Origin of the sequence: Vibrio marinisediminis, assembly GCF_014050145.1 — a bacterium.
Taxonomy (GTDB): Bacteria; Pseudomonadota; Gammaproteobacteria; order Enterobacterales; family Vibrionaceae; genus Vibrio; species Vibrio marinisediminis.
Map to the genome: position 1 here is coordinate 1 of NZ_JACFYF010000007.1, position 226,442 is coordinate 226,442.

The 226,442-nt window shown below is 43.4% G+C and carries 181 protein-coding genes; 101 read left to right on the plus strand and 80 right to left on the minus strand.

What is annotated here, in order from left to right; translation table 11 throughout:
* Positions 1–799: 799 nt before the first annotated feature.
* The 3 genes from H2O73_RS12180 to H2O73_RS12195 all read left to right on the plus strand — a co-directional run bounded on the left by H2O73_RS12180 (position 800) and on the right by H2O73_RS12195 (position 2,913).
* Positions 800–1,111: a hypothetical protein gene (locus tag H2O73_RS12180; protein WP_182109131.1), complete on the plus strand. Its 312-nt coding sequence runs from the start codon at positions 800–802 to the stop codon at positions 1,109–1,111.
* 417 nt (positions 1,112–1,528) lie between these two features.
* On the plus strand, positions 1,529–1,897 hold the full coding sequence (locus tag H2O73_RS12190) for a hypothetical protein (protein ID WP_182109132.1): 369 nt from the start codon (positions 1,529–1,531) through the stop codon (positions 1,895–1,897).
* A 335-nt stretch (positions 1,898–2,232) separates the two neighbouring features.
* The gene (locus H2O73_RS12195) at positions 2,233–2,913 is read left to right on the plus strand and encodes a DUF8692 domain-containing protein (protein WP_182109133.1); all 681 of its coding nucleotides are present in this window, start codon (positions 2,233–2,235) and stop codon (positions 2,911–2,913) included.
* A gap of 25 nt (positions 2,914–2,938) precedes the next feature.
* On the opposite strand, the gene H2O73_RS12200 is transcribed toward H2O73_RS12195, so the two are convergent.
* From H2O73_RS12200 to H2O73_RS12210, 3 genes are all read right to left on the minus strand, one after another.
* A complete protein-coding gene (locus H2O73_RS12200) occupies positions 2,939–4,480 on the minus strand; it encodes a DHA2 family efflux MFS transporter permease subunit (protein ID WP_182109134.1) in 1,542 nt (513 codons plus the stop codon).
* 4 nt (positions 4,481–4,484) lie between these two features.
* Positions 4,485–5,519, minus strand: coding sequence for an HlyD family secretion protein (locus H2O73_RS12205; RefSeq protein ID WP_182109135.1), 1,035 nt, complete (start codon positions 5,517–5,519; stop codon positions 4,485–4,487).
* 301 nt (positions 5,520–5,820) lie between these two features.
* Entirely contained in the window at positions 5,821–6,714 is an 894-nt protein-coding gene (locus H2O73_RS12210; protein ID WP_182109136.1) for a DMT family transporter, read from the minus strand.
* A 590-nt stretch (positions 6,715–7,304) separates the two neighbouring features.
* Here H2O73_RS12210 and cspE point away from each other — a divergent pair.
* Positions 7,305–7,517 (plus strand): transcription antiterminator/RNA stability regulator CspE, encoded by a 213-nt coding sequence (gene cspE, locus H2O73_RS12215; protein ID WP_182109137.1) that lies wholly within the window; start codon positions 7,305–7,307, stop codon positions 7,515–7,517.
* 160 nt (positions 7,518–7,677) lie between these two features.
* On the opposite strand, the gene H2O73_RS12220 is transcribed toward cspE, so the two are convergent.
* Entirely contained in the window at positions 7,678–8,568 is an 891-nt protein-coding gene (locus H2O73_RS12220; protein ID WP_182109138.1) for a DMT family transporter, read from the minus strand.
* A 118-nt stretch (positions 8,569–8,686) separates the two neighbouring features.
* Between H2O73_RS12220 and H2O73_RS12225 the strand changes: the two genes are divergently transcribed.
* On the plus strand, positions 8,687–9,169 hold the full coding sequence (locus H2O73_RS12225; RefSeq protein WP_182109139.1) for a MarR family winged helix-turn-helix transcriptional regulator: 483 nt from the start codon (positions 8,687–8,689) through the stop codon (positions 9,167–9,169).
* 242 nt (positions 9,170–9,411) lie between these two features.
* Entirely contained in the window at positions 9,412–10,068 is a 657-nt protein-coding gene (locus tag H2O73_RS12230; protein WP_182109140.1) for a response regulator transcription factor, read from the plus strand.
* Between the two features lie 77 nt (positions 10,069–10,145).
* On the opposite strand, the gene H2O73_RS12235 is transcribed toward H2O73_RS12230, so the two are convergent.
* The 13 genes from H2O73_RS12235 to pedF all read right to left on the minus strand — a co-directional run bounded on the left by H2O73_RS12235 (position 10,146) and on the right by pedF (position 26,706).
* Positions 10,146–12,710 carry a hybrid sensor histidine kinase/response regulator gene (locus tag H2O73_RS12235; RefSeq protein ID WP_182109141.1) on the minus strand — a complete coding sequence of 855 codons (2,565 nt, stop codon included), beginning with the start codon at positions 12,708–12,710 and terminating at the stop codon, positions 10,146–10,148.
* Positions 12,703–13,851 (minus strand): nitric oxide-sensing protein NosP, encoded by a 1,149-nt coding sequence (gene nosP, locus H2O73_RS12240; protein ID WP_182109142.1) that lies wholly within the window; start codon positions 13,849–13,851, stop codon positions 12,703–12,705. Before nosP ends, H2O73_RS12235 begins: the two co-directional genes overlap by 8 nt.
* Before the next feature lie 21 nt (positions 13,852–13,872).
* On the minus strand, positions 13,873–15,975 hold the full coding sequence (locus tag H2O73_RS12245) for an insulinase family protein (protein WP_182109143.1): 2,103 nt from the start codon (positions 15,973–15,975) through the stop codon (positions 13,873–13,875).
* Entirely contained in the window at positions 15,972–17,087 is a 1,116-nt protein-coding gene (gene pqqE, locus H2O73_RS12250) for a pyrroloquinoline quinone biosynthesis protein PqqE (protein ID WP_182109144.1), read from the minus strand. The genes H2O73_RS12245 and pqqE overlap by 4 nt, the downstream gene beginning before the upstream one ends.
* Complete coding sequence (gene pqqD, locus H2O73_RS12255; protein WP_182109145.1) at positions 17,080–17,352, minus strand: pyrroloquinoline quinone biosynthesis peptide chaperone PqqD; 273 nt, start codon at positions 17,350–17,352, stop codon at positions 17,080–17,082. The genes pqqE and pqqD overlap by 8 nt, the downstream gene beginning before the upstream one ends.
* On the minus strand, positions 17,352–18,101 hold the full coding sequence (gene pqqC / locus H2O73_RS12260; protein ID WP_182109146.1) for a pyrroloquinoline-quinone synthase PqqC: 750 nt from the start codon (positions 18,099–18,101) through the stop codon (positions 17,352–17,354). Before pqqC ends, pqqD begins: the two co-directional genes overlap by 1 nt.
* A gap of 9 nt (positions 18,102–18,110) precedes the next feature.
* Complete coding sequence (gene pqqB / locus H2O73_RS12265) at positions 18,111–19,028, minus strand: pyrroloquinoline quinone biosynthesis protein PqqB (RefSeq protein WP_182109147.1); 918 nt, start codon at positions 19,026–19,028, stop codon at positions 18,111–18,113.
* 116 nt (positions 19,029–19,144) lie between these two features.
* Entirely contained in the window at positions 19,145–19,216 is a 72-nt protein-coding gene (pqqA, locus tag H2O73_RS22215; protein ID WP_123782182.1) for a pyrroloquinoline quinone precursor peptide PqqA, read from the minus strand.
* Positions 19,217–19,379: 163 nt separating this feature from the next.
* Entirely contained in the window at positions 19,380–21,563 is a 2,184-nt protein-coding gene (locus H2O73_RS12275) for a 4Fe-4S binding protein (protein ID WP_182109148.1), read from the minus strand.
* A 51-nt stretch (positions 21,564–21,614) separates the two neighbouring features.
* A complete protein-coding gene (gene exaC, locus H2O73_RS12280) occupies positions 21,615–23,135 on the minus strand; it encodes an acetaldehyde dehydrogenase ExaC (protein WP_182109149.1) in 1,521 nt (506 codons plus the stop codon).
* Positions 23,136–23,405: 270 nt separating this feature from the next.
* Entirely contained in the window at positions 23,406–25,172 is a 1,767-nt protein-coding gene (locus tag H2O73_RS12285; protein WP_182109150.1) for a PQQ-dependent methanol/ethanol family dehydrogenase, read from the minus strand.
* A gap of 225 nt (positions 25,173–25,397) precedes the next feature.
* A complete protein-coding gene (locus tag H2O73_RS12290) occupies positions 25,398–26,276 on the minus strand; it encodes a substrate-binding periplasmic protein (protein WP_182109151.1) in 879 nt (292 codons plus the stop codon).
* A complete protein-coding gene (gene pedF, locus H2O73_RS12295; RefSeq protein WP_182109152.1) occupies positions 26,263–26,706 on the minus strand; it encodes a cytochrome c-550 PedF in 444 nt (147 codons plus the stop codon). The genes H2O73_RS12290 and pedF overlap by 14 nt, the downstream gene beginning before the upstream one ends.
* Before the next feature lie 287 nt (positions 26,707–26,993).
* On the opposite strand from pedF, the gene H2O73_RS12300 reads away from it, so the two are divergent.
* From H2O73_RS12300 to H2O73_RS12325, 6 genes are all read left to right on the plus strand, one after another.
* Complete coding sequence (locus H2O73_RS12300) at positions 26,994–28,199, plus strand: ABC transporter substrate-binding protein (protein ID WP_182109153.1); 1,206 nt, start codon at positions 26,994–26,996, stop codon at positions 28,197–28,199.
* A complete protein-coding gene (locus H2O73_RS12305; RefSeq protein WP_182109154.1) occupies positions 28,196–29,179 on the plus strand; it encodes a PQQ-dependent catabolism-associated beta-propeller protein in 984 nt (327 codons plus the stop codon). Before H2O73_RS12300 ends, H2O73_RS12305 begins: the two co-directional genes overlap by 4 nt.
* Positions 29,176–29,904, plus strand: coding sequence for an ABC transporter ATP-binding protein (locus H2O73_RS12310; RefSeq protein WP_182109155.1), 729 nt, complete (start codon positions 29,176–29,178; stop codon positions 29,902–29,904). The genes H2O73_RS12305 and H2O73_RS12310 overlap by 4 nt, the downstream gene beginning before the upstream one ends.
* Positions 29,901–30,695, plus strand: a complete 795-nt coding sequence (locus tag H2O73_RS12315; protein ID WP_182109156.1) for an ABC transporter permease — start codon at positions 29,901–29,903, stop codon at positions 30,693–30,695. The genes H2O73_RS12310 and H2O73_RS12315 overlap by 4 nt, the downstream gene beginning before the upstream one ends.
* Position 30,696: 1 nt before the next feature.
* A complete protein-coding gene (pip, locus tag H2O73_RS12320) occupies positions 30,697–31,668 on the plus strand; it encodes a prolyl aminopeptidase (RefSeq protein ID WP_246335916.1) in 972 nt (323 codons plus the stop codon).
* Between the two features lie 189 nt (positions 31,669–31,857).
* Entirely contained in the window at positions 31,858–32,259 is a 402-nt protein-coding gene (locus H2O73_RS12325; protein WP_182109157.1) for an NUDIX hydrolase, read from the plus strand.
* A 124-nt stretch (positions 32,260–32,383) separates the two neighbouring features.
* Here the strand turns inward: H2O73_RS12325 and H2O73_RS12330 are convergent, their stop codons facing one another.
* From H2O73_RS12330 to H2O73_RS12370, 9 genes are all read right to left on the minus strand, one after another.
* Positions 32,384–33,697 (minus strand): serine hydrolase domain-containing protein, encoded by a 1,314-nt coding sequence (locus tag H2O73_RS12330; protein WP_182109158.1) that lies wholly within the window; start codon positions 33,695–33,697, stop codon positions 32,384–32,386.
* Positions 33,698–34,040: 343 nt separating this feature from the next.
* A complete protein-coding gene (locus tag H2O73_RS12335) occupies positions 34,041–34,373 on the minus strand; it encodes a PBPRA1643 family SWIM/SEC-C metal-binding motif protein (protein WP_182109159.1) in 333 nt (110 codons plus the stop codon).
* Positions 34,374–34,542: 169 nt separating this feature from the next.
* The gene (locus H2O73_RS12340; protein WP_182109160.1) at positions 34,543–35,268 is read right to left on the minus strand and encodes a glutamine amidotransferase-related protein; all 726 of its coding nucleotides are present in this window, start codon (positions 35,266–35,268) and stop codon (positions 34,543–34,545) included.
* A gap of 11 nt (positions 35,269–35,279) precedes the next feature.
* Positions 35,280–36,446, minus strand: coding sequence for an iron-containing alcohol dehydrogenase (locus H2O73_RS12345; RefSeq protein ID WP_182109161.1), 1,167 nt, complete (start codon positions 36,444–36,446; stop codon positions 35,280–35,282).
* On the minus strand, positions 36,447–37,853 hold the full coding sequence (locus H2O73_RS12350; protein WP_182109162.1) for an aldehyde dehydrogenase family protein: 1,407 nt from the start codon (positions 37,851–37,853) through the stop codon (positions 36,447–36,449).
* Positions 37,854–37,884: 31 nt separating this feature from the next.
* Positions 37,885–39,252, minus strand: coding sequence for a glutamine synthetase family protein (locus tag H2O73_RS12355; protein ID WP_182109163.1), 1,368 nt, complete (start codon positions 39,250–39,252; stop codon positions 37,885–37,887).
* A 48-nt stretch (positions 39,253–39,300) separates the two neighbouring features.
* A complete protein-coding gene (gene dctP / locus H2O73_RS12360; RefSeq protein ID WP_182109164.1) occupies positions 39,301–40,353 on the minus strand; it encodes a TRAP transporter substrate-binding protein DctP in 1,053 nt (350 codons plus the stop codon).
* 65 nt (positions 40,354–40,418) lie between these two features.
* On the minus strand, positions 40,419–41,738 hold the full coding sequence (locus H2O73_RS12365; protein ID WP_182109165.1) for a TRAP transporter large permease: 1,320 nt from the start codon (positions 41,736–41,738) through the stop codon (positions 40,419–40,421).
* On the minus strand, positions 41,735–42,277 hold the full coding sequence (locus tag H2O73_RS12370; protein ID WP_182109166.1) for a TRAP transporter small permease subunit: 543 nt from the start codon (positions 42,275–42,277) through the stop codon (positions 41,735–41,737). Before H2O73_RS12370 ends, H2O73_RS12365 begins: the two co-directional genes overlap by 4 nt.
* A gap of 284 nt (positions 42,278–42,561) precedes the next feature.
* On the opposite strand from H2O73_RS12370, the gene H2O73_RS12375 reads away from it, so the two are divergent.
* A complete protein-coding gene (locus H2O73_RS12375) occupies positions 42,562–43,419 on the plus strand; it encodes a MurR/RpiR family transcriptional regulator (RefSeq protein WP_220457579.1) in 858 nt (285 codons plus the stop codon).
* Here H2O73_RS12375 and H2O73_RS12380 read toward each other — a convergent pair.
* From H2O73_RS12380 to H2O73_RS12390, 3 genes are all read right to left on the minus strand, one after another.
* Complete coding sequence (locus H2O73_RS12380) at positions 43,416–45,407, minus strand: acetoacetate--CoA ligase (protein ID WP_182109167.1); 1,992 nt, start codon at positions 45,405–45,407, stop codon at positions 43,416–43,418. The two genes, H2O73_RS12375 and H2O73_RS12380, sit on opposite strands and share 4 nt — an antisense overlap.
* A 95-nt stretch (positions 45,408–45,502) precedes the next feature.
* Complete coding sequence (locus tag H2O73_RS12385; RefSeq protein WP_182109168.1) at positions 45,503–46,429, minus strand: electron transfer flavoprotein subunit alpha/FixB family protein; 927 nt, start codon at positions 46,427–46,429, stop codon at positions 45,503–45,505.
* The gene (locus H2O73_RS12390; protein WP_182109169.1) at positions 46,426–47,178 is read right to left on the minus strand and encodes an electron transfer flavoprotein subunit beta/FixA family protein; all 753 of its coding nucleotides are present in this window, start codon (positions 47,176–47,178) and stop codon (positions 46,426–46,428) included. Before H2O73_RS12390 ends, H2O73_RS12385 begins: the two co-directional genes overlap by 4 nt.
* A 137-nt stretch (positions 47,179–47,315) precedes the next feature.
* Here H2O73_RS12390 and H2O73_RS12395 point away from each other — a divergent pair, with 137 nt between their 5' ends.
* The 9 genes from H2O73_RS12395 to H2O73_RS12435 all read left to right on the plus strand — a co-directional run bounded on the left by H2O73_RS12395 (position 47,316) and on the right by H2O73_RS12435 (position 58,095).
* Positions 47,316–48,953, plus strand: coding sequence for an electron transfer flavoprotein-ubiquinone oxidoreductase (locus H2O73_RS12395; protein ID WP_182109170.1), 1,638 nt, complete (start codon positions 47,316–47,318; stop codon positions 48,951–48,953).
* Between the two features lie 252 nt (positions 48,954–49,205).
* Positions 49,206–50,006 carry an ABC transporter ATP-binding protein gene (locus H2O73_RS12400; protein WP_182109171.1) on the plus strand — a complete coding sequence of 267 codons (801 nt, stop codon included), beginning with the start codon at positions 49,206–49,208 and terminating at the stop codon, positions 50,004–50,006.
* Positions 50,006–51,964, plus strand: coding sequence for a long-chain fatty acid--CoA ligase (locus H2O73_RS12405; RefSeq protein WP_182109172.1), 1,959 nt, complete (start codon positions 50,006–50,008; stop codon positions 51,962–51,964). The genes H2O73_RS12400 and H2O73_RS12405 overlap by 1 nt, the downstream gene beginning before the upstream one ends.
* The gene (locus tag H2O73_RS12410; protein WP_182109173.1) at positions 51,964–52,857 is read left to right on the plus strand and encodes a branched-chain amino acid ABC transporter permease; all 894 of its coding nucleotides are present in this window, start codon (positions 51,964–51,966) and stop codon (positions 52,855–52,857) included. The genes H2O73_RS12405 and H2O73_RS12410 overlap by 1 nt, the downstream gene beginning before the upstream one ends.
* 11 nt (positions 52,858–52,868) lie before the next feature.
* Entirely contained in the window at positions 52,869–53,936 is a 1,068-nt protein-coding gene (locus tag H2O73_RS12415; RefSeq protein ID WP_182109174.1) for a branched-chain amino acid ABC transporter permease, read from the plus strand.
* Between the two features lie 64 nt (positions 53,937–54,000).
* Entirely contained in the window at positions 54,001–55,257 is a 1,257-nt protein-coding gene (locus tag H2O73_RS12420) for an ABC transporter substrate-binding protein (protein ID WP_182109175.1), read from the plus strand.
* A 68-nt stretch (positions 55,258–55,325) separates the two neighbouring features.
* Positions 55,326–56,147: an ABC transporter ATP-binding protein gene (locus H2O73_RS12425; protein WP_182109176.1), complete on the plus strand. Its 822-nt coding sequence runs from the start codon at positions 55,326–55,328 to the stop codon at positions 56,145–56,147.
* 9 nt (positions 56,148–56,156) lie between these two features.
* On the plus strand, positions 56,157–57,368 hold the full coding sequence (locus H2O73_RS12430) for a phenylacetate--CoA ligase family protein (protein ID WP_182109177.1): 1,212 nt from the start codon (positions 56,157–56,159) through the stop codon (positions 57,366–57,368).
* A gap of 109 nt (positions 57,369–57,477) precedes the next feature.
* Positions 57,478–58,095 (plus strand): methyltransferase domain-containing protein, encoded by a 618-nt coding sequence (locus tag H2O73_RS12435; protein WP_182109178.1) that lies wholly within the window; start codon positions 57,478–57,480, stop codon positions 58,093–58,095.
* A 185-nt stretch (positions 58,096–58,280) separates the two neighbouring features.
* Here H2O73_RS12435 and H2O73_RS12440 read toward each other — a convergent pair whose 3' ends face one another.
* The 6 genes from H2O73_RS12440 to H2O73_RS12465 all read right to left on the minus strand — a co-directional run bounded on the left by H2O73_RS12440 (position 58,281) and on the right by H2O73_RS12465 (position 65,600).
* Positions 58,281–59,183: a hydroxymethylglutaryl-CoA lyase gene (locus tag H2O73_RS12440; RefSeq protein WP_182109179.1), complete on the minus strand. Its 903-nt coding sequence runs from the start codon at positions 59,181–59,183 to the stop codon at positions 58,281–58,283.
* Positions 59,170–61,233: an acetyl-CoA carboxylase biotin carboxylase subunit gene (locus H2O73_RS12445; RefSeq protein WP_182109180.1), complete on the minus strand. Its 2,064-nt coding sequence runs from the start codon at positions 61,231–61,233 to the stop codon at positions 59,170–59,172. Before H2O73_RS12445 ends, H2O73_RS12440 begins: the two co-directional genes overlap by 14 nt.
* Positions 61,226–62,008: an enoyl-CoA hydratase-related protein gene (locus H2O73_RS12450; RefSeq protein WP_182109181.1), complete on the minus strand. Its 783-nt coding sequence runs from the start codon at positions 62,006–62,008 to the stop codon at positions 61,226–61,228. Before H2O73_RS12450 ends, H2O73_RS12445 begins: the two co-directional genes overlap by 8 nt.
* Before the next feature lie 160 nt (positions 62,009–62,168).
* Positions 62,169–63,776 (minus strand): carboxyl transferase domain-containing protein, encoded by a 1,608-nt coding sequence (locus H2O73_RS12455; protein WP_182109182.1) that lies wholly within the window; start codon positions 63,774–63,776, stop codon positions 62,169–62,171.
* Between the two features lie 222 nt (positions 63,777–63,998).
* Complete coding sequence (locus H2O73_RS12460) at positions 63,999–65,168, minus strand: isovaleryl-CoA dehydrogenase (protein WP_182109183.1); 1,170 nt, start codon at positions 65,166–65,168, stop codon at positions 63,999–64,001.
* Between the two features lie 45 nt (positions 65,169–65,213).
* Positions 65,214–65,600 carry a MerR family transcriptional regulator gene (locus tag H2O73_RS12465; RefSeq protein ID WP_182109184.1) on the minus strand — a complete coding sequence of 129 codons (387 nt, stop codon included), beginning with the start codon at positions 65,598–65,600 and terminating at the stop codon, positions 65,214–65,216.
* 210 nt (positions 65,601–65,810) lie between these two features.
* On the opposite strand from H2O73_RS12465, the gene H2O73_RS12470 reads away from it, so the two are divergent.
* The 7 genes from H2O73_RS12470 (at position 65,811) to H2O73_RS12500 (ending at position 73,545) form a co-directional block, all read left to right on the plus strand.
* Positions 65,811–66,989, plus strand: a complete 1,179-nt coding sequence (locus tag H2O73_RS12470; RefSeq protein WP_182109185.1) for a thiolase family protein — start codon at positions 65,811–65,813, stop codon at positions 66,987–66,989.
* 96 nt (positions 66,990–67,085) lie between these two features.
* On the plus strand, positions 67,086–68,576 hold the full coding sequence (locus tag H2O73_RS12475; protein WP_182109186.1) for a CoA-acylating methylmalonate-semialdehyde dehydrogenase: 1,491 nt from the start codon (positions 67,086–67,088) through the stop codon (positions 68,574–68,576).
* Between the two features lie 115 nt (positions 68,577–68,691).
* Positions 68,692–69,846 (plus strand): acyl-CoA dehydrogenase family protein, encoded by a 1,155-nt coding sequence (locus H2O73_RS12480; protein WP_182109187.1) that lies wholly within the window; start codon positions 68,692–68,694, stop codon positions 69,844–69,846.
* A 103-nt stretch (positions 69,847–69,949) separates the two neighbouring features.
* Positions 69,950–70,726 carry an enoyl-CoA hydratase gene (locus H2O73_RS12485; protein WP_182109188.1) on the plus strand — a complete coding sequence of 259 codons (777 nt, stop codon included), beginning with the start codon at positions 69,950–69,952 and terminating at the stop codon, positions 70,724–70,726.
* A 10-nt stretch (positions 70,727–70,736) separates the two neighbouring features.
* Complete coding sequence (locus H2O73_RS12490; RefSeq protein WP_182109189.1) at positions 70,737–71,867, plus strand: enoyl-CoA hydratase/isomerase family protein; 1,131 nt, start codon at positions 70,737–70,739, stop codon at positions 71,865–71,867.
* A gap of 13 nt (positions 71,868–71,880) precedes the next feature.
* Positions 71,881–72,771 (plus strand): 3-hydroxyisobutyrate dehydrogenase, encoded by an 891-nt coding sequence (gene mmsB, locus H2O73_RS12495; protein ID WP_182109190.1) that lies wholly within the window; start codon positions 71,881–71,883, stop codon positions 72,769–72,771.
* Between the two features lie 15 nt (positions 72,772–72,786).
* The gene (locus H2O73_RS12500) at positions 72,787–73,545 is read left to right on the plus strand and encodes an SDR family oxidoreductase (RefSeq protein WP_182109191.1); all 759 of its coding nucleotides are present in this window, start codon (positions 72,787–72,789) and stop codon (positions 73,543–73,545) included.
* A gap of 90 nt (positions 73,546–73,635) precedes the next feature.
* Here H2O73_RS12500 and H2O73_RS12505 read toward each other — a convergent pair whose 3' ends face one another.
* Together H2O73_RS12505 and H2O73_RS12510 are read right to left on the minus strand one after the other, a co-directional pair.
* Positions 73,636–74,898: a hydroxymethylglutaryl-CoA reductase gene (locus tag H2O73_RS12505; RefSeq protein WP_182109192.1), complete on the minus strand. Its 1,263-nt coding sequence runs from the start codon at positions 74,896–74,898 to the stop codon at positions 73,636–73,638.
* 468 nt (positions 74,899–75,366) lie between these two features.
* On the minus strand, positions 75,367–75,963 hold the full coding sequence (locus tag H2O73_RS12510) for an OsmC family protein (RefSeq protein WP_182109193.1): 597 nt from the start codon (positions 75,961–75,963) through the stop codon (positions 75,367–75,369).
* A gap of 138 nt (positions 75,964–76,101) precedes the next feature.
* Here H2O73_RS12510 and H2O73_RS12515 point away from each other — a divergent pair, with 138 nt between their 5' ends.
* From H2O73_RS12515 to H2O73_RS12525, 3 genes are all read left to right on the plus strand, one after another.
* Complete coding sequence (locus H2O73_RS12515) at positions 76,102–76,578, plus strand: Lrp/AsnC family transcriptional regulator (protein ID WP_182109194.1); 477 nt, start codon at positions 76,102–76,104, stop codon at positions 76,576–76,578.
* 199 nt (positions 76,579–76,777) lie between these two features.
* Complete coding sequence (gene ggt, locus H2O73_RS12520; RefSeq protein WP_182109195.1) at positions 76,778–78,520, plus strand: gamma-glutamyltransferase; 1,743 nt, start codon at positions 76,778–76,780, stop codon at positions 78,518–78,520.
* 149 nt (positions 78,521–78,669) lie between these two features.
* The gene (locus H2O73_RS12525; RefSeq protein WP_182109196.1) at positions 78,670–79,428 is read left to right on the plus strand and encodes a RecX family transcriptional regulator; all 759 of its coding nucleotides are present in this window, start codon (positions 78,670–78,672) and stop codon (positions 79,426–79,428) included.
* Between the two features lie 120 nt (positions 79,429–79,548).
* Here H2O73_RS12525 and H2O73_RS12530 read toward each other — a convergent pair whose 3' ends face one another.
* From H2O73_RS12530 to H2O73_RS12550, 5 genes are all read right to left on the minus strand, one after another.
* Positions 79,549–80,466, minus strand: coding sequence for a helix-turn-helix domain-containing protein (locus H2O73_RS12530; RefSeq protein ID WP_182109197.1), 918 nt, complete (start codon positions 80,464–80,466; stop codon positions 79,549–79,551).
* 63 nt (positions 80,467–80,529) lie between these two features.
* Complete coding sequence (locus H2O73_RS12535; protein WP_182109198.1) at positions 80,530–83,601, minus strand: efflux RND transporter permease subunit; 3,072 nt, start codon at positions 83,599–83,601, stop codon at positions 80,530–80,532.
* Entirely contained in the window at positions 83,598–84,707 is a 1,110-nt protein-coding gene (locus tag H2O73_RS12540) for an efflux RND transporter periplasmic adaptor subunit (RefSeq protein WP_182109199.1), read from the minus strand. Before H2O73_RS12540 ends, H2O73_RS12535 begins: the two co-directional genes overlap by 4 nt.
* 4 nt (positions 84,708–84,711) lie before the next feature.
* Positions 84,712–85,560: an ABC transporter six-transmembrane domain-containing protein gene (locus H2O73_RS12545; protein WP_182109200.1), complete on the minus strand. Its 849-nt coding sequence runs from the start codon at positions 85,558–85,560 to the stop codon at positions 84,712–84,714.
* A gap of 176 nt (positions 85,561–85,736) precedes the next feature.
* Positions 85,737–86,624, minus strand: a complete 888-nt coding sequence (locus tag H2O73_RS12550; protein WP_182109201.1) for a LysR family transcriptional regulator — start codon at positions 86,622–86,624, stop codon at positions 85,737–85,739.
* A 145-nt stretch (positions 86,625–86,769) separates the two neighbouring features.
* Between H2O73_RS12550 and H2O73_RS12555 the strand changes: the two genes are divergently transcribed.
* Entirely contained in the window at positions 86,770–88,026 is a 1,257-nt protein-coding gene (locus H2O73_RS12555) for an adenylosuccinate synthetase (RefSeq protein WP_182109202.1), read from the plus strand.
* Between the two features lie 67 nt (positions 88,027–88,093).
* On the opposite strand, the gene H2O73_RS12560 is transcribed toward H2O73_RS12555, so the two are convergent.
* Entirely contained in the window at positions 88,094–89,479 is a 1,386-nt protein-coding gene (locus H2O73_RS12560; RefSeq protein WP_182109203.1) for a tryptophanase, read from the minus strand.
* Positions 89,480–89,815: 336 nt separating this feature from the next.
* Here H2O73_RS12560 and hflX point away from each other — a divergent pair, with 336 nt between their 5' ends.
* The 3 genes from hflX (at position 89,816) to H2O73_RS12575 (ending at position 92,468) form a co-directional block, all read left to right on the plus strand.
* Positions 89,816–91,153, plus strand: coding sequence for a GTPase HflX (hflX, locus tag H2O73_RS12565; RefSeq protein WP_182109204.1), 1,338 nt, complete (start codon positions 89,816–89,818; stop codon positions 91,151–91,153).
* Between the two features lie 256 nt (positions 91,154–91,409).
* On the plus strand, positions 91,410–91,916 hold the full coding sequence (locus H2O73_RS12570; protein ID WP_182109205.1) for a DUF3087 domain-containing protein: 507 nt from the start codon (positions 91,410–91,412) through the stop codon (positions 91,914–91,916).
* A gap of 144 nt (positions 91,917–92,060) precedes the next feature.
* Positions 92,061–92,468 (plus strand): hypothetical protein, encoded by a 408-nt coding sequence (locus tag H2O73_RS12575; RefSeq protein WP_182109206.1) that lies wholly within the window; start codon positions 92,061–92,063, stop codon positions 92,466–92,468.
* Positions 92,469–92,612: 144 nt separating this feature from the next.
* Here the strand turns inward: H2O73_RS12575 and H2O73_RS12580 are convergent, their stop codons facing one another.
* Positions 92,613–94,187 carry a methyl-accepting chemotaxis protein gene (locus tag H2O73_RS12580; protein ID WP_182109207.1) on the minus strand — a complete coding sequence of 525 codons (1,575 nt, stop codon included), beginning with the start codon at positions 94,185–94,187 and terminating at the stop codon, positions 92,613–92,615.
* A gap of 779 nt (positions 94,188–94,966) precedes the next feature.
* On the opposite strand from H2O73_RS12580, the gene H2O73_RS12585 reads away from it, so the two are divergent.
* Both H2O73_RS12585 and H2O73_RS12590 read left to right on the plus strand, forming a co-directional pair.
* A complete protein-coding gene (locus H2O73_RS12585; RefSeq protein WP_182109208.1) occupies positions 94,967–97,279 on the plus strand; it encodes an AAA family ATPase in 2,313 nt (770 codons plus the stop codon).
* Positions 97,266–99,392, plus strand: coding sequence for a UvrD-helicase domain-containing protein (locus tag H2O73_RS12590; protein WP_182109209.1), 2,127 nt, complete (start codon positions 97,266–97,268; stop codon positions 99,390–99,392). Before H2O73_RS12585 ends, H2O73_RS12590 begins: the two co-directional genes overlap by 14 nt.
* Positions 99,393–99,831: 439 nt before the next feature.
* On the opposite strand, the gene H2O73_RS12595 is transcribed toward H2O73_RS12590, so the two are convergent.
* On the minus strand, positions 99,832–100,704 hold the full coding sequence (locus H2O73_RS12595; RefSeq protein ID WP_182109210.1) for a dimethylarginine dimethylaminohydrolase family protein: 873 nt from the start codon (positions 100,702–100,704) through the stop codon (positions 99,832–99,834).
* Positions 100,705–100,924: 220 nt separating this feature from the next.
* Here H2O73_RS12595 and H2O73_RS12600 point away from each other — a divergent pair, with 220 nt between their 5' ends.
* The 4 genes from H2O73_RS12600 to H2O73_RS12615 all read left to right on the plus strand — a co-directional run bounded on the left by H2O73_RS12600 (position 100,925) and on the right by H2O73_RS12615 (position 104,062).
* A complete protein-coding gene (locus H2O73_RS12600) occupies positions 100,925–101,698 on the plus strand; it encodes a transporter substrate-binding domain-containing protein (RefSeq protein ID WP_182109211.1) in 774 nt (257 codons plus the stop codon).
* A 116-nt stretch (positions 101,699–101,814) separates the two neighbouring features.
* Positions 101,815–102,540, plus strand: coding sequence for an ABC transporter permease (locus tag H2O73_RS12605; RefSeq protein WP_182109212.1), 726 nt, complete (start codon positions 101,815–101,817; stop codon positions 102,538–102,540).
* The gene (locus H2O73_RS12610) at positions 102,533–103,303 is read left to right on the plus strand and encodes an ABC transporter permease (protein ID WP_182109213.1); all 771 of its coding nucleotides are present in this window, start codon (positions 102,533–102,535) and stop codon (positions 103,301–103,303) included. The genes H2O73_RS12605 and H2O73_RS12610 overlap by 8 nt, the downstream gene beginning before the upstream one ends.
* Positions 103,304–103,417: 114 nt before the next feature.
* The gene (locus H2O73_RS12615; RefSeq protein ID WP_182109214.1) at positions 103,418–104,062 is read left to right on the plus strand and encodes a TetR/AcrR family transcriptional regulator; all 645 of its coding nucleotides are present in this window, start codon (positions 103,418–103,420) and stop codon (positions 104,060–104,062) included.
* A 203-nt stretch (positions 104,063–104,265) separates the two neighbouring features.
* On the opposite strand, the gene gatZ is transcribed toward H2O73_RS12615, so the two are convergent.
* The 6 genes from gatZ to H2O73_RS12645 form a co-directional block, all read right to left on the minus strand.
* The gene (gene gatZ, locus H2O73_RS12620; protein WP_182109215.1) at positions 104,266–105,525 is read right to left on the minus strand and encodes a tagatose-bisphosphate aldolase subunit GatZ; all 1,260 of its coding nucleotides are present in this window, start codon (positions 105,523–105,525) and stop codon (positions 104,266–104,268) included.
* Positions 105,526–105,590: 65 nt separating this feature from the next.
* On the minus strand, positions 105,591–106,520 hold the full coding sequence (locus tag H2O73_RS12625) for a sugar kinase (RefSeq protein ID WP_246335917.1): 930 nt from the start codon (positions 106,518–106,520) through the stop codon (positions 105,591–105,593).
* A complete protein-coding gene (locus tag H2O73_RS12630) occupies positions 106,517–107,518 on the minus strand; it encodes an ABC transporter permease (RefSeq protein WP_220457580.1) in 1,002 nt (333 codons plus the stop codon). Before H2O73_RS12630 ends, H2O73_RS12625 begins: the two co-directional genes overlap by 4 nt.
* Positions 107,508–109,013 (minus strand): sugar ABC transporter ATP-binding protein, encoded by a 1,506-nt coding sequence (locus H2O73_RS12635; protein ID WP_182109217.1) that lies wholly within the window; start codon positions 109,011–109,013, stop codon positions 107,508–107,510. Before H2O73_RS12635 ends, H2O73_RS12630 begins: the two co-directional genes overlap by 11 nt.
* A 56-nt stretch (positions 109,014–109,069) precedes the next feature.
* The gene (locus H2O73_RS12640; protein ID WP_182109218.1) at positions 109,070–109,942 is read right to left on the minus strand and encodes a substrate-binding domain-containing protein; all 873 of its coding nucleotides are present in this window, start codon (positions 109,940–109,942) and stop codon (positions 109,070–109,072) included.
* 352 nt (positions 109,943–110,294) lie between these two features.
* Entirely contained in the window at positions 110,295–111,062 is a 768-nt protein-coding gene (locus H2O73_RS12645) for a DeoR/GlpR family DNA-binding transcription regulator (RefSeq protein ID WP_220457581.1), read from the minus strand.
* A 241-nt stretch (positions 111,063–111,303) separates the two neighbouring features.
* On the opposite strand from H2O73_RS12645, the gene H2O73_RS12650 reads away from it, so the two are divergent.
* Genes H2O73_RS12650 through gatY form a run of 4 tightly spaced genes read left to right on the plus strand, consistent with a single transcriptional unit; the run spans position 111,304 to position 114,989 of the window.
* Entirely contained in the window at positions 111,304–112,224 is a 921-nt protein-coding gene (locus H2O73_RS12650; RefSeq protein WP_182109219.1) for a 1-phosphofructokinase family hexose kinase, read from the plus strand.
* 10 nt (positions 112,225–112,234) lie between these two features.
* On the plus strand, positions 112,235–113,629 hold the full coding sequence (locus H2O73_RS12655) for a PTS fructose transporter subunit IIC (RefSeq protein WP_182109220.1): 1,395 nt from the start codon (positions 112,235–112,237) through the stop codon (positions 113,627–113,629).
* Between the two features lie 19 nt (positions 113,630–113,648).
* Entirely contained in the window at positions 113,649–114,113 is a 465-nt protein-coding gene (locus H2O73_RS12660; protein ID WP_182109221.1) for a fructose PTS transporter subunit IIA, read from the plus strand.
* Positions 114,114–114,131: 18 nt separating this feature from the next.
* Positions 114,132–114,989: a tagatose-bisphosphate aldolase subunit GatY gene (gene gatY / locus H2O73_RS12665; RefSeq protein WP_182109222.1), complete on the plus strand. Its 858-nt coding sequence runs from the start codon at positions 114,132–114,134 to the stop codon at positions 114,987–114,989.
* Positions 114,990–115,080: 91 nt separating this feature from the next.
* Here gatY and H2O73_RS12670 read toward each other — a convergent pair whose 3' ends face one another.
* Positions 115,081–115,566 carry a VOC family protein gene (locus tag H2O73_RS12670; protein WP_182109223.1) on the minus strand — a complete coding sequence of 162 codons (486 nt, stop codon included), beginning with the start codon at positions 115,564–115,566 and terminating at the stop codon, positions 115,081–115,083.
* A 407-nt stretch (positions 115,567–115,973) separates the two neighbouring features.
* Between H2O73_RS12670 and H2O73_RS12675 the strand changes: the two genes are divergently transcribed.
* The 3 genes from H2O73_RS12675 (at position 115,974) to H2O73_RS12685 (ending at position 116,965) form a co-directional block, all read left to right on the plus strand.
* Positions 115,974–116,141 (plus strand): hypothetical protein, encoded by a 168-nt coding sequence (locus H2O73_RS12675; RefSeq protein WP_182109224.1) that lies wholly within the window; start codon positions 115,974–115,976, stop codon positions 116,139–116,141.
* Between the two features lie 190 nt (positions 116,142–116,331).
* On the plus strand, positions 116,332–116,493 hold the full coding sequence (locus H2O73_RS12680) for a hypothetical protein (RefSeq protein WP_182109225.1): 162 nt from the start codon (positions 116,332–116,334) through the stop codon (positions 116,491–116,493).
* Positions 116,494–116,614: 121 nt separating this feature from the next.
* The gene (locus H2O73_RS12685) at positions 116,615–116,965 is read left to right on the plus strand and encodes a hypothetical protein (RefSeq protein ID WP_182109226.1); all 351 of its coding nucleotides are present in this window, start codon (positions 116,615–116,617) and stop codon (positions 116,963–116,965) included.
* A 292-nt stretch (positions 116,966–117,257) separates the two neighbouring features.
* Here the strand turns inward: H2O73_RS12685 and H2O73_RS12690 are convergent, their stop codons facing one another.
* Positions 117,258–118,151: a LysR family transcriptional regulator gene (locus tag H2O73_RS12690; RefSeq protein ID WP_182109227.1), complete on the minus strand. Its 894-nt coding sequence runs from the start codon at positions 118,149–118,151 to the stop codon at positions 117,258–117,260.
* 155 nt (positions 118,152–118,306) lie between these two features.
* Here H2O73_RS12690 and H2O73_RS12695 point away from each other — a divergent pair, with 155 nt between their 5' ends.
* The 7 genes from H2O73_RS12695 to H2O73_RS12725 all read left to right on the plus strand — a co-directional run bounded on the left by H2O73_RS12695 (position 118,307) and on the right by H2O73_RS12725 (position 126,033).
* Positions 118,307–118,705, plus strand: coding sequence for a RidA family protein (locus H2O73_RS12695; protein WP_182109228.1), 399 nt, complete (start codon positions 118,307–118,309; stop codon positions 118,703–118,705).
* 102 nt (positions 118,706–118,807) lie between these two features.
* Positions 118,808–120,295, plus strand: coding sequence for an aldehyde dehydrogenase family protein (locus H2O73_RS12700; protein WP_182109229.1), 1,488 nt, complete (start codon positions 118,808–118,810; stop codon positions 120,293–120,295).
* A gap of 77 nt (positions 120,296–120,372) precedes the next feature.
* Entirely contained in the window at positions 120,373–121,362 is a 990-nt protein-coding gene (locus tag H2O73_RS12705) for a membrane dipeptidase (RefSeq protein WP_182109230.1), read from the plus strand.
* A 115-nt stretch (positions 121,363–121,477) separates the two neighbouring features.
* Complete coding sequence (locus H2O73_RS12710; protein WP_182109231.1) at positions 121,478–123,082, plus strand: BCCT family transporter; 1,605 nt, start codon at positions 121,478–121,480, stop codon at positions 123,080–123,082.
* Between the two features lie 108 nt (positions 123,083–123,190).
* The gene (locus tag H2O73_RS12715; RefSeq protein WP_182109232.1) at positions 123,191–124,918 is read left to right on the plus strand and encodes a hypothetical protein; all 1,728 of its coding nucleotides are present in this window, start codon (positions 123,191–123,193) and stop codon (positions 124,916–124,918) included.
* Entirely contained in the window at positions 124,915–125,646 is a 732-nt protein-coding gene (locus H2O73_RS12720) for a DUF3726 domain-containing protein (RefSeq protein WP_182109233.1), read from the plus strand. Before H2O73_RS12715 ends, H2O73_RS12720 begins: the two co-directional genes overlap by 4 nt.
* Before the next feature lie 156 nt (positions 125,647–125,802).
* Positions 125,803–126,033 carry a hypothetical protein gene (locus tag H2O73_RS12725; RefSeq protein WP_182109234.1) on the plus strand — a complete coding sequence of 77 codons (231 nt, stop codon included), beginning with the start codon at positions 125,803–125,805 and terminating at the stop codon, positions 126,031–126,033.
* Between the two features lie 109 nt (positions 126,034–126,142).
* Here the strand turns inward: H2O73_RS12725 and brnQ are convergent, their stop codons facing one another.
* Positions 126,143–127,462, minus strand: a complete 1,320-nt coding sequence (gene brnQ, locus H2O73_RS12730) for a branched-chain amino acid transport system II carrier protein (RefSeq protein ID WP_182109235.1) — start codon at positions 127,460–127,462, stop codon at positions 126,143–126,145.
* Positions 127,463–127,950: 488 nt separating this feature from the next.
* Here brnQ and H2O73_RS12735 point away from each other — a divergent pair, with 488 nt between their 5' ends.
* Positions 127,951–128,202 (plus strand): DUF2999 family protein, encoded by a 252-nt coding sequence (locus H2O73_RS12735; protein WP_182109236.1) that lies wholly within the window; start codon positions 127,951–127,953, stop codon positions 128,200–128,202.
* A gap of 72 nt (positions 128,203–128,274) precedes the next feature.
* Here the strand turns inward: H2O73_RS12735 and H2O73_RS12740 are convergent, their stop codons facing one another.
* Entirely contained in the window at positions 128,275–130,782 is a 2,508-nt protein-coding gene (locus H2O73_RS12740; protein WP_182109237.1) for a sensor domain-containing phosphodiesterase, read from the minus strand.
* A 511-nt stretch (positions 130,783–131,293) separates the two neighbouring features.
* Between H2O73_RS12740 and H2O73_RS12745 the strand changes: the two genes are divergently transcribed.
* The 5 genes from H2O73_RS12745 to H2O73_RS12765 all read left to right on the plus strand — a co-directional run bounded on the left by H2O73_RS12745 (position 131,294) and on the right by H2O73_RS12765 (position 137,497).
* Complete coding sequence (locus H2O73_RS12745; protein ID WP_182109238.1) at positions 131,294–134,398, plus strand: DUF748 domain-containing protein; 3,105 nt, start codon at positions 131,294–131,296, stop codon at positions 134,396–134,398.
* A gap of 323 nt (positions 134,399–134,721) precedes the next feature.
* On the plus strand, positions 134,722–135,357 hold the full coding sequence (locus tag H2O73_RS12750) for a CatB-related O-acetyltransferase (protein WP_182109239.1): 636 nt from the start codon (positions 134,722–134,724) through the stop codon (positions 135,355–135,357).
* A 102-nt stretch (positions 135,358–135,459) separates the two neighbouring features.
* On the plus strand, positions 135,460–136,305 hold the full coding sequence (locus H2O73_RS12755; protein WP_182109240.1) for an MBL fold metallo-hydrolase: 846 nt from the start codon (positions 135,460–135,462) through the stop codon (positions 136,303–136,305).
* Positions 136,306–136,368: 63 nt separating this feature from the next.
* Entirely contained in the window at positions 136,369–136,656 is a 288-nt protein-coding gene (locus H2O73_RS12760) for a carboxymuconolactone decarboxylase family protein (protein ID WP_182109241.1), read from the plus strand.
* A 151-nt stretch (positions 136,657–136,807) separates the two neighbouring features.
* Positions 136,808–137,497 (plus strand): pseudouridine synthase, encoded by a 690-nt coding sequence (locus tag H2O73_RS12765; protein WP_182109242.1) that lies wholly within the window; start codon positions 136,808–136,810, stop codon positions 137,495–137,497.
* Between the two features lie 90 nt (positions 137,498–137,587).
* Here H2O73_RS12765 and fdhF read toward each other — a convergent pair whose 3' ends face one another.
* The 3 genes from fdhF to yddG all read right to left on the minus strand — a co-directional run bounded on the left by fdhF (position 137,588) and on the right by yddG (position 148,647).
* On the minus strand, positions 137,588–141,823 hold the full coding sequence (gene fdhF / locus H2O73_RS12770) for a formate dehydrogenase subunit alpha (RefSeq protein ID WP_182109243.1): 4,236 nt from the start codon (positions 141,821–141,823) through the stop codon (positions 137,588–137,590).
* A gap of 586 nt (positions 141,824–142,409) precedes the next feature.
* Complete coding sequence (locus H2O73_RS12775; protein WP_182109244.1) at positions 142,410–147,446, minus strand: diguanylate cyclase; 5,037 nt, start codon at positions 147,444–147,446, stop codon at positions 142,410–142,412.
* Between the two features lie 268 nt (positions 147,447–147,714).
* On the minus strand, positions 147,715–148,647 hold the full coding sequence (gene yddG / locus H2O73_RS12780; protein WP_182109245.1) for an aromatic amino acid DMT transporter YddG: 933 nt from the start codon (positions 148,645–148,647) through the stop codon (positions 147,715–147,717).
* A gap of 544 nt (positions 148,648–149,191) precedes the next feature.
* Between yddG and betI the strand changes: the two genes are divergently transcribed.
* The 8 genes from betI (at position 149,192) to H2O73_RS12820 (ending at position 165,223) form a co-directional block, all read left to right on the plus strand.
* The gene (gene betI, locus H2O73_RS12785; RefSeq protein ID WP_182109246.1) at positions 149,192–149,806 is read left to right on the plus strand and encodes a transcriptional regulator BetI; all 615 of its coding nucleotides are present in this window, start codon (positions 149,192–149,194) and stop codon (positions 149,804–149,806) included.
* Positions 149,807–149,822: 16 nt separating this feature from the next.
* A complete protein-coding gene (betB, locus tag H2O73_RS12790; protein ID WP_182109247.1) occupies positions 149,823–151,283 on the plus strand; it encodes a betaine-aldehyde dehydrogenase in 1,461 nt (486 codons plus the stop codon).
* Between the two features lie 21 nt (positions 151,284–151,304).
* Positions 151,305–153,005 (plus strand): choline dehydrogenase, encoded by a 1,701-nt coding sequence (gene betA, locus H2O73_RS12795; RefSeq protein WP_182109248.1) that lies wholly within the window; start codon positions 151,305–151,307, stop codon positions 153,003–153,005.
* Positions 153,006–153,040: 35 nt separating this feature from the next.
* Positions 153,041–153,979, plus strand: coding sequence for a choline ABC transporter substrate-binding protein (locus H2O73_RS12800; protein ID WP_182109249.1), 939 nt, complete (start codon positions 153,041–153,043; stop codon positions 153,977–153,979).
* Between the two features lie 50 nt (positions 153,980–154,029).
* Positions 154,030–154,872 (plus strand): choline ABC transporter permease subunit, encoded by an 843-nt coding sequence (gene choW, locus H2O73_RS12805; protein WP_182109250.1) that lies wholly within the window; start codon positions 154,030–154,032, stop codon positions 154,870–154,872.
* A gap of 1 nt (position 154,873) precedes the next feature.
* The gene (gene choV, locus H2O73_RS12810) at positions 154,874–156,058 is read left to right on the plus strand and encodes a choline ABC transporter ATP-binding protein (protein WP_182109251.1); all 1,185 of its coding nucleotides are present in this window, start codon (positions 154,874–154,876) and stop codon (positions 156,056–156,058) included.
* A gap of 308 nt (positions 156,059–156,366) precedes the next feature.
* Positions 156,367–161,181 (plus strand): tandem-95 repeat protein, encoded by a 4,815-nt coding sequence (locus H2O73_RS12815; protein WP_182109252.1) that lies wholly within the window; start codon positions 156,367–156,369, stop codon positions 161,179–161,181.
* Between the two features lie 295 nt (positions 161,182–161,476).
* Positions 161,477–165,223 carry a cadherin-like domain-containing protein gene (locus H2O73_RS12820; protein ID WP_182109253.1) on the plus strand — a complete coding sequence of 1,249 codons (3,747 nt, stop codon included), beginning with the start codon at positions 161,477–161,479 and terminating at the stop codon, positions 165,221–165,223.
* Between the two features lie 92 nt (positions 165,224–165,315).
* Here H2O73_RS12820 and H2O73_RS12825 read toward each other — a convergent pair whose 3' ends face one another.
* The gene (locus tag H2O73_RS12825) at positions 165,316–167,079 is read right to left on the minus strand and encodes a methyl-accepting chemotaxis protein (protein ID WP_182109254.1); all 1,764 of its coding nucleotides are present in this window, start codon (positions 167,077–167,079) and stop codon (positions 165,316–165,318) included.
* Positions 167,080–167,215: 136 nt separating this feature from the next.
* Between H2O73_RS12825 and H2O73_RS12830 the strand changes: the two genes are divergently transcribed.
* Entirely contained in the window at positions 167,216–167,824 is a 609-nt protein-coding gene (locus tag H2O73_RS12830; RefSeq protein ID WP_182109255.1) for a beta-phosphoglucomutase family hydrolase, read from the plus strand.
* A 22-nt stretch (positions 167,825–167,846) separates the two neighbouring features.
* On the opposite strand, the gene H2O73_RS12835 is transcribed toward H2O73_RS12830, so the two are convergent.
* Positions 167,847–169,151: an inosine/guanosine kinase gene (locus tag H2O73_RS12835; protein ID WP_182109256.1), complete on the minus strand. Its 1,305-nt coding sequence runs from the start codon at positions 169,149–169,151 to the stop codon at positions 167,847–167,849.
* A gap of 564 nt (positions 169,152–169,715) precedes the next feature.
* Between H2O73_RS12835 and H2O73_RS12840 the strand changes: the two genes are divergently transcribed.
* Complete coding sequence (locus H2O73_RS12840; RefSeq protein ID WP_182109257.1) at positions 169,716–171,341, plus strand: methyl-accepting chemotaxis protein; 1,626 nt, start codon at positions 169,716–169,718, stop codon at positions 171,339–171,341.
* A gap of 74 nt (positions 171,342–171,415) precedes the next feature.
* On the opposite strand, the gene H2O73_RS12845 is transcribed toward H2O73_RS12840, so the two are convergent.
* Positions 171,416–171,883, minus strand: a complete 468-nt coding sequence (locus H2O73_RS12845) for a CreA family protein (RefSeq protein ID WP_182109258.1) — start codon at positions 171,881–171,883, stop codon at positions 171,416–171,418.
* Between the two features lie 337 nt (positions 171,884–172,220).
* Here H2O73_RS12845 and H2O73_RS12850 point away from each other — a divergent pair, with 337 nt between their 5' ends.
* From H2O73_RS12850 to H2O73_RS12860, 3 genes are all read left to right on the plus strand, one after another.
* A complete protein-coding gene (locus H2O73_RS12850) occupies positions 172,221–172,739 on the plus strand; it encodes a flavodoxin (protein ID WP_182109259.1) in 519 nt (172 codons plus the stop codon).
* Between the two features lie 72 nt (positions 172,740–172,811).
* Positions 172,812–174,557, plus strand: a complete 1,746-nt coding sequence (locus tag H2O73_RS12855) for an HD domain-containing phosphohydrolase (RefSeq protein WP_368737163.1) — start codon at positions 172,812–172,814, stop codon at positions 174,555–174,557.
* A gap of 152 nt (positions 174,558–174,709) precedes the next feature.
* Entirely contained in the window at positions 174,710–175,351 is a 642-nt protein-coding gene (locus H2O73_RS12860) for an HAD-IA family hydrolase (protein WP_182109260.1), read from the plus strand.
* 23 nt (positions 175,352–175,374) lie between these two features.
* Here H2O73_RS12860 and H2O73_RS12865 read toward each other — a convergent pair whose 3' ends face one another.
* On the minus strand, positions 175,375–175,584 hold the full coding sequence (locus tag H2O73_RS12865; RefSeq protein ID WP_220457582.1) for a hypothetical protein: 210 nt from the start codon (positions 175,582–175,584) through the stop codon (positions 175,375–175,377).
* A 309-nt stretch (positions 175,585–175,893) separates the two neighbouring features.
* On the opposite strand from H2O73_RS12865, the gene cutA reads away from it, so the two are divergent.
* Positions 175,894–176,214 (plus strand): divalent-cation tolerance protein CutA, encoded by a 321-nt coding sequence (gene cutA, locus H2O73_RS12870; RefSeq protein ID WP_182109261.1) that lies wholly within the window; start codon positions 175,894–175,896, stop codon positions 176,212–176,214.
* Here the strand turns inward: cutA and H2O73_RS12875 are convergent.
* A complete protein-coding gene (locus H2O73_RS12875; protein WP_182109262.1) occupies positions 176,178–176,795 on the minus strand; it encodes a DUF2238 domain-containing protein in 618 nt (205 codons plus the stop codon). The genes cutA and H2O73_RS12875 overlap by 37 nt on opposite strands.
* 254 nt (positions 176,796–177,049) lie before the next feature.
* Between H2O73_RS12875 and H2O73_RS12880 the strand changes: the two genes are divergently transcribed.
* Complete coding sequence (locus tag H2O73_RS12880) at positions 177,050–177,670, plus strand: DNA-J related domain-containing protein (protein WP_182109263.1); 621 nt, start codon at positions 177,050–177,052, stop codon at positions 177,668–177,670.
* 55 nt (positions 177,671–177,725) lie between these two features.
* Here H2O73_RS12880 and H2O73_RS12885 read toward each other — a convergent pair whose 3' ends face one another.
* From H2O73_RS12885 to H2O73_RS12900, 4 genes are all read right to left on the minus strand, one after another.
* Positions 177,726–179,381 carry an ABC-ATPase domain-containing protein gene (locus tag H2O73_RS12885; RefSeq protein ID WP_182109264.1) on the minus strand — a complete coding sequence of 552 codons (1,656 nt, stop codon included), beginning with the start codon at positions 179,379–179,381 and terminating at the stop codon, positions 177,726–177,728.
* 72 nt (positions 179,382–179,453) lie between these two features.
* Positions 179,454–181,367, minus strand: a complete 1,914-nt coding sequence (locus tag H2O73_RS12890; protein ID WP_182109265.1) for a sensor domain-containing phosphodiesterase — start codon at positions 181,365–181,367, stop codon at positions 179,454–179,456.
* Between the two features lie 204 nt (positions 181,368–181,571).
* Complete coding sequence (fabV, locus tag H2O73_RS12895; RefSeq protein WP_182109266.1) at positions 181,572–182,771, minus strand: enoyl-ACP reductase FabV; 1,200 nt, start codon at positions 182,769–182,771, stop codon at positions 181,572–181,574.
* 74 nt (positions 182,772–182,845) lie between these two features.
* Complete coding sequence (locus tag H2O73_RS12900; protein WP_182109267.1) at positions 182,846–183,448, minus strand: GDSL-type esterase/lipase family protein; 603 nt, start codon at positions 183,446–183,448, stop codon at positions 182,846–182,848.
* On the opposite strand from H2O73_RS12900, the gene H2O73_RS12905 reads away from it, so the two are divergent.
* The 3 genes from H2O73_RS12905 (at position 183,447) to H2O73_RS12915 (ending at position 188,283) form a co-directional block, all read left to right on the plus strand.
* Positions 183,447–184,121, plus strand: a complete 675-nt coding sequence (locus H2O73_RS12905; RefSeq protein ID WP_182109268.1) for an ABC transporter ATP-binding protein — start codon at positions 183,447–183,449, stop codon at positions 184,119–184,121. The genes H2O73_RS12900 and H2O73_RS12905 overlap by 2 nt on opposite strands.
* Positions 184,121–186,559: an ABC transporter permease gene (locus tag H2O73_RS12910; protein WP_182109269.1), complete on the plus strand. Its 2,439-nt coding sequence runs from the start codon at positions 184,121–184,123 to the stop codon at positions 186,557–186,559. Before H2O73_RS12905 ends, H2O73_RS12910 begins: the two co-directional genes overlap by 1 nt.
* 287 nt (positions 186,560–186,846) lie before the next feature.
* Complete coding sequence (locus tag H2O73_RS12915; RefSeq protein ID WP_182109270.1) at positions 186,847–188,283, plus strand: FAD-dependent oxidoreductase; 1,437 nt, start codon at positions 186,847–186,849, stop codon at positions 188,281–188,283.
* 130 nt (positions 188,284–188,413) lie between these two features.
* Here H2O73_RS12915 and H2O73_RS12920 read toward each other — a convergent pair whose 3' ends face one another.
* Genes H2O73_RS12920 through H2O73_RS12930 form a run of 3 tightly spaced genes read right to left on the minus strand, consistent with a single transcriptional unit; the run spans position 188,414 to position 190,798 of the window.
* Positions 188,414–189,349, minus strand: coding sequence for a 5-oxoprolinase subunit C family protein (locus tag H2O73_RS12920; RefSeq protein WP_182109271.1), 936 nt, complete (start codon positions 189,347–189,349; stop codon positions 188,414–188,416).
* Positions 189,346–190,056, minus strand: a complete 711-nt coding sequence (locus tag H2O73_RS12925; protein WP_182109272.1) for a 5-oxoprolinase subunit B family protein — start codon at positions 190,054–190,056, stop codon at positions 189,346–189,348. Before H2O73_RS12925 ends, H2O73_RS12920 begins: the two co-directional genes overlap by 4 nt.
* A gap of 7 nt (positions 190,057–190,063) precedes the next feature.
* A complete protein-coding gene (locus H2O73_RS12930; RefSeq protein ID WP_182109273.1) occupies positions 190,064–190,798 on the minus strand; it encodes a 5-oxoprolinase subunit PxpA in 735 nt (244 codons plus the stop codon).
* Between the two features lie 335 nt (positions 190,799–191,133).
* On the opposite strand from H2O73_RS12930, the gene H2O73_RS12935 reads away from it, so the two are divergent.
* Complete coding sequence (locus H2O73_RS12935) at positions 191,134–193,053, plus strand: diguanylate cyclase domain-containing protein (RefSeq protein ID WP_182109274.1); 1,920 nt, start codon at positions 191,134–191,136, stop codon at positions 193,051–193,053.
* Between the two features lie 55 nt (positions 193,054–193,108).
* Here the strand turns inward: H2O73_RS12935 and dcuC are convergent, their stop codons facing one another.
* The 3 genes from dcuC to H2O73_RS12950 form a co-directional block, all read right to left on the minus strand.
* A complete protein-coding gene (gene dcuC, locus H2O73_RS12940; protein ID WP_182109275.1) occupies positions 193,109–194,476 on the minus strand; it encodes an anaerobic C4-dicarboxylate transporter DcuC in 1,368 nt (455 codons plus the stop codon).
* 181 nt (positions 194,477–194,657) lie between these two features.
* Complete coding sequence (locus tag H2O73_RS12945; RefSeq protein WP_182109276.1) at positions 194,658–195,473, minus strand: EAL domain-containing protein; 816 nt, start codon at positions 195,471–195,473, stop codon at positions 194,658–194,660.
* 242 nt (positions 195,474–195,715) lie between these two features.
* Positions 195,716–196,351, minus strand: coding sequence for a hypothetical protein (locus H2O73_RS12950; RefSeq protein WP_182109277.1), 636 nt, complete (start codon positions 196,349–196,351; stop codon positions 195,716–195,718).
* Between the two features lie 257 nt (positions 196,352–196,608).
* On the opposite strand from H2O73_RS12950, the gene H2O73_RS12955 reads away from it, so the two are divergent.
* Complete coding sequence (locus tag H2O73_RS12955; protein WP_182109278.1) at positions 196,609–197,148, plus strand: cytochrome b; 540 nt, start codon at positions 196,609–196,611, stop codon at positions 197,146–197,148.
* Positions 197,145–197,714, plus strand: coding sequence for a YceI family protein (locus H2O73_RS12960; RefSeq protein WP_182109279.1), 570 nt, complete (start codon positions 197,145–197,147; stop codon positions 197,712–197,714). Before H2O73_RS12955 ends, H2O73_RS12960 begins: the two co-directional genes overlap by 4 nt.
* Positions 197,715–197,782: 68 nt before the next feature.
* Here the strand turns inward: H2O73_RS12960 and focA are convergent, their stop codons facing one another.
* Entirely contained in the window at positions 197,783–199,228 is a 1,446-nt protein-coding gene (gene focA / locus H2O73_RS12965; RefSeq protein ID WP_182109280.1) for a formate transporter FocA, read from the minus strand.
* A gap of 230 nt (positions 199,229–199,458) precedes the next feature.
* Between focA and H2O73_RS12970 the strand changes: the two genes are divergently transcribed.
* Both H2O73_RS12970 and H2O73_RS12975 read left to right on the plus strand, forming a co-directional pair.
* The gene (locus H2O73_RS12970) at positions 199,459–200,361 is read left to right on the plus strand and encodes a LysR substrate-binding domain-containing protein (protein WP_182109281.1); all 903 of its coding nucleotides are present in this window, start codon (positions 199,459–199,461) and stop codon (positions 200,359–200,361) included.
* Positions 200,362–200,565: 204 nt separating this feature from the next.
* Positions 200,566–201,039 (plus strand): DUF1097 domain-containing protein, encoded by a 474-nt coding sequence (locus H2O73_RS12975; RefSeq protein WP_182109282.1) that lies wholly within the window; start codon positions 200,566–200,568, stop codon positions 201,037–201,039.
* A 34-nt stretch (positions 201,040–201,073) separates the two neighbouring features.
* On the opposite strand, the gene H2O73_RS12980 is transcribed toward H2O73_RS12975, so the two are convergent.
* Positions 201,074–202,705 (minus strand): ATP-dependent endonuclease, encoded by a 1,632-nt coding sequence (locus tag H2O73_RS12980; protein ID WP_182109283.1) that lies wholly within the window; start codon positions 202,703–202,705, stop codon positions 201,074–201,076.
* 165 nt (positions 202,706–202,870) lie between these two features.
* Here H2O73_RS12980 and H2O73_RS12985 point away from each other — a divergent pair, with 165 nt between their 5' ends.
* Positions 202,871–204,604 (plus strand): bifunctional metallophosphatase/5'-nucleotidase, encoded by a 1,734-nt coding sequence (locus tag H2O73_RS12985; RefSeq protein WP_182109284.1) that lies wholly within the window; start codon positions 202,871–202,873, stop codon positions 204,602–204,604.
* Between the two features lie 254 nt (positions 204,605–204,858).
* On the opposite strand, the gene H2O73_RS12990 is transcribed toward H2O73_RS12985, so the two are convergent.
* Positions 204,859–205,830, minus strand: coding sequence for a helix-turn-helix domain-containing protein (locus tag H2O73_RS12990; protein ID WP_182109285.1), 972 nt, complete (start codon positions 205,828–205,830; stop codon positions 204,859–204,861).
* A 116-nt stretch (positions 205,831–205,946) separates the two neighbouring features.
* Between H2O73_RS12990 and H2O73_RS12995 the strand changes: the two genes are divergently transcribed.
* The 4 genes from H2O73_RS12995 to H2O73_RS13010 all read left to right on the plus strand — a co-directional run bounded on the left by H2O73_RS12995 (position 205,947) and on the right by H2O73_RS13010 (position 211,543).
* Positions 205,947–207,956 (plus strand): TonB-dependent siderophore receptor, encoded by a 2,010-nt coding sequence (locus tag H2O73_RS12995; RefSeq protein ID WP_182109286.1) that lies wholly within the window; start codon positions 205,947–205,949, stop codon positions 207,954–207,956.
* 396 nt (positions 207,957–208,352) lie between these two features.
* Positions 208,353–209,300 (plus strand): TerC/Alx family metal homeostasis membrane protein, encoded by a 948-nt coding sequence (locus tag H2O73_RS13000; RefSeq protein WP_182109287.1) that lies wholly within the window; start codon positions 208,353–208,355, stop codon positions 209,298–209,300.
* A gap of 296 nt (positions 209,301–209,596) precedes the next feature.
* Positions 209,597–209,788 carry a hypothetical protein gene (locus H2O73_RS13005; RefSeq protein ID WP_182109288.1) on the plus strand — a complete coding sequence of 64 codons (192 nt, stop codon included), beginning with the start codon at positions 209,597–209,599 and terminating at the stop codon, positions 209,786–209,788.
* A 201-nt stretch (positions 209,789–209,989) separates the two neighbouring features.
* Positions 209,990–211,543 (plus strand): methyl-accepting chemotaxis protein, encoded by a 1,554-nt coding sequence (locus tag H2O73_RS13010; protein ID WP_182109289.1) that lies wholly within the window; start codon positions 209,990–209,992, stop codon positions 211,541–211,543.
* 73 nt (positions 211,544–211,616) lie between these two features.
* Here the strand turns inward: H2O73_RS13010 and H2O73_RS13015 are convergent, their stop codons facing one another.
* The gene (locus H2O73_RS13015) at positions 211,617–212,174 is read right to left on the minus strand and encodes a PhnA domain-containing protein (protein ID WP_182109290.1); all 558 of its coding nucleotides are present in this window, start codon (positions 212,172–212,174) and stop codon (positions 211,617–211,619) included.
* Between the two features lie 264 nt (positions 212,175–212,438).
* Here H2O73_RS13015 and H2O73_RS13020 point away from each other — a divergent pair, with 264 nt between their 5' ends.
* Complete coding sequence (locus tag H2O73_RS13020) at positions 212,439–213,521, plus strand: site-2 protease family protein (protein ID WP_182109291.1); 1,083 nt, start codon at positions 212,439–212,441, stop codon at positions 213,519–213,521.
* A 78-nt stretch (positions 213,522–213,599) separates the two neighbouring features.
* Here the strand turns inward: H2O73_RS13020 and H2O73_RS13025 are convergent, their stop codons facing one another.
* Positions 213,600–214,385 carry a M48 family metallopeptidase gene (locus tag H2O73_RS13025; RefSeq protein WP_182109292.1) on the minus strand — a complete coding sequence of 262 codons (786 nt, stop codon included), beginning with the start codon at positions 214,383–214,385 and terminating at the stop codon, positions 213,600–213,602.
* Positions 214,386–214,468: 83 nt separating this feature from the next.
* Here H2O73_RS13025 and H2O73_RS13030 point away from each other — a divergent pair, with 83 nt between their 5' ends.
* The 5 genes from H2O73_RS13030 (at position 214,469) to H2O73_RS13050 (ending at position 218,528) form a co-directional block, all read left to right on the plus strand.
* Complete coding sequence (locus H2O73_RS13030) at positions 214,469–214,930, plus strand: hotdog fold thioesterase (RefSeq protein WP_182109293.1); 462 nt, start codon at positions 214,469–214,471, stop codon at positions 214,928–214,930.
* Positions 214,930–215,163 carry a DUF3389 domain-containing protein gene (locus H2O73_RS13035; protein WP_182109294.1) on the plus strand — a complete coding sequence of 78 codons (234 nt, stop codon included), beginning with the start codon at positions 214,930–214,932 and terminating at the stop codon, positions 215,161–215,163. The genes H2O73_RS13030 and H2O73_RS13035 overlap by 1 nt, the downstream gene beginning before the upstream one ends.
* Positions 215,164–215,229: 66 nt before the next feature.
* On the plus strand, positions 215,230–216,927 hold the full coding sequence (locus H2O73_RS13040; protein ID WP_182109295.1) for an SgrR family transcriptional regulator: 1,698 nt from the start codon (positions 215,230–215,232) through the stop codon (positions 216,925–216,927).
* Between the two features lies 1 nt (position 216,928).
* A complete protein-coding gene (locus H2O73_RS13045; RefSeq protein ID WP_182109296.1) occupies positions 216,929–217,180 on the plus strand; it encodes a hypothetical protein in 252 nt (83 codons plus the stop codon).
* A 460-nt stretch (positions 217,181–217,640) separates the two neighbouring features.
* Positions 217,641–218,528 (plus strand): LysR family transcriptional regulator, encoded by an 888-nt coding sequence (locus H2O73_RS13050; RefSeq protein WP_182109297.1) that lies wholly within the window; start codon positions 217,641–217,643, stop codon positions 218,526–218,528.
* 5 nt (positions 218,529–218,533) lie between these two features.
* On the opposite strand, the gene H2O73_RS13055 is transcribed toward H2O73_RS13050, so the two are convergent.
* Positions 218,534–221,218, minus strand: a complete 2,685-nt coding sequence (locus H2O73_RS13055) for a bifunctional acetate--CoA ligase family protein/GNAT family N-acetyltransferase (RefSeq protein ID WP_182109298.1) — start codon at positions 221,216–221,218, stop codon at positions 218,534–218,536.
* 215 nt (positions 221,219–221,433) lie between these two features.
* Between H2O73_RS13055 and H2O73_RS13060 the strand changes: the two genes are divergently transcribed.
* Positions 221,434–221,961, plus strand: a complete 528-nt coding sequence (locus H2O73_RS13060) for an SPOR domain-containing protein (RefSeq protein WP_182109299.1) — start codon at positions 221,434–221,436, stop codon at positions 221,959–221,961.
* Between the two features lie 151 nt (positions 221,962–222,112).
* Positions 222,113–223,105 (plus strand): D-alanine--D-alanine ligase, encoded by a 993-nt coding sequence (locus H2O73_RS13065; RefSeq protein WP_182109300.1) that lies wholly within the window; start codon positions 222,113–222,115, stop codon positions 223,103–223,105.
* On the opposite strand, the gene H2O73_RS13070 is transcribed toward H2O73_RS13065, so the two are convergent.
* A complete protein-coding gene (locus H2O73_RS13070) occupies positions 223,102–224,058 on the minus strand; it encodes a tyrosine-type recombinase/integrase (RefSeq protein WP_182109301.1) in 957 nt (318 codons plus the stop codon). The genes H2O73_RS13065 and H2O73_RS13070 overlap by 4 nt on opposite strands.
* 99 nt (positions 224,059–224,157) lie before the next feature.
* Between H2O73_RS13070 and H2O73_RS13075 the strand changes: the two genes are divergently transcribed.
* The 3 genes from H2O73_RS13075 (at position 224,158) to H2O73_RS13085 (ending at position 226,196) form a co-directional block, all read left to right on the plus strand.
* Positions 224,158–224,532: a DUF3319 domain-containing protein gene (locus H2O73_RS13075; protein WP_182109302.1), complete on the plus strand. Its 375-nt coding sequence runs from the start codon at positions 224,158–224,160 to the stop codon at positions 224,530–224,532.
* A gap of 2 nt (positions 224,533–224,534) precedes the next feature.
* A complete protein-coding gene (yciH, locus tag H2O73_RS13080) occupies positions 224,535–224,846 on the plus strand; it encodes a stress response translation initiation inhibitor YciH (protein ID WP_182109303.1) in 312 nt (103 codons plus the stop codon).
* 168 nt (positions 224,847–225,014) lie between these two features.
* Positions 225,015–226,196: an iron-containing alcohol dehydrogenase gene (locus H2O73_RS13085; RefSeq protein WP_182109304.1), complete on the plus strand. Its 1,182-nt coding sequence runs from the start codon at positions 225,015–225,017 to the stop codon at positions 226,194–226,196.
* Positions 226,197–226,442: the final 246 nt, after the last annotated feature.

Sequence of the window (226,442 nt, forward strand, 5' to 3'; positions counted from 1 at the left end):
AACTTTAGTTGCAGCTAAAGTCTGGGTCTCACCTTACCCTGATTCGTGAGTTATTATCCATACAAGGCGTTTAAGGCAGATTCCCAACGCATGGCATTTTTACTATGCGTTGGTTTTAGTGTTTAAGGTGGTATGCGGCGGCTTAGGTATTGCGTTGCTCACCCCTTAACAGGGCGTTAGCCAACCGTTGCAGTATCCATCAAAAGTTGCTTTTTATACGAGTATGTATGCAAAAAGCATGATTTTTTTTGAAGTAAGTATAAAGCTCCTAGCATTGCCCTACACTTTTCTGATTATGGTGATTTTTAAAAGGAAAGGTCAATGCAAAGCATAAATATCAATTTAATTTTGACAGCTATCATTCCGCTACTCAGTTTTTCATCGACAGTTGAATCCAAAGGTTGTGAGTATGATACTCAATGTAAAGGAGAACGGATTTGTAAGCAGTCAAAATGTGTAGCACCTACAATGCCAAATTTTGAAGATACAGAGGTTACACCGATACCCGACAAGAAATCTCTACCTCGGTTTTGTTGTACAAATGTAGGTAAACTTGGTCCGTACCCTAATCCAGGCTATATAGAAGAAGGTAATTCATGCTATGGAACAACTCCAAATGGCTACGTTGTATATGGTTTAGCATGCTACTAATAGTCGGCTTACAAAGCGTTTAAGACGGATTCCCAACGCTTTGCGTTTTCGGCTTACTTCAGGTTAAGTGTTTATGTCACAATGGTTTAGGTAGGGTGGTTGGCGTTGCTCACCACTTAATGCGGCGTTAGTAGTAAACGAGGTAAAAATGAAGTATCGAGTAATTGAGTTAACGGCAGGTAACATCCGAAACGACCATTTGTATCTCACGAAAGCGATGGATTTGTTTCCTGCTGATGCGATTGGTGGCAGCAACATCGAAAGTGAAGCACCCCAAAAGTTAGAAATCCACTGTGGAATCGAGCAGCCAGTGTTGACTGATATCGCTGGTGACAAGAAAATTTTCCGAAAACGTTCTTGGGTCAAAGAGTTCTTCACTTCACATCAATTAGACGCGGGGAGTGAAATTGTTATAGAACATACGGGCGGCAATAGGTATCACATCTATCCGAGGCGCTGAAAAATACTACTAACAAACTCTTCAAGACGGATTCGCAACGCGTGGCATTTTTACTATGCGTTGCTCTTCGTGTTTAAGGTGGTATGCGGCAGCTTCGGTATTGCGTTGCTCACACCTTAACAGGGCGTTATGCAACAGACTACCCCACGTTTAGTAGACACTTTACTAAGTTAGATCTAGGGTCTAATTGAGAGGTGATTTATGGCTAAACATCGTAATCCAGCGTACACTGAAGAGTTCCTTAAAGAAGCGGTTCGTCTATCTGAACTTCTAGCTCGTTAGCGGGGCAAATTACATTGTTCTAGCGTTTGAAAACGAAATTCTTGGTCACGCTTGGCTCGCTTTATCTGGGACCCCATTGCTTTATGGTTATAAATTAGTCTATCGTTACGGCTAAATAATCTAAGGAATGGATAAATGAAAATTAATACAATGAAGAAACTAGCACAAATTGGATTCTGTGTGATGAGTTTATGTATTGCATCGCCAGCTTCAAGCAACGAGCTAAATGAAGAGGTGAATATTTTTTGCAATAAAATGAAGCAATGCGCTTCTAAACATCTAGAAGGTGTCCCTTCGGATAATGCTGTAAAAGAGATGATCGACGCAACGTTAGAGCAAAACTGTCAAGCGATGAAGAGCGATTTTGCTCAACTATCAAAATCCTCGGGGCTAGAAACGGAAGCTCTTTCCTGTATCAAAAGCATGAACGCCCTTGTATGCCAAAATTTGGAAGATGATTTTGAAACGCCAGAATGCAAAAAATTATATGAATTAATTCAATAGAGCACATTTTTAAATTTAAATGGTTACTAGCTGGATTGTCTAAGCTGATTAAGGCGAGAATAACGGGGGTATTTTATTATTCTCCATTTTGAGACGGCTTTTCAGTTTATACCGACTAAATGACTAATGCTTAACAAACAACACTGTTACCTGTATTAGCTAATTAGATCGTGTGTGATAATATTTCTCATTGCGTAGAGAATATCCTCAGTTTTTTCCGTTACTGAAATCAATAAATTGTTCTTTAAATAGTATCAATTGAATTTCTTACTTACGAATAATCTGAAGTAATTTATAATAATCAAAGACATAACTAGAGCGTTGGTAGGTGTGAAATGAAATTAGAGTTATCTCCGAAGAAAATATTAACAGTGCACATAGCATTAATTATCTTATTGTTATGTGCAAATGTGTTGTCGAGAATGAAACTCGTCTATTTTGGTGATGCGATAACCTTATTTGATTTTAATGCAGAGAGAAATGTACCTACCTTTTTCTCTGGCTTTATGATCCTTGTTTGCAGCGCGTTACTCTATTTGATTGCGGTTGAGCACAAGAAAGAGCAACTTTCCTCTATACCATGGTTTGGACTATCTTTTATTTTTTTGTTTCTTTCGTTTGACGAGATTGTGTCTGTCCATGAGACATTTACTGTCCCTGTTAGAGAAACATTTGAGACGTCGAAGCTTTTATATTATGCGTGGGTATTACCGTATGGAGTAGCATTGGCTATTTTTGTCGTCACGTATTCAAAATTTCTTTTGAAATTACCCAAGAAGACAATGGCACTGTTTGTATTATCAGGCAGTATCTTTGTTATTGGCGCCATTGGGTTTGAAATGCTAGGTGGAGGACAAGCTGAAACGCTGGGTATAGATAATACGCTTTACTTTATTTTTTATACTTGCGAAGAGTTTTTAGAAATGCTCGGAATCGCGATTTTCCTGTACTCTTTACTCTTATATATAACAACCGACGCCAAATCATTGGAAATAGCTGTTGTAAATAATAGTTAATTCGCTTTCTCGGGCGTTTATTTTCTTATTCGTTATTGAGTTTTTGTTTTGGTTTAAATAACGCCAATAGTGGAATAAGGCATAAGTAGGAGAACAACAAGAAGCCAAAGGTGTATACGAAGGCGGTTAAAGTTGATTGCTGATGCAAAATATTTTGGATTTGCATCAAGAATGCTGGGTCGGTAATGGTTGTGCCTTGAGCTTGGGCTGCGTGTTGCAAAGCGGCATTAGTGGGTGAGAGGGGACCTCCCAATTGATGCCACTCCTGCTGTTGGATTCGAGAGAAATAGGTGTTAACAATCGAAATCCCAAACGAGCCACCGATGGTGCGACATAGGTTGAATACAACTGCGCCGCCAATGGTATTTTGCGGAGCGAGCGTTGCGTAGGCAAGTTGGCTGAGAGGGGCAAAAACTAGCCCCATCCCTGCACCTTGTATAATGCTTGGCAGTAATATCCAATACAGGTCAATTTCAAGCGAGTATTGGGTCATTAGGTAGGTACCAATCGCGTTGAGAGACAAGCCAATGACAATGAGAAGTCGAGCATCAACCTTATCCATGTAGCGCGCCATCATCAACAAAACCACTGCCGATGCTAATCCTCTAGGAGCCATGGCAAACCCCGTCGTTTCTACGGGGTAGTTGAGTAACTGTTCAAGCATCATGGGTTGTAGTTGAGTAATGCCAAACATTCCCATTGAAAACCCAGCCATCACAATGCATGACATGGCTAGGTTTCGATCACGCAGTAACCAAACAGGTGCGATATCGCCCTTAGTCTTTAGTGAGCGCCCCACAAAGTACACTATAGCTACTGCGCTGATAATGGTTGAGAGTAAAATTGTATTTGATTCAAACCAAGACTCATCGTTGCCCCTATCTAATACCATTTGCAGTAAACCAATGCCTATAGTCATTGCAATCACTAAAGGCCAATCAATCTTAGGTTTGCCTTTGTTGCTCAGTTTTACAAAAAAATAGATTAGTGTGAGGCAAAGGGCACCAACGGGGATATTGACGTAAAAAATCCAACGCCAATCCATGTTTTCAGTAATGATGCCGCCAAGTGTCGGTCCTAAAATAGGACCGAGTAAAACGCCAACACTAAACAGCGCCATTGCTTTACCGCGCTGATTGGCGGGGTATATTTGCACCATGATGGATTGAGAAAGGGGGATCACCGAAGCGCCAAAAGCGCCTTGCATAACTCGGAATATCACCATTTCGACGATGGTATCAGCTTGTCCACACAATGCCGACGTCACCATAAAACCACTAACGGATATGAGCAATAAATTGCGAATGCCAAATTTCAGAGCAAGGAAACTCGCGAGAGGAATAAAGATCGCCTCTGCCATCGAATAAGAGGTAAGTACCCAGGTGACTTGATTAGACGTCACACCCAACGCCCCCATCATATGGGGTAGTGCAACGTTGGCAATAGTCATATCTAGCAGCACCATAATTGCCGATAACATGACGGCTAGCGTGACGAGCTTTCGGCTTCCTTCACTTAAGACATGAGCTTCTTCGTTGTTAGTCGATACATCGACATCGGCACTCATATTATTACTCTTGTTGCTTGGCTTTATCTTTTGTGGTGTCGATGGTGACGTTAGCACTAGCCCCCACTCTAAGTGGTGAATCGGGGTGCTCATCTTCATTAGAGAGGCGGATTAAAACTGGAAATCTTTGTGGGATTTTTACCCAATTCCCGCTGGCGTTTTCCGGTGGCAATAAAGAAAAAGAAGAGCCGCTGGCTGGTGAAATTGCCTCAATCGTACCGTGATAGTCGACATCGGGATACAGATCTAGGGTGATAGTCGCGGATTGCCCATTGGTTATACGTTCAAGTTGGGTTTCTTTGAAATTAGCCTGAACCCAATAGGTATTCTCGACAACTAAAGGAACCAGCGCTTGCCCAGGGGAAACAATGCTTCCTACATGAGCCGCTAATTTACCTAAGTGACCATCTTGGGGAGAAAAAATATTGGTGTAAGAGAGTGACAAGCTGGCTTGGCTTAATGCTGCGGCGGCTTTTTTAACTTCAGGAGCTGCATCGCCACTAGCACCCTGTGATTTAATCAACTGAGACATTGTTGCTCTTGCCGCAATAACATTTTCTTCCGCTGCAGAAAGTTTCGCTTTAGCATCGTCAAACTGTTGTGCTGGGAGTAATTGTTTTTCGACCAAATTTTTGATGCGTTGATAGCTAGATTGGGCATCAGCCAATTGCGCGACCGCACTTTTCACATTGGCACTTGCAGCGAGTATTGCGTCATCAGTTGCGGCATTATTTTGCATTGCCATTTCATATGCTGCTTGCGCTTCGTCAAGTTGAGCTTGAAAAGGAGCAGGGTCGATTTGCAACAACAAATCCCCTTTACTCACTTTTTGATAGTCAGATGCATTAGTAAGGATCACTTTACCGTGGACCTGTGGAGCAACGTAGATGATGTTAGCATGGATGTACGCATCGTCTGTGCTTGGGTAAGACTTCTGATGTTGAATATAGAAATAACTGAGAGTGATCAAAGTGACAGCCCCAATGGCTAGCAAGATTAGATTACGTGCAAGGTGAGATTGTGTGGGATTTTCGCTCATGATGTTATCCAGTTGCGTTATTTGACGTTAGCCTAAGGATTCAAATCTCATAGTGCGATAGAGCATGCGTTAGTATTAACAAATACTAGACCTTGTTAAGCGGAGTCACAATGTAGCCACATAGATGATGGCGAAAGCAGTACGGTGAAAAGTTACCTGTTGCTTTCATATGCAGTTGTTTTTGTTGCAGTAACGTCAGGCGTGGCAGCGACAGCCAATATCTAAAAATGAAACACGTATCAAATAGAAGCGGCTAACCAATAATGGCATATTGGTGATCAGTTAGCCGCAATGAAATGGGTCATTTTAGGAAGAAGAGTGAAATGCCTGCCACAGCAGCAAGTGTGCCTATTAGGCTTTTTGCGGTAACCTTCTCTCCTTTGAAAACGCAAATGACTAGCATAAAGAGTGGACTGGTGGCGATGATTGTTTGCGCGACAGCGGGGTTAGCATACTTCAGTGCTGATTGCTGCAGCCAAAGCGCGAGAAACGTCCCAACAAAAATCGCTAATAACAATGTCAAGAATGCGCGCTGAGTTAATTGAGAAAAATGGTGCTTAATTTGGCGAAATGGTTGGCGTTCAACCACGAGAATCACCATCATCACAGCCAGTACGCCGACGACTAAGCGAATGAAGGCGCCCAACAATGGAGGTACATCGCCCGCGACCAAAGCATAATGCGAGATGACAACTCCGGAAGCTTGGCAAACACTGGCTAAAAGCCCAAAACCAACACCAGACCAAGATGTTTGAGTTTGTGAGTCGGCATGAGGTTGGAGAATGACAAATGCGACCGCAATCGTGGTGATTAGTACTCCGAACCAACTCTGTATAGGCAGCACACTGCCCAAAAACACCAGTGCAAGTATTCCTGATAGAGGTGGTGCGAGTGATTCAAGCAGTAGTGTCTTATTGGCGCCAATCCGTTTCAATGACGCAAAGTAAGCACTGTCACCTATTGCGATGCCAATGACACCAGAAACAGCGAGTACGATAAGGTGTGTTGATTCTATAGTTTCGGGAAAGGTGACCACAGCGGGCATGACTAACACCATCATAAGAGATGCGACGACACCTTTGACAATATTGAGTTGTAGCGCCGAGAAATGGTGGCTGAATTGACCATAGATCCAAGTCGCCATCGCCCAAACAGCTGCTGCGAGTAATGCAGACAGTTCGCCTATATAGTCCAATTCCCGTTAAACTCCAAAATTTAGCTCATCATTATGGCTATGAAGGAGACGATGAATTTTGAGAAGTTCATCGTTTTATACCGCATACCATCAGACGGAGCAGCTTATCGAGCAAGTCTCATTACTGCAACAAGAAAGAGAACAGCGTGACGGAGTTCGTAAGCGTGGTCACATAAGCGCGTTTTTGTGGGTAGTTAATTGCTTACTTTGTTACATGCTTTGATTGTAAGTCTCTGATAAGGAGATAGAATAGGGAGTGAGTTAGGTTGATCGGATCGGCATTTTTCTTAAAATTCCAACTATCAAACTTGACTATAAAGCTGTGGTTTGCTGCTATGCTACTGTTAATAAAAGACATTTAATTAATGTAAAAATTAACTGTACAAAAAGTAAACAGTTGGTATTATATCGCGCAGTTGTTCAGAGAGTTATGAAATGCAGCATCAAGTACAAGTAAAACTTCCTCTACTAAAACCCAGTTTTGTAGTTAGACGTTTCCCTTTTATTTTAGCGTAACATGATATAATTCAACAAATTAACGCATTGTTAATATTGAACTTTTCTTAAATTAAATAAATAAGGGGCATCACATGTCTAACACAATTACTGGTACTGTAAAATGGTTTAACGAAACTAAAGGATTCGGTTTCCTTACTCAAGATAACGGTGGCGAAGATGTATTCGTACATTTCCGTGCTATCGCATCTGAAGGTTTCAAAACTCTTAATGAAGGTCAAAAAGTATCTTTCGAAGTAGAGAAAGGACAAAAAGGTCTTCAAGCAAGCAACGTTAAAGCTCTTTAATTAAGCGCTAAACGTAAGCAAGCAAGAATATTAAAAGGTCGCCCAAGGCGGCCTTTTTTGTGTGCGTTCTATTTATCAATCACTGCACTTTAAAAGTATCGCAAGCCATTGAACGATTTGGCGAAAAACCCCGCTGTATCTTCGTGGTGTAAGGGACTAATCAAGGTCTTTCTGGTTTTACTTTTGATTGACGCAAAGAGATTATCGTTTGTGGTAACAACGATAAAACGATCATCCCGCCCATGAGGGTGTATTGGAATGGGGTATAGATTTCACCCATTAAGATCAACCCAGCACTGATGCCCGCGATTGGGTTGGCGATACCACCAAAAGTAAAATCAACCACAGACATACGCTGTAAAAGCCACACGTACATGCCATACCCGAGAGCAGTATTCAAACCAATAATCCACAGTAAACCGATGAGGTTTTTCATTTCAAAATGGCTTAATACTTCAACGTAGAGTTGCGGGTTCATCAAGCCATGGATGGTTGAAACGATAGAAAGAATAATTCCGCCTGAGATTAGCTGCCAGGTCAAAATCATCCACCAATGCATGCGACCGCCTAAGGTTTTGGTCATGCTGCTACCGATAATGATGCACATAATAGCGGTTAGCATCGCGATTAAACCGATAGGATTAAGTGTAATTTGGCTCGGGTTGAATAACAGCCATGCTAGGGCTATTAAACCAATCCCCGAGAGCGCCTGAATTAAATGAGGTCGTTGCTTTTTCACTACCCAGTGGAAAATCATGGCGAAAACAGGCACGGAAATCATCCCAACCCCTGAAATTGCTGAAGGCAGTGTTAGCGCCATAATGAAGATCAAACTAAAGAACGTGGCGATATTGATAAAACCTAGGCTGAATATAACCGTCCATTCCCCTTTTTTGGGTAACGTTGGTTTTATCGCGAGCAATATTAACCCGGCAGGCAACGCTCTTAGAGCGCCCAAGAGCAAAGGCGGCCAATCAGGTAGCGTATATTGTGTTACCGCGTAAGTAGTACCCCAAAAAAAAGCAGGGATCATCGCTAGCAAAATATTCACAAAGTATCTTCACGTTAAGATAAGTATGTAATAACTCTATAGCGATGGTGTATGATTGTAAAGAATCTTCATGTTAAGATAATTTTAGACAGCAAAATGTATTGAGACGGGATGTCAGATGGATGCTATTGATCGCGTAGTGGAGCAATGGGCTCGGGAAAAACCAGAGTTAGACACTGAGCCGATGGCGATGATGGGTAGGTTGATACGTATTTCCAAATATCTTGAAACGGAAATCGCTGCATTGCACAAGCGATACGACCTCAAGTTAGGTGAGTTCGATGTGCTGGCGACGCTACGTCGTTCAGGAAAACCCTATTGTCTCACCCCATCAGGGTTAATTGAATCGATGATGTTAACATCAGGAGCGATGACCAATCGTCTAGACAAATTAGAATCCAAGGCATTGATTCGAAGAACGCACAGTAAAGCAGATCGCCGTAGTGTGACAGTAGAGTTGACCAAAGAGGGGTTGACGTTGATTGATCAAATCATGATTGAACATGTTGAAATTCAGCAGAAATTGGTCCGGTCACTCACAACGACGCAAAAGAAGAATATCAATCAGTTATTAAAAACATGGCTGAGTGCTTACGAATGATGAAGCCTACACAGAGTTGTTAGCCGCTGAATAGGTTAAGAGTCGGTGGCAAATGTAAAGCCGTGTTCGTTTTATCATTTTGCACTGCACGTTGTTGGGAGGATCATCATTTAATTTGAGCTGGGCGGATATAACTGAGAAAAATCCCTCTTTTTTACGACTAATGGATGAGGGCGATTACTTGTATCGACAACTCAGTGAGTTAAGCTGAGTAGTAGGTCAACTAATAGAAAGGCTGTGTCATGTACAAGGTATTGATTGCGGACGATCATCCATTATTTCGCGATGCAATTGTGCATATTTTAGGAACGAGCTTTCCTGAAAGTACAACCCATGAAACGGAAGATATTGCGACTACGCTGGCATTCGCCAAAGACAATGAAGATATTGATTTGATTATGTTGGATCTCAATATGCCGGGCATGTCTGGGCTGAATGGGTTACTCGACTTAATTAATGAATGTCCCACGACACCAGTGGTGGTCGTTTCGGCTGAGAACAAGAAGCAAGTTATTCTACAAACTATTGCTTACGGCGCGGTTGGCTTTATTGCCAAATCGTCATCAAAAGAAGAAATTTCTGAAGCGATAGCTACTGTGCTTGAGGGAAATATCTATTTGCCGGCAGATATTATTCGCACCCAAACCACACCCAACGCAAAACATGAATCCCCGCTGTTACCAGAGATGCTCTCATCACTTACGCGCCGTCAATTAATGGTACTTAAATGTATGACCAAAGGTGAAGCGAATAAGCAAATTGCGTATAACCTCAATGTCTCCGAAACCACGGTGAAATCGCATGTTTCGTCCATTTTGAAAAAATTGGGCGTGTCGAACCGTGTGCAAGCGGTACTGGGTTGCAGTGGTATCGATTTTAATCAATACCTTAAACGTTAATCCGGTTAATCCAGTCAGGCGTCAATGCCAATCTAATTCAGTAGCTGAATTAGATTGGCATTGCTGTTTTTGCGGCGCTACTTTAATAGATAGAATATCGATGTTTTGAGTTTCATCGGCTTCACTGGCTTATTGAGCAGCAGTATCCCCATATTTTTAGCTTGTGATTTTAGTGCTTCACTGTAATTTGCGGTGATCATTAGAGTAGGAAGTGGGGCGCTTCGAGTTTGGTTGATCTCGTTGCTAACATCTAAGCCATTGATATCATCATCTAAGTGATAATCGACAATCAATATATCTACATGATCAGAGGCGAGATCCACTTTCATTTTAAGTTGCTCAAGGCTGGTGGCAGTGATCACTTCGCATTGCCATCCATTTAGCAATTGGCGCATGGCATCACAAATACTGGCATCGTTATCAATCAACCAAACTTTACGCTCGGCTAAATTAGTATTCGCCAACATACGACTAACTTGATCTCGTTGTATGGGCTGGGTGCTGAGTTGCCCAAGTGGAACATTGACAGAAAAGACCGAGCCTTTTCCTTCCACTGAACGAACTTGAATCGGGTGCTCGAGCACTTTCGATAGTTTATCAACGATAGCCAGCCCAAGCCCAAGTCCATTACTGAATACTTTTTGCGACGATTTTAATCGTTTAAACTCTTTGAATATTTCGTTGAGTTGGTCAGCCGCAATGCCCGCGCCGTTATCCCATACCTCAATCGAAATCGAGTTGCCTTGACGGCGACAACCGAGCAGTACTTTCCCGTTATCTGTATATCGAAATGCGTTAGAGAGGAAATTGCGCAGTATTCGCGCCAACAGAACACTGTCAGAATGCACAATGCCATTGAATGCGACATGACGAAGTTCGACCCCATATTGGGGAGAGATGTGTTGGTATTCATTGACAAGATTGCTGAGTAACTCGCCCACATTGAAAGCACTTTTATCCGCTTTCACCACGCCAGCATCTAATTTGGAAATATCGACTAAGGTGCTAATTAGGTTCTCTAAATCATCCAATGAATTGGAAATTGAATTGAGTAACGAACTGTCACTGCTACTGGTCAGTTGTGATGACAGTGAACTGGTAAACAGTTGCGCAGCATTGAGGGGTTGAAGTAAGTCATGGCTGACCGCAGCAAGGAACTTGGTTTTGGATAAGTTGGCGCGTTCGGCCTCACTTTTGGCATCGGTCAGGTTAAGCTGCGCTCGGCGACGCTCTTCAACTTCTACTTGCAGAACGTTATTAAGGCTTTGTAGTTGCGATGTGCGCTCTTCTACTCGTAGTTCTAAGAAGTCGTGCGCTTTTTGTAATGCAATGGCGTTGTTTCTACGGGTGGTAATGTCGCGAACCAACACGAAAAAACCAAGCACATTGCCATTACTGTCTCGGTTTGGCACATAGGACTTGTGTAGGTGAGCCGGCTCTCCAAATTGATTCGTCTCTTCAATTTCAAAGCTGACACTTTCGCCTTTCAGCGCACGAGCAACATAGGGTTGTAGTTGGTTGAAATCTCCATTGATACGGCTTTGTTCCAAATCAACGCCGTATAGCTCGCCTTTTTCCCTTCCATACCAGTCGATATAGACCTTATTGGTAAACTGAAATTTTAAATCTGAGCCCACATAAGCGATCATGGCGGGGACGTTATCGGTAATTAAGCGTAACCAGCTTTCATTTTCACGCAGTGTTTCAGCATAGCGGTGCGAGGTGGTGATATCAGTAAATGTTTTGATCAATTTACCGTTGTTGATTCGATGGTCTCGGATCTCCAACACCGTGCCGTTTGACAAGGTTTGCACATAACAGCAATCACTGCTGGTCGATTTAGGTTCTAGATCAAGTTCGGTCGAATTTTTTAGGTTTGAAAAATAAGGTTTAGAGCGTAGTACCTGATTTGAGAGTTTACTCAACTCGACAAACCGTTTGTTCCACACTTCGATTTGGTCTTGGCTACTGATCAATACAACGCCTTGAGAGAGGTTGTCGACTAAGTTTTGCAGCAGTTTGGATTTTTGAGCCATCGCTTGTTCGTAGCGTTCACTCTCTGCCATTTTTAATGCGGTGATATCGGTATAAAGCATGACCCAGCCGCCTTCTCGTGTACGGCGCTCGCTTAACTGAAACCAGCGGTTATCAGAGAGTTTGTAAACTGGGCTATGGTCTGCATCACCAGGATAAGCTTGAGATATAATGCCGCGAGTTTTCGCTAATGCTTTAAAGTCATTAAGATTGGTTCCTTCTTCGATCTTAATGCCCACTTTTGCCCAGTAGTTTAGAAAGTGGCTGTTTTGCAGCACAATCCGGCCGTCGCTATCAAGCAAAACAAACGCATCAGAGATACTTTCAATCGCATCGATGAAACGTTGCTTAAATATATTGGCTTTCTCGTTTGCCTCTTTAAGTGCGCGGTTACTGCGCTCTAATTTTGCCAAGGTTTCATTGAGGATTTGGGTTTTTTCTTTGACTTGTTCGGCAAGCTGCACTGAATGTTCAAAGGTGGCGTAGGGGATGTTCTGCACGCTACCGCCGTCTTCAACACGTTTCATCAAGACTTGGTTAATTTTGACTAATTTGCTGTTCTCGGATTTGAGCCGAGCAACTTCTTCAGCCAATTGCTGCTCATTCATTCAACTCTCCAGAGATGTAGACACCAGTAAAGGTTTGATTGAGGTGCATGCCATTGATGTGCTCACCATAGGTGTTAAAGCCAAAAATTCGGTACTGACGCTGAAGTTCCGCAACCTCCGATTGCAGCCCCATTTGTTCTATTTCGAGGCGGCGTAAAAAGCAATCACAAGCGAGCACTCGTTCTGGTTGATGAAGTGTATTTTTAAGTGCTGCGAGCTTGTTGGCTAGCGAGTCAATGATGCTGTCCATCGTCACGGCGCTGAGGATGATGCCAGTGTCTACTGCGCAGTAAAAGGTGAGGCTTAAGTCCTCTTTATTGACCTTCTGAATCGAGCGGGCGTAATAGTTGTCGCCAATTTTTACTGCCAATGGATGCAATGAGAACACTTCAGGGTTTAGTTCGCTGATGTCGAGACCAAGAATTCGGGCATATTCGAGCGCAGCAGGCTCTGAGTTAAGTTCCAACACTGTCCGGCTTTGTGCATCAGCTTCAGTGACCACCAGTTTTTCTTTGGAAGAGTGGATGTGATTGCAGTTGAAGACTTCAAACTTACAGCGACTATTAACCATCACAACCACTGCAGCATTTTGAATAAAGGAGTCTTGATGATAAACATGTGTGTTGGCTAAATTGATATCGTCGCCAGCGGAACCGCCAAAATGAGGAATGCCATTCGCTGCGGAGTTTAGGGTGCTAAGTAGTTGTTCTTCTTGAGTAGAGAGACCGTCAATTAAAGTCAGAATGAAGGTATGGTCAGCAATATCTGCAAGGCTATTGGCATTGCACTTTTCAGCCAGTTGATTGATTTTTGTCTGTGCAGTAATGAGGTCAAAAGAGTCTATAGAGTCAATCACCGTAGAGCTAATAGAGAAATACTCAGGTGAGAACCAAATTGCGACAATTGAGTGCTGCTCGTAGCCTTCACTTGTGACTTCGCCAGCCGTGGTACAACCGGCAAGCTCAACCTGGCTAAATTTCTTGTTCATGGCATTGGCAAGTTTATCGAGAGAGTAAACAACGGAGCAGTAAAACAGCACAAATCCATTTTGTGGCTCACCGAGTTGTTGGTATATCTCATCACTTGCTTGCTGAGGATCGAGGTTTTTGCTGACCGCATATTTAGTTTTATTTGTAGTCATATACCATCCTGTTTCTGACTGTTATTTTTCAGTGGTCAAAGTACTCATTTTCTTTAGAAAATCGGCTATGTCCGTATAGGCAATTTCCTCTAGTTGTTGCTGTATTCTATTGTGGTTGCCAACTTCTCCAGTTAGTCGATAAATTGTCTCGCGTTGCTGCGGATTCAATGGCTGATATCGTTGTTGAAGTAAGTCGCCTAACTTCTGTTTAGCCAGTGTTAATGCTTCGATTAAAAAGGCATTGTCCATTGCGAGTTGATTGAGTGAGTCGCTTACTCTCTGCTTACGATTCGAAAGGTTATTATCAAACGCAGTATAGATAAAAATCCCGTTAACACTTTCGCAATATTTCACACCAATAGCATAGCATTCACCCTTCAAACGAGGTTGTAAAAACAAGCTTGATGCACTGGCAATATAACTGGCTAACCACGCGGTCAGTTTGCTGTTACTGGAGAGCGAAATTTGGCAAAGCCAATTGTGTTCACATCTTGCTATATTTACAGATGTTAAATTAGCGTTAAATTTGAATTTTCGCTCGCTTAATTCTACTTGTTGTTCAGTTACTTGCTTAAAACTTGCGGTACCTAGACTTTTTGTCGATTTAGTTTCACCCATTTGCTTATAGAGTTGGTGAAATAGCGAAGCTAAGTTGGGTTGGAATCGGTTTTCGGTATTCGCTATGTTTTGTTTTATCTTGGCTAACAAAGATGCAGAGCAATGATCAGTCTCAAGCAGCAGATAGTGACCAATCGCGAGTGTGCGGATTTGACAAGATTGAGTGATTACCTTGCTAACGATGTTGAGGTTGATTTCCGACTGAAAACGGAGCATGACAAAGTGCCGCCATGGTTTATCAGCACAGGGAGACAGCGGTTCTGCCGAGCAACTATCTAATAACTGATGCACCAAACGAGACTGGTTAGAATCAACCGGATTGGAAATTGAGGTCTTTGACGCCACAACCTCTTTAACTTCAGCCAGTTGGCTGATGGTTGGGGCTTGTGCTATTTGCGCAGCTATTAACTGCAGATCTACAATGTTTGTTTGTGGCTGACAGTGTTGATAGAGCTGGATCATGTGCGCAATGGTGGCGGGGAATTTGCTGTAGTCGCAGATCGCTTGATGAGATGAGCTCGGTTTTAATTTCGCCTTCAATAATAACTGAATCGGCTCTACTAGGTGATTGGTGCAAATAACGCGAAGGGCGAGTTGATTGTGCTGATTGGTTTCTTGATCAATAGGCACTAACGTCGCGCCAATTCGAGCGATTGACTCAGTCAAGTGCTGTTGGCTCTCTATGATGCTCTGATAGTAGCTGCGGTCTAACCACCAAGTATGTACGTATGTTGTGTGATTGACAAAAATCGGTTGGTTTTTAGCGAGAGCGCTATGGCTCCGCCCGTCACTATTTTGCCCTGTGGTGTGGGATTCATGTTGCGGCAAAAGGGCAAGAGTTTTGACTAAGGCCTGTTGTATCGACTCTACATTGTCTGCCATGGTAAAAAGCGTGAGTTTGCCACAACGATAATGGGCACGATGATAGTGATCTATGTCCGATAGAGTGATACTTTCAAGGCAATCGCTCACCCCGCCATAACAAGGTATTCGTTTTTCTGATTGATCACCACGGCGAATTTTCACTTGCTGGAGATAGTCAGGGTTTGATTCGTAGCCAAGCAGTTCTCGATAAATAACACCATTGCCTGCGCCATCGAAGAGTTCTTGCGTCATGTCGTCTTGGGTAAATACGGGAGAAAGTAGTCCGCAGAGTAGGTAACGAAGGGCAAGTTCAAAATGGCTTTGATGCTGGGATGAAAAATGAAAGCAAGTGACCCCATCGAGTGTTGACGCATTAATGCTGATATCCGTCAGCGAAGTGAGTTGAAACAGCGTACTGGTTTCTGGAAATTGCACACTGCGGCGAAAGACAAGGTGTTCAACGGCGTGTGCAATACCAGTATCATCGATGCTGGGTGTTTCAACAAAAAAAGCCCCGTAATAGCGGTGATGCTCGCTAGGCTTTGGCTGTATATTGAAGTGACGTAGCCCAGAGCTGTGCCGGTATTTTTGTATCGATGGGTCTGAGCGAGTCAAACCATCTGAGAAAAACGGCTCAATCATATTTTCAATAAGGCAATATCGGCAACTCTGCCACGTTGTAAAATGGGACGTGTCGGGTTTTTCGCCTGTTCAATCGCTTGTGAAATCAACGGATGATCACTTGATTTTGCGCAGACAGGATCAGCTCGGTACATGTCGCCTGTCAGCATATAGGCTTGGCAACGACAACCTCCGTGATCGTGTTCTTTCTCATCACAGCCTTTGCACGGCTGCGGCATCCAACTATCCCCCCTAAAGTGATTGAATGAGAAGTCCTGCTGCCATATATGTTGTAGGCTCTTTTGTGTCACATTAGGGAAGGTTAATGGTAGTACTTTCGCGCTATGACAAGGCAGTGCACTACCGTCAGGAGTGATGGTTAAAAACGTGCTGCCCCAACCGTTCATACACTTTTTCGGGCGATCTTCGTAGTAGTCTGGAGTAACAAAAATAAAGTGTGGGTCGGAATCACTTTGATGGCTTCGGAACTCATTGACGACGGATTCAGCCCACTCAAGTTGCTCTTTACTTGGTAGTAAGTGATCTCGATTATCGAACGCCCAGCCATAATATTGTGCAGTGGCAAGCTCGACATAATCAGCGTTCAACTCACAGCTTAAGGCGAGGATTTGCGGAATTTGGTCGATGTTTTGTTTTGAGATGACAAAGTTAAGTACCATCGGGTAGCCCTCAGCCTTAACGATTTCCGCCATCTTTTGTTTTTGTTTGAAGGCATTGCCCCTACCTGCTATTGCGTCATTAAGCTGCGGATCCGCGGCTTGAAAACTGATTTGAATATGGTCTAATCCAGCGACTTTTAATTGCTTGATGCGTTTTTCTGTCAAGCCAATCCCAGAGGTGATCAGGTTGGTATAAAAACCAAGATTGCGCCCATGCTCAACCAGTTGTTCTAAATCTTTGCGTAGTAGGGGTTCACCGCCAGAAAACCCCAATTGCACTGAGCCTAATGCTCTTGCTTGGCTTAACACATCTAGCCATGCTTGGGTGCTCAATTCCTGTTCTTTGTTGCCAAGATCGGTCGGGTTTGAGCAGTACGCACAGTGCAGTGGGCAGTCGTAAGTCAATTCTGCTAATAGCCACAGAGGCGGTCCAATATCTTTATTTTCAGACATAGCGAATCCATTTTTTCTCTTGTGCCACGGTTAAGAATTCGTCGATATCATCACGAATATCACCCACTTGAGGAAACTGCTGTTGCAACAGGGTGAGAATTTGCTCCACTGAGTTCTGACCGTCCACTTTTTTCAGTATCTCTGCAGCGCTGTCATTGAGTTTGACCATGCCTTCGGGGTAGAGCAGCACGTGACAGTTTTGCGCTTGTTCAAACTGCAATCGGAACAAAGGGTTCATTTGCGGAGTTGCTTTGGTTAACGCCATTAGAATATCCCTTTGTGGTAAGTTGGTACTTGGTCAATGTGCGCGTAGGGCGGACGTTCGTACTGGTATGCCATGGTCATTGAGTCGAGCATTGACCAGAGAATATCGAGCTTGAACTGTAAAATATTGAGTGCGTGCTCTTGTTGCTCGCGTGTGGTGAAGTGATCCAAGGTAATGGCTAATCCATGGTTAACGTCTCGCCTTGCTTGAGAGAGCCTCATTTGGAAATATTTTAAGCCTTCAGGTTTTATCCAAGGGTAATTGCTTGGCCAACTGTTTAAGCGGCTTTGGTGGATCTCTGGGGCAAACATTTCAGTCAGCGATGAACATGCCGCTTCTTGCCATGTGGCACGTCGTGCAAAATTCACATACGCATCAACGGCAAATCGCACTCCGGGTAGGATGTATTTTTCGTCCAACATATCTTGGCGCGTAAGACCAACGGCTTCACCCAGGTTTAGCCACGCCTCGATACCACCTAAAGTCTCTTCATGCATTGAGCCATCATGGTCTAAGATCCGTTGAATCCATTCACGACGGGTTTTGATATCGCGGCAGTTTGCCAAAATAGCGGCATCTTTTACCGGGATGTTAATTTGATAATAAAATCGATTGGCGACCCAACCACGGATCTGTTCAACGCTACATTCCCCCTGATGCATCATGATATGAAAGGGATGATGGATATGATAAAGCTCGCTTTTGGCTCTAAGTTGCTGCTCAAATTCTTGTTTTGTCCATGCCTGCATGACTGCCTCTTATAGTGTTATTTCCATGCCATCAGTTGCGATTTCAACACCGTTATCAATAACAAAACGATGTGCTGAAGAATCTTCATTTAAAATGGGGTTGGTATTATTAATGTGAATGAGGATCTTACGCTTAATATCAAATTGATTGAGTAGCGCGACGCTGCCATTTTGACCATTGACCGGCATATGCCCCATTTCTGAACCTAATTTGTGGCTAAATCCGTTCTTGATCATCTCGTCATCAAGCCAAAGCGTACCGTCGATTAAAACGCATTCTGCTGCGCTGAGCATCTCTTCAACCACAGGGTTGGATTGCACGATACCTGGAGCATAAAACAGATATTTTCCCGTTGTAGAGTCAACGATTTTTAAACCGATGTTGTTGCCTGGCACGATATCGTCACGGTAAGGGGAGTAGGGTGGTGCGTTTGATTCTAATGGCACGGGATAAAACTCAAGCCCCGTGATATTTTCTATTGTGAAGCTTTGCTGGTGGTCAGTACCAATCGAGTGATGTGTCAATCCGCCGTGCCAATGGTGCAGTAAGTTAAACAGTGGGAAGGCGGTGGTAAGATCTTCATGAACAACATCGGTACAGTACACGGGCAACGGCAAGCCTTCACGTAATGTGAGCAAACCGGTGGTGTGATCTATTTGACTATCGGTTAGCAGTGCCGCTCTAATCTTGGTGCCTCTTTGGGCATCATCTGGCCATAATTGCGGGGATTGGTTCAACTGTTGGCGTATATCTGGTGACGCATTGATCAACACCCAGTTGTCGCCATCGGCACTGACTGCGATCGATGATTGAGTCCGAGCTTGTGCTTTAATGCTACCGCTACGCACACCGGCACAATTGTCACAATGACAGTTCCACTGTGGAAATCCGCCACCTGCTGCCGAACCCAAAATAAGTATCTGCATAACTGAATAATTCCTAATAATAAAGAGTGATGACGAGGTAAAGCCATTGTCTAGGGATGATGAACAAACGCGAACCTAAAAAAATCCCCACAATCTATGACTGCGGGGATTTAGCTCTAGCGATTGCTAATATAAAGTGTTACTTCAAAGCCTAAACGCATATCTTCATATTTTGGTTTCGTCCACATATTCCTAGCCTCCATTGCTGTTACATGTATCACCAAATTAAATATAAGGGTTGCTGGCAAATATAAAAATTATACTTTGGGTGGATAAAAGGAGGAGAAAGCAACTACTACTACTCAAGATCGATTACTCAAGCGTGATGACTCCTCAATTTCCATTCACTTATCAAGAACAGTGTTTGATTTTTATTTGCTGCGGTTTGTTTTCTGCTTTTGTCGCGGGTTTGTTTTTACGTTTTCCAGCGTATTTGTTAACCACGCACACCGTTGAGCTTTGAATCGTGACCAAGCATTCAAAGCATTGAATACACTCTTGATAATTGATGCTGCCATCAATGTTGATGGCATCGATACCACATTTTTTACTGCGACATAGGTGACAAGGGTTACCACACTCTTTGCGCCGATCTAGCCATTTAAACAGAGGGAATCGCCCTAGCAGTGCAAGCCCTGCACCCAAAGGGCAGATATAGCGGCAATAAAATTTATGTATTTTAAAGCTAAGCGCGATTAAAAATAGCGCGTATAAAGTGAAAGGCCAGTAGCGAACGAAATTAAGCGTAATACTGGTTTTAAATGGTTCAACTTCGGATAATTGTTCTGCCAGATTAAGTGAGAAGAACGCACTTGCGACTAATAACAACAGCAATAGATACTTAATTTTGCGCGCTAGCTTATCTGTTTTCGGCTCGATTTTTATTTGTTTGATCTTTAATTTACTAGCAACAAGCGTGACTAATTCCTGCAATGCGCCAAAAGGACAAAGCCAGCCACAAAATAACCCTCGTCCCCATAAAAAAAGAGTCGTAAAGACGAAAAGCCATAAGATGAAAATAATAGGGTCGAGCAGGAATACCTCAAGGTTAAAGCCGTTTTGCAGTGAGAGTAGAAGCGTATAAATGTTGACGACAGAAAGTTGTCCTTGGCTATAAAAACCGATAAAAAATAACACAAAAATCAGTGAGCAATTACGAGTGATATGGGTAAGCCGTGCGTTGCTAGTTAGTGCTTTTTGCTTAATGAAAAGCGTGGTTAAAGCAACTAGGTAGCAAAGTAGTATCGCAATTTCGATTTGTCTGCTTTGCCATATCGTCAGCCAAAGCGGCGTTTTCTCCTCGGCTTTTCTGAGCTGTTTTTCAAACAGGTCGGCGGGCAATTGTGTGTTGAATTCAAATCCATGCTGCTTTTGCGTTAAAAATGTTTGGTTGTAATAGAGCGATAGAGCGAGTTTGAATTGCCGATGTAACTCAAATCCAGATTGAGATTTAATGCTAAAGACTTTGATATCGTCGAACTCAGGCAGAGCGAGTTCGAAATGCGGATCACTAAAGCTATAGAAGTCGATATCACGTAGCTCAACCGGAAAGCCGTCTTGGTTGGCACTTAAGCGACTCGATATGGTTTGTGGAATAAAATCGTCCGCGATAAAAGAGTAGCGACCACGATTGAGTAACAGCAGTGCGTGTTCACCCGGTTTTAGGTTCTCGAATAAGCGTTGGTATTCTGCATCGCCCAAGATGTTTTTGCCGATGATAGGGATATTGAGTACCGCAAAATAGAGATCGATAAAGTCATCGCTCTCTTGGGTGAACTGCGCCACTTCGGCGGCGATATCACTTGGTAATACCTCTAACTGTTCAGGCGTAGATTGCCAATGCTGTACATAGCCTTGTTTAAGCAACTGTTCAAAAGAAAGTGGGTGGAAGTGGTCTGGCTTTATTGTATAAGGAGCGGCAGTAACAAACCCTTGTAGTTTGGCACGGGCCACTTTCAACGCGGAGGCGATGATGGTGTCATGAATAACCAGTACCGAGACGGTGGCACGAGTAACGCCATCAAAGTAGGTGGCTTGGTTCGCGGTTTTGTCTTGGCTATTGATGATATAGCGCTCTTTAACCGAATGATTCTGATATTGGCTAACGAAATCAAACATCGGCTGCTCACCCAGCCCATGCAAAAAAATCGGTTCGTGATGGGCGAGCACTTTGAGCCCAGTAAACACACCTTGGGTATCTAAGCCGATCAGCAGGTTAATTGAGTCACCGGAGAAGCCAATAAAGTCCGTTAAGTCATCGGTTTCGAACACGTAACCTAACAATTGATTGAGTTGATAGACTGGAATAATCGGCAGCTCTTGTTCGGTGGCTCCCACTCTAGTAGCGCTGGGAAACAAATCGGCAATTTCACTGGGGATGTCAGTAACATTGCTATTTGAGGTAGAAGGGGTGGCCGATGACAAGCAAGGTAATAGCCATAAACAGAGTAAGCAAAGCACGTGTAGTAAACCGTTTTTGACCTGTTTGGCTAACTTTGATTGGTAAGTAAGAAAATCGGGGGCGAGATAGGTCATGTCAATTACGCTCCCAAACCGGTCGGGTTTGGGAGCGATTCACCGAGTTGGTTAGAAGAAACCAAGTGGACTAGTGCTGTAGCTAACTAGCAAGTTCTTGGTTTGTTGGTAGTGGTTTAGCATCATTTTGTGTGTCTCACGACCAATACCTGACTTCTTGTAACCACCGAACGCAGCGTGTGCAGGGTAAAGGTGGTAACAGTTGGTCCAGATACGACCCGCTTGGATGCCACGCCCCATGCGGTACGCTAGGTTGCTATCGCGAGTCCAAACACCTGCGCCTAAACCGTAAGCTGAGTCATTAGCAATCTCCAGTGCTTCTGCTTCATCTTTAAAGGTTGTCACGGCAATAACAGGACCAAAGATCTCTTCTTGGAAAACGCGCATTGAGTTGTCACCTTGAAGAATGGTTGGCTGAACGTAGAAGCCGTTGTTGAGTGCATCGCCAAGAGATTCTGAACCGCCGCCGCTCAGTACTTTAGCGCCTTCTTGGCGACCAATGTCTAGATAGCCCATGATCTTGTCGAACTGTTCTTGCGACGCTTGAGCACCAACCATGGTGGTGGTATCAAGTGGGTTACCGCGCACGATAGCTTTGGTTTTTTGCAGTACTTTTTCCATAAACTGGTCAAAGATATCTTCTTGGATAAGTGCACGCGAAGGACAAGTACACACTTCACCTTGGTTAAAGAAGCCCAGCACGAAGCCTTCAGCACATTTATCTAGGTAATCATCTTCATGTTGCGTGACATCGCTAAAGTAGATGTTTGGTGACTTACCACCTAGCTCAACAGTGGACGGAATTAGGTTTTCAGCGGCACATTTAATAATGTGGCTACCAACAGCAGTGGAACCAGTGAAGGCGATTTTAGCGATACGAGTGCTGGTTGCTAGCGCTTCACCTGCTTCTTTACCAAAGCCATTGACGACATTAAGCACGCCTGGTGGCAGTAGATCTTCGATCAGCTCAATCAATACCAAAAGGCTCGCTGGTGTTTGCTCCGCTGGTTTAAGAACAATACAGTTACCCGCAGCTAGAGCCGGAGCCAGTTTCCATGCCGCCATTAACAGAGGGAAGTTCCAAGGAATGATTTGACCAACTACACCTAGAGGCTCGTGGAAGTGGTAAGCCACAGTGTCGTTATCAATTTCTGAAAGGCTGCCTTCTTGTGAACGAATACAACCGGCAAAGTAACGGAAGTGATCAGAACTGAGTGGAACATCCGCAGCCAAGGTTTCACGAACTGCTTTACCGTTGTCCCAAGTTTCAGCGACAGCTAACTTTTCTATGTTAGCATCGATACGATCGGCAATTTTTAATAGGATGTTTGAACGCTGTTGTACCGAAGTGCGACCCCATGCGTCTTTCGCTTCATGCGCAGCATCTAGCGCTAACTCAATATCTTGGGCACAAGAACGAGGAATGCGGCAAAACGCTTCGCCAGTTACTGGCGTTGTATTTTCAAAATACTGCCCTTTTACAGGTGCAACCCATTGACCGCCGATGAAATTCTCATACTGCGCTTTAAAAGATACAACAGAGTTGTCGCTACCTGGATATGCATAGATCATATGTCACCTCGAATTAAGACCTGTAGAGTGTTCTCTTTCCATGGTCTGATTACTTTCTGCCTTGGTGAGTCCAAAGCACCTTGATGACTTCATATTAGTATCGTGTGGCAATACCCGACATGCTCCCTTGGCACAAAAAAGCTCATACTTTAGAAGGGTAAATGGCGATTATGTGGTGATGGTGTGAGTGAATGGCTTGGCTTAATGGAAAAAGGCTGCATCTGCAGCCTTTTGGGTGTGTGGTACTGTTATTTGCGCTAGGGTAAAACCTTAGCTTTTAGGCAGTTTGAATGTCCAAACTGTACCACCTTGGTTGAAGTGTTTGACACGTTTTGCTACTTCACCGCCCCATAGTGGTACGGCGCCGCCCCAACCTGAAAGTACCGAGACATACTGCTCGCCATCCATTTCCCACGTCACAGGGGAGCCGACGATGCCTGAGCCAGTGTTAAATTTGTACTTAACTGTGCCGGTTTTGGCATCGAATGCGAGTAGGTAGCCTTCTGGGTTACCCATAAAGACTAAGTTACCAGCAGTAGCAAGTACGCCCCCCCATAATGGCGCGTAGTTTTTGTAGCGCCATACTTCTTTTCCTGATTTAGGATCAATCGCGCGTAGGACACCAATGTAATCATCGTTGATTGCTTTGATGGTAAAGCCTGCGCCTATGTAGGCTGCTCCTTTCTTGTACGAAACAGGCTCATTCCATACGTCCATTTCCCATTCGTTTGAAGGTACATAGAAAAGCTCGGTATCTTTGCTGTATGCCATTGGCATCCAGTTTTTACCCCCTAAGAACGAAGGCGCAGCAACCACTGTTTTGCCTTTTTTGCCATCGGCAGAATCTATTGGGTTACCAGGGCGATTATCGGCGACAAACTGTGGTCGGCCATTGTCGTCTAAACCTGAAGCCCAAGTGATCTTGTCAGCAAATGGGAAGCCACGAATAAAGTCGCCGTTTTCGCGGTTTAATACGTAGAAGAAACCATTGCGGTCTGCGGTTGCGGCCGCTTTAACCGTCTTGCCTTTTTCTTGATAGTTGAACGAAACCAGTTCGTTAACGCCATCATAATCCCAGCCGTCGTTCGGTGTAGTTTGGAAATGCCATTCGATTTTGCCAGTATCTGGGTCGATACCTAAACGGGAAGAAGAGAAGTAGTTATCGCCTGGTCTTAGGTGTGAGTTCCAAGGGGCTGGGTTACCCGTGCCGAAAAAGAGCAAGTCAACTTCAGCATCATAAGTGCCGCCATTCCAAGGCGCTGCTCCGCCTGATTTCCATAAATCACCAGGCCACGTTTGACCTGCTTTGCCACCTGAAATGCCGTTTTCGATTTTTTTACCATCTTTCCAGATGTAACCCATATGGCCTTCAACGGTTGGGCGCTCCCAAACCAGCTGTCCATTGGTTGCATCATAGGCAGTCACTTTACCGACTATACCAAATTCACCACCAGAAACACCGGTAATGACTTTACCTTTTACGATAATAGGGGCGGCAGTAATCGAGTAACCCGCTTTGTAGTCAGCGACTTTCTTTTTCCACACGGTCTTACCGGTATCTTTGTTCAGCGCAACAATTTTTGCGTCAAGCGTTCCGAAGATCACCAAATCACCGTACAGCGCGGCGCCACGGTTAATTACGTCACAACAAGGCATGATGCCATCGGGCAAGCGAGCGTCATATTGCCAAAGCTCTTCACCAGTACGTGCATCGATCGCGTACATGCGCGAATAAGATCCGGTAATGTACATCACACCATCTTTAATCAGTGGCTGTGATTCTTGCCCGCGTTGTTTTTCACCGCCTAACGAGAATGCCCATACAGGGCGCATTTCTTCAACGGTATCACCATTGATTTTTGTTAGCGGACTGTAGCGCTGACCTTTTAAACCCATGCCATAAGAGACAACATCATTGGTGGTCATTTGATCATTAGCAATATCTTTATCAGTTACATTAGCACTCGCGGTACCACAGAGCGCTAATGTAATACAAAGGGATAATGATAGCTTTGTACTTTTGTAGGCATTTATCATTGTTGCTTCCTCAAGGAATCGTTATTTAAATCGCAATTTGTTGAGCGTGGTTGGTAGCTAAACAATATTGTTAAGGGAAGATATTGCTTAGCTACCGTTACCCTATGAAGACGCCATACTGGCTCGTTGTTTGGCATCTTGCGCAGGATTCGATAACAGTAAGTGCATTTTTCTATCGCGCCTATTGAACTCCAGTAGCGTTCTTCTTCATCACTTAGTAGGAACTCAATAGAACGCAGGCACTTGGTAAATAGCGCCGTATTTGGCGAAGATCTTTTTCATTTCTCCGTGTTTAATCATGCTCTCGACAATGTCTCCAACGGCGTAGCCAAGCTGGCGATAATTGGTTTTCACCGCCATGCCGATATCCCATTGCTGCTGCCCTAACATAGGGAAAGCATTTTGTGCGAGCTTATATTGCTGGGCGTCCATAGAGCCTTGTAAGTGGCTGATTTGGCTGCGAAGACCCATGGCGGCATCGACTTCGCCTTGTTGCATTGCATCGACCGCAAGTAAGGTTGAAGGGTAGTGGTGCGAGCTATTACGCATTTGCCCGCCAAATGCCGATGAGAGGTAAAACTGAGGGATAGAGTCCACCTCTACACCAATTTTGTGATACTGAAAAACCGCCATCGTTGAGACGGATTCGATCTTGCTGTTGTCGTAAATAATTTGCCAAGATTCAGTATGGTAGGGGGCAAACATGTGTACCTGTTCATGCACCAGTTCACCAATATCGTCACGGGCGATGGAATAATTCTTGTCGTACGGGACACGTAACATGAGGTCGGCAACCGTGCGTTTAAGATAATGACCTTTCCAAAGATTATTTCTTAAATCGTCTTCGACGTTTTCATCTGCCGTCATCCAGCGTAATCGCAATTCGACATCCATCTCTTTGGCGATGTGCCGTGCAATATCAATATCGATACCGTGTGCGATCCCATCTTGTTGATAGGAAAAGGGCGGGTAGTCACGATAGATGGCTACCGTGATCTGCTTGCTTTCGATAATGTCGTCGTAGGAGCGGGCTTGAATGGTGTGGCTGCACAAAGTACTCACCACTAAGCCTATCCCAACAACCAATAAATTAAATATCTTCACTGATAGACTCTAACCACGTTTTAATAGACCAAAGCGCTTCTTGTGATAGGTGCTCACTCATTTTTGGCATGTAAACCGCACCGTTTCGAACGGCTCCATTTTGCACTCGGTAGCCGTACCATTCATCGCCATCGAAATCGGGTGTCAGTAAACGTAAGTCGGGCGCTATCCCGCCAGAAATCCCTTCTAACCCATGGCAACGTGCACAGTTCTGGTTATAAGCTGAAGCGCCAACCGTAATGATGTTTTTTAACGTTTCACCGCTCTCTTCACGATATGGGTTTTCGTCAAGCCATTCCTCGCCTAACTGAGGCAATTCCGTGGTGTCAATTGATTGTGGTGTTACGGCGCCATGAGCATAAATATTAAAAGAGGTGGCTAATAAAATGGGTGCCCATATACCTTTACTTTTTCCCAGTGCTTTTTTCATTCGAAACTCCTCATTAAATTTAATTATTTTGATTTGCTTACAATACTAGACAGCATAATTGCTATTTCTAATTGCACTTTGGGGCTGTTCTTTCTCATCCTTTAGTAGGTTATACGGCGTTAAATAAATAAGATATTTGCCATTTATTTCTATAAAAACAGTATCTTGCTGTAGGTGTGTGTGCGTGTGGTGTGGTTTTAATAATCCCATTTTTTGCTATATGCTGAACAAAAGTCATTCGGTGAATACCAGTTAGGTTCATATGCTGAAAGGTTGAGGGAATAGCAATGAAGGATGTTTTTTCTTTATTTAAAAACGTATTTTATTTCGGTGTTGTTATTTTGTTTGCACCAATAGCGGTGGCTGCAAATAACCAAATTCTTGATATAAAAATTAATTATTTGAAGCAAGAGGTGAGAAAGCCGCCAGCGCTTTCCAATGTGATAGAACAGCCGAAGGATAGTGGCTATCAAGGCGCTCAACTTGGTATTGATGATTCAAATAGTACCGGTAAGTTTTTGAAACAGCGGTTTGAGTTGGTCTACAACCAATTTGATACGTCCGCTGCAGTATTGGCGCAGTTACAGGCGGATTATGCCCTTGGTCGCCACATTTTTGTGCTCGACGTGCCAACAGAAACACTTATCGCTGCTAATCAATGGGCGAGTGACAACCAAGTGTTGCTGTTTAACGTTAACGATTCATCCGATAGCCTTCGCATTCAGCAGTGTTTAGCGTCGGTATTGCATACCGCCCCAAGTGATGCAATGCGTTCTGATGCCATTGCCCAATGGCTACTTAGTCGACGTTTTACCCAAGTGTTAATGGTGAATGGCAGTAAACCTGAGGACATTGCACTCCGCGATTCGTTTAAACGCTCTGCGAAACGTTTTGGTTTAGAAATCATGAGTGAAAAGAGTTGGAGTTTTAATTCTGATTTAAGGCGCAGCGCCCAACAAGAAGTGCCGTTGTTTACACAAACGGTGGCGGATTACGACGTGGTTTATGTTGCTGATAAATCGAAAGATTTTGCTGAATACATCCCGTTTAACACCTATATTCCTCGCCCTGTGGTTGGTTCTTCAGGGTTAGAAGCATTGACGTGGCACCCAGTTATTGAACAGTGGGGGGCGGCACAAGTACAAAAGCGATTTAAAGACCAAGCACACAGAAGCATGAACGAGCTGGATTTCAGCGCCTACTTGGCTGTTCGCAGCGTCGCCCAAGCAGTTCATAAACAGAAAACCGATGACCATCAGCAAATAAAGTCATTTATTAAGTCTGATGAGTTTGAATTAGCGGCCTATAAAGGAAGGAAATTAAGTTATAGGTCATGGAGTGGTCAATTGAGAATGCCTATGGCGTTAGTTCAGCCTAATGGTTTGGTGTCGTTATCGCCACAAGCTGGTGTTCTGCACCCCAGAACTGAACTCGATACTTTAGGGTTTGATATTGAGGAATCTCAATGTGTTTCACAAAAGGAGCTACTATGAAACCGTCGTTGTTTTTATCTTGCTTAATCGGTGCGGCAATCAATTTATCGCCGACCTTCGCCAGTGCCAATGAGCAAGCTTACGTCACCAATGAGAAAGATGATGATATCTCCGTTATCGATATGCAAAGCTTAGAAGTGATTAAGCAAATCCCGGTAGGGCAACGTCCACGTGGGATCATATTCAATAACGATCATACCCAAGCTTATATTTGCGCGAGTGATTCAGACACAATTCAAATCTTGGATCTTGCGACAGAGCAAGTGATTGGTGAGCTGCCGTCTGGTGAAGATCCTGAGACCATTGCACTTCATCCCAATGGCAAAACGATATACACCGCCAATGAAGATGACGCATTGCTTACTGTTATCGATATTGAGTCGCGTGCAGTGAAAACACAAATCGATGTCGGCGTAGAACCGGAAGGTTTAGCGGTAAGCCCGGATGGTAAGATTGTCGTGGTTACCTCTGAAACCACCAATATGGTGCACTGGATTGATACCGAAACCCATGAAAATATTGACAATACACTCGTGGCTGACCGACCTCGTTCGGCGATGTTCTCGGAAGATAGCCAGCGCCTTTGGGTAAGTTCAGAGATTGGTGGGGAAGTGGTGGTGATTGATGTGCCGACTCGCCAAATTATTAAGACGTTTAAGTTTGAAATTGATGGTATTCATAGTGATCGTGTCCAACCCGTTGGCGTTGAATTAAGTGATGATGGTAAGCACGCCTTTGTTGCTTTAGGTCCTGCTAACCACGTCGCCGTTATTGATCGTGAAAATCTGTCAATTGATGAATATCTATTAGTTGGGCGCCGCGTGTGGCAGTTAGGCTTCAATAGTGATCAAAGCCTGCTGCTAACTACCAATGGTGTGAGCGGTGATGTCTCTGTGATTGATGTCAACAAAATGAAAGTGGTTAAGTCAGTGAAAGTGGGTCGTTACCCTTGGGGAGTCGCGATCAAGGACGTTCTATGAGTCTTCGAGTCATCGACTTAAGCTATGATTATGGGCGTCAGCCTGTACTCAAAAGTCTTAGCTTTGTGTTGTCAAGCGGGTTTAATGTTTTGCTCGGTCCTAATGGGGCCGGGAAAAGCACCCTGTTCTCGCTGCTCACTGGGCTTTATGAGAGTCGACAAGGAGAGATCACCTTCAGTGATCTCGACTTAAAGGCACAAAAACGGCAGGTTTTGGCGCGAATGGGCGTGGTGTTCCAACAAAGCACGTTAGACCTTGATTTAACCGTGCAACAAAACCTGCTCTACCATGCTTCTCTGCATGGTCTTTCGTCACAACAAGCGATGAATAACGTTAGTGGAATCCTTGAAGAATTGCAGTTGTTAAACCGGCTAGACGACCGTGTTAGGTCTTTAAATGGTGGGCATCGTCGTCGTTTAGAAATCGCTCGCGCGCTGATGCATCAACCACAAGTTTTATTGCTTGATGAGCCAACCGTTGGGCTGGATAACGACAGTCGCAATTTAATTGTTGAACACATACGAGAATTGGCTAAAAAACGGGGTATCTGCATCCTTTGGGCGACGCACTTGATGGACGAAGTTCAAAGTGGTGATCAACTGATACTGTTGGATAAAGGTGAGGTTAAGGCGCAAGGCAAAGCTGGCGACTTGTGCCAGCAGCATGATACCGATGATGTTTATCAGCTTTACCGCAAGCTGACGCAAACAGTGGAGATAATGTGAATATTCAGCCATATCGTTACTGTTTTACCGGCATAGTAAAGCGAGAGTTTTTGCGCTTCATTCAGCAGCGAACTCGCTTGCTCAGCGCGTTAATTCGTCCGTTGTTGTGGTTGGTTGTGTTTGCTGCCGGTTTTCGCGCTGCGCTTGGCGTATCTATTATGGAGCCGTATGGTACCTACATCACTTATCAACAGTACATAACGCCGGGCTTATGCTGCATGATTGTGCTGTTTAATGGCATGCAAAGTTCACTGTCGATGGTCTACGATCGTGAAATGGGCAGCATGAAATTGCTATTGATGAGTCCATTATCACGCCCATTTCTATTGATGTGTAAGCTGGTCGCAACGGCGATTCTGTCGCTACTTCAGGTCTGTATTTTCTTGTTGATTGTGCAGTTTGTTGGAGTAGACACGCCGCCATTGGGTTACTTAACTGCAATTCCTGCCATTTTCCTTATCTCGTTTTTTCTTGGCGCCTTGGGTTTACTGCTATCGAATTTAATTAAACAGCTAGAGAACTTTGCTGGGGTGATGAACTTTGTCATCTTTCCGATGTTCTTCTTGTCTAGTGCGCTTTACCCGTTGTGGAAAATGAAAGAGGCGAGTATTTGGCTGTATTGGTTGTGCCAATATAATCCGTTTAGCTATTGCGTTGAGTTGTTGCGATTTGCGCTTTATCAACAGCTCGATGTCACGGCATTTCTGGTGGTTTTGGTTGCCACCGTGGTGGTCTCTATGGTGGCCATCAATAGCTTTTCTCCAAAGCAAGTGAGCAGAAAAGGGGGATAATTTGAGTGACGATTTACGAACACTTTACCCAAGTATCGAGCCCTATGCGCACTATCGACTTGATATGGCGTCAGGACGGGGAGAGATAACTCACCAAATTTATATTGAAGAGTGTGGTAACCCGCAAGGGAAACCTATTGTGTTTTTACACGGTGGACCTGGTTCAGGTTGTAGCCCTAGTCATCGTCGTTTTTTCAATCCTCGCGACTATCGAATCATTCTGTTTGATCAACGAGGCTGTGGGCGATCCCTGCCTTATGGCTGCATCGAAAACAATACTACTTGGCACTTAGTTGCTGATATGGAGCAAATTAGACAATTTCTAGGGATAGAAAGTTGGATGGTGTTTGGCGGGTCGTGGGGCGCGACATTGGCGCTGGTTTATGCGCAGCAGTATGCCGAGAGAGTGAGCGCGTTGATCTTGCGTGGCGTATTTCTTGGTAGGCAGCAAGACATAGACTGGGTTTATGGCGCAGAGGGTGCTGCGAAGTTTTATCCTCAGCAATGGGGTCAGTTGCTTTGCGTATTGGCGGAAGAAGAATGCAACGAACCGCTAAGCAGTTTGTATAAGCATTTAATCAGCGATGATGACACACAAAAGTTGCGGGTTAAGCTAGCGTTAAGTCAATGGGAATCGAGCCTGATACGGATAGTAGCCGAACCTTTTAAGCCAAATTTGTTAGCGGTTGATAGTGATCAGTCAAAGAAAATTCAGCTGCATTATTGCCTTAACAACTGCTTTTTAAGCGACGATTTCACCGTATCGCAACTGGGCAAAATCTCTCAGATTGCTACCTATGTTATTCACGGTCACTACGATATGGTTTGCCCAGTTGAACAAGCGTGGGCGTTATACAGTGTAAACCCAAATATCGATTTGAACATTGTACCGATGTCGGGGCATGTGGCTGATGAACCATTAATTCTTGATGCCATTATCCGTTTGACCGATCAGCTTGCGTTTGATTCATGACTTGATGTCATAGGGATATAATTTTTAGGTGACGTTACATCTAGACGATAGCACTTTTACTAGACGACAAAGTCGGCGTAGATGGTTAAAATCAAGCGCATTGCGCTGGGAGTTAACGCAGCGATGCCTCATCTCCTGAATTTTTAATTGCTACTCATCATTGGAGTAGGCAAAGCATTGGTAGTTAAAATGGATAAAGTAATCGATAAGCTGGCGTGGATAACCATTCGTGATGGCAAATTTTTGGTGGTTCGCTCTAAAGGGAAAGAGCTGTTCTATTTACCTGGCGGCAAACGTGAAGTCGGTGAGAGTGATGAGCAAGCACTCGTTCGTGAAATTAAAGAAGAACTATCCGTAGATCTACAACCGGAAACCATTAAATACGCGGACACTTTTGTCGCTCAAGCGGATGGTAAAGCAAGTGGTGTATCGGTCAAATTAACTTGTTATTTCGCTGATTATCAAGGTGAACTTGAAGCAGATGCAGAAATTGAAGAGTTGCGTTTTATTGATAGCAATGCTCAGTCGATCTGTTCATTGGCCGCACTGGTGGTGCTGCAGTCGTTAGCAGAAAACGCGCTAATCAAGTAGCCTACTTAGGGTGTTTAGCAGCTGTATTGCTTAACAGCTGCTTTGTGCTCTTGTTCGGTCACGGTGTCTATTTATCGCGTTGCTTTTTATTGTTTTTCTTTCTATCGTTTTCCCTTCTATCGTATTACTTTCTATAAAAAGTCTCTTCAGAACCGCCATATTGAGACTTAATCATGATGTAGTGACCTTCGGTATTATTTTTGCCAAAGAAGTGAAGATCGAAGCCAATAAATTTATTTTCAAAATCTTCTTCGCTTAACGGTGTCAACTCCGCGTTATTTAAACCATCAAGGCTCGCCATCAGTTTGCCATTCTCGACATAGACGTTTACAACGGTTTGCTGTGTTATTGATTTATACGTTCCAATATAATTGTCTAATGTGAGCGTTGAAATATCGATTGGTACTTGGTTGAATTTTGGGATGTTAGTCGATGTGCCAAAATAGAGCGCTTTTACGTTGTTAAATATTTGCTGTGGATTATCGTGCAGCGCATTAATCAGCATAACAAAAGTTAAGTCTAACTCTGGATAATAGGTTAGTTGAGAATTGAAATTCTCTACCAAGCCATCATGACCATATCCAGTATAACCGGAAAAATCATACTTAAATATTCCCTTGGCAAAGCCATAATTATCTTCAGTCATAGAGCTGAGTGACTTGGCGGTGATTAACCCCCCGTTAAACAGCGCATTAATGAAAGTAGTTAAGTCTGCGGCGGTAGAGGTTATACCGCCAGCGGTGTACAAAATAGATTGGTGCCAATCAGGAACTTCTGCCCATTTGCCATTCCAATAACTGTATGACTGAGTTTCAAATTGGCACGCATCTAAGTCGTGACAATAGCGAGTCTCAGAGAGGTTTAGCTTGTCGGTTATGTTTTGTTTTAAAACCACTTCGAACGGCTTTTGGTAGAGATCTTCGATAATGAAACCGAGCAAAATGTAATTTGAGTTTGAATATCTAGACATATTACCGGGTGGGAAAACGGAAGGGTAAGCTTCAATTCGAGTTAATAATGCCTCTTTTGAATGAGGTACAAAAATAAATTCACCAATGTGCTCATCTAAGATGTAATTAAATATTCCGCTACTGTGTTCTAACAGATTTTTTATAGTGATATTTTGGGCATTAACGACATTTGGGTAAAGTGTTGAGAGAGGCGTCTCTAGTGATAGCTTTTGTTCGTCAATCAACTGATGGATTAAAACTGAAACAAATATCTTGGTAATCGACGCTATCTTCGTCGGCGTATCTTCAGTCGTTTTTATATGTTCATCAGAACGAAACAGAGAGGATTCTACATGGGAGAATCCGGTTTGTTGACTGAAGATGGTTTCACCATTGCGTGAGATAAGCACATTCATCATTGCTCGGTTATCATCATGCAAATTGACGATATAGTCGCGAAGTGCTTGTTGATTAAAACGATCATTCACATTTGAATCTGAAGATTGAGCGAGCCCAGAGAAAAGTATGCCAATGCAGCACCAGAGACAAAGTGTCGCTTTTCTTATTAGAGGAAATGGCTGGTTCATTGTAGTTATTACCCAATAATATCAATGGTACGACAAAGTTCACCATAGAGATATTGATAGATAAAACAATGTGATAACGAGTTTTCAATCGAGTTGCATACAGAGTTTCGATTGATAACTTAATTAATAGCTGAAAGTGAGTTTGGGGACTGAGTTGTTGTTGCGATAGAAAGCGAACAAGTAGAGTTGACCGTGTGTGAAATAAGCCAGCCTCTACTTGCTAAGTGTCAGATACGCTAAGAGATTATGCGCAGCACTTTTTGTATTTTTTGCCACTTCCGCATGAGCATGGGTCATTACGGTTTGGCTTCTTGTCGAAGACAATCGTTTTTGGCTTATTTAGGATGGTATCAAGCTCTACAGTATTCTCTTCTTGATCTGCATCGACAACGATTTCAGCAAAGATAGCGTGCTCAGCAACCAGCGCTGCAACTTCTGCTTTGCGCTCTTCGGTTTTTACTACAACAGCAATAGGTGACTCTTCAGAGCCTGCTTTAACATCACGGTTAACGTTGTAACCAGCTAACACGTGATTCTGTCTTGTCTCGATACGACCTTTGAAAAATAGTTTCGACATTGAGTGCTCGTTTTAGGTTGATATGACGAAATAGAGCGGGGATTATACTGATATCCCACAAATGATAAAGCAATGATCGGTGCAAGATGATGGTTCTTAACGTTGCTGTCTAAATGTGTATGTTAATTGTTTTTAAAATCAACATCTTAAGTTGGTTTTGCTGGTTCCGCTAATCGCTCGAACCATGCTTAAGTCCGATTTGGATAAAATTCAACATCCAGCGAGCGACAAGTAACCCATCGGTCGGTAACTTCAAAGAGGTAAAGCCTCTCTTTTGCACATTTTCTGGAATAGTGTCTTTTCTTTTTTCGATCAGCGCTTTTGAGTAGGCGGCACAAAATTCAGGGTGCGCTTGGATACCTAATGATGTTTGCCCTACCTGCATCATCGAGATAGGGCAAAAGTCATTCCCAGCGAGAATTTCACCACCAACAGGAAGGCGTAATACCTGATCTTGATGGCTAACCAATAGATTGAATTCTTTTTGATAAGGTTTCATCCATGCTTGTGGCTTGCTTACTTTGGCTATCACTGTGCCAACACCCCAGCCAACTTTTGCTTTGAACACTTCGCCACCTAAGGCTTTCGCTAACATTTGATGACCAAAACAGATGCCGACAAATGGAATTTGAGCATGGTGAATTTGGTGGACAAAATCCTCCATGCGTTTTATCCACGCATCGTCATCCATTACGCCGGATTTACTGCCGGTGGTCATATAGGCGTCGCACTCGTTGAGTTGAGTTGGAAACTCATCGTGGTTTACCCAATAAAAATGCAGATCCAACGTGTTATCAACCGCAAGCAATAATCGGGAAAACATGACCTGATAATTGCCGTGTAGAGGTTCCAGTGCAGGATTTACATCATCGCAAATTAATACGCCAATTTTCATTATTGTCACCGTTATGAGGTTGTCTTATTTCCCGTGAGAGCGTGCAAGAACAAGTGTGTATATTCTTGCGCGGTAAATTGAATCGGGTTACCACCCGCGGCGGCATCATTTAAGGCAAGTTCGCCAATTTTTAGTGCATCCTCATCACCAATTCCTATCTCAGCGAGGGTGTGCGGGATTTCCAATGTTTTTCTTAACCCAAGTACCCATTCTTCAACAGCCTCGAAGCCCGGAGACTGCAGTGATAACGCGCGGGCAAGGGTGACCATTTTTGTTTCTATTTCGCTGCGATTGGCGTGTAAAACATAAGGCATTAAGATGGCGTTAAGTAACCCATGATGTTTGTCATACAAGCCGCCAAGGGTGTGCGCCAGAGCATGCATCGCCCCTAAGCCTTTTTGGAATGCGGTTGCGCCCATGCAGGAAGCCACTAGCAGTTGCGTGCGTGCGTCGATGTCTTGTCCATCAACATAGGCTTTGTACAAGTTACGTTTGATCAGTTGAATCGACTCCAGTGCGATGCCGTCCGCCATTGGGTGATAGCTTGGCGCGCAGTAGGCTTCTAAACTATGGGAGAGTGCATCCATCCCGGTTGCGGCTGTGATATGGGCAGGCAAATCGACAGTGGTGAGTGGGTCAAGTAACACTTGAACAGGCAACATTTTCGGGTGGAAAATGATTTTTTTGGTGTGGTTTTGACCATCAGTAATGACAGACGCTCTGCCTACTTCCGAGCCTGTTCCTGCGGTGGTTGGAATGGCAATGACCGCAACAATTTTACTTTCATCGGCTTGTGTCCAGTTGTCACCAATGTCTTCAAAATGCCACAGAGGTAGAGATTGCTTGGCACATAGCGCAATTGCTTTAGCCGCATCAAGGCTAGATCCGCCGCCATAAGCAATAATGCCATCGTGGTCTTGAGCATTGTAGGCGGCAATACCCTTGCTGACGTTTTCATCGGTGGGATTGCCTTGAATATCGGCAAATACGGTAATCATGACGCCCTGTTTGGCGCAATCCGCGACCAACCGCTTGATAATATCTAGCTCAGCTAAAAAGGGGTCAGTCACTAGCATTGGAGAGGTCATGTTTAGCCGTTGGCATTGCTGCGCTAGGGTATTTAACGCCCCTTCGCCAACACAGATCGAAGTAGGGTAGTTCCAATTTGTCATCGCCATTTATTGCTCTCCCGCAGCTTGATTGTTGAGGGTTTTGATATGAAATGACTTAGGTCGAGTGAGCATTTCAAAACCGATGGTGGATAAGGTGCAGCCGCGACCAGAGTTTTTCACCCCTGTCCATGCTAGTTGTGGGTCAAGGTAATCGCATCGATTGACGAATAGTGTGCCAGTTTCGATTTGCTCACCTAGCGTTGCAGCGGCTTGTTCATCGCTAGAGAAGATCGCAGCGGTTAAGCCAAACTCAGAATCATTCATTAGCTTGACGGCTTCTTCGTCACTCGATACCGCTTGAATGCCTACCACGGGACCAAAAGATTCTTCCGTCATCACTCGCATGGTGTGGTCTACATTGGTTAAGATCTGCGGGGCTAGATAAGGCGTGCCATTGTTACTCTCGGTAAACCAAGACTCATCGATATTGGCAATGGCTCCTTTGGCAAGCGCATCTTCAATTTGTGAGCGAACAAAGTCGGCAGCAGCAGTGCGGACAACGGGTCCTAGATTGGTGGCTGAAGAGTTGGGATTGCCGAGTTGATATTGTTTGGTTAATGCCACCGCTTTTTCAACGAACTGATCATGAATCGACTCATGCAGATATATGCGTTCAATCCCGCAGCACGATTGCCCTGAATTGAAAAACGCACCATCAACGAGTGTTTCAACCGCGTGATCAATATCCGCATCAGCGCGGACATAGGCGGGGTCTTTACCACCAAGCTCTAAGCCGACACCAATAAAGCGCCCTGCGGCGTTTTTCTCGACCATTGCGCCGCCTGCGACAGAACCGGTAAAGGCAACATAATCAATTTGCGGGTGTTGGATCATTTGCTCCGTGGATTGATGGTCGGTGTGCACAAACTGAAACACGCCGTGAGGCAAGCCGGTGCCTTCAAATGCTTGTACTAATCGCTCAGAACAGAGCGGCGTTTGCGCAGAGTGTTTTAAGATCACGCAGTTACCAGCTAATAAAGCCGGGATGACGGCATTAATGGCGGTTAAGTAAGGGTAGTTCCACGGCGCAATCACCAGAACGTTACCAAAGGCAACGCGTTTGATATAACGGGTAAAGCCGGGTTTTTCCGCTAACTCAATGGTCGCTAGTGCCTTTTCTGCTTGCTCAATCATTGCTAAAGCACGCTCTTCAACGCCTAGTATTTCCCCTTTGGTTTGGGCGATGGGTCTGCCCATCATCATGGTGATCTCTTGCCTAATTGCCTCTTGGTTAGCAACAAAGTTGGCGATGGCTTGTTTGCAGATTGCTTTTCGCATCGCTAAAGGTGTGGCTTGCCATTCCTTTTGGCTTTGCGTGGCGCGCTCAATGATGGTGCCGATTTGTGTCGTCGAGGATAATTCTCGCGATACACAAACCTTGCCGTCAATGGGAGATAGAGTGTGCTGTTCCATGCTTCTATACCTATTTAGTCACGATTGCCGTTTAAATGATTTCAAAGTAGCGGTTGAGTTCCCAGTCGGTCACTGCTTTACGAAACTCACGTTCTTCCCACTCTCTACTCGCAGCAAAATGGTCCACAAATTCATTGCCAAACATTTCACGCCCATAAGGGGAGGCTTTAAGCATTTGCGCGGCATCCCAAAGGGTGGCGGGCAACTTGAGTTCTTCTGGAATATCTTGCTCGTATGCATTACCCACAATGGCTTCACCGGGCTCCCACTTATTGAGAATGCCACAAAGACCAGAAGCTAAAGCGGCAGCTAATGCTAAATATGGGTTGCCATCTGCGGCACCAATTCGGTATTCGACACGTTGGCTTTTTTCAGAACCGGGGATGACGCGCAGCGAGGTGGTGCGGTTTTCCACAGCCCAAGTGGAATGGGTAGGGGCCCAAAAGCCTGGGATCATGCGGCGGTAACTATTGACGGTGGGGGCAACCATTGATAAAAACTCAGGCATTAATCGTTGCTGACCAGCGACAAAATGACGCTGAACGGCACTCATATTGTGTTCATTGCCCTTGTCGTAAAACGCAGAGCTGCCATCGCTGTTTTGCAATGAAATATGAATGTGCCCACTTTGACCGGGGCAATCATTGCTCCATTTCGCCATGAAGGTTGCCATCATATTGTTTCGTTGCATCAATACCTTGGTGTAGGTTTTAAATAACGCAGCTTTGTCAGAGGCATTGATTGCGCTATCAACCGACAGCGCGGCTTCAATCACGCCCGGTCCTGTTTCTGAGTGGATACCTTCAATCGGAAAATCCATCTTTTCACTCATATCCAAGATTTGCTGATACAACTCGATATAGGTTGAATTTCTGATCATCGAATAACCGAACCAGTCCGGTGTGATGGATTCAAGATCTTGAAAGTTTTTCTCGCGCACGGATTTCGGTGTCTCGTTGAAGACAAAAAACTCGTATTCAAAGGCGCAAAAAGGATTCAGCCCTAATTCATGGTATTTCTCAACGATTCGCTCAAGCGTGCTACGAGGGCAAATCGCCGCGGCTTGTTGATCGAACTCGGCAATAAATAACAACATGCCTTCTTCATCGAGTACATCGCGACACGTTTCAGGCAGAATTTTTACTGGTGCATCAGGGTAGCCGGTATGCCAACCTGTGTAAGTGGTATTGTCGTAGAGCTGGTCTTTACTGTCCCAACCTAATACTACATCACAAAATGCGAAGCCTTTGTCCAGCGAAGAGAAAAATTTGTCTTTCGACATGTATTTTCCGCGCATGATGCCATCGTTATCAAACAAGCCAACTTTGACATGAGAGAGATTACGCTCCTCGATGATCGCTTTGGCATCTTCAATGGTCTTTACTGATCTTGCATCCATTCGTCATTCCTCTTTGCACCGGCTACCACAGCCGGTGCATTACCTGATTTAGCTATAGCGGTATGGTTTGCCCGCTTTTTCCATGTCGGCTGCGTACTGTTTGAATATATCCACCACCCGTTTGTTTCTAGGGCTGGTTTCGGCGACTTCATCCCAAAACTTAAGCGCTTCGGCTTCCACGGTTTTCCACTCTTCATCAGGGATGGTGGTCAATTCTAGCTTGTCACCTTCGACACGCAGTTTCGCTTCACCACCCCAATACCAGTGCTGACGATAGTAGTGCGAGCTGTCCATGCACAATTTCCACAGCGTTTTTAGGTGCTCAGGTAACGCATCCCAACGTTCGCTGTTGGCAAAGAAGGAACCACACCAAGCCCCAGAAATGTTGTTAGTGAGGAAGTATTTGGTTACATCCGCCCAACCAACCGTGTAATCCTCGGTGATCCCTGACCAAGCAATGCCATCGAGCTCGCCAGTTTGAATTGCCACTTCGACATCTTCCCAAGGTAGGGTGACAGGGATAACCCCAAAACGAGACAGGAATCGACCCGCCGTTGGGAAGGTAAAGACACGTTTTCCTTTTAGATCCGCTAGGCTGCGGATAGGCTCAACCGTGGCAAAATGGCATGGATCCCACGCGCCCGCGGAGAGCCAAGTCACGCCTTTGATTTCGTCATAGGCTTCTTGCCAAATCTCTTTTAGACCGTACTGCTCAAACAGAACTGGCACATCTAGGCTGTAGCGGGTTGCGAATGGGAAGTAACCACCGAATACGGATATGTCGACTGGCGCGGCAATGGAGTCATCATCACTTTGCACCATGTCGATGGTGCCACGCTGCATGGCGCGAAATAGCTCGCCTGTTGGTACTAGCTGATCGGCATAGAACAGCTCAATGATCATTTCACCATTGGCGGCATTGTTAAAAGCATCCACAGCCGGTTTAATGACATGTTCACCTAATGCTGGTCCCGCATAGGTTTGTAAACGCCATTTAATTGGGTCTTTGGTACTGGCAATCGCAGGAGCACCAACTAATGCAGTGGCACCAGCGGCAGAAACAGCACCGGCTTTTTTCAGGAAATCTCTTCTAGAAGACATGTTTTATTCCTCCATGGAATGTGTGTCCATATCAAAGGTTATGGTTGTACATTGGGTGATTTTCATTAGCCGTAGTGGTACTCCGGAAGCCACAAAGCCAGCTGAGGGAAAGCCATTACCAGAATCAAACCAAACATCATAATGAGCACAAACGGAATGATTGAGATGTAAATGTCTTTCAATGAAACTTCGGGTGGTGCCATAGCACGCATTAAAAATAGGTTGTAGCCAAATGGCGGTGTCATGTAGGCAATTTGGCAAGTAATGGTGTAGAGCACGCCATACCACAACAGGTCGAAGCCCAATGCGCCAACCAGTGGTACGTAAAGTGGGGCGACGATAACCAGCATGGCGGTATCGTCGAGGAAGGTCCCCATTAAAAGGTAAGAGAGCTGCATTAAGATAAGTACTTGCCATGGGGTCAAATTGAGGCGGTCAATAAAGAAACCTTCAATCGCTTTTACCGCGCCAATACCATCAAATACCGCGCCAAAGCAGAGCGCAGCTAATATGATCCACATAAACATGCAGCTAATTGCTAATGTTTTTCTCAGCGTCTCTTCCAGTACTGAGCGGTTAAGACGTCTCTTTGCAATGGCAGCGATGGTGGCGGCAACGGCACCAACCGCAGAGCTCTCTACTAAGCTAGTCACGCCCATAAGGAAAAGACCAGTCATGGAAACAAAAATCAGCAGCGGGGTAATACCTGCGCGTAGCAGCAGCAGTTTCTCTTTTAGGCTAACGTTGCGCTCTTCTTCTGGTAGTGCCGGGCCAAGATTAGGTTGAAGCTTGCAACGAATCACGATGTAAACAATAAATAGTGTTGCCATCAATAGCCCGGGGAATACCCCGGCAAGCCATAGTTGTCCAACGGGCTGGCGAGCGATCATGCCGTAAAGGACCAAGACCACGCTTGGTGGAACGAGAATACCTAATGAACTACCGGCTTGAATAACGCCAGTAACCATGATTTTGTCATAGCCACGACGAAGTAGCTCTGGTAGGGCAATACTGGCACCAATTGCCATACCCGCGACACTTAAACCATTCATGGCAGAGATAACCACCATTAAGGCAATAGTGCCAATGGCTAACCCGCCATTGAGAGGACCCATCCATACATGGAACATGCGATAGAGATCTTCGGCAATGCCAGACTCCGACAACATGTACCCCATATAGATAAACAGCGGTAGCGTTAACAGTGGGTACCATTTCATCAGTTTAATCGCTGAGCTAAAGGCGATTTCAGACCCGCCATCACCCCAAAGCAGCAGTGCGGCAATAACAGCAATAGAACCAATTACGGCGAAAACACGCTGACCAGTGAGTAACATCAGCATCATGGCGGAGAACATCAATAAGGCGATCATTTCATAACTCATGAGTTCGCCTCCAACTCGTTGCCATAAACGATTGTCGCAATGTCACGTAGCCAAACCGCGACGGCTTGCAACAACATCAAAAACACGCTGACACACATCAGAATTTTGATTGGCGCCATATATGGGCGCCATGCTGAATAACTGCGCTCACCATACTCAATGGCATAACTGGTGCTAGAGATACCGCCATAAAGCAGCACGCCAAGATAGATGAACAACATGATGACGGTGATGCTATCAATGATGGCTTTTTTACGCGGAGTCCAATTGCCATAGAGTAGATCCATGCGGACATGGCTGTGCAGTTGCATTGAGTAAGGTCCGCCGAGCATATAGAAGGCAACCATTACAAATTGTGCCATTTCCAATGTCCAAAGCGATGGGAAGAAAAACGTTTTAGAAATAGAGGAATAGAGCAGTATTCCGATCATAACGAAGATAAGATACATCGCAAACCGACCAATTCTGCGGTTAATGGCTTCGACTATTCTGACAAAGGCCTTAGCGGGAGAGGGCAGAAAGTTGATTGGATCCTGCATTGTTCACGACTCCATGTCTTTGTGTAGGAAGGAACCTCATTGTTCCTTTCTGTCATTACTCGTTTTATCAATGTTCCGTTCTATTCATTAGCCAGTTAGCGAGTTAAAACACGCATTCTCACTGGTTAATAACTGAGCGACTTATTGAGTTGTAACATAATAATTACAAATAAATACAATTAGTCAACGTAGAAAGAAATTATTTTTTCAGAATTTGATCTAGTGTTATATTTATTACAGAAAGGGGTTAGCGTCGCACTTTACACTCACTTAAGGATATTCAATTGACGGTCGCAGAAAGGATCAAAGAGAAGTTTTCAGTTCTCACCAGGGCTGAAAGACAACTGGCAAATGTGATGTTGGAAAACTATCCAGCGTCGAGTTTAGGCAACGTTGCTTCTATTGCTGAAGCGGCGAAGGTCTCAACGCCAACGGTTGTTCGCTTGGCTAAAAAGCTCGACTTCACCGGCTTTCCTGACATGCAGCGCAGCATTCATGAAGAGATCGGCGATACGCTAAAAAATCCAATTGAGAAACGTGCCTCTATCTCCAATATTGATCAGCAATCCCACTTACTAGGGCGATTCGCTGAGGCGGTGATGAACAATATCCAACAAACTGTCGCGCAAGTTGATGAAGAGTCATTCAATCAAGTGGTTGATGCACTAAGCAATCAAAACAGTTCGCTTTATATTGTTGGTGGGCGCATCAGCCATTCGATTGCTGAATACATGTTTACTCATATGCAAGTGATTAGAGCCAACGTGACGATGGTGGAGCCAAATGCTAACCGTTGGTCACATTACGTGATTAATATGAAGCCCGGTGACACCTTGGTGGTGTTTGATATTCGTCGATACGAAAATGATATCCTCACCTTGGCGGAAATAGCCCGCAGCCGAAACGTAAAGTTGGTATTGTTTACTGACCAATGGGGCTCACCAGTGACGAAGTTTTCTCAACATGTTTTTCATGCGCGCATTGAAGCCCCTTCGGCATGGGACTCTACCGTAGCCATTACTTTTTTAGTCGAAGCCCTAGTTGAGGCGGTGCAGTCCGCCACATGGGCGGACACCAGCAATCGAATGAAAGATCTCGAAGTACTGTTAGATCGCGTCAAACTGTTTAAGAAGTTTGTTTAACTCATTTCATGCTCGATGTGGCAAAGCTGAGCGATTTCATCGAGCACTTCAGGGTTAGCGATAGCCCCAATGTTCTTCACTTGCTGACCATTGACCACTTGTTTAACCGCGAGCTCCACTAACTTTCCTGAACGGGTTTTAGGGATGTCGCTGATGGCAAAAATTGCCTGCGGAACATGTCGTGGTGAGCATTTCGATTTTAAGGTATGTCGAATGAGATCCGTTAGTTGTGGGGTTAGCTCAGTATTTGGGGCAAGTTTCACCATTAACCAAATCTGTTCTGATTGCTGATTGAGCTTGCCAACTGCAATCGAGTCTTCGATGCCGGGCAGCATATTCACCTGTTGATAGATCTCGGCAGTACCAATTCTAACTCCGCCCGGATTTAAAGTCGCATCACTACGACCATAGAAGATATAGCCGCCACTCTCGGTTTGCATAACATCATCGCCATGGTGCCAAATATTGGCGAACTTACTCCAGTATGCGTTGTGGTAACGTTCACCATCATCGAGCCAAAAACCGACCGGGTAGTTGGGTAAAGCGTTGTGGCAAGTGAGCTCGCCACGTTGCTGCTTCACAACTAGTCCGTCATCATCCACCACATTAACGGCAATGCCGAGCCCAGCATATTGGCACTCACCTTGGTAGACAGGAGATATAGGGTTACCTAATACAAAACAGCCACAAATATCGGTACCACCAGAAATGGAGGCTAAGTGCAGATCGTCTTTAATTTGTTGATAAACGAAACTGAATTGCTCTGGGTAGAGAACGGAACCAGTGGAGCAAAGTGTGTTAAGCGAGGTTAATTGGTGCTTTGTCTTAGGGTGATAATTGGCGTGTTCCAGTGCTTCTAAATATTTGGCTGAAGTACCAAACAGTGAAATAGATTGATCATCGACCAACTGCCATAAAACCGAAGGATCAGGGTAAACCGGGCTACCATCGTAAATCACCAAAGTCGCGCCGCTAGCCAACGCAGAAACATGCCAGTTCCACATCATCCAACCGCAGGTGGTGTAGTAAAACACCTTGTCGTTTGGCTTTACGTCACAGTGTAACTGATGCTCTTTTAGATGGTTGAGTAGCGTACCGCCAACAGAATGTACAATGCACTTAGGTTGTCCGGTAGTACCAGACGAGTACAGCACAAATAGAGGGTGGTTGAAGCTAACCGAGTGGTAGCGTACAGCTTGTGCATGATAGCGAGTTAACATTGACTGCCAAGAAGTGGCGTGTGCGGCGCTGTGCTGTGTATCTTCCGCTAAATAGCCGATTTCGCAAACCTCAATATTGCGGCTTAATTGGCTGCTAACTGCCTGGTTCTTCTCTGTCATGTCAAAGGTCTTACCGTTAAATCGGTAACCATCACAACAGAACAACACCTTAGGTTTGACTTGTCCAAAGCGTTCAATCACGCTGTCGGCACCAAAATCTGGTGAGGTTGAGGTCCAAATTGCACCTAAGCTGGTGGTTGCGAGCATTGCAATCACGGTTTCAGGCAAATAAGGTAAATAGCCTGCAACCACATCACCTTGTTCTACACCACAATCCATTAGCCATTGCTGTGCACAAGAGACTTGTTCAAGTAACTCTTGCCCAATGAGTTGCCTGTGCTGACCGGATTCATTGCTAAAGCTTAAGACGATTTGTTGTGGTGATTTTGTGGCATGAGCGAGTAAATTTTCAGCGTAGTTAAGCGTAGCATCGGCAAACCAAACCGTATCGCGGTTAGAGCAGGGCTGCTGCCATTTCGGCTCGCCAAGCGTTTTGATATTGTTGCCCATCTGCCCGATAACATCGCAAAACTGCCACGTTTGCTGCCAAAACTGCTCATCGTTATCGATAGACCATTGATGCAGCGTGGCGTAGTCAGTGATTGATTTGTGTTGGCTGGTAACCGTGATTCTGTCGATAAAGCGTTGTAAGTTGCTATTTGCAATACGCTCGGCTGTAGGGGACCAAATTGGTGCTGGGTTTGCCATGCTTCCCTCTGCTATTGTGATTAGCCATAACCATGAAAGGGAATGAGTTGTTATTCTCATCCCTTATCATCTTTTGTCGGGTTGTCGTGATATTGTTAAAGCTGCTCGATGAGTTGAGGCAATATCTCAAATAGATCACCAACTAGCCCATAATCGGCAACTTCAAATATCGGTGATTCCGGATCTTTATTTATCGCAACAATGACTTTCGACTCCTTCATCCCGGCAAGGTGCTGAATGGCTCCGGATATCCCAACCGCTATATAAAGCTTAGGCGCTACAATTTTACCCGTTTGTCCAACTTGTAAATCGTTAGCGACAAAACCTGCGTCAACCGCTGCGCGTGATGCGCCTATGGCGGCACCAAGTTTGTCAGCCAGTTGCTCGATCAAGGCGAAGTTTTCTTTACTGCCCACACCACGACCACCGGAAATTACAACCTCTGCCGCCGTCAATTCAGGGCGTGCAGATTCGGTTTTATCAATGGATACTAATTCGACACTGTGGGAGTGAGGTGTCGCTTGTTGGTAGATAATATCGACTTGGTTGTTGCATTCAACGACCTCAAAGGCCGAGGCACGGACAGTCACAACGCGTAAGTCGTCGTGGCTGGTGACCTTTGCAAACGCATTGCCTGCATAAATTGGACGAATAAACGTATTTTCATCAATTACTTGTACTATGTCAGATATTTGTCCCACGCCACATTTCGCAGCCACTCTTGGCGCGAGGTCTTTGCCTTTCGAAGACGAACAACACCAAACCCCTTGATATTCTTTCGCCATATTGGCGATGGTTGGTGCAAGGCTTTCCGCAAATTGATGAACATAAGCGGGATCATCAATACAGATAACTTGAGAGATTCCGTCAATTTGACTGGCTTGTTGCGCCACGGCATCACATTGGCTACCCATCACCAATAGCGTGTTATCTTGACTGGTTTGAGTCGCTGCGCTCACTACTTTGAGAGTATCGGCATGAAGCTGATGATTGTCATGTTCAGCAATGATTAGGTTCTTCATACAATCACCTTCGCTTCGTTACGTAGTTTGTCGACAAGTTCACTGACAGATTCCACCTTAACGCCACTCTTTCTCGCTTGCGGCGGTGTCACTTCGGTAATGGTTTGGCTGTAAGTAACTTCAACCCCCAAGCTGTCTGCGCTGATGGTATCTAACGATTTTCTCTTAGCTTTCATGATGTTGGGTAGGGAAGCAAAGCGAGGTTCGTTTAAACGTAGGTCGGTACTGACAACAGCAGGCAGCGTCATGGTGACCGTCATTAATCCGCCGTCAACCTCACGAACCACTTCCATTTGCTGTTGATTGATTGAAATATTGGAAGCAAAGGTTGCTTGAGGCCAATCAAGTAGGGCGGCTAACATTTGTGCGACTTGATTGTTGTCGGTGTCAATGGATTGCTTACCCGTGATGACCAAGCTTGCTTTCTCTTGCTCGACGATCGCGGCAAGTAATTTAGCCACAATCAAAGGTTCAATATTGTTATGAGTGTCGACGTGAATGGCGCGATCAGCACCAAGCGCCAGTGCAGTACGCAGTTGCTCTCGGCATTGTTTCTCGCCTGCACAGACAACGATGATCTCATCTGCGATTCCTTGCTCTTTTAGCCGTACTGCTTCTTCAACCGCTATTTCACAAAATGGGTTAATGGTCATTTTAACGTTATTGGTTTCAACGCCACTATTATCCGCTTTAACTCGAACCTTAATGTAAGGGTCAATAACTCGTTTGATTGGCACTACTATTTTCACGTTAGATTCCTTTTTACAGTGAAGACAATGTGATGATGACTTTAATTTGATGTTAATTTACCTTTACGTTTGCGTCAACTTTAAATATATTATTCATTAACAAGCTAGCAACATGCGAACAAGAAAAGGAATTGACCATGGAAAGAGACTGCATGGAGTTCGATGTACTGGTCGTGGGAGCGGGTCCCTCTGGGTTATCTGCTGCATGCCGAATCAAACAAATAGCAATCGAAAACGAGCAGGATATATCGGTTTGTGTGGTGGAAAAGGGCTCTGAAGTTGGTGCGCATATTCTCTCTGGTGCCGTATTTGAAACGCGCAGTTTGGATGAGTTATTCCCCGACTGGCAGCAAAATGGTGCGCCACTGAATACCCCCGTAACTCAGGATATTACCTGTTATTTGAGCAGTGAGAAGGCGGGTTATCAATTACCACAATGGGCTGTGCCTAACACCTTGCATAATAAAGGTAACTACATAATTAGTTTAGGTAATTTATGTCGATGGTTAGCGAGCCAAGCCGAGCTACTCGGGGTAGAAATCTACCCGGGCTTTAGTGCAAGCGAGCCAATTATTGATGGCGAAAATCGAGTCTGTGGCGTTGTTACTGGTGATATGGGATTAGATAAGTCTGGTGAACAGAAGTCTAATTTTGAGCCAGGTATTGAGCTGCGAGCCAAGTTTACTTTGTTCTCTGAAGGTGCGAGAGGACATATAGGTAAGCAATTGATCAAAAGTTACAAATTAGCGGAACAACAATCACCGCAACACTATGCCATTGGCTTTAAAGAGTTATGGGAAATCCCTGCCGAACAACACCAACAAGGGTTGGTATTGCACGGCTTAGGTTGGCCACTCACACGTGATGCCACTGGTGGCAGCTACCTCTATCATTTGGAAGGTAATCAAGTGGCGGTGGGCTTAATCATTGATTTGAATTACAGCAATCCGCATCTTAGTCCTTTTGAAGAGTTCCAACGCTTCAAGCACCATCCGATGATTGAGCAATACCTTAAAAATGGTAAACGGATCAGTTATGGGGCGAGGGCGATAACCAAAGGTGGATTACATTCGCTGCCCACTCAACAATTTGACGGTGGATTGCTGATAGGTTGTGATGCTGGAACACTAAACGCAGCAAAAATAAAAGGAACTCATACCGCGATGAAGTCGGGGATGATTGCTGCAGAGTCGGTGTTTGAAGCGTTGCAAAATCACGCGACTAGTGCAGATTATCAAACTCATTTTGAGCAATCTTGGTTGTATCAAGAGCTCTATCAAGCGCGGAATTTTTCAACGGGGATTCATCGCTTTGGCGCCATGTTGGGTGGTGGTTTAGCGCTGGTTGAGCAGAATGTTTTGGGGGGCAAAGCAAGTTGGAATGTGCGTTGTGAGAAGCCGGATCATCAAACCTTATCACTGGTAAATACCACACAACCCATTGATTACCCAAAACCTGACGGTGTATTGAGCTTTGATCGCTTGTCGTCAGTTTTTTTATCTAACATCTTCCATGAAGAAAACCAACCTTGTCATCTACAGCTCAAGAGTGAGCGTATTCCTATTGAGCAAAACCTAGCACTTTATGCCGAACCAGCGCAGCGTTACTGCCCAGCCGGCGTCTATGAGATTGTGCACAATGACAACCAGTCTGAATTACAGATCAATGCTGCAAACTGTATACATTGCAAAACCTGCGACATCAAAGACCCAAGTCAAAATATTACCTGGACACCACCGGAAGGTGGGGGTGGTCCTAACTACCCAAATATGTGATAGGTAAAAATACCAATTGAGTTAATTAACATTTTATTTACTTAAAGTTTGCGTTAGTTCAAATTTTTGAGCGCGAACGGGTTTGTAACTTACTAGATGAGGCACTATTCTGAAATTGCGTTTACGTTTACGTAAACTGAATCTTTAAAATTGATGCGTAGGTGTGGAAGCTGTTACCGGTGTCAAGGTTAAGTTTGATTTCAGATAGTGCTAATGGATAGCACTTAAAAAACAACGATAGGGAGATCAACTATGGTATCGGAAAAGCCTCTGTTGCAGGTAAACGATATTTCATTGGCCTTTGGTGGTGTGAAAGCACTAACTGACGTGAGCTTCCATGTGAATGAAAAGGAAATCTTTTCAATCATTGGGCCTAATGGCGCTGGCAAAACTTCAATGCTGAACTGTATTTCTGGTCGATACACTCCAAATAAAGGTTCGGTCGTTTTTTCAGGAAAAGATGTCACCAAGCGCAGTCCTAGCCAACGAGCGCAGTTGGGACTCGGACGAACCTTTCAAAACCTTGCACTTTTCTCGCATATGTCGGTACTCGACAACATTATGGTTGGTCGCCATCACCTGTTAAAAAACAACTTTGTGACGGGCCCGCTTTATTGGTTTTCTAATGCGCAAAAAGAAGAGATGGCTCACCGCAAGTATGTGGAAGAGGTGATCGACTTTTTGGAAATTCAACATATTCGAAAGGCGACAGCTGGCACGCTTTCTTATGGTCTACGTAAGCGTGTAGAGCTTGCGCGCGCGATAGCGCTAAAGCCTAAACTTCTGCTTCTCGATGAGCCGATGGCGGGAATGAACTTAGAAGAAAAAGAGGACATGGCGCGCTACATCATGGATCTCAATGAAGAGTTGGATATCACCATCATCATGATCGAGCACGATATGGGTGTTGTGATGGATATCTCTAACCGCGTACTGGTTTTAGATTTTGGCAAACACATCGCGACCGGAAATCCTGAACAAGTGATGGAAAACCCACATGTTAAGAAAGCGTACTTGGGTGAAGAGCTACCGACGTTAGAGGAGAGTGCATAATGGCACAGAATAATAATGATTGGGCTGACGTCACCACCTTAGATACCTTTCCAAAAGTATTGCAACACAACGCAACAAACTGGCCTGAGCAAGTGGCCATGCGTGAAAAAGAGTTTGGTATTTGGCGTGAGTTTACATGGCTAGATTATCAAGACCGAGTTAAATGGTTGGCTTTGGCGTTGCAAGATCTTGGTGTTGGCGAAGGCGATGTCGTTGGCTTATTGGGTGACAACCGACCTGAGTGGGTGTGGGGAGAGCTGTCTGCTCATGCGATTAAAGCTTATTCACTGGGTATCTACCAAGATTCGATGCATGAAGAAGTGGCGTACTTGATTAATTACGCCAAAGCAAAGGTGATTATTGCTGAAGATGAAGAGCAATGTGACAAACTGCTAGAGCTTGCCGATGAAATACCCAGTGTCGAATTTATCGTCTATTGCGATCCGCGAGGAATGCGTAAATACGATGATCCTCGCCTGATTGATGTAGAAAAAATCTACCAACGAGGGCAAGAGATTGATAAGTCAGAGCCTAACAAATACCCAACGCTAGTTGAGGCAACCAAAGGCAGCGACTTATCGATTTTGTGTACCACTTCAGGGACGACTTCTAAACCAAAATTAGCGTTATTGCATAGTGGCACTTTCTTAGATCATTGTGCGGCATACTTACGTGCCGACCCCCGACAGCCGGGTGATAACTACGTATCTGTGCTGCCACTACCTTGGATTATGGAACAGGTTTACGTGGTAGGTCAGGCGCTTGTTTCTCGTCAAATCGTTAATTTTGTTGAAGAACAAGAAACCATGATGGCTGACTTGCGAGAAATCGGTCCTAACTTTGTTCTGCTTGCTCCGCGTGTTTGGGAAAACATCGTTGCTGATGTCTCGGCGCGAATGATGGATTCGACGCCGTTCAAACAGAAGATGTACAAACTGGGGATGCAATTAGCCAATAAAGCGCTCGAACAAGGCAAGCGATCTAAGCTCGCTGAGTGGATTTTATTACGCGCACTACGAGACCGTTTGGGTTTTTCTAACCTCAGTTCGGCAGCGACAGGCGGCGCGGCAATGGGCCCCGATACCTTCCGTTATCTACAAGCGATAGGCGTACCACTTAAGCAGCTCTATGGACAAACTGAAATGTGCGGCGCTTATACCGTGCATCAAGCTGGCGATGTCGATTATGACTCAGTTGGCGTGGCATTTGATAACGCAGAGGTCAAAGTGATTAACCCAGACAGTAATGGTGTGGGTGAGATCATCGCGAAAAGTAGCGGCATGTTTACCGGTTATCTCAACAATATGGCGGCATTTGAAGAAGATGTGCGCGATGGCTGGATGCACACTGGCGATGCTGGTTATTTTAAGGAGTCAGGGCATCTGGTAGTGATTGACCGTCTGAAAGATATGTCGCAAACCAGCCATGGTGATCGCTACTCGCCACAATTTATCGAAAATAAACTCAAGTTTTCGCCGTTTATTGCCGAAGCCGTGGTGATTGGTAAAGAGAAACCGTGGCTGTCTGCCATTATCTGTATTCGCTATGCCATTGTGGCGAAATGGGCGGAGCAAAAAGGGCTTGCCTTCACCAACTACACCAACTTATCCGCACAGCCAGAAGTGTATCAAGCAATACGCGAAGAAGTTCTGAAAGTGAACGAGTCGCTGCCTGACGCGCAGAAAATCAGCAAGTTTATTCTTCTATACAAAGAGTTGGATGCCGATGACGGCGAGTTAACTCGTACCCGTAAAGTCCGCCGAGGTGTGGTGGCTGAAAAATATGGCGACATTATTGAAACCATCTATAGCGATAAACCAAAAGTCGATGTGGATACGGTTATTACCTACCAAGATGGCACCAAAACACGCATCAAAACTTCGCTTGTGGTTGAAACGCTTATCGAGCATCAGTCGCAACAAGTGGAAAGCGAGAGCGAACAACGGAGGATCGCATAGTGAATACGGATTTATTACTGCAATTGGTCATTAATGGCGTCATTGTTGGCATGCTGTATGGCGTGGTCGCGATGTGTTTCGTGTTGATCTATAAGTCAACGCAGGTGGTGAACTTCGCTCAGGGTGAGTTCCTACTGATTGGTGCTTGGGTCTGTTGGGCATCACTCGTTTACTTAGAACTGCCTTTCGTTCTCGGTTTTCTTCTCACCTTAGCCTTTATGACTATCTTCGGTATTGCGGTACAAACCATTGTATTGCGACCGTTGATAGGCGAACCAATTATTTCGGTGATTATGGTGACCATAGGTCTGTCGATGTTCTTCCAAGCGATGATGAAATGGATGTTTGGTGTATCAGCGGTCTCCTACCCACGAGTATTCGAAACTAATGTGGTCAATATTGGTGGGTTAAATGTTGAGTTTGCTTACATCCTAAGCCTGATTTTCTCGGTGATTATCATGGGCGCGTTTTACTGGTTCTTTAAATTCAGCAAGATGGGTTTGGCAATGCGTGCAACGGCATTTAACCAACAAGTGGCGCAGAGTTTGGGTATTTCCATCAAAAAGGTGTTTGCCATTAGTTGGGCTATTTCTGCCATGGTATCGGCTACTGCCGGGATCGTAATAGGGCTTGTAAATGGTGTCTCTGATGCTCTGTCTATTATCGGTATCAAAGTATTCCCAGCGGTTATTTTGGGCGGATTAGATTCGGTGATCGGCGCGATTGTAGGCGGCATCACGATCGGGCTGCTAGAAAACTTGGCTGAGTTTGTGGATAGCCAATACCTGCAAGTGGGTAACTTGTACAACATTGCGCCTTTCTATGTGTTGTTGATCATTCTTGCCTTTAAGCCTTATGGCTTGTTTGGCACCAAAGATATTGAGCGTATTTAAGGAGAAATAACATGGCTCAAGTTAGCATGCGCCCATGCGGTGATTTTCGCACCACATACAGAAATGATACGCCGATATTTGAAACCAAAACCATTCGAACACTGGCAATCGCAGGTGTGATTGCCATGTTGGCAGCACCATTGGTACTGGATATCTATGTTCTTAACCTCTTTATCCAAATCTCTTACCTCGGCATTGCCGCGCTTGGTTTGAATATTTTGGTTGGCTTTACCGGGCAAATATCACTAGGACATGGCGCGTTTTTTGGCTTTGGTGCTTTTGCCTCGGCTTGGCTAAATAACCAGTTCAACATTCCTGTGGTTCTCGCTATTCCGCTGGCGGGTTACTTAACCATGATTGTTGGCATGTTGTTTGGTTTACCCGCGGCAAGGATCAAAGGGTTGTACTTAGCTATCGCGACCCTTGCTGCGCAGTTCATTTTAGAAGACTTCTTTGCACGAGCGAGTTGGTTTAGTGGCGGCTCGTATGGTGCCAGCGCCAATCCAGTGAATCTGTTTGGCTTTGAGTTCTACAGTGATGAGAGCTTCTTTTATGTCGCACTGTTTGCCTTAGTGTTTATGTACCTATGGGCCTCGAACTTAATCCGTTCCCGTGATGGACGAGCGTTTGTCTCGGTGCGAGACCATTATCTATCTGCAGAAATTATGGGCATTAACTTAACTAAGTATCGCCTACTTTCCTTCGGGGTCTGTGCGTTTTACGCCGGTATTGGTGGTGCACTTTATGGTCACTACTTAGGCTTTGTATCGGCGGAAGGCTTCACCATCATGATGTCTATTCAGTTCCTTGCGATGATCATCATCGGCGGCTTGGGTTCTGTTAAAGGCACCTTGATGGGCACGATTTTTATCGTGCTATTGCCTGAAGCATTAGAGTTTGGTGTGTCGGGGTTATCGATCTTTGGAACCTCAACCGCATTCACTGATGGCTTGGCATACATGAAAGAGATGGCTGTCGGACTGGTAATTATGCTGTTCCTAATTTTCGAACCTCAAGGCTTGGCGCATCGCTGGCAACAGATTCGTTCGTACTGGAAACATTATCCGTTCTCATATTAATCGCTTTCATTGGGTACTTCGTGTACTTGCGTGAAAACTACCTAAATAACAAGGACAACTAGTTATGAATAAAGGATATTTAGCGACAACGTTGGTGTTATCTTCAGCACTCTCTACCGCACTGTTTACCGGGGCTGTACAGGCAAAGGATTCGGTATTTGTCGGGCATCTAGTCGACTTTTCAGGACCGACTGCTTATGTAAGTAAGCCTTATGGTTCCGGTGTGCGCGATGCGTTGACGTGGATTAATAACAATGGCGGTATTGACGGTACTGAGCTTGAGTTCGAAACCGTTGATATGGCGTATAAAGTGCCGGTCGCTATTTCTAACTATAAACGTTGGGTTGCGCGTAAAGAAATGGTGGCAATGCAAGGTTGGGGAACGGCAGATACAGAAGCGCTGATCTCTTTTGTTACTCGAGATAAAGTCCCTGTATTTTCAGCCTCTTACTCTGGTCACTTAACCGATCCAACTGGTAAAAATCCAAAAACCGCTAAACCGGCACCGTATAACTTCTTCTATGGCGCTTCTTATTCTGATGCGTGTCGTGCTTTGGTCAAATGGGCAAAAGACGATTGGGAGTCAAAGGGCAATCAAGGCGCGCCAAAATTCACTCATATTGGTGATAACCACCCATTCCCTAATGCACCGAAAGAAGCCTGTGCTGAGTACGCGCAAGAGTTAGGTTTTGAAGTGCAAAACCCAGTTGTAGTCTCGCTTAAACCGGGCGATTTCAAAGCGCAATGCTTGTCGCTTAAAGAGTCAGGTACCAACTATGGCTACATCGCCAACTTAGGCGGCTCGGTTATCTCACTGGTGAAATCGTGTAATACCGTTGGTACTGATTTTCAGTACATGGCCAATATCTGGGGCGGGGATAGACCTGTGTTAGAAGCGGCAGGCGATGGTTTGAAAGATTACGTATTCCCAGGCATGACGGCCTTTTGGGGTGACGATACCGAAGGGATGAAACTGGTTCGTGAGATTTCTAGCCAATCAGAGTCAGAGCCAGACCAGTTCCGAACTCATCACTACATTCGTGGCGTTTGTTCTGCGTTCTATATGAAAGAAGCGATGGAATGGGCAAAAGCCAATGGCGGCATCACTGGTGAAAACATCAAAAAAGGCATGTATGTACGTGATAACTGGGTACCAACTGGTTTAGAGGGGGTTTGTATCCCTGCTAACTGGAAAGCAGATGATCACCGTGGCACGACAACAGTCAATGTCTTTATGGGTAACAACCAAGGTGGAGCGGTAGACATCAATAAAGTTGCAGAGGTTACATTGTCACGTCGCGATGATTGGTTAGGTTACTAAGTTTCCAATTGAATGGATAGTTAGATGGATAGGTGAGGGGCGACTCTCACCTAGCAAGGAGCTGCTTGATGAGTGAATTGGCTAGGGGTATTGAACCGGCAGAAATATTGCTCTCTGTGAACAATATTGAAGTTGTGTATGACGAAGTAATTTTAGTTCTAAGAGGTGTCAGCTTAGAGGTGCCGAAAGGGCAAATAGTGACATTGCTTGGGGCAAACGGTGCGGGTAAATCGACCACACTGAAAGCCATTTCTGGGTTGTTGAAAACAGAAGACGGTGAAGTGACTCGAGGTGAGATCACCTTCATGGGTGAGCGTATCGACACCAAAAGCCCTGAAGAGATTGTTCGTTCGGGTATTTTCCAAGTGATGGAAGGTCGCCGCATCGTTGAAGATATGACGGTGATTGAAAATCTACGTTTAGGGGCATTTACCCGCAGCGACAATGAAGTAGAGCAAGACATTGAAATGGTGTTTGACTACTTCCCTCGTTTGAAAGAACGCACAGGACTTGCTGGTTACCTCTCTGGTGGCGAGCAACAAATGCTAGCGATAGGGCGAGCATTGATGGCGCGTCCTAAAATGATTTTGTTAGATGAGCCGTCCATGGGGCTGTCGCCACTGTTAGTGAAAGAAGTGTTCGGCATTATCCATAAGATCAATAAAGAGCATGGCATCACTATGTTGTTGGTAGAGCAAAATGCCAATTTTGCCCTGCAAGCAGCAGACTATGGCTACATCATGGAGTCGGGGAAAATTGTACTAGATGGTAGTAAGCACGCGCTGTTGAACAACGAAGACGTGAAAGAGTTTTACCTTGGTGGGGGTGAGGGAGAGCGGAAAAGCTTTAAGAATTTGAAATCTTACAAGCGTCGTAAGCGCTGGCTATAAGGAGTAGTAATGAACGACTTATTTGATAGCAAAGAGTCTAAATCGGCTCAGTTGCGAGAGCGTGAGCTATTTGAACAACTGCCGCGATTGATTGAAAACGTCAAACTTCTGAGTGAGCACTATGCTTTGGCTTATGGTGACTTGGATGCTAGTTTGGCTAGCAACAGAGCGGGTTTGGCGCAATTTCCGATAACACGTAAATTCAACTTACCAGCGCAGCAAAAAAATAACCCACCTTTTGGCGGGATCAACAGCGTTGCGATTGGTCAAATGGCGCGAGTGTTTCAATCTCCTGGTCCATTGTATGAATCTCAAAGTCATGAGAATGACTTTTGGCGCATGGGACGCGCTTTTTATGCCGCAGGCTTTCGAGCTGGAGATTTAGTACACAACACCCTGTCGTATCACTTTTCTCCTGGCGGTTTTATTATGGATGGCGGTGCTAGGGCATGTGGTTGCGCCGTTTTTCCGGCGGGAGTGGGTAATACAGAAGCGCAAATTGAAGCGATTGAGCAGTTGCAGCCAACGGGCTACACAGGAACACCGTCGTACTTAATGGCTTTATTGGCTCGTTATAATGAGCTGCATGATAAGCCTTGTAGCATTGTTAAAGCGCTTGTTTCAGGCGAGCCATTAACGGCGGACATGCAACAAGCATTCACCGAGCAAGGCATTTCGGTTTCTCAGGCGTATGCCAGTGCAGAGCTTGGTTTAATTGCATACCAAGCCGAAGGCGAGCAAGGTTTGGTTGTTGCGGAAGATATCATCGTTGAGATAGTTGACCCTGATGGCAAACCAGTCGAACAAGGTGAAGTAGGGGAAGTGGTGGTGACATCATTGGATGCTAAGTTCCCTCTCATTCGTTACGCCACGGGTGATCTCTCTGCGCAAGTTACGACAAACGAGCAATCACAACGCACTAATATGCGGCTAAAAGGTTGGTTAGGGCGTGCCGATTCAGCAGTTAAGGTGAAAGGACTGTTTGTCTACCCACATCAAGTGCAAGAAATTTGCCGCCGCCATGATATTAGCGGTTCATTAAGAATCGAGCGTGATGGTTTTAAAGACACCATCACTTTTTGTTGCCAACAAGGCTCTGTATCAGCGGACGATATTCAAGCAACGCTTCAGTCGGTGACTAAGCTTAAAGGCGATGTATTGTTTGTGCCGAACTTACACAACAGTGATCAGCCGCTAATAAACGACTTACGTGATGGCTAGATGCTGGCTGGTGTTTTCAGTAGGCAATAAACTATAAGAATTAAGGGATACTGCATGCACAGTGATCCCTTTTTTATATTCTAAAGGGTGTGCAATAAAGGGGAAAGGAATGGCACTAAACGACACGCCACAGATAAATGCGCAGTTCTGGGACGAACTGTTCACCAAAGGCACCATGCCATGGGATAGAAATAGCACTCCTGAGGATTTACATCAGTTTCTGTTAGCCAACCGGGCGGATGCTGAGTCAGAAACCAAACCGACGGTGTTTATTCCGGGTTGTGGCGCGGGGTATGAAGTGGTGAGTTTTATCAAAGCTGACTACCAAGTGACCGCAATGGATTACAGTTTGCAGGCGGTAAATTTAGCCAAACAGCAATTGGGCCAATATGGTGATGTCGTTGTTCATGGTGATGTTTTTGAAGCTCAATTCGCCAACCCATTTAATGTTATTTATGAACGCGCTTTTTTAGCGGCATTACCGCGTGAAAAATGGGCAGATTATTTCACGATGTTAGAGCGCCTTTTACCCAGTGGTGGATTGTTAATTGGTTACTTTGTGATTAGTGATGATTACCGCTCTCGATTCCCACCGTTTTGTCTGCGTTCTGGCGAGCTTACCCAATGGCTATCATCCTCATTCAACTTGCTATCGTGCTCTCGTGTTGAAGACAGCGTGGCGGTATTTGAAGACAAAGAGCATTGGATGGTTTGGCAAAAGAAATAGGGTAATAGTGGAGAAATGATGAATGAGGGAAAGCAGCACGTGCTTCGAAGAGTTTGGTTGAAATTCCCTCTAATCGCTGATTTCATTGCTTTAACATTAAATTAAGCCGCATATCGAGTCAGCTATTTCAGTTAACTCGACCTGCGGCTTGTTTCTATAGGTTGATCGAACAATTGGCGTAATAGCTAAAGGCTATTTGGGTCACCAAGTGCCAGCGCGACTTTGGATGCGGGCTGCTTATCCAATGACTGGCAAATTTGCCATCCGGCTCGGTTAATGGCGTCAAGATCGACGCCAGTTTCAATGCCCAAGTTCTCACACAAATAGAGCACATCTTCGGTGGCGACATTGCCACTGGCTCCTTTTGCATAAGGGCAACCGCCTAAACCTGCAACGGCACTATCAATGGTGTTGATACCCATTAATAGTGCTTGATATATATTGGCGAGAGCTTGTCCATAAGTATCATGAAAATGGACGGCGATTGCATCGTTCGGTAGTTGTTGCAATAGCTGTGACAGTAACGCTTCAACACGATTCGGCGTCCCTTTGCCTACGGTATCGCCAAGCGAGATTTCGTAACAGCCCATATCAAATAACGTATTGGCAATAAACGTGGTTTGTGTAGCTGAAATCTCACCTTCATAAGGGCAAACCATAGTGCAAGAGAGGTAGCCGCGCACGGGGATGTTGTGTTGCTGGGCAAGTTCAATAACTGGCTCAAAGCGCGTTAAGCTTTGCGCTATAGAGCAGTTAATGTTCTTTTGGCTAAAAGACTCGGAAGCGGAACCAAAGATGGCAATTTGCTTTACTCCGCTTTCGATGGCGCGTTCTAAGCCCGCAAGGTTAGGTGTTAACGCGCTATAAATCACGCCTTGTTGCTGTTTGATTTGTTGGAAAACTTGTTCAGAGTCTGCCATTTGCGGCACCCATTTGGGCGAGACAAATGAACCGGCTTCAATGTGTTTTAAGCCGCTCAAACTGAGCTGATCGATAAGGCGTACCTTGTCAGCGAGCGTCACCGCGTTTTCATTCTGCAAGCCGTCTCTTGCGCCAACTTCAACAATATTGACCTTAGCTGGTAGCATCTTCAGCCTCCGTAGTCGTATTTGCTTGCTCATCTGTTTGGCATTCATTTTCTATTGCGGTCAGGTGCAGCAATACGGCGCCATGTTCTACTTGATCACCAAGTTGATAGAGAACATCGTCGATGGTTGCCGCTTGAGAGGCGTTAATCGTGTATTCCATCTTCATTGCTTCAAGTACCAGTAATGGCTCGCCAGCCTCAACTTGATCGCCTTTATCAACCAGCAAAGCCGAAATGATGCCGTTCAGTGGTGCAACTGGATTGAGCTCTTCCTCGGCGTCGTGTTGCGACTCGAAGTTGGCTTGGTGAGCATAACTGTATTGCTGCCCAAGATAGAATAGGTTGGTTGATTCATCACCAACTAAGCTGAAATAGCGGTAGCGAACGCCGTCGATTTCGATAGCAATATATTTGTCATGGTCTAAAAGCGTTACGTGGCGCTGGGTGCTATCCGTTTTAACCGTAAACTCAATCGGTAGCTGGCTGAGTTGCTCATCGGGCGTGTGAGATAACACCACCTGATGATTCGCTTGTACATCAGTAAAATTGAATCGACTTACATGTTCGGCGGAGAGTCGAAACCCTTGTTTGGTCGGGCTTGGTAAGTTCTCAGTGTTGGGAGTTGCTAGGGTATATTGCCAGCGCGCAATTGCTGCCATTGTCAGCCAAATGGAATCATCAATATTTTGCTGTTGAGTAATGGAGTGTTGATGCTCGACTAAGAAGTCTGTATCGAGTTCAACATTGGCAAATGCGGGTTGAGAAATGATGCTATGTAAATAGCCAATGTTGGTCGTCACCCCGAGGATGTGATATTCGTTTAATGCTTGCTTAAGCTGAGCCAAAGCCACATCACGAGTTGCACCCCACATGATGAGCTTACTGATCATCGGGTCGTAATACTCACTAATGACATCACCTTGTGCTATACCGCTATCAAGGCGAATATTGGCATCAACACCAGCGCAAGGTTCGGCCATATACTCAATCTTGCCGGTAGAAGGCATAAACTCGTTGTGTGCATCTTCAGCGTAGATACGCAATTCGATGGCGTGACCCTTATGAGTGATTTGTGACTGGGTAATGGGCAGTGGCTTGCCCGCAGCAACATTTAGTTGCCACTCAACCAGATCGACGCCAGTAATAAGCTCTGTAACTGGGTGTTCTACCTGTAAGCGCGTATTCATTTCCATGAAATAGAAGTGTCCGCGACTATCAAGTAAAAACTCAACCGTGCCGGCTCCGACATACTCAATTGCTTTGGCTGCCTGAACTGCAGCTTCACCCATCTGCTTTCGCAGTTGCTCAGATAAACCGGGAGCCGGAGCTTCTTCAACCACTTTTTGATGGCGGCGTTGTATTGAGCAATCTCGATCAGAGAGATAGAGGCAATTTCCATGTTGGTCGGCGAAGACTTGTATTTCAACATGGCGAGGTTTGATAATGCATTTCTCTATCAGCAGCTGATTGTCACCAAAACTTGAGAGTGCTTCACGTTGCGCACCATCAATGGCTAATGGCATTTCAGCGGCACTGTTTACCACTCGCATTCCTTTGCCTCCACCACCTTGAGTGGCTTTTAGCATCACCGGATAACCAATTTTTTCTGCTTCTTCAAGCAAATGCTCAACGCTGTTGTTATCACCATGGTAGCCAGGAACAAGCGGGACATTCGCTGTAGTCATTATCGATTTAGCTTGTGATTTAGAGCCCATCTGCTCAATTGCATTGGTCGGTGGTCCAATAAACACGATGCCATTGTCGCTACAGGCTTTTGCTAAGTTAGGGTTTTCTGATAGAAAGCCATAACCGGGATGAATAGCATCGGCTTGCCATTTGATGGCGGCTTGAATGATTTTTTCGATATCAAGATAAGATTCGCTAGCGGCAGAGGCGCCAATATACTCAGCGAAGTCAGCTTGTTTCACATGTAAACTGCTGCGATCGGCATCGGAATAGACAGCGACCGTTTCGATAGCCATCTTCTTTGCCGTTTTTATTACACGACAGGCGATTTCACCGCGGTTGGCGATCAAGATTCGTTTAAACATCGTTCCTCCAGTTGGCAGGGCGCTTGGCAAAAAATGCAGCCAGTCCTTCTTGTCCTTCTTGTGATACTCGCGCAGCCGCTATCGCTTGGCTGGTATACTCTATTAAGGTGTCATCGATTGGATGGTTATGGCATTGCAAACAGAGTGCCTTTGAAGCTTGTAACGCATTAGGACCATGTTGATTAAGTTGAGCGATGATGCTGTTTACCAATTCGCGAGGCTGGTATGAAATATGGTGGAGGATCTCAAGATTGTGCGCCGTGTCGGCATCAATCAACTCGGCAGTTAAGAAGTAACGTCGGCTTTGTCGTTGACCTATGGTGCGAATAACGTAAGGTCCAATCGTAGCTGGAAGTAGACCAAGTTTGACTTCACTTAAACAAAAGCGGCTATCAGGTGTACCAATGGCTATGTCGCAACAGCATATTAGCCCTAGCGCACCACCAAATGCGGCACCATGTACCATTGCAATGGTGGGTTTACTAAAGGTATCCAGTTTATGCAGCAGCATGGCCAATTGCTGCGCATCTTGTTGGTTTTCACTTTCTGATTTACTTGCCATTGACTGCATCCAGCCGAGATCGGCACCGGCAGAGAAATGTTTCCCTTTGGCACTTAATACCAGCACCTTGATGGTGTTGTCTTGGTTTAGCTCATCGAGAGTTTCAATCAGTGATGCGATCAATTGATCGTCAAAAGCGTTGTGCTTTTCGGGGCGGTTGAGGCTTAACCATGCAACGCCATTGCTCTCTTTCTCAAGCAGTAATCCGGTCATGTGACATCCTATGTCGAGATTTTAATCATTACTGTCGTATGTATGTTGTTGTGCTAAGTGCTAATTCTCGCTGCCTATATTGAGTGTAGTCACACCTGTGTATCGGCAGTCGAGTAGGCGACAACTAATGCCTATTTCATACGTAAACTATATAAGCTAATTACATACGGAATATGCCAAATTTGCTTTCTGCTATTGGCGCGTTTAGTGCCGCTGAAAGCGCAATTCCGATGACGTCGCGTGTTTTTGCTGGGTCGATAATGCCGTCATCCCAAAGCCGAGCACTGGCGTAGTAAGCGTGGCTCTGGGTTTGGTACTGGTCGATGATCGGTTGTTTGAATTCTTGCTCTTGCTCATTACTCCAGCTTTCACCTTTGCGCGTCTTAATATCACGAGTGACTTGCGCCATAACGCCGGCGGCTTGGTCTCCGCCCATCACTGAAATTCGTGCATTAGGCCACATCCACATCATGGTTGGATCATAGGCGCGCCCACACATGCCGTAGTTACCAGCACCATAAGAGCCGCCAATTACTACGGTAAATTTAGGCACATCCGCACAAGCCACGGCGGTGACCATTTTGGCACCGTGCTTGGCTATGCCTTCTGCCTCGTATTTTTGTCCAACCATAAAGCCGGTGATATTTTGGAGAAATAGCAATGGAATTTTGCGTTGTGTACACAACTCGATAAAGTGCGCGCCTTTTTGTGCTGATTCCGAAAACAAAATGCCATTGTTGGCAATGATTCCAATCGGATAACCATGTATATGGGCAAAGCCACATACTAGCGTTTCACCAAACAGAGCTTTAAATTCATCGAATTGAGAATCGTCGACCATGCGGGCAATCACTTCACGAGCATCAAAAGGCTTTTTAAGATCTGTGCCGACAATGCCGTAAAGCTCTTGAGCAGCAAAACGTGGTTCTTTTGCGGGTTTTTGCTTTAGTTGAGCTGGCTTAACGTGGTTAATTTGTGCAACGGCTTGTCTAGCAAGTTGTAATGCGTGGTGATCGTTTTCTGCGCAGTAATCGGCCACGCCGGATGTGCGGCAATGAACATCGGAGCCGCCTAAATCTTCAGCGCTAACTTCTTCACCTGTCGCCGCTTTAACTAAAGGAGGACCGGCTAAAAAAATCGTACCTTGTTGTTTGACGATGATGGAAACATCACACATGGCAGGAACATACGCTCCCCCAGCAGTACATAGCCCCATAACCACGGCAATTTGGGCAATGCCTTGCGCCGACATGCGAGCTTGATTGTAGAAGATGCGCCCAAAATGGTCTTTATCAGGAAATACTTCATCTTGTCGTGGTAGGTTGGCGCCGCCGGAATCGACAAGGTAAACACAGGGCAGACGGCATTTTTCGGCAATTTCTTGAGCACGCAAATGTTTCTTAACCGTGAGTGGGTAGTAACTGCCACCTTTCACCGTCACGTCATTGGCGACGATCATACATTCGGTGCCGTCAATCACCCCAACACCAGCAACTACGCCAGCGCATGGTACGTACTCTGGGTATACATCCCAACCGGCAAACTGACCAATTTCGAGAAATGATGAGCCGGGGTCGAGTAGCGCGAGGATCCGCTCACGAACCGGAAGCTTGCCTTTTTGTTGTTGGTGCAGTCGTGCTTTTTCACCACCACCATCTTCGATTTGATGAGTGACGGTATAAAGTTGATCAACTAGTGCCGCCATGGAGCGATAGTTTTCACGATACAGCTCTGAATGGGTGTTGATATTGGATTTAATGCCAGCCATGAATTGTTGTTCTCCATCTAGCGCGAGGTCAACCCCTCGCATTGAACATGATGACTAAAGTAACTTATACCCGTCATACTTGAAGTTGCAGCGGTGTTGGCTGTGTTCGTGCGCCCCAATCACATAGTTCACCTATGCTCAGGGGACTTTCTCACTTGCCGCCTACCTGCACCTTCAAGTTTCTTGGGTATAGAGATAAATTTAATGACGAATAGCGCCTAATTAAGCGCTTTCGTTAAACAATTCACGACCAATTAGCATGCGTCGTATTTCTGAGGTGCCAGCGCCAATTTCATACAATTTGGCATCGCGTAGTAGGCGACCAGTATCAAATTCATTGATATAGCCATTGCCCCCCAGCAGTTGGATAGCATCTAGCGCCATTTTGGTCGCCAGTTCAGCACTAAAAAGTATGGCACCGGCGGCGTCTTTGCGGCTGGTTTCACCACGGTCGCAAGCGGCGGCAACGGCGTAGACATACGCCTTGGCGGCATTCATTTGGGTATACATGTCGGCAATTTTGGCTTGCACTAATTGGAATTCACCAATCGGTTGCCCAAACTGTTTGCGGTCATGAATGTAAGGCACAACAATATCCATACAAGCTTGCATGATGCCGAGCGGACCACCAGCAAGCACAACGCGCTCGTAATCGAGCCCGCTCATCAGTACTTTTACGCCATGGTTTTCTTCACCGAGGATGTTTTCTACTGGCACTTCGCAGTCTTCAAATACCAGTTCACATGTGTTCGAGCCGCGCATGCCGAGTTTGTCGAGTTTTTGAGCTTGCGAAAATCCGGGGAAGCCGCGCTCAATAATGAAGGCAGTAATACCTTTGGCGTTTAGGCTAGGATCCGTTTTAGCATAGACAACATAGGTGTGGGCATCAGGGCCATTGGTGATCCACATTTTATTGCCATTTAGCAAGAAAATATCGCCTTTACGTTCGGCTTTGAGTTGCATCGAGACAACATCCGAACCCGCGCCAACCTCGCTCATTGCGAGTGCGCCAATGTGTTCACCAGAAAGAAGTTTGGGTAGGTATTTCTCTTTTTGCGCTTGTGTGCCATTGCGATGGATTTGATTGACACAAAGGTTTGAATGCGCGCCATAACTTAGCGCTACCGAAGCGGAAGCTCGGCTTATTTCTTCCATCGCGATAACATGGGCGAGATATCCCATCTCAGCACCACCAAACTCTTCACTAATGGTGATCCCAAGTAATCCCATCTCACCGAGCTTTTGCCAAAGATGGTTAGGGAACTCGTTGGTTTGGTCTATTGATTGCGCCAGAGGTGCGATTTCACTGGCGGCAAAGTGATTGATTTGCTCGCGCAGCAGGTCCGCGTTTTCATCATGAACGAAGTTTAGCGAAGAGTAGGTCGATTTCATTGCGTATCCTTGCAAAATACGCCACCCACGTTTCGCATGGGAATGTTAGGTGGCGGTATCACCATTAATGGATCTAAGTGTATTTTCACATCGCAACTTAGCGGCATTAAGCTCCATCATCACGGCATGGATATCATTCGCTTGCTGTTGCAATGTAACCTTTTTGTCTTCGATCAACCGAATCATATAGGTCAACTGTTCCTGACTTTGATCGGTGTCGTAGAGCTCAAATAACTCTTTAATATCTGCAAGCGAAAACCCTAAACGCTTTCCTCGCAAAATGAGTTTCAGTCTGATTCGATCGCGACCATTGTAGATTCGAGTGCTGCCTTTACGTTCAGGAGCGATGAGCCCCAAATCTTCGTAAAAACGAATACTTCGGGTCGTAATGTCAAACTCTTTGGCGAGCTCACTGATCTTAAATGTATTCATTACTTAACCTTTCGACTTTCGTATAACCTTTATACGAATATACAACTCGTTAACGTTAAAGTAAATAAATTGCAGTATCTCTCGAGCGTTGATATTACAGATGTTTCCCTCAGTAAAGATCGTCAACCGAACAAACAATAACCTCAAAACTTGACGTTAACGTAAATGTTAGTATAGTTATTACGTATACGTCAACAAAAGGTTAATGAAATGAAAAAAGAGACATGGATTGTTGCCGCAAAACGGACACCGATTGGCGCTTTCCAAGGAGCATTCGCAACGACCGACGCCACTCAATTAGGCGCATTAGCCATTCAAGCTGCGGTTGAAGAAAGCCAAGTAGCTAAAGACAAAGTAGACGAAGTATTGATGGGTTGTGTTTTAACCGCGGGTGTTGGCCAAGCGCCAGCGCGTCAAGCAAGTCTTAAAGCTGGCTTGCCTCAATCGGTAGGTTGCACCACGTTAAATAAAGTGTGTGGCTCAGGAATGAAAACCGTGATGTTAGCGCACGACTTGATCCAAGCGGGTAGCGCCAATGCCGTGGTTGCGGGTGGGATGGAAAACATGTCGTCCTCTCCTTATATATTGAAAAAAGCACGTGATGGTTACCGCTTAGGGCATGACCAAGTTCTCGATCATATGTTTTTTGATGGCTTACAAGATGCTTATCAAGGTGAATTGATGGGCGTATTTGCAGAGCAAACCGCGCAAAAATATCAGTTTAGTCGTGAAAGTATGGATAGTTGGGCGCAGCAATCACTATTGCGCGCCCAACAAGCAATTGAGCAAGGTCTTTTTAAAGAGGAAATTACGCCCGTCACGGTTAAGCAAAGAAAGGCAGAATCGACTTATAGTGATGATCAACAACCAAGCCAACTTGATGCTGAGAAAATTCCGACTTTGCGCTCAGCCTTTGCCAAAGATGGCAGTGTGACGGCGGCGAACTCAAGCTCCATATCTGACGGCGCATCGGCTTTGGTACTCGTGGGTAGCGATTTTGGCAAAGCAGAGCAATTGCAACCAGTGGCTAGAATCATCGCTCATACCACCCATGCAAGAGAGCCGGAGGAATTTACCATTGCTCCGGTTTTCGCCATTGAAGACTTGCTTGAAAAAACCGGCTGGAATAAAGCCGATGTTGATCTGTGGGAAATTAATGAAGCATTCGCAGTGGTTACCCAATACGCAGTAAAAGCACTCGAACTCGATGCGAGTAAAGTAAACGTTCGCGGTGGTGCTTGTGCCTTAGGTCACCCGATTGGTGCCAGTGGCAATCGAATTTTAGTGTCACTTATCCATGCGCTTAAACAAAGTGGCGGCAAACGTGGTATCGCTTCTTTATGTATTGGCGGCGGAGAAGCGACCGCAATAGCGATAGAGATTTGCTGAGTAGATTAACCGAATTCACTATCTACCCGTAGTGATCTACGGGCGAACTTACAAACCAGTAGTCAGTGGTTAACCGAAATATACAAGGACGTCATCATGTCAGAAAAAGTAAAACAGTTTATCGGCGGCGAATTCGCCATGTCAGAGTCCACACAGTGGATAGATGTGACGAATCCAGCGAACAATGAAGTGATTGCGCAAGTGCCGTGTGCAACTGAGTCAGAAATGAGCGCAGCAATTGCGAGCGCAGCGGAAACCTTTAAGACTTGGAAGGAAGTGGCAGCGCCTGAGCGTGCTCGCTTAATGTTGCGTTATCAGCACTTGCTTAAAGAGCACCATGACCAGCTGGCTATTTTACTTTCTAGTGAAACAGGTAAGACACTGCCGGATGCAAAAGGCGATGTTTGGCGTGGGATCGAAGTCGTTGAACAAGCGGCGAATATTTGCAGTTCAATGATGGGTGAAACCGTTGAAAACGTTGCCAGCAATATTGATGGCTATTCGTATGTTCAGCCACTTGGTGTGTGCGCCGGCATTACACCTTTTAACTTCCCTGCGATGATCCCGCTGTGGATGTTCCCAATGGCAATAGCCTGCGGCAATACCTTTGTTTTGAAACCTTCTGAACAAGTACCGTTAACCGCAATGATGCTGGCTGAGCTATTTGAAAAAGCGGGCGCACCTAAAGGCGTACTGCAAATTGTTCATGGTAAGAAAGAGCAAGTCGACCGAATCTTGACTGATCCTATCGTGCGCACTATTTCTTTTGTCGGCTCTGTCGCGGTGGGTGAATACATCTACAAAACGGGTACCGATAATCTTAAACGCGTTCAGTCATTCGCCGGTGCAAAAAACCATATGGTGATCATGCCGGACGCGAACAAGCAGCAAGTGATCAATAGCTTGGTTGGTGCCTCTGTGGGTGCCGCGGGTCAGCGCTGTATGGCAATCTCAGTGGCGGTGTTTGTCGGTGAAACCAAAGAGTGGATACCAGAGCTTAAGGAGGCGTTAGCCCAAGTGCAACCTGGCGCGTGGGATGATGAGCTAGCAGGTTATGGACCTTTGATTAGCCCACAAGCGAAGCAACGTGTGGTGGGTTTAATTAATGAAGGCAAAGCCTCAGGTGCTAATTGTGTGTTGGATGGCTCAGATTGCCAGGTGGCGGGACACCCGAATGGCAATTGGGTTGGACCGACGTTGTTTACCAATGTCACTACGGATATGTCTATTTATCGAGAAGAGATTTTTGGCCCCGTTCTACTCACCATGGAAGTGGACGACTTGGATAGCGCGATTGATCTTATCAATGCGAGTCCATTTGGTAACGGCACCTCTATTTTCACCGCGAGTGGCGCGGCAGCAAGAAAATATCAGCACAATATTGAAGTGGGTAACGTGGGTATTAATGTGCCGATTCCTGTGCCATTGCCATTTTTCTCATTCACTGGCTGGAAAGGCAGTTTCTACGGTGATCTACATGCCTACGGCAAACAAGCTGTACGCTTTTATACTGAAACTAAAACCGTGACGGCACGTTGGTTTGAAGATGATATTCCAAGCGGTCCCAATATGACCATTCAGCTATAACAGCGAAGCACAATGAATAGCAGCCAAGCGTTGGTCACTTATCCGTACTGATGGCTTGGCTTACTTTCTAATTTAACAAAAGCACATTGAGATAAACACAATTTGGGGTTTCAAGATGGATTTTGAATTAAACGAAGATCAAGTAGCGTTTGCCGAAGCCGCGAAGCAGTTCTCCGACCAAATGTTGGCACCTAACGCGGCTGAGTGGGATGAAAACGCTCACTTTCCTAAAGATGTTATCCGACAAGCTGGTGAGCTTGGTTTTTTAAGTATCTATACTCCCCCAGAACATGGCGGATTGGGCTTATCACGATTGGATGCCGCCATTATCTTTGAGCAACTGGCAATGGGATGTACCGCAACCACCGCATTTATGACCATTCACAATATGGCGACTTGGATGATCACCAGCTTTGCCAAACAAGAAGTAGCAGAGCAATTTAGCGAAGATTTAGTTTCAGGCGAAAAGCTGGCTTCTTACTGTTTAACTGAGCCGAATGCGGGTTCAGATGCGGCATCGTTAACCACCAGTGCAGTACGTGAGGGGGATGAATTTGTCCTCAACGGTGCGAAAGTATTCATCTCTGGCGCTGGAGATACCGAAGTGCTCGTCGTAATGGCTCGTTCATGCGGGGAAGGTGCCGCTGGGATTTCGGCGTTTATTGTGCCGGCAGATAGCGAAGGCGTTAGCTACGGCAAAAAAGAAGCCAAGATGGGTTGGAACTGCCAACCGACGCGAATGATCAGCTTTGAAAATGTCCGCATTCCCGCGAGCTATCTGTTAGGGGAAGAAGGTGAAGGGTTTACCCTCGCAATGCAGGGTCTTGATGGCGGGCGAATTAATATCGCCACCTGTTCAATCGGTACCGCGCAGCAAGCACTAAATGAAGCTAAGCAATATATGACTGAACGTAAGCAATTTGGTCGCGCTTTGGCTCAATTTCAAGCGCTGCAATTCAAACTGGCAGATATGGCGACAGAACTTGTCGCGGCACGCCAAATGGTGCGTCTAGCCGCGGCTAAACTCGACTCTCAACATGCAGAAAAAAGCGCTTACTGCGCAATGGCGAAACGTTTTGCTACTGATGTTGGTTTTAAAGTGTGCGATCAGGCACTTCAGATCCATGGCGGCTACGGTTACATCAAAGAGTACCCAGTGGAGCGCCATTTTAGAGACGTTCGCGTACACCAAATTCTTGAAGGAACAAATGAAATCATGCGTTTGATCATCGCAAGGCGCTTACTCAGTGAAGGCGTTGAATTGTTATAGCGAGCATGAGTGGTGTAAGGGCTCTACCTAAGGTGGAATAAGTTGCGACAAGTGGCGAATAGATGAGCCGAATGTAACGGCAGAATTAAAGGACTGAATAGTTATGACCGCACAGATTAAGTTAGAACGGGTGGCGCATATTGCCAAGTTAACCATGAGTAATCCACCAGCGAACACATGGACGCTTGACTCTTTAAAACAGTTAAAAGAGCTGGTGAATGAACTAAGCCATGACCGCACAATTTATGCATTGGTTTTAACCGGAGAGGGAGAGAAATTCTTCTCCGCAGGTGCCGATCTAAAAACCTTTGCTAGCGGCGATAAAGCGATAGCCGCGGATATGGCATTTGCCTTTGGTGAAGCGTTTGAGGCGCTCTCTGCGTTTGATGGTGTCTCGATAGCTGCGATTAACGGTTATGCCATGGGCGGCGGGCTGGAAGTCGCGTTAGCGTGTGATATTCGAATTGCAGAGCAGCAAGTTCAAATGGCACTACCGGAAGCCTCTGTTGGCTTGTTGCCTTGTGCTGGCGGTACGCAAAACCTCACGGCATTAGTTGGTGAAGGTTGGGCCAAACGTATGATTTTGTGTGGCGAACGAGCAACGGCGCAAGTAGCGGAGCGCATTGGCTTAGTAGAAGAAATGGTGGATACAGGGCAAGCCCTAACAACCGCGATGGAGCTTGCACAGCGTGTGGCTGCGCAATCACCCAAAGCAATTTCTGCGTGTAAAACTTTGATTCAAAATCGCCGTAGCCAAAATCATGATGCCGGTTTGGTGCTTGAACGCGAATTGTTTTTGCAGCTATTTAATACTCAAGACCAAGCAGAAGGCGTGAACGCCTTTTTGCAAAAGCGCAAACCCAATTGGACCAACAGTTAAAGGAGCGACTATGACAGGGAAAGTAAATATTTCTCAAATGACATGTGCTGATGGCTCATCGATTGGTGTACTTGAGTTAGACAACCAAAGCGCTCTGAATGCACTCAATTATGAGATGATCGAACAGCTCTATGAGCAGCTACTCAAATGGCAATCTGACGACAACATTGTTGCGGTCTTTTTACATGCTGCAGGAGAAAAAGCATTCTGTGCAGGTGGGGATATTCAAGCCATTTTCCGCGCATTGGAAAACAAAGAGCAAGACTTTGACACCGCATTTAAAGCGATGGATAGCTTCTTCACCCTTGAATACCGTTGTGACTATTTAATCCATACCTACTCGAAACCCATCGTTGCATGGGGACATGGCTATTTAATGGGAGGCGGTGTTGGCTTGTTTATGGGCGCGAGTCATAGAGTCGCCTCAACCAATACGCGATTTGCCATGCCAGAAAGCAAGATCGGGCTCTATCCTGATGTGGGAGGCACTTACTTTTTAAGCCATCTACCTCAACATTTTGCTTTGTTTATCGCGCTAACTGCTTGTCAGGTTAACGCGACTGATATGAAAGCATTGGGTTTGTGCCAATGGACAGCGGCAGCAGACGACAAACAGAATTTTCTCGAACAGCTCTCTAACGTAGAGTGGAGCCAACACAGCGACATTGAGCGAGTGCTTAGTGAAATGCTCGATCACGTGCAAGTTAGCACTTCAGATGATGGGTTACTGATGGCACATGCTGTTGAGGTTGAGGCGCTTTGCCAAGGCAGTTTGCCGCAAATAGTGAATGCCATAAATACGGCAAGTGTTGATGATAAATGGTTCAGCAATGCGCAAAAATCACTTCGTTATGCCAGCCCTCTGTCATTGCAAATCTGCTATCAGCAATTGACTAAATATCCCGACCTAGCATTAAAAGAATGTTTTGAGATGGAATTTAGCCTCACCCTTCGATGCGGTCTTGAAGGTGATTTTAGAGAGGGCGTGAGAGCACTGATCATTGATAAAACCAATCAGCCAAACTGGATTTATCAGGATGTGTCACAAGTGACGCCACAAGTTATAGAACGTTTCTTCTCTCCGATTGATTCAAAGCTATATCCCCTACAAAGAACGGATATACAAGCGGCAACTTTATAAGGACATAAACCAGATGGATAAGATCACATTTATCGGGCTCGGCAATATGGGCGCTCCGATGGCAAAAAATCTACTAAAAGCACAACTCAATGTAGAAGTGTTTGATTTAAATCCGAGCGCGGTACAAGAGCTAACAGAGTTAGGTGCAACGAGTGCGGATTCGTTACCACAAGCCGTACAGGGTGCGAATGTCGTTATTACTATGTTGCCAGCAAGCCAACATGTGCAAAGTGTTTACCTTGGAGAAGGTGGCATTCTCGACAGTGTTGAATCAGGTACGCTGCTAATCGACTGCTCAACCATCGATGCGGAAACCGCGCGTGATGTTTCAGCCAAATCACACCAGCGTGGTTATGGCTTTGTCGATGCGCCTGTTTCTGGTGGTGTTGCCGGCGCAGGTGCAGGAACGCTCACCTTCATTGTCGGCGGAAGCAAAGATGATTTCGAGCAAGCGAAAGCGATACTCGATCATATGGGCAAAAACATCTTCCATGCCGGAGAGGCTGGCGCAGGGCAAGTCGCTAAAATCTGCAATAACATGATGCTGGGTATTTTAATGAGTGGCACCTGTGAAGCGCTTAATCTAGGCGTAGAAAATGGGTTAGACCCTAAAGTGCTGTCCGATATTATGTTGCAAAGTTCAGGTCGAAACTGGGCATTGGAATTGTATAACCCTTGCCCAGGCGTGATGGAGAATGTGCCTTCAAGTAATGGTTACCAAGGCGGCTTTATGAGCCAGTTGATGGCAAAAGATCTTGGTTTGGCGATGGAAGCAGCAGTGGCGAGCCAATCGCCAACGCCAATGGGAAGTTTGGCGCGCAATCTGTTTAATTTCCATAACAGTCAAGGTAATGGACAAAAGGACTTTTCTAGCTTGTATGAGTTCTACCAGAAAGAAAAGTAAGCATAAGGAGAGTGTATGCAATTGGCAGAGAAAGTCATCGCGATTACCGGAGCGGGTCAAGGACTAGGCAAGCAAATGGCGTTGTCTTTGGCGCAAAGTGGGGTGAACTTAGCCTTGGTCGATCTAGGAAAAGACCAGTTAGATGAAACTCGTTTAGAGTGTGAAGCTTTAGGTGTAATCGCCCGCTGTTATGTGGCAAACGTGACTGACGAGCAACAGGTGATTGAAGCGTTTGGGCAAATTGAAACGGATTTTAATCAGCTAAATGGCGTGGTGAATAATGCCGGCATTATGCGTGATGGGATGTTTGTTAAAGTCCGAGATGGACAAGTTAAAACCATGTCGCTTGAACAGTTTCAGTCAGTGTTAGATGTGAACGTGACTGGCACGTTTTTATGCGGTCGCGAAGCGGCTAAAGTGATGCTTAATACCGACAGCAAAGGCGTGCTGATTAATATTTCAAGCGTGGCAAGAGCGGGCAATATGGGGCAAACCAACTATTCTGCTTCGAAAGCGGCGGTCGCCACTATGGCAACGGTATGGGCTAAAGAGTTGGGTCGTTACGGTATTCGCTCGGTAGCGATTGCTCCAGGGGTGATCAAAACCGCGATGACGGACCAAATAAAGCCAGAAGCGATGGAACGCTTGATTGGAATGATACCCGTAGGGCGGTTAGGACAAGCGGAAGAGATCGCCTCTACCATCAAGTATGTTCTCGCCAATGATTTCATCTCGGGAAGAGTGTTAGAAATCGATGGTGGTATGAGGATGTAACGTGTACCGATTGAACGGTGATCTGTCAGTTGCTTGTTTTGAACTGACAGATTACGGCTAACTGTGAATGTCTTTTCGTTCTTAAAATCGTTATTTACGCGCCAATTTATGGTGTGCTCGTGAAAAATGGCCTGCGCAAAACGCGCCAACAATTGATATTTCTCCTGCTAGACACAGTGCCGCTGCCACTTCTGCTAGTGCTTTTGCTTTACCGTTGCCATGTAATCCCAAAATATCCAGACAGGCTTTTTGAGTGGGTAGACCAGTACCACCACCAACAGTGCCGACCATAATATTGGGTAAGGTGACTGAGGCATAAAGATCACCGTTTGGCGTGACATCCATGCGGGTAATACCAATTGCTGACTCGGCAACACAGGCGGCATCTTGCCCGCAAGCTATATAAAGAGCGGTCAACGCATTGGCGTAGTGGGCATTAATACCAATCGAACCACTGAGTAATCCCCCCACCGTATTCATCTTACCGAATTTGACCATTGCTGCTGGCGTGGTATTTAGATGTTGCTCTACCAACTCAGCAGGAATCGTCACATCAGCTGAGACTTTCTTGCCTCGTACCGAGCGTAATGTATAAGCGTTAGCTTTTTTGTCTCCCGATAAATTGCCGTCAAGAAAGGCATCTACTGGCGCGATTGGACTGTGCTCTAGAATATAAACAAACACATTCTGAGTCGCGATGGTGACCATATTCTGTCCAGAAGCATCACCTGTGAGATATTCAAACACCAAGTAAACATGGTTGCCTTCAATGTTTACATTGATGTCCTTTAATTTGCCATGGTTGGTGGTGGACTCCGCGACCGTGCGGAACATGTCATATTGCGTAACAACCCAGCTAACAAACTGAGCCGACTCTGACAGAGATTGAAATGCAAACACTGGCGTACGGCTAACACCTTCATTGATCAGCAAAGTACTGACACCACCAGATGCGGTGATCAACTTAGCGCCACGGTTATATGAGGCAACTAATGCCGCTTCAGTCGTTGCCAGTGGTACAAGGAAGTCGTCATTAGCGAATAAGCCGTTAACACGAAGAGGACCAGCAAGACCAACCGGCACATTTACCGTGCCAATAAAGTGCTCGATATTGTTTGAATACGCTTGGTGATGCTGTTGGGTAAATGAGTCCAATAGCAGTTCTTTCTCTGTCATAGACTCTAAAACTTGCCAACGACGTTGTAGATGCTTATCTGATAGACCGGCACTGAGGCAGATCTTTTTATTGGGCTTGTTGTATTTGGGTTCGAGTGCAGATTGTAGTTTCTCACCGCTTTCTACATCAGAGAAAGGCGAGCTATTCCTTGCACGGTTTAGGTTCAGTTTCGGCATACAAGTTGATTCTTTATTGGTTCAGCATGAAATATTAGTGATACCGAGTTTGATTACGATGCAATGCGTGGTTTTTGCAATAACAGTATTTTTTACAACCAAGGATCTTTGTTTGTCATTTTTGATTTTGGGGCATTTTATCGAACTTAAGTAGGTTAAGTGGTTGGAGCAGGGAGGGGGCGTATTTATGTTTGATTAATAGTAAATGTGAAGGTTGGAAATGTAGTTACATATCAATTTGTTAGCGAATAAATGGTATATTGATTAACCGACTAAAAAACTGTTACAAATCATTTGATGTTAGATGTGTAGCATAATGCCACGAACCCCCAATTATCTTCACTAAAGCGACTCATCAAAATGGAAACAAGCATCGAAAAACGGTAGATACCCGAATACACAGGTATCTACATGCAATAAAGTACACGCAATAAAACTGTTGTTGTGAACAAGAGTCAAACTATGCGTTTACTCGCCAGAGCGGCTAATTGCTTCTTTGCCATTGTAAATAAGACGGGTTGACCAAGGGATTGGGTTTCTCAACGCATAGTGCGCCATACAGCCATTTTCCGCTTCGTTTAACAGGTCCTTGATGTTTTCTTCAGGCTCGGGGCTTTCAATAATAACGTGTGTTTCAACAACATCGCATCCGCCGTCCGTCATATAGCCATGATCGCGCATGTGACCGAGGTTGGTTCTAAATACAATGCGTTGCTCTAGCTTTAGCGAATCGACTTGAATTTTACGCGCAGTAAGAATGTCGGTTAAATGTGTCATTAAACAAAAGCCGATACCCGCGGCGAAGAACGCCAGTGGTGGTGGCGCCGTATCATTACCGACTGGTGGCTGTTCATCACAAAAAAGTCTTACAGGGCTAAAACCAGGAATATTAACGGAAACAACGCCGGTTTTCTTTTGCATATCACCTGCTTCAGCACTTAGATTCACTTCAAAGCGATACGGTTCAGGGTGACGTGCTTTAGCAAAAGTTGATGGTTGATATTGGGTTGTCTGTGGTTGTTCCGCACTCAGTTCACCCACATGATAAAACTTTTTGTCTGACATAGAATTTTCCTTGTTTAATCAGTTCTTCGCTATAAATTCTAATTCAAACTCTGTGAATTTAGTCGTCAAAGTCGTGCTCGAATGACGATATTTTGGTGTTATCATTCATTTTAATATTTATTTTTGAAGGGAATCGTCATGCTAACTAAGCAGGACAAAAAACTACTTTCGCATCTTCAGGAAAATGGTCGTATTTCAATTGTTGAGCTTGCCAAAGCCACTGATATGTCGGAATCAACGTGTTTACGACGTACCAAGCATCTTGAAGAAACTGGCGTAATCAAAAAATATGGTGCGTTACTTGATGCCGAAGAGGCGGGCTTTGGTGTCACCGCATTTATTCAAGTGAGCATTGATCAAAGAAATGAAGCGGCTTTTGATGAGTTTAAGAATGCAGCGCGAGAGCATCCATTAATCTTAGAGTGCTACTCACTTTCTGGTCCTTATGACCATCTAATGAAAGTGGTGGCAAGAACCAATAAAGAATTGTCGCAGTTCATCTTAAAAACGTTGCGAAGCTTCCCTGAGGTGAGAGAAGCGCAAACTCTGTTTGTATTAGATGAAGTGAAGCATACCAGTGCCTTGCCGATTAACATGCCAGATTCAATTGAGTAGATAAAACGAGATAGCAACCATTTTAGTGCGGAGTGTTCTGAGTAATGACTAAAAATTGAGTTGTGAAGCTGGTGGCTTTTTACAGCATAGACGCGCTGTACAAACATTTTTGAACCTATACTAACGGCTGGTGAAAGCCATTTTGGAATGCTCAATAACAATTCACCACGTTTACAACGCGCATAGAATAGGGATTTGTATGTATAGCCAGCGATTAATTAGCTTAACTTTTTCTCTTGTCTCTACGCTGTCGTTAGCCGCCGATGTCGCCGATAGCATCGCACCAGAGTTGACCAGTAAGGTTACTGGCAAACAAAGCGTTGAGACAAATCAGTACATGGTTGCCGCAGCAAATCCGATTGCCGTCGAGGCAGGATATCAGGTGCTAAAAAGTGGTGGTTCAGCAGCGGATGCCTTAGTTGCGGTACAAACTGTTTTGGGCTTAGTTGAGCCGCAATCATCAGGGCTGGGCGGTGGCGCTTTCTTGGTTTATTACAACGCTGAGAACAGTTCTCTCACCACTTACGATGGGCGAGAAACTGCGCCATTAGCAGCCCGACCTGAGTTATTTCAAGATCAAAATGGTCAGCCACTTAAGTTTTATGACGCGGTAGTCGGCGGGCGCTCGGTAGGCACGCCGGGTACCGTTAAGCTGCTTGCCAATATGCATGCAATGTATGGCAAGCAAGAGTGGGGCACTTTGCTTCAACCCGCGATTGTATTGGCGAATGACGGCTTCACCGTTTCAGAGCGACTCGCATCTTCTATTGAGCGAGACAAAGCGCGGTTAAGCCGCTATCCCGACACCAAATCCTACTTTTTCACCCCTGATGGGCAACCACTACAGCAAGGCAACGTGCTAGTGAATAAGGCGTATGCGCAAACGTTAGAGCTGTTGGCGAAAGAGGGCGAGAAAGCATTCTACGCAGGTGATATTGCCAAGGATATTGTCGATAAAGTTCAAAGCATCAGTGATAACCCCGGCTATCTTCAATTGGAAGACTTTGCCACTTACAAAGTTATTGAGCGTGAGCCTGTTTGTGCTGAGTATCGTCAATATGATGTGTGTGGTATGGGACCTCCGAGTTCAGGGGCACTAACAGTTGGTCAGATACTTGGCATTGTTAGTCACTTCGATCTTCCGGCGATGGGGGAAGATGACCCAAATGCATGGCAAGTTATCGGCGATGCATCGCGCTTGGCATTTGCTGATCGTGGTCGCTATATCGCAGATACTGATTATGTCCCCATGCCTGAGGGATTATTGGATAAAGAATACCTTGCTGAACGCGCTGCTTTAATCAAGAAAGGAAAAGCGCTTGAAGAGGTTAAAGCTGGTCACCCTCCTTGGAACAACCGCATCGCCCTTGCTGATGATCAATCCATTGAACTTCCAAGCACAACACACATTGTAATCGTTGATAAGCAAGGCAATATCATCTCGATGACCAGCACCATAGAAAATGGATTTGGTTCTAGGGTAATGAGCAATGGTTTTTTGCTTAACAATGAGCTGACGGACTTCTCGTTTACTTCCCATAAAAATGGCTACCCCGTCGCCAACCGAGTTGAACCGGGAAAACGCCCGCGTTCTTCTATGGCACCCACGATAGTGCTTAAAGACGATCAACCTTATATGGCGATTGGTTCTCCAGGTGGCTCGCGGATTATTGGCTATGTCGCTCAAACCTTAATTGCTCATTTTGATTGGGGAATGGATATTCAGCAGGCGATTAATATGCCACGCATGGTGAACCGATTTGGTGGCTACGATTTAGAGCAAGGGACGAAAGCGCTGCGCTTTAAACCAGCTTTAGAAGAAATGGGTTATAAAGTGGATGTCCGTGATCTGAACTCTGGTCTACATGGAGTGGTATTCACTGATGGAAAAATGATCGGTGGTGCAGACCCTCGAAGAGAAGGGATTGTTCTGGGAGATTGAGAACTGAAATCGACTGTTGTCTTAGCCAATAGAAGGCTTAGAAAAGAACGAGATTAGTGTAAACTCGTGAATGCATTCCTTTAGAGCGAGGGCGTCGTTTGTACCCTGAAGAAAATCGAGTTAAAAAAGCCACGCGTGTGGAAAGTGTCATGAATTCAGCTCTATGGCACTTAGGTCAAAAAGATCTCACAGAAAGCGAGTTAATTTCAAAGCTGCGAGTCAAAACAGACAATGAAGATTGGGTTGCTGACACGCTAGAGAAGTTGCGTGGGTTTGGTTACTTAAAACCAGACAATGAATTTGCTGAAAAATTCGCGGAACGTTCATTTTCTAGTGAGTATGGTAGTGGTTATATTGGCGAAAAGCTCAAAAAGAAAGGCTTGAATGATGCGGTGATCAAAGCGGCGATTACTAAGGTAAAAGACGAACTATGCATCGATGAGCAAGTGATTTTAAATAATCGCATCAATAGCTACTATCAAGAATTCAAAATGAGTAAAGAAAAGCTCACTGCAACGTTGCAAAAGAGAGGGTTTAGCTACGCTCAGGTCAATGAGGCGATAAAACAACATGCGTGTGGTCATCAACTGCAAACTAACCTTGAGATCAAAGCGGAAAAAGCCGATTTAGAAAAGGAAGTCTTGAAATATGCTCGCAAGGGCAAGGGGATGACCGTGATTCGCCAAGAGTTACGCCAACGAAAAATCGACATTACCGATCTTGATTCGCTAGTAGAAAAATTAATTAATTCAGAACAGATAGATTTTTACGCGACTTGCCTAGAGCAACTTGAAAAAAAATCCTACGACTTAAGCACCCATAAAGAGCGCAGCAAAGCGTATGCGATGTTAACTCGCAAAGGATTTTCGTCAGAAGAGATTCAGTTTGCTATGAGTGAAATGGAGTAAGCTTGCCATACTTGAATCGATTGAGCTTGAGTGATTACTAAAATAGTTAAAGGGCATTTAGATAAACGAATTCCTGATTGTAGGACTATCTTATTCATCAATTTCGCAAGGAGGGAGACATCAATTTTGTGTTTCCCAAATAACCGGAACTTCAATCCTAAGCACGATTCCTCCTGTCAACGAATTATCCAGTTCGAGCACTTGTTCAACGCAAATGCCTTCCCAATATGGTTTAAGCCCCATTTTCTTGCCTTGTTTTTCCATCCCTTCTAATGCGGATAAATAGCCCATGTCAGAGGCGATATAGCACTCACATACGAGGAACTCACCTGAGGGGACAATTTTTTGATCGACGGCTTTGTGATTAGGAGGGCACCATTTCCCAACCCAATGGCAGTCAATGTTCCAAGGTTGGTCGAGCATTTTAACCGGAGTCAGCATAGCAAGGTCACAGATCTTACTACCCAAAATGTCACATAGCGTGTCAAATCCTTCGTCCGGTATTTTTTCAAGGCGGATCGCCCTTTGTTCAAACTCTTCTACTCGGCAGGGTAGGTTCTCAGCAAGCTGGATCTCCAGAGGAGCGTCCTCAGGTGTAACTCGGTGACCAAGTGGCTCGAGTACTTGTTTTAATTCAGGAACGCTTCCGGTTAGCCCAATTGCCTTAATTGCCTTGGCGGTTAAGTTGAGCTCGCGCTTCAGTGCTTTGGCAAGAGCTTGGGAAGAGGAGTAGCCGCATTCAAACGCGACATCGGTTACTTTAATACTAGGAGACTCCAGCAGCATGGATACGGCCCACTGAAGCTGGATTCTACTTAGGTAATTACCGGGCGTTTCGTGAAATACTCGGGTGAAGTGGCGATGGAAGTGGTAAGGGGAAATAGCACTCTGTGCAGCGATTTCCTGCCAAGCTAGTCCGGTTCTCTCTTCTGAATGCATTAGGTCCAGTGCTATTTCAAACCGCTTTCTTTGGTGCAGCGGTAAGTTTTTAAGCAATGTGTATTCAGGTACCAGAATGTATGGGGCTGTGTTAGTCATAGTGTTCCGTATCCATGAGCATTGTCGTCACTATGCCCATGGGTAAGGGGGATTGCAATATCTTCAAGAAGTTACCGTCTGCGTCGATATCACATTTCGTCGATTGGTGAGCCCGAGCAATACCGGGATTAGGATCAGGGTAATGGTGGTGGCAAACAGTTCACCAAATACTAGAGATACAGCAGCCGGTTTGAGGTACTGTGCTTGTTCCGCAGATTCACTCAGTAAAGGTAGCAGCCCACACACTGTTGTAATCGTGGTAAGAAAAATCGCTCTAAATCGGCTGGTCGCTGCAGTGATGAGTGCTTGTTTCAGTACCATACCCGAGCGGTAGTATTGATTAAAGCGGGTGATTAACACCAGTGAATCATTGATCACTATGCCAGTCATCGCCATCATACCAAACATCGAGAGAAGGCTGATTGGTAAATCCATGATACCGTGACCAAAAATCGCTCCGGCAAATCCAAATGGAATCACCGCCATAATGATCAGTGGCTGCCAGTAAGATTTAAGCGGTATCGCCAGTAGGATGTAAATTAGCAATAAGGTCAGCAGCATAGCCTGTTTAAAACCGTCTTGTACGTCATTAATTTCTTCAAACTCTCCAGCGGCGCGAATAGAGACGCCTGGGTACTGAGTTTCGATTTTGGTGATATCCGCTTTCAACTGATGCAGTGTTAACTCCGGCGCTTGTACTTGGCGGTTTTGATTCCAATATAGGTTGATCACCTGCTCTCGATTTCGACGATGCAGTACATTGGGTTCTTGCTCGTATTTAAGTTCCGCGATATCGCCCAGAACAACAGTCTCACCGTTTTCGAGAAATACTGGGGTCATTAACAGTTGCTCAGGATTACTTCTCAGCATTTCTGAATAGCGTAGTACCACTCGTGTCTCTTGACCTTGTTGTAGAATTCGATGTATCTCCCTTTGACCAAACGCTTCACCCACCAGCTTTGCTATTTGATACTGACTCAGTCCTAGCTGATAACCGAACTGATTTAACTTGACCCTGAGCTGTTGTTGACCACCTTTGCCATCGTCGAAAACATCGGATACACCGGGTAAACTAGTGAGTTTATTTGCTAGAGCGTGTGTCGCTTTACGTGCCAGTTCTCTGTCCATGGCTGAAATAGTGATTAGGCTATCTCCTGCTGGTGATTCAGCCCCAGAAAAGCGCACAGAATAGGCTCCTTCAAAGGACCCTGATTGTTCTCGCCAGTCGTCAAGTAGACGGTTTGATGGAAGAGCTGTCAGTGCTTCATTACTCAGTTCGGCTGTCACCTCAATCTCTCCATATCCATCGGAGAAAGCAAGCAGATTAGTTAATACAGGCTTGTTAAGTTGGAATTCTTGGGTCAGTTCAGCGGCGATTTGTTCTGCGCTTTGAGTCAGTTGATTTAATGTGATCTCCTGAAGTGGAAGTGGTGCACCATCATCTAACTCGATTTTGGCAGTGGCATATCGTCCTGGTATTTCGGGGAATATTGCACTTCGTATCGCACCCGTACTCCACATCCCGTATGCAAGAATAATGAAGGCGAAAAAACTGAGTAGGGTTGCGGTTTGATTGCTGATAGCCTTTTCTAATGCGGGTTGGTACGCATCGTCTATAAAACGTTGCAGCCCACTTTGTGCGCGGCTTTGTACTGATTTAATGACTCTAGGTGTTTTTCCTTCATCTCCTGTTAGGTGGGAAGGAAGGATAAATTTACTCTCGATTAGGGAGAACAGTAGCGCAAAAATTACTACAGCTGAAAACCCGGCCAGTACTTTCGCCAGCTCATTGTTGATCCACAGCATCGGCGAGAAGGCGGCAATAGTAGTTAATATCCCGAACACGGTAGCAACTGAAACTGATTTTACCCCTTTATAAGCAGCATCGGCAGGGCTGTTACTCTTATTTCGCTGGGAACAGATACTCTCGCCTACAACGACCGCATCATCAACGAGAATACCGAGTACCAGAATAAATCCGAATAGGGTGATGTCGTTGATGCTGTAATTAAATATTTGCATCGCTCCCAGAGTGCCAGCCAGTGCGATAGGGATACCGAGTGCTACCCAAAATGCCAGTTTAAGTTCAAGGAAAATTCCAAGTAGCACCAATACGATTAGTAGTCCCTGCCAGGCATTTTCGCCTAGGCGGCTAAGCTGCTCACTGATGTAGGGCGCCATATCGGCCATTATAGATAGTTCAATGTCTTGTGGTAGCTGTGGGCGTAGCTCATTGAGAGTTTCAGCAATCGCGTCGCTAACATTAAGCAGGTTGTCATGCTGGGCAGTACTCACCAATAATGCAATTGCGGTTTCGCCGTTGTTACGAACAATGGCCCCTTCTTCTAAGTAATCACGTTTGATGTTAGCAACATCTCCGAGATAGATTGAACCTTGTGCTGTGGTGAGAAGTGGAATTGATTTAAGCTGTTCAATGTCATCAGCGTAGCCATCGCCCCGCAGAATAAGGCGTCCAGTGGCGCTTTTTAGTTCACCGCTTCGTGCTTCCAGCGAGCTTTGCTCTATCGATTGTGCGATTTTTTCTAGGCTCAATCCAAGGCTGCGCAGTTTGTCTATATCTGGTTCAATTACTAACAGTGATTGACGACTGCCCCAGTTCGATACTTTGGAAATAGTAGGATTTTTCTTCAGTGCCAGTTCAACCTGTCTGGCAACTGGCTGAAGTTGGCTATCTGATCGTGGACCAGAGACGATGACAAATGCCGCAAGATTGGTAAATTCATCGCGCGTGATCTGTGGCTTTTCTGCTTGTACGGGAAAGCCTTCAATTGCATTGACTTGGTTACGGATATCTTCCAATAATTTGTCGATATCTGTAGCTGAGGTCTTACGCACTTTGATGCTTGCTAGCCCAGCACTGGATTGACTAACGATCTGTTTGATACCGGGGACGCTAGCAATAGACTCTTCTACTCGTTGGGTTATGCTTTGGTCTATTTGTTTGGCGGTACCACCAGGGTAGGCGACATTGATCACTAGACTACTGGGAGCAACCTGAGGAAAGGATTCAACCCTGAGTTGCCCAACAGATAAAACACCGGTCGCGATAATCGCAATCATTAATAGATTGGCGCCAACGGGATTGTCGATAAACCACTTAGTCAACCAGTTCATTGGGTTACCTCTATCGGAGTTACGTGTTGTCCGGGCAGCATCGAAACGAGAGGATAAATCACCACTTTACGGGGCTGCTGTGGTTCAGTGTTAAATTTAACCCAGACATTGTCCGTGCTCTGTTCGAGTACCTGTATGTTCTCTTTTACTAGTAGCGAATCTTGCACACACCAAATTTCCCCATCACGCGTTAACGCACTGGCAGGTAGTTGCATTGCTTGTTTAGCTTCAGGCATGCGAATTTGTACCGTCACTTGTTGATTTGGCAAAAGTTGATGAGTGGCATGGAAAGGGTTAGAGATACTAAGCACTACTTCGCGTTGACGTGTTTGGTTTTGAGCGATCGGCGAGATGTAACGAATGCTTGCAGGCCAACTTTGATGTTGTCGGTCTTGTACACTCAGTTCAGCGGTGGGGAGTGCTTCAAGTAACGACGACCATTGGCTCTCTGGGATCGGCAGCTTTACATCAAGGCTTCTACTTGAGGCAATGGTAAATAGGCTCTGTCCTTGTTCAACGAACTGAGTTGGGCTTACATTGCGCGCTAGGATCACCGCATCATAGGGGGCAGTAATACGAGCATCATCGAGCTGTTGTTTTACACTTAGAAGCGTACTTTTGGCTTGCACTACTGCCGCTTTTGCAGCCGCGATTTGTGGCTCTCTACGAGCGTAAGAAGAGCTTTTTTTGTCACTCAGCATTTTGATGGCAACAGTTTGCTCATGATTTTCCTTAAGCAATTGCAGTTCAGCTTGTTTGACTTCGCTATTTGCTTTCGCAAGGTGAGCTTTAAGCATAGTGGTATCCAGTTTTGCCAGAGCTTGCCCTTTTGTGAGCAGTTTTCCCGGCTCCAATCCTTGTGCCAGCCAGTCAAGCTTGGCTGAGCTTTGTGCTCTTAATTCGCTTTGCCATCGGGTCGATGAGGTTCCTATAAGGCTAAGTGTGGGAGAAAATGGTTCGGCAGTGACCGAAACCACACTCACTGGCTGGGCTTTTATTGGCATGGGTTTTGTGGCGACTGGCTTTGGCTCTGTAACAATCACCAGTACTATCGCACCTACGATAAAAAGTATGCCAGCAAGTATCGGTAGTATACGTTTCATCATTAATTTACCTCACATTGAGTCGTTGGCTGATCTCACTCAACCGGGATAATGTTTGCAGCGTAACCGGCAACATAATGGCGGCTTCGACGAACTCTAGTGAGTAAGTGACGACAGAAAAAAGCTGTCCAGCGGTTGGTGCATTGAGTTGGGTGGTCAGCATTAGATTGGTCAGAACGAACCCAAAAAGAACTATAAAAACTAAACCGTATAGCATCGCTTCGGTATCGGAGAGTTTGATTTCCCGGGTTTTGAGTTTTTGCAAATGAGCATAGAGCCCGTTGTGGCTGAGAAAGCTGAGTACGTTGACCTGACGTTCCATCTGGGTGTTTAGCGCGGCGTTAAGCTCGATAAAGGCACGGTGAAACAGAGCGTAGATCGCCAGCATAATGATACCGGCTACACTTGCACTGAGTGCAAGCAGATAACTGAAACTTGCCAATACGCCTACAGTTACGACCAGCTGTATAATTGCGGTAAGTAGTGAAGGCAGGTCATTTTCTAAGAAATCCACCAATTCGCGGGACATGGTTAGTCTTGCATTGCGTGTTGTAACCGTGTGCTCGCGAAGAAAGTCATCGGTCTTAAGTCCAATTCTGACTCGGATTTCACCATAAATCCGAGTGTCATAAAAACGCCGGATAACAGCCACAAAAACTAACGTGGTGATCACTGCAGCGAGCACAATTAGGTCGTGGTATTGTCCTGCCATCAGGCTATCTATTGAGTAACCAATAAAAAGTGGAAGCAGAGCCATTAACAAATTTTCGACTATCACCATCAACCATGTGACGCTGATTTTTCGTTTATGTCCGACGACGATTGTGGAAAGGGATATGTCCTGAGGAGAGTTCACATTTAGAGCTCCGAATAAAACTATTGGGAGCGATTATTGCGTGTAAGAAGAGAAAAAAAGTGTCTCATATTGCGGTATCAAAAAATGTTGAGATTACCAGCGATTAGAGTGAACAATTCAGGGCATTAAATCGTATTGCAGTTACTTGCCTTGTCATAAAAGAGGCAGTCTGTTGGTTACTCTATCTTATGTGCGCTGACAATTTCTTCACTTACCCAATTCAATAGCTGTTTAATTGCCCGAGATAACACCTGATTTTGCCTGACAATATAGCCAAGGCTGGTGGTTGGGAAATCTGGTAGTGGGGTGATGGTTGTTTTCAAATTAAGCTTAGGGTGCAGCGAGAACTCAGGCACAATAGCTACGCCAAACCCAGCTTCTGCCCAATCTATTTGTGCATCAACACTGCCCACTTCCATAACGCGATATTTCGGCAAATTCAACATAGGCACAGCAAGATCAAGTAAGTCACGAGTACGGGTATCATGACCGAGTAAGATCAGCGTCGGCTCTTCTTGATTGTGGGTCAGTAAGCCTTGTTGCCATGCTTGTAAGCCATCACCTAGCGCACACCATTTTACTTGTTGCAACTCAGTAAAATGTAGAGGTTGACTCTCTTTTTGTGCAATAACAAAGCCTAAATCTGCCTTGGCACTTTTTACCAATTCCGCGGCTTGTGAAGAGGTGGTATTGAACAAAGAAAGGTCAATTCCTGGGAATTCTTTCTTAAAAGATTGAAACGGGGAAATTAATAACAGTCGCGAGATAATATCACTGGCAGCAATGGTTAATGTCCCCTGGCATAAATCGTTAATTGCATTGATTTCTGCCTGACAAACTTGCAGTTCCATCAGTGTGTTGTGTGCACTTTTCAGTAAGCGTTCGCCAGCTTGCGTAAGCCTAAAAGGATTGCGTTCTATCAACTTAACGCGAGTTGCTTGCTCAAGCTGTTTAATATGCAAACTCACATTGGGTTGGGTCATATGCAGTTCAGTGGCAGTTTTGCCAAAGTGCTCCAAACGTGCCAATACGACAAAGGTATTGAGCCAGTTGAGATCTAACATACTTATCCTCAATTAGGTTGAAACTAGGTCACAGATATCAATACAACCCCATATGAGATACTTATCAGGGTTATAATGATTATTAATTTTTCTTATTTTGAATGGAAGATTAGGATAAGTCCATCGCTTTTAAGGAGAGTTAATTATGTCGTCTATTGTTGTTGTTGGTGCAAACTGGGGTGATGAAGGTAAAGGCCGAATCGTTGATTATTTGGCAGACCAAGCATCCGCAAGCATTCGTTTCCAAGGTGGTAATAACGCAGGTCATACTGTGGTAAACGACTTTGGCACATTCAAACTGCACCAGCTTCCTAGTGGCGTATTTAACCCTGACTGTATTGCTGTTTTAGGCCCTGGCATGGTGATCAGCCCGGCATCCCTATCTCAAGAGATTGTTGAAGTTGAAGAATCAGGCGTGAAGGTTAACCTTTGCATTTCTGACCGCGCAACACTTTGCTTGCCGCTACACGCTCTAGAAGACACGCTTGAAGAACTGCGTTTAGGCGATAAAGCATACGGCTCAACTCGTCAAGGTATTGCACCTGCATACGGCGACCGCGTGATGAAGAAAGGCATCTTAGTGGGATGGCTAACACAGCCAGACGTTCTTGTTGAACGTATCCAGTTCATGATGGATTGGAAACTGCCTCAGCTTCGTGCGTTATACCCAACGTTTGAGTTTGAGCAAACAGCACAAGAAATGGCGGATTGGTTACTTGAGGTTTCTGCACCTTGGCGTCACGCTATCTGCAACGTAACGCTACCGCTAAAAGAACTGCAAGCACAAGATAAAACGCTGCTATTTGAAGCGCAACTTGGTGCGGGTCGTGACCTAGTTTACGGTGAATACCCATGGACGACATCTTCTAATGTAGTGTCTATGTACGCAGGTATCGGTAGTGGTTTACCAGCACTTCGCCCAGAGCGCGTAATTGCTGTAGCTAAAGCGTTCAGCTCATCAGTGGGTACAGGCACGCTAATTACCGCAATGGAAGAGCAAGATGCATTCCGCGAGCTAGCAGGCGAGTTTGGTGCAACAACAGGTCGTCCTCGTGATATGGGTTACTTCGATGCAGTCGCAACCAAAAACGGTGTTGAGCTACAAGCGGCTACTGAAATTTCGCTAACCAAAGTAGACTGCCTAACAGGGCTGAAAGATCTTAAGATCTGCGTGGCTTACGAAGGTGAGCACAGCGAAAACCCAATTTGGCCACAAACAGCAGCACTAGCGCCAGTTTATGAACATATGGAAAGCTGGAGCGAAGACATTACTGGTTGTCGTAAATTCGAAGAGTTACCAGTAGCGGCGCAAAAATACGTTCTACGTATTGAAGAACTTATGGGCGTACCAGTGAAGATGGTATCTGTAGGTCCTGGCCGTGAACAGATGATCGTTCGTTAATCAGTGCTATAGAATGAATTGAGGCTGACCAGAGATGGTCAGCCTTTTTTGTATTTAGCGCTAGTTGCTAGCAGGGCTCAAAACGTGCGTTGAAAAAGCGTAACCACTTTGGTTCATAAGAAAACTTCAGTCCCTTGATTTGATCGCGCTGTTGATAGAATTCAATAATGCTATCCGCAATCTCATCCATATGAGAGTAAGTATAAACACGGCGAGGGATGGCTAGGCGCACCGTCTCAAGGTTTGAACGACAATGCTCGTTTGCCGAAGTCTCGCGTCCAGCAGAGACAATGCCACGCTCCATGGCGCGAATACCGGTTTCAACATACATACTAGCCGCAAGGCTTTGTGCTGGAAGCTGATCGAGAGTCAAATGTTGGCAAAAATGGCTCGCATCAAGAAATACGGCATGCCCACCAATAGGCTCAATAACAGGCACACCAGCCGCTTTTAGTTGTTCACCAAGGTAACGGACTTGTTTAACACGGTGCTCTATGTGCTCTAGTTTGATTGAATCACGTAAACCAAGTGCTATTGATTTGCGCATGCCATTTAGCATCGCCTCTGTATCAGAGTCAGTATGTGACGGCATACCAGCGTAGAGCATAAGGGCGTCTGTGGCGTCTTCAAATAGTTCATCGTCGTTGAGACACAACAATCCGCCGCTGTTGATTAAACAATCTTTTTTGGTGCCATTGATGGTACAACCATCAGCGTAACTTAGCATCTCTAAGACAATGTCTTGGATCGTCTTATCTGCATACCCATCTTCTTGCTCTTTGATGTAGAAAGCATTCTCAATACAATGTGTTGCGTCGAAAAATACTTTAATCCCATGCTGATTGGCTAGTTGATAAACCTCGCGCATATTTTCCAGCGAGACGGGTTGACCACCGGCAGAGTTTACCGTGGCGGCAAGACGAATGTAAGCAATGCTGTCAGCGCCTTTTTCACCAATGAGCGTCTCAAGCTTGGCAAGTTCGATATTGCCTTTAAAGGGAATAACTAGCTCTGATTGGTGTGCTTCTGGGCGAATTACATCGATAAAAGTTGCGCCTTGGCTCTCTTGATGAAAGCGATGGCTGGTAGAGCACATGTTGCCAAGTACATATTGACCTGGTTGGATGACAAGTTTAGCCAATAGGCTTTCAGCACTACAGCCTTTTTGCGTTGGAATAACGTGTTTGAAACCATATAACTCACGCACGGTCTCTTTTAATGGACAAGCGTTGATACCGTTAGTCGAAGTATCTTTGATCATCATGCTTGCCAATTGGCGTACACTCATCGCGCTGGTGCCAGAGTCGGTCATTAGATCGAAATACACATCATTGCTATCTAACAAAAATGTATTGTAGCCAGCTTCTTCCATTTTTTGAGCACGCACTTCGCGACCAATCGTAGAGACAGTCTCGACAGTTTTAATTCGGAACGGTTCTGCTGGGTAACTCATTTGTATCACTCCAATATATTGATGCAGAAATGGAAATAATCAGACGCATATTTTCTATTTTGAAAGTGTTAATACAAGCCGTTTACCTAGCTTGAACTAGGTTATTTAATAAGAACATTTAAGATACTTGATCCAGTTCTCAATAGTGAGATGTGAGAGAGTATGCATGACGCCTTTGAGAGTGGGCTGAATGTAGCTGATAGGGGCGCATTGTTAATAGAAAAAGAATTTTGGCTTTATTGTTTCATTACTCTATAAAGCTGGCACATAACAGCGTAGGATCACGCAACTTTAAAAACCACTAGGTTTGCACTTTGGTGCATGAACAGACTCATAATGAAACTAACAGCAAAAGCATCACTTAATAACGCTTTACTTATCTCAATTACCACTCCGGAATTTAAAGGTGATGAGGCGAAAGAATCCTTAGCCGAACTTGCTCGTTTAGTGACAACCCTTGGGTTTAAGGTGGTTGGGACACAGTCGCAAAAACAAAATTCAACTCAAAAACTCAATGTATTGGGTGCGGGTAAGTTGGCTGAAATTGCCCAATTAACGGGCAATAAAGGTGAAATTGAAGAAGTTGAATATGATGAGCTTTTTGACGAAACCGATTTAGATGATATCCCTGAAGACGATTTGCCGTTTGCTTGCGCTGACGTCGTGGTATTCGATTGCGATTTAAGCCCATCTCAGATGCGTAATGTCGAGCGTCATTTAGGTGTCGAAGTCTTTGACCGTACAGGCATCATTATTGAAATATTCAGCCGTCACGCACGTACCCGAACGGCGCGTTTACAAGTTGAAATTGCTCGCCTTAATTACTTAGTGCCACGCTTGCGTGAGACGGCGAGTGGTGACAAAGAGCGCCAAATGGGGCAGGGTGCGGGTGAAACATCTTTAGAGCTAGACCGCCGTAAAGTACGTGACCAAATAGCGGATCTTAGACGTGAATTAGTCAGCGTGCAGAGTGAGTTAAAAAACCGACGCACACAACGTTCTGAGCTTTTTTGTGTTGCCCTAGTTGGTTATACCAATGCCGGTAAATCGTCAATGATGCGTGCGATTACGGCTACGGAAGTAGTGGGTGAAGATAAACTGTTTGCGACACTTGATACCACGGTCCGTGCACTACAACCTCTTACTCAACCACGAATTCTAGTTTCAGATACTGTTGGTTTTATTAAAAAACTGCCACACGATCTCGTCGCGTCTTTCCATTCAACATTGGCAGAAGCCCACGATGCTTCATTACTGTTGTATGTCGTTGATGCCTCTGACCCATCTTTCCGCGCACAACTTGATGTGGTCCATGATGTATTAGGACAAGTGGGTGTTGAAGGCAGTGAAAAGCTGTTGGTGCTAAATAAATCAGATCGTCTGAGTGAAGAACAGCAGCAAGCGCTGATGGAAGAGTTTCCTGATGCCATGCTCACTTCAACACGCGATCCGCTTGATATCAAAAAGCTGCATAAATACATCGTAGGTGTTGCAGAGAAAGGAATGATTGAAGAAGAAATTATCGTGCCTTATACCGCCAATGGAGTCATCGGTGACATTCGTTCTAGCATGAGTGTGACTAAGGAAGAGTACGATTATGAGAATATCAAATTAACGGTACGCTCAAGTGCGATTGACCTCGCAAGGTTAAAGAAGCGCATGCAGAGCTTGTAAGTAAAAGAACTTGTAAGTAAAAGAGTTTGTAAGTTAAAGAGCTTGTAAGCGTAGTCTCGACATTTTTTTGTTGGAGGATCTATCCCGCAGACGCTCGGTTGGCGGGATTTTGATAAGCATACACACCTCGGTTTGGCTCTAAGATTTAATGTTTTGCAATAAAGTATTGCCTATTCATGTTATTGAAATGTGTATAATACTTGACTACTAACACTGTCTGTGTGATTTAAGAACGCTGTAAAATAATGGACTATTAATGCAACTAAAAAATATTGATAAGCAACTCTATCGTTCGCGTTTAAACATTGTGATTGTTGCTTGTATCGCCAGTTTAGCGATATCGAGCTTAGCTATTTCCCAGGTATTGATACAGCTTTTCCCTTCTGAGTTTGGTTCACATTTTTATTGGAACTTACTCGGTGTTGTAGCGAGTGCAATTATTTTGGTCTTCACCCTGCTCAAATTGAAAACACACCCAAAAATGCACGAAGTGGCTTATGTATGGGATTTAAAACAGGCGCTTAATTTGATCTATAGAAAAAATAGAAAGTTACTTGCGGCAGCAAAACAGGGAAATGTAGATGCCATGCTAGCGCTTCAGTTTAGTTATGAAGGGTCACGCCAATTATGGCAACTTGATGACAACACGATTACCTTAAGTAATCTAAATGATGCGCAATTACAGCTCGATAATTGGGTTAAAGAGTACAATGTTGAATTGGATATCAGCAGCTATCATTCAGGGCTGTTAAAAGCCTTCTAATTTTTCACGCAACTTGCGTGATGCAATGTGCGTTATCACTTCGTTTTGATCTTGTCTTCGTTTCTGAGCCCAATAAATCTGGTATTGCAGGGATTTACCAATAAACGATAGTATAACGGCAATTTTTGTCGTAAAGATTGCATTATGTCAGATGAAGAACTCGCGCTAGAGTGGATGCGCCAACAAGCTCATAAAATCGACCCATACATTCATAATCCATCATTTGATGATTGTGTCGAGCTGCTTACCCCTGCTTTTAAAAAGGGAAAAAGTGTCGGTCAACTAAGGTTTCTACTTGGTGAAGCCGATCGTCGGGCTGGCGCAGCAGAGCGCAAGCATGCTGCCTTAAAGTATGCGAAAGAAAAAAGCCCCAATGCTGGTCAAATTCTGCGTCTTCAAAGTAAGCTTCAGCAAGTAGAGTTAGCGTTGAAGCTCGCGACGGGAGACAACAACATGACAATATCTCAGTTTTGCTCAGAATATGATGTAAGCAAGCGAGACGGTAACACCGCGTGGCATGAAATTTTAGTTCAGCAAAGTAAAAAAAAGTAGATACCCAGCAAATCATGCGTCGAGTATCTACCTTGTTCAGAATGGCGTAACGTACAAACGAATCCGCCTATATGATTGTTGTCAGTATCTTGACCACCAAATTTACGACGGATTAACCACCAAGATCTCTGATATGGTCTTGCTTTAAATTTGAAAACACCCCGTATGATGTCGTAATTTATTCCCAATCTCAGATAAGTGAACGGCCAGTTTTTGATTGTTTATTGCGTGAGAGCGGGTTACATGCGAAGAGTCTGCAACATGAAGAATTCGCTGTTCAATATCACAAGCTACCGTACTTTCTTCTCTTGTTGCAGTCGCAATATGATTGTTCATTTCATTGATTGAAGCGACGGCATCAACAATGCCCTCAAGAGCGATGTCTGCTTGTTGCATACTCTCCACCCCAATATTTGCCTGGCTTTGGCTCGCATCTATGGCAAATACAGCTTGTTGAGCTTGCGCTTGCAAATTCGCGACTATCTCTTGGATCTCTTTGGTTGAGCTCGACGTACGCACAGCAAGATTACGTACCTCGTCAGCGACCACCGCGAAGCCTCGTCCAGCTTCGCCGGCTCTCGCAGCTTCAATAGCAGCGTTTAGCGCTAATAAATTAGTTTGTGACGCTATGTCGTTGATCACTTCTAAAACTTTATTAATATCCATGCTGTCCGTATTTAGAGTATTGATGACTTCTCCTACAGATTGAATGTTGTCGTTAAGTTTTCCTATAACTTGACCTGCATCTTCACCGACACTACGGCCACGAACCGCTTCTTGCTGAGCAAGATTCGTATTTTTAGAGGCATTGGCACTATTTGCAGCCACATCTTGAACCGTCGCGGTAATCTCGCTCATTGCTGTTGAGATAAGCTCAATTTCTCTATACTGCTGTTCTATTCCGGCAACACTTTCTTTTGCAGCGACTTCAAGTTGCGTACTTGATGTGCTTAACTCTTCACTAGATTGGATAATTTGCTTCATCATTGAAGAACAATTTTTTCGCGCTTCGTTGTAGTCCGCATAAAGAGAGCTAATTTCATCACCGCTATCATTTTCAGGTAAAGAGCAAGTCAGGTTACCTTTGGCAAACTTTTTTAATGCTTCACGTAGTGGCAGTAGTGGTTTCATTAACGACTGTTGAGTAAAGATATAAAGAAAGCTTGAAAGCAACATTAACAAGGACATTAAACCTAAAGTAATGTACATGTTTTTCTTTACTTGGGTGTTGCTTGCGACTTCCATCATTTGTACAGCACGATTCATCTCGGTGAGAATAATCACCGACTGCTTTTGAAGTTCTTTACTAAGATCGGTTGAAGAGGGTTCTTCTAAGGAAAGATTTTGGCGATATTTAACCCACAAAGATTCAACTTTCTTTAGCTGGTCACTAATTTCCAGAGTCATCGGCGAAGCAATGCCTTGCGCTTTATTGCCATTTAACAAGTGTTGCATTGAAGACTCAAACAACGATATCGTTTGCTTCACCATCTCTGGTTGTTCTGCTCCTGACTGTACAAGTAATACTTCTTTCGCCACCTTTTGTGACAGCATTCTTTGACGTCCTGCCATATTAATTGTTGCTGCGTCAGCTTCCATCCCCGAGTAAATAATCACCATTGCACTGATGCCTGATGCAAGTATCACCATATTAATAACGAGTAGTTGGGATTGAATGTTCTTAAAACCGAAAATTCGCAAAAGTTTTCTTATTATCATGTCGTTCTTCTTAGATATTTGATTGAGGCTAACTTTCGCGCGGTATGCCTATTCCATAACCTTGCAATATCAATGATTAAAGCCAAAGCATTACACTAGAAAAGGAACGGAAATAGAAAACGCATACAGCGCGACAAATTACTGACATTGGTGTCAATATTCCAGCATTCTACATTAACAGCGCATAGTCAAAACTTTGCCACAGATCAAAAAAGGTCGAAGTTACAAGACGAACGTCTCATACCTGTAACTAAATGTGACACAGGCACAAATCTGATTGCGTTTAATGTACAAATATCTAGTTGAACAATGACTTAGAATTGGGGCAACCTGTATTTATTTCCTGCAGGAAGGCAAGAGTCAGGGTGGGGGAAGACTACTCGCCAGCGCTCATTGCTGGTGAGCTTGTATCTAGAATTAGTTTCCTGAACTCACTTTGTGGTACTGGTTTGGATGCGTATTGGAAGCAAATTGCCATTAGCTAGAGCCGATTTAGTCGGCACCTTTTAGCTCGAAAGTGCACCTTTTCATTATGTAAACCATCACACCATCTACGTTCCGTAAGCTGTGTGATGGCGCGATTCTGCCCCAAAATGAGCTAGAGTGGGATTGTATGCGATTACCTTTCCTTATGCAGAGAACTCCAACTATGTGGCAAAATTTGTTAATCCACTACGCAATATCAACGCATCCGTGGCTTCAATCAAATATTCAACAGAATGGATATGCTAGCATAATGCACGTATTTAAGTTGCTGAAAAATATAAAGAGGCGAACCTGTGCATTTAGAAAGTCTGACAATAAAAAACTATCGTAAGTTTCGTGCTTCACACAACACTGTTTGTTTCGTAGAACCAGAGGTAATCGAGCTTGGTACGGAAGAAACTAGACCTGCTTCTGTAATTGCCCCCTCAACTACTTTGATAATTGGTAAGAATAATGCGGGAAAAACAACCATCGCTAATGCTTTAAAGTTACTGTGCAACAATGAGCAACCATCAGCATCAGACTTTAACCTTACTTACTTAAATGAGTTGTTTAATCAATATAGGTTAGCTTTCGAAATAGATGAAACAACTAACTTTCCCAGTTTAGATACACCTAGTATAGAGTTCTGTTTGAGCATCAAAGTGAACTTTAATGATGAGGATTTGATGACTCATCTAGCTCCTTTCATCGCAATAAGTGAAGATGGGAATGAAGGTCCTGTCTGTGTAAAGATAAAGGTGCGAATTGAGCTAGCAGAAGAGCCTGAGTTTAAAGAAGAAGTCAGTAGAATTTTTAAAGAAGCAGACACCGAAGAGAAAAAGAAACAGCGATTTGAGAAGTTCTACTCACTACTTTCCAAGACAACGAGTAGCGTTAGCAAGGAAGGCAACTTATACCAAACTTCATTTATTGATCGTTTAGGAGATGCAACTGAAACGTTTTCTTTAAAAAAATTAATAAAAATCAAAGAAATAAAGGCAAATAGACACCTTAAGGAAGGAGTTCTAAGTGATGTGTTTAATAAGATTGTTGCATTTCAGCTAACAAACGACAGTAGTTCACGAGAAGCACTTGAACAGAATATAGAGGATATAAATGCTCTCATCACAGGAAATGTCAGCCCAAAGAGCAGTGATATATCAAAGGTTCTGGGGCAGATTGAAAGCTCCGATAAGGTAGATCTAAATCTATCAGGAAACGTCACTTATGATGATATAATAAGGCGTCTGATTAAATACAATTTTATGGATGGTGAGGACTATATACCCGAAGACCAGTTTGGATTAGGCTACATAAACCTACTAAATATAATTGGTGAGATAATACATTTTGTAGATAGCTATGAGGATAAAAGCCACTTTAGTAGAATCAATTTACTCTTTATAGAGGAACCTGAAGCATTTATGCATCCACAAATGCAAGAGTTCTTTATAAAACGTATTGATGATGCAGTGAAGAAAGCATTAGAGATAGCTAACACTTCCTCTGAGATATCAAAGACTCTTCAGTGTCAGATTGCAATCACAACACACTCCTCACATATTGTTAATAGTAAGATTCATAGTAGTAACACTTTCAATAATATTAACTATCTAACATCGATCGATAAATGTACAAAATCAATAAACCTATCAGATGAAGCGATAGTTTCAAGCATTGAAGATGATAACGGAAAGGTACTTAATTTCATCAAGAAACATATAAAGTATAAAGTTTCAGAGTTATTTTTTTCTGACGCAATAATTTTCGTGGAAGGAGTTACAGAAGAAACATTGCTGAACTACTTCTTGGAAATACATCCTAAATTAAGTCATCACTACATTTCCGTGTTCAACATTAACGGTGCTCATGGCAAGCTGTATCTACCACTTGCGAAAAAACTAAGTATCCCTAGCTTAATTGTCACCGACCTGGACATTAAGAGAGCAAAATGTGAAAAGGGTGAAAGACACAAAGACACAGAAAGTTGCAGTGTTTGTGGGCAAATCGCAAAAAGTGATGACGCAGAGTGTGTAAAAGGAACCCTTCCATCTTTTGTACAAATTACTAGCCTAGCTGACAGAACGACTACTAATACCACTCTAAAAGAGCTGAATAAACAACTTAGAGGTAAATCAGATTCCGAAGCCGACAAGCTCGACTATATAGATTATTTTGAAGATGAAAACCTCTACGTGGTTTTTCAAAAGGATTCGATAGAGTCGCAACACGCATCTAGCTTAGAGGAAGCTTTGATATTGACCAATTATGATAATGATCTTATCAATAACGTAATTGAGATATGTAAACCAAATATTTATAACAACATTATAAAACTTGGGGCGGTTCCAGGTGGATCTCGAAGTAACCTGATTGATAACTCTTATAAACTACAAAAGAAGCTGTCAGATAGTAAGAGTGACTTCTCAAATAACCTGATCTTTGAATTACTCTCTTTAGAAGAAGGTGATGCTCTACCTAAATTGCCAAACTATCTAGAACATGGCTTTGCATGGCTCGAAGCTAAGTTGGAACTTAATGATATTTCTGTTGCGCCAGAGGACGGCAACGAAAGTTCTGACAATGTTGTTCTTCAGGAGGAAGTGTTAGATGACGCCGAATGAGATAAGAGAAAAAGAGATCCAACAGAGCATATTTGAGCAAATCGATAACTTCAGAAGTTTTCGTTTCAACGCTGGTGCAGGTTCAGGAAAAACATATGCCTTAATTGAAACGTTAAAATACGTATCTGTTCATAAGATTTTAGCTAAGAATAGCCCTCAGAAAATAGCATGTGTTACATATACCAACGTAGCTGTTAACGAAATTAAAGCTCGTCTCGGTAACTCAGATTTAGTGCACGTATCTACAATCCATGAAAGAGTTTGGGATGTAATCAAACGTTCTCAGCCAGAGCTATTGAAATGCCACAAAGAGAAAATTGAAGAAACGCTAGAACATATTGATCAGGAATTACAAAACTCAGATAAATCCAGGTTCTTTAATGGTCTTTCCGAAGGCGATCAAAGAAGCCTAGTTGAGTTTGTGTTTGAAAATAAGGATATCTATTACAGGGTAAAAAACCTTAATGCTGCTGGTTTTCGAGGTGCTTATATTCAGCACTCTAGTGGTGAAGTGCAAAGTATCTTAAGAGGATGCTTAAGTAATATAGCCAACTTCAAGTATGTAATAGCCCTTTTGTACAAGAAAGACAATCTACAAAAATGCTTTGAAAGGATAATTGAAGGCAGAGAGAAACGCGTCACTTACGATAGTAAAACAAACACCGATAGGCTTCACTATATGAAGTTTAGTCATGATACGTTGTTAGAGTATGGGTTGAAGCTAGTAACAAACCATAAAACACTCTGTCGGATTATTATAGATACTTATCCGTATTTCTTTATAGACGAATATCAAGACACAAATGAAAATGTAGTTAATTTATTAAGAACTATACATGAGTACGCAGAGCAAAAGAGTAAAAACTGGATGGTTGGCTATTTTGGCGATGTTGCTCAGAATATATACGAAGATGGGATTGGAGAACGAATAATCGACTTGCACGGTGAATTATTTGATATTTATAAGGAATTCAATCGACGTTCTCACGTGCAAATAATTGAAATTGCAAATAAGATTCGAGATGACTTGATAGTCCAAGAGCCTATTTACGAAGATAAAAACCATGGCTCAGTTAGTTTTTTTCATCACAATTCAGAAGACAAGATTGAAACAGCAAAGCAGTTTCTCTCGTTCTATAGTGACGAGCTTGAAGGGAGCCCTGACCTCGATAGTCATAGCTCATGTAAAATAAACTGTCTTGTACTAACTAATCAGTTAATGGCTGATCTTAATGAATTTAAAGATGTTTACGATGCTTTTAAAGCATCAACGATTTACTATGACCAATTAAGCACACTTGTGTTGTCACGACAATTAGAAAAACTACACCCAACAGTTTTAAATATATATCATTTGGTCAAGCTATATCATGAGGTAACAAAATCAGAAGCATCTTATTATGATATTTTTGGTGCGCATAGTAAAAACATGACCTTTTCGGAGGCAAGTTTAATAATAAGGAAAATTAAAGGTGAAGAAATTGAAACTCTTGATGATTGGTGCAACTTAATTATAACAAAGCTTGAAAATGAAGATTTAAGGAAAAATATAGTCCGAGCTCTTGATAACTGCACAAATTTTGACAGAAGTGCGATAGAAACATCAGAAGCTTTCAGAGCCGCTTTGATAGATAGTATTCACTCTCTTATGCTAAATGGTGCTGAACAACAGGATGAAGTTGAACAGAAAACAAAAATGATTCTTGAGCTACGAATTAGATCTCTAGTTTGTTGGCTAAATTTCATTGATGGATTTGAAAGTGATAAAATTAGCTATCATACATACCATGGAACTAAAGGTGAAGAGTACGACAATGTTGCAATAATTCTAGAGCATAATTTTGGAAGCAGGAATAGGAACAAGTTTAAAAACTATTTTGATTTGTTGCAAAAAACTGGAGAAGAAAGGGACACATTGCTATCGGATCAGAATTTTAAAAATAGGCATACTAACACTAAAAACTTACTGTATGTAGCATGCTCAAGAGCCGTAAAAAACCTCAAAGTTCTATATCTAGATGATATATCCGAGATAAAGAATGGTATAGAGCATATTTTTGGGGAAGTTAACCCGTGGTTATATTGCGATATTGAAAGTATTACATCGGCTTGAATGAAAAAATCTTCCTTAATTAACATCAGTGTGTGTTTTGTAACTACAAGACACACACTGATGCTTCAAAAAATCCGTCACAGCTTGGAAATCGTTTGATTCCTATGTCGCTGTGGTAGAAAGGTGAACTAGGATATTCAAATAAACAACAGATACCCTTAGTGGTATCATAAAAATGAATATAAAATTATTTGATTTTATTGTTGTAATTACAGATTGGCTGTTTCGTATTTTACATTCATTACAGTGTTTCAGTAGAATAAAGTTTACCCACCCACATGTAGTGGGAAGTAGATCGTAGCTTTATGAGAGCTAATCCGAAAAGTGAGAGTAGTCGACGAATCATAACTCACAATTGTCCAAAAGCGTGTTAATGACTGAATTGGTGTAGCTTGGCTCATTACTCAAGCTACACCAATTAGAAGTGAAGAAAGGATGTCTATCCTCGTAGTATCGGGTTTGTTAGGCAAGTAGGTCCGCCTTCACAGGCCATGCACAGTGCATCTCCCTCAAACACGTGTACTGTCACGCCATTTTCTTCCATCACTTTTTTGGTTTTTGGAAATCCATCGATCATTATGCAGTTGTCTGGTGATGTTGGAAGCACGTTCAAGTTCAGACCAAACGATGCTTCAAATTCATCCGCGGGGGCAATAACCAAATCGATATTAGAGTCCTTGAGTAAGCTCCATAAACGAGCGGGTATCAAAGGAGGGTGAACAAGATATTTGGTTTCCGTTAAAGGTGAAATAACCGACATGAGATGAAGGCACGCCTCTTCACCCGCCCAGTAAGGCATATCGAATCCAAGTACACGAATATCATGAGGGTTAAGGATCTCATTTAATTGCTGGACACCTTCTTCGTTTGAGCGAAAACCCAGCCCAACCAGTAGGGTATTTTCATTCAACCAAATCGTATCTCCTCCTTCAATCATGGCATTGCCCGAAAGCTCACCGAGTATTGGGATGCCGGCTTTTTTATAGGCTTCACGGTGAAGAGTAGGCTCCGGTGAGCGAAGTTTTTTGCCCATACGAAGTGGAACCGCACCAGCTTTCGTAATTAAAGAGGCATCGCGGGTAAACATAGAGTCTGATAACCCATCGCCATTGTCTTCTATCCAAACAATATCGGTGCCGGTGCTTTCAATCAAAGCCGCAAACTCATCGTATTGCTGAATGGCTTTTTCAGGATTGAATAGATGGTTGTAGTGCCAAACTTCTCGATCTGCTTGTTGTAAACTTTTCCCAGGACGGCGCATCAACACGCGCGACATCTTTTCTGCCATTAACTGGCAACCGTAATTAGCCATTCGATCCTTCCTTGGTGTTGTTGCAAGTGAAAAACATATTGACAACATTTTATACACATGTATAAATTTATACAACTGCATAATTAGTTGTAATGTTGGGTGATATGCATGTTAACCAGGTGGAATGGGGTTGAATGGAATGACGTTGCTACGCGTCTTATGACCCACTTTTAGCTTAGATTCACTCGTTCTGAGCGAGAAATTCAAGGAAGAATAGACGATGAATATTGGAAAATTAATCACTATCTCAGCGGCGGTATTGAGTTTAACAACGGCTCAGGCTAATGCCGAATCGGTCAAAGTCGGAATTGGGACGGAATCTTACCCTCCTTTTGCTGTGCCTAATGCGAAAGGCGAGTATTCGGGCTGGGAAATTGATATTACTAACGCGATTTGTGACCAAGCGAAGCTCGATTGTGAAATTGTCGCAACCGCATGGGATGGCATTATTCCATCGCTGGTAGCGGGTAAAATTGACGTTATCGCAGCCTCATTGTCGATTACAGAAGAGCGCGCAAAAGTCATTGATTTTTCAGACAAGTACTATCAAAGCGGAGCAAATCTTGCTGTGGCAACAGGCAGTGATATTGTGCCAACAGCAGAAAGTCTATCGGGCAAAAAGATTGGGGTACAATCGGGTTCAATCCACCAGTCATACGCTTTAAAGCATTTCAAAACCGCACAAATCAAAGAATATCAAACTCAGGATGAAGCAAACCAAGATCTATTCTCAGGGCGCATTGATGCCACTTTGGCGGATGCCATCGTACTTGATGAATTTTTACAAACCCCAGAAGGCGGAGTGTGCTGCTCTTCAGCAGGGTTGGTCGCCAGTGATGAAGATATTCTAGGTAAAGGCATTGGGTTTGCGCTTCGCAAGGGCAACGATGAGCTTCGAGGCAAGTTAAACGTTGCTATTGAAGAGATCAGAGCCAATGGCACCTACGATAAGATCACCCAAGGGTACTTTAATTTCAATATTTATGGCGAATAGAACACCATAATCACTCGGCTTGAAGTTGCTGCGATGTGGTATCTCTCTGCATCTTCAAGTCGTGAGTCTCGGCGTTGAGAACGTTTGATTACATGTGCTTTTTGCTGGAGTTTTAGATGTCAAATTATAGAGAGATGAGCGCCTTTGAATTGCTCTCCTTTTCCCCTCCCGGCTGGGGTGGATATCTTCTCGATGGGTTGATCCTATCTCTTCAAATTGCAGGCTTAGGCTATTTTTTTGGGCTTTTGATTGGTGTTATTGGCGCGAATGCGAAGAGAAGCGGCAACGTGATTCTTGAGGATTTTGGTACCCTCTATACGACGGTGATCCGAGCCGTTCCGGAACTGGTACTTATACTTCTGGTTTACTTCGCTCTACCTGAGTTTATTAATCAAATCTTAAGCATTTGGGATTATGGTCCATTTGAAATCAGTGGTTTTTGGGCGGGTGTACTGGTGATCGCGATAGTGCAGGGAGCCTACGCGACGGAAGTTATCAGAGGGGCTATTAATAGCGTTCCAAAAGGACATATTGAAGCGGCGTACAGCTTTGGAATGCGCCCCTTTGTTGTGTTCTATCGAATCACGATTCCTGAAATGCTACCAAATGCGATGCCGGGTCTATCTAACCTGTGGTTAATCGCAATGAAAGATACTGCTCTTTTGGCAGTTGTGGGCTTTACGGAATTGACACTAGCAGCGAAGCAGGCGGCAGGAGCAACTAAAAGCTACTTCCTATTCCTGATTGCTGCGGGGGTGCTGTATTTGGCCATGACTCTGATTTCTAACCGAGTCTTCAAATATGCAGAACGATATGTGAGCAAAGGAGCAAGCCATGCGTGAACGCCTGACACTGCATAGAGTGCTGACTATTATAGCGTCGTGTGTTTTTGTTTTTAGCCTCATTGTTGGACTCGATTGGAGCTGGATAGAGCGTTATTCAGCCGACATATTAAGCGCTTTATGGAAAACACTCCTTCTTCTATCCATTACCGTGGTGTGTGGTTTTGTACTTAGCGTTTTACTCGCTCTTGCTCAACTCTCTCGTTTTAAACCCTTAGCGTGGTTGTCCAAAAGCTTTTGTACGTTAATTCGTGGCACGCCTTTGTTATTGCAGTTATGGCTGCTGTATTACGGACTCGGCTCCTTGTTTCCCTATATACCAGAGATCAGACAAAGCTGGCTGTGGCCCTATTTGATTGAAGTGTGGCCGTATGCCTTTGTTGCTTTAACGCTCTCCTTTGCTGGATATGAAGGCGAAGTGATGAGAGGAGCGTTGAAAGGAGTGCCAAAAGGGGAACTCGAAGCGGCGTATGCGCTGGGAATGTCACGATGGATGGTACTTCGTCTTATTTGGTTACCTAGGGCAATTCAAAGGGTTCTGCCAACATTAAATGGTGAAGTCATTCTTCAAATGAAAGCGACACCATTAGTGGCAACTATTTCGTTTGTCGACATTTTTGCTGTCTTTTCACGGATTAGGCAAGAGACCTATATCATTTACGAACCGTTGATTTTATTAGCGTTAGTGTACTTAGTTATTGCTGGAATAATTACACTTGGTTTTTCGATGCTTGAACGTCGTTATAACCAAGCCACGGGGTAAACAACATAAAGGTGCCATCTTTCGTTGCAACGCCAAATCTCGTTACCAAGAAATGATGTGTGGTATATTATTCACTTAAAAAATTCGCCTAAAAATGATGGTGTTCAAGGACTGATGAACGAGAAACGTAGAGTGTCGCAGCAAGAAAAGTCGAACAATCGCAAGAATGAATTAGTTGATGCCACTTTGAGAGTTATTGCATCGGAAGGTGTTAAAGCAGCGACCGTTCGCTCCATCGCGGACGAAGCGAACGTGACACAAGGACTGATTCGCTATCATTTTAGAAGTAAAGATGAGCTTATTATTGCCGCATACGAAAAGCACATGACGGATCTAATCGATGTGGCCGCTCATAGTGCATCAAAAGGCGATTATTCATCGGCGAAAAAGCGTCTTGCTATGTTTGTTCAAGCTTCGGTAAAACCACCGATTATTGATGCACAAGTGATTGCGATATGGGCTGGTTTTTTCCAGCTATTGTTTCATAATGCGCCAATGCGAGAGAGCCATAAAAAAACCTATAATCTGCTACGAAATCACATCAAGGTATTGATTGCCAAAGTCTTTGAAGAAGAGGGGCGTGACGCGAGCGAGGCAGAGCTTCGTCAGTTAAGTATCGCTTGTAATGCGGTGCTTGATGGGATTTGGATTGAGGGCGGTGTTATCCCAGATGAATTTTCTGAAAATGAACTGGTTGAAACTGCGATTCGAGCCTTCAGCGCACTGGTTAACGTCGAGTTAAAGCAGTACTTAACCTAAATTGAGGTTAAATACAGGCAAGATGAGGACACAGAGGTGAACGGTCGTCTATTTGTCGTGTTAGGTGTATATAAGCCGCAAGCAACTTTTGGGGTCAATTCTCTTGTTATACGTTGAACAGTTCCGATTGTGATGAGCATTAGTCATAGCTCTCCTAGCTACCTGCTAGGAGAGGGTATTGAGTTGTTTTTAGTTGCTAGTGGCTAGTTACAAGCGCGAGAATATTGCCCTACGACTTCGCCAATCTTATCGAGCACTAGCGATGTGGTATCTAGGTTTAGTTTTCCTGAACTCACTTTGTGGTATTGGTTTGGCATATATTGGCTGAGAACAGAGAGCGGAATGCTAGCTTCATCGATGTTGGCAAACATTTCATCCAGTGCCTTTTGAATACGCTCGTCAGTCCAGTAATAGCGAATGCGATCAGAGAAACTAAAATGCAGATTGAGCATCGTACTGGAGTGTTTACCGTTGTAGTAAGGCTTCCAGTATTGTTCGTCATCAAGTAATACAGAATCGACTACTTTCATAAACTGGCTACGTTTTTCTGGCGCGACGATTTGCTCTTCAATTTCAGCAAGAGCGAACAGTGCCTCACGAAGCGAAAATGTTAACGCAGGTCCTACTTTGAGAATGGCAAAATGGCTCTGTACTAACTCTTTTAAATGACTCTCTGTTTGGTAGTCGGTAGAGTGCGCTTCATAAACCCATGCGGTATCTTCAATAAACTTAGAGATTCCCGTCGCTTTGTTTTTATCAAACCGGATGATCTTGGTGTGGTCGAATTCCACTCCAGGTTGAACGACTATCCCTACAATTCGGTTTACTGCTTCGGAAATGCCTAATTGTTCAAAGGCTTCCAAATGTGTATCGATGGTGTTTTGAACATTCGACACTTCAGTCACTTGAACTGCCTCAATTTCGTGTGACTCGCCACCAGGAACCGGAACTTCTGTACCAATAACGTAAGTTAGTTGTTCTTTCTGCTCTGCGGTCGCGTGTGTTTCGGCTACTTTACAAAGAATTGCCGCGCGCTGCGCAACAACAGTAGGGTCGAGTGGTACTGGGTCATCAGCACATGACATTGACGCATCTAGGTGTATTTTGGTAAAGCCAGCCTTGATGTATTCTTCAATCAGTACTTTTGACTTTTCCATCGCGTCTTGTGCTGGCTCTTTTTGCCAACAGTTTGGACCTAAGTGGTCACCGCCTAATGTGACTCTTTCCATAGGGAAGCCAATTTCAGTAGCTAATTTAGCGACATATAAGACAAAGTCTTTTGGCGTCATACCGGTATAGCCACCAAACTGATTAACTTGATTGGATGTAGCTTCAATCAGTACATTTTTGTCGCTGTTTAACTCATAAAGCATCGCTGCTTTTATCACTAAAGGGTGCGCTGAACAAATAGAGTAGACGCCAGAGTCATGGTTGTTTTTATGCGAAGTGACAATGTGTTTCATGTTTTAATCCGAATTAACTTCCCCACTTTAAAGCGGGGTATTGTTTCAATTTCTATTGCTGTGCTTTATTGGAAAAACTGTAAAAGCTCTTCACGTGTCGATGTGCCTTCCATTGGTCCTTTGAAAGTGACCGAACGCGCACCACATTGAGCGGCAATGGATAGCGACTCTTCAATGCTCATACCTTTTACTCGGCATGCGATATACGCACCGCCAAAACAATCACCAGCTCCGGTAGGATCAACTTCATCCACTAAGAATGCGGAGATTTCAGTCATGGAATTGGGAGTGAAGACAGTTGCACCTTTAGAGCCTTGTTTAAGTACAACTTCACTGACGTTATAGTGGGTAAAGTATTCTTTGATGGCAGCTGCGTCATTGTCGCAAGAGGACAACACGGTAACCTCTGCTTCACTTGGCATATAGATGTCGGTGTTTGCCAATATTTTCGTTAAAGAAGCTTTCATGTTTTCATTAAGCAGTTCTTTGCGAATATTCGGGTCGAAAGAAACTTTACCTTGGTTGCTTTTAACGATATCGATAGCGGTTAAACAAAGATCAACGATGTTCTGGTTGATCAATGATGAGCCCATGATATGAAGATGCGTGCAATCATCAAGAACCGCTAAGTTGGCATTGTTGAGTGACAACTGCCCACATGCCGCTTTGCGAATATTGAAAATGAAATCACGATCACCATTTGATTGGTAAGTAACGAATGCCGAGCCAGTCACTTCGTCTTCCAATACGCTGATACCGGCTATATCAACACCATCCTTAAGTAAGCGCTTAAGGTTTATGTCACCAAATCCGTCTTTACCTACAGCTGAGATGATAGAGCAGTCAACGCCTAGCTTAGCGACTTGGTCTATAAAGATAGCGGGTGCGCCACTTGGGAATGGACCAGAGAATAACCCGGTTTCAGACAATGGCTGGTTGATTTCCGTTGCCATGATTTCGACGACAATTTCACCTAAAGATACGATTTTCATCATGCAGCCTTTTTATTCTTGTAAACATCAATACCTACTGCAAGTAGGATCACGATGCCTTTAACAATGAGAGAGACAAAATAGTTGACGTTCATAAGGCTCATTACATTGCTTAGAACGGCGATAATAAGTGCACCGATCACAGTGCCAATGATTGTTCCTCGTCCACCCGTTAGGGAAGTGCCACCAAGTACACAAGCGGCAATGGCGTCTAACTCCATACCCATAGCGGCAGTTGGCTGTGCCGAGAACATACGTGAAGCGAGCATCACTCCACCAATACCCGACATAAGTCCGGCGATCATGTATGAATAAATAGTGGTTTTGGAAACGTTAATGCCTGAATAAGCCGCAGCTTCTGCGTTACCGCCGACAAGGTAAACTTTGCGCCCAAAAGTCGTCTTCGATAGCAAGTAGTGGTTAAGTACAATCATTGCCACTAGCAAGATAATTGGGAATGGTATGCCAAACAGATAACCGTTGAAGATGAATTCGAAAGCGGCATTGTCGTAAAGCGAAATAGCTTTACCGTCACTGGTCAGCATTGCTGCGCCACGGAAAATGCCCATGAATGACATGGTGACAATAAACGGGTGAACGCCAAGAAAGGTAGTGACAAATCCGTTGGCAAATCCACATAGCACTGATACGGCGAGTGACAGAGGAAGCATTATTGCAAATGGAATACCGGCGGTAAGACCAAGAACCAAAAGCATACCTGTTAGCGCGACTATAGAGCCAACCGATAGATCGATACCGGCGAGCAAAATTGCATACGTCATACCAAATGCGACAATCGCAACAATCGAGCTTTGTAAGATAATATTGGTCACATTGTTTACTGACCAAAAATACTCAGACAAAAATGTAGAGATAAAAACCAAAGCAATAAGGGCACCCAGTATGCCGCCATATTCTTTTAGAAATCGGCTTACTATGGCGTTTCCGCTATGCTTAAAATTGTTGCCACTCTCTAGGCTGTTATCTATTTTATTCAGCATTAGAACTTGCTCCTGTAGCGTAAACCATCACTTCATCTTGTGATAAATCTTTAGTATTTAGTTCTTTAACGATTGTTTTATTGCGCATCACAAGTAACCGGTCGCACATGTTAATGGCTTCTGGTAACTCGGAAGAGACCATAATAACGGCGGTACCAGTGGCAGTGAGATCTCTGATAATGTTGTAGATTTCATATTTAGCACCAACATCGACACCTCGAGTTGGTTCATCTAAGATCAAAATATCGGGGCGGTTTTCTAACCACTTAGCGAGTACGACTTTTTGCTGATTGCCACCACTTAAAGAGCCAACAGCTTGATCGGCGTTATGCACTTTAATATTCATTTTTCGGATGCTGTCAGAGGTGACTCGTTGTTCTTCAGCTTCGTTTCGGATAAAGCCTTTCGCGACAGTTTCATAGCTGATGAAATTGCAATTATCATGAACGCTATGATCGAGAACTAACCCTTGTTCTTTACGGTTTTCAGTAACGAATGCAATGCCATTACTTATGGCAGTATGTGGAGAGTCGATGTGAATCTCTTTACCTGACAATTTGATGTTGCCGCTATATGGCAGCATTCCAAATAAAGCATTCATCACTTCTGAACGACCTGAGCCGACTAAACCAAAGAAACCAAGCACTTCACCTGAACGAATGCTGAAATTGATGTCGTCAAACACACCAGGGTTGGTTAAGCCGGAAACCCGCAGTATTTCACCACCGTCCGTGACCGCGTTGTCAGGTTTTGGTGGATAGATATCGTTCATCTCTCGGCCAACCATCATAGTGATAAGGTGATTGATGGTGGTTTCTGTCTTTTTAACCGTGTCGATATATTGACCGTCACGCATAACCGTAATGTCGTCAGAAATCAGCATGATCTCTTTCATTTTGTGGCTAACATAAACGATCGCTTTATCTTCAGATTTGAGCTCCTCGATAATGCTAAATAGGATCTCTACTTCTGAATCAGACAGTGAAGAGGTTGGTTCATCAAAGATGACAACTTCTGATGGGTAACTTAGCCCTTTAGCAATTTCCACCAGTTGGCGCTGAGCCATAGAAAGCTCACTAACTTTTACGTGGCTTTCAATAGGAATTTTGTATTTGCTGAGCAACTCTTTTGCCATCTGGTTCAATTTGTTGTCATCAATAAACCCAAAACGTTTTGGCTCATTATTCGCGTAGATATTTTCAGCAACAGTCAGGTTGTTACATAACGAGAGTTCTTGGAATATGATGGCAATACCATTGGCACGTGAATCGAGCGGTGAACTAAAGGAAAGCTCGACGCCTTCTTTTTTAATATGACCGCGAGTAGGGGTGTGAACGCCAGCCAGCATCTTGAGCGTAGTTGATTTACCACAACCATTTTCGCCTAATATGGTATGGACTTTTCTTCGATGAAGTTTGATTGAAAGCCCGTCAACAGCCTTCACTTCACCGAAGTGTTTGCTCAAGTCGTGTGTTTCTAATAGCAAATTAGACATGTATTGATCTCCGGAAAAACTGGAACCTCTGGCTGAGGTTCCAGTTCTCTGAGCGATTACTTTCCAGTGTATAGAACTGGAACGATTGGATATTGTGCTTCTACTGGTTTGTCGTTTAGGTAGTTAACAGCGACTTTGATCGCAGTACGTCCCATACGGTCAGCATCTTGTTTAACAACACCGATGATATTTTCATTATCATCAACGGCTTTAATGCCTTCAGGCATGCCATCAAAGCCGATGACTACAGCATGTGAGTTTTGCTTAGTAACAGCGAGGCTTGCACCGATCATCATGTCGTCGCCAAATGCAAAGACTAGATCAGTATTTGGGTTGGCTTGAATCATATTGATTGTTGAAGTCATGGCTTCTTCACGAGTTTTACCTGGCTGAACCGCAACGATTTCAATCTTGGTATCGGCAACTGCATCGCGGAAACCACGCAGACGATCTTCTACTGAGGAAATACCAGGATAAGAAAGCATGACGACAGTGCCTTCACCATTTAAGTGTTTAGCGGCCAATTTGCCTGCTTCCACACCACCGCCGTAGTTATCTGTTGCGATGTGGGAAATAATGTTGCTTTTTTCTGCACTGATATCGACAGTAAATACTGGGATGTTTGCTCGCTCTGCCTTTTTAAGAGGACCGCGAATACCTTTTGAGTCAACTGGAGATACGACGATTGCATCAACATTTTTGGTGATACAGTCTTCGATATCATTGATTTGCTTAGAAAGGTCTTGGTTAGCAATCGAGACTTTTAGATCCGCGTTGTATTCTGCTGCACCTGCTTTAAGACCTTCATTGAGCGCAATATAGAATGGGTGGGATTGAGTCAGAATCGATGCACAAATAGTAGGTTCTTGTGCTGCTTGAGCGTTCATTGAGCATGCCAAAAAAACACCTGTAAATAGAAACTTTTTCATAATATTCCTTTTTTATTGTATAGGGGTACAAAGGTTGCCATTTTGGGTGCTCATTTTGCTTTTGTTGTCTTTTGAAAGTAAAGGCAAGCTTTTGAGCTCTTTAGTGGCTAAAGAAAAGTATACGAAAGTTTATTGGATAATTAAGAAAGAAATGGCAAATGTTAGATATTGATCATACCTTTCTTGAGTTAAGAGTGGTCAGTGTTGTCAATATATTATTGTTGCACACAGTTATTCAGTGAATGACTCGTAACAAAAAAGGCACCTCATCGAGAGGTGCCTTATAAGTGAGTAGGGAGCGGTATATCACTGATATTGTGAGTATTGTGTACTTACGAAATGGAGGGAATGTTTACGCGATAATCAATTCGATGTTTAGGCTCTCTAGGTACTCACGGTATTCATCACTAATATTCTTGTCGGTAATTAAAACGTCGATATCAGAACAAGGCATGATTTTATGCACGCTAACTTTGCTAAGTTTGCTGGAGTCGGCGAGCACAATGCATTTATCTGTCGCTTTTAACATTGCCTTGTAAAACCTAGCTTCATGTTCACTGTGTGTTGTAATGCCCGCTTCAATATTGAGACCGTCAATTCCGACTATCATTTTGTTAACGTGATATTTTTCAATGCTCTCTTCAGCTAGGGAGCCATAAAATGACATGCTATTTTGATGTAAGCTGCCGCCAGTGCTAACAATAGAGATGTTTTCGTTTCTAGGCATCGCCAGCAGAATATTTAGCCCGTTAGTGATAACAAATAGGCTATCAAACTCTTCCAGTAACCTAACCAATTGTTCTGTGGTTGTGCCAGCACCAATAATGAGTGAGTCGCCATTTTCGATATAGGAAACGCCAGCCTTGGCGATTGCTTTTTTCTCGTTGACGTGAAGGTTGCCTTTAACGCTGTTTACCGATTCATTTGTGGTGGTTGTTTTTTGCATTGCACCACCGTGGGATCTGATTAAAAGCCCTTTATTTTCAAGGCTATCAAGATCATTCCTCACTGTTACTTTGCTGACGCCGTACTCATCTGACAGTTGAATAACTGAAACTGAGCCAAACTCTCGGAGCTTGCTTAAAATCGATTCTCTTCGTTCTGACGTAGTTCTAATCATTGTTATTGCTCTAACTAAGTACTTTCATGGATAAGAGAGGGACTGCATAAGCGTCCCTTTGTTTCATAGTTTACTTTGATTCTTGGTTCGATTAAACACCCTTCACCTTGTCTTTTCTTTTGTTTTTTCGTTTGTTTTCTTTTTATGTGATAATAATCAACAAAGGAAAGAAAAGGAAAGGTTAGTATTCATCCTAAGCGATTAACGATAAATCGATGAGAAACATTCTTAAGGTGAAACGATGCTTTATACCCTGACTATGAATGCTGCAATTGACCTCAATCTAACTTGTATGCAAGTTGAATCTGAAAAGGTCAATCGCGTCAGTGAATCTGATTACTCACCAAATGGAAAAGCAATTAATGTCTCCATCGTTCTTGACCATTTCGGTGTAGATTCTGTCGCGATGGGAGTCTTTGGCGGTTTTACAGGCAAACACATTGTAGAGTGCTTAGAAGAAAAGGGAATCAATGTTCATCCGTTTTATATTGATGGACGTACCCGGATTAACGTATTCGTTAATGATGACACTGAAGAATATAAATTTGTGTCGAAGGGTGGGCATGTACCACAAGGTGTTAAAGACGATATTTTAGCAAGTATCCGTGGCGCTTCAGACATGGAGTATCTAGTGGTGAGTGGCAGTCTACCTCCTGGTGTCGAACCAGAGTATCTCGATCAAATCATGGTTGCATGTAAGGATAATAATGTTCAGGTTATCATCGACATTAGTCACAACCACCTATCTAGCCTGTTATCGCATAACCCTTTATTGATAAAACCAAATGATGAAGAGCTCTTGAGTGTATTTGGCTTGAGAGCGGGGACTGATGCAGAAGCGAAAGATTCATTAGATACCCTCCATTCTCTTGGTGCACAAAATGTACTACTGACTCTTGGTAGTAAAGGGATGTACTTTTCAAATGGTGACTCCATTCATTTTTGCAATGCGCCAGAAATAAAACTTCATAGTTCTGCTTGTGCTGGGGACTCATCCTTAGCTGCATTCTTAAGTATCTGGTTAAAAGACAAATTAAATATTCAACAAGCGATAAAAATTGCCAGTGCTGTTGGTGCTGACGTCGCGTCGTCTTCAGGAATAGGCGAATTGAGCCTGTACCCACAACTCGTTAATAAGACATTTGCAAAGAGAATTGCATAAGAAGGATTGTATGAAAAAAGTTATAGCTATAACAGGCTGCCCAACGGGAATAGCTCATACATTTATGGCTGAGTCAGCCTTGAAAAAAGCGGCAAAAAAGGCTGGCGTAGAAATCAAGGTAGAAACGAACGGTGCTGCTGGGGTTAAAAACCAGATTGAAGGCTCTGACTTAGAAGACATTTACGGCGTAATTATAGCGGCCGATAAGGATGTTTCACCAGATCGCTTTAATGGTTTGCCTGTGCTTGAAGTTCCGGTGAAAGATGGCGTAAGAAAGGCCGATGAGCTTATTAAAAAAGTAATGGATGGAGAAGCGCCAATTAGAGGCGGTGCTCAGTCTAAATCTGTCGCAACACACTCTACTAATGAAAGCTTTTCTCGACAGATTTATAAGCACTTGATGAGCGGCGTTTCTCATATGTTACCGTTTGTGGTGGCAGGTGGTGTCCTTATTGCGTTTTCTTTCTTATGGGGCATTTATTCGTCAGATCCTGAATCTGAACAATACAATGAAATAGCCGCAATGCTTATGACTATCGGTCAGCAAGCCTTTAGCATTATGGTACCTATATTTGCCGCATTTATTGCCTCTTCAATTGGCGGCAAACCAGCCATGGTGGCGGGCTTTGTTGGTGGTCTGCTTGCAAATGTGACTGGTGCAGGTTTTCTTGGCGGAATCATCGCGGGCTTCGCATCTGGCTATTTGATCTACTTTTTAGTCAAAAAACTGGAGTTCATGCCCAAGCAATATGAAGGTTTAAAGTCGATCTTCTTATTACCAATCGTTGGCACATTAGTTATCGGCGTCTTGATGGTAAACCTGGGCGTTCCTATTGCCGCGATTAACAATGGCATGATGGAGTTTCTATCAGGTTTGCAAGATGCCAACCCAGTGATGCTAGGTATCATCATCGGTATGATGTGCGCGTTTGATTTTGGTGGTCCGGTTAATAAGGCTGCTTATGTCACGGGAACCCTTTTACTTGCTGAAGGGAATATGTACTTTATGGCTGGCGTTTCAGCTGCATGTATTACGCCTCCACTCGTTGTCGCCATAGCAACAACCATCTTTAAGCGTGCCTTTGATGAAGAAGAGCGAACCGCTGGCGCTATTTGCTACATTCTCGGCGCTACTCATATCACCGAAGGAGCAATTCCTTTTGTGGCTAAGGCGCCTCACCACGTCATCCCAATTATGATGTTTGCTTCGTCTATATCAGCCGTTCTGTCATTCCTATTTGCAGTACAAGTACCAGCGCCCCACGGTGGTTTTTTAATCCTACCAGTTGTTAGCGAGCCGATTGTATGGGTCGCTTGTATCTTGGTTGGCTCGTTGGCTGGTGCGGTTCTTTATGGGCTGTATCGCGTAATGCAAATGAAGAAGCTTACTGTTCAAGCATCATAGAAAAGTAAAAGGTTAAGCAATGAAACTAGTCGACTTGATTTACAAAGACGCGATTTCAATCGGAGGTAGCTTTGGCGCATCTACAGAAGCGATTGAGGCACTGACAGACAAGCTGTGTTTATTAGGAAAAATAGAACATCGCGGTCAGTTTGTTGCTGCGGTGATAGAAAGAGAAGAGCAAGGTCCAACTGCGTTGGGGGAAGGGCTTGCGGTGCCTCATGGGAAATCTGACTCAGTCATTGAGCCATGTGTTGCCATTGCAATATTGGATTCACCAGTGAAGTGGGTTGGTATAGATGAGGATGAAGAAGACGTCGATATTATTGTATTGCTTGGCATTCCTTTAGCTCATCAGGGTGACACCCATATCGCACTATTGTCGGAACTGACTTGTCTACTTATTGATGATGAGTTTAGAGATTCGATAAAGCGAGTTAATTCAGCAGAAGCTCTTATAGAACTAATTAGAACCGCATCAGAATAGAACAATAGAGAAACGATCATGAACAACATTATCAATAGTAACTATCTATTAAAGCAAGCGAGAAAGGGTGGCTATGCTATTCCTGCTTTCAATTTCCATAACCTTGAAACCGTCCAAGTGATCTTAGATACAGCGAAATACTTAGAATCACCGGTCATTCTCGCGGGTACTCCCGGTACTTACAAATATGGCGGTTCTAGAGAGCTCGTCCATATGGTCAATGCTGCGGCTCATGAAAGAGGGATGCAGGTTGTCCTTCATTTGGATCACCACCATGACATGGAAGATATTAAGCATAAAGTAAAGTTGGGTATTCGATCTGCAATGATTGATGGTAGCGCGCTGGCTCTAGAAGAGAATATTGCAATCACGCGTGAAGCGGTTCAATTTTGTCACGCTTATGGCTGCTCAGTTGAAGCAGAAATTGGTCAACTGGTGGGACAAGAAGATGATCTAATAGTTGATAGCGTATTAGATCCTTACACAGATCCAGAAGACGCACTAAAACTTGTGGAGTTAACGGATGTAGATTCGTTGGCGATTGCAATTGGTACTGCTCATGGAATGTATAAAGAAGAACCTAAGCTAGATTTTGACCGATTAGCCAAAATTGCAGCCATGGTTGATATTCCTCTTGTACTTCACGGAGCATCTGGCGTGTGTTCTGCTGACGTGCAGCGCTGTATTGATCTTGGAATTGCAAAGGTTAACGTAGCAACTGAGCTGAAAATTGCGTTCGCTGAAGAGCTTAAAGAAGCGTTTAGAAAAGCGCCTGATGCTAATGACCCACGCTTTTATAATGAATTGCCAAAAGCTGCGATGGCAAAAGTAGTACAAGACAAAATTTTGATGTGTCGAAGTGAAGGCAAACTTTAGCTTTCGAAGTTTTCGTTATTCTGGTCCCCCGCTGGAATTTCAAAAGGATTGGCGATTTGCCAATCCTTTTTTTAACGATTGAAGGTAGGGTTTACTCGTAATCGGATGCGTATGTCTCTTGGTAAGTATGCGAGTAAAGCTCAAATAGATTACCGAATGGGTCTTCTAGGTAAACCATTTGTGCTTGTTTGCTGTCGTCTTCTGGGTGGTAGCGCATAATATCCATGCGAACTTTACCGCCGTATTGTTCAGTACGCTCAATAGCACCGGCAAAATCATCGGTTTGTAAGCAGAAGTGGAAGATACCGATGCGTGAGAAATCAACCTCATGGCGCTCTTGACGCTCTTTCATCTCGAACAATTCAACACCGATACCATCAGAAGTCACTAAGTGCGCAATATTAAAGCCTTTGAATCCTTCACCAAACACCGCAATACACATACGACCAATGGCAGTTTGGCGTTCTTCAATTACCTTGGTGTTGTCCATCACAATGGTTAGACCTAGCGCTTTGGTATAAAACTCAACCGCTTTATTCATGTCGCCAACCATAATACCTACGTGATTCATTTTCATCATTTGCTCCAATCGCTAATCATTGTTTGATGTTGTTTGTGTCGATGAGGAGAGTATATGGAATTGGAGGCTGAACCAAAAATTATCATATATTATGATAATAATAATTTAGCGTTATATTGAGTGGCTATTTGAACGACAGAATTGGTTGAATGATTCGGTGGAGCCAAAAGGCTATTCGGAGGGTGGGTATACATAGCGATAAAAGTCTAATTATTGGTGATATTATCCAAAAATGGTGCTTTTGATATGCATTGTTACACCATTGTTAATCGTAAATGTTTGATAAATCACATTCTAAGGTGCTGAAAATGCTATAATTAAGGTGTTAATTAGCATTGGGAACCACGAGGTGATTTATGCTGAAAGACCGACTAGAGAGAATTAACGCTCTTCGAAAACAGGCTATGAAGTCTGATAGATTCCTCCGCTCAGCAAAAGAGCATGCTAAAGCCATACAAGATGGCACTCCAACACCTAAACCAACCCAGCGACGTAAGCGTAAAAAATCCAAACCAAAACTAGCTCAACAGTACAGTGGTGTAGAGTTTTCAACCCAACCATACGCAACCTGATTATTCATACTATCAAATGAGCCAGAGCGTATTCTGGCTCACATCCAATAGCCTAGCGCATAGAACAAAGATAACTCATTCATCTGTTGTGATAAGTTGTGCTCCCGATTTGCTGCAATTTTTAGATCATTCAATATGGCACAAATCGCTGTATACTCTGGCGCAATTTAATCTGTTCTCGGAAATAGAAATGAGAAAATACTACACAGTAGAGGGCGATGTGAACGCCAAAAAAGCCAAAGAAGCGTACCCAAAATTAGCATTGTGCGATCGTTGTGTTAGTCACTACATCGTGATTAATGAGGGAGATAGAACATACGATGAATGTGCAAAATGCGGAGCCGACGATTAGCCCGGTTAAGTGCGTGTTGATTTGAATGGATTAGTAGATTAAGCCCTGTTCAGACAGGCTTTGACATGGTCTTATGATTGCACTTGCTATATACTTTCTTGTTTCCAATGGAAGTTAAACTATGGAAATGCTCATCGTCTCCTCAGAGCGACAAAAACGTCTCATCATGCTTTTTAGCCGAACAACGGCAAAAATGTCAGATAAAGCGCTATTGAAAGATCTAGATTCATATCAAATTAACTCATCTGTTTATCCTGCTTTTAAAACGGCACCAGACTTGCGAGTAGAGCGCATTCGTTTACCTTATGGTGATGACAGAAACGGCTCGTTAGATGGTGGTGATTTCTTATATCGATACCTTGCCAAAGGGTACGTTTGTTTGGGTGATTTTGTCGGCCAACCAAAACCAGATTTAACCCCGTGGGGAGTAAGATCTGTTCGTAAGCAGCCTAAGATTGGTTTCGGTTTATAACAGTCATTGATAAATTGGTTAGCCTTAAGTAATGTATTTGCTTCGAAGTTGATACCGCGAGCGTTTAGGAAGGATTCAAAACGCTTATGGCTGATGTGATAACCTTGGGCAATCGCTGTTAATCACTATCGGTCTTGACCTTATTTAAGGTCTAGTAAACCAAAGCCTCTGCAATTCAAATTTAGCCATTTATCGTAAAAATCGGCTTTACCCAATTCCTCTGTTAGCTTGTACTCCTCTAAATATCAAAGTCCTTGTTTCAGCAGCAATGCTGCTTTTTCTTTGCCTGTAACTAATCAACGTCATCTTGTTGATAGCGTAAATATTGAATACACAAATCATGAAATGCTTGCGCCTGGGGTGAGATGGTACGATCGGTTAGCCTGAAGATGCCGATTTGACGCTCAAGCTGCGGATTAATCAGTGGGAGCCAGACGAGTTGTGTTTCGTTGGTAGGAAAAGCGAGTTTAGGCAATGTCGTTACGCCAATCCCAAGCTCTAAAACTGAGAAAAGAGAAGTGATGTTTTCAACAGAATAGAGTGCTTGTTCACTTAAAACTCTCGCTGAGGTTGGGTCAAGCAGTGTGCATGTTCCGTTACGAATGAATGGTTGCTTTAATAGCGTCTCCCATTCAACGCCTTGCGATTGCTGTGCGAGAGGGTTGTCTTTTAAACAGACGACGCCGACGGGATCGGAAATCAATGGAATAAATTCGATCATGCTGTCATCAAGTTGCGAATAGTTGCCTAATGCTAAATCTACTTCCCCTGAAAGTAGTCTTGCTGCCACTCCCGCTGCATTGTCATCAATCAAACTCACTTCAACATCTGGGTGTTGTTCGCAAAAAGCCCGCAATACACTAGGGATTAGCTTAACGGCAACTGATGGGACACTTGCAATTCTGACTCGACCTTGTTGCCCTGCGGCCGCTGCGCGGAGATCATTATCTAATGCGCTATAGACATTTAAAAACTGAATGATCTTTGGAAAGCAGATTTCTCCAAAAGGTGTAATTTTCGACTTATTCCCTGATTCGAACAACGGCTGACCAAGAATTTTTTCTAACTCTTTTATCGATGTAGAGAGCGCCGCTTGAGAACGATTTGCGCGTTTGGAGGCCGCTCGAAAGCCACCTTCTTCGACTACCATCACAAAATGCCTTAGTTGCTGCAACTTAATACTCACTAGCGCGACTCCTTGTAGCCTGTATTTTGCGTACTTCCGTCAGTGTGATAAATAAAATTTATCAAACGTAAAAAATTTACCGTTAGATTTATCGGTTGTCAATGTGCAATATTTAACGCAGTTGAAACAAATTCATTACATAGGTTGAATGCTACGTGAATGCTCAAACAAAAAAACACCCGGTAAAGACTGAACTGTTTGCTTCAAAAGCCCCTCTAGAATGGGCCATTGTCAGCAATGGCACCTTATACACAGCGCAAATCCCGATAGATGATACAGGTGCAGTGGTTGAAGGTGGAATTGAAGCACAAACTCGCCAAACATTTAACAATCTCGTTCACACCTTAGAATGCGCAGGAGAGTCTCTTGACTCTGTTCTACAAGTACTTATCTACGTGACCGATCTTGAATACCTTAAAACAGTGAATGCTGTTTATGCTGAGTACTTTGATGCGCCTTATCCCAATCGCGCGGCGATGGTGGTTGCTGGTTTAGCGCGCGAAGAAATGTTGGTGGAGTTTGTTGTTTACGCGTCAGCCACTCAGCCAGAGTAATTGGTGCGATTTGCCACATTAGCGACAAACAGGTTTATGCCCAAACTTATGAACATTTAGCTGTCGGCAGTAATCGGAGCCAAAGCGAACAAGGAAAGAATCATGACTCAACAAAAAAATTTAGCTCAACTATCAGCTCTAAATGGTGTCCAAGCGGAGCATTCTCTTTATATCGCAGGAGAGTGGCAATCTGGCATTAGTACGGTCGCCAATATTAACCCTTCTGATATCACTGAAAAGCTTGGCGACTTTGCTCAAGCAAGTGAAGCACAAGTCCAGCAAGCCATATCTGCGGCTAAACAAGCTCAGCCAGAATGGGAAAAAACACCGATAGAACGCAAACAAGCAGTACTTCAGGCGATTGGTGATGAGTTAATTGCACGCTGTGATGAATTGGGTACGTTGCTTTCTCGCGAAGAGGGTAAACCGTTCGCCGAAGGTCGAGGTGAGATTTATCGCGCAGGACAATTCTTCCAATATTTTGCGGCAGAAGTATTGCGACAAATTGGCGACAGTGCCGACTCCGTTCGTCCTGGTGTCTCGGTTGAGGTGACGCGTGAAGCGGTTGGTGTTATTGCGGTTATCTCCCCTTGGAATTTCCCGACTGCGACTGCCGCTTGGAAAATTGCTCCTGCCTTGGCATTTGGTAACAGTGTGATTTGGAAACCGGCGAATTTAACGCCGGCGAGTGCGGTAGCACTAACAGAAATCATCCATCGTCAGGGATTACCAGTTGGCACTTTTAACTTGGTTATAGGCAGTGGTTCACAAGTTGGTAATGCGCTGATTAACTCTACACAAGTGAATGGCGTGAGCTTTACTGGTTCTGTTGACACCGGACGTAAAGTTGCGGCTGCAACGGCACCTAATTTTGTTCGCTGTCAGTTGGAGATGGGCAGTAAAAATGCGCTCGTTGTTGCCAATGATGCCGACATTCAAATTGCAGTTGAGGCGACGATTGCAGGCTCTTTCTCTGGTGCTGGTCAGAAGTGTACGGCGTCGTCACGTTTAGTGGTGATGGATGGCATCCATGATGCCTATGTAGAGGCACTGATCAAACGCATGAGCGAGCTAAAAGTGGGTCATGCACTAGAAGAAGGCGTGTTTATGGGGCCAGTAGTCGATGGTAACCAACTTGACGCTAACTTTTCCTGGATTGATAAAGCGCGTGAAAGTGGCGCGGAGCTGGCATTTGGTGGTGAGCGTTTGAGTTTAAAACATGACGGTTTTTACATGTCGCCAACGTTATTCCTCAATACAAACAATAGCTGGGAAGTGAATCAAGAAGAAGTGTTTGCCCCAATGGCAAGCGTGATTCGTGTTTCTGATTTAGACGAAGCGATTGCAACAGTAAACGACACGCGCTTCGGGTTGACAGGGGGCATCATCACTCAAAGTTTGCGTAATAGCGCCATCTTTAAACAACAAGCTCAAACTGGCTGTGTGATGGTCAATTTGCCTACGGCAGGTACTGATTACCATGTGCCATTTGGTGGGCGTAAAGAATCAAGCTTTGGTCCTCGCGAGCAAGGTCAATACGCAAAAGAGTTCTACACAGTAGTAAAAACGGCTTACCAGCGCCCTTACTAGTGAGTGTTCTGTGCTGAGGGGAAATTTGCTCCCCTCCTGAACTTAATAGTAAAGCGAAACAACAGTAAGGAATGGGTATGTATCATCAACGGATTGTGATTGATGGGTTGCAGTACTGCAACTGGGACAGAGAATACTTTTTAACCCTAAAAGCCAGTGGCATAACCGCAGTGCACGCGACGATTGTATACCACGAAAACGCGCGCGAAACGCTAACTCGCTTTGCTGAGTGGAACCTTCGTTTCGAGCAACACGCTGATCTTATTATGCCCATTCATTCAATGGCAGATGTTGAACGTGCCAAGCAACTTGGCAAAGTTGGTGTGTTTTTCGGTGCGCAGAACTGCTCGCCAATCGATGATGAAATCGGTTTGATTGAGGTGATGCGTCGCCAAGGTTTACTGATCATGCAACTGACGTATAACAACCAAAGCTTGTTGGCGACAGGTTGTTATGAGCAGAACGATTCGGGTATCACTCGTTTCGGTAAGCAAGCAATCGAAGAGATGAACCGAGTCGGTATGATTATCGATATGTCGCACAGTGCTGAGCGTTCAACACTGGAAGCGATTGACCATTCTTCCCGTCCGATCTGCATTAGTCATGCGAACCCGACATTTGCGCATGATGCTTTGCGCAATAAATCAAATCAAGTGATCAAATCGTTAACTGAGCGTGGTGGTTTGATTGGTTTTAGTTTGTATCCATTTCACTTGCCAAACGGCAGCCAATGTACGCTAGAAGACTTTTGCCAGATGGTTGCGACAACGGCAGATATGTTTGGTGTTGAGCATTTAGGTATTGGCAGTGACTTATGCCTAAACCAACCTCAGCAAGTATTGGAATGGATGCGCAACGGACGGTGGTCGAAGGCAATGGATTATGGTGAAGGATCAGCCACTAATTCAGGCTGGCCAGATGCGCTGCCATGGTTTAGTGGTAGCGAGGGAATGGAGAATATCTATAACGGATTATTGCGTCATGGGTTTAGTGAGTCGGAGGCAGGGCAAGTAATGGGTGAGAATTGGTTCAACTTCTTACAGCAAGGGTTAAAGGTGAGTGAGTAAACCACAACTCTAACATGGAGCCGCCTGTAGATAATTAGATCATAGCGCAGGTGTTAAATATACAGTTTGTTGCCAATATTTGATTGGTCGCTGCAAAAAACTCTGGAGTCAGTGTATGTCTGATTTAAGCGATAGCATGAAAGATTCAACGGTGAATTCATCATCGGCAAAGCAAGCAACACAGTACAACAGCACAAATGTAAATGAAAACGCTCAAAATAAGTTAGGGCTAAACAATCCAGCATTTTGGTACAGTGGTGGGTTTATCGCATTGTTCGTCGCGATTGCCCTTTATGATGCAGAGCTGCTTTCCTCACTTGTTAATGCTGGTTTCAGCTGGTCGGTGGGTGTGTTTGGTCCATATTGGCAATTACTACTTCTGCTTACTTTTGTCATCGGTCTTGGCTTGGCTGCTGGGCGAACCGGCAAGGTAATTCTTGGTGGTATTGAAAAACCGGAAATGGATGGTTTTCGCTGGATGGCGATCATCTTTTGTACGCTACTCGCTGGTGGCGGTGTGTTTTGGGCAGCAGCAGAGCCCATCGCGCATTATGTAAACCCACCACCATTATATGGTACACAGGAAAATAACCAGCAAGGGGCGGTGAATGCGTTATCGCAATCATTTATGCACTGGGGCTTTTTAGCCTGGGCAATTGTAGGTAGCTTAACGTCAATTGTAGTGATGCACTTGCATTACGATAAAGGTTTACCACTAAAACCACGTACACTTCTTTATCCGATTCTTGGTGAGAGAGCCCTGAAGGGACACACTGGCTCACTAATTGATGCGTGTTGTATTGTTGCTGTTGCTGCGGGCACGATCGGACCAATAGGCTTCCTAGGTTTGCAGGTTAGCTACGCGTTAAACGTGTTGTTTGAAATACCAGATGGCTTTACTACTCAACTTATTATTATCCTTTTTGCCATCGTACTTTATACCTTATCTGCTATCAGTGGTCTTAACCGTGGCATGCAAATGCTTAGCCGTTACAACGTAATTTTAGCCGTGGCGCTAATGGCTTACATTCTAATTTTTGGTCCGACTAACTTTATCTTTAATGGTTATATTCAGGGTGTAGGCAGCATGCTGGATAACTTCATTCCTATGGCGACATATCGTGGCGATGAGGGTTGGTTGAGCTGGTGGACAGTATTCTTCTGGGGTTGGTTCCTAGGCTATGGACCAATGATGGCCATTTTCATTGCTCGCATTTCGCGTGGTCGTAGCATCCGTCAGTTGATTGTCACTATTAGCATTGTAGCCCCGCTAGCCACATGTTTTTGGTTCACCATTGTTGGTGGTTCAGGGCTGGCATTTGAAATTGCAGAACCGGGTAGCGTTAGTAAAGCGTTTGAAGGGTTTAATTTGCCCGGAGCATTATTGGCGGTAACGCAGCAACTTCCTTTGCCAATGGTCGTGTCGATTCTATTCTTAATTCTAACCACTATTTTTATTGTTACGACGGGTGACTCGATGACCTACACCATCAGCGTTGTGATCAGTGGTGAAACGGAACCGAATGTGCTTATCCGAGTTTTCTGGGGAGCGATGATGGGCGTAACCGCGTTGATCCTTATTTCTCTAGGTTCTGGTGGGATTTCAGCATTGCAATCGTTCATTGTAATAACAGCAGTACCCGTATCTCTTATTTTGTTGCCGTCACTTTGGAATGCGCCACAAATAGCGATAAAAATGGCAAAGGCACAAGGTTTATAAACCAGGCTTTAAGGCTATAGCTAAGAGTATAAATAACGTGAAGAGTGTGGGTGAGTTACTCACCCACCGAAACCTACCAATACGTACAATAATTAGGTGGTGAGCAAAATGGATGCACATCCTTCCACTATTTTTAAACCAGAAATGCGCAATGCCGAGATTGTGATGGAGCCTTCGAGGTTAGGTGCAATGCATCAAAACCGAATCAGCTTTACCCGTACTCTTATTCGTAAAATGGCAAAGCAAGCGTGGTGCGTCAGCAAGCATGAGTGGCAGCTATGCCCTAAAGGATACGGACATGTAATCTATAGATTGTCGACACCTCAACATGTTTACCACCTCGTCGTATTCTGTGATGAGATTGCTGACGATGAACGCAATGACCGTGTGATTGCTGAAAAATGGGACGTGACTTTTGCGTTAGTTCACGGTGATGTCGATGTCACTTTGCTAGAGCAACTAAGAGCGAATGTACCGTTGCAAGAAGCAGGGCGTAACCCAAACAACGTGTTGGTGCTCGCGAGAGCAAACAAGAGTGTGCGAGTTTTTGAGCATATTGTTAGCCAGCTATCTCAAGGTAAACAGCCAGATCCAAACGAGCTTGCTGAGGTCGGCTATATTTTGCGAACCACTGCAGTGTATGGTAATGGCAAGTTTGGTATTGCTGATTTCAAACTGTTAGAGAACAACCCTGATTTCAATCAGTCCTTTAGTGCACAAATGTGTGCCGTGTATTTAATCAGAGAATTTAGCTTAGACTGGGTACATTATTTAGCGCAGCAACAAGGTGGAGAAAAAGCGATTTCGCTTCACCGTGGCTTGCAACGTTATTTAGGTGTTGGTAACGCAACGGGGCTTGGTATGGCGCCGTATCTAATTAATCACCCTTGCATTGTCGACCAATGGATGACAACACGTGAACGAGCGATCGCACAAGTGTTGTCAATGCCGTGTGAGTCGCGTTATTACGCGAAGTTACATGAACTGCTGAGCAAAGGTATTTGTCATTTGCAGCAGGTCATCACGATTAACGAACATCAAAACGACTTAAATTTGCGAGCGATTGACGACCTCGTGCAACTAACCGAACAGCTTCACGTAAACATGGCTTCTTGCGTTCATTGGGGCGAGTTTATTCAATATTCAAATGGATTAAGTTTAGAGTCTCAAGAGATTTTATTGTCATGTTTGATGGAGCTTTATCCTCAGCAAGTTGATCAATTCGAAGAGCAGATGAATTGTGATGAAGCGCTGTCGTTAGAGAGTGGTAAGAAAATTGCCGATCTATTAGCTGTTCTTGAAGCTAAGTATCGATGGGCAATTAAAGCTGATTACGGATTAGCAGAGAATAATTATTGGTTTTGGTATCGCTCACAGGATAAAGAAGAACCGCGATTGGGGATAAGAGGCGAAGAACCTGGTGAAGAGCGTGAATTACCCTTAGACATTGGTCGACAAGTTTTTCGTTTATATCAGGCGTTACGCTCTCATCCAAGCGAATTGTCTTTAACAGAATTTCTTTTACACCAACCTAACTACCGGGCGATAGCCCGTAGAGTATGGACTCTCGGTCATAAAGAGATGGGGGATATTCAAATGAATGTCCTACGTGAGGACGCACTGCCAATGCATCTACTACGTTGTAAATTAGCGGTATTTGGCGCAACGAAATTTGATCCGCGATCAGACCGATGGGTTCGCGTTACTTTCTTCCAAGGCTCACCGTTACTAGATGAGATACAAAACCCGAATTATCAGGACAATTGGATATTTCCATTGCTTCCGACGAATGAACAGTTAGCGAACAAAGTGGCACATGGAGGAGTTACATCATGATTGTTTCTCATAATGAATTGGTTGCTGCGGTAAACAAAGCGTTCTTAGGTATGCGACGTACTTGTGGCGAAGCCGATATTATTGCCAATATGGTCGCTGATTTACAAATGGTTGGTTTACATGGTGTGCGTCATTTTAACAATGCGAGCAATTATTTGAATGTAGAGAAGGATTGCCCTGTTGAGATTGAAAGCAGTGAGAGTGGTACGCTTAAGGTTGACCTTCACCAGTGCAGTTTAGCATGTCATCTACCCGTGATTATTGATTATTCACTCGAGAAAATGGTGGGCAGCAAGCAGATAACCATTGTTTTGAATAATTGCCACAATCGCTGGTTAGCATACAGTGAGTTGGTTAAGTTAGCAGCAAAAGGAATAGCCTGTCGCACAACATGGGAGAATGGCAGTAAACCGAAGCGGATATTGTATGTGCTCAATCGAGGCTGCATTGCTCCTGAGCTCTATTTTTCAGATGTGACAACATTTAATAATGAGCAGCTTCACTCGATGACGATCGAATTATCGGTGGATGACTTCTCACTCGAAGAGAGTGCAACAGGCTACTCTAGCCACGTCAATGGTAATGAGTTGCAAAAAGTTCAGCAAGCAGCATGGCGAGAAGGCATTTTTGTTGATGACATTGAGTGGGAAACACTTAAGGAGACTGCGACGGTTTTCCTTGTTGAAAACAGCCAGCGCTCACTTCAAGGTGCAGGGGAGTTGGTTTAAAAATAGGTAGCAATATACCTATCTACTGACAAAACGTTTGGTTATCGTCAGCTTAATTGAGTAACACTATCTATCCGACCCATTTATCTCTATTATCGCCAGCTTTGGTCACCTTCACCCTATGGAGGTGGCAACTGTTGAGAGCGGTATTTAGAAATGAATTTAATTGGTTTACAACTTGATGCGAAAGCAAAACAATTAGTGAGTGAATCATTCGAAGAGCTGGATGAGCAAGACGGTTGGCTAAAAGTACCCGTTCGTATTGCGGCACAAATTGACTCGATCCTACGTGAAGAACAGTATGTGGGGACTGTCGTGTGGTTCAGTGAGTCAGATTTTATTGAAAAAGAAATAATTTACACTGGCTTGGCTGCTCCCACTTTGTAACATAACTCCGTCCATTTCAATAAATCGACATCATGTTGATGAACAAAGCCCTTTAATTTTGCTCGGGCTTTGTTCTTATCTATAGCATTCAGTTTGTTATTGCGAATGGTTAATCGGCACTTGTCGCCTTTTGGTAGAACCCTTCAGTTTCTATTGTACGCTTGCTTAACAGCTTACTGATTGCAATTGCGATCACTACCGGTAAGAACCAACTCGCGTGAGCTTCAAATAGCGGCACATACTTTTGCAGTACTGCAACGAGTGATTGTGGTAGCAAATCTAAAATGCTTAATGCATCTAATCCACCCAAGATAAGGCTGATCATTACAACAGCGACGTACGATGCTGAGTTACGTTTAGTGGTTGGTAAGATGACAGCGGTTAACACCAAAGCGATTGCTACTGGGCAAAGGATTAAAATCGCTGGTAGGCTAACGGTTAATATTTGGTCTAATCCGAAGTTTGCAATAACACCAGTCAAGATGACAACAATGGTTGCGGTAATAGCAAAAGGAGAGCGAAATGTTTGTTGATAGTATTCCGCGCAGGCATTGGTTAAGCCAACCGTCGTTGTTAAGCATGCCATGATGATGATGCCAGCAAGCAAATACTGCCCTAATGGACCAAATATAGCCGCTACATAACGAGTTAATAGTTCACCACCATTGCTTGCACCCTCAGCGACTGAAGCCGATGTTGCACCAACATAGGCGAGTGCTAGGTAACATGCTGACATTAGCAAAGCATAAACTAATGTCACTTTAAGTGTCGCTTTAAAGATCCCTTGAGATGAGTCACAGCCTTTATCACGGATCGCTTTGATGATGATCCAACCAAATCCTACCGCGGCAATTGCGTCCATCGTCATATAGCCTTGGATCAAGCCACTCGCAACCGCTTTGTTTTGGTAATCTAAAGTAGGCGTACTCAATGGACCTAAAGGCGTTATAAAGGCGGCAACAGCGAGTGCAGCAAGCATAAGTACGAGCAGCGGAGTCATCACTTTACCGATGTAATCGACCAATTTACCGCGTTGAAAGGCCAAAATCAGCGTTGCTGTAACAAAGATTATGGAAAAAATCATTAAATGGTCGTTAGAGACAAACGGCTTAATCCCCATTTCGTAAGCTACCGTAACGGCGCGAGGCATCGCAAATGCCGGACCTACTGCCGTGAATAGAAGTACCCAAAATGTGATAGCCAAAGGTTGTGGAAGGGCTTTTGTTAACTGTGCGCTATCACTTAAGCGACCAAATACAATTAGAGTTAAAGCTGGTAGTCCAACGGCAGTGACTAAGAATCCCAACATTGCTGGCACATATTCTGTTCCAGCCTCTAAGCCAAGGAACGGGGGGAAGATGATATTTCCCGCGCCAAGGAACATGGCAAATGTCATTAGACCTATCGCGATTGTATTTTGATTTTTCAATGTACAGTCCTCATGCTATTAGGTTCGTCCTAATTAGCTGTTTTTATTGTGGACCGTCAGATTTGCTGGGGAGAAAAAAGAAGAAATAGTTGATGTTATCCCTCCGTCAGCAAGGCTGACGGAAGTAGCCGCCAGCCTAGTTAATAATGACTAGAATGACGACTGAAATAGTAGTAGCTAGGCTCGACAAAGCACCAAGCATCATTTGGCACGAAGCAGCAAATTGTTGGGCTAAAGAAGAAGGCATTACTATTTCCTAGTGTGTTGTTGTGTTTACGAGACCAATATATAAGCAAAAATTTGTGAAGTAAACCCATTAGGCAATGTTTTATTTTGAATGGCTGTTATCCTTTAGCATTGAACACTTTTTCAGCAATGATGTGTAAGAGTTACTCAAAGTGCAGCCAGCTAACATATCTCAGTTCAATCGGAGTAGGGCTAGTGGTAGACTGTGGCACTATTTCTAATGAGTTTTTAAAGGTAATTTGATGAACCCGATTATTGCAATGTTGAAAGAGAATAATATTAGTGACCAACAGATCAGCGAAATATTTGAAGTGCTGACACAAAACCCTCTTGCGGCGATGGCAACAATCAGTCAACTTGGTCTGCCACAAGAGAAACTTCAAATGTTAATGGCACAGGTAATGCAAAACCCAGCTTTGATTAAAGAAGCCGTTAACGAGTTAGGTCTGGATTTCTCAAAAGTAGAAGCGGCTAAAGAGCAACTTCAAAAATAGATTTATCCAAGAATAAATGTAATAAGACCATATAGGCACTGAAACAGCTTAAATGGTCTTATTAATTTTGCTTCAATGACATGAAGTGAGTTCGATGGAGAAACATTGGTCCAATAATGTGACGGCTTGTTCAAATGGTGCAGGCTTACTTATGTAGTAGCCTTGAATATAGCGACAGCCCATCGAGTTTAGTAGTTGTAATTGCTCTTCAGTTTCAACACCCTCTGCAATCACATCCAAGCCTAACTGAGTAGCAAGAAGGTTTACCGATTCAACCAATACGGAATTGTTCTTGTCAGACTCAATATTGCGGATAAAAGAACGATCTATCTTCAAAATATCAACGGTGTTTTTCATCAGATTAGAGAAAGAGGCAAAGCCTGTGCCGAAATCATCTAGCGCCAACTTGAGCCCTTGATTTCTCAGCGTCGTTAGCAACTCTTGCACCTCCGGTTTGTCCTCTAACGGAATAGACTCGGTAATTTCAATAATAATGTCTGAAGTGGCAAGCCCATGATTGGCGAGCTCGTTGGTAATTGAACAATTGTTTGGGTCTTCGTTGCACAACTCATCAATCGAGCGATTCACTGAGACAACAACATCCTCATAGCCAAGTTTTTTCAATTGTTTAATATCTAAACAGACCTTTCTTAATATTAGTTTACCCAGTTGGCTGATATAACCAAGATCTTCGGCAATAGGGATAAACTCATAGGGAGAAATCGCATCACCATTCTCGGTCCAGCGGGCGAGCGCTTCAAATTTGACTATTCTATTGGTGACCAGATCATAAATAGGTTGATACTCGACATGTAAACGCTCCTCATCTAGAGCTTGTTTAAGGCTTGCTCCTAGGAGGTGCCTGCGAGCAATATTTTTCTCCAAGAAATTAGAATAGCGGACGGTACTGGGTTGTATTTGAGACTTGGCTTGATCAAGTGCGTAGTATGCTTGAGTCAACAAATGGGTATCGCTTTTTGGATTACTTGGTAGTGTATAGCCGATATTGATGTTTAGATTCATCACTCGACCTTCAATACTAAATTCCTTTTCGACTTTGTTACGAATGCTGGTGATCAGCGTTTCAATGTCATCGAGCTTATCTTTATGCCAAGTTAAGGCAAATTGATCAGCGCCGTAGCGACATATGCTCAGTGACTCATCATTGAAGTTACGATAAAGCAAAAGACCAACATAGCTCAATACCTTGTTACCAAAGCTTTCTCCATAAAGGTTGTTGATGGCCGAAAAGCGGCTGATGTCGATTAATCCGACAATTAATTCTTGATGATCTTCCAAGTGCTGAATGAATTTAGTACGGGTCATCAAACCAGTAAAGTCTTGTTCGTTTTTGTATTTTAGTAGCTCGCTCTCTATGGATTTACGGTCGCTGAGATCATCAAATATCGCAATATAGTTTTTAGTTACGCCATTCCTATCTTGCAGTGAGGAAATAGAAAGCTTTTCAGGGTATACCGCACCAGTTTTTGTTTTGTTCCATACCTCGCCTGACCAATATTGGTCTCGTTGAATGGCATTCCACATTGATTTATAGAATTTTCTATCATGAATATCTGAGCTGAAGATAGCAGGTGTTTTACCATACACTTCTTCAAGCTGAAAACCGGTGATCTCTTCGGCTTGAGTGTTCATGTTGAGGATGAGGTTGTTTTCATCTGTGACTATGACGCCATTGGTGGAAAGATCGATAATTTTTTTGGCAAGACGATGGTCACTTTCTAACTGCCAAAAATCACTGATATCTTTAATGTTCCCTTCAATGCGTTGTAGTGTATTGTTTTCGTCGTAATGTTTGGAATACGTTATCTCAAGCTCTAACCCACAGTTTGTATGCTCTTGATGTACGGTAATTTTACCGATTTTATCTGGATTAACTGCACAAGATACGAAGTGGTTAAAGCGCTCTGAAGACCTGAAAATATACCGAGTAAAAAATTCATCGAATGTTAGCCTTTCAGTGTCGGCAATATCAAACATGACACTTAAGTTACTTGAAACACTAAAGTAGTTTGAGTCTACATCCCAAGTCCAAGAACAAGATTGAGTGATTTGCTCTGAACGTTCAAACTGGGCCAGTAGCCTGTTTTTGTCTTTTGCTAGACGTTGCTGAAGAATGGTCTTGCCAATAAGAAAACCCACCGTTAGTAACCAGTCCTTATCGAGCTGTTTTTCGACAATAGGAGAGGAAAAAAGCAGAGCTAAAACACCTACGATTCTTCCATCTTTAATTTGGAGTGGTATACCTATATAGCTTTGGGCGTTGAGATCTTGAAGCGCAATGTCGTCTGGAAATTGTTGTTGGACGTTAGATGAATAGCTACAAATATTACGCTCATCAAGTACGCGCTCACATGGAGTTCCAATTAGGCTATATGAAAAGTTTTCACTGAGTTCACCATGCGCGAGATAGGTAGTGGTGCGAGCCATTTTTGCCTTTAAATCGTACTCAGCGACAAGGCAGTGCTCAGGTTGATAGCGAACAAATAACTCGTTGAGACAATGTAGATAAAGTTCTTGTTCATTTTGAGCGTTAATGACTTGCTTAATGAGGGCTTCCATATAGATGTAGCATTCCCCTGTGATTATGATTCGTTGATGGCGTATGGCATTTTAGATGTGAAGTTATCAGTTTTGATATAGCTTGTATATTATTTGTAGCGAACCGTGATGTCGATTAAAGAAGTTGCTCACGAAAATATGAGAAATGGTACGGTAACTCAAATTGTTCATAGTAGATTAAACGAGCTGAGTTAAAACTACTTTTGGATTACAGTCACTTAGAAGGGAGTTTAGAGTTCGGTTAATTTGATACCGTGACTTATCTGGTAAGCAGAGAATTGTAGACATACCTATGCCGTAGGAATAAAATTTTACAGCAGTATTTATTGCAGCAATACCGCTGCTTCGTTTTACACAGAGAAGCAGCAATGGAATATACCCAATTAACTGAATGATGAAGGTTGGTTACGGATCTGATCATTTGTTGTTAGAGCGTAAGCGTCACCAGTTTGTCAAAGGTGAACAATAATTGGAAATATTGTCGATATAGACGTAGGAGCAGACAGTCAGAATGTCGAACAAATTCAAAGGTGCAGTGGCTAAGTTTCGTGCTTTTCCACGAGCGGTTCGTTGGAGCACGTACGCGGTAAGTGCATATCTCTGTTATGCGGCTTTACTTGGGTTACTTGTACCTTATGTCGCCAAGCAGCAAATTCCCGAGCAAGTCTCAAAGCTAATTGAACGTCCAGTAACGTTAACAGATGTTACGATCAACCCTTTTACGCTCCAGTTTGATGTGCATCAATTTGCTATTTTAGAAGAGGCGAAACCGTTTGTTAGCTTCGAAAATGCGGGTGTTAAGCTAAATTTTTGGCAATCCATTTTTAATGCCTCGCTTTCAATTGAATATATCCAACTTGATAAACCTTATGTAAACCTAGAGCGATTGAACAACCGTGAAGAACTGTTGTTTAACTTTAGTGATATGTTGGATGCGATAGCTCGCAATACTGCTTCAGTGGAAGAAACTGAGCCTAAAGCTGATGAAGTTGTTGATAGACATGCGCCATTATTCCCTGTATCGATCAAGCAAACTGCGTTAACCCAAGGTGAAGTTCGATTCTTTGATGGTGTGACAGGCACTCAACTTGCTTACCCAAATATCAATGTTACCTTGGGTGAATTTTCTACTCAAAGCTTACTGAGTGATGCTGACAAGAAGAACCAGTATAAGCTGAATATTACGGACGCTGATTCAGCCACTATTAAAATGGCTGGACAAGTACAGTTAAAACCGCTTGAAGTTGTGGGTTCGGTTGATGTTGAGCGTATCCAATTGTCTCGTTTATGGGGATTTGTAGCCCAAGACATTATCGCAAAACTGACTTCTGGTGATGTGAACTTTTCGTCGAACTACCATATTCAACAATCAATTGGTGAAACGGAAGCAGATGATGCCATGAGTATCACAACCTCTAAGGGCATGTTCGCTGTTAATAATCTCAATTTTGACGTAAATGAGAAATCGGTCGTTTCTCTACCAAATTTCTCGGTCAATGATATTGCGACAGACGTAGAGGCTCAAACGGTCAATATCGCTTCGGTTACGTCTAAAGGGCTTAACGTTTCAGCTAAAGTGGATGGTGAAGGGGCTGATCTCGCTGCATTTTTTACACCTAAGTCATCGGTTGAAAAAGCGCCAGTGCAAGCCGGAGATGTAACTAAAAATACGACATCTGATACTCAATCAGATCAGAGCGTGGATAACCTCGCAGACGAAAAAGCACCGTCATGGCTGGTGACGCTAAATGGTATTGAGTTGAAAGACTATCAACTGAACGTTGAAGAAAAGGTCGTTACCAAGAAAGCTAATCAGTGGATTATTGCACCGATCAATATCACCACCAAACAAATAGTCAGTGATTTCTCTAAACCTATCGAATTTGATGTTTCGACTGCTGTTAATGGCAAAGGGGACATTAGTGTTGGTGGGCAAGCTGATGTGAAACAGCAGTCCGTACTCGCGAATATTGCAGTGAAGTCGTTAAAGCTGGCTCAGTTCCAACCTTACATAGCCACAGCGGTTAATGCTACTTTAACCAATGGAGCATTGAATACTCAATTAAAACTGAGTGCGAATGCAGCAGGTGACGTCACCGTTAGCGGTGGAGCGAAAGTTGAACACCTCTCTATTCGTGACAACAAATTACGTAAACCATTCGTCAAATGGCGCTCGCTGGCTGTGAACAAGTTTAATTTTGATTTACAGAAATCAAAACTCGATATTGATACTTTGAGCCTAAGCCAACCTTATGCACGAGTGGTGATCAATAAAGATCGTAGCACCAACATTGGTGATCTTGTTGTGGCTCAGCCAACTAACACCAAAGTGAGCAGCACAAAAGCGAGCAGCAAGAGTAAAACCGCGAGCAATAAGCAAGAGAAACCATTTGCATTAAGTGTGCGTAAAATTGCTTTTAATAATGGTTCAGCATTTTTTGCTGACAACTCTTTGACGCCAAATTTCTCGTCGGGCATTGAGCAACTGAAAGGCGATATTGGGCATGTATCGAGTGTTCCAGGAACAAAAGCTACGGTTGATATCAGTGGCAACATTGACCGCTATGCACCAGTACAAGTGAAAGGCGAAATCAACCCATTGCTGGAACAGCCATATCTAGATTTGGATGTTATTTTCCAAAGTGTTGAACTAACGACGGTAAACCCATATTCAGGTACATACGCAGGCCACTATATTGATAGAGGTCAGCTATCTCTTTCACTAAATTATCAATTGGAAAATAACCAACTGAAGGGCTCTAATCACGTGGTGATTGACCAACTACAGTTGGGTAAAGCGAGTGAAAGTGATTTGGCGACGGATCTTCCAATATCATTGGCGATTGCTCTGTTACAAGATAGCGACGGTGTCATTGATCTAGGCGTTGAGGTGTCAGGTGATGTCGATGATCCTGAATTTAGCCTAGGTGCCGTGATTTGGAGTACGCTTTCGAACATCATTACTAAAGCCGTCACCGCGCCTTTTTCATTCATTGCTGGTCTTGCTGATTCAGATGATGAGTTGAATGTTATTACATTTGAATTTGGTGCTAATACACTGACCCCTGAAGAGCAAGAAAAACTACAGACTCTTGGTTCTGCATTGGAAACTCGTCCTAAATTAACCTTGACGGTTGATGGTGCTGTCGATGCCGTGCAAGACAGTAAAGCATTGGCTTTGCAGCAGTTTAACCAATTACTGGCAGAAACTGCGAAAACAACGGTGGTTCAACTGCCTGAAAACTTAAGCGCAAGTACGATGCCGACATCTGGGGTGTTATCTGACGCTTTGAAAGCGATTTACCAATCGGAATTTGGTGAAGATGCAGACACAGTTCGAGACGCCATTGAAGATGAGATGGATGAGAAAGGGCAGGAGTATACCGAGAGTGATCTCGATCAGCGTTGGCACATCGCGCTTTACAATTTAGTGTTGAATAAGCAAGAGGTGGATGAAGGTAAGTTGGGACAACTTGCTCAACAGCGCGCTAAAACCGTTAAAGCGTATTTAGTTGATGCGGTAAATGTAGACGCGTCACGGGTATTCTTACTTGATAGCCGATTTGATATTGAGCAAGACTCAAGTAGCGTATTACTCTCACTAGAAGCGAAGTAACAGCAGATCTAATCGACGAACGATAAATATGAAATGGCGCTCCGGGAAACTTGGGCGCCTTTTTTTATCGATGGTTTTTAGCTCGATAACATAATTGATAACCCTGTTCGCACTATTTGACGATATTACAGCCATAGCAGAAATGGAGTCTAATTTTGAAGAGTAACCATGTATTGGATGATATGTTACTCTTAATCATCAGCGCCACTACAACCACATTATTATGAAACGAATCCCTTTATTAAATCAGCCGCAAATCCATTGACTGTTCTAATGTTTAATTTGAGTTTTTCCACTATTTATACATTAGTCAGAGATTGAACATGCAAGAAAAACACTGGTCAAAATTTCAGTTACTTCATGAAGTTGTCACCAACGCTAACATTCATGTCAAAGGAACACATAGTTACTACAGTGATTGCTGGGATAAGGGTTTTGAAGAGTCTGTAGTGAGGTATTTACACGGTGATAAGATCAGCCGTCAATGGCAACCTCGCTGGGATATCGATAAGTTATTCATTGGCGATTATGTCTGCATAGGAGCAGAAGTTGTTATCTTAATGGGGGGCAATCATACCCATAGAGCAGATTGGTTTTGTCTTTATCCGTTTATGGAAAACATCGAACAAGCCTATGTTGGCAAAGGTGATACCCACATCGGAGATGGGTCTTGGTTGGGAATGAGGGCAATGATAATGCCCGGCGTCACTATCGGGGAAGGTGCAATTGTCGCGGCGAATAGTGTGGTGACCAAAGATGTCGAGCCTTATAGTGTAGTTGCTGGTTCCCCAGCAAAACGGCTGAAATACCGTTTTGAACCTTCCGTAATCGAAGCGTTACTCTCATTTAAGGTTTATGATTGGTCTGCTGAAAAATTTGAAGCGCTAAAACCACTTCTGTGTAGCTCTAATTTTGAAGCGTTAAGCCAAGCCGTTGCTTTGTACGATTCCGCCAAATAGCGTGTAAATGTCGCCATCGATAGCGTCGCTCATTAGTCGACGCTATTTTTCAACGTGTGGATCTTTTTAACGCATGAACATTTTTATGCCGATGAGAAAATAATGAAACTGACAGCTTTAGTGGACAATTCACGGTTAGCGAATAGAACGGATCTTACCGTAGAGCGAGGGTTGTCTTTGCACATGGAAACCATGGGGCAGAGTATTCTCTTTGATACTGGCAGTAGCCAAGCCTTCTGCGACAACGCAAAATTACTCGATATTTCTATTGAAGGTGTCGATGCAGTAGTGATATCGCATCGACACCATGATCATTGTAACGGTACTGCTCATTTCATCGTTCGTAATTCCAAAGCGCAGGTCTATTTTAAGCAATGTGAAGACAATGAATATTGTTTTAAGGCTTTTGGTTTTGAAAGCAATGTGGGTATTGAGAAGAGTCTGTTCAGTAAGATGAGTTCCCGATTGACGTTGGTTAACGGTATAACTGAAATTCGTCCAAATATATTTATTGTCACTGACATAAAGCAACGATTTGCCCAGCCCAAGGGTAACAAGTATCTGTTTACTCATTCAAAGCACGGTTATAAACCCGATAGATTTGATCATGAATTAATGCTGGTGGTCAAAGAAGAGGATGGGCTGATCGTGTTTACTGGTTGTGCTCATAGTGGTGTTCTTAATATGGTTGAGACGGCTATTGGGCTATTTCCGAATACGAGAATCAAAGCCGTTGTTGGCGGCTTCCATTTGGTAGGTCTACCGCTATTTAATAGTATTGGCGGTACCAAAGCGGAAATAAAGCAGTTAGCTCACACACTACTGGAGTACCCAATTGATAAGCTTTACACCGGGCACTGCACGGGAATGAAAGCTTATGGGATCCTCAAAGAAGTACTGGGCGAGCGTTTAGATCATCTACCTACGGGACGTAGTGTCGTGATTTAGTCGCATTAAGATTGCAATGAGTAAGTTGTAGCTTAGCGCAAGGAAAGAAATTAAGGGACAATTATGCTAGGAAAGCACCAAAAACCATATGAAGATTTTTATCATTCGACTCATGAGAATGAGCACTTAGATAGCAAAACTGAGTTGTTAGTAGGCTTGTCTGCTGCAATGGCGATGAATTGCTTACCTTGTACTCGCTACTATCTCCTTCAAGCAGGAAAAGCGGGAATAACAAAAGGTGAAATATCCGACGTCACCGCTAAAGTTATGGCAGTTGCGGCGGGTCAAAAGAAGCTGCAAATGCAAGAAGTGCTACAAAAATACAGTATTAACCTTGATGACTTTGAGTAACAAGTGCATTTGAGTTTATGCTAATCGCTAAGCCAGTTATGACAACAAAGAGTGCTTCAAAGTACTCTATGGCTAATTTTCGTTGAACTGTTGCTAATTGTCACTGGCTAAGGATAATGTCGGACTCTTTGTTCCCAGAGTGCTTTGTATAATGCGCCTAGATAAATTTGTCTGTAAAAGTACCGAATTGACGAAACCAGAAGCGATTGAGCAAATTCGTGCCGGAGACGTGAGTGTCAATGGGTGTATCATCACGGATGAAGCCACACAAGTGCATGAAAATAATGCCATCCTACTCAATGGTTCTAGGCTAAAAACGCGCGATTTTCGTTATATCCTCATGCACAAACCTGCTGGAACGATATGTTCAAATAAAGACGAATTGTATCCATCCCTGTTCAATTATTTAGAGATTGAGAATGTCTCTGAGCTGCATATTGCGGGGCGTTTAGATGCCGATACTACTGGTATGGTATTGATCACTGATGACGGACGCTGGTCGTTTAACATCACCAGACCGACTCAAAAATGCAGTAAAGTTTATCGAGTAGGCTTATCTCGAGACATTGGTGAAGATGTAGCAGCAAAGTTCGAGCACGGCATTGCTTTACAGGGGGAGCTGCAATTGACTCTACCTGCGCAATTAGAAGTTATCAGTGCTAAAGAGGTTCTATTAACCATTACTGAAGGTAAGTTTCATCAGGTTAAACGTATGTTTGCTGCGGTAGGTAACCGAGTGGTTTCACTTCATCGTGAAGCTATCGGTGACGTAAACTTAGATTTAGACGTTGGTCAATGGCGCTATTTAACCAACGATGAAGTCCAGTCGTTTAACCGTTAAAAGGGCTAAGCATAAGAATCTATAAACAAAAAGGGCGGTGTTCTGAATAAGTACGCCGCCCTTTGTTCATTTATAGCTAGCGTATAATCGCTAGACCGTTACTGTATTACAAACCTCAATTTTTACCGCAGCCACCTTGAATTCAGGGATTTTGGCATGAGGGTCCGTCGCAGTTGTGGTTAAACGGTTAACTGGAGACTCGACGAAGTGGAAGGGGATAAATACCACCCCTTGTTGCATTCGCTTGGTTACAAAGGCATCAATTTCAATGCTGCCTCGACGCGTAGAAACTTGCAGACGTTGACCATTGCTGATACCCAACGCTTCAGCATCTTCGACGCTGATCATCGCTCTTGGTCCTGCAAGATTATCCAAACCTTTTGTTTTACGTGTCATTGTGCCAGTGTGGAATTGTTCCAACACACGACCCGTTGTGAGTACAAGAGGATATTCGTCATCCGGCAACTCGGCGGCGTATCGAAATGGCACACCTACCATCTGTCCTTTACCTCGAGTAAATTGAGTTTGGTGCATGATGCGAGTGCCGTTTGGGTTATTCTTGTTACTTGGCCATTGTACGCCGTCGGGTGTGATGTTCTCCCAACGTAGTCCGACGTATTGTGGTGTTACGCGGGCTATTTCACTAGTGATGTCAGCGACAGTTTGATAATGCCAATCGCTACCCATGGCATTGGCGATCTCTTGAATAATTCGCCAATCTTCTTTTGCCTCTCCTGGTGCATTGACCACCTTATTAACACGCTGCACTCGACGTTCAGTATTGGTAAAGTGCCCCGACTTTTCAGCAAATGAACAAGAGGGAAGTACCACATCGGCGTATTGAGCGGTCTCTGTTAGGAAGATGTCTTGAACGACTAAAAAGTCTAAAGTTTCAAGCCCTTCAATTACGTGCGCTTGGTTCGGGTCACTAAGTACAGGGTTTTCGCCCATAATGTACAAGCCGCGAACGTCGCGATGACACGCTGCGTCGATGATTTCTGTTAGTGTCAGACCTTGCTCGGCTGGTAAGTCAGGCGCATCCCATTCAATCGCAAATTTCTGGCGCACAATCGGGTTATAAACCTTTTGGTAGCCTGGGTAGCTGTTAGGCAGTGCACCCATGTCACACGCACCTTGTACATTTGATTGACCGCGTAGCGGGTTAATACCGCCGCCTTCAATACCAATGTTGCCACACAATAATTGCAGGTTCGCGATAGAACGTACGTTGTCGTGTCCGGTGGTGTGCTGCGTGATACCCATCGAGTAGTACACTGCAGTACGTTTTGCCGTACCAATCATGCGTGCCATGGCGAAAATGTCATCGGCTTTCACACCTGTCACTAATTCGACTTTATCCAAGCTGTATGCAGGTGACATAACTTCTTGTAATAACGTATCAAATCCGTCCACGCGCTCTTCAATGTATTCTTGATCGTACCAACCATTTTTAATGATTTGCTGCATGATGCCGTTTAACAGCATCACATCTGTTCCCGGACGGTGCGCTAAGTACAACTCAGCGTGGTCAGCAATATCGACACGTTTTGGGTCCGCAACCACTAAACGAGCACCGTGATGTCGAATTGCTTGTTTGATATGTGATGCAATGATTGGGTGCGCTGAAGTCGTATCCGAACCAATAATAAAGATCACATCTGAGTGCTTAATGCTCGGGATATCGTTGGTCATTGCACCGCTGCCTAGCGAGGCTTCTAAGCCAGTAACACTTGATGCGTGGCATAGTCGAGCACAATGATCGACGTTGTTGGTACCCAACTCACGACGAATGAACTTCTGGAAAGCGTAATTGTCTTCGTTAGTTGTTTTTGCCGAAGAAAAACCCGCCAGAGCGTTGCTGCCGAAGTCTTGCTTAATACTGGTAAACTTAGACGCAATCAACTGGATTGCCTCATCCCAACTTGCGGGTTGTAACCAGCCATCTTTACGAATTAGCGGGGTAGTTAGTCGTTCGTCACTGTTCACAAAGTCAAAGCCAAAGCGTCCTTTAACACATAACATGCCTTGGTTTACTGGCGAATCACCGCCTTTGACATAGCGAATGGTATTGCTTGCTTCATCCACCATCATGGTCAATTTACAGCCTACACCACAGTAAGTGCAGATAGTGTCGACCGCGCGTAATTGTTCTTCTCGACCTTGCGAACGGTCGCGGCTGTCGACCATAGCACCGGTTGGACAGGCTTGGACACAGGCACCACATTGTACGCAGTTTGAATCCCCCATTAGGGTGAAACAATCTGGTTTTGTGCCTTTATTTTGCGAGCTAAAGCGCGGGCGATCGTCTGGTCGTAGAGCAGGACGTCCTTTCATATCATAACTGAAGCTTAAAACGCCGTGTACGGCTTGTTCCCGACAAGCTTGGATGCATTGCCCACAACTGATACATCGGTTCGCATCAAATTCAATGAACTCTGAGCTGCGGTCCACTTCGAATTTATGGCGCGTATCTTTCGCTCGTAGCCCAAGCCAATCTTGATGGTCAATCACATTTGCAGAAGTGATGTTTAATGAAGAATCAAACTTCTGTTCAGCTTCGTATTCGGTAGAGTAGTCACGCAGTGAGCAGTCAGTATTTGCCTGACAGCCACACTCCAAACAACGAGCGGCTTCTCTTATTGCTTCTTCGTTATCAAAGCCCAACTCAACTTCAGCAAAGCTTTGCTCTCGTTGTTGTGGCGTCAATTCCGGCATGATAGAGCGTGTGACTTTAAGAATATTTTCAAAATGGAGAGGGTCCACTTGAGATAGTTTCTTCTCTTTACGTGAGTTAAATGCCGGCTTTGGCATTGCGTCCATGTCACCATTAAGGAATAAATCAATCGCTTTTGCGGCTACTCGTCCGTCACCCACAGCTTCAACTGCCGTTGCTGGACCGCGGCGGAAATCACCAATACTGAAAATGTTGCCAGTACCAGTGTGCATGGTTAGATCGTTGGAATCTGAAGTATTCCAGCGAGTGAGGGGGATAGATAACGAATCGTTTTCTAAGAAACTTAAGTCAGGTTTTTGCGATACCGCGGCGATAACGGTATCGAACTCTTCGGTAAAGAATTCTCCCGTTGCTTTAGGGCTGCGTCGACCCGATGAGTCAGGCGCGCCCAATGCCATGCGTTCAAGGCGGATCGCATTGACACGCCCGTTCTGATCGGCAATGTTTTCTGCTGGGTTAGTTAGGAAGTGGAATTTTACCCCTTCGTGTTCGGCTTCAACAATTTCGTAGTCTTCAGCCGGCATTTCGTCGCGTGTTCGACGATAAATCAATGTGGTGTCGGCACCAGTTCGGCGCGCAGTGCGGGCACAGTCAATCGCGGTATTACCGCCACCGATAACCGCCACTTTTTTGCCTGTGGTGTACTTGTGCTCGGTAACGTAATCTTTGAGGTAATCTACGCCTAAATAGCAGCCATCTAGATCACTGCCAGCGTAATTCATTTCTACGGCAAGAGAGGCGCCGACCGCTAGGCAAACCGCATCATAATCTTGGCTGAGTTGCGAAAGAGAAAAATCATTACCTAATTTCTTATTGGTCTGGATTTCCATGCCATTTCGACACATCAATTCGATTTCTTTATCAAGAATGTCTTTAGGCAAGCGATATTCAGGGATACCGTAGCGCAGCCAGCCACCAGCTTGCGGCATAGATTCAAATAACGTGACGTCGTAACCTTCGTTTGACAGGTAATAGCCAGCCGTTAATCCGCCTGGTCCACCACCGACGATAGCGATGCTGCGTGCCTTGCTCGGTTTCTTTTCTGGAACGTAGGCTTCATAGGCCGCTAAATCAGCGTCTGCAGCATGGCGTTTAAGTTGTCGAATGGCTATCGGTTCATCTACCAGTGAGCGACGACATTCGGTTTCGCAAAAGGCTGGACATACTCGCCCAATCGACAATGGCATTGGTAAGGTGCGTTTGATGACTTCGATGGCTTTTTGATGGTCGTTTTGCGCAATATGGTATAGGTATGACTGAATATCGACGCCAGCAGGGCAGGCGGTTTTGCACGGAGCTTCGCAATCCGCGTAGTGGTCTGTCATGATGCGGTTGAGCGCTTTTCTGCGATGTTCGCTCAGTTGTTCTGACTGAGTTACCACATTTAAGCCATTATAGACTTTGAGTTCACAAGCTCTCGCGGTACCGCCACTTTCAACTTCAACTACACACAAATCACAAGGAACTTTGTCATTGCTTTTGTTCATGCCACATAGTGATGGAATATCAACGCCACACACTTTCGCAACTTCTAGAAGCGTTTGACCAGTTTCAACGATTCGATATTTTCCATCGATAATGATTTCTATCATGCTACCCCCGTAGCAACGCTGTCTCCAATCTGTGTTAATAGACCACACCATTTGTAGGGATAATCATTCGCATTAACAGATTGATGCAAGCAAAAAAACAGTCTGAATCACCGATGCTGGACTAATAATTGGATACAAAAATAGTTATCCAACACCCCTGATGATACAGGTTTAAATCTTTGAAATGTTCCCGTAAACACAGTGACAAACTCAGTGTTATCTGAGCCTAAATCGCGTCAAAAAATTCAATCACCAAACCAATGTCTACTTTAAATAATATGAAAAGACATCGAGCGAGGTGTCAGATAGCTTTGAACACCTGAACAATCACCATTGAATACGAATAAATTCCTCATTTATTGGACCTATCTTATATAAAGCTTTGAGTCTAAGTACAAAAAACAATAACTCAATAAAGCTGATTTTGTTTTCTGATAAGTCCGTTCGTTATTGCATATCAGCAATAAAACAACACTTTTTGTATGGTAACACAACAAGTGTAACACTTGGGTGAGCTATCACATCTGACCTGTTAGTCAAATGCTGAAGATTTTACGACTCCATTTTGTAAAGCGGTAAAGCAACTCTAGTTATTCTTGATAATGACTTGGTTTCTTCCGTTGTTTTTCGCTTGATAAAGCGCCTCGTCAACGCGGCTGAGAACGTTGTCGATGGTGTCATCTTGTAGGCAAGGCGTCACGCCAACACTTACGGTCACATTTGTGCCTTCTATTAAATCTAAGTTGAAAATGTTGCGACTGATCAGTTGAGCATTTTTAAAGGCAGCGTCGATATTAGTAGGGCATATCACAACAAATTCTTCGCCCCCCCATCTTCCAGGTATATCTTTTATGCCAATTGATTGTTTAATAGCTTCAGCAACGCTAACTAAGACATGGTCACCCTTACTGTGCCCAAAGGTATCGTTGATTGATTTAAAGTGGTCAACATCGAGCATAAGAATCGACATTGGTTCAACATCTAACTGGCGTTGCTGCATGCTGCCGTTTATGTATTGTTCAATATAACGTCGGTTAAATAGCTGAGTGAGCCCGTCGGTGGTCGAAAGTGTATAGAGCTCTTGATTGGACTGTTCAAGTTGTTGATTCGCCTGATAGAGACGCTTTGTTCGTTCGTGAACTAGTTGCTCAAGGTTTTTATTCAAGTCTTGCAAGTCTTGGTACATTTGCGCATTTTCGAGGGAGATAGCAGCTTGTGATGCAATAATCTTTAGTGTTTGAACGCGATCCAATTGAAAGGCATCAGCAGTATGGGTGTTCTCTAGGTAGAGCACGCCAGATATTTTATTCTGTCTGACGATGGGCAGGCACAATACGGATATTAAATCTTTTCCTTGTAGATAAGAGCAGCGTTCGAATTGCTCGCTAAGATCACTTGATGTATAAACCACAGGCTGGCATAGCTTTAATACATAGCGGACCATGGCATGAGAAAGAGAGTCTGATTGAGTATACTCAATGTTGACTGCTTGCTTCTTTGACGTATCCACATTCGACGTGTGTGTAATGGTAAATTGGTCTTCATTTTCGAGTAATAACATACCTTGAGTTGCGCCCGCATTTTCCACCGCTAGATCGAGTAGTTCTTTGGCGAGTGTATTAAGGTGGATATGCTGGGAAACCGCTTGCGAGGTTTTTAATACCGATTTCATATCGAGTCCGGCCGAAAAATCATCGGTCTCAATAGTAGAAGAGACGGTACTGTTTAGCTGAGTAATATGGTCATCGTAGTTGTTGCTCAAATGGGGAAAGTGCTGTTTTAGCCAATCAACTTTTCCACTTGCGCCCCATTGATGGTAACCAGAGATCGCACGTCTTATATAAGAATCAGACTGAAAGACAACTCCAATATCAAGCCAGAAAAAACCCGCTAGTTCATCACATAACGCAGCATCCATTAAGAATCTAGACTCAAGTGCAGATTCTCTAGCTTTGTCATACAAGGCTAGCGCCTCCATTGGATGATTATTTAAACGCAGTAATTCCGCTTGTAGCATTTCCAATTTATGACGGTAGTTGCTTGGACAAAGTCGAGCCCACTCTTCAAATTTGACGACAATTTCGTTGATAGTAGACAAGAGCTGTTGTTTTTCATTTTCGGCCACATGATTGCAGTTCGCGCATAAATGGAGTGCGGTGAATAAGTAGCTGTCGACTAGGATGATCTGCGCTTGAACCGTATTTTCTATTACTGGTAGCCATTCGAATAACTGTTTACTTGGCTGGAAATTACGACTAAGTAATGTTGCTCGCAGTACGGAATAGACGGTGTGCCCAAGAAAGAATGGAGCGTCTTTGAATGTTGCCATTAACTCTGCAGTGGTAAAATCAGCATCATCAAGTGAATCGAAACTGAAGGTCTTGCCTGTAAGGTGGCGCAGAGGTTGGTCAACAATAATTTTAAGCAGTTTAGCAACGTCATTCAGTTGGTTGGAGTTTAAGTACTCGTAGCTCTCAGCTACTTGTTGTTCTACTTTCGCTAACTGGGTGCCAGAGGCAAATAGTAGGTGGGGGAGTTGTAAAAATACCCAACCTGCGAACGGAGAACCGGATTCTTTAGATAGCTTTGATGCTTCGTGCCAGTAGTAGTAACTGTTTTTTAGTGGCTCACGCCAGTGATTAATACCCAGTGAAAACACATGATAGGTGTAGTTTTTATATGTCGGATGTTGGTATTTATCAGCGAGTTTTACTGCGAGGCGACCAAACTGATGTCCTTCGATGTATTCACCACTTGAGCAGAGGATAGTTGCGTAGTGAATGAAACAGACTGATGAAACAGCGCAATTGCCACGCTCTATCGCTAGGCGAGCACTCGTTGCAGCGATGGCGGCGAGTAGAGGACCACGCCCAAGAAGATAAGCATTGCTAAACATGTCAAATAGTAACGCTAGAGTGAGAGAGGTATATTCATCTTCGACATGTTCTTGCTGATAGACGACATCAAGCGTTTTTGTTTGCAAGGCGCGTTCAATTTGTCCTTTTTGTTCAGCAAATAACTCGAGCAATTTGTCATCATCGTCAGGTAAAGCAATGCCGAGTAAACGCAACGCTTGGAAACCTTGTTCTACAGACTGTTGATACAAACCTTGGTGGTGATATTGCTTGGCTTGAATATTAGCAAGCTTTAATAAATCTCTTTCTGATGTAGTGATTGATTTTATCTGTTGGTATAAGCTCTCAGCTTGATCGAATTGCCCAACGAGATAGCAGGACTGGGCGAATTCAAGCCCTACTTCAATGGCGTACTCTGAACCACTGTTGAACGCATCTTTACCAATAGAAGTAAAAGCCTTTTCTAAGCATGAATAGGCGACATCATAAGCGGCGGATTGCTTCGCGCGTTTGCCTGCTTTTAGGTTAAGGTCGATTAGCATGGCAGACTGAGTACTTGAAGCGTGGATAGCCCCTTGATTAAGATGCAATACAGCATCGAATAGTTTTGTTTCTTGTTGTCGCTCATCAAGCTCATCAAGTAGAGCTTGACCTATTTGCCAATGTATTCGCGCTTGGTCATCTTTAGTCACTAATCCATACGCAGCTTGCTGAATTCTATCGTGAGTAAACTTGAAGGAAATGTTCGGTAATTTGTCGCCTGACGTGTTGGTATAAAGCTCAAAGTCATCATCTAAAGGTTGTATGTACCCTTTGATGATTGCAGGCAATAGAGATTGTGCGGTCATTACTTTTGTAGAGCGAGTTAATCTAGCCAGTAAGTCGAGGTCAAAGTGACTACCAATACAACCTGCAGTTCTGATTACTTCAATAGTTTCCGTGGTGAACTCTCTCATGTTGTTCTTAAGCATTGCGACCGAGTTTTGCGCATGAGGCATTGCTTCAACTGCTTTACGGTTCCAGCGCCATTGTCGGAGGCAATAATCATAGGAAACCGAATTATGGCTGTACAACGTGAATAACATTGTGCGATATATCTGCGGATTACCATGGCTTCTTTCGAAGATTAATTGATTGAGTTGACTCGATTCGGGCTCAGTAAGACCAAGCGTTTCATACAATAGTTCTTTTAAGCTATCACTTGGCAACTGACTTAACTCTATGCAGGACAGATTGGTACAATTAGATTCAAAGCGAGGCATTGACAACATTAATGGATGATTATTATCAACTTCATTAGAACGATATGCCCCAATCAGCATTAATGTTGATTCACTAAGGGTTGGTGTTAGCGCTTCAATTAGCGCGAGACTTGCTTGGTCTATCCATTGTAAATCATCAAAAAATAGAACCAAAGGTACGCCTGAATGACTTAGTGTGTACAAGAGATTGAAAAAAGTGGTGTTAAATCGAGTGGAACTCGCATCGTCTGGAATGATTGTCACTGGCGGTTGTTTGCCTATCAAATACTCCAGTTCTGGAATGGCGTCGATAAGGATTTGCCCGTTGTGACCGACACCCTGAAGGATCTGCGTTTGCCAAAATTGTCGGCGAGATTCGTTGTCAGCAATGATTTGCTTAATCAAGCCACTAAGTGCTTGTATTACGCCAAAATAAGGTTGATGCCGCATTATTTGGTCGTATTTACCACTAGAGATGTAGCCGCCTTGTTCTGCGAGTGGGCGATACAACTCTTTAATCAATGATGTTTTACCGATACCAGAAGGACCAGTGACAAAGAGTAGTTGACCTTCACTAATTTGAGTTTGTTCAAAAGCCTTAAGAAGGGTCTGTGTTTCCCTTTTACGACCATACAGCTTATCAGGGATGATAAACCAATCACGCAAGTCTTCGGTTCCGAGTTCGAATTTTGTTGTGGTGTTGCCTTTCTCACATTCCAATAGGCAACGCTCTAAATCGGCTTGAATACCCTGAGCACTTTGATAGCGTGCGTCAGGAGATTTACTCATCAACTTAAGGATGATGTTAGATAGCACCACCGGGATCTCGGCTGATAGAGAAGAGGGTGCCTTGGGGTCTAATGCAATATGGCTGTGAATGAGCTGATTATTATCCTGTGTGATGAAGGGTAATCGTTGTGTAAATAGCTCATAAAGTAATACGCCCAAAGAATAAAAATCGGTACGAAAATCCAGACCACGGTTCATTCTACCGGTCTGCTCGGGCGACATATAAGCCCTTGAACCTTCGATAAACTTCGGCTTGAGCACTCTACGCGCGCGATTTGGAAACTCGAGTGCGGAACTATAATCGAGCAACGTTAGCTGGTTGGAGCCGATGTTGATGACGATGTTGCCTGCGGAGATATCGCGATGGCAATAGTTCTGGCGATGCAGTTGACCAATTATACGTGTGAGTTCAATGCTTATTAGCAGCCCTTGGTGGATTGAAACTGCTTGCTGATTAAAATAGTCTCGCAGCGATATCCCTTCAACCCATTGGCGAACGAAGCATGCTGAGTTTTTGAACTCAAAAAACTCTATCGCTTTTGGTATACCTTGACCGTCGATTTGATTGAGGATTTGGTGTTCACGTTGCAGTGCGACTATCTGTCGAGGTTCAGGGAAGGTACTAACGGGAACTTTAATCGCAACGCTTTGAGCATCGACTTCGCGTATCGCCTGATAAATCTCGTGTTGGTAACCTTTATAGACCCGTTTTAGATCGGTAAAACCTGCAATCTTCATCGTGTAACTCTTCTTCGTCTATTGGTAAATACCGCTTAATCCTTTGAATAAAAACCTTGGATTATTAGCGAGTTAACAGAGTAAAGGAAGTGACTTACATCATCAAATATTTACATATTGTTAACCTTGAATCGTCGTGTTGATCGCAAAACTTTATTTTAAAGAAATTAGTTGTTGATAGATGGGGATGTGAATGGTTGTTAAAAGAGAATAAAAGCAAGCACTAAGTTGATAAATATCCGAAGAAAAGTTACTTGCTCAGTTGTAATCAAGACTTGGCTGATGAGTCTGTCTCTTGAATGGTAGGGGCTGATTTTTTTTCTCGAGTCACCAGCCAGCAAACCAAGGATCCGAAGGTGACCATGATGACTCCTTGCCAAAAGCTAGCCCCTAGAGATACCCCTAGAATTATTGATGAAAACACTGCAGAGAAGATGGGCGTGAAGTAGGAGAGAGTCGCTAGAAAGACCATGTTGCCGCCAATAATCGCGATGTTCCAAAGACCATAACCACCCGCCATTAGGCATGCTGTCACCAGTAATGTCATCGAAGCCGTCCAACTAAACTCCATCGGAGGCTCATTGGTAAAAGCGTACTTTATCCAAAGTGCGCAAGCTGTCGCGATAAAGAAAAGAGTAATGGCATTGTGTTTCGACTCTTGTCTACGTGTCAGGTTGCAATATATCGCCCATAAAATGGCGCCACTGAATGCCATAAGATAAACCAGCGGGTTACTGCCTACATTGGCAAAAAGTTGAGAAATTGAGAACCCTTTATCCCCGCTTACCGTAATGGCTACGCCAAAAAACGCCAGAATGATAGCCGGATAGAGCAGCCAATTTGGGCGCTTATTGCTTGTCAGTACCGCAAATAAAACGGTGAGGGCTGGCCATAAATAATTGACGATAGAGACTTCTATAGATTGTGCGCGGCTATTGGAGTAACCCAATGATAATGCGAGAAATATTTCATAACTGACAAATAAGATACCGCCAATAACTAAATAGCGAAAAGAGAACAGCGATAGCTTTGGAATGCCCAGCACAATGATGAGTAAAACAGAGGCAGTAGTGTAAAGCATTGCTGCACCACCAATAGGACCTAAGTGCTCTGTTACTAATCTTGCACAAGCAAGTAAGCAGCTCCAACAAAGGATGGCAAGACACCCATATAGAGTGAAGCGTAACTGAGATGTTTCCATAATGATCAAGATCGTTGAGTCGATTTTTGTAAGCCATAGAGCTTAACTCAAATTGCAAATGTTGAAAGCAAAAAAGAACTGATTACTGAACGAATTTTTACCTAATTAGCCTTGTAACAACGTGATTTATGAAACGCCTTTTTGTGGGGGGCGACGTGAATGTGTCTTCTCAGGTTGCATCAGGGATACCGCATAATGTTGCTATTTAATAGTTCATTTGTTAAGCGTGGCAATGTGGCTAGGCTAGTTAATGATTAGAGTTCTATTGATAAAAATAGAGGCGTGGTGAGCCTAACTAAGCGTCTGAATAGAATTGGATGATATTAGGTCTTTTTTTAATGTGCTGAATTGTAACTAAAAATGAGCCATTAACAAATGGTTAAGCCTTAGAGTGTCGGGCTTTGGCAAGAGTTAAGAGTCTAAGAATCTCCTGGTTATTATGTCGTTTAACTACCCACTTCTAGAAAATTCATTTGAGTTCAAAGTAAAATTCAGGCATTTTATATTTAACTAACCGTTCAATTAAAAATAACAAGGATGCAAAATGCCCAAGGTAGGGATGCCTGAAATCAGAAAACCACAGCTTGTTAAAGCAACCATGGCGGTGATTGACCGAGTTGGGTTGCATGCGGCAAGCATATCGCTGATCAGTAAAGAAGCGGGTGTATCGACAGGGATTATTAACCACTACTTTGGCGGTAAGCATGGTTTGTTAGAAGAGACGATGAGAGAGATCCTCCGTCAGCATTCTTATTCGATTACTACGCAATTGAAGCAGCTACCAGTTGATGCTCATCATCAACGAATTAACGCCATCATCGACGGTAATTTTGTTGGCTTCCAAGCGGAGAATCAGGTCGTTAAAACCTGGTTAGCTTTTTGGTCATATTCGATGCATGACGTACAGCTTAAGCGTCTACAGCGAGTGAACGAAAAGCGATTACTCTCACACCTTAAAATTGAACTTAAAGCACTTTTTGCTACAGAAAATATTAGCTCGGAACAAGCCGATCTTGTAGCACACGGCATAGCTTCACTTATCGATGGTATTTGGTTACGCGGCACACTCAACCCGCAGGGCATAGAAGCAGAGAAAGCGCGAGCCATCATTAATGACTATCTTGATAAGCAAATTACGTTCTATACACAAAAACTATAAAGAGTCACACCTTCAAATGGATATCAAATCACACTACATCAATGGTGGGATGCACTTTGGTCAATCTGAAGAGTATTTCACCACAAGTAACCCAGCAACGGGTGAGCCGATCGCGCAAGTTCAGCAAGCAGAACAAGCCGATCTTGAATATGCGATAGAGTCCGCTAAGCGCGGTTTTCAAGTCTGGTCGGCGATGAGCGCGACTGAGCGCAGCCGAATTTTGCACAAAGCTGTTGCACTGCTCCGTGAGCGAAACGATGAGTTAGCCATGCTAGAGGTGGTTGATACAGGAAAGCCGATACAAGAAGCGCTAGAGGTGGATATCACAACGGGTGCGGATGTAGTGGAGTATTTCGCTAATTTAGCGCCTAGTCTGCAAGGTGATCAGCAGTCGCTTAGTCAGTCACAGTTTTTCTATACACGCCAAGAGCCATTAGGAATATGTGCGGGTATCGGGGCGTGGAATTACCCGATTCAAATAGCAATGTGGAAGTCAGCACCGGCACTCGCCGCAGGCAACGCGATGATTTTCAAACCGTCAGAAGAAACGCCACTAACCGCACTGAAACTGGCTGAAATTTACAGCGAAGCAGGCGTGCCTGATGGTGTGTTTAACGTGATTCAAGGTGATTATCGAGTCGGTCAGATGCTCACCGCACATCCTGATATTGCCAAGGTATCGTTTACTGGTGAATCTGGTACAGGTAAAGCGGTAATGCGTGATAGCGCGAGCACCTTAAAGCAAGTGACGATGGAGCTTGGTGGTAAATCACCATTAATCATCTTCCCTGATGCGCCACTAGAACAGGCGGTTTCAGCGGCAATGGTGGCAAATTTTTATACTCAAGGTGAGGTGTGTACTCATGGTACGCGCGTGTTTGTACACCAAGAACTGTATTCCGAGTTCATTACTCAGCTTAAGCAAAGAACTGAAAAGCTCGTCATTGGTGATCCGCAAGATCCGCAAACTCAGGTTGGTGCACTTATCTCCAAAGAGCATGAATCCAAAGTCCTGGATGCGATCGAAAAAGCCAAATCAAGCGGCGCGACATTATTGGTTGGTGGCTACAAAGTAACAGAGGGTGGCTTAGAGCAAGGTAACTTCGTTGCACCAACTGTGTTTATTGACTGCGACGATAGCATGGAACATGTACAGCATGAGATTTTCGGTCCGGTGATGTCGGTACTGCCATTTTCAAATGAAGATGAAGTGATACAAAGAGCCAACAATTGCGATTACGGCTTGGCTGCTGGTGTATTCACGCAAAACCTCTCTCGTGCTCATCGCGTAATACATCAACTTCAAGCGGGTATCTGTTGGATAAACACCTGGGGCGATTCTCCGGCGGAAATGCCTGTTGGCGGCTACAAGCTATCTGGCATTGGTCGAGAAAACGGCATTGAAACGCTCAAGCACTACACACAAAGCAAAAGTGTTTTGGTGGAGTTGGGTGATTTTGTAAGCCCTTACGCTTAATCGAACCCCAGGAGAATATTGATGCAAAAGCAATATGATTACGTCATCGTCGGTGCAGGTTCAGCAGGTTGCGTACTGGCAGACCGACTCAGTGAAAGTGGTGAGCACCAAGTGCTTCTGCTAGAGGCGGGTGGCACAGATAAAAGTATATTTATACAAATGCCAACGGCGCTCTCATACCCAATGAATACAGAGAAGTATGCATGGCAATTTGAAACGGTTGAAGAACAAGGATTAGACGGGCGCCAATTGCATTGTCCACGCGGCAAAGTGCTTGGTGGCAGTTCTTCGATTAACGGTATGGTTTACGTTCGTGGGCATGCTTGTGATTTTGATGAATGGCAAGAGCAGGGTGCAAAAGGCTGGAATTATCAAAGTTGTTTACCCTATTTCCGACGTGCTGAAACGTGGCGCGGCGGAGCTGACCTATACCGTGGTGGCAATGGTCCACTCGGTACTTGCGACGGTAATGAGATGGCGCTAAACCCTCTTTACCAAGCTTTTATCGATGCTGGTAAAGAAGCGGGCTACCCAGAGACAGACGATTACAACGGCTTTCAACAAGAAGGCTTTGGTGCAATGCACATGACGGTTGATAAAGGCGTCCGCGCTTCAACGTCTAATGCATACCTAAGCCGTGCCAAAAAGCGCAGCAACTTTACCTTAATCAAGAAAGTCACGGTGCAGCGCGTGATTCTTGATGGCAAGAAGGCAGTGGGCGTCGAGTTTGAAAAGTCAGGCAATGTTCAGCAATGTTTTACCAACAGAGAAGTGATTTTAAGTGCCGGTTCTATTGGTTCGGTACAGCTATTACAGTTGTCAGGGATTGGTCCCAAAACAGTGTTGGAAAACGCAGGTATCAAAGTGAACCACGCACTAGACGGGGTGGGGCAAAATCTGCAAGACCACTTAGAAGTGTACTTTCAATATCACTGTAAAAAACCGATTACTCTGAACAGTAAGCTTGGCTTGTTCAGTAAAGGCTTGATTGGCACCGAATGGATTTTGACTCGTAAAGGCTTAGGTGCAACAAACCATTTTGAGTCGTGTGCGTTTATTCGTTCACGTGAAGGGCTTAAATGGCCAAATATTCAATACCACTTTCTGCCTGCAGCGATGCGTTATGACGGTAAGGTGGCATTTGATGGGCATGGGTTCCAAGTTCATGTCGGTCCCAATAAACCTGAAAGCCGTGGTAGCGTTGAAGTGATTTCAAGCAATCCCAACGACAAACCACGCATCGAGTTTAACTACATTTCAACCGAGCAAGATAAGCAAGATTGGCGCGACTGCATTCGTTTGACCCGTGAGATTCTTTCCCAACCGGCGATGGATGGCTTTCGTGGTGAGGAGATTCAGCCAAGCATTGAAGTCTCTTCAGATGAAGCGATTGATGCCTGGGTGAAAGAAAATGTAGAGAGTGCTTATCATCCATCATGCACGTGTAAAATGGGCGCTGACGATGACCCAATGGCAGTGCTGAATGAGTATTGCCAAGTCCGGGGAGTAGAGAATTTGCGCGTAGTGGATTCGTCGATTTTCCCTACTATTCCCAACGGCAATTTGAATGCTCCCACCATTATGGTTGCGGAACGTGCGGCAGATATGATTTTAGGTAAACCACTAGAGCAAGCTAAAAATACTCCAGTTTGGATTGCACCGAACTGGCAAGAGATGCAACGCATGCATCCACCGAAACGAGAGTTGGACTCTCGCGCTTAATTAGAAAAGTCAGTAACAATTACAAGGAACAAACCATGTCTACGATGACAAACATTATCTCAACAGTCGCCTTGAGCACCCTAGCGACAGGTGCTTACGCAAACCAGTGTGAAACTGTACGTTTTGCCGATGTTGGTTGGACTGATATTACCGCGACAACTGCTGTAACCAGTGAAGTGTTAAAAGGGTTAGGCTACCAAACGAAAACCGACTTACTTTCCGTTCCCGTCACGTATTCTTCAATGGCGAACGGCGACATTGATGTATTCCTAGGTAACTGGATGCCAACAATGGAAGCCGATATTGCCAAATACCGCGAAGCAGGCACCGTTGAAACGGTACGTGCCAACTTAGAAGGCGCAAAATACACCCTTGCAGTTCCTAAGTATGTTTATGACGCGGGCGTTAAAAACTTTGCCGACTTGGTGAAACACGCAGACAAATTTAAAGACCGTATTTATGGCATTGAACCGGGTAACGATGGTAACCGATTAATCCAATCGATGATCGACAGTGACGCGTTTGGTTTAAAAGAGTTCAGCTTAGTAGAATCAAGTGAAGCCGGCATGGTATCGCAAGTGTCACGAGCGGTTCGTCGTGATCAATGGATTGTCTATCTTGGTTGGGCGCCACACCCAATGAACAGTAATGTAGAAATGGAATACCTAGCGGGTGGTGATGACTATTTCGGACCTAATTATGGTGGTGCAAACGTCTATACCAACGTTCGTCAAAATTACGTTTCAGAGTGTAAAAACGTAGGCAAGCTTCTCAATAATCTTGAGTTTACTCTAGAGATGGAAAACCAGTTAATGGAAGCAATTTTGAACCAAAAACAAAAGCCAGCGAAGGCAGCAAAAGAGTGGATGAAAGCCAATCCACAACAAGTTGAAGCATGGTTAGATGGCGTGAAGACACTGAAAGGTCAAGATGCGAAGCAAGCTATGACCACGTATCTAAATTCAAAAGCTTAATTTATCTGGGTGAGCAGTAATGCTCACCCATCAAAACTAAAAGGTTTACTGTGAAGTTTATTACAGACAACAAAATACCGTTAGGCGAGTGGATGGAAACGGGAGTCGACTGGCTCACGATGAACGCTGCTGGGCTGTTTGACGCTACGGCTTTCTTTCTTGAGAATATCATTTTATTCGTTGTCGACATTTTTAAATGGATGCCGCCTGCGCTACCTATCTTAATCACGGCAACACTCGCGTGGCTTTTACACCGTAGCATTCCGTTGGTGATCTTTATCGTTGTCGCTTTGTTGACGATATTGAATCTTGGCTACTGGCAAGAAATGCTGGAAACCTTTGTCTTAGTCTTTGCTGCGACAACGATTTCCGTATTAATTGGCGTACCGATAGGGATAATGGCAGCGCACCGCCCGTGGCTCTATACATTGTTAAGACCAATATTAGATTTGATGCAAACCGTACCAACGTTTGTTTACTTAATTCCGACGTTAGTTTTGTTCGGGCTAGGGATTGTTCCTGGTCTTATCTCAACCATAATTTTTGCCATTGCCGCCCCAATTCGTCTGACCTATTTAGGCATTACAAAAGTGCCTGAAGAGTTAATCGAAGCTGGCAAAGCATTTGGTGCTAGCCGTATGAAGTTGCTATTCAAAGTGGAGTTACCCGCGGCAATGCCTAGCATTATGGCGGGTGTGACTCAGTGTATTATGTTGTCACTCTCGATGGTAGTGATCGCCGCGTTGGTTGGCGCCGATGGCTTAGGTAAGCCAGTTGTTCGAGCACTCAATACCGTTAATATCTCACAAGGCTTTGAGGCGGGTCTCGCCATTGTTTTGGTGGCCATTATTCTTGATCGTTTGTGCAAAGCACCAAACCAGAAGGAGGCATAACATGGATGCGATTATTATAGAGAACCTCGATGTTGTATTTGGTCAGCAGTCAAACAAAGCCGTGCAGTTATTGGACCAGGGGAAAACTCGCCAAGAGATCATTGATGAAACAGGGCAAGTTGTTGGGGTTGATAATGTTTCAATGAGCGTAAAACAAGGCGAGATCTGTGTGCTTATGGGTCTGTCTGGTTCTGGTAAATCAAGTCTATTACGTGCGGTAAATGGCTTGAACCAAATTACACGTGGCTCGCTGAAAGTGAAAGCAGGCGAAGAATTAGTTGAATTGGCTAATTGCGATGAGAACACGCTTCGTGATTTGCGTACTCATCGAGTGTCGATGGTGTTTCAAAAGTTTGCTTTGATGCCTTGGTTAACAGTGATCGACAATGTTGCCTTTGGTCTGGAAATGCAAGGCATGGGTAAGCAAGAGCGCCGTAATAAAGCACGTGAGCAACTTGAAATGGTCGGTCTTTCAGAATGGGAAACCAAGTACCCTCATGAACTTTCTGGAGGCATGCAACAGCGGGTTGGTCTTGCTCGCGCGTTCGCCATGGACAGTGACATATTACTCATGGACGAACCATTTTCTGCGCTGGACCCACTTATTCGAACCCAGCTTCAAGACGAACTGATTCAATTGCAAAAGAAACTGAATAAAACCATTTTGTTTGTCAGCCATGATTTGGATGAAGCACTGAAAATTGGTAATAACATCGCGATCATGGAATCGGGCAAGCTTATTCAGCATGGTAGACCTGAGCAGATTATCCTCGAGCCTGAAAACGACTATGTGAAAGACTTTGTTGCGCATACTAATCCATTAAACGTTCTCAAAGGGCGTTCATTGATGCAATCTAGAGATGAGTTGGTTGAACAAGAGCAGAAGGTTCAGATTTGTTCGCAGCAGCAACTCTGGGTTGAACAGGGAGTACAAGGTCTTAAACTGATAGATTCAGACAAGTCACTACTTGATTGGCAAGGTGAAGAGAGTGCATTGGATGACATTGCCCCCTCAACTGTAGTACTAGCCAGTCCAGAGATAACCATGCGAGAGGCGATTGAACTTAAGCAAAGAAGCGCCCAACCTCTGATCATGGTTGAAAATGAACAATTGGTGGGTGTATTGGGTGACAATGAACTTTACGATGCTCTATTAGGAAACTTCAAGACAAAGCAAGTGGCTTAACCATTTCTCACCATTACCTTCTCTAACGGTGGTTACAGGCGTTGTAACTACCGTGCCCTTCTTAATACTGTTGATCACCACATTACATATTTTAACACGATCAAATCTGCCCCTTGCGCAATGTAACAATGTTGTTAATCGAGCACGCGAAGTGTGAGCGTTGTTTAATATTGCAGTATTGTAAATTGGGTGTTGCATTCAATCGTTTAATGTAACGTATATCTAATGCTAATGTATAAGATGAACGAATAAATCATATACGACTTTATAGAGTTGACTTAATAATACTAATGCACTAGGTGACTGATATGGGTTTTGAAGTATACGCAACAATGGGCAACTTGGCTCTTGGACAAACAATAGTGATAGATGCTCAAGGAAATGTACGTGTTCTTCAGCCCGGACAGACACCTAATGCCGGTGAATTATTGCTGGAAGCACAGCAAGCATCATCCGCAAATGGTAACGGAATCGACGCGACACTTATTGAAGCCGATGGTAGCGCAACCGATCTCACTGACGATATCGAACAGATTTTTGCAGCGTTAGAAGAGGGAGAAGATCCAACTCAATTAAGTGAAGAATTTGACACCGCCGCGGGTGAGGAGCTTAGTTCAAGTAACGCTGGTTTTGATTCTGTTAATCGAATTGGTGATGAATCTATTGCCGAAACGGACTTTGCAACGCAAGGCCTAGAGCAACTCGGATTGTCACGCACGCAGAGTTTAAGCGCTCTTGAACAGTTTCGTTTCTCATTACAAGACCCCGAGTTTGTCGACTCATCATTAACGCCACTTGGTAACTCGTTATCTGTTACAACACTTGAAGATACGCCGCTCAAGGGAAAACTCCGCGCGACTGATGCTAACAATGACTCACTAACATACAATTTAACTACAGAAACGTCCAATGGCACGATTGTCGTCGAGCCTAATGGTGAATGGACCTATGAGCCGAACGAAAACTATAACGGTCCGGATTCGTTCACCGTGACGGTTAATGATGGTAATGGTGGTTCAGATACCTTGATCATCAATGTTGGTGTTACCCCAGTGAATGACCCTCCAGTCTTTATGGAAGGCGACCAACCTTTGGGTGAGTCGATCAGTATAACAACGAAAGAAGAACAAGAGTTCAAGGGTAAGGTACAAGCAACCGATGTGGACGATGATGACCTAAAGTATGAAGTGCTTGCTGAAAATCAGCCTGAAAATGGCAGTGTCAGCATTGATGAAAATGGCAATTGGACTTACACACCGAATGATGACTACAACGGCCCGGACAAATTTACTATTCAGGTTTCAGATGGCAATGGTGGTGTCGATACTGTCGTTGTCGATGTTACGGTATTAGCCGTTGCTGAAATGCAAGTTACGACCAATGAGTCGATAGTTGAAGCAGATGACGCATACCTACCGTTTACCATTACACTCGATGAAGCGGTGTCAGAAGATGTCACTCTTTCACTCACTCTTGGTAAACAAGGCGATGGCGCGCAATCTGGTGTTGACTATGATGCACAATTATATGTCTCTGACGGGAATAATGGCTTTATAGCGCTAGAAAGCTCTGATTTGGTGATTTTGGCAGGACAAACCCAGCTCGAAGTATTTGTAAAGATCTTCGATGATTTCCTATCGGAACTGACACCGGAGTCAATTACGCTCGTCGCAGAGACAGACAGCGAATTTGTCGAAAATGATAAAGCGGATGCGCAGTCAAAAATTATAGATGAAGACGGTGCAGACAATAGTAATCCGTTAGATTCAGTTAAAGTCACCTTAACAGGACCTGATTCGGTAATGGAAGGTGAACAGAATCTTAAGTTTACCGTGACCCTAAGTGACCCAAATGATCCGACCCAGACTGAGTTTGCGCCTCCCGGTAGTGTAGTAACGTTGAGTTATAGCTACACCAATGCGGATGGTGATGATATTACCGAAGTAACTACAGCAATAGTCAATAGCGATGGTAAAACCGCGGATTTTGAAATTGATACAATCAACGACGAAGAATATGAAGAGGGACAGGAATTCACTGTCTCGGTCGAATCAATCACCAATGGTGGTGATAATGTTTTTGAAGCCATGGATTTAGATGACGCCCATCAAACTGTTGCGATCGACGATAGTAAAGATAACCCGCCGAAATCTGAAGATTTTATCGTTAACTTGTCTTCCGGTAATGAAACAAAAATCGTATTTAACCACGATACTAAAGACAGTAAAGATCACATCTCTGATATTGAAGATGACGCTTCAGATACGCCACTACAAGTTGTAATCACTGAATTGCCTGAGTCTGGTGTTCTGCTTTATCAAGGTCAACCTGTGACAGAAGGTATGCTGACCAGTTTTGATGCAAATGGTGATGTGATAGGAACACCAACTCTCTTTAATCCTGAAGAAATCACTTACCAACAAGATGATCAATCAACGGGCTTTATTCTGGGTGTTAAAGAGGCACCTGAGAATATGGAGGGTGATGAAAGTGCAATATCATTCTTAAATTGGGGAGAGCCGAACCCTGACAACGCCAATCAGCGAATTCTTACTTTTGAAGGTGGGGACACGATAGTTATAGAATCTTCAGGAGATCTTAAACAGCATTACGGCGATAAAAACCACATCGGTTATGGTATTGGTGTGGGCAACAGTGAAGGCATTAAACAGTCAGATACGATCACCATTGATTTGTCAGCTCGACCTGCGGAGTCAATTAATCTTGGTTTAGATGGTATGGGAGGCTGGTTTGAGGAAGGGCACAATACCAAAGCAACTAAAGTTGAAATAACCATAAGCTTGAGTGACGGTAGTGAAGTGACTCAATATGTAAGCAAGGTTACTGGTGGTGGTTCAGACTATATTCTAGTGACTGATAGTCATGGTGATGAAATAGCCACCTACCCAAAAGAAAGTACGTTGTTTGCTGAGCTACCAATTAGTGCACCAGATGGTTTAACAATAACGAATGTTGAACTTTCTACCGATGGTCCAGGAAACTGGGAACTGCGCTATTTAGAAACAGACACACCAGATGACTCATTTGATTACCGCGCTATAGATAGCGACGGAAATTACAGTGAAGAGAGTACGGTTACTCTTAAAGACGGTGAAAATCGCGCTCCTATCGCAATTGATGACCCAGTGAGTTTTGAAGTAAAACTCGGTACATTTAATACCGATAATAATCAGCTTTGGTCAGATGAGGGGGCGACGATCAGCACCCAATACGATGGAACACCAATAAGCCAATCAATTAACGAAAATTCACTTAAACAAGGTGTTTCTGGTAGTCAAAATGGTGGTCCGGAAGCGCAAATCCAATATAACCCTGAGAGTGGACACTCTGAAGAATTTGTCATTGACTTAGATAAGCCAGCCGACAACTTTAGTTTCTCAGTTTCAAACTTGTTCGAAAATGAAGGTGGCACAAATAGTCACGAGCAAGGTAAATGGACTGCATTGTTAAATGGTGTCGTTGTCGCAACGGGTCTATTCACGGCGAACGAAGGCAATGGTAAGGGAACTTACCATATTGAAACAACCAATGACCCAAGTGATCCAAACGATCTGGGTGGTGCGTTGTTTGACCAAGTCATATTTGAAGCGGTTGATTACAGCAATGACGGCGAAAGAGGTTCTGATTCATCAGACTATTTTATAACAGGTTTTCGAGCGTCAGGAGATGGAGCCTATGCTGGGTTTCAAGGTGAAATATTAGAAATTGATATCGCGACTCTGCTTGGCAACGATTATGACCCAGATGGTGACAACATCCGTTTGACGCATATATCAGAAGTGAATAATGATGCGGAAGTGTGGATTGATGACGGCAAGATTTATGTCAAATTGGATGATAGTTTTGTAGGTGATACGACGTTTAAGTACCAGATAACCGATGACAAAGGATTTGACGGAAATACTCATTTAGTCGAGGCGACAGTTAACATCCATGTTTCTCCTAAGCCAGATATAGGTGTTAGCTCGATTGAAATGATAGCGGATTCGGTCTTTGAAGGTGAAGATTTGGTTTATACGGTTAGCTTAGCCAGTTCTACTATACAAGAAACGCGCTACAACGTAACGTTTGGTTCGGTTGGTGATACAGCGTCACTAGCCGACGTTGATCTGAGTGGAGTTAAATTTACTAGTGGCGTTACCTACATTGAAAATGAAGCAGGTAAAGGAGTACTAGTAGTCCCCCCTAATGTGGAAGAATTCAATGTTATTCTGCCAACACTGGTTGATCAGATATTCAACGAATCAATTGAAAATATCACATTAAACATAGGGGACGTATCTGGCATAGGCTCTATTTATGATCCAAAGATATCTTCCGGTTTAGACCTAGATGCGACCGATACAGTCACGCTACAGGGTAGTGGAAACCTAAAATGGCATGCTCATTATGGTAAAGGCAAACCAACAGAAGTCGATTTTGAAAACGCGGAGAACCGAGATTTAGTTGTCGATGTTGGTAAAGGTGGTGATTCGGTAACGCTTGGTAATGGTAACGACACCATTTATCTAGGTGATAGCGCCCGCCTTAATAACAATGGTGTCGATGACGCAGCCAAAAGGTTTGACACGTTTCTCGAAGGTAGAGATCCGGCAATGACGAAGAAAGACAGCATTGATGTTGCCTTCGCTGGTGGTGGTAATGATACCGTCTATGGTGAAGCCGGAATGGATGCAATTGATGGCGGAAGTGGTGATGACAAGCTCTATGGTGGTGAAGGAGTCGACGCTTTAAGAGGCGGTTCTGGGCGAGATCTTCTTGTTGGCGGATTAGGTGACGACATACTTATCGGGGACACTGAAGCCGATACATTCTTATGGGCTAGCGAAGACTTAGATGAAGGCTTAGACACAATCAAAGACTTTAGTATCAATGAAGGCGATAAAATTGATCTTTCTGATTTGTTTGAAGATGGCGTCGATATGGATGATATTTTGGCAACCGTTGTTGGTAAAGACATCACGCTCAGTATAAAAGATGGCGATACAGTCGTGCAGAATATTCAACTCGAAGGTATTGTTGACCAAGTGCAACCCTTAGGTGGTGACTTGTCTGCAGATCAGCTTAACAATTTGTTGAATGACATCATCACTGCTCACTAAATGACGAGTGCCATATAGTGGCGTGAATAGAGAATATTCGTGACACTTAAAATGGTTGTTAAAGGGGATCATCATGTCGATGATCCCCTTTTCTATTCAGAATCAAAATTGAGACTCAACAGTCCAACACGTTAAGTTTCTGAAAAATAAAGACCAATAAATTTAGTCTTACGACTAATGTGACGAGCGCCAGCAACATTCCCAAGTCAACATTGGTATAAAGTGAAAATAGTCAATAATTATAGTAGGTGAGCAAAGTTAATTGACGGTGGCGGCTATGAGTATGGGGCAATACATGACAATCGCGAGTTTAGTTGGCGGACAAATCATTGCGATAGATGCTGCAGGTAATGCACGGATATTAAGTCCTGGTGAAGCTCCGCTGCAAGGCGAAGTTATTCTAGAATCCACAGGTGATCAACCCGTGCAAGTTTCGCTTGTCGGCGAAGATGGCACGCCACGTAATGTGACTGATGATGTCGCGCAAGTTATTGCATCGATAGAAGATGATCAAGACCCAACGCAACTGGGTGAAGAATTTGATACTGCCGCGGGAGAGGGGCAAACGTCAAGCGGTACCGTTTTAGATACGCTCTCTCGGGTTGGGGACGAGACAATAGCTAGCACGCAATTTGAAACAGCAGGTCTTGAAGGTATTGGATTTTCTACCACTCAGAGCTTGACGTTGTTGGATCAATTCCGCACGTTATTTGTCTCTCCTCCATCAGATACACCCCCACTCTCAGAAGACTTTACCGTTGCGCTTGATAACCAAGGAAGTGCAGCGATTCAGTTTGATGATCCGACGGGTATTAACGACCACATTTCAGACATTGAAGATGATGCTGCTGACTCTCAAGTTGAGGTCGTTATCACTCGCTTGCCTGCTTCTGGCACCTTGCTTTATGAGGGAGTAGAAGTCACAGAAGCGATGCTGACTGAATTTGATGCAAGCGGTAATGTTATTGGTGATTTACAAACCTTTGATCCGACGAAATTCAGCTATCAGAATGACGACCAATCGACAGGTTTTATCCTTGGTGTTAAAAATGCGCCTGAAGGTTTAGATGGTGACGAAAGTACCTCATCTTTCTTGAACTGGGGTGAACCAACAGATGATTCAAATGTTCGAGTGCTGAATTTCAAAGATGACCAAGGCAACATCGTTGATCAAATTTTTATCACCACAACGGGTGGCGATCCAACACAATACTACGCCGATAAAAATCATATCGGTTACGGGTTAGGTGTTGGTGGTGGAGGGGGCATTCAAGAAGGTGAGACAATTACTATTGATATGTCTCAACGTCCCTCTGACTCGGTAACACTCGGACTAGATGGTATGGGTGGGTGGTTTGAGGAAGGACACAATAAAGAAACCAGTGTTGTTATCAAAGTGACTTTAGACGACGGGACCGTTATTGAACACACAGAAACAAAAACAACTTCAGGAAATCGTTATCTGTTTGAGGAAGTCACCATTGAAGTGCCCGAGTCGTCGGAAGGAGCACTTATTACGTCAGTAGAGGTATCGACCGATGGTCCTGGCAACTGGGAATTACGTTATCTTGAAACCAATACGCCTGACGATTCATTTGATTATCGCGCTGTTGATAGCGATAACAATGTTAGCGACGAGAGCACAGTAACGCTTGAGGGTGGTGAAAACACCCCGCCTATTGCCATTGATGATCCCGTTGATTTCTGTGTCGCTTATGGGACATTCAATAATGATGTTTGGGACTATTCCGAAGGAGAGATCGTTGCATCTTATGATGGGGTAACAAAAGATATCTCGGGTGATGGACTTAAACGAGGTGTGTCCGGTGATGAAAACGGCGGACCTGCAAATCAAATCCAATATAACCGTGAAGAAGGTAAGTCTGAACAGTTTACGATTAACCTTGAAAAGCCAGCTTCTGAATTTAGTTTTACCGTTTCTAATCTCTATAAAAATGAGGGTGGTAGTAATAACCATGAGCAAGGCAAATGGGTCGCTTATTTAGGTGAAACTGCAGTCGCTAGTGGTATGTTTGTTGCGAATGAGGGTAGCAATAAAGGTAGTTACAGTTTTTCCAGTGGTGTTGCTTTTGATCGTGTTGTATTTGAAGCGGTAGACTTTGTAGACGAACCAGCAAGAGGTTCGGATTCGTCAGACTATTTCCTCTCAGGGTTCAAAGCATCAGGTAGTGGAGCTTATGCCGCAAATGAAGGCGAAACGTTAGTAATCCCAATCGAAGAACTACTCACGAACGATTACGACCCTGATTCTGATAACATCCGTTTTACGCATGTGTCAGAGGCTAACAATGCCGAAATTTGGGTTGAAGATGGGTTGGTGTACATCAAACTTGATGAGGGCTTTTCAGGTCCGACATCTTTTGACTATGAAATTACTGATGATAATGGCGGATTTGCTGAAGCAACCGTAGATATTATCGTTAATCCAGCGCCTCAGCCTGTTGAAGTGGATTCAATTGCGTTACTCGAAGATACCGTTGTCGAAGGGGATAACTTAGTCTTTAAAGTCACCTTGGCGGAAGGCGTGCTAGAGGAAACTGAGTATAACGTTTCTTTTGGCGATATGAATGATTCGGCGACGAGTAATGATGTCGATCTCGCAAGCGCACAGTTTACAAATGGTGTCACTTATGACGAAAATTCCGGTCAGTTATCCGTTCCTGTCGGTGTCAGCGCTTTCTCAGTGATTATTCCGACCATTATTGATAGTGAAGATGAAGTTTTTGAAAACTATACGCTGGAAGTCGGTGGACAGAGTTCTGTTGGCGGTATTGCAGATGTCACCATTACACAAGCCGATGACGCATTAATATCATTCCACGATTTCGACCAAATTGATGTTGGTCACCGTTGGTCATATTTAAACGTTGATGAACTCAATCAAGCCAATACCGAATCAGGTTCATACTTAAACGACGGTGCAGAAGGGGTTTGGGGAACCGAAAACGACAACGAGACGATAGAAGTGGGTAAAGAGTATATCTATCGTGGTCATCATGCCGAAGATTGTGAGAACCAAGTCTTTGAGTTAGAGGCCCGCCGTGGTGATGGGCAATTATTCACAGAGATAAATAATGTAAAAGCTGGTCAGTTCTTTACCTTGGCGTTTGATGTTGCTCAGCGAGGTCATAAAAACTCACCACTGGCGATCTTTTTAGAGGCTTCTGATGGGACAAGAACAGAAGTATACAATTATCAACAAAGTCGTGATTGGACATCAGAAAAAATTCATTTTCAAACACCGACTACAGGCGATTACAAAGTTGTTTTTGAATCAACGGATGATGACAGTTACGGTGCCCTGTTAGATAACATAAAACTGGAAACATTGAACAATGTTGGCTTTGAAGGTGGTTTTTTCCCAGTCAATGATATTACGATTACAGTTGGTGGTGGTCTAGATATTGATAACTACAAAGTCAAACTGGATGTTAGTGACTTACCTAATGATTCAATATTTAAGGTGGGTGATACTGAACTCTCTGCTGATGGTAACGGCTACATCGATGTGAGCGACTATGATGGTGACTTATCAGGATTGTCTGTTCAAGTTAATGACGCGGGTCGTTATAGCTTTGATGTGGTTGTGCAAACTACTGACAATATTGAGGTCAAATCAAGCTCGATTGAGTTAAACGTATTACCCGAAGGGTTCAATTTACAAATCGGAACCGACGGCGCTGATATTATTAATGCAGATATAGGAAATGATATTCTTATTGGGCTAGATGAGGCAGATATATTTGCGTGGGAAAGCTCTGACCTAGATGGGGGACTCGATATTATCGAGGGGTTCATCGTTGGAGAAGACCATTTGGACTTATCTGAGTTACTCGAGTCCAATGAAACCATCGATGATTTATTGAATAACGTTACCACAACCATCAATGATAATGACGTAACGCTGACGATTACTCGTGGTGCACAGTCTCAGTCAATCCAGCTTAATGATGTAGTGGAACAATTGAATAGTCCGATTAACGAGCAACTGAGTTTGTTGGTCACGGATACGACACCATAGCGGATTTCAGCATTGGTTTAATCAATGATGGTTATTGAAAACGCCCCCATTTTATGGGGGCGTTAATTTATGGGAAAACAAAGCGTAAGTCTTTAACTCGATGTTTTGTATTGGGCAACTTCCTTGTCCATATCAGACGCTTGTTCCGCAACTTTGTCTACCTCAACGAGGCAGTGTTTGGCTGATACCGTATTGCTATCTGAAATGGTGTTGAGTTCAGTGATGGAATCACCGACTTGAGCCATAACCGCGCCTTGCTCTTCAATAGCGGAGGCAATACGCTCCGAATTTGCTTGGATGTTGTGCATATCAGAGAGAATCTGAGCCAGGCTCTGATCAAGTTGCTCAGAACCGGTTAGGGTGAGCTTTCCTTGTTCATTGCACTGGTCAATGTCGCTCATCACCGTCCCCATTTGGTTTTGAATAGCGTTAACCACATTGGTAATTTCGGTCGTAGATTGGTGGGTACGACTTGCTAACGCGCGAACTTCGTCAGCAACAACAGCAAAACCTCGACCTTGCTCACCAGCACGAGCAGCTTCAATCGCAGCATTCAATGCAAGTAAATTTGTCTGTTCAGCAATTTCTTGGATGATGTTTACCGCATCGCCGATTTTGTCAACGTGGTGATTAAGCGAACTGATAGAAATTTGACTACCTGATAAACGTTCTGATAACTGAGTTATATTTTCTACAGTATCGACAACAATATTACGCCCACTTTCGGCGTTAACGCTCGCCTGTTGCACACCTTCGGCTGCGACAGACGTACTTTCAGAGATCTCGCCAATCGTAGTGACCATTTGTTGAACGGAAGTCGCCATTGTAGTGGTGTGATCAGCTTGCACTTGGAACTGTTGAATCACTGATTCTAGCTCGTTGTGCATGTTAGCGGTACTACCATAAAGTTGATGAGATTTAGATTTAGTATTCGAGAGTAGTTTTTCTAACTTATCGAGCAATTCATCGAAATAAAAACTTAGCGAAGATAGTTCGTCGTTGCCACTGAGTTGAGCGCGTAGAGAGATGTCATTGTTATTGGCAATCTCCCGAATGACACGTAATAGGGTATCAATCTTAGTGATGATTGAGCGTGATATTTGCACAATAAACAAGATTATGATCGCGGTAACTAGAATACTTAAACTATGTTTTATTACGGTCAGTTTTTCTATCTCGGCATTTGTTTGCGTGTTCAAGGCTTGCGAGAAATCTTTGAATTGTGTTTCTACTGTATGGGATGCAGTGCGAGCTTTACCCAGCAGACCTTGGTTGTACTCGAGGCCGATCTCCGTTTTTTGTGTGAAAAGCTTCTGTGCGGCTTTTAGGACAGATGTCGCCTCTGCAGGGACCAAAGAGGAATCAAGCTGACCATTTTTTAGCTTTGTGTCAAATGCAATTAAATTTACTAGTTGATCACTGTTGAGTCTTAATTTCTCTTGAAATATTGCTTGGTTATATTCACCTAATAAACCTTTTTTTGCTCCTAAACCATAAACCTGATATGCATTTACTAATGCAGAAAAAGCTTCTTGATAAGCTAAAATATCTCGTTTTAGAGTATTACTACTAGGTAAGTTATTTTCCTGTAGAATTAAAGATAATTGCGACTCAATATTTGCGAACTGTTCCATGTTTCCATCAAATTTACGTAAATATTTTAAGTCAGATCGCAATAAAAAATCTTTTTCATTGCGTCTTAAGTTTAATAGTCGAATCTCGAGGTCTTTCGTTAGTTGTATAGCGTGATTCAAGTGGTCAGTCGTCTGCGCAAAGTGTACAGTTGTACCTAAAAGAGCCCCAATCCCTACCACTGCTACGGCTCCGAGTAGATACAGTTTCGTTTTGATTTTCATATTGACTTCCAATCTTTGAATTACTAATAAACTAATACAGTTAAAGTGTTATTATGCTCTAAGCGAGAATATGTAATAAAGCGTAACAGTTTAAAGACCTGAAAAATTTATACAATAATTAAATGAGTGTAATTCAATGCCATTAAATTACGATCAATACCATGGTTTTATATTCGATATGGATGGTACATTGCTTGATACTATGCCAGTCCACTTAATTGCTTGGGAACAAACAGCTAAAAAATACAGATTTCCATATTCAAAGGATTGGATATATAGCATGGGCGGAATGCCTAGCTTGAAAATATTAGCTGAGATAAACAAACGCTACCAGTTGAATATTCCTATTCAACAAGCATCACAATTTAAAATGAGTACTTTTACAGATATTTCGAATCACGTTAAACGAATTAAACCAGTGACAGACGTGCTTGAAAAACACGTGGGGCTGAAGAAAATAGCAGTGGGTACTGGGAGTCAATGCATTAGTGCTAAGCGGCTACTTAAACTAGCGGGGCTGTATGAGAATATTGAGGTTCTCATTTCTGCGAATGATGTAGAACATCACAAACCTAATCCAGATACCTTTCTTTTAGCCGCTGAGCAATTAGATTTACAACCATCGCAATGTTTGGTTTTCGAAGATACTGTGATAGGGAGGCAAGCCGCGCATGCAGCTCAAATGGATTGCGTACTTTGGCAAGATGAGCAATTAGTACTTTACCCATGGCGTGGTGAAAAATAAGCCGCTTTCGCGGCTTATTTGATTATCGTTCCCAGTACGCTTCTTCTAAGCTATCTTCTCGCTCTGGCAATGAGTTTGAAAGGCGAGGCGAGTGCTGAGTTAATACCTGATAACTCACGCGGTTCGCATACTTACAAATTTGTGAAAGAGACGAATAGGTAAGGTATGGTCGATCATGCTTAAGTGACCCTGGTACGGTAACTACGTGGAAGCTATTCGCTGCAATATCATGCAATAACGCAGAGAGTGCTGCATCACCGGCGCCGTTGGTATTTTTGATTTCGATTGGACCACCAAGATACGGACCGATATGAGAATAGACTTTTTGTGGGGTATCACAATCGTCTTTACGCATTGCTCGGCTAAACTCAAAGCGGTTGAATTCAGAAATAACACCATGTTGCAGCATATGATCGGTTTCGCGTAGGGTTTCTACGTCGCTATAACCTGCCATGTAAAGACCGTTTGGTCCAGCAGTACAAAGTACTAAGTCAACCCACTCAAGTGCGCGATCCGCAGCTTGCAGTGGATCATTTAACCCAGTTAGGGCTAAACCTTCTTCTTCGTTCATTGCAACAATAGAGATATTCTCTTTAAGATATTGTTGCCACCATTCTGCATTGCCTTCGATAACCCACTTTGTACCCAACGTAAGCACAACGGGTACGTTTTTCGATTTTGCAATTTCGATAGCACGAGCAACCGCTTTTGGCATTGGGTCTTCTGGTTTACCGCGCATCAGGTATGAAGACACCACCAATGCAGATGCTTTGTCGAATACTTCTTCAGGAATGCTTTCCGGCTGAAGTTGATTCATATGACCTTCGTTAATTGCGAAAGTACGTTCACCATCTTGCGTAATTAAGGTGTAACAACGACCAATAGGTCCTTCAACCATTTGCAAATTGTTTAGGTTCATTCGTGCAGAAGTACGGCATAAATATCGGTAGGCAAAAGAGCCCACTTCAATGTTGCGCGACATAACACCAAGCAGCACTGATTTGCTGTCAGCAAGGACTGAATAGTTGTGTAGCGTATTGCCGATAGTGTCACCCGGATATTGATGGGTAATCAACCCACGCTCAACCAGTTCAACATAGAGCTCATCAGCTTTACTCTCTTCAAGGACCAGAGAATGCCCCTTGCTGAGTTCGTATTTAGCTAGGAATTCGTCATCCACGCGAGCTTCGATATCAACGATAGTTTGACCTACACCGACAATGATTGGTCGGTAGAGTTTTGAAGGCTGTTTAGCTTGGTTAGCCAAAGGGTCACGAGCATGAGTCGGGAAATAGTGCTTAGATTTACGCTGGCCAGGAAACTTCATTTTTTAAGGGGTGTTAAAAATTTTCTGCAGTATATCACATTATCGATGGAATGATTTCATCTTTATTTCATTAATAATCAAAACATCCATGCGTTTGTTGCGAAATCAACCTATTTGTAATTTCTTACTTCTTATGTGCTTCGCGATAACATTCCAAGTAGCCGATAAGCACTATAGTGACGTATCGGGAGTGGTGGGCTGTTTTTTGTTAACATGATAGCTCGCTCTGTACTAGCCAGTTTTCCTCGCTGAATGTTAAGCCAAGCTGTACTAGTTTAACGTATGAAAATTTTTGAAACGGGACCAATAGTTATTCAATAATTCCAGTTTAAATTGAATGTAAATGGTAATTACAATTGCATTTATTAATAAAGTGCCGCACAAAAATTAACCAATATAATTGGTGGTATGAGCGATTAATCAATACATTTAACAGGTCAATTTTGACTTCAATCACATTGCCAATAATTTTATAAGTAATGTTAAGTTTCACTGCGTATGTTTCTATAGACACTCAGTTAGGCTGACAATGCTGAATTAATACTTATAAAAGGGATTTCTATAGTGAATATATTTCAAAAGCTGCCAACCAAATGGTTAATTTCAATAGTTCTTTTCGTTCTGATATTATCTTTTTCTTCAATAGTTTTATCAGTCAGTCAGTCCAATAGTAGTATAAAGTCTAATAGTGATTCTGTGGGTCACACGTATAAAGTGTTACTTTTGATAGAAGGAACAGTGCAGCAAGTTGTCAATATGGAAACGGGGTACAGAGGTTTTCTTTTGACAAATAAGCAAACGTTTTTAGAGCCTTATGACGCAGGAAAAAAAGAAGTAAAGGCTAAGTTGAACGAGCTGTTAAAGTTAACGTCGGATAACTCTGCCCAAACAGAAACATTTAATAGTGTGCTCAAACAGATTGGAATGTGGCAAAGTCATGTAATTGAAAAAGGGCTTAACATTAGGAAAAATAATGACCATTTTTCGGTTTCTAATTTTGTTGAAAAAGAAACAGGAAAACAATACGTCGATAAAATTCGTAGTTTATTGAAAGAAGCATCTTCAAGAGAAGTTAGTTTATTGACCATTCGAAGTGCAGAACAAGAAGAGTCAATGATAAATTTAATAATAACGACTATTTTTGTGTCTTTAATGGGCTGTATTGTTTCTGCTATATTTCTTTTTGTTGTTAATAATGTATTAGCAAAAAATATAAATGAAGTATCTTTAGCGATTGAACGCTTGGCTGATGGCGTTTTAAAACCATTACCACTAACCCCATCTCGAAATGAGTTTTTTAAAATTAAGGCAACATTTAATAAGTCAGTTGAGCAATTATTAAATTTAGTTGCCGAATTAACAATGTCTTCACACAACACCAGTGCCTCTTCAGAAGAGCTGAGTGTTGTGATGCAAAACACAGCAAAAAATACTCAAAGCGAACTGGCGCAAGTAGAAGAGATTTCGACGGCAATCAGTGAACTTTCCAGTACTTCGAAGGAAGTCTCTTCGAATGCAGTTCAAGCTGAGGAAGAGACAAGGAAAGCGATTGATAACGTTGAGCAAGGTAATAGAGCACTAGAACAGTCAATTTCACTAACTCAAACTATCAATGACTCCGTTCAAGAGACGGCCGAAATGATCGAAGAGTTGAAAAATAGTGCGATTGATATTGGTGAAGTAACTAACGTAATTAGTTCTATTTCTGATCAGACTAACTTGCTCGCATTGAACGCTGCAATTGAGGCTGCTCGTGCTGGTGAACAAGGTCGTGGCTTTGCAGTTGTGGCCGAGGAAGTTCGCAATTTAGCCGGAAAGACTCAAGAATCGACAAAAAACATTCAAGAAATCATTTCGAAACTACAGGTTCAGTCTGAACAGGCAAATGACAATATGGCGGCAAATGTTGCGTCAATCCGAGAGTCTGTTGAGATATCAGAAAACGTAAAAGCGTCTTTTAGTGATATATCAAACTCAGTACAAGCGATTTCAGATATTAACACTTTAGTCGCTACGGCTTCTCAAGAACAATACAGCGTAACCGAGGATATTGCGAGAAATACGACAAGGACGTTTGATTTGGTTAATGAAAATGTGGCGGCGGTAAATCAAACGCAGGAAGCGGCAAAAGAACTAGCGGTGTTGGCTGAGAAACAAAACCAGGAGCTATCTTTCTTCAAAGAGAGTTAATATTTCTCTGCGAGAAAGTATACTTGCCATTATCGAATGGTAAAAAGGGCAGCCAAGTGAATGGCTGCTTTTTTTTACTTCTGTGGTAAAGGTTCGACGTAAGCTTTAGTCCCCCAAAGAGGTACAGTTGAGAGGCTATGCTTGAAACTACCTTCGGTTTCTTTTGTTGTGTAAGACAAGTAGAGCAGAGTTTGGTTTTCCGCATCATAAATTCGTCTTACTTTCATCGTTTTGAAGAAGATACTTTTAGACTGCTTAAAGACCACCTCTCCCGATTTACTTTTATCAATCGCGGCAATCATCTCAGGTGTTATATCACCCGTTTGACGGCAAGAAATCGAACTATCACTAGGGTCTGAGAGGCTTAAGTTGGCTTCGATTGATGCAATATGACATGTCACACCTGAAATTTTATCGTCATCTAAAGATGACACTTTAATGTCCTTTAAAGTGAAGACTCCTAACGATATGTCACCAACTTCGTTATCAGAGCAACCCGCAACTAAGCTTGCAAAGCATAAGGCTAATAGAGTTTTTTTCATTTTTTAAGACCTTTGTCCGTAAGTGATAGCTGATTTTAGCACAATGAATTGTTAATTATTGAGATAGCGGGTGTTTTGAAAACGAATGTAGAGATAAGTTTGAAGAATTGACGTTTTTCACGCCGATTACTGTACTCGTGGCTACTTTTGGCGAGTAAATGGTCAATAGTTCATAATATAACTGGGTGAGGTTTCAATAAGAATTTATGCTCAAGAAATGCTGCTACTACTCAAGAAAACGCTAACGAGTCTTACAGATTACAATCGTATAATGCTTGTATTAAACGGAATCGGTGATTAAGCTCAGACAAGTATATTTCATATTGGCTATCAATAGATGACTCATCAGCACCCAAAAATTGCACAACTTAAAAATCAGTGGCTATACAAACAGGTAGAGGTTGAATTTCCGACTAAAGAGAGCTTAAAAGGAAAAGAGATCTACCAAGAATCACTGAAAGATAGAACGTATAACATTTGTGAACAACAGACTCTAAACGCAGAGCCTTCAGACGCATTTAAACTTGAAGATGTTTTTGTTGCTGATTTTCATAGATTGACAGTTATGTTTGCTTTAATGCAAGCCAAACGTTGGCACACTGAAAACGAACAGCAGATGATAGTCGAGTTCTTAACTCAAATTATCTACTCAGAGCCGTGCCAACTTTATCTTGGGTTCAGTGGCGGTGAGCCAACGGCTTGTGGCATTGTGACTTACGCGGATGATGAAATGCTGATATCTGATCTGTATGCAGAGAATGAGTCAAAACGTAACGCCTTTATCACCGCGTTGTTAGAAAAAGAGTCAGTACGAGAAAAACTGCACGAGAATAGTGATGTTTATCTTGAAATCTAATGCATATCCAAGCCCTTTATAACGAATGTGTTATCTTCTAGTTGATTGATTACAAACTACTCCCAGATAACCGTGAACCTTCTTCAAAAATTACAACTAATAGTATTTGCCCTGTTCTGTAGTGAAGCGTATGCAGAGCAGTGGCAAAGTAAAAATATATTAGTCATTCACTCTTACGCTCCTTCATATCAGTGGACCTCAGATTTTCAAGCGGGCATTGAAAGTGCATTAAAACTCTCTAATGCCAATGTAAAACTCTCAATCGAGTATTTGGACACCAAGCGTGTTGTTCACAAAAACTTCTATGATGAGTTTACCCAATACTTTACGGCAAAATACCAAAACTATCATTTTGATGCCGTACTCGTGACTGATGATAATGCGATAACGATGCTCAATGAATGGGAAGATAACCCATTGAGAGGTTTGCCAATTGTTGCGGGAGGGATTAACAACAAAAGCGCGACGCTAGACAATTTAACAGAGCAATCTCATATCATTTTTGAAAAAGACGAAATTGAGAAAACTCTCGCACTGATAGAGACTTTAAGACCAAAATTGAAAACGCTCTACTATGTATCGGACAGAAGCGCGACATCAGAGCTGATCCGAAAAGACGTGTTGGCTGAGCTTAAAGAATTAGGTACATACAGAGTTGAAGAAATTCGTGATCTGTCATTAGAAGATGCGGTGAATGTCGTTAGTAATATTTCTGTCGATGATGCGGTGCTTCTCACGCACTACAATACCGAAGTTGAACAAGGTACCTACCATCGATACAACTTCCTAGCGCACGAATTTGCAAAAAACAGCAATGCACCTGTTTTTGTGTTTTGGGAGTTTTACATTACAAACGGTGTTGTTGGCGGACATGTCCATCGTTCGACCCAAATAGGTATGCAAATGGTTTCTGCGCTCAATCGGTTCATTCCGCTAGAGCTCAGATCCGATTTGAAAGTAACAGCGTTAGACCGACCTGTCATCGATTACCAAGTATTAGATCGCTTCGGATTAAAGTCTCACTTGCTACCTGAGAATACGGTTTTTAAGAATCAGCCCAAAAGCTTCATCAAAGAAAACTGGCAAATTATCAGTGTTGGGCTTTCAATCTTTTTTTGTATGACCTTAATCATCATTACGCAAGCTATTGCGATCCGTCAGAAAAAAGAACTTAACAAACAAAGCAGGAAAATAGTGCGATTACAAAAGAAAACCATGCAAACTCAAAAAGATATGATTGTCGTACTAGGAGAGGCGATCGAAACTCGTTCTGGTGAAACGGGAAATCATGTTAAGCGAGTGGCGCAAATTTCCTCTTTGTTAGGAAGTCTATATGGGTTGTCTAACCGTGAGCTGGAACTAATTGAAATCGTCAGCCCAATGCATGATGTTGGGAAGATCGCGATACCGGAAGCGATATTAGATAAACCTGGAAAACTGAACGAACAGGAGTGGGAGATAATGCAAACGCATACCTCCCATGGTCACCGTTTGTTGAGTTCGAGCAAAGGCTATGTTTTTAAGCTTGCCGCAATGATTGCCCATCAACATCATGAGCGATGGGATGGTAATGGCTACCCGAATGGTTTATCTCAAACAGAGATCCACGTTTTTGCGCGAATTACTGCGGTCGCTGATGTGTTTGACGCTTTACTTAGTGTGAGATGTTACAAACAACCTTGGTCAATAAAAGATGTCATCGATCATTTCGATCGGGAAAGAGGCGCTCAGTTTGATCCTTATTTAGTCGACTTGTTACTTGAAAATTGGGCGCAATTTATAGAAATAAGAAATACCTACCCAGATAAAACAAATTGACCTTATGCATCATAAAATCTACTAAAGTGATACAAGACGATATTTTCAATATTTTCAGACATTAAAAAGTAGTTTTGTTAACTAGACACTTTCAGAAATGCAAAATTTATTTAATATTTAGGAAGGGAAAATAATTAGTAGAGGTTGTTCGAATGAATAAAACCCTATGCGTTATCTTCGATTGCGAAGGTACTCTTGTTGATAGTGAAATTTTGTGTTGTCGTGCGTTGTCTTCAGTATTTAATAGTTTTGGCGCTCAATTAACGGTAGAGCAAGCTATGCGGCACTTTGTTGGGGGCAAGCTAGCAGATATTTTAAGTGATACTCGAGAACGTTTGGGTTTGAACATATCTTTAGATGTATTAGAGCCACTTTATCGCACAACACTGAAGACGCTTTTTGAATCTGAGCTAAAACCAATGAACGGTGCAAAAAATTTGCTCGAATTCTTGGAGCAGAAAGAAATAGATTTTTGTGTCGTATCAAATGGTCCAAGAGATAAAATTGAGCACGCTCTCGAATTAACCGGCCTCTTGCCTTATTTTTCAGGAAAAGTTTATTCCGCATTCGATACAAATAGCTGGAAGCCGGAACCTGATTCAATATTGTACACGGCAATGAGCATGGGTTATCGCCCCGAAGAGTGTCTTTATGTTGATGATACTGCGAAAGGTTTAGAAGCTGGAGTCCGGGCTGGAATACGAACCATACAATTAGAAGGGATCAGCAAACAAACGTTTCCTGGTATTGTTGGTAAAATATCGAAATTAGGTCAGATAGAAGAATTAGTATAAAGCCCCTAACGGGGCTTTATTTATCAATGGGATAGCATCGATTGCGTAATCGTGATCGGGGCGATAGAAGCAGGATGTAGTGTTTCTGTTGCTACAATTTGCTGAACATCTTCAAATAACGAACCGCAACCAGCGCAAAGTAGTGAGCCTGAGTTAGAAATTAGAAATTCGTCGCAATTACAAAGTGGGCAGTGATCCACATTTTCAATAGGGCTTAGTTTATTATCTTTCACGTTATCTCCTGCAGCAAAGGAACTAGTTATTATTTTATATTTATAAATTTTATTAATTAGTTTAATTTTTGTTTCTAATTTGTAATGCGTATAGTGTAGTTCAATAAAAGGCGATATTGGTGAATAATTTGTACTGCTTAAGCTCACTCTGAGAGTGAACTCAAAAATCGCTTGTTATTTAGCTGATGCTATCACTAATAATGACGTGTTAAGTGAATTTTGTGCAAAATTTACTAACATTAAACACATTAATCAGTTACCGGTTCCAAATCTTGTTTCGTCTGGTTTTAAAAATATTATGAGTCGCCAATGAAAGAATCTTATTGTGTCGTGCTAACGACGACTAATTGTGAAGAAAACAAGCAAGCGCTTGTTAGCGGCATCTTATCTAATCAATTAGCTGCGTGTATACAGACGATGCCAATTGAAAGCCATTATATGTGGCAAGGCAAGGTCTGTAACGATATTGAGATATTGCTGGTTATAAAGACAACAACGGATTGCTATCAAGAGTTAGAGAACCTCATTGTTAAAATACACAATTATGAGGTTCCCCAAGTCGTTCAATTACCGTTTAGCGAAGGCTATAACCCTTATTTAGCATGGCTTGATGAAAATACTCGTCGTTGAACGCTGAGTAAAAATAGTGAAGAAATCGCACCAAGAGTATCCATTAGCATATCTTTCTGAGCATCCCAAATATCGCCTTGCGATCCTAAAAAGGCGATGCCTTCTTCACCGCCAGCTATCTCGGCGTACCACCATTCGATGATTTCGTAACCCGCAGCTAGGGACATAATAGCAAACAGTCCAAATAACATAGCGATTGCAGGCTTAACCGCATGTCTTTTTAATAAGTATTCAGCAATTGGATATGCATAAAACCCAATAGAAAAATGGGCGACGCGGTCAAAATGGTTTCGATCCTGTGAGCCTATTAGCTCGTTAAACCAATCAAACGGTACGTTTGCAAATGTGTATTTGGAGCCGATTGTGTGCATCACAATCCAGACAAACATTAATACATAAGAGGTCTTGGAAAAAGCAAAGCTTCTAGATACCCACCAAATAATACCTAATACGCCAACGACGGGAAGGATTTCTGCTACCCATACCGCCCGAGAAGTTGGCGAGATCGCCGCAAATACAAACACGATTGAATAGAGGGCTGACAACAACATCAGGGTCTTGGTGTTATTCTTGGTGTGCATAATTTCGTTCCTTCGTTAAAGATAGGCTAATCATACGCGACAATAAAACAGTGTGCAATTATAATTGTACGCTGTTTTATTGTTGTGCGTGATAATCAGGAAATATGCTGAATCAACCTAAATCCATATCTTAGCGGAAAACTGAGGGGTTCGTTCAAAAGACAATTCTAAGCTGGTCAATTTGTGTTGTATGTTTAAAAGTAAACTGAGTAAGCTAGACTAAACAGTAGTAACTATTTGATGAACTGAAAGATATGCCACAACAGTGCAACATTGCTTATGCTAATGAAATCGAGAATCCGCTTGTGTGGCCTATTTTAGAGGTACTTCGAAAGCAAGCTAAGGGCTGGAAAGTCCATACGTTAGCTAGTGAACTTATTGATTTGCATCTCATGCCTCAACTCGATAGTAGCCCCGAGAAAGACTTGTTTAAGCGCAATTTTTTACTGATGAACGCGCTTTATCAGCTACAAGAAACCCTATACCCAGATCACTATGTTCAAGTTGAATCAATGAACATTGCGTTGCTGAGCAACAGAAATAGCAATCTAGCGTTTGATATTGACTCTCAAGACCCACTGCGAGACTACTATACTGATTGGTCAAACTATGAAGCAGAGCATGGCGAGATCCGTCGCTTGCTCGATGAGTTTTGGACCCGTTACCGAGATTATGTTGGCAGTGATAAATTGCAAGTAGGGGACATTACGCGTTCCAAAGCCTTAAGAGTTTTTGAGTTGAATGAAGGCGCGAGCGACAATGAAGTTCGTAAACGCTGGAGAAAGCTCGCTTTAAAATGGCATCCCGATAGGGAAACTGGCAATAGTGATCATTTTAGATTGGTTTGTGAAGCGTGGAATGTCCTTCGAGCTTAACTCTACCTATTAGAGCATCACCGGATTAAAAAAAGCGCCCATGGGCGCTTTTTCACTAGTTTGATTTCTTGAACTGAGATTTTCTCATGCGGTTTAATGCCGCCATTACATCCAGTACGCGAGGTTTTGCTAAATCGCCTTGGCTTGGCATTGCGCCGTGCCAATCCCCCTCGAGCATTTGTGCAATGTCTTTTGGTGGATTGTTAGACCAACCCGGTAATTGAGCAAGTTGGAACCAAACCCAACCAATTGCATTCACTTCACAGCTAGATTCAAGTTGCTCTAACGCAGATAGATCAGCAAACTCTTTACCGAAACGCAGTGAGTCAGTGCCTTTTGCCGCAACGCGGAACTTACCTTCTGTTAGAATCGCTTGTAACGCCGCGCGGTTTAAACTGCGTGGTCTAAACGTAGCCAGCGGCGATTCACTTTCGTTTGAGCGTTGCGTCGGATGTTGAGCAATCACTTGCTGTGCTTTTTCTGTAACATCTACCGCTTGGTAGTCGTGCATCTGAATCACGGTATCCGCGACATCGAGGTAGTCACCAGAACCACCCATTACGACGATGGTGGAAATGCCCATTTCATCACGTAACTGACCGATTCGGTCAACTAATGGTGTGATAGGTTCATCTCCTTTACTTACAAGTGCCTGCATACGCTCATCACGGATCATAAAATTCGTCGCTGATGTATCTTCATCAATCAACAAGTTTTGAGCACCGCTTTCAATTGATTCTTGTAACCAAGCGGCTTGAGATGTTGAGCCTGAAGCATCTTGAGTTGAAAAATCGCCAGTGTCTTTGCCCATAGGCAGGTGGTTAATGTAATTCGACAAGTTTAGGTTGTGGACACATCGTCCATCTTCGGCGCGAATTTTCATACTATTGATGTTGGTTACAATACGTTCGCGACCATCACCAGGGATGTGGTTGTAGATAGAGCGTTCAATAGCCGTTAATAAAGTCGACTTACCATGAAAGCCACCACCAACGATCAAACTAATACCTTTTGGTAAGCCTAGACCTCTCAACTCACCTTGGTTTGGTGTGGTTAGTGTTACCGCAAGAGAGTCGGGTGCAATAAACGCAACAGCTTCTTTCATTGGTAGATCACAGTTACCAGCAAAACGAGGAAGAATCGAACCATCACCAATAAAGGCAACGAGATTACGATCTTCCAATTGGGCTCTCATTGCATCTTGGTCTTCAATGATTTGGCAATGATGTTCCAATGCTTCACGGTCAATCTCTCTTTCAATCGTTGCACGACGAATAAATTTAGGTAAATGGAACGTCAGGATGTTGATGGTCTTTTTACCTAGTACCGAACGCCCTTCAGCAGGAAGGTTCGCTCGAAAACGTAATTCAATACCTTCTTCAGTAAACACGACTGAGGTTGAATCCAGTACAGTTTGTCCTGAAAGCGCAATACTAATGTGAGTTTCTTGCTTAGCAAACTCTGCAAACTTACGTGCAATATAATCACGTGCGGCAATTTGATAAGCGGGTGATTGTTCTTTCAGCCATTCTAGCCCAGTAAGAGACCAAGGACGGATTGCGCGCAATCTCGAAGCCGACGCAAAAGGGTCGCCTTGCACGTAATCGACAAACAGTTTGTAGTCAGTAAAGTCGTAGCAGCCTTTAATTTGTTGATAGGCGCGATAATTCTGTTTTTCGATTTTTTTCAGAGTTGCGATCAATTGATCCATAGTGAACTCACAATTGGAAGGTAAATAAGGCGGCGATTATAAAAATCACACGCCTAGGAGTAAAGGATTAAGCTACTGAAAGGACTGATTTGCACTTTCTGGGTAGTGTTTATTGAGTAAACAGAGCTCAAACTCATCACAGGGCATCGGTTTTCCATAGTAAAAGCCCTGTCCATATTCACAGCCTTCGCTAATAATGAACTCTTCGTGTTTTTTGGTTTCAATACCCTCAACAGTGATGGTGAGGTTGAGTTTCTTGGCAATTTTGATAATCGACTGCACAATCGCCTTATCATGCTCATTACTGTCGAGTTGTTTGATAAAGCTTTTATCAACCTTGATCGCATCAAATGGGAATTTTTTCAAATAGTCGAAAGATGAGTAGCCAGTGCCAAAGTCGTCCAGTGACAGTGTAACTCCTAGGCGATGCAATGCTAGCAATGTGTTGTGGGCTACCTGTTCATCGGCGATGAGTGTACTTTCTGTTACTTCGAGTTCTAGATACTCTGCAGGTAATTGGTAAGCGGTTAGAAGATCTTCGATTTGTTCTGCAAAGTGGATGTTTTTGAGCTGAACCGCTGAAATGTTCACTGCAATTTTGAAGTCTTGTAGTTTGGCTGACCATTCAGAGGCTTTTGCGATTGCTGAACGTAAAACGAAATTGCCAACTTCGAAAATAAGTCCATTTTTTTCAGCCATCTTAATCAGCGCCTCGTTTGAAATATCACCTAAAACGGGGTGCCGCCATCGAAGAAGTGCTTCTGCCCCAGTCCATCGGTGGGTTTCAGGCGACACTTTAGGTTGGAAATAGAGTAGTAAATCGTCGTTACGAACGGCTTGAAGTAAGTAACTTTCTAGGTGATTAAGATCTTTTTGTACCAGTGAAATCGCTTTAGAGTAGTGGATGAGTTTGTGACCGGAATCTTTACATGAGCGCATTGCTTCTGAGGCATGTTGTAGTAATTGTGAGCCTGAGGAGGCGTCACCAGTACTGCTAATGCCTACATAGCTATGTAAATGAAGAGATTCACCTTCTACTTCAAATTCACTGTGGCTGACTTCAACCAGTTGTAAGCAAAATTGTTCAAGGTCTTCGCTTAAGTTATGTGACTCCATTAAAAACACCAACTCGGTTGAGGTGGGTCGGGCGGTGTGTAAATGATAACGCGAGAGATAACCTAACTTTTCTCTTAACTGGACTAAGATCGCTTCCCAAACAGCAAAGCCATATTTACTTTGAATTAGCTTGCCATTACTAAAGCCAATATGAATCGCTGATACATCGAATTTTTGATGGTCTTGCGCTATGGCGACAGCTCGAGAGGTTTCGAATTCCAGTGAATTTCGGTTGAGGAAGCCTGTTCCAAGATCGTGCCGTTGATGATAAAGCACTTTTTGCTCGGCAGCTCGTCGCTTATCTATCTCTTGATTAAGAGAAAAATTCAGGTCAACTAAGTCTTGAGTGCGCGTATTCACGCGAGATTGCAACTCAAAGTTAAGTAACTTCAACTGTTCGTTTTGATAGAGAGTTGCCAGTTGGGCCTCTACGGAATCTTTGTAGCTTTCAAGTAACTGCGTGGCGGTGTTCGAAATGTGGTGTGGTTTGGAATCGAGCGCGCAAATGGTACCGAATGGTTCGCCGTTTGGCCAATTAACCGGAAAACCACAATAGGAGATCATCCCTAACTCAATATCTGGATTATTACTCCAAGCAGGGTCTTCGAGTGAATTTGCGACCGTGAGTTGCTTTTGTTGGCTAATAACATACTCACAATACAATCCTTGCCCCAATAATTCGTTTGAACCGATTTGATAGGGATGATGGCAATTGTTATTACAAGAAAACACTTCAATTGAATGGCGATGGACACGCATTATCAATACCGCAGGTACGGGTATTAGCTCGGCGATTAAATTGACGATACGTTGCCAATTATCACTCATTGCTTGTGGAACCTTTAAATCACTAGTATTAATTTTAGACATTATAAATGTAGTCCTTTGTGGCTAAAGCCAAAAGAGAGCTGTCCATGCTCCTATTTACATAATAGACTGAATTTCCCTTGATTGATTGTATGTCACTCTAACAAAACCAGCCTCCGATAGTTGCAAGAGGCTGGTAGTAGTCACGTAATATCTCAAAATAAAGACAAGTGAAGGCTCTTTGTGAGCCTTGTGGTTTGAACCTTGTTAACTAAGAGATTTGATTAACTGATCAAGCTCTATGTCGGCATTGTAATCAATATTGTCAAAATCAAATCCGTTCAACTGCATGAACTCACGCTTTAAGCCTTCATAATCGCCAACAGTGGAAAAATTGTCAGCGTTCATCGTCGCTATTAATTGGCTCACTTTAAGTTGGGTATCAGGATCCAATTCAAGGTCGTCGACACGAATCAGTCGCTCACCATCCACAGGGACTTTTGTCACGCCATATAACTTGGTTGAGAACAGGCGTTGCATTTGTTCAATGCATCCCTCGTGGGTACCTTGTTCTTTCATAACACGATATAGCGCCATTAAATAAGGGGTCAACCCAGGGATGAATACGCTCGCTTTCGTGACTAGCGCTTTGCAAACACTGGCGTAAGCGCCGCCATTGAAATTAGCGAGTTTTAAGTTGAGTGAATGACTGGTTTGATGTAAATCGACTTTTGCACGACCTAACGTACCATCAAGGTAGATCGGGTGGGTTAGTTCAGGACCAATATACGAAAATGCGACAGTTTTGCAGCCTTTAGCTATTGATTCAGCATTAATGAGAGCGTCAATCCATGCCTCCCAGTCGTCGCCTCCCATCACTTTTAGCGTGCCTTCAATTTCATCGTCAGAGGCTGGTTCCAACACACTTTCTATCCATTGATCCTTTTCTAAGGAGATTGATGCACCGCTAACGGACTCCCCGATAGGTTTGATTGCTGAGCGCCATCGCTCACCGGTTTGATAGTTCGGGCGAACACCACTGGCAACACTATAAATAACAAGATCAACTTCACCTTCGAAATAGGTTTCGATTGCTTCAATCACATCTTGTTTGGTCTGAGCAGAGAAGGCGTCAGCCTGAATGTTGATCGCATGACGCCCTGCCAATTCAGCGTGTTTTTTAAAATAGAGGTCATTATAGAATCCAGCACTGCCAACCCCTTTTTCAGAAGGACCATGCTCAAATGAAACACCAATTGTATCGGCTTGTGCACCACCAAAAGTGAGCGCTATTCGAGCAGCCAAACCAAAACCAGAGGATGCACCAACAATGAGAACACGCTTAGGACCTTGCCTGATCTGGTCTGAATTTTTAACGTATTCAATTTGTTGAAGGATTGCATTTTCACAACCAAGTGGATGTGCACTCCGTGCAATCACGCCTGAAATTTCTGGTTTAATTATCATTGTTTACTCCAAAACCAACAGCTCAAAAACCTAAGTTAACGTAAAGCTTGGTAAATTTTATTGAGCTGTAGCAACTAGAGGTGATTTATTAACTGTGTAGAAACAAACTCTGCTATCCAAGTTTGTGCGTCTGGTTTTGGGTGCAAGCCGTCATTCATAATCCATTGAGGGTGATCACGCAAAATAGGTTCCAACATAAAGGGAAGTAGTGGAATTTGGTGTACTTTGGCTACTCTAGGGTATAAATCAGAGAAAGCTTGCGTATAGCGCTTACCATAATTGGGTAATACGTGTATTTGCATAAGTAATGGCGTGGCATTAGCCTCTTTAACCTGATTTATGATTAGTGTGAGGTTACTTTCAACCAAGTTTGGTGGGAAGCCCCGTAAGCCATCATTTGCCCCAAGCTCGATAAGTACAATATCAGGAGTGTGTTGTGTTAGTAGGTCAGGTAAACGAGCTAATCCATTGCCGGTGGTGTCTCCTGAAATACTGCCATTGACAACATTCATCGGCTTGCCTTTCTCTGCCATTACATTTGGCAATAAACTAGGCCAAGCTTTTTCAATAGGCATTTGATAGCCTGCACTTAAGCTATCACCGAGGACGAGTAATGTTGTTGCTCCGACAGGATTAATAACAATACAAGCAAGAAGTAAGGGAAGAAGTCGTAACATGCAAACATCCGTAATTAAGGCAACGTCTCTACATAAGACAGTTTCCACTAATCAAGAAAATTTAACAATCTTAAAAAACATCAATCTTGAGATTAATAAAGGAGAAAGTGTTGCGATAGTCGGAACTTCTGGTGCGGGAAAATCGACCTTAATGACGCTACTCGCTGGCTTAGATACGCCAAGCGAAGGCGAGGTAGAATTATTGGGCAATTCGTTGTCACAACTCGATGATGAAGCAAGAGCGGTGATACGAAGCGAGTCGGTTGGATTCGTGTTTCAAAGCTTTCTGCTTATTCCCAGCTTGTCTGCGTTAGACAATGTAACATTGCCCTGTTTGTTAAAAGGCGAGCCGGAAAATAAACAACGAGCGACAGAGTTATTAGAATCTGTTGGGTTAGGTCACCGAATTAACCATTCGCCAGCCCAGTTATCCGGAGGTGAGCAGCAGCGAGTTGCTTTAGCTCGCGCTTTTATGATCGAGCCTAAGATTCTATTTGCCGACGAACCAACCGGTAATTTAGACCAAAAAACCGCGGCTAAAGTGATTGAACAGCTGTTTGAACTCAACAAAAAATACGGCACAACACTTGTGTTAGTCACACATGATATGTCTCTGGCTGCAAAATGTGATCGCACATTGACGATTCAAGCAGGGCAATTGGAGGATCAATAATGGAACACTCTCCCCAGCCTAAATTGAATCGATACCTTTACAAGTGGAGTATTCGAGAAATTCGTCATGGTCAACTATGGCCCGTCTCTGTTGCGCTTACGTTGATCATTGCTTCGATATTCGCACTTACTGCACTGACAGAACGCATGGAGCAAGTGATTGTAAAGCAGGGAAAAGAAGCGCTGACCGCGGATAGTGTTTATTCATCTTCTAATCCAATCCCACCACAATTACTGGCTCAAGTTGAGCAACAGAAAATTGAGAGTTCAAGCTTAGTTCGTTTTGCAACGATGGCTTTTAGTGACTCATCAATGAAATTGATCACAGTAAAAGCTGTGCCAAGCAATTATCCGTTGCAAGGTGAATTGAAACTGAGCCAATTAGGGCGCCCTGAAAATAAGTTATCACCGTCGCAACTGTGGCTAGATGAAAGATTATTTAGCCAGTTAAATGTTGTTGAGGGTGACGTTGTCACTGTTGGTGATGCCGACTTTGTCGTATCAGGTCGAATAGTGGAAGAGCCCGGTCTGAGCTTTAATCCCTTTCAGCAAATGCCCTCAGCTTATATACATCAGTCTGATCTCGAAAAAACTGGTGCCATTCAGCTTGGAAGCCGAGTGCGGTATAACCTATACCTAAACGGCAAATCGCAACAGATTGAAGCGCTTAAGACGGGTATTGAGCTGACACCTAGCGATTCTTGGCGTGATCAAAATAGCGCAAGTCGCACTAACGAGATGTTTCAGCGCACGCAACAATATTTGTCATTGACCGTTGCGATAGTCGTTATCATGGCGGCGACTACCTTGGTTCTTACCTGCCAGCATTATGTTGCGACTCGGCAGAAAACCATCGCGATGCTGAAAAGCTTAGGCGCAAGAAAGAACTGGTTAGTCCGCTGGCTGAGTATTCAAGTGGCTATTTTGCTGTTGTGGGCTTCGGTAATCGGATCACTGCTTGGCGTTGGTTTAGAATTTTTATTACGTATACCCTTGGTAGATTTGTTGCCAACCCCATTGCCTGAGTACGGATTTATGCCGTTGTTGGTGGCCATTTCAACCAGTGTACTCATTACCATTCCGGCACTGGGTATCCCGTTTATCCACTTATTACGTATTAACGCCGTGAATGTAATGCAACCTCAAGTGACACCAGCGAATCGCTGGAGCTATGCATTGATTGCGGTTCCTGTGGTACCAATGTTGTTGGTTTACAGCGACAACTTGTTGGTATGGATGGTCATTGGCGGAATGATAGCGCTATTTGTGGTATTGGGCTTAGTGAGCATACTCGCAACACACTCACTGGCAAAGTTACCGCTCAATACTGAATTTAAATTGGCTTTGAGCCGCATCAACCGCTCACTGCTTGCAACAGGGGTTCAATTCGGTGCATTAGCATTATCTTTGATGCTGTTAGCCGTTATGTGGTTGGTACGTACGGATTTACTCTCTGATTGGCAGAGAACACTCCCAGAGGATGCGCCAAACGCATTTGCACTCAACATTGCACCTTACGAAAAAGAGGCATATTTAGCGGCGTTGGATGAGAGTGGTATTGAACGCTCATTTGCTTATCCCATAATACGAGGGCGTATCTCAACCATTAATGGTGAAGACGCCAAGGTGTATTCAAATGGAGGCAATGACAACGACTCTTTGAGAAGAGAGATTAATTTTACATTTTCTGACCAAGCACCTACGCATAATCAAATACTTCAAGGTGAGTGGCAACAAAAGGGCAGTGTTTCTGTTGAACAGCAAGTTGCTTCCGACCTAGGAATAGAACTTGGTGATAGGCTTAGCTTTGTCATCAACAGTCAGCAAGTTTTTGCCACTGTTGACTCAATACGAGAAGTTGAATGGCGAGATATGAAGCCAAACTTCTACTTTATCTTTTCACCCGATGTGTTGGCGCAAATACCGGCGACTTACTTGGTGAGTTTCCGTGTTGATGAACAAGATGATCCATTACTCAATGCCTTATCAAGGCAGCACCCAACGGTAAGCTTGATGGATATTCGCGTTATGGGCGCGAAAATCCAAGAGCTGGTGAAGCAAATCGTTTGGGCGGTGACCTTGCTTGCTGGATTAAGTGTTATTGCCGGGGCAATACTAATTTTTACATTGTTACGATTAAGCCTTGGACAAAGGCAAAGTGAGATACAACTTTATCGCACATTAGGCGCAAGTAAAAAACGCGTAATACGCACCATTTGGGCTGAGTATGGAGTGATGGCTCTGGTCGCGGGTTTAATCGCGATCATTGGCGCGGAGTTGGTCGTCGCTGCGATCATGAGTATCGGTTTTGATTTAGAACCAAGGCTGCACTATCCACTGTGGATCTTGTTGCCATTGCTTGCTTTTTGCACACTTGGTTTAGTTGTGAACAGCCTTATGAAACGGTTGTTAGTCCCTATAAATAAAGACTTTAACTGATATTGTGTACGTTAAAATAGTCAGTTACCCACAGAAGTTGTGGATAAAGTTAGGGATAACTTATCAAGGTGAATATGGCTCAAACGCGCTAAGCCAGTAAAAACCGCGTTTTGAGCAAAGTTATTATTCACACAGATAGCTTTTCCTTAATCTATTGAAAATGCGTCAAGCTTTTTTTCGTTTTTTTTGTGATAAAAAAAAGCACAAATCACCTTGCAAAAATTGTGATTTTCTTAATCGTACAAAGACATTAAAATGTCGCTAGAAATAATGAATTACTAACTCTAATGACCCAAGAAATAGATCAAACCTCGAAGCTTAAAGTGGCTGTTGTCGGTGGCGGGATCGCAGGCGCAACCGCTGCGCTTCACCTAGCAGAGATCGGTGTTCACGTTGATCTGATCGAGAAAAATAACAGCCTAGTAAGCGGTCCGCCAATTTGTCATTTGCATGCTGGTGGTAACCTATATCGAGAAATATCGGTTGAGCAGTGCATCAACTTACTCACACAGTCGATCGAATCTGTGCGGTTATACCCTCATACACTAAATCGTCGACCAACATTGATTGTTGTCCCTCATAGTGATGGGGGAGACCCATTGTCCCTTATTCCTCGTTTAGAGCAAATTCGAGCTGTGTATCAATCTTTAGTCGATGCTGATCAAGGAAATGAGGTGCTCGGTGCCCCAGAAGACTATTTTAAGCTCTACCACCGAGAACAACTTCAAGCATTGAAAGATAAGCAGCAAAACACTCATCCAGTTGATTATGATGATTGGTTGATTCCTTTTGCTCAACATGTTGATCTTGATAACATAAAGTATCCAGTTGTTGCGGTGAATGAGTTTGGTTGGAGTGTCTTTAGAATAGCCGCATCAGCAATGTTAGTGCTTGAGAAAATGCCAAACTGCAATCTAAAAACCAACACACGATTAAGTGCCATGAATTGGGATGGCAAACAATGGTCATTGCAATTGGATAATGAAGGGCTGATCACGCACCGAGATTATGACTATGTGATTAACGCTTGTGGTTTTGAAACTGGATTTGTTGATGATTTAGCCAATGCACCACGAAAACGAATGGTGGAATTCAAAGCCGCTTACGTTACTAAGTGGGGGCAAAATAAGCAATTATGGCCTGAAGTGATTTTCCATGGTCCGCGAGGAACGGAGAACGGTATGGCCCAATTAACGCCATACACCAATTCTGTGTTTCAACTTCACGGCATGACTCCTAACATCACTTTGTTTGATGGCGGACTTGTCAGTAACAATGAAGAGTCATCGCAGCCGCAATTGCCAACGCGTTTAAAAAACAAGATCATGGCTGGTTGGTCAGATTCCGTGCGTATTGAACGTAGCGAAAAAGCGATTGAGCACATGAGCCGCTTTGTTCCTAGCTATGAAAATGCCAAAGAATTTGGTACGCCGCTATACGGCGCGCAACAAATCCCCGGTCATGATGAAACACTACGCGCAGCCGATGTCTCTTTTGCCGCTCAACACTATGCTCGTATTGAGGTCGTAAAGGGATCTTCTGCCTTAGAAGCGGTACGTAAAATCAGTGCCAAATGGCAGTTGTCAGATCGCTTAACCAACTCAATTGAAGTCACACACCCCAATGCGGTGGCATTAATGCAAGAAGAGGTGGTTACGCGTGCCAAGCAACTGGCTAAAGAACGTGGTTATCCTCAAGAGTTAGCGGAAGTGTACGGCTATTAGATAAATAGCTTCCAAGCTATGAATTGAATAGAAAAAGCCAGCATTGCAGCTGGCTTTTTTGTATGCCGTATCACTCTAGCTTAAACAGAACCTTGGCAGTTTAATCGAGCCTCTTTACTGTTAAGTTGGCTTAATAACCGAAGTAATTTGCCCACATTGCCCAATCGCTTTGTAGCTCATCAAGTTGTCCTTTAACAAAACAGACAATCTGACCGGGCTTCGCTTGCGCCAAGCGTGGTAAGTCAACTCGAGAAACGCAACCAATTTTAGGATAACCACCAATAGTCTGACGATCATTAAGCAAAATTATCGGCTGTCCATCGGGGGGCAATTGAATCGCACCGAGCGCAATACCTTCGCTTTGCATCTCGATGTTTGGCATCTCAATTGGTGAAGCTTGAAGTCGATACCCCATGCGATTGATATTGGTACTGACTTTAAATTCTGTTTGATAGAACCAGTCGACAAGATGGCTAGGCAATAAGGCGCGCTGATAACTTTCTACTACTCTAAGAGTGACCGGCAGATCATAGTCTGGTTGAAAACGAAAGCTGAGTTGTTTCGGTTCAAAATAGTGTTGTTCTAAAAGGGGCTGGTATTCTAAGCCGTTACCTTCTATCAGCGGCATACCATTAGTTAAGCCGCCAAGATGATCTCGCTCGACACTCGCACAACTACCGAGTTGTGGTTCGACCTTAAACCCGCCTAACACCGCTAGATAGCTACGCAGACCATTTTGAGCTAGTGAAAACTTAATAACCTGACCTGCTTCAGCCACGAATGATGACCAATTGCTAATGGGTTGTCCATCGAGCGTCGCTCTTAAATCTCCGCCACACACAGCAAAGGCACTTTTTGCGCCTACTTTGAATTCTGCTTGCCCGAGAGTGATTTCAATGCAGGGTAAGTTTGCGTGGTTACCCAGTAGGAAGTTAGCCCAACTGTAAGCGTACTCATCTAAAGGTCCACCTTGGGTAATCCCGTATTGCGCTAGACCAAAACGACCTAAGTCTTGAATTAGGCTTAAGGGACCTGGTTTGATCACTTGTAATATTGAACTACTCATGAAAATTCCCCCTCAACTGTGCCACCCAAGCGTAAGAATGTCTCTTTATCAATCGGGTAGAATTTTATTTTGCTACCAATTTTGAAAGGGATCATTGGCTCAGTATTGGGTTGGTAGAGTTCGGAAGGGCAATTACCAATGATGTTCCAACCACCCGGCGAAGCATTGGGATAGATTGCCGTACAGTCTTCCGCTATGGCCACGCTACCTTTTGGTACATTAAGCCGTGGTGTTGATAGCCTAGGAAGCTGCAGTCGTTTATCAACATCCTTCATAAATGCAAACCCCGGTGCAAACCCAATAGCTACGACGGTATAAACAGGGTGACAGTGAAGTTCAATCAATTGTGCTAACTCAATCCCCTGATTTTGATAGTTTGAAATATCAGGTGCAACGTCAGGGTGATAATAAACCGGCAACTCGAGTAAATCAGATTGTATCGATGCAATACTGTTCTCATCGATATTGGTTATGATTTGCTCTATTCGTGAGGTCAGCTTGTTAAATTCAATACGGTGAGGAAGGTAGTCGACCAATATGGAATCCACCGAAGGGGTGATATTCATTATGTAGTGACTTAGTTGAGTGTACATTTGCTCAGTAGCGATGCCGATTAAAGAGCGTAACGTATCTTGTGGCAGACTCGCGCTAAATCTGACTAGCAATGCGCATTCTGATACTGGAGAAATCGTAATTTGTTGGTCCATTATCACCTCAAAATATAGCCCGTAAATCTTCTAGAATCTTCAAAGCTTGAGGGTTGTCCCCATGCACACAGATGGTGTCAGCCTCAATTTCAATCACTTCACCGTCAAGCGTCATCAATTTGCCATACTGAAGTATCTGTTCAACTTGGTTAATCACAGCTTCAGAATCGGTTAAGACGGCACCATTTTGACTTCTCGATGCTAACATTCCATTACTCATATAAGCGCGATCGGCAAAGGCTTCGAACAATAGGGGAACTTCATAGCGATCGGCGATATCCAGAAAAGGTTGATTATCTGGGTGAGCCAGCATCATTAAAGGGATAGAAAAACAAGCCGCGGCATCCACTACAGATTCAAAGATAGAGTGGTCTTGCAGCATGTCGTTATACAGCGCACCGTGGGGCTTGATGTAATGTAGTTCGGTATTGAAGCTGGCACACATTGCTTTTAATGCACCAACTTGATAAATCAAGCTATAAGTTAATTCATCACTATCCATAGCAATGGTACGACGACCAAAACCAAGTCGGTCTGGGTAACTCGGATGAGCCCCAATTTTTACATCGTATTGAATGGCTAACTTAATGGTGTTCGCCATAGTTTTGGGATCAGAAGCATGAAAACCACAAGCCACGTTTGCCATATCGATCAGCGGCATCACTTGGGAATCATTTCCCATCACCCACTGCCCATAGCTTTCACCCATATCACAATTTAACGTGATTACTTGTTTACTCATCAATAAATCCTTTGCTTAAACGTACACGAGCCGCATATTGGAAACGATAGCAACATAAGTACTTGATAGCAAAACCATTACCCCAATACCATTAATGGTATTCCAACAATCTGATTAGCCCAAGTTACGACCCAATTTTTGCGTAGCAGCGCTATATACACTACTTAACTTTAGAAGCTAGGTCTGTGATTACCTTACCGCTTTAATTAATGCACTCATGCGCTCTTAAAGTGCATTCAGCTTCATTTAGTGGCAATGTTTGGTAGCACTATCAACGTGTATTGGTTTAGTGGCAAAAGTGAGTTGTTAATCTCGGGTGTATAGAGTTAAGTCGTATGAGTAAACAATTATTTCAAAGTGGATTCTGGTCAGTTTCTCTTCGTGTAAAGGTACTCATTCCAGTCCTTCTCGTTGTCGTAACACTGTTTGTTTCGGGGCAGTACTTTTCAATCGAACAGTCGGTTAATATGCAAAGACAGCAGCAAGTTGAGCATTTAAAGACGGTTGGCAATAAACTAGCTCACGCTTATCTTATGGTGGATCTCGATCCGAAAGCATTAAACCTTGGGTTAGACCTCCTTCCTGAAGTTATCAACCTAGCCATCTATTCGCCTGATGCACAATTACGCGTTTCTCTTAAGGGCATGAAAATAAAGTTGCATGAGGAACAACTGCACCAGTTGGTTCAAGCTCCTTTTTGGCAAACAGATAATGAGCTTATCGTAACAACGGCGATCTTAGAGCAACATCACGATGCGGTACTCGTGATTAGAGCGGCTAAACCAAGCCTATCGCCACTAATTCAGCAAGCAATCTACCAATCGATACTGTTTGTTGCTTCGTTTTTGATTGTTTGGGTCGTATTTTGCCTCACCTTAAACCGCTTAATGTTGAAACCTATTTCACAATTGTCGACCGTGATGCAACAAGTGACCAATCGACACCAGCGCAATATGTTAAAGGCAAGCACGGAGCGAGATGAAATTGGGGAACTGTTTAACTCTTTTAATCAGATGATTGAACGTCAGGACGCTAAAGAAGCGCATTTGATGTACGCGCTAAGAAAACTCGATGCGGAAAAAAGCTTTGCAGATCAAGTGCTCGACACGGTGCGTTTCGCCACTTTAGTGGTCGATAACGAAGGAAAAATCGTCCACAACAACAAACCAGCAGAAGATCTATTGAACACCCAACCTGATGAGTTGCTCAGTGCCAATATCGCAACCGTCACCAAGGGTGAATTAACAATTGAGACCATTTTACAGTCACTAACGTCAGCGAAAAGCATCACATTTGATTCTACGCAGATACTTAATATCCGTAGTAGCAAACTGCCGGAATTGAGCCGCTACTTAGTCTGCATTGAGAACATTACCGCAATTGAACACTCAATTGAGCGTGATCGTGTCGCAAGTTCAGTCTTTGAAAACAATTTAGAAGCGATGATGATTGTTGACTCGAATAACCGTATTTCAATGGTTAATCAGGCAATGACAACACTATTGGATTTAGAGAAGGACAAATGCATCGGCACCCCCTCAAAACAAGTTTTTATGGGGCAACAGTTGAATGAAATGTCGTCTAATATTGAGTTATCTGTGGTTCGGTATGGGTTCTGGCAGGGGGAAATAACCCACGTCTCCCGGGACGGGCGAGCGATTCCATTGTTTACTAAGGTAAGTCGGATTGCTCGCTCTCGAGATAGCGACAAAGTTAACTATTTCTATACGTTCACTGATTTATCAAATATCAAAGAGATGGAGCGGCTAAACCACCTTGCACACCATGATGCTCTAACAGGGTTAGCTAATCGCATGAAGCTGTCTTGCGTAATAGCAAACGCTTTAGCGGAACCCAATAGTATTCGCGAAGGTATGGCTATTCTCTACATCGATCTTGATGGGTTTAAACTGATCAATGATAGTCACGGTCACGATGCAGGTGACTTTGTTTTACAGCAAGTTGCGACGCGTATGTTAACGCTGGTGAAAGAGCATGATTGTGTCGCGCGCTTAGCTGGTGATGAATTTGTGATTATGCTTCGGCAGATCAGTCAACAAGGCGTTGATAGCTTTGCACTCCGGCTAACCGAAACAATTGGTCTGCCAATGAGCTATTTGGGTCATTCAATGTCTGTGGGTGTCAGTATTGGTGTTCATTATTTAACAGAGCGAGAGACAGATTTAGAACAGTTGTTAAAGCAGGCTGATAGTGCGATGTATGCCGCTAAGAAAGGGAAAAAACACAGAGTCTAAAAATAGGGCGCATTGATTGCGCCCTATAAAGTTTAGTTTAATACTTTGGTTACTACTATACGTACATAGGCACCAGTACCAGTGTGCCGATGATGACCGTTATCAAACCACCAATCACAGGAACTGAAGTACGTTTAACAACTTCGAATGGGCTGATTTTGCCCATACCTGATGTTGCAACGACAACACCTGAAACGGGTGAAATTGTACGACCTAGGTTTGAAGCTTGAAGCATTGGGATAATCAAGAACGCTGGGTTTAGCCCCATCTTCGCTGCTAGCGCAGGCGCTAGTTCAACGAAAGCGTAGAAAGGAGCGTTACCTGAGCCCGTTGCAATAGCAGCAGCTACCGTTAAGCCAGTCAGGATCAACATCAATGCAATGCCACCAGCTCCTGCGGTTTCAGCTAGGTGAAGTAGGTTATCAATCGCACCGATAGACATCAAACCTTGAGCAAACACACCAGCAGCAACCAATAGCATTACCACACCTTTGAATGCATCCGCCATACCTTCATAGCAAGACTCAAGATCTTCCAGCGTTGCTTTGCCATCAAAACGTTTGCTGGCATAGTCAACTAGTGCTGCTGTAAAAATGGATAGTACAACGATGGTATAGATATCAAGTTCTAAGCCTGGCAATGTACGACCGTTGAATAGGAATACGCCAATAATTGGAAGAAACGGTAGAACTGAATAATAAGCGGGAGCTTTCACTTCAATCTCAGATACATCAATACGCACCATTGGTGTATTTTCTTTTTTATCTAAGTACTTATTCCAGAAGTATGCTGCAACCGACATGACAGCAATAGCTGCGATTGAAACCGGAAGAACGGTTTGAACCGCGAAGACATCCAATGCCATTCCAGACTTCTCAGCGGCGATAACAACGTCGCCTGAAGTTGGCGCCAGAATAATGGCAGCAGGGGAAGCACAGACAGCAACCGCAGCAGGACGAGAAATACCCATGGCTGTCATCATTGGGAACAATGTCGCCATCAAAAGAACACCAAGTCCCGTTGCTGAACTTACGGCTAACGACATTAGGCAGGCAACGATATACGCTGCGACGAGTAGCGCGTATGGTGATTTGATAACCGAAAGTGGCTTCGAGAATTGTTTAACCACAACATTGTTTGCGCCAATATGAGTCATATAAGCGGCAAAACCACATAAAAGCATAATTTGCATGCCTAAACCGCCACCACGGTTTTGTAGCATGAATTTCACATACTCAAGCGAGTCTGTAAGCATGTTGCCCGTTGATGCAATCTTGCTTGGAAGAATGGTATGACCAAGGGCACCGGTTAGGATAAGTAATAGAATACCCGCGGATAGAAGGACGCCGGCAGGTTTGTATCCCTTGACAATAAAATAGCCCACTGCAATGGTGACCACTAATCCAATTAGAAGCTCCAGCATAAATAACCTCTGTAGATAAATAAAAAAATGACAAACTGTGTCAAAGTGTGAAGGAGAATCTACCGAAAAATGTTTTGTAGCACGAGCAGAAGATGTGCTCCTCATGATCTAAAACAATAAAGTTAATTATTTTTATTAAATAGTGGTTTGCGCCATATCTAACAACTGAATTAGATGATAGTCAGTTTATTGAACGCTTACTGTTGTGGAGAGTAGTAATTTCAACCATTTCTAGTGGCTTTGGTATTGCTAAGTAGTAGCCTTGGAATAAGTCTACGTCGAGAGCCAACATGGCTTGGTATTGTTGCTCTGTTTCAATGCCTTCAACGACAACCTTTGCGCCAATTTTACGTGCTAGAACAATACCATTGAGCAGCGCTTTACACCGTCCTTCCATATATTCGAGCAACAGAGAACGGTCAATTTTAATAACATTTGGTTTAAGCAGTTCAACCCGTTTGCTATTCGACGCCTGCATACCATAGTCGTCTATCGCTATTTGGAATCCACGGGTTGAAAGCCGATGCATCGCTTTTTGCAAACACTGTTCATTACGAGCATCAAGTTCAACCACTTCCATAACTAACTGCGTAGCGCTTAAATTTAATTGGTTTAACCGTTTTGATAGCAAATTAATTCTCATGTCCTCAAAAGCATAAAACTCACCAGAGGATGGAAGAACATTAAGGAAGAGGTGTAGGTCACGATAAGGTGAGCGAGAAAAATTGCGAATATGTATAACACGGCTTAGTCGTTCTACATTAATTTTATCTGACAAACTAACCAAGTCGGAACCAAAAAAAAGATCAGGGCGAATAATTTGATTGTCATCGGTAGAAATGCGAACGAGTGCTTCTAAACCTATCGCTTGACTGTATCGGTCAAAAATCGGTTGGTAGACACTGGTCAAACAAAGCTCTTTGTACTTAGCAACATGCTGTTTGTCGTCGGTTAAGAAGACACATTGTTGTAGTTGGTCATGACTAGACAAGAGCATTTCTATGTGAGCCTTAGAGTGATAATAACTCGTAACGTTACGCTAATAATTGCATGGTCATAATATTGGCGATGACATTTTTTTGTCAACGAAGAAAGTGATGAAAACTGATTTAAAACATGAAAGTTGTCAATAAAATGAGTGTCAGTTCTAAACTTAATGGCCAGTTTTTTTGCATAACAGACGTGTATCGTTTGCGTCGTTCTCACTTGTCATTAAGTTAAAATGAGAACCGTTGACGATTAGCTCAATTGAACGACGGAATAAAGTTGAACGTATTTCCGAACCAGTTGCTGATCGGATGCTCTTTTCAGTGGATGAGTGACTTTTGTGTAATAGGGTGAAATAGCGAAGCGTTGCTCTAAAGTAAGAGAAAGTTGCGATTCGCTCTCAAATAAACTAACGCCTTGCGAGCGATAGGTTTCAATATCATCGGGTAAAAAACCACTCCACCAATGAATCAACTCTCGGCTTTGTTTGCTACGAGTAATCCAATGATCTGACAGCAACAATAGCAGGTCATTGGGTTGAATTGCATAATCGTATTCGGCTTGCCAATTTTGAATGGTCTTAAAAACTTTATTACGACAAGTACTGCCAGCACTCACCAGATGCGAGGTAAGAATCCATACGGTACCGGCATCTGAAGAGACACGAAAATGGCTGGCTTGTTCGGCAGCAGGGTAGCTTTCTATCGGCGCGTAAACACAGTCATGCCCGAACTCGGTTAAGGTACGAGCTAAGCGTCGGGAAAATGCAAGAGAAAGGTGGTGTTCGCTCATGCCCCTATTGTGAATAGTCGGGTAGTGTTTTTCACACAAAGCCATACAATCAGCTTGGAACTCATTGACGCTCTGAATGAGCACATCCATTAGCAAAACCTTTCTCCTATAACGCGCACTAATTAATTGCGGTTAGCAGGTTAACATGCGCAATGTTAAATTCGTTGCACAAAATGCACTTTCCCCATCCCCCATTTTGAGTTTATGTCAGAGATTGAAGTTAGGTCACATATACAAGCTATTCAAATTATTTGAATAACTCAATCAAATGGCACAGATGTTAAGCTTGTGATGTCTGGTTAATAATAGTGTTACAGATTTGATGATTCAGTAGAAAATGGAACGGATAGGGCATGAAACAAGAGGTTAAAAACTACAATCTATTGGCTAGAACGATTCACTGGCTATCGGCTGTTGTTGTGATTGGTATGTTTGCCGTTGGTCTATGGATGGTTGATCTCTCTTATTATAGTGAATGGTACCGAACCGCACCTCATTGGCATAAATCGGTAGGGATTCTTTTAGCTGTATTGACGTTATTTCGTTTTATCTGGCGCCATATCTCTGCGGCACCAAAGACCGAAGGAAGTGCACTAGAAAAAATAGCGTCCAAATTTGTGCATGCCGCAATGTATCTGTTACTCATCATGTTATTTGTATCTGGATATTTAATATCGACAGAAGATGGACGTTCGATTGAAGTGTTTAATCTATTCTCTGTGCCTGGTATTGGTGCTCTTTTTGAAGGGCAGGCTGACATATCTGGTGAAATTCATTTTTATACTGCTTGGGCATTGATCGTTTTTGCCGCCATTCATGCCCTTGCTGCCATCAAACATCATGTTATCGATAAAGACAATACGCTACGCAAAATGATAGGAGCTTCAAAATGAAAAAAACGTTACTTGCAACAGGACTAACAATGGCAATGCTACTGCCATTGGGTGCAAGCGCAGCGGACTATGTAATTGATACTAAGGGGGCTCATGCCTCAATTAACTTCAAAATTAGTCACTTAGGTTATAGTTTTATTCAAGGTCGATTTAATACCTTTGATGGTCAGTTTTCGTATGACCCAAGTAACATTGAAGCTTCGTCAATTGTCGTTAACGTCGATACGACGAGCTTAGATTCAAATCATGCTGAACGAGATAAGCACATACGTAGCGCTGATTTTATTGATGCGAGCAAGTATTCAACGGCGACGTTTTCAAGCGATAAAGTGATTGATAAAGGGAATGGCACTTTTGATTTGGTTGGTGAGCTTAACCTACATGGTGTTACCAAACCGATTACGATCAACGCGAAAGTCATTGGTCAAGGTCAAGACCCTTGGGGCGGGGAACGCGCGGGTTTTTACGGGACAACTCGCTTAGAGTTAGCCGACTACAATATTCAAGTTATGGGTGACTCAAGTTACGTTGATATGGAACTGCATGTAGAAGGCATTAAACAGTAACGTTAACTGTTAATATGTGTAAAAAAGTACGTGTAAAAAAAGCGCCTATTTCTAGGCGCTTTTTCAATCTATGCAGACTGTTGATGAGTCTCTAATACTTCAACTGGCTTGCCGTAAACTGAGCGGAGAGCTTCAAGTACATCCAATCGGTTAATCACACCAACCATTTGTCCGTCTTCAAGCACTGGAAGAGTATGCGGCTTATTAACTTTAATGCTTTTCGCTCTTTCTTCTAATGATAAGGTTGAGAAGCGAGTAGCAATACCCATAGATGTCGTTGGATAGAGCTGCTCTTTATCGATACATAGATATTCAGCAACATCAACCAGCTTGTCATTCGCATCGATTGCGACAACGTCACGAGACATCAAATCAACGACTTTTTGCCCTTTGGTTGGAATGTAGTCTTGGCACCACAAATCAACCATTACATCGTGTACAGAAAAGAATCCAACAAGTCGACCTTGTACATCAGTAACTGGTGCACTGACTTCGTGGTGGGAAACTAAGTGGTCGATAGCTTTCGGTGTTGTCATATCTGCACTTAGTGTAATAGGTTGAGTGTTCATAATGTTTTTAACGATGATATTGCTGTTCATGGTGTTCTCCTTAACTGACGCAATGTTAGCGGTAGTTGTAATCGTTGAAATATTGGTTGCCTTTAATTGAGGACGACGATAGATGCACCAGTTCGCTAGCCCGACTAGTACAGCGCCACCAACAATATTGCCGAATGTCACAGGTATTAAGTTCGCAGTAATAAACTGCATGATATTAAGGTCTGCATATTGAGCAGCTGAAGCACCAGTCATAGTCCAAAAAGCTTCAGGTGCAAAATTTTGAATCGTGATGCCCAGCGGCACCATAAACATATTCGCCACGCAGTGTTCAAAACCACTAGAGACAAACATAGCCACTGGCAAGATAGTCATAGCGGCTTTTGTCATCGCATTAGCGCTACAAAATGTTAGCCATATCGCTAGACAAACTAAAAGGTTACAAAGAATGCCTAACGCAAATGCTTGTACAGGTGTATGGTGCAATTTATGTTGAGCAATATTCAGTGCGTTTAAACCCCATTGACCATGGTCCAATTGGTATAGCCCTGCCGCCGCCACTATAACTAGTAGCAACATTGCGCCAATAAAGTTACCAACATAGACTTTGCCCCAAATTGATAGCATCTTGCCGAAACTAATCTGTTTATTTGCCCATGAAATGCTTGAAAGCACAGAACTGGTAAACAGCTCGCCTCCGCATATCACAATTAGAATTAGTCCCATACTAAATGCTAATCCCCCCGCTAAGCGGCTCAATCCCCAGCCGGAATCGGCAGCGCCGGTTGTCACTGTGATATAGAAAAGAAAAGCGAGCCCAATAAATGCACCTGCCATAACTGCCAAGCTTAAAGTCATACCAGTATTTTTTTTGGCTTTACTCAATGCAAACTTTTCAGCTTCTGCCATCATTTCAACTGGTGAAAAACATTGATTATTAGCGTGTTCAGATGACATACGCGCTCCTAGTCATGTGTTCCATAATTTACCTCCTTATGATTATTTGCGAGCCTTGTTCTGCATCGCCATTTCAGATTAAGTGTGAGACGGATAGAAGTAAAATTGATAAATTTGACAAATCTCATCAGAAAATTTGATAACTAAATTTTAGTCAGTAGAATGAATGTGGATGCTTATTAAGCACACCTATTTATTAGGTTATTAACGTAAGAACGATAAGGAGTGTCATGCGTTATTCATTAAAGCAACTGGCTGTATTTGATGCGGTGGCTAACACTGGAAGTGTCAGTTTGGCGGCAGATAAACTCGCACTAACCCAATCAGCAACTAGTATGTCACTGGCTCAATTAGAAAAAATGCTAGGGAGGCCGTTATTTGAACGGCAGGGCAAGCAAATGGCTTTGACCCACTGGGGAAATTGGCTTAGGCCTAAGGCAAAACGACTTTTGCAAGATGCGCAACAAATAGAAATGGGCTTTATTGAGCAGCATTTATTGAGTGGTGAGTTGTGTATCGGCGCCAGTCAAACGCCGGCAGAACATTTGATTCCTGATCTTATCAGTAGAATTGATAGTGACTTTCCAGAGTTACGCATCAAGCTCAATGTGCAAAGTACGGACAATGTTTTACAGGGATTGATTGATTACAAATACGATATTGGCATTATTGAGGGACGCTGCGACGACAACCGTTTACACCAAGAAATTTGGTGCAGAGACCATTTAACAGTCGTAGCATCCGCACACCATCCCTTTGCTAAAGCAGATAGAGTGACCCTGTCACAACTAGAGCAAGCTAAATGGGTACTGAGGGAACATGGTTCAGGTACTCGTATGATTTTTGATAGTTCCATTCATCATTTGATTGAAGATTTAGATGTATGGCGCGAATACGAGCACGTACCGGTTTTAAGAAGCATGGTCGCTAATGGTCAGTATGTCACGTGTTTACCTTATCTGGATGTTGAACGTTTCATTGAAAGTGGGATGTTAGTTGCGTTAGATGTCCCTGAGCTAAGTATGGACAGAACGCTTTCTTTTGTATGGCGAGCCGATATGATTGAAAACCCACTGGTTGAATGTATTAAGAGGGAAGGATTGCGCATGATGAAGGGAAAATCTGTCTTCTAGTTGCTCAATTGTCTGCAAGTGGACAAGCTCAAGCCTAAACCGCTTGGGCTTTTTTATTTACCAATTCTGTTGTTGAATCGATTGCGTAATCATATTGATGCAATTGACTATCAATGAAACATGAAAACTGTGATTTACATTGTGAAACTACCGTTGTTTGTCACTATAGTTTGGCGCAGATACCCAATGACATAGAGAACCACCATGAGCGCATTAGTAGCAATTTCAGTCACCACAGCAATACTTTCAGCAGTATGGGGCTGGGTCGCAATCTGCTTTGGGTTATTAGCTTGGGCTGGTTTTCTAGGTTGTACCAGTTACTTTGCCGCGCCCTACGAAGGTGCCAAAGGATTATTGATAAGCCTTATCACTAATTTAAGTGGTGTCTTTTGGGCATTGATGATCATGAAAGGCGGTGAGTACATCTCTCTTGATATCATGGCGTATGTACTTACCGGGGTTGTCACGCTGTTCATGTGCTTGCAGGCAAAGCAGTCTTGGCTTGCGTATATTCCAGGCACGTTCATTGGTTCGTGCGCGACGTTCGCTGCTAATGGGGACTGGAAAATAGTGGTTCCATCATTGGTGCTTGGCGGGTTGTTTGGCTACACGATGAAACGAAGCGGATTATGGCTGCACAGCCGATTCAATAAAATTGATGAGTCGGCAATCGCTTAAAGATTGCCGAGCCTTAAGTAGGACGGATGGCTTTCTACGTATTGCCATTTGCCATTGTCACCACGCGTTTAAGTGTCCAACGCAATAACAACGGAATGCATTCGAGACCTTTCTCTTCGCAATGCGAAACAATGGCTAAGGCTAAATCGGGTTTGGCATACTTTTTCAGTACTCGATTAACCACTTTTTTCGCGGGGATTGGATGATCCAGAGGGATTTTCACCATATCGCGGAAAAAAGGTTCAAAACCATTGTGATAAAGGTAATGTTCAATATCTTTATCGGGTAACTCCGTTAATCGATGTCTTTCTTGGTCATGCCCTAATCGTGCTCTAACCGTAGCTGCGTATTTTTTCCCTGCGGGATCACCATCAGTAACTACATGCCAATCAATTCCAAATGCTTTGGCCACTTTTAGTAATGATTTTAATCCAGATTGGGCAAATTCGATGATCTGCACCCCTTCGGCAGCAAGGTTATAGCCACACTGATTAGCCAGTTCATTAAACAACCAAACTTCTGTCTCTCCCTCTACCAGCAACCAACAGCGCGCAAATAGTGCGCCGGACCGGTGAAAGCGAAGATGGAATCCAACTCTACGTAGTTCATCTCGAGACAATCCTTGAGTGACCAAACTGGTACAAATAGTCTTGTCAGATTGACGCACCAAGCGACGAATGCAATGAATAGGAAGTTGCGCGAGAAGATCACCACTGTTGGTGGTAAGGATCTTTTGCATTGGTAGCAGTTGCAACAAACCCCATGCGCGAGCAAGTTGAGTAGGATGCAAACGACCTTCAGGGTCTTCAATGATCAGTATAGGGCGAGCGCCTTTACGTAACCGATTCGGCCCTTTGGCTTGCAGGTAGGCGTTTAGCAAGCCCAGAAGCAATAACCGAGTCTGTTTGTTGTTTGATTGTTCAACGTAATCACTGATTGAAATAGAATCTGATTTTCTCGCGTAGAATATGCCATCACGCGGTTGGTTATGTACCATGCGGTTGTTAGATTTAAAAGAAAAGTAGTGCTCAACCAACATCCCCATCGATTTTAAGCTACTGCGCATTTCACCTTTGTTCACATGACCGGGAATCGCCATCAAACGTCGACAAGTGTTATTGATCCTTTTCTCTATTCTTTCATTGAAACTACCGTTAGAGTCACCCGTTCGCTCAAAGCGGCGAGAGTCTTTAAGGCGAATAACAGGGTGCAATGACATCAATTCTTGTGCAATTTTTTCTGTGTGGTGTAAGGCTAACGGATTGCCATCTCTATCAAGGAAATCATAATGCGTTTCGATGTCATATTGCTCTCTACTGGCACTAATGCGGTAGTAGATCCGATGTACATCTTCTGAGTCGGTTACCCATATTGGTCGAATTTTTCGATAACGCCGAGACTGCATTTCGCGGGTATCATTGGCGACTAAGGCTAGGACAATTTGTAGATCTTGCGTTTGAGGATGAGAAATAGAGTGATCAACATGAAAGTCTGCCATCTCAAATTGGTAGGGAACCCCATCAGGGGGCAATGCAACGGATAAAGTATCGAGTAGTGACGATTTACCCCAGGTGTTTTCCCCAATCAAAGCCGTCAGCTGGTCGAAGGAAATCGAGAGTCGTTTGATTCCCCTAAAACCGGCAATTTCAATTCGCTCTAACAGCATAGATTTCACCTCAGCTTATTGTCTATTACATAGTAAGCATAAAAGAAAAATTCAATATAAGCATACGCTTATGTCACAGTTGTGTGGTGAATAAAAATATTCCTCAAAAAGTAATGAATTTGTCATAAAGAATGAGTTAGCATGGCGCTGAATAGTGAGAGAGATATGACAATGATAAAAAGTAGGGCCATCCGTTTGAAATTGGCTCACATAAATGACACACACTCGTACTTTGAACCGACGTCACTACAACTTAATATAAATATAGACGAGACAGAATCGAGCCCCTTCGTTAGTGCTGGTGGATTTGCTCGAATCAAAACTCGAGTCGAAGATTTAAAGCAGCAAGCCTTTTCTAATCAGCAGGGCTTTTTGTTTCTACACGCCGGTGACTGCTTTCAAGGCACACTGTATTACTCTTTGTTTAAGGGCGAAGCCAATTCAACATTGCTCAATCAATTGGGCTTAGATGCTATGGCGGTGGGAAATCATGAATTAGACATGGGCAACTTACCTGTCGCCGAATTTGCTAATCGAATCGATTTTCCGTTATTGGCTGGTAACTGGGATTTATCAAACGAACTTAGTAATAAGTCAGTCACGTTGAGTGGCAACCCGAGCGTATATAGCTACAAGCCAAGCACACAATCAGCGCAATGGATCGTGAAGCATGTTGATCAAGAACCGATCGCGATTTTTGCCCTTGCTCTCGATAAAATGGCAGACATCTCTAACCCAGATGTGGATACCCCCTTTGTTAATACCATTCAAACTGCGCGAAATACGGTAAAAGAGATACATAAAGCCGGTATCAACAAGATCATACTTCTTAGCCATATGGGCTATGAGGCAGACCTTGATTTTGCCAATCATGTCGACGGGGTTTCACTTATTGTTGGTGGACACAGTCACGTTCTTCAAGGTGATTTCTCGGCGCTAGGTCTAGGTAACAGTGACCCCTATGGAATAAAAGTTAAAGATACCCACGTCGTACAGGCAGGTTTTCATGCTTTAGCGTTAGGTCATTGTGATATCGAGTTTGACCAATATGGTCGTATTAGCCATTTTGAAGGTAAAAATGAGCTGCTGTTAGGGCGTCGACTGTTCGTAGATACGAGCCGCAGTCAGTCTTGGCAGGATATTGACTATCACCGAATTAAGTCTCTGGTTGATAACCATCCAAATGTCACGGTTTGTCGCAAAGACCCTACGATTAAACTGATACTTAGAGAAAGATACCAGGCTCGTGTAAGCGTATTGCAGCAAACTTATATCGCCAATACCAAACGCAAGCTTCGCCATGTTCGAATTCCCGGAGAGCAAGGTGGTAGTGATATAGCACCACTTGTTGCCGAATCGTTCATGTATACGTTGATTCAGCAAGGTCATGATATCGAATTTGCTATTCATAATGCGGGAGGAGTGAGAAACTCGCTCAATCCAGGGCGCATTTCAGTTGCCGATATCGCCGGAAAAGTATTGCCGTTTTTGGTGCCGATTGGCTATTACCAGATAAAGGGCAAATATATTGCTCAAATTATCGAAGGTTCGATCAACAATGCAACCAATAATGGGGTCGATGGCACAGGATCAGGCTCTTATCCTTATACAGCCAATTTGCGCTTTCATTATGACGCGTTAGCTCGTGCCGGTGAACGTATAACAAGCATAGAGATATTGAATGGCGGCGAATGGCGGTCAATTGAGGCCGAACGCTGTTACACCGGGACGTCTTCGGCATACACCATGAAAGGCAAAGAAGGGTATGAAGCCATACTCAATATGGTAGGAGAAGGGCAGGTAACCCATTTTTCGATGGCAGACTGCTTTATTCAATATTTAAGTGAAAAACCTGAAATTCTTGCGTATAAACCGCAAATTTCGGACGATAACGGCTAAAGAACAACCTGTTGGTACGTTATTTGCTCATGACTTCTTGATTCATTTGATCCTAAACCAATGAAAAGGGAGTCATTATGTGGAGTAAAGACTGGATCGATGTTGCCGTCGTCATCAGTTGGGTATCAATCTGGATGGTGATGGTCTACGCCATACCTAATGGTGGTATGTAGTAAAAAGGAGCATTGATTTGCTCCTTTTTGATTTTTGTATGACCGTTCTAAATACTGAGATATGAATCGATTACTATTGAGTTAATTGATTTTTTCTATAGCTTGTGGCGGAACGCCAAATAGCTTTTTAAACGCATTGGTAAAATTTGAAGGGTGCTGATAACCCGCTTCATAAGCCGCTTCAGTGATTGTCACCAAACCTCGTTCCAGATGCTGCCGCGCAATTGCTAATCTGCGGTGGCGTATATACTCATTAACCGTGATGTTTAACGCTTGTTTAAACCGACGTTGTAGGTTGGATACACTCATGGAAAATTTTTTTGCAAGCTTATCGAGTGTAAGAGGATGATCAAGGTGGGTTTCTATATAACTAATGACATCTTCAATACGTGCGTCTGGCGTATCTACCGCTGTGCTATTTCCCTTATCACAATCTTCTGGCAATTGTGCCAATACATAAGCCAGTATTTGGCTGGTTAAACTCTCAATTTCGACTTTATCTTTCAATATTTTAGGGCTTTCTCGGTGCGCCAGCGTATTAACTAAATCAATTAATGGCTGATGCAGTTCCAACCGATAGAAGGCTTGATGAATATCAAGAAAGAGATTTCCTCTGTCATTCCCATTCATTCGGGATTGTAACCATTTAGGTTTGATCAATATATTAACCTTGCACATTTGATTATTTCGACTTAAAGAACGGTAAAAGTTAGCAGGCTTTGCAATGTTAACAACTACGCCTTGTGGACCATTTTTTGCCGATAAATCAAACTGTAAGTCGCCATACCCAAATGAAAGGGTACCTTCAAGCAATATGGTAATGAGCAGTGCCGAATGGGCAGTCGACACGATATGCGAGTCGACCAGTTCCGTACAGTGACCACCATGAATAAAAACCTGTTCATCATATTGGTAGGATAAAAAATTACCTTCAGCCAAGTGAGTCGGCTTGGCTTGTCCATGTGAAACAATGATCTGTTTTTCAGTCTCTTCTAGTTTTTGGGTTAGAGCTACTTTGGCAAGTTTAGTCCGTTTCTTGCTTATTACAGCCATCTTGTAATTCCTCATAACACCTATGCGATTTTACATAAGTGAATCATCTTTTTATTAATAGCAATCGACCTTACCATAGATGAGAATTATTATCATTGTCATTAGGGAAAGTGTTCATGGAAAGCCAAATTCACGCGCCAATAAAGCGTTCAATCATCTGTTTATCGATAGGTGCGGCTCTTGCCAACCCAGCTCTTGCGCAAATACCTCAATCAGATATTGAAGATATTGTGGTATGGGGAACTAAGGTGTCGAGTAACACTGAATCGATATTTGCTGATGACATGTCACTCAAACAAGCCGACCACATGTCGGATTTGTTGCGTGATATCCCAGGGGTAGACGTTGGGGGAACACACTCGGTTAATCAAAGAATTACCATCCGAGGTTTAGGTGAAACAGAATTAGATATTCGTTTAGATGGCGCGTCACAGCATGCCAATATGTTTCACCACATCGGTAATCTGACCTTGAATCCAGATATTCTAAAATCTGCAGATATTCAAGTTGGTAATAATTCGGTAACCCAAAGTGGCTTGGGTGGCTCGGTCTACTTTGAAACCAAAGATGCTCGGGATTTACTGCGCTATGATGAAGATTTTGGTGCACGTATTTATGGTGGCTATGCATCCAACGACAATCAACAAGGTTCGCTTACGCTATACGGGCTTCTATCGGAAAATGTTGATGCCATGGTCTATGGACACTACGTAACCCGTGACGATTTTAAAGATGGTGATGGTAATCAAACGTTTGGGTCGGAAGGGGATGTTTACAATATACTGACTAAAATCGGCTATCAATTAGGCGAGGTTCACCGTTTAGAGTTTTCATACGATCTTTACCGTGACAGTGGCGACTATAGCCCTCGTCCTGACATGTCAGGCAGCGCAAATAAAGGTCTGTCTAATGACTTACTCATTCCGACCAATTATGACAGAGATACCTTCACTTTAAGTTATGAGTTAAACGCAGAAAAACACCAAGGTAAGGTGACGCTTTATAATACGGAGACACAGATAATACGTGATGAGTCGGTAATGGCTGCCGGAAGATGGCATCCAAATCGTTTGTATGAAAACACGGCTAAGAACCAAAACTTTGGGTTGAATGGCAAATTCCAATCCGATCTCGCAATTGCCCAGTTAGACAATCGTATGACTTACGGGTTTGACTATATCGATAAAACGACCGCAAGCTATTACGGCGCAAGTAAGTACGTGGAAGAATCAACGGTTTCTACCGCAGTATTTGTTGAAGACCAACTGTTTCTAACTGACTCATTTTCAATCACAGCAGGTTTACGATACGACGATTACAAACGTAAAGCAGTCACAGCAACAGATAATTTTGATGCCGTTACTTGGGCACTCGCAACAGAATGGCAAATCGCACAAGATTGGACACTGTTCGCAAGCACACGCTCGCTGTTTAAAGGTCCCGAACTACTAGAAACGTTTATTGCCTACCAGAAGGTTGCTTTTCTTGATGAAGGACTACGAGCAGAGACGGGGCAGAATACACAAGGCGGTATTCGTTTTGACAAGCAGGTTAGAGCTCATAGCTTTGGCGCCAATCTGACAGTGTTTCAAACAGATATTGATGACTATATAGCTGATAAACCGCAGGGTACGCCGACCACATACTTAATTTACAATTTAGGCGATGTCGAGATAAAAGGCTTTGAAGCAAGTGCCTCGTATGGTTACCAAAATTTCAACAGCAAACTCTCATACTCTAAGTCAGACACCAAAAATAGTCTTAATGGTGATCCGGTCGCTGGCGGAAATGGTCGCAGTATTGACATGGGTGACAGCATTGCGCTGGCTTTTGATTATCAATCAGACTCGCTTGATAGTGTTTTTGGTTGGACATCAATTTTTGTGCGTGAAGAAGACAATGTGTTCGACGGTCAGCCAGCTAAAGAGAGCTACAATGTACATAACCTGTACGCTCAGTGGGTGCCGTCACATATCGATGGACTCTCAGTGACGTTCGGCATCGATAATGTATTTGATGAACTTTATACGTCGCATGCATCCCGTTCAGGAACGAGGTTCACGACAACATTTGATGATTACGAACCGGGTCGTAGCTATAAGCTTTCGGCTGCATACCAATTCTAAGTCAGTCGCAATGATTCATTGATACAATTTAAAAAAAGAACGCAAAGGCTCTCAAAATGAGAGCCTTTTTGTCTCTAGAGTAATCGATGTATTCTGTTGATGTTTAAGTCAGAGTCATTCACATTTTTAATTAAAAATGTGTTTCTTGTCATTTGGTTTTTTCCAGTTGCAAAATTGGGATTTGAGTCATACAATCCGCTTCGTTTGGGGAGTAGTCGCCTCTGGTTTACTTATCGTCATCTCGTTAGGTTTCATGCCTTTCCGGTAAGTATAAGCGTTATGCGCTTCGACGAGACCAACGTAATCAAATTCTCTTTCCTAAAAGGGAAGGAAATCGTTTGTTTGCGGTAGGGATCGTTGTGTTTAATCGTGATCCCTCCGTTTTTTGGAGGACGTATGACCCCGTCTACTTATATTGGCTTCGCCATTCTTACACTGACGTTAGTTGCGCTAGATATCTGGCAAACTCGCGGTGGTAACATCACTATCCGTAAAGCGGCAATCTGGAGCGTATTCTGGTTTGTGCTTGCATTTGTTTTCGCAGGTTCTATCTACTTCTTCTGGGATATTTATGCTCCAGGAAGCAGCTATACAGCCGAAAAAGCCACCGTTTCGTTTCTAACGGGTTACTTGCTAGAAAAGTCACTCAGTGTCGATAACTTATTTGTCTTCGCAATTATCTTTACTCAATATTCAGTTCCTGAGCACCTACGCCCACGAGCACTACTATGGGGTGTCATTGGAGCGCTCATCTTACGCGCAATCATGATTGCTGTTGGAGCGCAGTTACTTGCTCAATATCACTGGATTCTTTACATCTTTGCTGCATTCTTGATTTGGACGGGTATCCAATTGGCACGCGACAAAGGTGAAGAGGAAGAAGTTAACCCTCTACCGGAAAAGATTATTCGCAAATTCGCCACAGTAACTGATGGTTACCGTGAGAATGCATTAACTGTTATTGAAAATGGTAAACGCTGTGTCACCCCTATGATGATCGTCATCGGTGTGATTGCCTTTATGGATGTGATGTTCGCATTAGATTCTATACCGGCGATTTTTGCAGTCACTCGTGAACCATTTTTAGTATTGGCGGCGAATGTCTTTGCATTACTGGGTTTGCGCTCACTTTACTTTGTACTACAAGGTATGATGGATAAGTTTATTTATCTTAAACCTGCTCTATCATTCATCATGATTTTCATCGGTATTAAGATGTTATTGGTCGGAACTGCTTGGGCAATCCCAACGCCAGTCTCTTTATTGGTACTATTGATTACAATGACAGTAGCAATAGTTGCTTCTGTGATGAAGCAACGAAGCCAAACTCAAGTAGCTCAATAATTACTTTAATCTCAACAAATTAAAGTGTGATTAGCACCTCGTAGTTGTAATGTGCATCTGTGAATGCATTGTTAACAAACTGCTTGGTGCTTTTTTGTGTCTACATATTTATTCATTAGTTATGCACTTTTAACTGGGTGGCGTCATGAATAAAGCATATTCTCAAAATGGAAATGTTAATGCGCTGTTACATAAGAAAAACTAATCTTGCAAAAGAAATTTTGTCATTATTTGAGAAAAATAAAAATGGCTAATATTTGTTTGTCGAAAGTTATCCGAATTTAAGAGAGGCGCGCATGGCACAGGTTCTTGACGCTAACACCATTATTTCACCTATCTCTAAGGAAAGAAAAACCTACTCGGTTAACATCAAAGGATTGGTTGTACACCTATTAGATATCTTGTTTACTGACCGAGCGGAGCCTCGCACTCATTACGCTAGTGAGTTGTCAGGACATATGCAAAAAGACATTGGTCTATATCGATAAGTGACAAAATAAAGAGCGCCGACAAATGTGTCGGCGTTTTTTTTATACAAACAACTCAATCTAATTAGTAGGTTAGGTATGCTTGCCACACTTTAGTGGCGTTAGGTACTTTTTTTTACCAATTTTGCTCTATTCTTACCAAGACACATTATGCAATTAGTTGCTATCTGTTGAACGTTGATTTTGGTAAGGATAATAAATATGAGCGAAATGGAATATGACTACCCGGCAAGTTACAATCTAATTTCTATCACCGACCCCTCGAGTCACATCAAATACGCAAGTCGCCATTTCAATGAAGTTGCCGGTTATGAAGATGGTGAACTAAATGGTAAACCTCACAACATAGTACGCCATCGCGATATGCCTAAAGCCGCTTTCAAAGATTTATGGTCACATCTACAAAGTGGAAAGCATTGGATGGGGATGGTCAAAAATCAACGTAAAGGCGGCGGTCACTATTGGGTCGATGCTTTCGCTTCACCTATTATGGATAATGGCAAAATAGTTGAATTCCAATCTGTTCGTTTTAAACCAGAGAGAATTTTTGTACAACGAGCAGAAAAAGCATACGCCAAACTTCGCAACAATAGAAAACCTTGGCAATTAGTTCTACCAAAAACTCGGTTATGGATGAGAAGCGCTTTTTGCATTGGGGTCTCTGCTGTAATTGCTAATTTACTTATTGCAGCGGGGCAGCCACCTATTGTGGGATTTGTGTCGATGGCGACTATCTCCATCGCTTCAATTTTTGTACTCACACGTCCTATCGAGCGTATCGCGAAACAAGCCCGCAAAGATTTCAATAATCCTTTGATGGAATACATCTACTGTGGTCGCGTTAACGACTTATCTGAAATTGAGCTTGGAATGAAAATGCGCAAGCAATATGCCAATGCCTTATTGGGACGAGTTGGTATCTCAGTGATGGATTCATGCCAAGAGACTCGGACAAATGCTGACCAAGCGGCAAGTAATAGTGAACGAGTAACGCAAAACTTAAGTGAGCAAAAAGTTGAAATTGATATTGTCGCTACATCAGTCAACGAGATGCAAGCTGCATCAGCAGAGATTTCGCAAAATGCTCAAGCAACAGCGGATGCGACTGTGCAAGCTCAAAGTACGATGTGTGAAAGCAGAAGAGTGATCGACAACGTTAACCATTCCGTGTTGGAGCTGGTTTCTGAACTTAAACAGATTTCGGAGACAGTGATTGATCTTAATCGACAAACAGATCAAATCGGCTCGGTGGTTGAAGTCATTAATGGTATTGCGGAGCAAACCAATTTATTGGCGCTAAACGCAGCAATTGAAGCAGCTCGAGCAGGCGAGCAGGGGCGTGGTTTTGCCGTTGTGGCTGATGAAGTTAGAACACTAGCGCAACGCACTCAAGAATCGACGACTGAAATAAAGTCCGCTATAGAAAGTATTCAGGTAGGAAGTAACTCAGCAGTAGATGCACTAAAAAAAGGCAATGATAAATCGTCTAGCAGTGTGGATTCAATCATTCAAGCTCAAGAGAGTATTCAGTTACTTGAAGAACTCGTTCAGGACGTTGTTGATAGGAATCAACAGATTGCAGTAGCAATTGAAGAACAAGTTCATGTTTCTGAGGAAATAAACGAGAACATACAATCAATCAACATCAAATACACCGATTCATATGATTTGATGACGCAAACCAATGAGATGAATGTTCTGGTGCAAGAAAGCACAAATGAACTTAAACAAGTGATTGAAAAAATAGCTAGCTGATTGACGGGTAAAATATAGCACTCAGATAAAAGAAAAGCACCATAAGGTGCTTTTCTTTTTGCTCAGGCAAGAATTACTTCTTACGGCAGAATTCAGCGATTACATACATAGACTGACCGCCGTTCGCTTTACCAGAAACAAGCTTAGGATCGTCGCCAATGCTGATGCCACGGATAACCGTGCCTTGCTTGATTACTTGGTTAGTACCTTTAACTGGAAGGTCTTTGATTACTGTTACGTCGTCACCTTTTTTAAGTTCAACGCCGTTGCAATCAAATGGTTTGTCGTCTGCAGACATACCTTGCATCGCCCAGTTTTTGGTTTCTTCTTCCATGTACATCATATCTAGCGCGTCTTGAGCCCAGCTTTCTGAGTTCAGACGAGTTAGCTGGCGCCATGCAGTTACTTGAACAGGAACTACTTGGCTCCACATGCTGTCACTTAGACAACGCCAGTGGTTAATGTCTTTAGGTTCTTCAATTTCGCCCAGACATTTGTCACATACCATGATGCCGTGGTCAACCGTTACGTGGCCGTGCGGTGGTACCGCATAAGCAGTTAGAGGTGCTTCAGCAGCACATAGTTCACACTTAGATTCGCAACGTTGTAGCATTGTAGCTTCAATAGACATAATGGACTCACATATGGTCGGGATTAATAACGAGGCATATTATCCACTTTATCCGACTAATTAAAAGGGGTATTCGGTATAGCAACGGTTTAACTGATGTAAACAGAGATTTCATAGTGTAAACCGATTAAAACGGCAACACTTACCTCCATCTCAATAACTTAGCTTGAGTGACCGTGTAACATATTGTCACTATTACTTTACCTCTTTAGTGCCAAGCGGCATAATCAAAAGCGTTTATATAGCAAATTAATAGGTAAAACGTTGGAGCTTCTTTCGATTGAATTTCTTGGTCGTCCTTTAAGGCTAGAAGGTAGCATGGCTGGTTGGCAAGAATTGTACTGGGATAATCAGGTGGTATCTCAGTTAGTGGCTGATGCTGAAAGGGAAGATTCGACTTCTCATAGCTTCAATCTACAAAAAGGGGATGAAGTACTGCACTGTCAACTGGATGTATCACTGGTATGGCAGCCTTTTCAGTTCCGCTACTCAGCAAAACTTAATGGCAACCTTGTTGCTGAAGGCGAGCGAAGCAGTAAAGATATCGAACAGCAAACGCCAGTGATTGCACCAAAGCAAGAGCGCCGCTTTAGTTTAATAGGGCTGATTTCTCTAGGAATGAAAGCTCTCAAAAGTGCAAAACTGATTAAGGTTGTGTTGGCGTCTGCAAGTTTAGCCGCCTATTCCTGGTTATTTTCATTTCAGTTTGCGTTAGCATTGATTGCTTGCTTGGTTGTACATGAATACGGTCATGTCAAAGCAATGAAGTATTTTGGTATGAAAACCAAAGGCATATACCTAGTTCCGTTTCTTGGTGGACTTGCGCTCTCCGATGAGAAGATCAACACTCGCTGGCAAGACGTGGTTATCTCAATTATGGGGCCGATGTTTGGCTTTTTGCTTTCATTGATCTTAGTTGGTGTCTACTGGCTGACAGGGGAGATGTTCTTTGCCGGCTTAGCGGCTTTTAATGCCTTCTTAAACCTGTTTAATTTACTACCAATTTTACCACTGGATGGTGGTCATATACTGAAAAGCATTAGCTTTTCGCTGAATAGCATTACTGGACTGGTTTTATGTACAGTGACCGCAATCGGTGGCATTGCCTTAAGCTATATGTTGGGACTGAGCTTGCTCGGGTTCTTACTGATTATGGGCACACTTGAAATACTGATGGAGTGGCGATACCGACATTCCAGCCACCTGTTGCCTCTTGATCGTTATGGTCAGTGTGTTGCTGCTGCTTGGTATGTAGCCTTGGTCACAGGTCTTGTTGCTATCATTTGGTACTTCGCACAATCTGGCGATGCACTGTTGCAGCTACCTTTACAAATCCTAGGTACTTAATTCAGATCATTTGTTGTCGAAAGTATAAGAAGGGGAGCATATGTGCTCCCCTTAATCTATGTGCTAACCGCTGTTATATCAGCCACAGTTTGGTTTTACCGTAGCGTAATTTGGTAGTTGCTGCATCGTCTGTGTTAAGTCACGAATACGAGTGTTATGAGAAGGGTGAGTAGAAAGCAATTCTGGCGGTTGTTGTCCTTGTGAGGCTTTTGCCATGTTGTGCCAAAGTGTCACGCTTTCACGAGGGTCAAACCCCGCTTTTGCCATTAGATCTAAGCCAACAATATCGGCTTCTGATTCTTGTGTTCTTCCATAAGGAAGTAATACTCCAACCTGTACGCCTAGGCCTAAAGCCGCCATCGTCGCTTCACGATATTGTGCATATTCTGATGCGCCTAGTGCCACGCTGGTGATCTGCAAACCTGTATTCGCAAGTTGGGATTGCGATAGTCTTTCATTACTATGATCAGCAAGAACATGGGCAATTTCATGACCAATGACGGTTGCTAACTGGTCTTCATTCTCTGCGACTTTAAGTAAGCCGGTATAAACCCCAATCTTACCACCGGGCAGTGCAAAAGCGTTGACTTGGTCACTATCAAATACCACCACTTCCCAGTCTTGGAATGATGGCTGCCTAGGGACCTGTCGTGTAACCGCCATGGCGACACATTGCACATAGTTGTTCAGCTTAGTGTCTGTACTGACTTTTTGCTTTTGCTTCATCTGCTCAAATGATTGCGCACCAAGGCTGCTCATATCGCTGTCAGAAAATAGCAACAATTGATTCCGACCCGTTGGTGATGAGCTACATGCGGATAGGCTAGCTGCGATGGCGAGAGCACTAAACTTAAACCACGACATAAAACGCTCCATGTAAATTGATTGTGTTCGACAATCATAACATTAGGTTACAATATCAGTAACCTACGCAAGCGGATATATTTATGAGCATTTGGAAACGAGAGATCAATCTCGATCTTCTTAATCAAACGTCAAAAAACACAATGATCGAGCACTTACAGATTAAGTATAGCGAACTTGGTGAGAACTATATTTGTGCAACGATGCCAGTATGTCACTTCACTCATCAGCCGCTTGGAATGTTGCACGGTGGCGCTTCAGTCGTATTGGCTGAGACATTAGGCTCAGTAGCAGCAAATTTCTGCGTAACTGAAGACTCATACTGTGTTGGTTTAGACATTAATGCCAATCATGTAAGAGCAATGCGCTCAGGAATGGTCATTGGCAAGGCAACACCAATTCATCTTGGTGTTTCGACGCAAGTATGGCAGATCAATATGACGGATGAACGTGAACGCTTGGTGTGTACAAGCCGTTTGACCATCGCAGTGAAGAAGCATCGTTCGACGAAAGGCAACAGTACGCCAACACGAGAGATGCTTTAATGGTCATCGAATTTTCAAATGGCAAAGTGATTGCAACCGCACATGAATTGGTGATCAAATTAAATGGTCCACATATGGTGACATTACAAGCCCAAACTGATGCCGTACAACTGATTGGACGTGGGGCAAATGTAGTCGCGGTAAATTGTAGTGAAGCAAAATGGTCAATTAAAATGGATAACCAAGAACAACTCTCGGAATTAGCCGCACAATTAGGGATCGCAATACAGTAACTACTTGATCCTTTCAATTAAATGAGGAAAATAAACAATAGTCTAAATTTGTGAGTTTTCCTCTTTATGAGCAGCCCCCGTTTAAGAGTTCAATTCGAAACCCTTTTCGAACACTATGATGGTGCCGATTGTGGCGTCCAACTTGAAGATATTACCGATATTCTTTGTTGTACTCGCCGCAACGCCCGTATTGTCCTCAATAAAATGGAAGAGGAAGGGTGGATTGAGTGGCATCCTTCTCCAGGTCGAGGGAAGCTATCCAAACTGAATTTTAAGCGTAGCCGCTCTGATGTGAGCGAAAATTTAGCACGCCGTTACCTTGAAGAAGGTAAAGTCGGTCATGCCTTAAAAGTATTGGATCAAGATACCGCTAAACTAGCTCAAGTGGTTGAAAGCTACCTAGGAGTACAGCAACAAGAAGGTCGCCAAGTCGTTCGCTTACCATATTATCGCCCATTGCTTGCGCTCAATCCGCTTCAAAACATACGCCGTTCGGAAAGACATATCGTTCGTCAGGTATTCAGTGGATTAACTAAGCTTGATGAAAATGAAGAACTGATCCCCGATCTTGCTCATACATGGGAGATGCTCACGCCAAGACAATGGCGCTTCTATATTCGTCCTGCGGTTCGCTTCCATAATGGTGACTTACTGACGGTTGAAGCGGTTATTGAAAGCTTGAATGGATTAAGATCGCGAAAGTTGTTTTCTCATATTGAACAAGTGGTCTCAACCCAAAAACATGTAATTGATATACATCTTGATCGCGATGATCATCACCTGCCAATTTTACTTGCAGAGTCATGCGCTAAGATCTTGTTACCCGTAACCAGCCGTAATGAAGAGTTTAATCAGTTTCCAATCGGTACCGGGCCTTATAAAGTACAACAAAACGATGAGAAACGCTTAGTATTACAGGCCTTTGATGGCTATTTTGGCTTTCGTCCGTTGATCGACAGTGTCGAAGTTTGGGTCATTGATGACGTGCATTCCTCAATGGTTTTTCCAAGCTTGTCTAAACCGATCGCCCCGCAAGCAGCTGTCGTCAATGATGAAGTTGAACTCGACCCGGGTTGTACTTATCTTTTGTTGAACCGTCGAGATGGGCTAGCTAAGAGTGACGAATGGGCAAGTTACTTTAGCCAACGCTTGTCATCTCTCAATGTATTTCAGCAATTACCACAAGATAAAATCGTTGAGCTTGGCGCGTTGCCTGCACATGGTCTTAAACCCGGTTGGTACCACCATACCCGCCAAGCAAACTACACAGCGCCACCGAGTTATCGCACCATTAACATCGCCTATCATGCAAAACATCCAATGTTTCCGACCTTGGCAAAAGCCTTAGAGTTACTATTAAAGCAAGATGGGTTAGATGTTGAACTGCACACTTATGATCTAGAAATGCCGAACATCAGTGATATTGATATTTGGGTGAAGCCAATGAGCATTGCCAACCATCGTGATGATGCAATTGTTGGGTGGTTACTTGATTATAGCGACATCGAGAAAATGAGTCGCAGTGAGGACTTCTCAGTTTGGCGCGAGGTCATAACTCAATGGCAACAAACGGAAGAAACCACATTTCCTGCCCATGAAATTGGTAAAGCTCTAGCGGAAAAACTGCAGTTAATTCCTATGTTTCATTGCTGGTTAGGTGTCAGCAAAGATCAATGTGGTTCGCTACAAAATGCCAAATGCAACGCTCTAGGGTGGTTTGATTTTAGCCAAGTTTGGGTCAAACCTAAGCGTGAAGGGGGCTAAAATGGCGAAACCAAACAAAAAGCAGCCTTCAAAAACCGTTGAGATCTTCTGCAACAATTGTAAATTTCAGCTGTTTAAATATAGAAAAGGTGGCAAAGGCGCATTAGTTAAGTGTTTTAAAGAACGAATTATTGAAGATTTCACACAGGAACCGTGTGTTTGCCCCAACTGTGAAAAAGAGTTCGCTAGAGAGACAATTATACGTGGCGTACCCGCATTTAAGATGATAGGTGGTAAAGTTGTGAGCAGATAAGTTAATTCTTTAACATTGTTAAGTGCCTAATAGATTAAATTGTGTCTAGCTTCACTTGATTATCGGCATTTGTTGTTAGATTGCTCACAAAAACCGTAATGTTTTAGTTAATATGTTTAATGTTCGGATTTTACTGTTAAACTACTCGGGATTTATATTTTTTTGGTCCGCAAAATTTTTAAGTAGAGGTAAGTCATGGAGTTAGGTCTGATCATCGCATTCATCGTAGCTGCGGCTATCATGGTTAAAAAAGAGATGGCATCTTCAAAATAATCCTTCATTCAACCCATTTTTTATTACATTTTTTGAATGAAAAGACAGATAAGTCAGCTTAATGCTGGCTTTTGTCGTTTTTGGGCTGTTGAAAAGCTCCGTTTTTAAAGACTTGCTAGTTTCAACCAAGAGTTGTGAATGGTAATGTGACGCAAAGGAACTATTTAACAGAACAAAGGATATGATTTTGCAAAGTCCTATTACCCTTGAAGCCTTACATATTCTTGATGCGATTGATAGGAGAGGTAGTTTTGCTGCCGCCGCTAACGAACTCGATCGCGCTCCTTCATCATTGAGTTATCAAATTCAAAAGCTTGAACAAGATTTAGACATCACCATTTTTGACCGCTCGGGTCATAAAGCCGTTTTTACTGGGGCTGGAAAGCTAATTCTTGAACGTGGGCGAATGTTACTTGTTGCGACAGATAAACTCGTTAACGATGCTAGTGTGTTAGCCAACGGCTGGGAACTCGACATTACAATAGCCTTCGATGGGATTATTCCAATCAATAATTTATTTCCCATGGTCAATGATCTGGGTAATGTCAGCAGTACGCGAGTGCGCTTACAAGAAGAGATATTGGCAGGAAGTTGGGAGGCGCTTGAAACGGGTAGAGCAGACTTATTGGTTTGCCCTAAGCTAGAGACGCTTCCACTTGATATTAAATCAGTATCGATTGGTAAAACAGAAATGATCTGGGTTGCCGCAACTGACCACTACGTGCATAAACGTGCTGGGGAGTTTAACGAACAGGCTCGTGAAAAATATCGAGTTATTGCCATTGCAGATACCGCCAGAGAACAGCCAGCAATGTCGGTTAATGTCTTGCAAAGACAGCCCCGTCTAACCGTGAGTAATTTTGCAGCCAAAGTAGAAGCACTGGTTGCAGGGCTTGGGATAGGAACACTTCCAATCACGGTTGCTCAATCATTGATTAAGCAAGGTCAATTAAAGCAAATTGAAGGCACCAAATCCGCTCCAATTGATATTATTCTTGCGTGGAAGCGTAATCAAATTGGCGAAGCAAAATCTTGGTGCATTCAGTATCTAAAAGAAAATTGGACATTGAAATAGCGTTACTATTTCTGCAACGGCAACACCATGTCCGCAGTACCATCTTCAAATTGAATGTCGGTTTTGAAACCGAGGCTTTGCGCTAATAAAAGCATACCTCGGTTATTCGGCATGGTCATTCCTGACATTCTTAACGTACCTCTGTTACGACAATAATCGATAACTTTATTCATCAAGATTTTCCCTAGCCCTTTACCTTTAAGATCTGAACGGATCAATATCGCAAATTCCGCGTCACTATTGTCATGGTTAATTAGTGCTCGACTTACGCCAATGATCTCTTGGCGATTGCCAAGACTCGATACGGCGACAAAAGCCATCTCTCGGTCATAATCAATTTGTGTGAGTTTTGCCAACGCTTCGTGATTAAATTCGCCGACTTCGGAGAAAAACCTTTTGTATAAATCGTCTCGTGAAACCCCATGAATAAAGTCTGCATGCAATGGTTCATCTTCAGGAAGAATTGGACGCAATAGGATGTTAGTGCCATCTTTTAACGTTGTTTGTTCTTCATATTCGACCGGATAAGGGCGTATAGCCAAACGACGCTGTGCATCACCTTGATACTGGCGTAACGATAAATCGGCGTCGAGAATGGTAAATTGGTCGCCATTCACCAATACTGGATGTATATCCAGCTCATGCACTTGCGGACAATCTACAACAATCTGCGATATTTTTACCAGCATCTCTGACAACCCATCGATGTCGATCGGTTCAGGCAATTTTTGCAATCTGATCTTGCCGCCTTTAATGGCTCTGACAACCAAATAGCGGGCAAGGGCCATATTTAGTGGAGGGAGAGCTGATGCCGCATCAATGTTCTCATCCCATTCAGAACCACCTTGACCCAGTAAAATAACGGGACCAAAAGTCTCATCATATTTTACTTTGATACGCAGTTCTTCACCGCCAGCGAGTTTCGCCATGCCTTGAACGAGTAAGCCGTGTATATTTGCCGACGGGTAGGAGAGTTGGGTGCGATCAAGGATCGCCTGCGCTGCGTTAGCTACTTCATTGCTATTTCGCAAATTAAGCATTACGCCTTGCACATCAGATTTATGAGGTATATCAGGTGAACGTAACTTTACCGCTACAGGGTAACCTATTTCACTGGCGACATGCACCGCTTCGCTCGCATCAGTCGCGATCCATGTTGGAAGTACGTCAAAATTGAAGTATTTAAGGAATGGTCCAATTTGATGAGTATCTAACGTAACACTTTCTTCAATACCGAGTTGCTTTGTTAGCCATTGTTTAGCGCTTTCTACTTCGCTGATATGCACAGGCTCGGCAGTGGTCGGGGTTTCCATCAGTTGTTTCTGGTTACGCCTGTACTCGACAAGGTGCATGAAAGCAATAACGGCGCTTTCTGCGGTACGATAAGTCGGTATTCCAGCCGCGGTAAAAATAGATCGAGCAGGTCGTGCGGTAAGCTCCCCCGACCAATTAGTTAATATATTGAATCTTTTGTGCCTCGGATGCGCTTTAACCGCATCAACAATGGCTTGTGCCGTTTGCTCTGAATGTGCGATTGCTGACGGACTGTGCATGATCAAAATGGCATCGGCACAATCACTATCCATTAAGCAATTTAGTGTATCAACGTAGCGCTGGTAGCTTGCATCTCCCACCATATCAATAGGGTTACTTCGACTCCAACTACTCGGGAGCACTTTATCTAATTTGCTTTCGGTGTATTCATCCAACTTAGCCAGTTTTCCGCCTCTATCTAGCAAGGTATCCACCGCCATAATTGCCGGACCACCACCATTGGTGATGATGGCAAGCCGTTCGCCACGCAAAGGGACTGAGTGGGTTAAGGTTTCTACAGCTGCAAAAAGTTCATGGGAGTTTTGTACTCTTAGCATACCGGTTCGACGAATAGCTGAGTCGTAAATAATGTCTAACGTGTCACTGCCACCAGTATGAGCTTTTGCCGCTTTTCTACCTTCCGCCGTTTTGCCACCTTTGAGTACGAGTATTCGGCGATTACGTGAGGCACCTCGGGCCGCAGACATGAATCGACGTGCATCTTTGATTGAATCTACATACAGCAAAATGGCTTCGGTATGCGTATCGGTACTTAAATAATCAAGAAGATCTGCGAAATCGATATCAACCGCGTTACCCAACGAAATAAAAGCTGAAAAGCCGATGCTCTTGTCATTCGCCCAATCAAGAATCGTTGTACACATTGCCGCGGATTGAGAAATAAACGCGATCTTTCCTTTTTGAGGCGAAACAGGGGAAAAAGAGGCATTAAAATTAAGCCAAGGTAACATTAGCCCGAGGCTATTCGGTCCAAGAACACGCATACCAGAAGAACGGGCAATTGCGGCACAGAGATCTTGAATAGTTTCTCCTGTACTACTGGTTTCATGCATGTCTGCTGAAAGAACAATGACAGATTTCACCCCTTTGGCCGCAAGTTGAGTAAACAACGCAATGTTGCGGCTGGCGTGAGTACAAAGAATAGCGACATCAGGTACAATAGGAAGTGAGTCGATATCTCGATAAGCTAGTACACCTGAGACCGATTTATAGCGCGGCGTTACTGGCATAATCGCACCTTCAAAGCTACCAAGAAGTAAATTCTTCATAACAATATTACCAGCACGCATTGGTTGTATTGAGGCACCAACAACAGCAATGGAACTTGGTTTTAACAGGTGTTTAAGATTGCTCATAAATCATCTTCCTAACGTGTTCGTTACTATATCGTAACGGAGATAAACTCAAGCGGCAGGATATTTTGGTGGACTTTTAATCAGATCACTCAAGCGCATGATTAGTTTGTGTTACAAGTCACAGAGTCTCATAATATAATGTCGCTGTTAGCTTGATTATACTGCTGTCTAACGGCATGATTTAATGTAATTTCTATCTAGGGCTTTAAGATTCCATGAAAAAAATAGCAATCGTTGGTTTGTCCGTTTTACTGTCTGCTTGTGTATCTAGTCAATATACGACAGATGTAAGTTCAGAAAGTTACCGTGAAGATTATAAAGTTGCTCAGGTAGAACAGCCTGTCACTGAAACGGTAACGGAAACTGTGGTGGAAACTGAAGTTGTTTCTACACCAGCACAGACGAAACCATCAGTAACCATTATTCCGCCATCTGAGAAACAACAAAATGACCAAATGGCTCGTTACGGTTATACAATCCAAGTAGTTGCTGTTGGTTCGCAAACGAAAGTTGACCACTTTGCTCGCAAACTGCCAAACAATGGGCAACCAGTTTGGGAAAACTATAAAGTAGTGAATGGAACGAAATGGTACACGGTTCTTTACGGTGATTACGCAACACAAACTGATGCGAAAAAGGCAATCAGTCAGTTACCTTATGAATTTCAAGCACTGAAACCGTTTGTGAAGAGTATTGATACAATCAAAAACTCTCCATACCCAACACTAAATAAGCTGAATTAATAGAAAAGGGGCTGAGCCCCTTTTTTTGTGCCTATTCTTTCGGCTATCAGTAAATTTGAACGTATAATTGTGCGCTTTTGAAGTGTAACTTTAAGTCGATTTTATTATCATAAAGTCTCACAAGCTTCTAAAGCATCACGGAAAGATTTCAATGAAAAAAACATCCATTCTTCTTCTTTGTGGCGGCGGTTCGTCGGAGCACGAAGTTTCGCTAGTTTCTGCTAATTATCTACAATCACAACTTGGTTTAACCCCCGAGTTTGATGTTATTCGTGTAGAAATGAAGAAAGACGGTTGGTTTACAGAGCAGGGTGAACTTGCGCTGCTCGATACCAATTCCGGTCAGCTAAATTTTGCCGACAAAAGCTTACATATTGATTTTGTTATTCCATGTATACATGGTTTCCCAGGTGAAACGGGTGACATTCAGTCGATGCTTGAACTTGCGGGAATTCCGTACTTAGGTTGTCGAGCCGAAGCAAGCACCAATAGCTTTAATAAGATCACCTCTAAATTGTGGTATGACGCTCTAGGCATTCCAAATACGCCGTACCTTTTCCTATCTGAAAATAGCGAAGAAGCTTATAACAAAACAGTCGCTGCAATGGAAGAATGGGGAAGTGTTTTCGTGAAAGCCGCTTGCCAGGGCTCATCTGTTGGTTGTTACAAGGTAACGACAAAAGAGAATTTGCAGCAAGCTATCGACGATGCATTTACATATTCAAGCCAAGTATTAGTGGAAAAGGCAGTAAAACCGAGAGAACTTGAAGTTGCTGCGTATGAATACCAAGGTGAACTTGTTTTAACCCTACCAGGTGAAGTTAAAGCGCCGGAAGACACCTTCTATAGTTATGAAGAAAAATACGCACAAACAAGCCATTCGACAACTGACATCGTTGCTCAACATCTCTCAGATGAACAACTAGAAGTGATCAGAGTGAATGCTGAAAAAGTGTTTAAGCAAATGAAGCTGCGTCATCTTTCTAGAATTGATTTCTTCCTAACACCAGAAGGGGAAATCTACCTCAATGAGGTAAACACATTCCCAGGTATGACACCAATATCGATGTTTCCGAAAATGCTGGAAAATCATGGACACAAATTCCATGAATTCTTAGCCGACTGCGTTAAGTCGTCTATTTAATCGATAAATTTAAACGATAGATAACGCATCTTTTCTAGCTCTGCTTTTGCCACATTACCGATATATTGGTATGGCATAGCAGGGCTAAGCCAACGACCTGCATATTGAATATCTCTAATCTTTACGCCTTGCTCTGCCAACTCCTGAGCTGCCCCTACACGCAAAGACTGCCCAGAAAAGGTATAGTCTAAGCCAAGTAAATCACTCGCATTTCTCAAAATTCGATAGATTGAAGAATCGTTCAAAGGATCAAAACCGATATTTCCATGCCTATCAATGGCAGTAAACACATAGTCACCAAGTGAGCCCCGAACATTAAGCCAGCGTAATAGAACCAAGCTTGCGGTTGACGATAATGTAATTTCTTCATTTCCAACAACGATAGCTAATGAATCTTCATTTTCAATTATCTGCTTTAAACCAAAATCCCTTAACTCAGACCGCTTTAATAAACCTTCGTACATCACATGATAAATAGCGAGATCCCGCCAATCTTTTACAGATGAAGATGTTTGTAGTGATCCGGTGAGAGTTTCGAGATGTTCGCGTCTAAAAGCTTGGGTAGACTGTTGATCGCCTTTTTTATTAATTCGAATATCACCTAGCGCCGTCTGTACCCGGCTATTTTTGACAGGGTCGGCATAACCAAGCACTTTGTGAATGAGTGATATAGTGACCGCGTAACGCTTTATCGAAGAATATTTTCGTTCTAAGGACACTTTTTCAATGTATAAGCGGACCGCCGTAGTAGAAGCGGGTAGAGGTTGAACAGATTTAGTATGACAAAACTCAACAAATAGGTTCCAGTCTTTCGCGACCGCAACTAACGAGCTCAAGGCATACATTCCAGATGTGAGCTCATTAACCAAATCTTTGTCTACAAAAGTACAAAATTGCTGGCTATAACGCTTTATCCTAGTGGGATCTGTGATTATGGGAATGTTCTTCTTCAACAAAATTCACCTTTAGTTAAACTACGTGACAAATATACTTGCCTAACAGTAATTTACAATTATCATTACTTATAACACTCATCATAACGTACTATAAATATGGCTGTTGCGACATACCGAGGTTTTGAATTAAGATCAGTTGGCTCAACAACTGACATATGGCAGGTTCAAATTAAGAATCGCGTGCTGCAAGGACAAACGGCGGCATTGAAAAAGAGTATTGACTGGTTCTGTGATTCTGCAACCATTATCGATCCGAAAGAGTTTGCTTCACTTGCTAAGGCGAGAGAAACGGCTGCAAAAGCAGTGCAAGAAAACTTTAATGGATATATCATTAAGAATGATACAGGCGAACCAAACGCTTGGTATTGTTTTTTCAATGGTAAGCTTATTAAAGGTGGGAAGTTAGCCATCCAAAAACACATTGAAGGCTATCTGATCGCCAAAGCAAAAGCGGAACAACAAAAGAAATAGTTATGACATTAGTATACTCAACCGAAGTCGGTCGCATTAAGCCTGAAGAAGAAAAAATCACTCGCCCAAAAGGTGATGGCATTGTGCGAATCCAGAAACAAACTAAAGGTCGTAAAGGCAAAGGCGTTAGCATTGTTACCGGCTTAGACATGGATGATGTTCAACTAAAACTGCTCGCAGCAGAATTAAAGAAAGTTTGCGGTTGTGGTGGCTCAGTCAAAGATGGTGACATAGAGATCCAAGGTGATGCTAGAGACAAAATCAAAGCGCATCTAGAGAAAAAAGGGCATACTGTAAAACTTGCCGGTGGCTAATTAAATCATTGCTGTATGAGCACAATATATAACGTGCTCATACATCGCCTTAAAGATTCCTTTCAAACAACCTTCTTCATCTCATCTTTACAGCTAGGCACTTGCCAATATAGTTCATTGGCTCTAAATATAATGAAATCGCAATCATATATTTAGGGGCAAGACAGGATGATTCATCAACTTCTCGTCAGTATAAAAGAGCCGTTTCTTAAACTGGTACCAGTTTCCGAGCCTGAATGTATTATTGGAGCAGGTAGCGTAGGGAAGTTAGCTGACACCTGTCAGCGTTACAATGTAACCAAGCCTTTAATAGTCACCGACCAAATCATCCATAAATTAGGACTATTGGACTCATCATTTACTAGCTTATCACAAGCTAAAATCCCATATTCTCTTTATGATGACGTAGAGCAGGACCCCGATTACCAAACTGTGCGGCACGGTGTGGAACAATATAAAAGTAACCAATGTGACGGCATTGTTGCCTTTGGTGGTGGATCTGTGATTGATTGCGCTAAGGCGATTGGTGCAAGTGTTAAAACCAACAAAGACATATCTCGTTTACCTGGATTACTCAAGGTTCTTCGCCGGCTGATGCCGATCATAGCAATACCAACAACCGCTGGTACCGGTTCTGAGTGCACAGTTGCGGCAGTGGTCAGCGATAAAGAGAAACAGATAAAACAGTCTATAACTGACCCATTTTTAGTCCCTAAAGTCGCAATAATTGACCCAGCAATTACGCTAGGCTTACCGCTACAAATTACTGCTGAAACGGGGATAGATGCTTTAACTCATGCTATCGAATCCTATTTAAGTTCATATTCAAATACGTATACCCAAGGTCTATCTATTAGTGCAATTAAACTGATCTTCAAACATATGCCCAACGTGTTTGCTAATGGTCACGATATCGTATCACGTGAGAAAATGGCGTTAGCCAGTTACCAAGCAGGGCTAGCTTTCACTCGAACATATATCGGTTACGTTCATGCAATAGCACACCAATTAGGGGCGCTTTATCATGTGCCTCATGGTCGAGCAAATGCGATTGTACTGACTCACGTTCTGCGCTTTTATCAAGAGAGAAGCAATCCTAAGCTATTAAGCATGTCTAAGAAATTGGGGTTTGACAGTAGCGAGTCACTGATCAGTACGATAGATGAGTTGCTTGAACAGATTGAAATCCCTAAACAGCTAAAAGAGCTAGAAGACAAAGATATCTCGAAGATTGCTACTGCAGCAATAAAGGAAGCATTTGGAGATTACCCAGTACCAGAGGTAATGACGACGAAAGACTGCGAAAGAATACTAACAAAACTACTGAATACGAATACGCCAACGAACTAACACAACACAGATAAGCATTAAAGATTCAGCAATATACAACTAAACAATCTAAAGATGGTTTAGTTGTATATTAAGTAGTTTATGGTAAATACGTTTATGTTTAATCAATAACGATAAACACTCGATAGAAGTATAAGATATACAAAAACATACACTTAGCCTTAATATTATTTAACATAAGATACATAATGCGCACTGAGCTTGTTATAACAAAGCGAAAATGTCCTAATATTACCAAGCGAAAAT

Excerpts from the sequence above, each read along its gene's own strand:
- H2O73_RS12775 (WP_182109244.1), bottom strand. The coding sequence starts at position 147,446 with ATGAAGATTGCAGGTTTTACCGATCTAAAACGGGTCTATAAAGGTTAC.
- dctP (WP_182109164.1), bottom strand. The coding sequence starts at position 40,353 with ATGTCTTCTAGAAGAGATTTCCTGAAAAAAGCCGGTGCTGTTTCTGCC.
- H2O73_RS12430 (WP_182109177.1), top strand. The coding sequence starts at position 56,157 with ATGAACGACTTATTTGATAGCAAAGAGTCTAAATCGGCTCAGTTGCGA.
- H2O73_RS12655 (WP_182109220.1), top strand. The coding sequence starts at position 112,235 with ATGAAAAAAGTTATAGCTATAACAGGCTGCCCAACGGGAATAGCTCAT.
- cspE (WP_182109137.1), top strand. The coding sequence starts at position 7,305 with ATGTCTAACACAATTACTGGTACTGTAAAATGGTTTAACGAAACTAAA.
- H2O73_RS12440 (WP_182109179.1), bottom strand. The coding sequence starts at position 59,183 with ATGCTACCAGCTAAGGTCAATATTGTTGAAGTTGGCGCAAGAGACGGC.
- H2O73_RS12365 (WP_182109165.1), bottom strand. The coding sequence starts at position 41,738 with ATGAGTTATGAAATGATCGCCTTATTGATGTTCTCCGCCATGATGCTG.
- H2O73_RS13010 (WP_182109289.1), top strand. The coding sequence starts at position 209,990 with ATGAGCGAAATGGAATATGACTACCCGGCAAGTTACAATCTAATTTCT.
- H2O73_RS12485 (WP_182109188.1), top strand. The coding sequence starts at position 69,950 with ATGACCGCACAGATTAAGTTAGAACGGGTGGCGCATATTGCCAAGTTA.
- H2O73_RS12200 (WP_182109134.1), bottom strand. The coding sequence starts at position 4,480 with ATGAGTGCCGATGTCGATGTATCGACTAACAACGAAGAAGCTCATGTC.
- H2O73_RS12560 (WP_182109203.1), bottom strand. The coding sequence starts at position 89,479 with ATGAGTTACCCAGCAGAACCGTTCCGAATTAAAACTGTCGAGACTGTC.
- H2O73_RS12525 (WP_182109196.1), top strand. The coding sequence starts at position 78,670 with ATGAATTCAGCTCTATGGCACTTAGGTCAAAAAGATCTCACAGAAAGC.
- H2O73_RS12930 (WP_182109273.1), bottom strand. The coding sequence starts at position 190,798 with ATGAGTAAACAAGTAATCACGTTAAATTGTGATATGGGTGAAAGCTAT.
- H2O73_RS12370 (WP_182109166.1), bottom strand. The coding sequence starts at position 42,277 with ATGCAGGATCCAATCAACTTTCTGCCCTCTCCCGCTAAGGCCTTTGTC.
- H2O73_RS12740 (WP_182109237.1), bottom strand. The coding sequence starts at position 130,782 with ATGGAAGCCCTCATTAAGCAAGTCATTAACGCTCAAAATGAACAAGAA.
- pqqE (WP_182109144.1), bottom strand. The coding sequence starts at position 17,087 with ATGTCTGAAAATAAAGATATTGGACCGCCTCTGTGGCTATTAGCAGAA.
- H2O73_RS12925 (WP_182109272.1), bottom strand. The coding sequence starts at position 190,056 with ATGGACCAACAAATTACGATTTCTCCAGTATCAGAATGCGCATTGCTA.
- H2O73_RS13030 (WP_182109293.1), top strand. The coding sequence starts at position 214,469 with ATGAGCATTTGGAAACGAGAGATCAATCTCGATCTTCTTAATCAAACG.
- H2O73_RS12700 (WP_182109229.1), top strand. The coding sequence starts at position 118,808 with ATGACTCAACAAAAAAATTTAGCTCAACTATCAGCTCTAAATGGTGTC.
- H2O73_RS12235 (WP_182109141.1), bottom strand. The coding sequence starts at position 12,710 with ATGAATGAGCAGCAATTGGCTGAAGAAGTTGCTCGGCTCAAATCCGAG.
- H2O73_RS12765 (WP_182109242.1), top strand. The coding sequence starts at position 136,808 with ATGCGCCTAGATAAATTTGTCTGTAAAAGTACCGAATTGACGAAACCA.
- pqqD (WP_182109145.1), bottom strand. The coding sequence starts at position 17,352 with ATGGCGTTAACCAAAGCAACTCCGCAAATGAACCCTTTGTTCCGATTG.
- H2O73_RS12475 (WP_182109186.1), top strand. The coding sequence starts at position 67,086 with ATGTCAGAAAAAGTAAAACAGTTTATCGGCGGCGAATTCGCCATGTCA.
- H2O73_RS12900 (WP_182109267.1), bottom strand. The coding sequence starts at position 183,448 with ATGTTACGACTTCTTCCCTTACTTCTTGCTTGTATTGTTATTAATCCT.
- H2O73_RS12400 (WP_182109171.1), top strand. The coding sequence starts at position 49,206 with ATGGTATCGGAAAAGCCTCTGTTGCAGGTAAACGATATTTCATTGGCC.
- H2O73_RS12300 (WP_182109153.1), top strand. The coding sequence starts at position 26,994 with ATGAAGGATGTTTTTTCTTTATTTAAAAACGTATTTTATTTCGGTGTT.
- H2O73_RS12550 (WP_182109201.1), bottom strand. The coding sequence starts at position 86,624 with ATGTTAGATCTCAACTGGCTCAATACCTTTGTCGTATTGGCACGTTTG.
- H2O73_RS12875 (WP_182109262.1), bottom strand. The coding sequence starts at position 176,795 with ATGCACACCAAGAATAACACCAAGACCCTGATGTTGTTGTCAGCCCTC.
- H2O73_RS12760 (WP_182109241.1), top strand. The coding sequence starts at position 136,369 with ATGCTAGGAAAGCACCAAAAACCATATGAAGATTTTTATCATTCGACT.
- pedF (WP_182109152.1), bottom strand. The coding sequence starts at position 26,706 with ATGAAAAAAGCACTGGGAAAAAGTAAAGGTATATGGGCACCCATTTTA.
- H2O73_RS12310 (WP_182109155.1), top strand. The coding sequence starts at position 29,176 with ATGAGTCTTCGAGTCATCGACTTAAGCTATGATTATGGGCGTCAGCCT.
- H2O73_RS12540 (WP_182109199.1), bottom strand. The coding sequence starts at position 84,707 with ATGATGAAACGTATACTACCGATACTTGCTGGCATACTTTTTATCGTA.
- H2O73_RS12755 (WP_182109240.1), top strand. The coding sequence starts at position 135,460 with ATGAAACTGACAGCTTTAGTGGACAATTCACGGTTAGCGAATAGAACG.
- H2O73_RS12605 (WP_182109212.1), top strand. The coding sequence starts at position 101,815 with ATGTCAAATTATAGAGAGATGAGCGCCTTTGAATTGCTCTCCTTTTCC.
- H2O73_RS12660 (WP_182109221.1), top strand. The coding sequence starts at position 113,649 with ATGAAACTAGTCGACTTGATTTACAAAGACGCGATTTCAATCGGAGGT.
- H2O73_RS12615 (WP_182109214.1), top strand. The coding sequence starts at position 103,418 with ATGAACGAGAAACGTAGAGTGTCGCAGCAAGAAAAGTCGAACAATCGC.
- H2O73_RS13035 (WP_182109294.1), top strand. The coding sequence starts at position 214,930 with ATGGTCATCGAATTTTCAAATGGCAAAGTGATTGCAACCGCACATGAA.
- H2O73_RS13025 (WP_182109292.1), bottom strand. The coding sequence starts at position 214,385 with ATGTCGTGGTTTAAGTTTAGTGCTCTCGCCATCGCAGCTAGCCTATCC.
- H2O73_RS12935 (WP_182109274.1), top strand. The coding sequence starts at position 191,134 with ATGAGTAAACAATTATTTCAAAGTGGATTCTGGTCAGTTTCTCTTCGT.
- H2O73_RS12575 (WP_182109206.1), top strand. The coding sequence starts at position 92,061 with ATGTCAGATGAAGAACTCGCGCTAGAGTGGATGCGCCAACAAGCTCAT.
- H2O73_RS12435 (WP_182109178.1), top strand. The coding sequence starts at position 57,478 with ATGGCACTAAACGACACGCCACAGATAAATGCGCAGTTCTGGGACGAA.
- H2O73_RS12910 (WP_182109269.1), top strand. The coding sequence starts at position 184,121 with ATGGAACACTCTCCCCAGCCTAAATTGAATCGATACCTTTACAAGTGG.
- H2O73_RS12850 (WP_182109259.1), top strand. The coding sequence starts at position 172,221 with ATGACTCATCAGCACCCAAAAATTGCACAACTTAAAAATCAGTGGCTA.
- yddG (WP_182109245.1), bottom strand. The coding sequence starts at position 148,647 with ATGGAAACATCTCAGTTACGCTTCACTCTATATGGGTGTCTTGCCATC.
- H2O73_RS12420 (WP_182109175.1), top strand. The coding sequence starts at position 54,001 with ATGAATAAAGGATATTTAGCGACAACGTTGGTGTTATCTTCAGCACTC.
- H2O73_RS12535 (WP_182109198.1), bottom strand. The coding sequence starts at position 83,601 with ATGAACTGGTTGACTAAGTGGTTTATCGACAATCCCGTTGGCGCCAAT.
- H2O73_RS12510 (WP_182109193.1), bottom strand. The coding sequence starts at position 75,963 with ATGTCAGACAAAAAGTTTTATCATGTGGGTGAACTGAGTGCGGAACAA.
- gatZ (WP_182109215.1), bottom strand. The coding sequence starts at position 105,525 with ATGAAACACATTGTCACTTCGCATAAAAACAACCATGACTCTGGCGTC.
- H2O73_RS12960 (WP_182109279.1), top strand. The coding sequence starts at position 197,145 with ATGAAAAAAACGTTACTTGCAACAGGACTAACAATGGCAATGCTACTG.
- H2O73_RS12835 (WP_182109256.1), bottom strand. The coding sequence starts at position 169,151 with ATGAAGTTTCCTGGCCAGCGTAAATCTAAGCACTATTTCCCGACTCAT.
- H2O73_RS12820 (WP_182109253.1), top strand. The coding sequence starts at position 161,477 with ATGACAATCGCGAGTTTAGTTGGCGGACAAATCATTGCGATAGATGCT.
- H2O73_RS13040 (WP_182109295.1), top strand. The coding sequence starts at position 215,230 with ATGAGCAGCCCCCGTTTAAGAGTTCAATTCGAAACCCTTTTCGAACAC.
- H2O73_RS12395 (WP_182109170.1), top strand. The coding sequence starts at position 47,316 with ATGGAAAGAGACTGCATGGAGTTCGATGTACTGGTCGTGGGAGCGGGT.
- yciH (WP_182109303.1), top strand. The coding sequence starts at position 224,535 with ATGACATTAGTATACTCAACCGAAGTCGGTCGCATTAAGCCTGAAGAA.
- H2O73_RS12225 (WP_182109139.1), top strand. The coding sequence starts at position 8,687 with ATGGATGCTATTGATCGCGTAGTGGAGCAATGGGCTCGGGAAAAACCA.
- H2O73_RS12945 (WP_182109276.1), bottom strand. The coding sequence starts at position 195,473 with ATGCTCTTGTCTAGTCATGACCAACTACAACAATGTGTCTTCTTAACC.
- H2O73_RS12180 (WP_182109131.1), top strand. The coding sequence starts at position 800 with ATGAAGTATCGAGTAATTGAGTTAACGGCAGGTAACATCCGAAACGAC.
- H2O73_RS12715 (WP_182109232.1), top strand. The coding sequence starts at position 123,191 with ATGGATGCACATCCTTCCACTATTTTTAAACCAGAAATGCGCAATGCC.
- H2O73_RS12285 (WP_182109150.1), bottom strand. The coding sequence starts at position 25,172 with ATGATAAATGCCTACAAAAGTACAAAGCTATCATTATCCCTTTGTATT.
- H2O73_RS12720 (WP_182109233.1), top strand. The coding sequence starts at position 124,915 with ATGATTGTTTCTCATAATGAATTGGTTGCTGCGGTAAACAAAGCGTTC.
- H2O73_RS12815 (WP_182109252.1), top strand. The coding sequence starts at position 156,367 with ATGGGTTTTGAAGTATACGCAACAATGGGCAACTTGGCTCTTGGACAA.
- H2O73_RS12800 (WP_182109249.1), top strand. The coding sequence starts at position 153,041 with ATGTCTACGATGACAAACATTATCTCAACAGTCGCCTTGAGCACCCTA.
- fabV (WP_182109266.1), bottom strand. The coding sequence starts at position 182,771 with ATGATAATTAAACCAGAAATTTCAGGCGTGATTGCACGGAGTGCACAT.
- betA (WP_182109248.1), top strand. The coding sequence starts at position 151,305 with ATGCAAAAGCAATATGATTACGTCATCGTCGGTGCAGGTTCAGCAGGT.
- H2O73_RS12515 (WP_182109194.1), top strand. The coding sequence starts at position 76,102 with ATGCTAACTAAGCAGGACAAAAAACTACTTTCGCATCTTCAGGAAAAT.
- focA (WP_182109280.1), bottom strand. The coding sequence starts at position 199,228 with ATGTCATCTGAACACGCTAATAATCAATGTTTTTCACCAGTTGAAATG.
- cutA (WP_182109261.1), top strand. The coding sequence starts at position 175,894 with ATGAAAGAATCTTATTGTGTCGTGCTAACGACGACTAATTGTGAAGAA.
- H2O73_RS12970 (WP_182109281.1), top strand. The coding sequence starts at position 199,459 with ATGCGTTATTCATTAAAGCAACTGGCTGTATTTGATGCGGTGGCTAAC.
- H2O73_RS12350 (WP_182109162.1), bottom strand. The coding sequence starts at position 37,853 with ATGGAACAGCACACTCTATCTCCCATTGACGGCAAGGTTTGTGTATCG.
- H2O73_RS12985 (WP_182109284.1), top strand. The coding sequence starts at position 202,871 with ATGACAATGATAAAAAGTAGGGCCATCCGTTTGAAATTGGCTCACATA.
- H2O73_RS13060 (WP_182109299.1), top strand. The coding sequence starts at position 221,434 with ATGAAAAAAATAGCAATCGTTGGTTTGTCCGTTTTACTGTCTGCTTGT.
- pqqB (WP_182109147.1), bottom strand. The coding sequence starts at position 19,028 with ATGCAGATACTTATTTTGGGTTCGGCAGCAGGTGGCGGATTTCCACAG.
- H2O73_RS12630 (WP_220457580.1), bottom strand. The coding sequence starts at position 107,518 with ATGCTGAATAAAATAGATAACAGCCTAGAGAGTGGCAACAATTTTAAG.
- H2O73_RS12490 (WP_182109189.1), top strand. The coding sequence starts at position 70,737 with ATGACAGGGAAAGTAAATATTTCTCAAATGACATGTGCTGATGGCTCA.
- H2O73_RS12680 (WP_182109225.1), top strand. The coding sequence starts at position 116,332 with ATGAGAAAATACTACACAGTAGAGGGCGATGTGAACGCCAAAAAAGCC.
- H2O73_RS12725 (WP_182109234.1), top strand. The coding sequence starts at position 125,803 with ATGAATTTAATTGGTTTACAACTTGATGCGAAAGCAAAACAATTAGTG.
- H2O73_RS12340 (WP_182109160.1), bottom strand. The coding sequence starts at position 35,268 with ATGAAAATTGGCGTATTAATTTGCGATGATGTAAATCCTGCACTGGAA.
- H2O73_RS12590 (WP_182109209.1), top strand. The coding sequence starts at position 97,266 with ATGACGCCGAATGAGATAAGAGAAAAAGAGATCCAACAGAGCATATTT.
- H2O73_RS12190 (WP_182109132.1), top strand. The coding sequence starts at position 1,529 with ATGAAAATTAATACAATGAAGAAACTAGCACAAATTGGATTCTGTGTG.
- H2O73_RS12625 (WP_246335917.1), bottom strand. The coding sequence starts at position 106,520 with ATGATGAAAATCGTATCTTTAGGTGAAATTGTCGTCGAAATCATGGCA.
- H2O73_RS12230 (WP_182109140.1), top strand. The coding sequence starts at position 9,412 with ATGTACAAGGTATTGATTGCGGACGATCATCCATTATTTCGCGATGCA.
- dcuC (WP_182109275.1), bottom strand. The coding sequence starts at position 194,476 with ATGCTGGAGCTTCTAATTGGATTAGTGGTCACCATTGCAGTGGGCTAT.
- H2O73_RS12445 (WP_182109180.1), bottom strand. The coding sequence starts at position 61,233 with ATGTTTAAACGAATCTTGATCGCCAACCGCGGTGAAATCGCCTGTCGT.
- H2O73_RS12750 (WP_182109239.1), top strand. The coding sequence starts at position 134,722 with ATGCAAGAAAAACACTGGTCAAAATTTCAGTTACTTCATGAAGTTGTC.
- H2O73_RS12860 (WP_182109260.1), top strand. The coding sequence starts at position 174,710 with ATGAATAAAACCCTATGCGTTATCTTCGATTGCGAAGGTACTCTTGTT.
- H2O73_RS12465 (WP_182109184.1), bottom strand. The coding sequence starts at position 65,600 with ATGAATACATTTAAGATCAGTGAGCTCGCCAAAGAGTTTGACATTACG.
- H2O73_RS12990 (WP_182109285.1), bottom strand. The coding sequence starts at position 205,830 with ATGGCTGTAATAAGCAAGAAACGGACTAAACTTGCCAAAGTAGCTCTA.
- H2O73_RS12685 (WP_182109226.1), top strand. The coding sequence starts at position 116,615 with ATGGAAATGCTCATCGTCTCCTCAGAGCGACAAAAACGTCTCATCATG.
- H2O73_RS12675 (WP_182109224.1), top strand. The coding sequence starts at position 115,974 with ATGAAGTCTGATAGATTCCTCCGCTCAGCAAAAGAGCATGCTAAAGCC.
- H2O73_RS12595 (WP_182109210.1), bottom strand. The coding sequence starts at position 100,704 with ATGGCTAATTACGGTTGCCAGTTAATGGCAGAAAAGATGTCGCGCGTG.
- fdhF (WP_182109243.1), bottom strand. The coding sequence starts at position 141,823 with ATGATAGAAATCATTATCGATGGAAAATATCGAATCGTTGAAACTGGT.
- H2O73_RS12645 (WP_220457581.1), bottom strand. The coding sequence starts at position 111,062 with ATGATTAGAACTACGTCAGAACGAAGAGAATCGATTTTAAGCAAGCTC.
- H2O73_RS12500 (WP_182109191.1), top strand. The coding sequence starts at position 72,787 with ATGCAATTGGCAGAGAAAGTCATCGCGATTACCGGAGCGGGTCAAGGA.
- H2O73_RS12205 (WP_182109135.1), bottom strand. The coding sequence starts at position 5,519 with ATGAGCGAAAATCCCACACAATCTCACCTTGCACGTAATCTAATCTTG.
- H2O73_RS12385 (WP_182109168.1), bottom strand. The coding sequence starts at position 46,429 with ATGAAGAACCTAATCATTGCTGAACATGACAATCATCAGCTTCATGCC.
- H2O73_RS12905 (WP_182109268.1), top strand. The coding sequence starts at position 183,447 with ATGCAAACATCCGTAATTAAGGCAACGTCTCTACATAAGACAGTTTCC.
- H2O73_RS12480 (WP_182109187.1), top strand. The coding sequence starts at position 68,692 with ATGGATTTTGAATTAAACGAAGATCAAGTAGCGTTTGCCGAAGCCGCG.
- H2O73_RS12880 (WP_182109263.1), top strand. The coding sequence starts at position 177,050 with ATGCCACAACAGTGCAACATTGCTTATGCTAATGAAATCGAGAATCCG.
- H2O73_RS12245 (WP_182109143.1), bottom strand. The coding sequence starts at position 15,975 with ATGATTGAGCCGTTTTTCTCAGATGGTTTGACTCGCTCAGACCCATCG.
- hflX (WP_182109204.1), top strand. The coding sequence starts at position 89,816 with ATGAAACTAACAGCAAAAGCATCACTTAATAACGCTTTACTTATCTCA.
- H2O73_RS12460 (WP_182109183.1), bottom strand. The coding sequence starts at position 65,168 with ATGAAATCGACCTACTCTTCGCTAAACTTCGTTCATGATGAAAACGCG.
- H2O73_RS13005 (WP_182109288.1), top strand. The coding sequence starts at position 209,597 with ATGGCACAGGTTCTTGACGCTAACACCATTATTTCACCTATCTCTAAG.
- H2O73_RS12555 (WP_182109202.1), top strand. The coding sequence starts at position 86,770 with ATGTCGTCTATTGTTGTTGTTGGTGCAAACTGGGGTGATGAAGGTAAA.
- H2O73_RS13000 (WP_182109287.1), top strand. The coding sequence starts at position 208,353 with ATGACCCCGTCTACTTATATTGGCTTCGCCATTCTTACACTGACGTTA.
- H2O73_RS12890 (WP_182109265.1), bottom strand. The coding sequence starts at position 181,367 with ATGTCTAAAATTAATACTAGTGATTTAAAGGTTCCACAAGCAATGAGT.
- mmsB (WP_182109190.1), top strand. The coding sequence starts at position 71,881 with ATGGATAAGATCACATTTATCGGGCTCGGCAATATGGGCGCTCCGATG.
- H2O73_RS12275 (WP_182109148.1), bottom strand. The coding sequence starts at position 21,563 with ATGACCTATCTCGCCCCCGATTTTCTTACTTACCAATCAAAGTTAGCC.
- H2O73_RS12845 (WP_182109258.1), bottom strand. The coding sequence starts at position 171,883 with ATGAAAAAAACTCTATTAGCCTTATGCTTTGCAAGCTTAGTTGCGGGT.
- H2O73_RS12885 (WP_182109264.1), bottom strand. The coding sequence starts at position 179,381 with ATGGATCAATTGATCGCAACTCTGAAAAAAATCGAAAAACAGAATTAT.
- H2O73_RS12325 (WP_182109157.1), top strand. The coding sequence starts at position 31,858 with ATGGATAAAGTAATCGATAAGCTGGCGTGGATAACCATTCGTGATGGC.
- ggt (WP_182109195.1), top strand. The coding sequence starts at position 76,778 with ATGTATAGCCAGCGATTAATTAGCTTAACTTTTTCTCTTGTCTCTACG.
- H2O73_RS12635 (WP_182109217.1), bottom strand. The coding sequence starts at position 109,013 with ATGTCTAATTTGCTATTAGAAACACACGACTTGAGCAAACACTTCGGT.
- betI (WP_182109246.1), top strand. The coding sequence starts at position 149,192 with ATGCCCAAGGTAGGGATGCCTGAAATCAGAAAACCACAGCTTGTTAAA.
- exaC (WP_182109149.1), bottom strand. The coding sequence starts at position 23,135 with ATGATCTATGCATATCCAGGTAGCGACAACTCTGTTGTATCTTTTAAA.
- H2O73_RS12955 (WP_182109278.1), top strand. The coding sequence starts at position 196,609 with ATGAAACAAGAGGTTAAAAACTACAATCTATTGGCTAGAACGATTCAC.
- H2O73_RS12380 (WP_182109167.1), bottom strand. The coding sequence starts at position 45,407 with ATGGCAAACCCAGCACCAATTTGGTCCCCTACAGCCGAGCGTATTGCA.
- H2O73_RS12530 (WP_182109197.1), bottom strand. The coding sequence starts at position 80,466 with ATGACTAACACAGCCCCATACATTCTGGTACCTGAATACACATTGCTT.
- H2O73_RS12995 (WP_182109286.1), top strand. The coding sequence starts at position 205,947 with ATGGAAAGCCAAATTCACGCGCCAATAAAGCGTTCAATCATCTGTTTA.
- H2O73_RS12670 (WP_182109223.1), bottom strand. The coding sequence starts at position 115,566 with ATGAAAATGAATCACGTAGGTATTATGGTTGGCGACATGAATAAAGCG.
- H2O73_RS12470 (WP_182109185.1), top strand. The coding sequence starts at position 65,811 with ATGAAAAAAGAGACATGGATTGTTGCCGCAAAACGGACACCGATTGGC.
- H2O73_RS12505 (WP_182109192.1), bottom strand. The coding sequence starts at position 74,898 with ATGCCGAAACTGAACCTAAACCGTGCAAGGAATAGCTCGCCTTTCTCT.
- choV (WP_182109251.1), top strand. The coding sequence starts at position 154,874 with ATGGATGCGATTATTATAGAGAACCTCGATGTTGTATTTGGTCAGCAG.
- H2O73_RS12580 (WP_182109207.1), bottom strand. The coding sequence starts at position 94,187 with ATGATAATAAGAAAACTTTTGCGAATTTTCGGTTTTAAGAACATTCAA.
- H2O73_RS12335 (WP_182109159.1), bottom strand. The coding sequence starts at position 34,373 with ATGTCGAAACTATTTTTCAAAGGTCGTATCGAGACAAGACAGAATCAC.
- H2O73_RS13045 (WP_182109296.1), top strand. The coding sequence starts at position 216,929 with ATGGCGAAACCAAACAAAAAGCAGCCTTCAAAAACCGTTGAGATCTTC.
- H2O73_RS12980 (WP_182109283.1), bottom strand. The coding sequence starts at position 202,705 with ATGCTGTTAGAGCGAATTGAAATTGCCGGTTTTAGGGGAATCAAACGA.
- H2O73_RS12195 (WP_182109133.1), top strand. The coding sequence starts at position 2,233 with ATGAAATTAGAGTTATCTCCGAAGAAAATATTAACAGTGCACATAGCA.
- H2O73_RS12830 (WP_182109255.1), top strand. The coding sequence starts at position 167,216 with ATGCCATTAAATTACGATCAATACCATGGTTTTATATTCGATATGGAT.
- H2O73_RS12450 (WP_182109181.1), bottom strand. The coding sequence starts at position 62,008 with ATGACCGGATTACTGCTTGAGAAAGAGAGCAATGGCGTTGCATGGTTA.
- pqqC (WP_182109146.1), bottom strand. The coding sequence starts at position 18,101 with ATGCAGGCATGGACAAAACAAGAATTTGAGCAGCAACTTAGAGCCAAA.
- H2O73_RS12825 (WP_182109254.1), bottom strand. The coding sequence starts at position 167,079 with ATGAAAATCAAAACGAAACTGTATCTACTCGGAGCCGTAGCAGTGGTA.
- H2O73_RS12345 (WP_182109161.1), bottom strand. The coding sequence starts at position 36,446 with ATGGCGATGACAAATTGGAACTACCCTACTTCGATCTGTGTTGGCGAA.
- H2O73_RS12915 (WP_182109270.1), top strand. The coding sequence starts at position 186,847 with ATGACCCAAGAAATAGATCAAACCTCGAAGCTTAAAGTGGCTGTTGTC.
- H2O73_RS12425 (WP_182109176.1), top strand. The coding sequence starts at position 55,326 with ATGAGTGAATTGGCTAGGGGTATTGAACCGGCAGAAATATTGCTCTCT.
- H2O73_RS13085 (WP_182109304.1), top strand. The coding sequence starts at position 225,015 with ATGATTCATCAACTTCTCGTCAGTATAAAAGAGCCGTTTCTTAAACTG.
- H2O73_RS12305 (WP_182109154.1), top strand. The coding sequence starts at position 28,196 with ATGAAACCGTCGTTGTTTTTATCTTGCTTAATCGGTGCGGCAATCAAT.
- H2O73_RS12415 (WP_182109174.1), top strand. The coding sequence starts at position 52,869 with ATGGCTCAAGTTAGCATGCGCCCATGCGGTGATTTTCGCACCACATAC.
- H2O73_RS12610 (WP_182109213.1), top strand. The coding sequence starts at position 102,533 with ATGCGTGAACGCCTGACACTGCATAGAGTGCTGACTATTATAGCGTCG.
- betB (WP_182109247.1), top strand. The coding sequence starts at position 149,823 with ATGGATATCAAATCACACTACATCAATGGTGGGATGCACTTTGGTCAA.
- H2O73_RS12600 (WP_182109211.1), top strand. The coding sequence starts at position 100,925 with ATGAATATTGGAAAATTAATCACTATCTCAGCGGCGGTATTGAGTTTA.
- H2O73_RS12920 (WP_182109271.1), bottom strand. The coding sequence starts at position 189,349 with ATGAGTAGTTCAATATTACAAGTGATCAAACCAGGTCCCTTAAGCCTA.
- gatY (WP_182109222.1), top strand. The coding sequence starts at position 114,132 with ATGAACAACATTATCAATAGTAACTATCTATTAAAGCAAGCGAGAAAG.
- H2O73_RS13015 (WP_182109290.1), bottom strand. The coding sequence starts at position 212,174 with ATGTCTATTGAAGCTACAATGCTACAACGTTGCGAATCTAAGTGTGAA.
- H2O73_RS12640 (WP_182109218.1), bottom strand. The coding sequence starts at position 109,942 with ATGAAAAAGTTTCTATTTACAGGTGTTTTTTTGGCATGCTCAATGAAC.
- H2O73_RS13065 (WP_182109300.1), top strand. The coding sequence starts at position 222,113 with ATGAAAAAAACATCCATTCTTCTTCTTTGTGGCGGCGGTTCGTCGGAG.
- H2O73_RS12735 (WP_182109236.1), top strand. The coding sequence starts at position 127,951 with ATGAACCCGATTATTGCAATGTTGAAAGAGAATAATATTAGTGACCAA.
- H2O73_RS12455 (WP_182109182.1), bottom strand. The coding sequence starts at position 63,776 with ATGGCTGGCATTAAATCCAATATCAACACCCATTCAGAGCTGTATCGT.
- nosP (WP_182109142.1), bottom strand. The coding sequence starts at position 13,851 with ATGACTACAAATAAAACTAAATATGCGGTCAGCAAAAACCTCGATCCT.
- H2O73_RS12405 (WP_182109172.1), top strand. The coding sequence starts at position 50,006 with ATGGCACAGAATAATAATGATTGGGCTGACGTCACCACCTTAGATACC.
- H2O73_RS12745 (WP_182109238.1), top strand. The coding sequence starts at position 131,294 with ATGTCGAACAAATTCAAAGGTGCAGTGGCTAAGTTTCGTGCTTTTCCA.
- H2O73_RS12975 (WP_182109282.1), top strand. The coding sequence starts at position 200,566 with ATGAGCGCATTAGTAGCAATTTCAGTCACCACAGCAATACTTTCAGCA.
- H2O73_RS13055 (WP_182109298.1), bottom strand. The coding sequence starts at position 221,218 with ATGAGCAATCTTAAACACCTGTTAAAACCAAGTTCCATTGCTGTTGTT.
- H2O73_RS12570 (WP_182109205.1), top strand. The coding sequence starts at position 91,410 with ATGCAACTAAAAAATATTGATAAGCAACTCTATCGTTCGCGTTTAAAC.
- H2O73_RS12650 (WP_182109219.1), top strand. The coding sequence starts at position 111,304 with ATGCTTTATACCCTGACTATGAATGCTGCAATTGACCTCAATCTAACT.
- H2O73_RS12710 (WP_182109231.1), top strand. The coding sequence starts at position 121,478 with ATGTCTGATTTAAGCGATAGCATGAAAGATTCAACGGTGAATTCATCA.
- H2O73_RS12705 (WP_182109230.1), top strand. The coding sequence starts at position 120,373 with ATGTATCATCAACGGATTGTGATTGATGGGTTGCAGTACTGCAACTGG.
- H2O73_RS12355 (WP_182109163.1), bottom strand. The coding sequence starts at position 39,252 with ATGGATGCAAGATCAGTAAAGACCATTGAAGATGCCAAAGCGATCATC.
- H2O73_RS13075 (WP_182109302.1), top strand. The coding sequence starts at position 224,158 with ATGGCTGTTGCGACATACCGAGGTTTTGAATTAAGATCAGTTGGCTCA.